The sequence below is a fragment of the Flavobacterium sp. N2550 genome, assembly GCF_025947265.1.
In the GTDB taxonomy this organism is placed as follows: Bacteria; Bacteroidota; Bacteroidia; order Flavobacteriales; family Flavobacteriaceae; genus Flavobacterium; species Flavobacterium endophyticum.
Window position 1 is genome coordinate 3,346,012 of sequence record NZ_CP110007.1, and the last position, 230,686, is coordinate 3,576,697.

A 230,686-nucleotide genomic window follows, 5' to 3' on the forward strand; every position below is an offset into this window, starting at 1 on the left:
AATTTTATCGATAAGACAAGAAATTATCATAAATTAATAATTTCTTTAGCTATAATCAATGCTACAATAATGGTAATTTCTTACATTTACAAAATAACCAGCTAATAACTAAAACCTCTTTACTCTTATGGAAAAACAAAAATTACCTAATGCTCAAGCCGTTCTTATTCTTGGAATCTTATCAATCCTTACTTGCTGTTGTTATGGCGTAATCGGTCTGATTCTAGGTATCATAGCAATCGTGCTGGCAAAAAAAGACACAAAGCTTTATCTGGAAAACCCAGAGTTGTATTCTAACTATTCGAATATCAATACAGGAAAAATTCTTGCGTATATCGGAATCGCGTTGAGTGCAATTTATCTGATTGTAAACATTTATTTCTATGTGGCTATCGGACCAGAAGGAATACAAGAGATGCAGCAAGAATGGATTCGCCAGATCCAACAGAAATAATTATAATTATCACGAAGAACCAATAACAAAAAAGCCGCTTTACAGCGGCTTTTTTAATTTCTATTTCTCAAATTCTTTGAGCGTCTTGATGATAATCGAAACGCAATCCAAGAGCTGTTCTTCGTTCATGACCAAAGGTGGCGCAAAACGAATAATATTGCCATGCGTAGGCTTCGCCAAAAGTCCGTTATCACGTAACGACATGCAGATATTCCAAGCCGTGTCGCTTTCTTCTGTATCATTAATTACAACGGCATTCAGCAATCCTTTTCCTCTAACTAACGTCGCAATAGTACTAGTCTTGATATACTCGCCTAGCTTTTCACGGAAAATATTCCCAAGACGAGTCGCATTCTCAGCCAGTTTTTCTTCTTTTACAACTTCTAATGCCGCAATAGCAACTGCAGCCGCTATAGGATTTCCTCCAAAAGTAGAACCGTGCTGTCCTGGCTTGATTACATTCATGATGTCATCATTGGCCAATACTGCCGAAACTGGATAGGCGCCTCCTGACAATGCTTTTCCTAATATCAAGATATCTGGCTGTACATTTTCATGGTGAACAGCCAATAATTTTCCTGTTCTGGCAATTCCTGTCTGCACTTCATCTGCAATAAACAGTACGTTATGTTTTTCGCAAAGCGCTTTTGATTTCGCTAGATAACCTTCCGATGGTACGTAAACACCCGCTTCTCCTTGAATTGGCTCTACTAAAAAGCCAGCTACATTTTTCTGAGTTATCAGCACATTTTCTAAAGCTTCTAAATCATCGTAAGCAATACTGATAAAGCCAGCAGTGTAAGGACCAAAGTTTTTGCGCGCATTTTCATCATTTGAAAAAGAGATAATCGTGGTAGTTCTTCCATGGAAATTCCCATCACATACGATAATCTGCGCTTCGTTTTCTGGAATTCCATTCTTTTCGTAAGCCCATTTCCTACAAAGCTTGATAGCTGTCTCGACTGCTTCTGCTCCCGTATTCATCGGCAATACTTTATCAAATCCGAAATATTGAGTTACAAATTCTTCGTATTTCCCTAGCTTGTCATTGTAAAAAGCCCTTGAAGTCAGTGTCAAGGTTTGTGCCTGATTTACTAAAGCTCCTATAATTTTTGGATGGCAGTGTCCTTGGTTTACCGCAGAATAAGCCGAAAGGAAATCATAGTATCTTTTTCCTTCCGTATCCCAAACATATACGCCTTCTCCCTTGCTTAAAACTACAGGAAGCGGATGGTAATTGTGTGCGCCGAATTTATCTTCTAAAGAAATGGCTTCAGAAGCATTGTTTTTTTCTAAAACTGACATTGTGAAAGTATTTTAATTCTTCAAAAATCAATTCCTTCTTGTGGAGAGAAATCATCCATATCGCATTGCAAAATTAGTGAATCTAAATTGATTTTCAATCGTTGTAGTAAACGAATACAAACGGAAATCCCATTTCTCCAACTGACTTTTCAGATGCAAAAATGGGATTCATATAGTTTTAAATACGCTATTTATCAAGGAAGTACCAAAGTAGCATTTGATGTGATTTTCGTATTCAGCAATCGTGAAATCGGACAAGTTGTCTCTGCTTTTTTTACCAATTCTTGAAACTTATCTGTTGAAATATCATCGACTCTTGCCAAAACCGACAAGTGTGATCCGACAACGCTTCCGTCTTGGAAATCAACATCGCATTTGGTTTCGATGGATGCCACTGTAAATCCTGCTTCGTTTAGATAAGCCGTCAATTGCATTGTAAAACAGCCTGCATGCGCTGCCGCAATCAATTCTTCGGGATTAGTGCCATTTCCTTGTTCAAAACGGGTTTTGAATGAATATTGTGCATTGCTCAAAACTGTGCTTTGTGTAGAAATCTTTCCGTTTCCTTCTTTTAATGAGCCTTCCCAGACTGCTGTAGCGTTTCTTTTCATAACTGTTATAGATTTGTTTTACCTAAAATTACGAAAAGCAAAAGCGGAAAGGAATTAAATTTCATAAACTTTAACAAAAGAATCTAAGCACTGTCTCTTTCTTGAAACAGTTGCAACAGCTTTAACGTAGTATTCCAATTTCTGGCCGTTGCCTTTACTTTGAGCTTGCTTTCGATCAGCTTGTTCGTAAGCTTGGAATTCCCAGCCGGATTGTTGTATTTCATAAAAACAATACGGTCTTTAATAATAATTTCATCGGGTTCAAAATTGGCTTTTTTGAGCAGTTCTATATTTTCTTTGGCAGGCTTAGAACCTAAAAAAGTAATATACAGCTTTTTCAAATCGATCTCTTTTTCTTTCAGGTAGGGATTATTTTTAGAAACCGATTCCAAAGTTTCTTGGTTGATAACGACAACGGAAACATCAAATCCAAAATACTTTTCGATAAGGTCATGGATTTGATTTTCTACCGCTTCAGGAGAATTTTCTAAAGAATCAAACAAAATATTTCCACTCTGTATATATGTTTTAACATTTTGATAACCATTATCTTCCATAGCTTTTCTTAAAGCTTCCATTTTAATCAGTTTTTGACCGCTGACATTGATTCCGCGAAGAAGAGCAAGATGAGATTTCATAGCTTTTTGTCTTTTAAATTCCTCTCAAATTTATGAAAAAACAAGCTTGTGCAAGGTCTCAAATAGCAATGGAAAAATTTTCTTAATTTCAATTCAAAAAACAGAACAATCGCTTATTTTTGCCGTATGGGAAGAAAGAAGACAGACAAGATCGTTTTTGAGAATATAAAGGTGCTGGATGCAGGCGCTAAAGGAGTTTCAGTTGCAAAAGCACCAGACGGAAAAGTAATTTTTATTCCGAATGTAGTGCCCGGCGATGTGGTAGACGTACAGACTTTCAAGAAAAGAAAGGCGTATTATGAAGGAAAGGCCATAGCCTTTCATGAATTTTCTGAAGACAGGATCGAACCAGTCTGCCAGCATTTTGGAGCTTGCGGAGGCTGTAAATGGCAAAACATGACGTATGAAAAGCAGCTGTTCTACAAAAACAACGAAGTCTTCAACCATTTAAAAAGAATCGGCAAGATAGAACTGCCAGAATTCGAACCGATTTTAGGTTCTGAAAAGCAGTTTTTCTACAGAAATAAGATGGAATTTTCTTTTTCGAATGCGCGTTGGCTGACAGACAAAGAAATCGAAAGCGATGAAGATTTAGGAAATCGAAATGCCCTTGGCTTCCACATTCCAAAAATGTGGGACAAGATTTTGGACATCACGGAATGCCATCTGCAAGAAGATCCGTCCAATGCCATCCGTAATTCGATTCGTGATTATGCAAACGAGCACAACCTTGCTTTTTTTAATCCGAGAAACCACGAAGGCCTTTTGCGTACGTTGATGATTCGTACGGCTTCCACAGGAGAAATCATGGTATTGATTCAGTTTTTTGAAGAGAACAAAGAACAAAGAGAAGCCTTATTGGATTTCCTTTTGGAAAAATTCCCAAATATCGTGTCGCTGCAGTATGTTATCAATGGCAAGCCAAACGATACGATTTACGACCAAAACGTAATTCTTTACAAAGGGAGAGATTATATCCTGGAAGAAATGGAAGGGCTAAAGTTCAGCATTAATGCCAAATCTTTTTACCAGACCAATTCAGACCAAGCGTACGAACTGTATAAAATCACACGTGATTTTGCTGGATTGACAGGAAACGAACTGGTGTATGATTTATATACGGGAACAGGAACCATTGCTCAATTTGTCTCTAAAAAAGCAAAAAAAGTAATTGGTGTCGAGGCTGTTCCTGAAGCGATTGCCGATGCTAAAGAAAATGCAAAGCGTAATAATATTACGAATTGCGAGTTCTTCGTCGGCGATATGAAAGTTGTCTTTAACGAAGCTTTTATCGCCCAACATGGCAAGCCTGATGTGATTATTACCGATCCTCCAAGAGACGGGATGCACAAAGACGTGATCCAACAGATCTTAAAAATTGCTCCAGACAGGATCGTTTACGTGAGCTGCAGCTCGGCAACCCAGGCACGCGATCTGGCTTTGATGGACCAATTCTATAAAGTTGCAAAAGTTCGCCCTGTGGATATGTTCCCGCAGACGCATCACGTTGAAAATGTTGTACTTTTGGAAAAAAGATAAAATTGATGAAGAAATTCCACACTATAATTGCGTCACTTTTTATAGCCGTTTGTTTTTTCGGATGCGAGAAGGACGATATTTGTTCGGGTACCACTCCCACTACTCCTAGATTGATTATCGAATTTTACGAAAAAGACAATCCTTCGGTCTTAAAAACGGTAACCAACCTAAAAGCTGTAGCTGTGGATGGATCGCCAAACGGAGTTGTTTTCAATGACATCCTGCTATCGACTGACCCTAATCGTTATTTGGCGAATTCCAACAAAATAGGACTGCCTCTAAAAATCAATGGCGAGACAACAGAATATACGCTTACGCTAAATTCGACCAGTACAAATCCTGCTATCCGGAACGCAGACAAGATTACCTTCAATTATACGACTAAAGAAATCTACGTTTCCAGAGCTTGCGGTTATAAGACTAATTTTGACCTAACAGGAAGTCCTATTCAAGAGCCAAATGCCGTTGACAGTAATAAATGGATCAACAATATTATTGTCGAAACACCTAATATAGAAACCGAAAATGAAATACACATTAAAATCTATTTTTAATCTGGCTTTAGTGCTGATTTCATTATCCGCTGCTGCTCAAGAAAAGAAACCCGATACGATTGTTCCAAAGACCGAGCGCTATGGCTTGCGTGTCGGAGCCGATCTGTATAAAATAGCAAGATCGATCTACGATAAAGATTATAAGGGTTTTGAAATTACGGGAGATTACCGCCTGACGCAAAAAATCTATATTGCTGGCGAAATCGGTAATGAAAACAAGACGACAGACGAGCCTCAATTAAACTTTACGACAAAAGGAACGTATTTCAAGGCAGGTTTTGACTACAACATCTACAAAAACTGGCTGGACATGGAAAACATGATTACGCTTGGCATGCGCTATGGCGTAAGCTCGTTTTCTCAAGAATTGAACAGCTACACCATCTATAACCCTAATCCTTATTTTGACGAAACGGATGTGGTTACCGTATCTCGCAAATACAATGGACTTTCGGCTCATTGGATAGAATTCGTTGCCGGCGTAAAAGCAGAAGTGTTCGACAACCTTTTCATGGGCTTTACGCTTCGCATGAATCGTTTGGTCTCAAATAAAAAGCCTAGCGACTTTGATAATTTGTATATTCCTGGTTTTAACAGGACGTATGATGGTGATTTTGGCGTAGGATTTAATTACACCATAAGCTACTTCATTCCGATCTACAAAAAGCAAAACCTTCCTAAAGTGGAGGAAGAAAAGAAAAAGGAAGAATAGCTATTTTAGTTGCTTGATTCCTTTCATGAAAATCCACTTCATAAAAAGTTTTTCCCCGTCATTCGTTTTTATAGCTTGAAATTGAGGCGAAAGTATTGTACCTACCACAAATGCCGTTAACGGAATCCAGAATCCTTGCAGGTTAGTGTAAGCAGCTACTAAAAAGCGCACAAGAATAAACAAAGCGGCGAAGCACAATAATTGGTATAGGAATGCTTTTGTTTTTAAAGTCATTATATGATGAATTCGTTTAGATTAGAGATTTCTGATGTAATCTATGCAAAGCTAATTATAAAATTAGTTCTCTGAAAGTAGTTGCTCTGGAATGGCTCATTCCTATAAAAGCTATGAAGCAGGCGGCGCGAATTTGGCTCTTTTACTACCCTCATACATTTCATATTTTACCAATCTAGCCTCTAGACTTCCGTTAAAAAGCTTGATTTTTCTTGACGGTTTTAGCCCCACAAACTTCAAAGCTTCGAGATTTGCGGTAATAAACCAAGCATTTGTACCCGGATAATTCTGTTTTAGGGTATCGCCAATATTTTTATAAAAACGCTCCATTTCGATATCTAAACGTTCACCATAAGGCGGATTGAAAACCATATGCAGCGGGCCTTGTGTCGTTTTTTCGGTATCGAAGAAATTCTTTTCTGCAATAGAAACATATTCGTCCAAATTGGCATTTCTTATGTTGTCTTTTGCTTTTGAAACTGCCGATGGCGCTTTATCATAGCCTTGAATCGTATAATGGAATTCCTTTATCTTTTTCATCAGCGAATCGATAATCTGGTCGAAAAGCTCATTGTCCCAATCCTTCCATTTCTCAAAAGCAAATTCTTTTCTGTTTAGGTTGGCCGGAATATTGCAGGCAATCATTGCGGCTTCTGCCAAGATGGTTCCCGAACCGCACATTGGGTCTAAAAAATGTCCTTGTCCGTCCCAGCCAGAAAGCAATAGCATTCCTGCCGCTAATACTTCATTGATAGGCGCTATATTGGTCGCTGTCCTGTAGCCTCTTTGGTGAAGCGAATTTCCAGAAGTATCTAAAGCAACCGAAATCTGGTCTTTATCAATATGAATATTGATTCTCAAATCAGGGTAATCCTTATCAACACTAGGCCTAGCTCCTGTCTTATTTCTAAATTGGTCCACAATCGCATCCTTGCTTTTTTGAGAAACGAATTGCGAATGCTTGAAGTAGTCTGAATGTACTGTCGTATCGATTACAAAAGTCTGGTTAGAGTTCATATACTGCGACCAATCGATTCCCGAAATTCCTTTGTACAAGCCTTGCTCGTTTGTAGCTCTGAAATAGTAGATCGGCTTCAAGATTTTCAAGGCAGTTCGCAGCGAAAGATTGGCTTTATACATAAATCCTTTATCACCCACAAAACTCACCATCCTCACGCCTTGTTCTACGTCTTGCGCTCCTAAAATCTGCAATTCTTTTGCTAATATTTCTTCAAAGCCAAAAAAGGTCTTGGCTATCATTTTAAAATTTTCCATATGGATTTTACCCTCTAAAATGGGCACTACTTATAGTTATATTCTGCAAAAATACACTAAATTTGTGGCTTAAATAAATACGATGCAAAAAGAAAAAAATACTTGGTTTGCCTCTTGGTTCGACACTCCATATTACCACATACTCTACAAAGACCGAGATTATGAAGAAGCCCAAGTGTTTATGGACAATATCACGAATTATCTCAATCTTCCTGAAGACGCAAAAATATTAGACCTTGCCTGCGGAAAAGGCCGCCATTCGGTCTATCTCAACCAGCTTGGATATGATGTCACGGGCGCTGACTTATCTGAAAACAGCATTGCAGAAGCCTCTAAATCTTCAAATGCTAAATTGCATTTCACAGTTCACGACATGAGGGTTTCGTTTGATGAGAAATTCGACGCGATTTTCAATCTGTTTACCAGCTTTGGCTATTTCGAAAACGACGAAGATAACCTTACGACTTTAAAAGCCATAAAAGAAAGCTTGTCTGAATATGGTTTTGCCGTCATCGATTTTATGAACGTGCATCACGTTATCCAAAATCTGGTTCCAGAAGAAACCAAAACCGTAGAAGGCATCGATTTTAAGATTAAACGCTATGTAAAGGACGGCCATATCTTCAAAGAAATCGATTTTGAAGACAAAGGCGAGAAATTCCATTTCGTAGAAAAAGTCCAAGCCCTGACACTAGAGGATTTTGAAGAGATGATGGAAGAAGCAGGCATTTTCCTCCTAGATACTTTCGGGGATTATAAATTGAAGAAATTCTACAAGCACGAAAGCGAACGATTGATAATGGTTTTCAAATAATTTAGATCGAACCACCACTACTAAATTTCTAAGTGTCACTATGAATAACATTTTGCCTTATATACTGCCCCTGCTTTCCGTTTTAATCGGCTATGCCATCGCATTATTCCTAAAACCAAAGAAGAAGACCAACCTGAAACTATTGATGGCTTTTAGCGGTTCGTTCCTGCTTTCCATTACGGTCATGCACCTGCTACCCGAAGTATATGAAGCCGAGCATCATGCCCATCACGACCACGGTCATGAGCATTCTAATGTTATAGGGATTTTTATCATGCTCGGAATCTTATTCCAGATTATCTTAGAGTTCTTCTCAAAAGGAGCGGAACACGGACACGTTCACGGCCATGAAGAAATCCACAAAATGCCTTGGCTGCTGTTCATCAGCCTTTGCATTCATGCATTGTTAGAAGGTTTTCCTGTAAGCCATCACCATGACCTGGCATTAGGAATAGCCATACACCACTTGCCGATTGCCATAATCCTGACCTCTTTTTTCGTCAATGCAAACCTCAACAAGACGGCTATTTTGCTATTTATGATTGCCTTTGCAATAATGACGCCTTTAGGAACCGTGCTTTCAGAATACCTTCCTTTCTTGACCGCTTATTATACCGAAATCACTGCAGTCGTAATCGGAATATTATTCCATATTTCGTCTACGATTATTTTTGAAAGCAGCGAAGGGCATAAATTCAATCTTGCTAAGCTGTCGATGATTGCGATTGGAATTGTAGCGGCTTATTTTATATAAAATCAAGCTAAATTCAAAGCCTAGCCTCCTGCTTTAGTAGGCAAAACTTTGTAACTTTGAAACTAATTCACTTTGCACCTTAAAAATGAGCTTCATAAAAACCACAGAGCAATCTTCAAAATACGAGCACTTAGAAAAAATGCCTATTGCAGAGCTGCTTCAAAACATCAATAACGAAGACAAGACCGTTCCGCTTGCCGTTGAAAAGGCACTGCCGCAGATTGAAAAATTGGTTGAAAAAGTAGTCGAAAAGATGAAAAACGGCGGCCGATTATTCTACATCGGAGCCGGAACTTCTGGACGCTTAGGAATCGTCGATGCTTCTGAATGTCCGCCGACATTTGGCGTTCCATTTGATTGGGTCATCGGAATTATTGCCGGAGGCGACACTGCCATCCGAAAAGCAGTAGAATTTGCAGAAGACGATAAAGAACAAGCTTGGAAAGACCTGCAAGAGTGGAATATTACTGAAAAAGATATTGTTATCGGAATCGCTGCTTCGGGAACTACGCCTTATGTTATCGGAGGCCTGCAGAAATGCAATGAAAATAACATCGCCACAGGAAGCATTTCCTGCAATGCCGGAAGTCCGCTGTCACAGACATCTAACTTTCCGATTGACGTGGTGGTCGGACCCGAATTCGTAACCGGAAGCTCCCGAATGAAAGCCGGAACCGCCCAGAAATTAGTCCTAAACATGATCTCGACGGCAACGATGATCCAGCTCGGAAAAGTCAAAGGCAACAAGATGGTCGATATGCAATTGAGCAATCACAAACTAGTAGGGCGAGCTGTAGGAATGATTATGGAAGAACTTTCCATATCAGAAGATGAAGCAAAATCATTACTCGAAAAATACAAGAACGTCAGAAATTCTATAGAGAATTATAAAAAGTAACCTATGAATACTGATAAAAAAATACTCCAAAAGGGAATCTTATACCTGTCCATCGCAATGCCCTTGCTTTTTCTAGGTCCTGTCATCATCCACAGTGCCTTTAAAAACCAGAGCCATCCGTGGTATGTAGTTGTTTTGGGCTTTGGTATTTTAGCCTGTTTGGGAGCCATGATGATGTTGTTTTTAGGAATCCGAAAAATCATGAACAGCCTATTCAAGAAGCGATGAAAGAAACGATTCACATAGGCAAGACGTTTACCAAAGTAATCCATACCGAAGAATCGGTTACCCATCGGGAATTTGAAAACTGTACTTTTATAGACTGCGACTTCTACAGCAGCAACTTTTCACAAAGCCAATTTTTAGACTGTACTTTTAAAGGCTGTAACCTTTCGATGATAAAATTGAATGCGACAAGCCTAAAAAACGTCGACTTTGAAAAATGCAAAATGATGGGCATTGCCTTTGAATATTGCGATGATTTCCTATTCGAAGTAAAGCTTAAAGACTGCATGTTAGATTTTTGCTCTTTTGCGAACAAGAAAATGCAGAAGACTAAATTTTCAACTTCGTCCATGCAGGAAGTCAATTTCTCCGGTACCAACCTCACCAAAGCTATTTTTGATGACGTAAATCTAAACGGTGCCTTGTTTGACAAAACCATCCTGATGGAAGCTGATCTGTCAAAAGCCTATAACTTTTCGATCGATCCCGAATTAAATTCAATAAAAAAAGCAAAGTTTTCGCTGAAAGATGCGGGCGGCTTATTAGAAAAATACAACTTAAAACTCGTTTGATATGGAAGCAAATTCTCATTTTTTAGAAAGTGCGAAAAAGCAGTTTTTGTACTACAAGACACTAGGCGAAAAAGCAATACATCAATTAGAAGACGAACAGCTTTTTGTAGCGCTAAACGAAGATACCAACAGCATTGCCACAATCGTAAAGCACCTGCATGGCAACATGCTTTCGCGCTGGACCGATTTTCTTACTTCAGATGGAGAAAAAGACTGGCGCAAGCGAGATGATGAATTTGTAGATACCTACCAATCTAAAGAAGAACTGCTAGAAAAATGGAATGAGGCGTGGGACTGTCTTTTTAATGCGCTAAACCCATTACAGCCGGAACAGCTTACCGATATCATCTATATCCGAAATGAAGGCCATACCGTCGTGGAAGCAATCAACAGGCAGCTGGCACATTATCCGTATCATATCGGACAGATTGTCTTTTATGCCAAGCTATTAAAAAAGACCGAATGGGACAGCCTTTCTATACCAAAAAACAAATCGGGAGATTATAACGCTGCCAAATTTTCAAAAGAAAAGTCCATTAAAAATTTTACCGACGACGAATTAAAAGGCTTAAACTCTAAATAAATGAAAAAAATATTCCCTTTCGTATTCCTTTCACTAGGACTGTTGTCCTCATGTTATACGGTAGAACGCAACTGTAAAGACTTTAAAACCGGAGAATTTGAATTTGCATACGAAGTCAATGGTGTAAAAAAAACATCTCATTTTGTAAGAAACGATACGTTGGAAATTGATACATTTGAAGGAAAGACCGACAGTTCCTCTGTTCGATGGATTAACGATTGCGAATATGTCTTGGAAAAAATAAATCCGCAGAATATGGCCGAAAAGCAAGCAATCCACATGAAAATTTTGAGTACAACCGAAAATTCTTATACATTTGAGTTTTCAAAATTAGGAGACGTAAACAAACAAAAAGGAACAGTAACCAAAATCAATAAATAAACATCAAAATGGAAGTATTTTTAAATCCGGACGCTTGGATCGCTTTGCTAACCCTTACCTTTCTGGAAATCATCTTGGGTATCGACAACATCATCTTTATTTCGATTGTAACCGGAAAATTGCCTGTTGAAGACCGCAAAAAAGCCACAAGAATAGGTTTGTTCTTGGCCATGTTTATGAGAATCGGATTGCTTTTCGGAATCACGCTTCTTATCGCCATGAAAGCGCCGTTGTTTTCTTTTGATTTTGGATGGTTTAGTGCCGATATTACCGGACAAGCCCTAATCTTATTACTCGGAGGATTGTTCTTGATTTATAAGAGTACTAAAGAAATACATGAAAAAGTAGACCATAAAGGCGAAGAAGAAAAAAGCTTGGGCAGCGCTGCTAAAAAATCATTCTCCAACGTTATCCTTCAAATCTTGCTGATTGACTTGATTTTCTCGGTTGATTCCATCCTAACAGCTGTCGGAATGACCAACGGCCTAGAAGGTGCCTTATATATTATGATTACGGCTGTAGTTATCTCTGTCGGAGTCATGATGCTTTTTGCAGTTCCTGTTGGAAATTTTGTCAATGCCAACCCATCGATCCAGATTTTAGGATTGGCTTTCTTGATCCTTATCGGTTTTATGCTGATTACAGAAAGCATGCACCTATCTGGCGCACAATTGGCCGGACAGCACGTAGGTGCCGTTCCAAAAGGTTATCTGTACTTTGCCATTGCCTTCTCGCTTGCGGTAGAATTCATCAATATGAAAATGCGCAAGAGAGCTTCTAAATAAGCTTACAGTACATACTATATAAAACGCTTCCAGATTGGGAGCGTTTTTTTTTGAAGAACATCTGTCTTACTATCCTAGCTATCTAAAAATGACGCTCCAAACCCCACGCTTGACGTTCAATCATCCGCCATTGGCGTTGTAAGTCCCGCGTACGGGGTTCTTAACTCCGGGCGACACGTTAGTAACCCTAAAACTGGCGTTCGCGACCCCAATTTTGGCGTCCTGAGATTGGATTTTGAGGTTCGGAACGCCAAGCGCGGGTGTCGCGACGTCAAACACGGATGATAGAACGTATCGGATGGGGTATTTTCATGCGTTGGCGGGTGTTTTTATTCGGCTCTCGGGTGTTTTTGATAAGCTTGGAGATGAATTAGGTACTTATACCCTTTCTCATACACATAAAATAACATTCCGTTGGTTTGAAAAACAATTCCTTTACGTTTAAATATACTTTTAAAAATCATTCCTTAATTTAATGTTAACGTCTCATAAATAGCTTTGTGCCAAACAAAAAACCAACAAAATGAGACAACTAAAAACAAAAAACTTCGCTTTATTGGCGACATTGAGCCTTGTGATGGCAAGCTGCCAGAACGATGACAATTCTAACGGAACTCCCGTAAACAAGGACATTGATTTTACATCGCATTCCTCAATACCGCCTTTCGTTTTTCCGATGGCCGGATTTGAAGACATGCAGATCAGCACCTTGATCACGAGTGCCGACCAGCTTTCGCAATCGCCAACTTTTGTGTATGGCGCGCAACCGGATGGTGCCGGATTGATGAAAAATCCTTCTGGAGAAGGCTACATCTTGATTTCCAACCACGAAATCTTACAGGCGGTTTCTAGAGTATACCTAGACAAAACGTTCAAGCCTGTGAAAGGAGAATATATTGTTGACGGTGTTGGAGGTATGACGCGTTTGTGCTCTGCAACGTTGGCTGTTCCAGAAATCCACGGATTTGGACCGATATTCTTGACGGCTGGAGAAAGCGGCGAAGAAAGCATGGTTCACGGTATCGACCCAATGGGACTGACGAACGACAGAAGCAGAACCGACCGAGTACTTCCTGCTTTAGGAAAAGCAAGTATGGAAAATGCCGTGCCGCTTCCAAAAGAAGCGTACCAAGGCAAGACTGTTATCTTGATAGGAGAAGACCAATCGTATGCTACGTCTCACGCGAGTGCCGGACAGCTAATCATGTACATGAGCAATACCGTAGGCGATTTGTCGAACGGAAAATTATATGCCCTAAAAAGAACGGACGGAAACCAAGTAGAAACAGCTATGACATTAAACAATACGTATAATGTTTCGTTTGTTGAAATTCCGAATGCCAAAAACCTTACAGGCGCTGTAATCAACACGACGGTAAACAATGCAGGTGCTATCCGTTTTTCAAGAGTGGAAGACGTAGATTACAGAAAAGGCGGAGGCAGCAACAGCCGCGAGGTCTATTTTACAGCAACAGGTCAGGCGACATCAAACGCTCCTGTAGATGGCTATACAATGTGGGGACGTGTGTACCGATTAAAAATGGATGCCAACAACCCATTGGCTGGAACTCTTGAAGTAGTAGCCGAAGGCGATAGTACTCCTGGAACAGGATTAATCAATCCTGACAACCTTTGCGTTACCGAAAACTTCGTGTACATCCAAGAAGATGGCGACAGCTACTATGCTGCGGCACAACACGATTCGTATATCTGGCAATACAACATTGCTACTAAGCAAAACAAGCCTTGGCTGAACATGAACCATAAAAGAACGGATGCTGCTTGGAACTCTTTGTACAACCAGACAGGTGAAATGCGTTTCGGAAGCTGGGAATTTGGAGCCATGATTGATATTTCTGATGTCATCGGCGTTCCGGATACCTTCATGGTCAACGTACATCCGCACACTTGGCAGAAAGATGCTTTCCTAAATGCTGACGGAAGCGGCAGAAGCACAAACAAAGAAGGTGGCCAGACGGTAATCATCAGAAACGTACAGCGCTAATTTTCAATTTAGATATCCATAACCGACAACCCTTATCCTTCATAAGGGTTGTTGCTTTTATTCAAATTACATGAAATTGAAATACTTTGCCCTTCTCTCGCTAGTGCTTTCCTTGCTCCTTTCTAGCTGTAAAGAAGCCGTGCCTGAGAAAAACATAAAGCAGGAACTTTTGGTCGATCTTACAAAACTGAAAAATGAGATTATCCTTTTTCAAGAAATCGTGTTTAAGGAAGCTTCCCAAAAAGAAATCGTAGAGCAGTTTAAAAAATCCAGACTGCAATACAAAAGGATTGAATGGGCTGTGGAATATTTTGTACCAGAAACAGCACGATTCATGAACGGGCCAGCGTTGGACGAGATGGAATTGGAAGAAAACAAATTTTTCGTGCCTAACGGTTTTCAGGTTATCGAAGAACTCATCTATCCTGAATACAGTCCCGAAAACAAAAAAGAGGTCATCCGCGAGCTAGACATACTCCTCTCGAATGCCAAACAAGTAGAAGCTACTTTTGAAGCCATTACCATCAGCGACGATTATGTAGTAGATGCTGTGCAGCAAAATGTCTTTAGGATCTTGACGTTAGGAATTACAGGTTTTGATAGTCCGATACTTAACTCTTCTATTCCCGAAGCCAAACAAAGTCTGGCATTAGTACCGGAACTGCTTTTGCTTATCAATCCAAAAAGCAAGACTTTGGCTGAACTACAGCAAATCGTTGCCAAAGCAAAGGCCTACTGCGATTCAAACCCTGATTTTAATACGTTTGACAGGGCTGAATTTATCACGGAATACCTAAATCCGATTTCCAGAAAACTAAGTGCTTTCCAGAAAGAAGAAAAGATACCGTACGTTGAAAGAAACCGTCCGCTAAAAGCGACGGCTACGACTTTATTCGATGAAAATGCTTTCGACGCGGATGGATTTGTGGCTTCCAACGAATACAAATATTCTAAAGAAAAAGTGACTTTGGGCGAGAAACTGTTCTATGACAAAACGCTATCCAAAAACAACGACAGAAGTTGTGCTACCTGCCATAATCCCGAAAAAGCATTTACGGATGGATTGAAAACCAACATTTCCTTAAAAGGCAAGAACCTAAACCGAAATACGCCTACACTCACCTACGCTTCCCTGCAAAATGCCCAGTTTTGGGACATGAGACAGCTCGACTTAGAAAAGCAGAGCGTTGATGTTATTGAAAATGAAGACGAAATGCACGGGTCGCTGGCGGACATTCATTCCAAAGTTTCGGCAGCTACAGAATACCAAAAGCTATTCAAGAAAGCCTATCCGAAATCCGAAAAGTCAGAAGCATGGCAGATTCAGAATGCCATTGCCAGCTATGTCCGTTCGCTCAATTCGTTTGATTCTAGGTTTGATTTGTACATGAGAGGCGATACAGCCAAGATGAACACCGAAGAACTTCAAGGCATGAATGTTTTTATGGGAAAAGCAAAATGCGCTACCTGCCACTTTACGCCTTTGTTTAACGGAACGGTGCCTCCGAATTTTGCAAAAACAGAACACGAAGTTATCGGCACACCAGAAGACGCTTCCGGAAAACACCTAAGCGATGATACTGGAAGATATCTTTTCAACCAATTGCCACAGCTCAAAGGAGCCTTTAAGACACCGACGCTCCGCAATGTTGCGGTAACGGGGCCTTATATGCACAACGGCGCTTATAAAACGTTAGAGGAAATTGTAGAATTCTATGATTTGGGAGGCGGAACTGGATTAGGCCTTTCCGTAGAAAACCAGACGCTTCCGACGGACAAACTAAACTTGACGGCAGCAGAGAAAAAGGCCTTGGTTGCCTTTATGAAAACACTCACCGACAAAAGGTATGAATAAAGAAAAACGGAATGCAATTCGATTGCATTCCGTTTTTTATTTTAGTCTAAGCTTAACGTAATCTGTCCGTCGTCATCCAACTGTATGTCTCCTGAAATTTCGGTATCGCCAGACACTTCAATTTCTTCTGGGACTTCTTCTTCCGGAATTTCATACGGCAACGGTTCCAGCAGATTGACTTGTTTTAATTTATCGGCTGTCAATTGATTTCCGATTGCTTTTATTCCTTTCACGGCAATAAAGCTTTCTAAATCAACCGTCTGATTTTCTTTCTGAACACCTTTTACCTTGGCGAATACTACCTCCGCTACAGGGCGATAATCTGTTGCAACAATTTCTAATTGTGATTTCGGATGTTCTGTAATAAAGACTTCTTCTTTGTTTTCGTTTTCAATCAAGAAACGCTTCACATAATAGCGTTCTTTTTCGCCATCATAATAAATCGCAGAAATCGGTTTTTTAGGAATCCATTTTTCCAAAACAACCATATCTTCATCAAAATGCGTCGTCAGTTCTGGAATGATCGTTTTTAATTTTCCAGACTGATTGATAATCAGCAGCCTGTCATTTGGTCGGAATTCGCCTAGCAATTCGCCTCTTCCGTCTACATTTAGTTTCTGTACGGTATCGTCAAACCAGATTCTTCTTGGCTTTAAGGTCGAAATTCCTTTCTCCTTCAATTCGATTTTTTTAATTGGGTATTTGGTGACCAGATTTCCTTTAGAAGCCCTGCCTTTGATGGCCAGCGTTGCAAAATCAATATCGAATTTCAGTTTTTTGATGCTTCCTACCTGGCGCAATAAAATCGTAATGACTTCTGCCTCGCCATTCGGATTATGGGAGAAATACAGTACTTGCGAGCCTGCTTTTTCTTGGGTCAGGTCATACGCTTTATCACGGGTAATTCCAGAAACGTTGAAGCGTTTGATATAAGAAGGTCCGGATTTACCATCGCGGTAGATCATGTTATAAATCGTACGCTTGTCATTTTTATCGAAAATGGCGACATGGATGATATCCTTCCCAACGAACTTTTTATCATCGACTTTAGAAACCATCATGGTTCCGTTTCGAAGAAAAACAATAACATCATCAATATCGGAACAATCGGTAACGTATTCGTCTTTTTTCAAGCCGGTTCCGATAAAGCCTTCTTCCCTATTTACATAGAGTTTCGTATTTCTCAACACTACTTTTGTCGCTTCGATATCATCAAAAATTCGGAGTTCGGTCTGGCGTTCTCTTCCTTTTCCGTATTTCTCTTTTAGCTTCGTGAAAAAGGCAATGGCAAAATCAATAATATGCTCTAAATCATATTTTACTTGCTCGATGTCGCCTTCCAGAGCTTCGATCTTTTCTTGTGCTTTGTCAATATCAAACTTAGAGATTCTCTTGATTCGGATTTCTGTCAAACGGACAATATCTTCTTCTGTTACGGCACGTTTCAAATGCTGTACATACGGTTTTAGTCCTTCATCGATGGCTTTGATAACGCCTTCCCACGTTTCTTCTTCCTCAATCAGGCGGTAGATTCTCTTTTCGATGAAAATACGTTCCAAAGAAAGAAAATGCCATTGTTCTTCTAACTCGTCAAGCTGGATTTCCAACTCACGTTTCAGCAAATCAACCGTCCTATGCGTCGATATCTTTAGCATATCAGAAACGCCGATAAACAAAGGCTTATGGTTCTCGATGACACAGCCTAGCGGCGCTACAGACGTTTCGCAGGCTGTAAAAGCAAACAGCGCATCAATCGTCTTATCAGGAGAAACTCCTGGGAAAAGATGGATCAGGATTTCTACCTCAGCAGCGGTATTGTCCTCAATTTTTTTGATCTTGATTTTCCCTTTTTCGTTCGCTTTCAGGATACTTTCAATCAACGTCGACGTATTCGTGCTGAACGGAATCTGGGTAATCACCAACGTCTGCTTGTCCAATTGCCCGATTTTAGCACGAACGCGGACACGTCCGCCACGCATACCATCGTTATAATTAGAAACATCCGCAATACCCGCAGTCGGGAAATCAGGGTATAGTGTAAAAGGTTTTCCTTTTAATATTTTTATGGAACTATCAATCAGCTCATTAAAGTTGTGCGGCAGTACTTTTGTGGAAAGTCCGACGGCAATACCTTCGGCACCTTGTGCTAATAATAGCGGAAATTTTACGGGAAGATTGATCGGCTCGTTTCGTCTTCCGTCATAAGAAGCCTGCCACGATGTAATCTTTGGCGAATACAAAACGTCATGCCCGAACTTGCTGATTCGTGCTTCGATATAACGAGAAGCTGCGGCACTATCTCCAGTAAGGATGTTACCCCAGTTACCCTGCATGTCGATAATCAAGTCCTTCTGTCCGATCTGTACCATGGCATCGCCGATACTGGCGTCACCGTGAGGATGGTACTGCATGGTATGCCCGACAATGTTCGCTACTTTATTGTAACGTCCATCATCCAACTCTTTCATGGAGTGCATGATCCTGCGCTGTACAGGCTTGAAACCATCTTCGATAGCAGGAACGGCACGTTCAAGGATTACGTAGGAAGCATAATCCAAAAACCAGTCCTTGTACATTCCGGTTACCTTAGTAATGGTATCCTGGCTGTCCTCTTCTTGGTTGTCGTAAAAATGCTGTCCTGTTCCTTCTGGCTGACCTTCTATTGGCTCTAAATTCTCTTCTTCGTCCATTTATTCAAGTTCGTTCCTTAAATTATTTCGATTGTAAATTGTATTCTATTTTTCCACCACATCCAATTCTACCTTCAAGTTATTGATGATGAATTCTTGTCGGTCTGGCGTATTTTTGCCCATGTAAAATGACAAGAGCTGTTCGATAGAAGTCAGCTTGTCCAACATAATCGGGTCTAATCGGATATCATCGCCTATGAAATGCTTGAACTCATCAGGAGAAATCTCTCCCAAACCTTTAAATCGCGTGATTTCTGGCTTCGGTTTTAGCTTTTCGATGGCATTTACGCGTTCTTCTTCGGAATAGCAGTAAATCGTTTCCTTTCTGTTTCTAACCCTAAACAAAGGCGTCTGCAAAATATACAAATGCCCTTCTTTGATTAATTCTGGGAAAAATTGCAGGAAGAACGTAATCAGCAACAATCGGATGTGCATTCCGTCGACATCGGCATCGGTTGCGATTACGATATTGTTGTAACGCAGGTCGCCCATATCCTCCTCTATATTCAAAGCGGCTTGGAGCAGGTTGAATTCTTCGTTTTCGTAGACAATCTTTTTGCTCATGCCATACGAATTCAGCGGTTTTCCACGCAAGCTGAAAACGGCTTGGGTATTAACGTCACGCGATTTCGTAATAGAACCAGAAGCCGAATCTCCCTCGGTGATAAAAAGCGTGCTTTCTAAGCTTCTTGGGTTTTTAGAATCGGTCAAGTGTACGCGGCAGTCGCGTAATTTTTTATTGTGAAGACTGGCTTTTTTTGCACGGTCTTTGGCTAATTTTCGGATTCCAGATAATTCTTTTCTTTCACGCTCCGCCTGCAAAATCTTTCGTAAAAGCAACTCAGCCGTTTCTGGATTTTTATGAAGGAAATTATCTAATTTATTTTTAACGAAATCATTGATAAACGTACGAACCGATGGCAAGTCCGGCCCCATATCTGTCGAACCTAATTTTGTTTTGGTCTGCGACTCGAAAACAGGCTCCATCACTTTGACACTAATGGCGCTGACAATTGATTTTCGTACATCTGAAGGTTCAAAACCTTTGTTGTAGAATTCACGAATCGTTTTTACGAGCGCTTCGCGGAAGGCAACCAAATGGGTTCCTCCTTGCGTCGTATTCTGACCGTTTACGAAGGAATGGTATTCTTCAGAATATTGTGATTTGCTATGCGTAAGGGCTACTTCGATATCATCTCCTAGCAGGTGGATGATCGGATAGACCATATCGTCTTCGGCAATATTTTCTTCTAATAAATCCTTAAGTCCGTTATCGGAATAAAATTTTTCGCCATTGTAAATTATTGTCAAGCCCGTATTCAGGTAGCAATAATTTTTCAGCATTTTCAGGATATATTCGTTCCTGAATTTATAGTTCTTGAAAATGGCTTCGTCTGGAATAAAGGTAACTTTCGTTCCTTTTCGCTTTGTGGTATCGATTACATCTTCTTCAAGCACTAAATTACCAGCCGAAAATTCGGCGGCTTTCTGTTTGTCTTCACGAACAGATTCTACCCTAAAATAATTGGATAAGGCGTTTACGGCTTTGGTACCGACACCATTCAGACCGACCGATTTCTTAAAGGCAAGCGAGTCGTATTTACCACCCGTATTCATTTTCGAGACTACATCGACTACTTTTCCAAGCGGAATTCCACGGCCGTAATCGCGTACGGAAACCGTCTTGTCCTTGATAGTCACCTCGATAGTTTTTCCGGCGCCCATAACGAACTCATCGATACAGTTGTCTAAAACCTCTTTTAATAAAATATAGATACCATCATCTGGCGAAGAACCGTCTCCTAATTTCCCGATATACATTCCCGGACGCATTCGGATGTGCTCTTTCCAGTCGAGAGAACGGATATTGTCTTCGGTATACTGATTTTGTTCTGACATTTGAAAATTATGGATTTTGTGCTAATATACAGTATCGACAAGAAAAATGAAAGTCTTGCAGGGTAAAGTTATCAATAGAATATTGACAAATGAATTGGGGATTTGTGATGGAGAATTTGTGATTTTTGCTTTGCTTATCTGTCAGATTGAAGTCGATTTTCCGCGTATTATTTTGTACATGGAAACGGCTTTTTGGTTTACAAAAATAGTCAAATAACAATCTGAATTCGGAGCTACATGAACATCAAATTCTGTGCTATTTCCGTTTCGTTTTAAGATGGCGTTTTGAGCTTTATTGTCTGAACTCAGGACATAAAATATTTTATCATTTTCTCCTAAATTTTCTAACTTAAATGGAATAGTGTTCGATTTTTTAAGAGACAAAATTCCGTTTTGAGGAGCAATAAATCGAAAGTCAGACTTTATATAATCGGCATAATAAAAAGGAAAGTTGGCATACTCTTTTTCGGAAAAATTGCCTAGAATCCAATTCTTTTCGTCTGGAAAATGATTCAAGACAAAGAACTCGGGCTCGGTAAAAAATAGCCTGAATTGAACTTTGGAACAAAAGTTCTTTTTTGTTCGTTCACGACGCCTGCACCCCACGTTACATCGAGCAATTTCCATTTTCCATTGACTTTTACAGCATTCCAAGCGTGCGTGCTTTCTGTTGGCAATTTCCCGATGTCACTCGGACTTGTTTTTGCATTTCCGGTCACGACTGCACTTTCTAATCCTGACAAATTAGCAAGATGCTCATAAAGCAAGGCATAGCCTTGACAGAGCGCTACATTTGTCTTTAACACTTTATTGATTTTATCCAGCTTGATCTGCTTTTGCTTCTGCAATCTTTCTTCTTCTGTTCGATAGCGATAGGCAGTTACGTTTGCTCCTGACCTAGAAAAGAAACTCTTTACATCGTATTTTACATTAAAAGCAATCCACGAAAAAATTGCGCGTGCTTTGTCTTCTTCCTTCGAAAAATCATGGTTAATTTTTGAAGCTAGTTCTTCTGGTTTTGAAAATGTTTTGGGATAATTGGAAACAATGACATCCACTTTTGAAAAATCCTGCGCAAAAACAGGCAGGCACAAAAAAAGCATCCATAAAAATGCCTTTTTTAAAAAGCTTACATATATCTCTTTCATAGCATGACAATTAGCAAGAATCTTGCCAAAAGAAATCTATAAATATTACTATGACTGAGACAAGCCTATTGAATTTCAGGTCACACCATTCGAGCGTATTAAAATAAAATCCTTTATCGACTCACTAAATAGGTTACCATAATTTTACGATTGACATATATCGTCAAATAATCGCCTGATTTTCCAGATAGTGGAATGTCAAATTGGGTTTCTTTATTCTCGTTATTTAGATAAGTAAGCTTATTATCACTACTAAAAATATATTCAGCATTATCATATTCACCTAGATTTTTAATTTCTAAATGAAAATTTGTTGCCGAAGAAGAAATAATTCCAAGTTCTGGAGATATCTTATAATTACCTTTAAAATAATCTCTGTAATACACAGGCAACTTTGAAAAGTCTTGTTTCGACTTATTAATCGTAATCCATTTTTTATCTTCTGGATAATGATTTAAGAATAGATCATCTGCAGAAATAAAAAAGTATGAATCATTAAAGTCTGGCTTAAAAGAATCGTCTTTTTGAGAAACATATCCAGCCCCAAGTGTTGTATCGACAAATTTCCATACATTATTGATTTTTACTGCATTCCATGCATGATCCGTAGCCAAATTCACCTGACCAATTTGTGATGGATCGGACTTTAAATTTCCAATTATTATCTCGCTTTCTAGTCCTACTAGCTTGCTTAATCTCTCAAATAACATTGAATATCCATGACAGATAGCTTTACCTGAAAGCAAAGCTTTAGAAATGATTGTTTCTTTGAACTTTATTTCCTTAGCCTTCTTTTCTTTTTCATCTCGATATGAAAATGCCATGTCAGACGGGCCTTTCATTGAAAAAGCAGCAGCAACATCAAATTCAATATTAAAAGCTATCCAAGAATACACAGCTCTAGCTTTTTCAGAATCGTCAGTAAAATCTTTTTTTATCAAATTACTTATGATTTCTAAGTTTTGGACTTTAGATGGATATTTTTTTACAATTTCATCGACTTCCAAAAAATCTTTTGAAAAAGAATTTGAAATACAAAAAAACACTAAAAGAGTAATTATTTTTTTCAAGGCTTAAATAATTTAGTTAAACAATTTATCTATAATGACAAAATATTCCAGTATCCGAAGGCGTCCAAACCGCGGCTTTTTGATCCGCACTTTTTAAGGCATTATTTGCCCATGTATTGCAGGTATAGAATAGGCTGTATTTGCGTTTGGCTTCGTAAAAGCTGTCATTCTGCCCATAGGTCGTCGCATGAATCAAGATTGGATTTCCATCTGCATCATACTGAAAACTATCTTCAATATATTTTATCAGTTTTGCATATTCTTCTGTGCTGATATTGATTTTTATGCAATCTTCATTCTCTTTTAATTGCTTAAAAAAAGTCGCATGCATCGCTGAAGTTCCGAGATAAAATGCAGCATTGAACGCAGTACTGAATTTTAAATCAGACCATTCTGGCGTGTTCAGATAAAATCCTTTATCGCCCCAACCAAAGCCAATAAATTGCATCGTAGCGTCTTTTGAGGCGATGTGGTCAAATTTAATTTTCTCGCTCCAATCTTTATATTCAGTCTTTATCGGAACTACGATATCGGTATGAACACCATTACTTTTGATATAAATCGCTACATCTTCGGTCGGATTCTTGTCTTCAGAATTGACTGAAAATCTTGGCAAAACCAAGGCAACAATTATATATAGAACAAAAAAAGCTAAAATCCCTAAAAGGAATTTCAGCAGTAGGCGCAGTATTTTTCTTAAGGATTTCAAAGAGGAAAGTTTTTTACGATTTCTTTCAATTGATTGTCATATTCTGGGTTTGAAATAATTCGCTTTTCAACATCGAAATTAGTATAAAAGCTTGGCAACGAAAAAAGGGCTTTGATATTTCCGCCATGCCTTGGAAGGTTGCCGTTTGCAAATTCCAAAACACCTTTGCCTCCTCTTCCGCCTGGCGAAGTCGCCATTAGCAGCATTGGTTTTTGTTGGAATACTCCATCTTCTATCCTAGAACACCAGTCGTAAATATTTTTAAAAGCGACCGAATAGATGCCGTTATTTTCCGCAAGCGAAATAACCAAAACATCGGCTTCTGCTAATTTTGCTAAAAACTTTTTTGCGATTTCGTGCTGGCCGATAACTTTTTCTCTATCAACTGAAAAAAGAGGCATTTCATAGTCGTTGAGATCTAAGATTTCTACTTCCGCTTTTTCAAAAAGACCTGTAGCATAGGTTGCCAGCATTTTATTAATAGAGGTCGAGCTATTGCTTCCGCCAAAGGCAATTATTTTCATAGTTTGAATTTAGTATTCGTTTCCGCGTCTGTAATTTCAAAAATCTCTTTTTGAATTTCTACAGAATATTCATTCGGGCTGATGCTGCCGCCAAAAGCTTTGGCATAGACCTTAGTGAATTCTGCACCAAAGTAAAGAATTATTGCGGAATAATATACCCAAAGCAAAATAATTATCACCGATCCTGCGGCTCCATAGACTGTTGCTACTGCTGAACTTCCCAAATAAAATCCAATGGCGAATTTGCCAATCATAAACAGTATGGAAGTACTTGAGGCTCCAATAAAAGCGTCTTTCCATTTTATATTTCCGTCAGGCAGTGTTCTAAAGATTATGGCAAAAAGTATCGTAATTATAAGAAATACGATTATTAAATTTAAGACATAAAACAAATAAACCGTACTTTCTGGAAAATAGAGCTTGAGCCTTGCGCTTAATAAATCCATCACAGAATTGACCAGCAAGCTGACCAATAGAAGGAATCCCACAGAGGCAATCATCGAGAAAGACATTAATCGATTTTGAATGAATTTTTTAATTCCTTTATTCGGTTTTGCTCGAAGTCCCCAAATAAAATTAATAGAGCTTTGTATCTCTGCAAAAACTCCCGAAGCTCCAATTAAAAGCATGACACCTCCAAATATCGTTGCAAAAACATTACTATTGGAAAGCTCTACATTTTTGATAGCGTTTTGTATTTGAATAGCGGCATCATTTCCGACCAGCCCATTAATTTGCCCATACAACTGCCCTGTAACCGCTTCTGTCCCAAAAAAGAAACCGCAGATAGTGATGATAATAATCATTAAGGGAGGCAATGCGAAAATGGTATAATAGGATAATGACGCGCTTAATTTGATCGCGTTGTCATCGTTAAATTCATTAAAAGTCGTCTTGAGCAAGTACCATGTTTTTGAAAGCAATCCTTTGGTTTTCATGATAATTTTTGGTTTTGGTTTACTCAAATATAACGTATTTGGGGAAGTTTAAGAATTGGTTTATGGGATTTTTAACGTAAGGAAGCTTTAGTTGAAGGATTGAAGCCACATTCTTCTCCTTATTGTCATACCATAAAAAAAAGCGACACTAAAGTGTCGCCTTTTAAAATTTGTTTAAAAAGATTAAACGTTGAATCTGAAATGCATCACGTCTCCGTCTTTTACAATATATTCTTTTCCTTCTACACGAAGTTTTCCCGCTTCTTTTACTTTCGCTTCTGAACCAAAAGCTACATAGTCATCATAAGCGATAACTTCTGCACGGATGAATCCTTTTTCGAAATCGGTGTGGATAACGCCTGCCGCTTGCGGTGCCGTAGCTCCGATATTAATAGTCCAAGCACGAACTTCTTTCACACCAGCCGTGAAATACGTCTGTTGCTTCAATAATTTATAAGCTGCACGAATCAAAACAGAAGCTCCTGGCTCTGTCAAGCCCATGTCTTCTAAGAACACCTGACGCTCTTCGTAGCTTTCTAATTCTGTGATATCCGCTTCAGCGCCTACAGAAAGTACGATAACCTCTGCATCTTCGTCTTTTACCAATTCGCGAACTTGATCTACATATTTATTGCCGCTTACAGCAGAGCTTTCGTCAACATTACAAACATATAGTACTGGTTTAGCCGTAATCAATTGGAAAGATTCCATCAAAGCTTCTTCGTCATTATTTTGTGGCGTTATCGTTCGTGCGGATTTAGCTTGCAAAAGCGCTTCGCGGATTCTGTTCAACAATGCTTGCTCAACCTGCGCTTCTTTGTTTCCTGTTTTTGCCGCACGGTTTACTTTCTCAAGACGTTTCTCAACAGTCTCAAGATCCTTTAGCTGCAATTCAATATCAATAGTTTCTTTGTCGCGGATAGGATTTACATTTCCGTCAACGTGAACAATATTATCATTATCAAAACAACGCAATACATGGATGATAGCGTTGCACTCGCGGATGTTTCCAAGGAATTGGTTTCCTAGACCTTCACCTTTGCTCGCTCCTTTTACCAATCCTGCGATATCTACAATATCTACTGTCGCCATCTGAACGCGTTCTGGCTTTACCAATTCTTCCAGCTTGTTGATTCTCGGGTCTGGCACATTCACGACTCCAATATTAGGCTCAATGGTACAAAACGGGAAGTTCGCGCTTTGTGCTTTTGCATTCGATAAACAATTGAACAATGTTGATTTTCCAACATTTGGCAATCCTACAATTCCTGCTTTCATTATGGTATAAGTATGATATTGATAATTTTAAGGGTGCAAATATAAGCTTTTGGATTTGAAATTAAGCGCTATTTGCATTTCTATTTTGATTCCCAAAAAATTAAAATATTCCTAACTAAAACAATATTTTACAAATACTTTATGATTTTTTATTAATTATTTTAACATAAAAAACTTAAATTTGTTAAAATAAACACTCTAATTCAAATCACTATGAAAACGATCTTATTAAGCAGTGTAGCCTTATTAGCTACAATCGGCCTTCAGGCACAGAATAAAAATGTTACTGATGTTTCCAAAACTACTGTAACCACGGTGAAGGATTCAGATGGAGAGAAAAAATATTTAAAAACTCAAGAGGTACAGGAAGTTCAAAATATCGAGTTCCAAAATGCAGATTCTAAAGCTTTAAACAAGGATATGAAAGAAACGCCTGTTGAAGTAGTTTCAAAAACCAAAGTAATGAATCCTGACGGAAGCACAAGAACTGTAGATATTGACCGTTCTTCTTATTATACTTCAAACGGAAAAACATATCAATTGACTCTAGATCCTGCCGGATATGTGATTTCTACGCAAGACAAAAAACGATTGGGAATCTTGAGAGCAACAACTACAAACAGTTATATCTATAGAGGAAAAAATCAGACTTCTGTAGGTTATTTCGACACTAACGGAAATTTAGTTGTTGAAACGTATGATGACAAGTCAGATAAAGTAAGCATTGAAACGTACGTTCGTTCGCAACAATAAGCATTTATATAAATCACTTCATAAAAAAAACCTGAATTAATAATTCAGGTTTTTTTATTTTATGTTTTAGAAGAAAGCTATTCGCCGTGCAAGAATGCTTGTCTGTTTAAAAGGGTTTCTTCGCTTTCTACATGATTATCATCCGGAACGCAACAATCTACAGGACATACTGCAGCACATTGCGGCTCTTCGTGAAATCCTTTACATTCTGTACATTTTCCTGGAACAATATAATAGATATCGTCCGAAAGTGGCGTCTGCGCATCATTCGCATCAACTTCTTCGCCGCTCGGAAGCACTATCTTCCCGCTTAATTTTGTCCCGTCTTTATATCTCCAGTCGTCCGCACCTTCATAGATGGCGGTATTCGGACATTCTGGTTCGCATGCACCACAGTTGATGCATTCGTCTGTTATTATGATTGCCATTTTTTCTTTTTTTTGCTGTAAGCTATAGGCATTCTGCTTTAGGCTTGCCTACTGCCTAGAAAAGGTTTATTTTTGTGCAAAATTACGTCCAAAACAATTCATAAGCAAATCAATATGACTTTAGAACACAAAAAAAATATTTTTGTTGAACTTGGCAAATTTCTTAGCCAATTTTCTGAAAATGAAAGTATTAAAAAAGAAAACGTTTTATATAATGATTTGTTTTTCAATGATTTCCAGGATCTGATTCAATTATCGAAATCGCATAATGGCTGGTACACTCCTGAACAGGTCTTTTTTGCCGTAAATTCTTGGGCAGAAGCGTTGACAAAAGACAATCTGGATCAATGGCTTTCCAGCTATAATTTGGAAAATACAGGAGGCAAAACCGTCGGACTGATTTTGGCGGGAAATATTCCGCTGGTAGGCTTTCATGATTTTTTATCCGTACTCATCACTGGACATAAGGTCTTAATCAAAACATCTTCAAATGACCAGCATTTATTGCCTTTCTTGGCGAAATATCTCATCGCCCTAGAACCTAAATTAGCCGAATACATCACTTTTGCAGATGGAAAATTAGAAAACTTTGACGCCGTTATTGCTACTGGAAGCAACAATACGGCGCGTTATTTTGAATATTATTTTAAAGACAAACCGTCTATAATTCGTAAAAACAGAAATTCTGTAGCTGTCTTAGGCGGCTCCGAATCCAAAGAAGATTTCATTGGACTGGGTGAAGATATTTTTAGATATTTTGGCTTAGGATGCCGAAATGTCTCCAAGCTGTTTGTTCCGAAAGACTATAAATTTGATTCTTTTTTTGAAGGGATTTTCGAATACCAAGACGTTATCCACTACGAAAAATACGCTAATAATTATGATTATAACAAGGCTGTCTTCTTGATGAGCAACTTCAAATTGTTAGATAACGGATTCCTCACCATAAAAGAAGATACCAGCTATTCCTCTCCTATTTCAAGCGTTTTTTATGAATTCTACGACGATTTAGAAACACTAAAAAATCGATTAGAAGCTGATAATGAACAGATTCAGTGCATCGTTTCAAAAGGAATTGTCGACAATAGCATTCCATTCGGAAAAACACAAAAACCAGAGCTTTGGGATTATGCCGACAATGTCGATACTATTGCATTTCTTTCATCAATTTAAACAAAAAATTATATAAACACAATCTTACTATATCGTTTTCGTTAATAACCTTGTGAAATTATTACAAAAACGTAAAGGAATCTTTAATGCTAATTTCTGAAATTTGCTTTTCAGAATTTTAGACAACACTTCCTAAACACACACAATGAAAAAACACAATTATAGCGCAGGTCCTTGCATTTTACCGCAAGAAGTCTTCGAAAAATCAGCACAAGCAGTTTTAAATTTCAATAATTCCGGCTTATCGATTTTAGAAATTTCGCATAGAAGCAAAGATTTCGTAGCCGTCATGGAGGAAGCCCGAGCTTTAGTCTTAGAACTTTTAGGCCTGGAAGGAAAAGGCTACCAAGCTTTATTTTTGCAAGGCGGCGCCAGCATGGAATTTTTAAGAGTCCCTTACAACTTGCTAAAAGAAAATGGCAAAGCGTCTTATCTGGATACAGGTACTTGGGCCGCTGGCGCCATTAAAGAAGCTAAGGCTTTTGGAGAAACAATCGTAGTCGCTTCTTCTCAAGGAGAAAATTACAACCATATTCCGAAGCAGTATGAAATTCCTGCGGATGCAGATTATTTTCACTGTACTTCCAACAATACGATTTTTGGAACGCAAATGAAGGATTTTCCGAACACGAATATTCCTATCGTTTGCGATATGAGTTCTGATATATTTTCACGCCAGTTAGATTTTTCAAAATTTGACCTGATTTATGCAGGCGCTCAAAAAAATATGGGACCAGCAGGCGTTACGCTCGTTGTTGTCAAAGAAGAAATTTTAGGCAAGACAGGCAGAGCTATTCCAAACATATTAAATTACCAACAGCATATCGACAAAGAAAGCATGTATAATACTCCAGCGGTTTTTGCAGTCTATACCTCGCTTTTGACCTTGCAATGGCTAAAAACCCTTGGCGGTATTCCTGCAATTGAGAAAATCAACGAAGCCAAAGCCAAGCTTTTGTATGCAGAAATCGATAGAAACCCTTTATTTATAGGAACTGCTGTAGCTGAAGATCGTTCTAATATGAATGCTACTTTCCTTCTAAAAGACGAAACCCAAGCTGCTGCTTTTGACAAATTATGGAAAGATGCCGGAATTTCTGGCCTATCAGGACATCGTTCCGTCGGAGGTTATAGAGCCTCAATGTACAATGCATTACCGCTAGAAAGCGTCCAGGTATTGGTTGATGTAATGCAAGAATTTGAAAAGACAATTTCTTAAATAGTAAAGTAAAAACATGAAAGTATTAGCCAATGACGGTATTTCTAAAAGCGGTATCAAAGCTTTGGAGAAAGGCGGATTTGAAGTCATCACTACAAAAGTAGCTCAAGAACAGGTAGCCAATTATATCAACAAGAATGAAGTCGCTGTGCTTTTGGTTCGCAGCGCAACAAAAGTGCGTCAAGACATCATTGACAATTGTCCTTCGTTGAAAGTAATCGGCCGAGGCGGTGTCGGCATGGACAATATCGATGTAGATTATGCCCGTGAAAAAGGCATCCATGTCATAAATACTCCAGCCTCGTCGTCAGAATCTGTGGCTGAATTGGTATTTGCTCATTTGTTCTCCGGTGTACGATTTCTTCACGATGCCAACCGCAACATGCCTCTTGAGGGCGATTCTAACTTTGAAGGCTTGAAAAAAGCCTACGCGAACGGAATTGAATTAAAAGGCAAAACACTTGGAATTATCGGTTTTGGAAGAATCGGAAAAGCAGTCGCCAAAATTGGCCTCGGCCTTGGAATGCGCGTTATTGCTTCTGATAAATTTGTAGGCAATGCTGAAATCAAGGTCGATTTTTATAACGGGCAGTTCATTAATGTAGACATCGTTACCGAGCCAATGGAAGATATTTTCAAACATTCTGATTTTATTTCGCTCCACGTCCCTGCCCAAGATGGCTATGTAATCGGAAAAGAAGAATTTGAGCTGATGAAAGATGGCGTAGGAATCGTAAATGCTTCGCGAGGCGGCGTAATCAATGAAGTAGAACTAATTGAGGCTTTGGATAGCGGAAAAGTTTTATTTGCAGGCTTAGACGTTTTCGAAGAAGAACCGACACCTGCTGTACAAGTTTTGATGCATCCAAAAATATCATTGACACCCCATATCGGAGCAGCTACTCTTGAGGCGCAAGACAGAATTGGCACCGAATTGGCAGAACAGATTATAAGTTTATTAAAATCAGACATATAAATTTATTCTTTCTGTTAAATTTAAATCTTTTTTACATAGATTTGTTTTAAACTTTAAATCTATAGAAGATGCTAGAACAATTATCAGATTTAGTAAAACAATATGGAAATGAGGCAGTTGTAAACAACAATGCCGTACCAAATGAGCTGAATGAAGGTGTGATGGACGAAGCCAGCACTTCTATTTTTTCTGGACTGCAGAAAATTATTTCCGAAGGCGGTGCCGATAAAATCGGTGAATTATTCCTAGGCGAAAATGCGGGTTCTGCTTCAAATCCTGTCGTAAAACAATTGACAGAACAGTTTTCTGGCAATCTGGGTGAAAAATTCGGACTTAGTGGCGACGCAGCTTCTGGAGTTGCTGGAGGATTAATCCCAAAGGTATTAGGATCGTTAATTGGGAAGGCAAAAAATCCAAATGATAAAAGTTTTGAAATTTCCGACATCGTAAATTCACTTTCTGGCGGCGAAGGAAATTCTTCTGTCATGGATGCTATCCAGAAATATGGCGGCCAATTTGGTCTAGACCAAAACAACGACGGTAAAGTGGATATGAGCGATGCTATGGCTGCTGTCAATAAAAAAGGCGGTATAGGAGGCTTGCTAGGGAAATTATTCGGAAGATAAAAAATCTAATTTCTATAAACTTAGAGCCAGGCAATTGCCTGGCTTTTTTATGTTAAAAATATAAAAATCAATAGAATGGTCTGTTCAGAATGAGTAACTTTATGCAAACTTCACAATATGAAAAATCTGGTTTATATAGGAATTCTCTTCATCGTTATTTTTGGATGCACTGCAACTAAAAACAACAATGCAAAGACTTTTAAACAAGACGATAAAGCTGTGCAAAATGACACGGTCAGGATTGCTAATGACGAACTGGAGTATGAAGTAATCATTATCGATCCAGGCTTTAACAGTTGGTTTTATACCTATGCAAAACCAAGAGATTATTATTCGCAGCAATATCTAGAAGCTCGAAACCGCACCTGGGTTATCGAATGGAATGCTAGAGCTAATCGAGGCGATAGGCTTATCGACATGAGCATCGATTACCAAAACAATATCGATTATGGTTACGAAGTAAATTATATGCTCTACAATTACCTTACTTATTTTCAACTTACCAATAATATAAAGCTGGGAGGTTTTGTCCCTCGAATTTAAAATTGTAGTTTTGCATTATATTTATTAAGTATGAATAAGCTTAAAAAACGCTGGGGAATTACATCCAATTTCCAGCTTGTCATAATATTTATTGTCTTTGCTATTAACGGTTCGCTTTCTGCCCGAATTTCTTATTTTTTGATGGGACTTCTGGGAATTACAAAAGAAAACACACACTGGTCACTTTATTACATCATCTTATTGGTTTTGGTGCTGCCACTCTACCCTTTTATGCTGATGGTATTTGGATATCTTTTCGGCCAATCAGGATTTTTCTTCCCGTTTGCCAAAAGAATGATCCGGAGCATGAGATTGGGGTTTTTATTGCCAAAGGAAAAAGTTGATCCCGAAAAATAAATAAAAAAGCCAGAAACTAATTCTGGCTTTTTTTTATGTTAATATGCTAGCTTACTTTTTTTCCTTACTGAAATAATACGTATAAATCCATGTTAGGGTAAATGTCGGCAGGATGTCAGTGAAAGGAAAGAGTTCTTCTAAAAAAGAAATAATTCCCCCTACAGTCCCAACAGTTCCTTTGTACATCTTTGCCAAGATAAATCCAGATATAGGAGCCCAAGCAAAATCTGCAAATTCTCCCAAAAAAGGCAACGCATACGAAAACATTCCAATAGCATCAAACAAAAGGCTCAGCATAAGCTGTTTCTGCTTTTTATCTGACGCGGTCTTTATCTGAACTTGTTCTGTCATTTTCAATCGTTTAGTTGCTTGTATAACGCAAAACTAATGCCAATTATTTTTTCAGCTTCTCAGAGTACTGCTTTCTTACTTTTTCTACTTTTGGCGTAATGACATAACTGCAATAGGATTTCTCTTTATTCCTTGCATAATAATTTTGGTGATAATCTTCAGCAACATAAAATTTAGTCGCTGGAGAAACCTTTGTCACCACTGGCTTACCGAAAGTATTCTGAGAGTCAAGCAGCTTGATATAGTCTTCTGCAATTTTCTTCTGTTCATCACTATGATAAAACACTTCGCTTCTGTATTGCGTTCCCACATCAGCGCCTTGACGGTTCAAGGTTGTTGGGTCGTGGGTAGCAAAAAAGATTTCCAGCAATTCTCCAAAACTGATCTTGCTTGGGTCAAATGTAATCTGCGTGGCTTCTGCATGTCCGGTAGTTCCTGTAGAAACTTCCTCATACGTCGGATTTGGAGTCTTCCCGCCTATATATCCTGATTCTACTTTTTTAACGCCATCCAATTCTAAAAAGATAGCCTCTGTGCACCAAAAACAGCCGCCTCCAAATGTGGCGACTTCTAATCCTTTTTCTACTTCCATTTTTACGGGTTCCTTAACTTCTGAAATTAATTGTTCTTTTTCTTTTGACTGGCATGAAATTGTAATCAACGTCAGCAGTCCGATCATCTTTTTCATTGTATCATGTTTTCCTCAAAATTAATCAATCTATAAGTTTCCTAGACAGCATTAACTAAACTTTATCACTGTATCTACGAAAGAATATAGTACTAAAGATGTGAAATTTTTCAAAAACTTTGTTTCTTTGTAGAAACTGCAAAAAATGATTCAGGCAAAGAATTTACATAAATATTACGACAAGCTTCATGTGCTGAAAGGCGTTGATCTTCATATTGAAAAAGGCGAAATCGTATCTATCGTTGGGGCATCAGGAGCTGGAAAAACTACGTTGCTGCAGATTCTTGGGACTCTAGACAAACCTAGCATCGAAAATGGTACGCAGCTACAGATAAACGGAGAAAATATCTTGCAATTAAACGATAAAGCACTTTCTCGTTTTAGAAACTTACAGCTCGGATTTATTTTTCAGTTTCATCAATTGCTACCTGAATTTACCGCTTTAGAAAATGTATGCATTCCTGCCTTTATTGCTGGAAAATCAAAATCGGAAACTGAGGCTGAAGCAAAAAGACTATTAGATTATTTAGGATTATCACATAGAATTAATCACAAACCGGGAGAACTTTCTGGAGGAGAACAGCAAAGAGTTGCCGTTGCGCGTTCGTTAATCAACAAGCCTGCTGTAATATTTGCTGACGAACCTTCTGGAAACCTCGATACCGCTTCTGCAGAAAACCTACACCAATTATTTTTTAAGTTAAGAGATGAGTTCGGACAAACCTTTGTTATTGTAACGCACAATGAAGAATTGGCAAATATGGCTGACAGAAAACTGATAATGTCTGATGGATTAATTCCTTAAAACAAAATGATCTTATTACTTTTAAGTTGGGTCTATATTTTATTTACCACCATAAACCTAGGTTTTTTTCTAGATAAAATCCTTAAGCTTAAAGTTCAGAATCTTACTTTCTTATCAATTCTTGGATTATTCTCGACTACTATAATGGCTAGCTTTTGGGCCATTTTCGGAAGGATAAATTTCGAGTTTCATTTGGCTCTTTTGTTATTAAATTGTGCTTTATTCTTAAGCAACAAAAAAGCTATAATTTCTATTTATAAAAACTTCTTTCTAGAATTAAAATATCTTGACAAAACCTTAAAAATTCTTCTCGGCTTAATTACTCTTTTAATAGTAGTACAATGTGCCTCAATTCCTTTTATAATTGATAACGAATCCTATTATATTCAAACAATCAAGTGGATTAACGAATATGGCTTTGTAAAAGGCTTAGGTAATTTGCATATTTATTTAGGACAAACAAGTGGATGGCATGTGCTTCAAAGTGCTTTTAATTTTTCTTTTATATACCCTAATTTCAATGACTTGAGCGGATTTTGTCTGCTTTTAGGAAATATTTTTTCAATCCAAAAACTTGACAATTATTTCAAAACAAAAAATAAAACAGACCTGATTATTGGATTATTTCCTCTTTCAAATATTTTACTTTTCCAATTTATAAGTGCTCCTTCACCTGACCTTCCGATTTATGTTTTCACCTTTATAATTTGTTCTTTATTTTTAGATAATTACAGAAAGATTAGTACGGAAACTTTCAACTGGATTTCAATTTTAGTGCTCTTCTCTCTTTACATAAAAACAACATCCATCGCATTATCTTTGATTCCGATTCTTATTCTTTTTCAAAATTATAAGAATTTAAAAATCTATAAAATTACTGGTCTAGCTCTCGTAATCTTATTTCTCTTTATAGCTAAAAATTTAATTATCACAGGATATCCTTTATTTCCAATAACTAAAAATTTTGGATTGGCCTTTGACTATCAGATTCCAGAAAAAATAGCAACATACTATTATGATCTGACAAAACATTTTGGCTATTCGTTATCAAAATCAAAATTTCAAGAAATGTCTTTTCTTGAAATTTTCATACATTGGTTAAATCTTCCAAAACTTCACGGATTTTTTAATAAGATAAGCATTGTCTTAATTGTACTATCTCCAATTATAATTTATAAATTTTATAATAAAACTAAATTTTGGGTTCTTTATGCTGTGATGGTTCTTCAATTTATACTGCTTTTTATGTCGTCTCCGCAGTATCGTTTTTTTATGAATTTCATTCTGATTTTTAGTTTTTTACTTTTATCTTTATTACTAAATAAAAAACAAATAATTCTAATTTCACTTTCAGCTTTCGCACTCTTACTAACAATACTTGTCTTTATACCTTTGAATTTTAGCCTATTAACAAAAAACAAACATACGCTAGAATCAAGTAATTTTAATTTTGAAAATTTCGTTTTCCCTTATAAAAACACCAAATACGATACCGCTTTTGAATTGCTAAAAAATGAAAATCTAGATTATTATAATCCAAAAAATATTGATTTTTTCTGGGGAACTGGGGATGGTCCGTTACCCTGTGTAAGAAAAAAGCAACTCGATTATTTTGAAAAAAAATACCAAGTAAAGCCACAAATGCGAAGTGATATTATAAAGGATGGATTTTATGCAAAAGACACTTCAAAAAAATAAGAAATGACTCAGAAAGAACTAAAGATTTTCCTCGACGAAAAAGTCGAATTATATAACAAGCCTGATTTTATTGAAAGCGACCCGATTCAGATTCCGCATTTATTTTCTCTAAAAGAAGATATCGAAATTGCTGGTTTTTTGAGTTCCATCATTGCTTGGGGAAACCGAAAAATGATTATCAACAACTCCAAAAAAATGATGGATTTGATGGGAAATTCTCCTTATGATTTCATCATGACGCATCAGGAGTATCAATTGGAACGATTGGAAAATTTTGTACACAGAACTTTCAATGGCCAAGATTTTATCAGTTTTATCAAAGCTTTGCAGCATATCTATAAAAACCACAACGGACTGGAAGCTGTCTTTTTGAAAAATCAAGAAGCTAATTCGATGCAAAAAAGTATACACGAATTCAAAAAAATCTTCTTTGAAATTGAACACCAGCAAAGAACCCAAAAACATATTTCCGATCCGCTGAATAATTCTGCGGCCAAGAGAATCAACATGTTCTTAAGATGGATGGTACGCCAAGACAAAAAAGGAGTTGATTTTGGCATTTGGAAGAGCATTTCGCCTTCAACATTATCGTGTCCGCTAGATGTGCATTCCGGAAATGTGGCGCGCAAACTAGGTCTTTTGACTCGAAAACAAAACGATGCAAAGGCGCTAGCTGAATTAGACCAGCAGTTGCGAAAGCTAGATCCTAAAGATCCCGTGAAATATGATTTTGCATTGTTTGGATTGGGCGTCTTTGAAGGATTTTAGCTCATCATCTAATGGCCTAAAAATCAAACAATCCAACGAAGTCCAAATTTTAACGTACCTTTGCACAAAATTTACACATTATGTCCACTTTTGAGCAATTCAACCTTCCTAAATCCTTACAAAAAGCAATTGATGACTTAGGATTCACATCGCCTACTCCAATTCAGGAAAAATCTTTTTCTGTGATTGCATCAGGCCGTGATATGATGGGAATTGCACAAACTGGTACAGGTAAGACTTTTGCGTATCTTTTGCCTTTATTAAAACTATACAAATTCACTCCTACACATACGCCAAAAATCGTAATTCTTGTCCCAACAAGAGAATTGGTCGTGCAAGTTGTGGAAGAAGTCGAAAAACTGACAAAATACATGTCAGTCAGAACATTAGGTATTTACGGTGGTGTAAACATCAATACTCAAAAAACGTCTGTCTATCAAGGAATTGACATTTTGGTCGGTACGCCTGGCCGTGTCATGGATTTGGCCTTGGACAACGTTATCCGCTTTGACGAGACTCAAAAGTTAGTCATTGACGAATTTGATGAAATGCTGAATCTTGGTTTCCGCGTACAGCTGACTTCCATCTTGGCAATGATGAAACCAAAACGCCAAAACATATTGTTTTCAGCTACGATGACAGATGAAGTCGATGCTGTTCTTGAAGATTATTTTGATTTTCCAGAAGAAGTTTCGTTGGTTCCATCGGGAACGCCGTTGGAAAAAATCAAGCAGATCAAATACGCTGTTCCGAATTTCAATACAAAAATCAATCTTCTGAAATACCTTTTGTCAAATGATGAAAGTATGTCTAGAATCTTGATATTCGTCAATAACAAAAAATTTGTAGACATGGTTTATGACCGAATCACAGACGATTTCGGTGACCAATTTGGCGTAATCCATTCTAATAAATCTCAAAACTATCGTTTGACAACGATGGAAAATTTCCAGCAAGGAGCACTTCGAGGAATCATCACCACAGACGTCATGGCGCGAGGTTTGGATATTTCGGACATTACCCATGTACTGAATTTTGATGTTTCAGAAGTTCCAGAGCAGTACATCCACAGAATCGGAAGGACAGGACGTGCTGACAAAGACGGAATCGCTATCAGTTTTGTCGGTCCGAAAGAAGAAGAATTCTTTATCGAAAGCGAAGTGCTGATGAACAAAGAAGTCGATACAGAACCAATCCCAGAAGGAGTCGAAATTTCAACCGTCTTGATCGAATCTGAAAAAGTAAGACAGCCCGTTAAGCTGTTGATGAAGAAAGTCAAGAAAGAAGGCGGAAGCGCTTTTCATGAAAAATCAGACAAGAACAAGAAAGTCAATTTGGGAGGTCCTGGAAAAACAAAACCTAGAAAAACAAAATCCAGAAATCGCGGCGTTGAAAGAAGCCGAGATAAAAAAAGAAAAGACAAGGATAAATAGATTCGCTACATTTTTGCAAAAACCAAACAAACGGGAGCGCACAACTCAATTCGTTTTCCCGTATCTGAAAGTTTCCCTGTAGTTTTGTCAATCTTAAAGATCACAATTTCATTCGTGTACTGATGCCCTACCAACAAAAATTTACCCGTTGGATCAATCACAAAATTCCTCGGCCCTTTGCCCTTTGTGCTTACCTGATTCACCAAATCTAAAGTCCCTTTTTTATTGATGACAAAGGCATTGATTGTGTTGGCATCTCCCCTATTTGTAGCATATAAAAACTTACCGTTAGGCGAAATATGGATATCTGCAGCACTATTTTCACCTTTAAAATCTTTGGCAACGATAGTCGTTTCTTGAAGCTGCTTTAGCGAACCATTTTTGTATTTAAAGACAGTCAGTGTTCCGTCCAATTCTTGAAGCAGATAGGCAAATTTTCCATCTTTACTAAATGTCAAATGACGCGGTCCGCTGCCTGATTTTACGGCAATTCTTTCTTTTAGTTCTAAAACTTTTTCAGGAGCATTTTTATCGTATTTGTAGACAGAAATCTGATCTGTTCCCAAATCATTTGCAAAAACGTATTTCTTGTCTGGCGAAAAATAAACCATGTGCACGTGGGCGCTTTCCTGACGCTGGGCATTGATTCCTTTTCCTTCATGCTGTATGACTTGTTTCGCTTTATTCAAGCTGCCATCAGCATTTTTCCCAAAGACAGAAATACTTCCACCTGAATAATTAGCTACAATGACATTTTTTTCGTCATTGATAATATAGCAAGGATCGGCTCCATGGGAATCTTGGGAATTCAAGAAATTTAATTTCCCGTTTTTGGAATTAAATCCAAAAGCACTCACTTGGCTGTCGACTCCATTTTCATTTACGCTATACAAAAATTTCGTATCGCCAGAAATAGTCAGATAGCTTGGATTTATTATTTTATCGGAAGTACTTTTCAAAGAAAAATCACCCGTATCGGTACTAAAATCATAGACATAAATTCCGTTGCTCTCGCAGGAATTAGTATACGTACCCACAACCAAACTATAGATTTTATCTTGAGCGTTGGCCGTTAGTACTAAGAAAAAGACAGAAAGTAGAAACCCGATTTTTTTCATTTTCAAGAATTGTTTACTGCAAAAATAAGGCTTCGAGCCTCAAAAGCATCTTCAAGAACTGTTAATTTAATAGTTCAAAAAAATCACAAAACTAGCAATGACAACTGCCAACTAATTTGTATTTTTGACAAACTTTCAATGAATGCAGTTCAAACATCCTGAAATTCTTTACTTCCTTTTCTTATTGGTCATTCCAATTCTGGTCCATTTGTTTCAATTGCGACGCTTCAAGAAAGAACATTTCACCAATGTACATTTCTTAAAAGAGCTTGCCATCCAGACTCGAAAAAGCTCAAAACTAAAGAAATGGCTTTTGCTGCTCACCCGTCTGTTCCTTTTGGCCTGCTTGATTATTGCCTTTGCACAACCATTCTTCCAAGCAAAAGACAGCAAAGGAATCACAAACGAAATGTTTATCATTCTGGACAACTCGTTTTCGATGCAAGCTAAAGGAAAACAAGGCGAACTGATGAAAAGGGCTGTACAGGAATTATTAGAAAATGCTCCGGAAAATCAGACATTTTCACTGGTCACAAATTCAGAAATTTTCTGGAATACGGATATAAAGTCCATCCAAAGAGAACTTCAAAATCTAAAATACAGTGCTTCACCATTTGCTTTAGACAACCTGATGGCGAAGATAAAATCTAGAAAATCACCTTACAACAAAGACATCGTCGTGATTACAGATGCTGTCGGTTTACAGCCAAAACAGCTGAAAAGTATTGATTCTACTTTCAATACGTATTTTATCATTCCAAAGGCCGAACAGAAAAACAATATTTCTATCGACAGCGTGTTTATCCACCAGACATCGGACAATTTTTATGATATAGGCGTAAAACTTTCTTCGTATGGCGATAATGAAAACGACATTCCGATTGCCTTATACAATGATAAAAAGCTTATTGCCAAGACCATCGTAAATTTTGAAGGCAAAGAAAAATCCATCAATTTTACGATTCCAAAAGAAGATTTTAACGGCTATGCCTTAATCGAAGACAATGCCTTGCACTATGACAATCAATTGTTTTTCAGCATTTCAAAACCGCAAAAACTGAATGTCGTCAGCATCGGACAGCCCGAAAAAAGCAACTTCTTGAAAAAGATATATTCCGACAGCGAGTTCGTATTTAATAATTTCGACTTAAAATCGCTGGACTATAATATTCTGGAAAAGCAAGATGCTATTGTCTTGAATGAACTACCAGAAATACCACAGGCTTTGCAGACCACTTTAAAATCTTTTGTAGAAAAAGGAGGCAATCTAATTGTAATTCCATCAGCAGAAAGCAGTATTTCGAATCTGAACAGCCTAATGAGTAATTTTGGGGGAATCCAGTTCAAATCTTTAGAAAACAAAGAAAAATTAGTCACAAAAATTGCTTTCAATCATCCGCTATACAGCACGGTGTTTGAGAAAAAAATCGACAACTTCCAATATCCGAATAGCGCTAGTTCGTATGGAATGTCAAGCGCCTATCCATCCATATTGAGCTTTGACGACCAAAGCGCTTTCCTTACGGCTGTACAAAATCCAGTCAGTTCGGTCTATGTATTTTCTGCTCCTATAAACAAGGATAATTCTAATTTCCAAAACTCTCCGCTGATTGTGCCGACATTTTACAACATGGCACTCAGTAGCCAAAAAACGGGAATAAACGCATTGACAATCGGTGAGAACAGTCCGTTTTTGATGGATGCTTCCTTGTCAAAAGACGAAATCGTCGAAATCAGAAGTCTTTCCGAAGATGCCAATGAAAAGTTTATTCCAATGCAGCAGATACTGAATAACAAAGTAAAATTGACTTTTAACGATTTCCCTCAAGAAGCAGGAAATTTTGGAATATACAAGCAAGACAATTTACTAAAGAAAATCAGCTTTAACTACGGCAGGACCGAAAGTGACTTGAGCGCTTCTAACGAATCCTTATTATCCGATTATAACGTTATTGAAAGCATCGACAGCGTTTTTGATACTTTACAGACGGACCGAACCGACAACGAAATCTGGAAATGGTTTGTGTTTTTGACCCTGCTGTTTCTAGTCACTGAAATATTGATACAAAAATTTGTAAAATGAACATAATCATCCGACAAGCTAAAATTATCGACCCTAAAAGCCCGTACCATAATGAAATTGCAGATCTAAAGATTGAGGGCGGCGTCATAACCAAGATTGGAAAGAAATTGCAGAACCCCGACAAGCTACAAGAAGTATCTCTCGAAAATCTGCACGTATCTCAAGGCTGGTTTGATTCTAGCGTCAGCTTGGGCGAACCTGGTTTTGAAGACAGAGAGACAATTTCTAACGGATTAGATACCGCTGGAAAAAGTGGCTTTACCGCTATTGCGATGCAGCCGAATAGCTTTCCGATTTTAGACAATCAATCCAGCATCAGTTTTGTAAAAAGAAAAGCGGAAGGCTTTGCTACGGACTTATTTCCTATCGGAGCTTTGACCAAAAATAGCGAAGGCAGTGATCTTGCCGAATTATTCGACATGAAAAATTCCGGTGCTGTTGCTTTTGGAGATTACAACAAAAGCTTGTCAAACGCCAACTTGCTAAAAATTGCGTTGCAATATGTACAAGATTTTGACGGACTGGTTATTACCTATTCTCAAGATTCTAATATCAAAGGAGCTGGCGTGGCGAATGAAGGAATTGTCAGCACACGATTAGGTTTAAAAGGAATACCGGCCTTGGCGGAAGAATTGCAGATTTCAAGAAATTTGTTTATCTTAGAATATACTGGAGGAAAATTGCACATCCCTAATATTTCGACAGCAAAGTCGGCACAATTAATTAAAGAAGCAAAAGCTAAAAGCTTGAACGTGACGTGCAGCGTAGCGGTTCACAATTTGGTCTTGACGGACGAAAAGCTAGATGGTTTCGATACAAGATATAAAGTAACGCCGCCCTTAAGAAGCGAATCGGATAGAAAAGCATTGGTTAAAGCAGTAAAAGATGGCATTATCGATGTGATTACTTCGGATCATAATCCGATAGACATCGAGCATAAAAAAATGGAATTCGATATGGCTAAAAACGGAACGATAGGATTGGAAAGCGCTTTCGGAGCTTTAACAACCGTTTTGCCTGTAGAGAGTATCATTGAGAAATTGGTAGCCGGAAAAGCAATCTTTAGCATTGAGAATCCTGAAATTAAAGAAGGTAATAAAGCCAATATCACGCTTTTTAATCCAGAAGAAAAATGGACATTTGGCAAAGAAAATATTTTGTCAAAATCAAAAAACTCAGCTTTCCTAGGACAATCAATGAAAGGAAAAGCCTATGGAATATACAACAACCAAAAATTAGTTCTAAACGACTAGATTATGAAAAATACAGTTGAAGAAGGAAAAAATACGGCAATCATCGCCCATCTTACAATTTTAGGAACGATTATAGCGGCAGTACTTAACGGCGACAAGAAAAATGCTTTTGCAGGCTTTTACATTCGCCAGACCTTAGGAATATTTCTTTTGTTTTTTGCGTTAGGCTATCCCGTAGGATTGTTCGACAGCTGGATGATTTCCTCGGCATTGTATCTTTTTATTTTTATACTTTGGGCTTATAGCTTTGTGAGCGCGCTCCAAGGACAGATGAACATGATTCCTCTTCTAGGAAGCTTTTTCCAAAAAGCATTCAAAAATCTTACTTAGAATAATGAAATCAAACATAGAATACCTCATTCGAGAGCCCAGAATAAAAAAAGAAAAAAATCCTTTATTGTTGTTGCTTCACGGCTACGGAAGCAATGAAGAAGATTTATTTTCCTTTGCACCAGAACTACCAGATGAATATTATGTAGTTTCGGCCAGAGCACCTTACAATTTACAGCCATACGGCCATGCTTGGTATGCCATAAATTTTGATGCCGACGAGAACAAATTTTCAGACAACGACCAAGCAAGAGAATCAAGGGATTTGATAGCAAGACTTATCAATGAATTGGTTTCGGACCTGCCTATTGACTTTCAAGACGTTACTTTAATCGGCTTCAGTCAAGGAACAATCTTGAGTTATGCCGTTGCGCTGAGCTATCCTGAAAAAATCAAAAACGTTGTAGCGTTAAGCGGTTACCTAAATCCAGATTTGCTGGTTTCAGGTTACGAAAAAAAGGATTTCAACCATTTAAAAATGTTTGCTTCCCACGGAACAGTAGATCAGGTCATTCCTGTAGAATGGGCCAGAAAAGCTCCCGATGTACTAAAAAGCTTAGGCATTGATGTGACTTATAAAGAATATCCTATCGGCCACGGAGTTTCTCCGCAAAATTTTTATGATTTCAAAAATTGGCTCGAAAACCATAAATAAAAAAAGGATTCCAATATGGAATCCTTTTTTTATCATTATTTAAATCTTAGTCGTCTATTCTGTCGCTTCCCGTGATAACTTCTTCATTAACCAGCGCGCCTGCATACAATAGCGAATCGCCTTTCATAAGTTTATACCCTTTGGTAGTCTGTAGTTTCCAGTCATCCTTCACATAAGGTTTTCCTTCTGATTCTCTTACGAGCATCAAAGGCAATTTTTCGTTAGGTATAAAAAGTTCGGCTCGGTCGCCATTCTCTTCCAAGACAGCAAAAGCACTATAAACAGCATCGCCTTGCTTTATTTCTGTAGCAGGATTAAGGCGGATACCGACTTCAAACGGACGGATGCAATTCTTTTTCAGCTCAGACCAAGTATAGCCTGCCGAAGCAACACAGCCTTTATCATCCTTATCATTTCCGACCACAGTTCCCAAGCTGTCCTTTTGGATCGTCATATCAGAGCCGTTGCTTAAATCCTTGCAAGAATAAGCAGAAATGACAACAAGAGCCAGCAAAAATATTTTTTTCATAATCGATTGAGGGTTTAGGCTTGACAGTCTATAAAATTATAAAAAAACTTTTATTTAAGAGTCTTCGGATAAATAAAAGTATCCATTGTTTCATATTCTGTCGGCTTGCCCTCTTCTTTAAAATATTTGATCATGACCTCGCCCCAAGCGCCACCAATGTTAAAATCGGCTATAATCCAGCGGTTGTTCAAGATTTTTATTTTGTTAATGATTGCTTTGTTATCATTAATCTTATCATATTTTGTAAGCGGATTGCCTTCTGGCTTTTCATTCAAAGAACTGATTTCATCACGGATTTCTGCCGCCAACTGGTTCACATCAAAGTTTTCAAAATATTCTATCGCATTGTCATTATATTCCAACGAAAAATAATTAGCATCCATGACCTGATTGTTCAGTGCTGCTATAGAATCTTTTTTTGCTTTGGATTCTTTTTGGAAATTAGCAATCCTATCTTCTTCAAACTTTGTCTTTTTAGTAAAATACATGTACGTGAAAATATTCAATAAGACCGATAATATGAAAAGATAAAGCAGTGGTTTTTTCATAGTTTATTTCAATTTAAATAGTTATTTGCAGGTTGTCATACGCCAAAAATACATTCTCAGGAAGCTGTTTTTGTACTTCTTCATGAAATCCCATTCGGTGGCTGATATGAGTCAGATAGGCCTTTTCAGGCTGTAGTATTTTGATAAAGTCTAACGCTTCCTCAAGATTAAAATGCGAATGGTGTGGTTCTTCTCTCAAGGCATTTACGACCAATACTTTCAGTCCTTTTAGCTTTTCAATTTCAGATTGCTCAATAGTCTTTACATCCGTCAGATAAGCAAAATTGTCAATCCTATAGCCAAAAACCTGAAGTCCGCCATGCATGACATTAATCGGAATTGCTATTTTATCTCCGATAGAAAAATTTTGCCCATTGACAACTTCTATCGGTTCTACAGAAGGAGCTCCGGGATACTTATCGACCGTTTCAAAGACATAATCAAACCTTCTCTTTAAAGACTCTAAAACGCGCTTGTGGAGATAGATAGGAATATTGCCTTGCCTGAAGTTGAACGGCCTAATATCATCCAGTCCAGCGGTATGGTCTGAATGTTCATGCGTGAACAAGATTCCGTCTATTTTTGGACATTCGGAAACCAGCATCTGCTGCCTAAAATCAGGGCCGCAATCAATGACAAAAGAGTGATTTTCCCAAGAAATCCAAACCGAAACGCGAAGGCGCTTGTCTCTTGGATCATTGCTTTTACATACAGGGTGACTGCTTCCGATTACTGGAATGCCTTGCGAAGTTCCTGTACCTAAAAAATATACTTTCAATTGACGTTAATTTTTTACAAAAATAGGATTAATTCCCTTTAATAAAAGCCCTATTTTGTTAACTTTGCAAAGTATTATCACTATTATGAGAAACGACGAGAACGAAATCAAACTTAAAGGAGATAAGGTCATCGAGCAAATTCCTTCTATAAAGGATAAAGCCCTCCGTATTAACTTGAACGAAAATATTTATGGCACTTTTGCAGAGATTGGTGCCGGACAAGAAACCGTAAGACATTTCTTCAGAACTGGCGGTTCTTCTGGAACTATAGCAAAAGCTATGTCTGCTTATGATAAAGATTTTAGCGACGCTATTTATGGCGCTGAAACCGACGGAAGATATGTTACTGAAGCTAGGCTTAAAAAAATGCTTTCGCACGAAGTCAAGCTTGTAGAACAGCGTTTGAAAAGAGACAAGCATCCAAGCAAGATGTTTTTTAGCTACGCGAATACTGTAGCCACTATCGACTTCGCGAAACAATTCAAAGGCCACGGCTGGGTTGGAATCAAATACCAGATCGAACCAGACGAAGATTATAACGAAATTGTATTGCACATCCGCTTTAAAGAAACTGACGCACGATTACAGCAAGAAACACTTGGTATTCTTGGTGTTAATTTGATTTATGGCGCTTTTTATAAATACAACGACCCGAAAAAACTGTTGCGTTATTTGTATGACCATTTGGACAAAGACCAATTGGAAATCGATACGATAAACTTTTCAGGGCCTCGTTTTGCTGATGTAGACAACCGTTTGATGAGCCTTCAATTGGTCAAAAATGGAATGACAGATGCCGTGATGTTCGATCCGGAAGGAAAAAACGTTTTGCCGGCTGCGATATTGTACAAGAAAAACATCTTGGCATTAAGAGGAAGCTTCCGACCTGTTACGCGAGTCAACATGGACATGTATGAGAAGTCGCTAAAAATGTTTCTTGAAGAAAATAAAGTAGAAAAAGAAAACACGCTGGTTGTTTTTGAAATTACGCTTTCCAATCTTCGTTCTGACGGAGAAATTGACGAAAGAGATTTCATGGACAGAGCAGAGTTACTTTGTTCATTAGGACAGACCGTAATGATTTCCAACTTCCAAGAATATTACAAAGTTGTTGAATATTTCTCTAACTATACCAAAGCCAGAATGGGACTCGCCATGGGTGTCAACAACTTGGTAGACGTTTTTGATGAGAAATATTACCGTCACTTGAGTGGCGGTATTTTGGAAGCTTTCGGTAAATTATTCTACCGCGATTTAAAAGTTTTCTTATATCCGATGAAAGATGAAGACGGAGTAGTAATCAACTCAGAAAATCTGAAAGTTCATCCACGTATGAAGGAATTGTACAAATTCTTCAAATTCAACGGAAAAGTGGTCGATATCACAGATTTTGACGAACATGACTTAGAAATTTTCTCTAGAGAAGTACTAAAAATGATCAGTAAAGGAAAACCAGGCTGGGAAAGCATGCTGCCGCAAGGTATTGCCGAATTGATCAAAAGAGACAATCTTTTCGGATACGACCCGAAGAAACTCATGGAAGAAAGCACGAATTAAGATTCGGCAGATAAAAATAAAAAAGCAGTATTCAGATAAAATTGAATACTGCTTTTTTTATGAATTCGTATAAATTACTTTAAGATCTGATTGGCATGCGCTTTGGTTTTCACATCCGAAATTACTTCATCGATAATACCTTCTTCATTAATCACAAAAGTCGTTCTGTGGATACCGTCATACGTTCTTCCCATAAATTTCTTCGGTCCCCAGACTCCAAATGCCTGAATGACTTCTTTATCTTCATCTGCTAGCAACGGGAACGGAAACTTAAATTTATCCTTAAACTTACCTTGTGCTTTTTGCGAATCGGCACTGACGCCAAGAAGTTCATAATTATTGGCTTTAAAGCGCTCAAAATTATCGCGCAAATCACAAGCTTCGGCAGTACAGCCCGGTGTATTGGCTTTTGGATAAAAGAAAACTACTAATTTCTTTCCTTTATAATCTTCTAATTGGCGGAATTTTCCGTCTTGGTCAAAGCCAGAAAAATCCGGTGCCTTGTCGCCTGCTTTTAATGTTGTCATATTTTTGGTATTGGGTTTTTAGAGAATCAGTCAAGGAAAAACTAAATATTTATCCTAATTTTACACGTATAAAAATAGCTAAAAATGACCAAAAAAGAACGTGCAACATTTGTTATTAATACGTTAAAACAACTATATCCAACCGTCCCTGTTCCTTTAGACCATAAAGATGCTTATACGTTACTGATAGCTGTGCTGCTTTCTGCCCAATGTACAGATGTAAGAGTCAATCAAATCACGCCTATCTTGTTTGCAAAGGCCGACAACCCTTACGATATGATAAAAATGTCAGTCGAAGAAATCCAAGATATCATACGTCCCTGCGGCCTATCGCCTATGAAATCGAAAGGAATTTACGGACTATCACACATCCTCATTGATAAATACAACGGCGAAGTTCCGCAAAGCTTTGAAGCATTGGAGTCGCTTCCGGCTGTAGGCCATAAGACCGCAAGCGTAGTCATGTCGCAAGCTTTTGGAGTCCCTGCTTTTCCAGTAGACACGCATATCCATAGATTGATGTATCGCTGGGGATTGTCAAGCGGAAAAAATGTGGTAGAAACCGAAAAAGATGCCAAAGCGATTTTCCCCAAAGAATTATGGAACGACCTGCATCTTCAGATTATCTGGTATGGAAGAGAATATTCGCCAGCAAGAGGCTGGAATCTCGAAAAAGATATCATCACCCGTACCATCGGAAGTAAAAAAGTATTGGCCGAGCTGACCAAAAAGTAAAAAAAATATCCCGATAAAAAATTATCGGGATATTTTCTCAGTTAGCAATTGACTCAAATTTTAGCCCTTTTACTTTAATATAGCTCAAGGCTTTAGAGTAATTTAATAAAAACGATATTGTTTCTTTCTTAGGCTGCATTGGTTGTGTTGCTAATGATTTTTTAGAGTAGATTTTTGCCATATATTTATTTTATAGGTTCTTTCTACTACAACGCAACAATTATACGAATATTGTTAATTGGTCAAGATAATTTGATGCTTGTCGATAACTTTTCTCAAGTTCATCAGAGCATAACGCATCCTTCCTAATGCCGTATTGATGCTAACGCCCGTCAACTCTGAGATTTCTTTAAAACTCAGGTCTTGATAGATTCTCATCAACAGTACTTCTTTCTGATCGTCTGGAAGTTCTTCGATTAGTTTTCTCAAATCATTTTCTACTTGTGCCGTAATCATTTTGCTCTCAATATTCGGGCAGCTGTCAGACATAATCGAAAAGATAGAAAAATCTTCCGTCTCTCTAAACATTGGCATTTTTTTATTTCTTCTGAAATGATCTACGATAAGATTATGAGCAATTCTCATTACCCATGGAAGAAATTTTCCTTCTTCATTATAAGATCCCGATTTTAAGGTGCGGATTACTTTAATAAATGTGTCTTGAAAAATATCATCAGTAATATCTCTGTCAGAAACCTTGGAATAGATAAATCCATAGATTTTTGACTGGTGTCTTTCGATAAGTGAAGCAAGGGCGATTTCTTCACCTGCTACATATCTCTTTACCAACAAAGCGTCTGGGGTTTGAACATTTGCCATAGTATTACCTTTTAGTTTTTGGTTGTAAACGAAAAATAGAATTTCTAAAAAGTAATTTTTTGTAATAGGCAAGTGTTAAATTAAGATTAATTATGAACCAAATGTAGTATTATTTTTTTTATAGTACAAAACAAAATATTGATTTTTAACATAAATCGTACAATAAAATAAATTTTAACAATGATTATCCACTAAAACATAGCAATTTTCGACACAATTATCACTCCTTTAACATTGAAATACACACATATTTCTCAATTTTAAACCATCAACAGCTTCCTTAAATTAATTATCTTTGCATCTCTCAAAATTTGCTATGATTACTGATATCACAAAAATAGAACCAAAGACAAATATTATCATCAAAGGCGCTCAAATTCACAATCTTAAGAATTTAGATGTCGTCATTCCAAGAAACAAACTCGTAGTAATTACGGGGCTTTCAGGCTCTGGAAAATCGAGTCTCGCTTTTGATACCTTGTACGCCGAAGGACAACGAAGATATGTCGAAAGCTTGTCGTCGTATGCAAGGCAATTCCTTGGACGTTTAGACAAACCCAAAGTAGATTATATCAAAGGAATTGCTCCTGCGATTGCTATCGAACAGAAGGTCAATACCACAAATGCGCGTTCGACTGTAGGTACTTCTACTGAAATATACGATTACCTGAAGCTTCTTTTTGCCAGAATCGGAAAGACCTTTTCTCCTATATCCGGACAAGAAGTCAAGAAAGATACTATTACAGATGTCATCAATGCTGTAAAGTCGTTTGAATTGGAAAGCAAATGGCTGCTCCTCGCTCCTATCCATCTTGAAGAAGGACGTGCGCTCGAAGACAAGCTGAAAGTGCTTTTGCAGCAAGGTTTCGCCCGTATCCTGATCAATAACGAAATGGTGCGTCTCGATGAAATCGACGGCCATACTTTAGACAACAAAGACATTCTTTTGATTATCGACAGGATTGTCGTCAAAGACGAAGAAGAATTCTACAATCGTCTTGCCGATGCTGTACAGACCGCTTTTTACGAAGGGAAAGGCATTTGTTATCTGCAAGAATTAAATACCGAAAAACGTTTTTCCTATAGCAATAATTTTGAACTAGACGGTATCCAGTTTTTCGAACCAAACGTACACCTTTTTAGCTTCAATAATCCCTACGGCGCTTGTCCTACGTGCCAGGGCTACGGAAATATAATCGGGATTGACGAAGAACTAGTTATTCCAAACACAGCCTTGTCTATCTTCGAAAATGCTATTTATCCATGGCGCGGCGAAAGCATGAGCTGGTACCGAGACGAACTGGTCAAGAACGGCTATAAGTTTGATTTTCCGATACACAAGCCCTACTACCAGCTTACAGAAGAACAGAAAGCATTGGTATGGAAAGGCAACAAAGATTTCGTGGGATTGAATGAATTCTTCAAAGAACTCGAAGTCAAAAATTATAAGATACAAAACCGCGTCATGTTATCCCGCTACCGCGGCAAGACCAAATGTCCAGATTGTCGAGGAAAACGTCTTCGCGAAGAAGCAAATTACATCAAGATTGGCGGAAAGACGATTTCCGACTTAGTCGATTTGCCAATCAAAAGACTGGTTGTCTTTTTCAAGGAACTGGAATTATCCGAATACGACCTAAAAGTAGCCAAACGATTGCTTTTAGAAATCAATAACCGATTGGCCTTTTTGACAGAAGTCGGTTTGGATTATCTTACCTTAAATAGAAATTCTGCCACATTATCAGGCGGCGAATCACAGCGAATCAATCTGGCCACTTCTTTGGGAAGCAGCCTTGTCGGTTCGATGTATATTTTGGATGAGCCTAGTATCGGACTTCATCCAAAAGACACTGAAAGATTAATAAAAGTATTGCTTTCGCTTCGTGATTTGGGAAATACGGTTATCGTAGTCGAACATGACGAAGACATCATGAAAGCGGCCGATATGATTATCGACATCGGTCCAGAAGCCGGAACTTTTGGAGGTGAATTAGTTGCTCAAGGTACTTTTGACGAAATACTTCAATCGACATCGTTGACCGCTAAATACCTAAACGGGCAGGAAGAAATCAAAACGCCAAGAATCCGCAGAAAATATAAAAACTTCATCGACATCAAAGGGGCTCGCGAAAACAACCTGCAAAATATAGACGTGCGCTTTCCACTAGAAGTGCTTACGGTAATTACAGGAGTTTCGGGAAGTGGAAAAAGTACCCTCGTCAAAAAAATACTTTTCCCAGCCATGCAGAAAGCGTTGGAAGGCGTTGGAGAAAAAGCCGGACAGTTTACCGAAATGACCGGAAGCTACCAGCTTATCAAGCATATCGAATATGTAGACCAGAATCCTATCGGAAGAAGCTCACGCTCGAATCCGGTGACGTATATCAAAGCCTATGATGATATCCGTGACTTATTTGCCAAGCAAAAGCTGTCGCAGATACGAAATTACCAGCCGAAACACTTTTCCTTTAACGTAGATGGCGGACGCTGCGAAACCTGCAAAGGTGAAGGTACTATCAATGTAGAGATGGTTTTTATGGCCGATGTGCAATTGGTCTGCGATACCTGTAACGGAAAACGCTTCAAGAAAGAAATTCTGGAAGTTACGTACGAAGGAAAAAATATCGATGATATATTGACTTTGACCATAGACGATGCCGTAGCCTTTTTCAAGGAACAGAATCAGACAAAAATCATTCAGAAATTACAACCGCTGCAAGATGTGGGATTAGGCTATGTACAACTCGGGCAATCTTCTTCGACGCTTTCGGGCGGAGAAGCACAGCGAATTAAGCTAGCGACATTTTTGGTCAAAGGAGCGACAAAAGACAAGGCGTTGTTTGTTTTTGATGAACCGACTACAGGCTTGCATTTCCACGATATCAAAAAGCTCTTGGCTTCATTTGATGCGCTGATAGACAAAGGCCATTCGATAATCGTCATCGAACACAATCTCGATTTGATAAAATGTGCCGACTATATTATTGATATCGGTCCTGAAGGAGGCGAAAATGGGGGACACCTCATTGCATCGGGCACTCCAGAAGAAATCGTACAGAATAAAAAATCGATTACGGGAAAATATCTTAAGGAAAAACTATAGCGCTGTTTAACACTAATTTATCACTTCAGGAAGCATGACATTTTAACTTTGGCATGGAACTTGAATATATTATGATATAAAAGTTAGTTGGTTAACTGATAAAATATTTAAGAGTTTAATAATTTGGTTGATTATTAAAATTGGTTGGTTAGGTTTGTTATAAATCCCGTTGTACTGCAAAGTAGGCGGGATTTATTATTTTGAGCCCTTGCCTATTCTATTCATCACATTTTTTAGTACCAAATTAATATCCGAAGAAATAGCGAAAACATAATTCAGATATACATACGCAATCGTAATCAATATTGATTTCAAGATGATATTCATATACGGATTAAAAGGAAAGTCCCAGAAATAGAAAGCACAGAACAATACGATTATAATCCCGAACGATTTTAAAGTATTTCTAGTAAACGGATAGAGATCCATCTTTTTTACCACAAATAAAAGCTTGATGGTATTGTAAACGAAGATTGAAATAAAGGTAGCCAAGGCCGAACCTGTAATACCATACATCGGTATAAAAAGCATGTTTAATCCGATCATCATTACGACCAAAAGCAAGCCGAAAAGCAACACCATACGATAGTATTTCGTATTGAGAATGATAGCATTGTTATTTCCTAAGATTACATCATAAAACTTTCCAAGGCCAATCAAGAAAACACTCAAAATTCCGGCTTCATAATTCCCTGGAATTACCAGATAGAGCTGTTTGATATTCAAGAAGATTCCCAGCATCACCAAACCGCCAAATACCTGCAGGCTTATGGCACTTTTTTTATACAGCTCGTTCAATTCCTCCATCTTTTCTTCGCTCATCAGGCGCGCCGTGATCGGGTAGATAATCTGCAGCATGGCACGACTCGGAACTGCGATAACCGTCGCAATATAAATAGCAACAGAATATACTGCATTCTTGCTGATTTCTTCATATGCCGGAATCATTACCTTATCAAAATCAAGCAATAAAACCGCAACGCTTCCCGATAGTATGATAAAAAAAGAATAGCCAAAAATATCCTTCACGTTTTCAGGAACCTTGACATGGAACGTAGGCATCTTGACATACATCGCATAAATAATCATGGCCAGCATCTGCAAGCCATAGGCTCCGGCAATGCAATAAATAAACGTGTCCTTGTCAATCCATCCTAAATAAATAGAACACAAAAGAACAGTCGTCAGGATCCTTACCAAGACTTCGCTGATAAAATTCCCAAAAACAGACTTCATGTGTACTTTTACCCACGCATAAAAAATCTCGAAATAGCCCATAAACAAGCCTACGACAGGAATCAGCCATAGAAAAGGTTCGACTGTCGGATTGTCTTCCACAATCCAAGAAGCAATCTTCTCGTAGCCGAAAATAGTAATGATGCTAATTGGAACAATCAGCAATAACGGCATCAAGAGCATAAAGCTCAAGAAACGCTCACGTTCTGTTTCATCTTTGTATTTCGCATAAAACCGAATCAGCGTGCTATGAACGCCAAACGCCATCAGCGGCATCATGATATTGGCCGCCGAAAGCAAAAACGAAACGATTCCGTAATGTGTTTTGCCTAAAAAGCTGGTGTAGAGAAAAAGTGCATTAACAGCGCCAATACCAAAACCAAAATAGGTAACGGCAATGTTCTTGGCAGACTGATTTAATACGATTCCCATGTGTATATTTTTGATTTAAGATTTTAGAATTCTGCTAAATCCTATTGCACTATTTTTGAGAGCTTTTCTGTCAGGCTTTTGCGGCTGTATTGTTGCAAGCCTACTGCGTAGGTTTTTAATTTTCCTTCTTTGAAAAGAGCATAATTGGCCAAGATGTTTGACTTTAAGGCATCGAACTCATCGTAATTAAAAAATGCTCCTGTATTCGTTTCCTTAATAATTGTGGCAAAGTCAGAACCTTCTGGACCAATAGCCAAAATAGGCCTTTCTGAAGCCATATATTCAAATAATTTTCCAGGGATAATACTTTTAGTGTCTTCGGAATTAATTTCAATCAGCAAAAGCATTTGCGACTTTCTCTGATGTTCCACTGCTGTCTTATGTGAAACATAGCCCAGATTGCTCACGTAACGGTCAAGTCGGAATTCCGATATCGCATCCAATACTTCTTGGCTTACGGCTCCGATTAATTTCAGCTCGAAATCTTTTTTGAAGTCTGGATTTTCCTTGATGATTTCTTTGAGGCATTTCCATAAGATTCTCGGGTTTCTTTCGGACAAAAAAGAACCAATATGCGCTAGGCTGAATTTTTCATCCAGCGGCTGTTTTTCTACTTTTTCAACATCAAAACCGTTCGTAATCACTTCGATAGGTTTTGAAGTCAGCGCTTCAAATTCCTTTTTTGTAGTATTGCTGGTCACCAAAATCGTATCGGCACCATTCAAGACAATCGATTCCAATTCCTTATGTTTTCTAGAAGCCGAAGCTGATAATTTCAATTGGGAGTGATAGCCTATGGTTGTCCACGGATCGCGAAAATCGGCAAGCCATTGCACTTTTGTTCTTTCTTTCAGCGCCAGACCGATCAAATGAAGGCTATGTGGCGGTCCCGAGGTGATTATTGTATCAATTTCGTTTTCCTTGATGTATTTTTCCAAAAACAATACCGATGGTTTTACCCAAAACACCCTCGCATCCGGAATAAAAACATTGCCACGAATCCAAAGCAAAAGTTTTTCCAAAAGGGATTGTTTCTTTTGGTTTGGGATAATGCCTGAACTGATTTTCTTGGTCTTTTTCTTCGAAAAAATAGAAGCAAAGCCATACGGCTCAAAAATCTTGTTCTTCAAGATGATTGCCTTGTCCGAAACTTCGCTAACCAATCCTTCATCGATAATCGGATAAGTCGGATTTTCGGGAACATACACTATAGGCTGTATGCCAAAGTCTGGCAGGTACTTCACAAACTTCAGCCAGCGCTGCACTCCGGGTCCTCCGGCGGGCGGCCAATAATAAGTTATGATAAGTACTTTTTTCAAAATTATGAGTTATGAATTAGGAATTATGAGTTATAACTCGATAACTTAATTTTTAGGTTCGGATTTCTTCCTTTTGTTTTCGAAATAGATGCCTCCCGCTAAAAGCAATAACATTAATATCGAGCTGATTAACGTAATCGTGCTTCCTGTTTTTACTACTTGAGGCTCAAATTTAAACTCAATCGTATGTTTTCCTGCAGGCACTTCCAATCCTCTTAAAGTATAGTCTACCCTAAAATGTTCCGCAGCTTTGCCATCAATCGTCACATTCCATCCTTTTGGATAATAGATTTCAGAAAAAACGGCCAAGCCTTTATTGGCGTTATTAGAAGTATATTTCAAATGGTTCGGCTTGTAGCTGTTCAGCACAATCGTTGCCGTGCTGTCTTTTTGATACGTTTTTGAAATCGGATTCTTAAACTCTTTCTGGTTGAAAACCGCTTGATTTTTAGTATCTAATTTATCCAAAGCTTTCATCTCTTCGTCTGGCGTGTTTACGAATTTTACTTCTTTTACAAACCACGCATTGCCATTGGCATCAGGATTTATAATCGGATACTCCTGCCCTTTTTCATCAACTTGGATGACGTATTTGGTATTCAGCATGTTCAACACGTTCAAGTTGTTTTTGCCAATCTGATAGTCAAAAAGTTGCTCTATTCTTCTCGGCCTTACGGCGCTATAACCCGACAATGATTTGTGGAAATAAGATGTTCTGGCCTGCAGTCTTCCTGCAATTTCATAGACACGGTATTGGGTCGTATCTTTTAAAATCTGCAAATCAGAATGCGTCGGCTGAAACGGCTCGTTCACTTCTCTTGCGCTTACAAAACCAGTGCTATCTAAATAGTTTTTGTCAATAAAAAACAAATCACCGATCATAAAAAGACCGACCAATACAACAGCAAAAGTCTGTGATAATTTATTTTTCACATGCAGCCATAACAAGCCCGCAGCTACTAAGATCAAGAATCCAGAACGTAACAAGTCTCCATTATACATGCTTTTTCTATCTTCTCTTAACGCTTCCACAAAGCCAGACCCGAAAGCATCGCTTCCTTGTGCTTGGCTAAACATCTGCTGCATTTGGGCATCATACGGTCCTGTAAAATCAAACATACTTTTAGCTACAAAAAGCAATACGATGATTCCTAAGCTTACGCCTGCAGCTAATTTCAGGGATTTCCACTGTTCATCTTTTTCGGATTTGAAAAAACTTTGGAGTCCCATAATTGCCAGAACCGGAATACACAATTCAAGGATTACCTGAATCGACGAAACGGCCCTGAATTTATCGTACATCGGAACAAAGTCGATGAAAAAGTCAGTCATAATCGGGAAGTTCTTTCCCCAAGAAAGCAACAGCGAGAAAATAGCTCCTGCTAAAAACGCATATTTGATTTTTCTTTTATCGTGGAACAAGGCCAAAATGCATAAAAAGAAAACGACAGCGCCAATATAAGCGGGAGCCGCCACGATAGGCTGATCTCCCCAATAAGTTTTGGCGTAGGCTTCTGTAAAGCCTTTCGCTTCTTCTGGAGTGGCTCCTTGTGCCGAGATAAACTCGTATACTTTAGATTCGCTTCCTAAGTGTTCAGAATTGGATCCTCCAAACAATCTTGGCGCAAATAGGTTCAGGCTCTCAGATATTCCGTAGCTGTATTCCGTGATATAGTCATACGACATCGATGATGTCGTGCTGTTTTTAGAACCATCAGGATTGTAGGTCAGTTCGCTTTTACCGCGCATACTAAAATCCGCATATTCTGAAGTCGCCATCAAGCTGGTCGCATTCGCTCCAATGGCCAGAATTCCTGCCACAGCAAATACTCCAATGGCATATAAAAATCCTTTATAATCTTTCTGCTTGATGTATTTGTATAGAAAAAAGACACCTAATATCAGCAATAAAAATAAAAGGTAATAGGTCATCTGGAAGTGGTTTGCGTTGATTTCCAAAGCGCCGGCTACCATCGTAAGCAGACCTCCCAAGATATATTTTCGCCTAAAGACCAAAACCACACCAGCTACAACCAGCGGCATATAAGCGATGGCATGGGCCTTGGCATTGTGCCCTACGCCTAATATGATAATCAAATAAGTCGAAAAACCGAAAGCGAGAGCCCCGAAAAAGGCCTTGAGAGGATCGACTCTAAGCACTAATAGCAATCCGTAAAAACCGAGAAAGTATAAGAAAAGATAATCGGCAGGACGAGGCAGAAAACGCAACGCATCATCCAGCGCACCTACAAAATCATTCGGATATTTGGCGCCTAATTGGTAAGTCGGCATTCCGCCAAAAGCAGCATTTGTCCAATACGGCTCTTCTTTTTCTTTAGCACGGAAATCGTTCTGCTCTTTTGCCATACCTGTATACTGCGCAATATCAGACTGGTAAATCTGCTTGCCCTGCATCACAGGATAAAAATAAATTAGGGAAACCAAAACAAAGCCTAAAATGGCCAATAAGTGAGGATAATACTTGCTGATTATTTTCATACGGTGTAAATTGAAAACAAATAAATAAAGGCGTGAAGATACGCTTTACCGCAAATATATTCAAAGAAAAGTTTAGTCTATTTCTTCGTAATCGATGTACTCGCCTACTTTTTTAGTCTCACGAGGCCTGTCTGATCTTCTGTTGGTATTGATGTTGCCGTTTACAAAATCATCTTGGCTGTTCTGTCTTTGATAATTTTGCTGCTGCTGTTGAAAACTCTGTTCTGCTTTTTGCACTACAGTTCGTACCATGATTGGGAAAAATATCCTAGCCAACAGCTTGAAGCCGTAATAAATACAGACAAGGATAAACAAGGTTTTCAAAACTCCGTTAAATGAAGCGAATTGCATAATCTAAAATTTTAAAGCGTAAAATTAGCAAATAGAACGCTTAAATTTAAAATATCCTTCTTAAATAAATAATAAATTATAGTACTTTTGGGTTATACTAACCATTGCTAATGAAAACCACAGAGAATATGTCAAAATTAAGATTTGCTTCCTTACTGTTCTTCGCCTTCTGTTCTTCTGCGATTTATGCCCAATTTACTGACGATATCAACTCCAACCGCCCTGGAGAATCCATGTCCGGATTTTCAGTCGGAAAGACCGTATTTCAGGCTGAAGCTGGAATTTATGCTTTGGCAGAAGACCATGACCTTCTAAATTACGACGCTAAAGGATTCGGCCTTGATCTGGCACTCCGTTATGGCGCTTTCCTAGAGCAGCTGGAATTCATCATGAACCTGCAATATCAGGCTGACCAGTACAATACCGTTTTAGGATCAGAAAACAGAAACGCAGTCAAAAAACTGACGCTTGGTGCCAAATACCTCATCTATGATCCTTTTAAAAATTACGAAGAAAAAGTAAACATCTATAGCTGGAAAGCCAACCACCGATTCAAATGGAGACAGTTTATTCCTGCCGTGGGCGTATATGCAGGAGCTAATATCAATTTCTCCAACAATCCGTATACATTTCCGACCGACCCTAAAATCAGCCCTAAGCTGATGGTTATTACGCAAAACCACTTCGGAAGCCGATATGTGTTCGTCATGAATATTATTGCCGACAGGATTACTACCGATTATCCAAGCTACGGAATCATCGCGACCATGACCCGAGGATTTAATGAAAAATGGTCTGGATTTTTAGAACTCCAAGGCTACCAAAGCGATTATTATTCTGATGCTATCGGGCGTGTAGGTGCTGCTTATCTTTTGCAACCTAACTTGCAGGTCGATGCTTCTATCAGCAAAAACATCAAGGATACGCCTTCTATTTTCTACGGAGGAGTTGGTGTTTCTTGGAGATTCGATGGCTTCTACAAAGACATCATGATTCAAGGCCCAGACAAGAGCGACAAAAAAGATAAAAAGAAGGACAAGAAAAAAGAAGAAGAGAAAAAACGAATTGACGAAGTCGGAGGAGAAAAAGAATAACAAGCAATGATAACAATTAAAGAAGCGAATACCAAAGCCCTGCTTTTGGACTACGTAAAATTTCCATTTTCACTATACAAAGACAACAAATATTGGGTTCCGCCCATCATAAGCGAAGAACTAGAAACCTTCGACAAGACTAAAAATCCTGCTTTTGCCAGCGCCGACGCCAAATTCTATCTGGCTTACAAAGACAATACTATTGTCGGAAGAATCGCCGCCATCATCAACTGGAACGAAGTCAAAGACCAAGGCAAGAAAAAAGTACGATTCGGCTGGTTTGATGTGATCGACGATATCGAAGTTACCAAAGCGCTTTTAGAAAAAGTGCACGAATTCGGAAAAGAAAACCAGCTTGAATATGTCGAAGGTCCTGTAGGCTTTTCCAATCTCGACAAAGTAGGTGTGCTTACGGAAGGTTTCGACCAGATCAGTACCATGATTACGTGGTATAATTTCCCTTACTACAAAGAACATTTCGAAAAGCTCGGAATGACGGTCGAAAAAGAATATGTCGAAAGCAAATTTCCGTTCAGCAACGTAAAGCCTGAATTTTTCCTCAAGGTGAACGACCTTATCATAAAAAGGTACCAGCTCAAGCCGCTGAATTTCAAATCTACTAAAGATGTGATGCCGTATGTAGACAAGATGTTCGACCTGTTCAACAAGAGCTATGCCGACTTGGCTTCTTTTGTGGCGATAACGGATATCCAGAAAGAATATTTCAAGAAAAAATACATCAGCTTTATCAATCCTGAGTTTATCAAGTTTATCGAAGATAAAGACCAGAACATTGTTGCCTTTAGTATCGTAATGCCTTCCTTTTCTGAAGCGCTGCAGAAAGCCAAAGGAAAGCTATTCCCTTTTGGATTCTTGCACCTGCTTAAAGCCAGGAAGAACAGCAAGGATATGATTTTCTACCTGATCGGCGTTGATCCAGAATATCAGAACAAGGGCGTAACAGCTATCATCTTTAACGAATATTACAAGACTTTTACAGAAAAAGGAATCCAAACCTGCTACAGAACGCCAGAACTGACCGACAATACGGCCATCCACAACCTGTGGAAGCACTTTGAGCCTGTGATCCATAAAAGGAGATGCACCTATGTAAAAAACCTATAACATAAAAAAAGTTCCAGTACTTTCGTACTGGAACTTTTTTTATACTTAATTAATTCAATCTATTCGCAGGCTACTTTTTTCAGCGCCATCTTCTCATCGAATTTTACCGATTTCTTATCCTTAAAAACCTGCTTGTTATCTTTTTCGGTTATGTCACCAAAGCCTTGCAGCAAGGCATCGCCTTTACGCAAGAAAACGGCTTCTCTTACGGAAGTCATGCCTTCTGACTGGAATGTATAATCGGCATACAAAGTATCGCCTTTAAACATACCTGTAAACGTTCCTGTATTACCGTCTTTTTCAAACAGGGCATACTTGAGGTCGCCCGATACATTATTGCCATTGGTTATGGCCAATGATAGACTAATCGCGTCTTTTCCGTTGGCATATTCATAACATTCTTTTGCAGGAGCCGTTATTTCCGGCTGTTCCATTTCAGGCTCTGTAACAACTTGCGTATCTTCTGCTTTTTTATTACAGGCCGCCAAGCTGATAATCATTCCCAATACTAAAAATCTGGTCTTCATAGGTGTTCTTTTGTGGTTAGCAGTCCTAAAGGTAAAATTTTTAAGCGAAGCTTTTGTTAATTAAGTCGTAAAGTTGGAAAGCCTGAAAATTGGTAAAGAGCAAATACTAAATAAAAAAAGCCACTCTTTTCAGAATGGCTTTTTTGCAATGTTTTCTATTTTATCGTTCGTCGCTTACGTCAACTGTAGTCTTGGCAGCGATTTCTTTGTAGGTTCCGTTTACCAGTTTTTCGCGTATCGCTTCAAAAGCAGACAGCGTTTCTTCAATGTCTCCAAGAGTATGCGAAGCCGTTGGAATCATACGCAACAAGATGATACCTTTAGGGATAACTGGATATACTACGATAGACAAGAAGATACCGTAGTTTTCTCTCAAGTCGTTTACCATTACCATAGCTTCAGGGATGCTTCCTTCAAGATATACCGGAGTGATGCACGTATTGGTATCGCCAATGTTAAAACCTCTGTCCTTCAAGCCTTTTTGAAGCGCGTTTACGTTTTCCCAAAGCTTGTCTTTTATTTCAGACGAGTTGCGCAGCAATTCCAGACGCTTCAACGAACCGATGGTTTGGATCATTGGAAGCGCTTTCGCGAACATTTGCGAACGCAGGTTGTATTTTAGGTAATCGATAATGTCTTTATCTGCAGCTACGAAAGCTCCAATATTCGCCATTGATTTGGCAAATGTAGAGAAATACACGTCAATTCCATCTTGACAGCCTTGCTCTTCTCCGGCACCGGCACCTGTTTTTCCAAGCGTACCGAAACCATGCGCGTCATCTACCAAAAGACGGAAATTGTATTTTTCTTTCATCGCCACGATCTCTTTCAGCTTTCCTTGCTGTCCTCTCATCCCAAAAACACCTTCTGTGATAAAAAGGATTCCTCCACCTGTTTCGGTAGCCATTTTAGTGGCACGCTGCAGGTTTTTCTCCATGCTTTCCAGATCGTTGTGCTTGTACGTAAAACGCTTGCCCATATGAAGACGGACTCCGTCAATGATACACGCATGCGAATCTACGTCATACACTATAATATCGTTTTTAGTCACCAAGGCATCAATAATAGATACCATTCCTTGATAGCCGAAATTCAAAAGATAAGCCGCCTCTTTCATTACGAAGGTAGCAAGCTCGTTTTCCAATTGTTCGTGATACTTGGTATGTCCGCTCATCATACGGGCACCCATAGGATAGGCCGCTCCATAAGCTGCTGCTGCTTCCGTATCTGCCTTGCGTACTTCAGGGTGGTTGGCCAGTCCCAAATAATCGTTAAGACTCCAGTTCAAAATATCCTTCCCGTGAAATTTCATTCTCGGCCCTAAATCACCTTCCAATTTAGGAAACACATAATATCCTTCTGCCTGTGAAGCCCATTTTCCAAGAGGCCCCTTATTTTGCTGTATTCTTTCGAATAAATCTTTTACCATAATATGATAGTTAATTTTCTTTTATTGGAATCGAGTCTTTTAGACTCGCGTGCAAAAATAAATATTTATACATTATTACGCTCCCGAAAGCTGATTTATTTTATCTGCAAATGCATTCTTTCCGTCTACAGCCTGCAAGCTTCAAAAATAAAACCGCTCCTGTGCAGGGGAGCGGTTTTCATTAGGGTTGGATCAAACTTGTGGTATAAATGGAAATTTTTGGTTATTCTCTCTTAATATCAATCTTCTGCAGATGCTGTGTCGAGCCCATGCATTTCTGCTTTCAGCAGCTTGATTTCGTCTTTCCAGACTTCTATTTTTTTTTTGGCAGCTTCTATTTCTTGCTGCCTGACATCCGACATCCTCAAAAACTGAAAGTACCTGGCACCCATAAGCTCTTGCTCTGCCGCTGCCAGATTTTGGTCTGCTATAGCAAGCTCAATCTCAATCTGCGCTATCCTTTTGGTTGATGCCTTTTTCTCTGCCAGCAACAAGGGCAGCTTTTCGGGCAAGGCTTGTACCGATACCACACGCTCTTGCATAAACAGCTCTTTTGATTCTTGAAGCTCGTTATGGCTTCGCTGCTCGTCTTGCGTGATGGTGCTCGTAATGTAAAAACTATAAAACAGTATGCCAAAACCTAATATCAATCCCGCAGCTACAAAAAGCAGCAGGCGGTCCTTAAAAAAAGAAGCTGTTTCGTCATCTACCGATTCGCGGAACCCTCCTTCCCTCCTCTTCAAGCTTGTCCGAAACAGCTCTTTTAATTCTGGAATGCTTCTGGCTCTTGACCAGCGCTCCAATCCGAAAAACCAGACTAGAGTATCCCTGTCAATTCCTTTAGATTTCAAATCGTTGAGATCGAAAGAACCCAGATTTTGCTCCCCATTATTTATGTAATACTTTTTCATAAAAGAATAGTGACTTCAAAATTGCAACCTGAGGCAGGCAACCTACATCAAATGTACTATCACAAAAACCGATTTCCTTACGGGTTTCCGTAAAAAGGCTTCTTTTTTGAAAAAATTATTTCTAGTAATGCCGAAAAGCTAGAAAGTACTGCTAAATGCTGCTTTTTCTTTTTATCTATTTTCTCTTTTTCAATGCGAAACGTATGGTAGCATGATGTACAGCAAGAACAAAAAAACCGCCCGAAGGCGGTTTAATCTGGATTCGCATCACTATTATGGCAAGCTCTGCGTGTCCCAACTGTTAATCAAAATATACTTAACACCAAATATAAAGTCCTAAGTTGCTCTTTCCTTACGGCTATCCGTAAAAGCGTTTCTTTTTTGATAAATAGTTTGACAGAAGGGAAGAATACGTATTTATTGAAGTCCAAAAGACCCGTATTTATAAGCTAAGACGCATGAAAAAGAAAATAATCGTGCCCGCAAATACCAGTACAAAAAGCAGTAAAAATTTATCGATATGTTTTAGGAAAAAGATTCTTCTTTTTCCATCTTGGCAATATAATAATTCTCCAGTCCTTGTCGGCCCGTCAGTTCGTGACGCGGCAGGCTGTTAAACAGTACATGAAGTTCTCTGATGTCTTTTGCCGGCGTCCAGCCTTCTAGCCCAATAAACCATACCATCGTTTCCTGCGTAATCTTATGGTCTTTTAAGTCTTCCAGGCTAAAAGGGCCCAGATTTTCGTTACCCCTATTCAGATAATACTTCTTCATGGTTTACAATTTACAATCTATATCGCTTTTTGTTACATAACGCCAAAAATAGCCGTCAAAAAAACAATTCCCTTACGGATTCCCGTAAATCTTATTATTTTTTTTATTTGTGTTACAAATTAGTAAATAAAAAAACCCGAAGCAATGCTTCGGGCTATTATTTTTCTTAAAAAAGCAATTACTCTTTTCTTACTTTAACACATGGTGCGCCAATACTTTTTGCACTTCATATACGTTCACCGACTTGTTGAACTGCTTCTTGATACTCGGGTTGGCTTCGCTAGATACCCAGATTTTTAATTCGGCATCCAATTCAAAAGTACCTGCCGTTTCTACGCTAAAGCGGCTGATGGCTTTATAAGCGATTGACTTGTATTCGGTCTTGCTTCCTGTAAGCCCTTGTTTGTCAATCAAGATCAATCTCTTGGTCGTAAAGATAAAGGTGTCGCGGATCAGCTTAAAGCCCAGCTCGATGTTCTCATCGTCCGTTAGCAGCTGTCCGTATTTCTTTTGAAGTTCTTCTTGGCTCACCGCACCTGCGTTGCCCAATAAAGCAGAAAATAATCCCATTGTTGTATGTATTTGAGTTACGTTAAATTTATTCTGTTACAGTCATCAGTGCCTTCTCGATCTTCTGGTCGGCACCAAATTCATCATGATAGGCTTTCGTAGCGGCATCAGGAGCATCGGTTACCGTAATCTCGGCCTTTTCTTCTTTCAGGCCTTTTGGATCGGTATCATAAATAATGCCTCTTGATTTTTTTCGCAGCTTTCCCTGCGCATCAATCACGATCGTGCCAATATAATACGACTTGCCTGCTTCGGGAACCGCGATGTTCGCATAGCCGATCGGAAGGTTGATCGAGCCATAAGGCGTATAGATGTATTTTACAAAATGATTGCCTTTTGGCAGCTTCATGACCAGCAGTCCGTCTTCGGACAGTTTATACGACAGCACTCCTTTCTCATTTTCGTCAAAATAAATCTTGGCATTTTTGGTCACGTCCTTGCCTTCGTTTAGGATCTTGATTTCACCCAAAATGATGGTTTCGGATTCCGAAAGCGCGTCCGATTTCGACAATCTTCCCGTACCGCAGGAAGCCAGCAGAGCGGTAAAGCACAACAAGAGGATGTATTTTTTCATAGCAGAATATTTCCGCTAAGGTACGAGTATTTGTTTACAATTCCTCCTTTTTCAGAACCCTCAAGGCTATAGCTTTGTCTTCCTGCCGAGGTCGTCAACGGCATATTCTTTCCCTTGTTCCACAAGCAGTCCTAGGGTCTTGCCGCTGCTTTTCTTGGTTCCGTGCTTTACGTCGATCTTAAAAACCCTCCCCTCATAATCGGCGGTAATCTCATCAACTACCGAATGTCCGATAACGAGTTTTTCGCCTCCATAATAGCGCAGCACGCCTTCCAGCTCTTCTTGCGAGGGCTTGTGCGTAGGAGCATTAGAAGGATCATTAAAGAAATAGACTGCGCGATACAGCATAGTGAGCGACAGGCTTCTGTCCCAATACGGACTGTAATACGAACTGAGCACTAGCGCCTCGCGTGGGTTCTCCAGCTTTTGGTCGGGATAGACTCCATAGTATTTTCTGGCCATGGCGTTCATTTCCGAAAACGACAGCTTTTCATCGACATGCTTCGTATTCAGTCCGGCGTGTACAAAAAGATAGGGTCCGATTTTTTCTGCTACGTTTTTGGTACGGAGCCACTTTCCTAATTCCGAATCGGCAGAAAACAGCCGTCTTAATCCTTGGTCCCAGCGAGTCGTACCGGCAATGCGCTTGGCAGCTTCCATATATTTGAAATCGCAGTACGATACGTCGCCATAGAGGTTCATGATCTCGTGGTTGCCCAAGATATAATGCACCTTGCCGCCCGCTTTTTCGGCTTCTTGTTCCAGCCTGTAGATCAGCCATAGTACCTGCGTGGTATTCTTGCCACGGTCTACAAAATCGCCGTCGAGTACCAGATGTCCTTTGCCGAATGTCCAGCGGTACTGCTTGTCCATCACGCCGTTGGCCATCAGAAAACTATAAAAGCCATCAAAGTTGCCTTCAATATCCGAAATAGCGAGCAGCTTTTCGGGAAGCGGAAACTGATCCGGACCCGTTGCATAACTATTCCGAAGGCTAACGCTGAATTCATCATGGTCTGCATTAGCTGCTTTTATGATCACGCTGCGCGAACTGTCAAGCGGTTCTACATACAGGCTGTTCGTGCCATCCACTCGATAGACGGTGTCGCCAAACACATAAGGTCCGTCTTCGCCATCTAGCTTGGTCTCAACGATTTCGTTGTGCTTAAAGCCGAACTCCTTGTCGTCGCGCCAAAGCGCATTCAGTCCCGACCAGTAATAGACATAGGTTCCTTCCCGCTCGTCAATGTCAGAATAGCCAAAGTAGAGCGTGGTACCGACCCAGTAGCCCAGCATGACGATAGCCGTCCATTTTATAATTTTTTTTGCTCGTTTTTTAAATTTTGATGATGGCATGATTGCTAATTTTAGTGTTATTTTTTGGACATACGAATCCTATCCGAGCCTTTGGGGCTCAGCAATTAGTATGGCAGTACGGTCGGGGATTAGTCTTCCTGGTATTCCAGCAGATCGCCAGGCTGGCAGTCAAGTGCCTTGCAGAGCGCTTCCAAGGTCGAAAGCTTTAAGGCCTTCGCCTTGCCTGTCTTTAGCACCGACAGGTTGCCCTGCGTGATGCCGATCTTTTCGGCCAGTTCTTGCGACTGCATCTTGCGCCTCGCCAGCATGATATCGATGTTGATGATGATGGCCATCCGTTATATGGTTAGTTCGGTTTGGGACTGCAGCTCATAGCCTTCTTTAAAATAAGCCAGCATAAAATAGACCACGATGCCCAGCACGAGGTGCAGCACTATATAGGAGTCGTTTCTCGCATAGGCTTCGTCCTGAAACTGCAAAAAGCCGAGCAATAACAGTAAAGGCACCGCCAGCACATTAAGCAGGGCAAAGCGCTTGAGCCAAGTAATGACCTCTTGATTAAAGGTGATTTCGGAACTCATGCCGTGGAAAATCTTGCACAAGAAAAACGTAAAGACGGCATAGAAAGCCAAATAAAACAGTGCCATGCCCAAGTTGGCAAAATTGGCGCTGGCAACCAGCGCACCGCCCTTAAATGGAATCTCGATCTGCTTTATGCCTGTGGCTCCCGAAAAGTAGGCAAAAGCGGCATAACCCAGGTTCAACAATTGCAGGGCAAAAGCAATAAAGCAGCCGTGTACCAGCAGCCGCGAAAGCGAATTTTTTCCGATGAGTTTCATTTGCGATAGAATTTATTACCGTAAAAATAGAATAATTTACCGTATTACGGTAAATATATTTCGTATTGGAGTAAAATTTAACATTTTACGCTTACTAAAGTGCTTCGAGTAAAGCTGTCATTTCTGTTTGTACTTTAGAGTCTTTTGATTTTGCAGTTATGATTCGCAGTACGGCTTCTATAAAAGCGATTTCATCTTCGTGCCTATCGTCCAATTGATCAAGGTTTATTGTTTTTCCGTCGTTCGTATGGGCTTCTATAGACGACAGCATTCCGTTACCGTGCAGCTTACGTTGTTGCGGAGCCCTATCGATGGCATTAAAAAGGTTCAGGATTTCCGTAAGCGAGGTTTCATCAAGAGGCACGGTTTGGCTATCTGACGGATGATTCTTCGCATCGGCAGACGCTGCTACTACGCTATTCAGATTCTTAAACTCGGCAACCCCTTTTTTGCTATTGATAGTAATCTGTTTGGGATATTTGGCATGGCTTAGATTGATGATGATGGTTGAAACGCTGGCGCGTTCTTCTTTTCGCTGTTCTTTTTGAGAGCAGGAGAAGAAAGTTAGTACTACTAAGAGAAATAGTTTTTTCATTGCATTAAGCTTATTTATTTCAATTTTATCAATAATCAAACCAGACATTGTATCAAATCTTCGGATATTTTAATCAAATGTACTATATGTTTTTCATTTTCAATTGCATATAGCTGTATATCCTTAATTTCTCAATCTTCAATTTATCTCATCAGTCAAAGATAGGGCAATCAACAAATAAGTGAGATTTAGCTGATTAATTTTATACTATCTTTATATCTCAAAATTGGAATAACTATTTCTTCTTTATAGCAAGTACTAACTTTAAATTAGCATTTTATGAAAAAAATCTATCCTCTTTTCTTTCTTTTTTTCTTTCTTAACCTATCAGCCCAAAGCGGGACTTATTATCTAAGTAATTTTTTAGCACCTCCTTACAATTTCACCAACTTGGATGATGCAATCGGGGAGTTAACTGATTCAATAAATTCTCCGCCTTCGACGCTAATTATAAACGCAAATATTAGCTTATCTGGCAACCTTAAAATTCCTAAATATATTTCCTTGAAATTTCTGAATGGTTTCAAAATAACAATTCCTGGCAGTACGACTCTAACACTGAATTGTCCTATAGATGCTGGCGCTTTCCAAATTTTTGCAGGAAGCGGCAAGACAAATGGTTATCCTCTAATTGAAAATGCTTATCCTGAATGGTGGAAAGAACCAATAGGAGATTGGTCCGATGCCATCCAAAAAGCGGTCGATTTTTATTCAAAGGTTTTCTTTTCCAGTCGAGATGACGATTATATAATATCAAGAACTATTAACTTGGATCTCAGCAGAAATGACCAAGCAGGCTATATGTTGACAGGAGTAGGCAGGGGTTCTATTATCATCGCTTCACAAATGGGCTTTGTTTTTAAATGTATCAATACGCCTCCAGGCGGATATATTGGAGGGCTTAAATTTGAAAATCTGAGCTTTTTTTGCAATAACGGAATATCCATCGAAGCTGAAGAAGCAGGCTTTGGCACTATGGATGAAGGATATCCTATCCAGAATGTGAAAATTAATAGTTGCCGTTTTCATCACCATATTCAAGACAGAAATAGTCCCCATATCGCTATTGATTTCAAAAAAGTGTTTGACTCTGAAATTTCCAACAATTATATCCTTGATTTCGGCACAGGAATAAGATTAAGAGGCTCTGATATTAATACAATCAAGGACAATAGAATAATGAATTTTAATAAGTATGCCATCTGTGATCTTGCTTTTGGTACTTTCGGCTCGCAAAATACCATCATACATAATGATCTGTTGGGTTATAAAGGCGACCAAAACAAAGGAGCTTTCATAAAATCAACGTCCAGACATATCATTATCCGAGACAATTATCTTGAAAACCAGCCATCTACACAAAATCCGCAATACCCTAACAGGAGAATCTATGCCTATATTGACTGCTCCAAGCGCGACTTAGTAGCTGGATCTGAAGAAGGTTATATTTCAGGAGAGTTTACCAAAATCATCGACATTACCGGAAATCGATCCGATGTCGAAAACAATACCTGCACCAACTTCATCTATTTTATAAACGAAAGGTTTAAAAGCCTGAACTTGATTGAATCTCCTAATATATCGGCCTATACCCTGGGTTCTACTTTCTGCAGCGACGAAACAAGCGATCCTGTTTCGCATATTCTTTTTCAAATGGACAATATTAACCATTGGGACAAAATCATAAATATACAAAGTGATTCTTTTATAGGGTGGGAAAATTTTTCGACCTCAAGATACTTTAGACAATCTTCTAATGGCGATATCATCATCGACCCGTCAAGCTTGCCTTTTAATACCTATCACGGACAGTATCTGATGCAGAAGTTTAATTCCAGAGGCTTTTTATTGAATAAGGACCAATCTATTTTTATACGAATCGACCAAAAACCAGATGATGCTTCTTTTGGAAACCTGCCAAAAAACATCAACCTCAAGATCAAGGTACGCAATTACCGAAAAACACCTCAAGATCCATTAGATACTAATGCCAACGACCTTTATTTTAGTATCAAGACAAGCACTGTAGAAATGCCGTTGCCTTTATATTGGACTAATATTGAAATTCCTAATGGAGATAATTTTGCTACTTTGAGCGTTACTATCCCCTATCCTTTTTCAAATGCGTCTTCCAATCAGGTACCGGCTGATTATTTTGATCCAAGCAAAATTTATTACATTGCGATTGCCGCCAGAAATTCTACAAAAGAAATTAAAGAAATAATACTAGTAGATGCCACTCCTGTAGTGAGCGCAAAAAAGAAAACAGAAGAGAAAGAAACCTCACAAGTTTCAGAAAACGAAGAGGAAGAAGCTACAGAAGAAATCCAACGCATTATTGTAGATAATGAAATAAAAACTTATCCAAATCCCGTGAAAGACAAAATCACTTTCGAAATCAAGGAAGGTGATTCTTTAAAAGCTGTTGAATTGTATGACATTAATGGAAAGTTCATACAAAACCTGACCGATAAAATAACAGACAATTCGGTTGACATAAGTACGTTGGGAAGCGGTACCTATTTTGTAAAAATTATCAGCCTAGCCACAACTTCAAAAACCATAATAAAAAAATAGGCCTTTGGAGTAATAAAAATCCCCACCAACGCCTCAAAATACCCCGCGCGACACGTTCCATCACCCGCGTTTGGCGTTATACAACGCCACGGATGACGTTCGGAACGTAAAAATTGGCGTTCCGAGCGCCAAAATCCACGTTACGTAACGCCAAATTTGGCGTCGGGAACGTATCACGCGGGGTTCCGGACGCCGCGCACGGGGTTCGGAACGCCAAACGCGGGCGATGGAACGCCATCCGTGGCGTTCCGGATGTCAAATGTGCATAAAAAAACCTGGGAGCTTTCGCTTCCAGGTTCACTATATATACGGTTTTAGGGGTAATTAAGAGCTATTCAGACTTAGTGCCTGAATCTGGCTGGCCTGTAGCATGGCCGCCACCTTTAAAAAACTGCTTTAGTTCTGATACCTTAGCTTCAAAACCTCCCATACCCGACGCCACTTTGTATTTGGTGTAGTCGTAGTCGGTAAGCGCAGCTTGATAATTGTCCCAGTCATGAAGGATTTTCGAGCTGTCAAGCCCGATCTTCAAGTTGTCCAGTCGCATCAGCAGTCCCTGAAGGAACGAACGGCTGTCAAAATCCCTCTTGAACTCTACCCAGTCCACATCCGGACTGGCTAAACTACTCTGGGTGTCATAAAAGTCATTGACCTTGTTAATCACGAGCTTGTTCTGCTCGTTTACGCTTCCGTACAACATACGTTCTTGTGGCGTCAAGGCTGACAGTTTAGGGGTCAGCGCTGCCTCCATGGCAGCAAGCGCATCCATCACCGCCGTCTTTTCTTCGGGGGTGAAATGCTTCGAATTTAAATTTACAAATGGCATTGAAAAAAAAGTATTAAGTTATTACTATCACATGAACGTATAAAAACAACAAAAAGTATATTTATAGTTAAATTTTACTATATTTAATTACAAATTAACAATTATACAAACAAATACACGCCAAAAAGCAGCACACACAACATAAATCCCAAATCAAAAACCCTAAATCAAAAAATCACCAATCCTAAATCCCTCCATGTAACAAAACACAACAACCCACGACATATACCTTTGAACGGCAGCACCTTGTACGGCTTCCGTTTTCTATTACCGTTCAACCTTAAACAACTAAATCATGATCAAAAAAACAACAGTGATGCTGTCGTTATTGGCCCTGTCGGCAGCCCATGCCCAGACCCAAGACAGTCAGCCGGGCAACAAGTCCCTGCCATCGAGCAAAGAAGAGCTTGCCAAGCTCGCCGCCTTAGAAACAGGCACCTACGGCTATTCCGTAGACGATTATTTCAAGAGACCTGCACAAAGCAGCTTCCAGTTTTCGCCTAACGGACTTTATTTTTCGTATAAGGAACGCGACGACAAGGGCAAGAACCATGTCTATATCAAGAACACCGCTACGGGCAAGGTTGTCAAGGCCATCGAAGAAAAAGACGAACTGATCCGCGGCTACGGCTGGGCGAACAACGAGCGCCTGATCTATGTGCAGGACAAAGGCGGCAATGAAAACTTCCATATCTATGGCGTAGACCTTGACGGCGGCAACAAGATGGACCTTACTCCTTTTGAAGGCGTGCGTGCCGGCATCATCAAGATACTGAAAGAGCAGCCTGATTATATGATTATCCAGATGAACAAAGACAATCCGGAAATCTTCGAACCTTTCAAGCTTAACATCAAGACCGGGGCGCTGGTCAAATTGTTCGAAAATAAAGATGCCGCCAATCCGATTGGAGGTTATGATTTTGACAAGGACGGCGTGCTGAAAGGCTATACCAAACAGCACAACGGTACCGAGAACGAAATCTATTACAGAACTGCCGAGGACAAGCCTTTTGAAAAGATTGCCACGACTACCTGGAAAGACCAATTTTCGATCATTGCCTTCGACTATACGACGCCAAATCCGCATGATGCCTATGTATTGAGCAACTTGGAGAGCAACACGGCCGAAATCATATTGTATGACTTCGCCACCCGCAAGACCCTCAAGAAAGTATTCTCAAATCCTACGTTTGACGTGGGCGGCCTCAGCACTTCCCGAAAAAGAGGCTATGAGGTAGACTATTACAGCTATACCGGAGAGAAAAACGAAACCGTGCCCGTGAGCGCGACTTATAAGAAATTGCATGCCAAATTCGAAAAACAATTCAGCGGCAGAGAATTCGGCATCAGCGGGGTAACCGACGATGAGGACAAATTCCTGCTGTATGTTTCCAGCGACAGGCTCTATGGCAGCTACTACTTGTATGATGCTAAAAAAGACAGCTTTAAAGAAATCATGAACCTGATGCCACAGCTTAAGGAAGCCGACATGGCCGAGATGCGTCCGATTAAATTCAAATCCCGCGACGGACTTGACGTGTATGCATATCTGACCATTCCGAAACAAGCTACATTGGGCAAGAAAGTGCCATTGATCGTGAATCCTCACGGCGGGCCTTACGGCGTAAGAGACGAATGGAGCTTTAACCCAGAAACACAGCTGTTTGCAAGCAGAGGTTATGCGACGCTGCAAGTCAACTATAGAGGTTCTGGAGGCTATGGCAAGAAATTTTTCTTGGCGGGCAACAAGCAGATCGGACGCAACATGCTGAACGACCTTGAAGACGGCGTTGCCTATGTCAAGTCGCTCGGATTGATCGACGACAAAAAAATAGCGGTATATGGCGCCAGCTATGGCGGACTGGCTACTTTGGGCAGTTTGGTAAAAACACCCGATTTGTATGTATGTGGCGTAGACTATGTGGGCGTATCCAACCTGTTTACCTTCTTCAAGTCGTTCCCTCCCTATTGGAAGCCTTTCTTGGCACAAGTATACCAACAATGGTATGACGAGAACAGCGCCGACGACCAAAAGATCATGCGCGAGGTATCTCCAGCCCTGAATGCAGACAAGATTACCAAGCCGCTCTTTGTAGTACAAGGCGCCAACGACCCAAGGGTCAACATCAACGAATCCGACCAGGTTGTCGAAAACCTCAGAAAACGAGGACTGGACACACCGTATATGGTAAAATATAACGAAGGCCACGGCTTCGGCCGCGAAGAAAACCGCATCGAGCTCTATAAGTGCATGATGGGCTTCTTTGCCAAGCATTTGAAATAAAAAAAATCCCGCTTTTATAGCGGGATTTTTTATTTAGGATTTTTGATTTTAGATTTAGGAGTTGATAGTTCATAGTTGATAGTTGATAGTTGATAGTTCATAGTTCATAGTTCATAGTTCATAGTTCATAGTTCATAGTTCAAAGTTCGCAATTCCTAATTCAAAATTCGTAATTCTTTAAACTTCATAATTCTCAAAAATCAAAAATCCCAAATCAAAAACCCCTAAATTCTCCTCTGCTCTTCCGTCTGCTCCTTATTTCTTTCCTTTAATTTCTGATTCCCGAAACTATAACGGAAGCCCAGCCTGAAATTCTGCGTGTCGCCATAAGAATCAGACGAGTTGTATTGGTTGCCGTAGTTGGTCGTTATGGTAATCTTTTCGCCGCGGTAGATGTCCGAAAAGATACCATACACCTCTCCGTTGCCCTTTAGTATCTTTTTACGCAGTGCCAGCGACAGGTTGGTCGTAGACGTAAAGACAAAAGTACCCTGTACCGAAGACGAATTGTAATAGAAATTGATCTCGCCATTAAAATCTTTCTTTTTGTTCAGCGCAAAACGATTGTTGATGCTCGCATTATACGTCGGTTTTCCGTTTTTATACAGCTTGCCGTCAATCCCTTGAAAACGATCCTCTACATAGCTCAACCCAGACTGGATTCCCGCATCCCACCAGCCCGTAAACGCCAGATTGGTATTGAATTCCAAGCCAAAAGCATAATCCTTGTCGATGTTCGTAAAATGATACACAACGGTATTCGTCTCGTAATCCTGATACGAAATCTCCATCGACGGGTCTTTCTCCAATCGGTAGAACAAGTCGAAATTATACTTGCCTTTTAGCGTATACAGCAAATTCAGGTTGTGCGTGATGGTCGGCAACAATTTTGGATCGCCCGTGAAATACGAATAATTATTGTTGTAAACGCGAAACGGATTGAGCATGCTGTAGCGCGGCCTGCTGATTCTCTTGCCGTACGAAAACCCGATCTCATGATTTTCGGAAGGCTTATACATCGTATAAAACGTCGGGAAAAGCTTGAAATAATTCTGGTCATTCACTTCAGAAGTGGTAACCGAGTTGCCTTCGAGCGATGTATATTCGCCGCGCAGTCCTGCCTTGACGCTCCATTTGCCAAATTCCCTGCCATAGCTTACATAACCCGCATAAATCCACTCGTCATATAAAAACTTGCTCGTGCGCCCTTCATTCGGCACCAATACTCCGTCGATAGCATCGCGGTAGTCTAAGTTGCTGTTGGCCGATACGTTGCCGTATTTGATTCCCGCCTCTAACGCGCCGTTTGTCTCGTTGCTGTAGTCCGCCTGTGCCGAAAACAGCTTGATGCCTTGGCGGCTCTTGCTCACAAAACGCACATCGCGGTAAGGGGCGCTGTCTGGCAGTGAAAAAGTCGTGTTGATATCCTGATTGTCCTTAGACAAATAGTTTGTAAAATCGGAATTGAAGACCAGCTTCGACTTTTCTGAAAGCTTGCGTTCGTATAAAAAATTGTACGCCGCATTACGGGCCGGATTCTTGCGGTTGTTCATCGTAACATAGAGCGAATCAAGCTGTCCGTCGGCACCCGTGATAGAAGTCGGGGCCGCATATTTTCCGTGCTGTTCTGGTGCTTGGAAACCCGTAGTCCCGATAGAAAATAAATTCAGCGAATCCAGTTCATACGATGCCTCCAGACGGTACGAATGCTGCTCTAGCGATTTGCTCTTGCGGCGCAACAAGCTCTTCCATTCTGATGCCGTGTTGCCGTTTTCGTCATAATAGCGCACAATGTCAGTACTTTCGTCTACATATTCGCCCATACCGAAACTATAGCGTCCCATCAAAGACAGCTTCTTGCCTTTGTAGATATGTCCTGTAGAAGTTATCGCTTTCGGATACATCGACTGTACGTAGGCGGTATTGATAGATCCTTTGTAGCCTGGGGAAATCGCCTTCTTGAGCTTGATGTTGAGCACGGCGCTGCCCTGCGCATCGTATTTGGCTGGCGGGTTCGTGATGACCTCAACCGACTTTACGTCTTCTCCGCTCGTGTTTTCAAGATATTGTTTCAGCTCGTCTCCCGACATGTATACTTTTTTGTCGTTGATGGTTACGAGTATGCTCTGGCTGCCGCGAATGGTAATGCCCCCGCCTCCCGAAGTAGTCACGCCTGGTGTTTTGGAAACAATCTCCCATGCATTGTTAGACGCCAGCGATGAGTTTTCGACCGTAAACTCCATACGGTCGACCAGCCTTTTTACTACTGGACGCTTGGAAACGATCTCTACGCCTTCTAGCATTTCAGAAGCGCGGGCCAGCACAATATCGCCCAGCTCCATGTCGCCTGTAACCTCTATATTTTTGTAGGCAGTAGACATTCCTACGGAACCTGCCTTTACAATGTAATTTCCTTTTTCGACTGCTCCTATCTCAAAACGCCCCAGCTCGTCGGCAAGCGCCGTCCTGTAGGCAGAAGAGTCCTGTGCTTTTAGCAATGCCATGTCGGCAAAAGGCACTGCCCTGCCCTCGGCATCCTTAACGGTACCCGAGAGCCTGTGCTGTGCCATGCTCCCGAAAGGAAGCAGTAATAAAAAAATAACTAACTGTTTCATGATTTGATTGATGATTGAAATTCGATTGATTGACTTGATTGACTTGATTGATGATGATTGAAACTCGATGATTGATGGTGCAAATCTCTGCAAACCCTTTCTGCAATCGGGTTAACGAAGGGTTAATGAAGGGTTAAACACAAAAGCGCTGGCGGCTGCCTATTTAACAAAGCAAGCTATCCCGTGACGCCCTGCCGTGCAGGGCGTGGCATGGCGCAAGGCTGCCCTTTCAAATTTGGTTAAAGAACGGTTAACGGTTTGTTTTTTAGCACAGCCAAGCCAAGAAACCCCTAGCTTTGTCCCAACAAACCAGCTTTGCCATGAAACGAAAAATAATGCTATTGATAGGAGCCTGTATCTTTACGGTAGCTGCGCTGGCAGCCATCCAGGGGTATTTTATATACAATACCTACCTGCTGACCGAAAAAGAAGTAAGCGCCAAGATCAAGAAACAGCTGATAGAATTAGAAGATACCGAAGAATGGTACGAGCTCAACGACAGCTGGATGAACCAAGCGGGCCAGTTTGTCAGAAACTATGCTTTTGAAAGGCTCGAAAAAAAGGACTTTGTCGAGTTTATGAAAAGCAAATCCGATTCGCTGTCTACCGTAATGACAGCGTATATGAACCAACGCAAGCGACCGGGCGATTTTGATATCGGGTATTCCATCTATATCACCTCGGCCACCATCAAAAAAGACAATACGATTGACAGCCTCTATCGCGGAAAATTATTCGTGCTGGGTAACAACGTAAAAAACAAAGACGAAGTGGTAGCCTCTACCGGACGATGGGAAGGCGAAAAAGAATATGTAGACGACAGGGCAGCTGTGCCCATCAAGAAAGCAGTCGATTTTGAAATCAAGAGCGAACGCTATTACAGCATTGCCAACTGGGGGCAGACAATCATCCGCCAGATGGCAGGATTGCTTATCTTTTCATTGCTGCTGATGGTCTTTGTGGTCTATCTCTATTACCTGTCGCTTAAAAACCTTATCGGCCAAAAAAGAATCGCCGATATCAAGACCGACTTTGTGAACAATATCACGCACGAGTTCCAGACACCGCTTGCTACGATGGACATTGCCATCAAGACGCTGCAGCGCAAGGAAAACGAAATGACTCCAGAGCACTACAGGCATACGTTGTCGATGCTGGAAAGACAGAACGACCGATTGCAGAAGCTGTTCCGACAAGTAACCGAAGCTTCGCTGACGCCTACCGTAAGCCGCAATGCAAAAATGGAAATCGGCTGCAGCGAGATTCATAACATCATTGATGATTTTAAATTGTCGCATCCGGCTACGGAAATCCGCTGCCATCAGGAACAGGAAAACATCACGGCCAAGATCGATCCTTTCCACTTGAACACGATTATCGTGAACCTTATGGAAAATGCCGTAAAATATGGCGCGACAGAAATCGACATACGAATGGAAAAACAGCACGGCCGCTTTGCCATGGGCATCAAGGACAACGGAAAGGGCATCGCGACCAAAGAACAGACGGCTATTTTTGATAAGTTTTACCGTATCGAAAAAGGAAACATACACGAAACCAAAGGACTCGGCCTCGGGCTGTTCTATGTAAAGCAGCTGGTGGAGTCGTATAAAGGAACCATCAAGGTAGAAAGCGAAGAAGACAAAGGAGCTTTATTTTTAATCACCATTCCCTCATGAAAAAGCACATCTTATTAGCAGAAGACGATTTTGATTATGCTTCCATACTGAAGCAGTATCTTGAATTTTCAGGCTTTACGGTCACTTGGGCCAAAGACGGCAAGGAAGCGCTGAAGCTCTTTCCCGATGCCCAGCCCGACATCTGCGTCTTTGACGTGATGATGCCGCAGATGGACGGCTTTACGCTGGCCGAAAAAGTCGTAGACGCCTATCCCGAAACGCCTTTTATCTTTTTGACAGCCAAATCGATGAAGGAAGACAAAATCAAGGGATTGAGGCTCGGGGCCGATGATTATGTCATCAAGCCTTTTGAAGTTGAAGAACTGATATTGCGGATTACGAATATCCTGAAGCGCGTGCAGAAAACGGCGCCACAGCATGTGTCTGAAAAGAAATTCAAGATCGGACAGTATCTTTTTGACAGCGAAAACTATCTCTTAACGCATGAAAAAGCGACGCACCGCATCACGGAAAAGGAAGCCCACCTGATCCAGTTCTTGTATGCCAGCAAAAACAAGCTCGTTAAAAGAGAAGACATCCTGAAAGAAATCTGGGGCAACGACGATTTCTTTTCCGGCAGGAGCATGGATGTCTTTATCAGCCGACTGCGCAAGTATTTCAGCGAAGATCCTGCCATAGCTATTCCAAGCGTGAGAGGCTTGGGCTTTGAGTTTAACATTAAAGAATAAAACATTATGAGACTATTTATCATCATCGCATTTATTGTCTGCAGCCATCTGGTTAGCGGACAGGTCAGGACTACACCTCCAACGCCTCCTACACCTCCTACACCGGCAACCCCTGGTACCAAGGTGACGGTCAATTCGAACACTAGCGTAACGATTAACGGAAAGACGTATGTGTCTAGCAGTTCTTCTTCTGGAAAAGGAGAGGCTTCCAGCTCGAAAGTAAAAATCAAGCAGAACAGCTCGAGCAGCTCTACTTCGGTATCTATCGACAATTCAGACATCACCTACAGTATCAGGGCGAGCTTTGACGACCACAAGACCGAAAGAATCAAAAAACTCTTGATGGAGAACCTTGAAAAGGAACACCTGACTGCAAAAGGCGATTCTTATGTCTGGAAAAGAATTGAAGACGAAGACATAGCGTACAGCTTTGCATTGTCTGACGGAAGACTGAGAGCCTTCGTGAACAAGGAACTCAATTCTAAAAGCTCTATCGAACGTTTCGTAGCGCTGGGCGAAAAGATATCAGACGCACTCTCTGAGAAATAAGCATAAAAAAACGGCTTGCTGATAATTAGCAAGCCGTTTTCAAACTAACAAATGAATCAAATCAGCTTACAGCGTTTGACGTTTTGTCGTTTAGTCCGGCAGCGGCATCGATAGCCTTACCGGCAATGTTTTTACCTTCTTGGATAACCGTATCTGCTTCGGAAACTGCGGCCTCTTTTATTTTGCTTAAAGAGCCTTTTACTTTTCCGGCAATGTCGCCCGCCTTGTCAAGCATCGATCCAAAATTGATATATCCTTTTTTGTTGCAAATAATTCCTACTACTGCTAGGGCAGCGACTCCGGCCGCAATCCCTATAATTAGATTCTTGTTTTTCATAGCGCTGTTTTTATATATAATTTGATTCGAAATTGTTCTTTTGTTATGCCTAGATGAAAAGCGGAAAGCCATATTCCTCATCCTGACCGTCTAATTCTTGATCTTCTTCCTCTTCTTCGTTAAAGATTTCCATTCTGTTCATTACCGTCTTTATTATAGTCACCAGAGAGAGACTCACGATTCCGATTAGCAAAAGGCTTTTTGTTTTCATTTTGGTTGCGATTTTTGAGTTTGTAATTATTAATTCGTCATGAAGATACGACAAAAGACCCAATGAGAATGCGGATTTAATATAATTTTAATACAAAAACAGTGTATTTTGTAACCAAAAGGAAGAAACGTGTAATGAGATTTTTTAGGAAACGTTGTGGAATTTCGGATTTTTGATTTATGATTTGGGATTTCGGTCTTTCAACTTTAAACTTTCGATTTGCAACTTTCGACTAAAAAAACTAAAATAAAACTTGCAGTTCTACTAAATAAGACTACTTTTGCAGCGAGAGACCTGGAAACAGGGTTACGCTCTCACCGCTAAAGTCGATCGCTCCAGGTCGGCTTTTGCATTTTTTAGGAATTACGAATCTTGTTCAAATCCTAATTCATAATTCCTAATTCGTAATTAATCAATCCCTTCCCACCATTTTTTCCTGCTATCTAAAAGATCAAGATCCAGCGTCTCACCAATCATCGGGTGTACGATAGGCTGTCCGGCTGTTTCGGCTGCGGCTACGGCTCTCTTGATAGGCTCGTCCCAAGCATGCAGTGCCAGCGGGAACTTGCCCCAATGCACCGGAAGCAATACCTTGGCGTTAAGATCTTGCGCTGCTTGTACAGTCTGTTCAGGCATCATGTGGATAAACTTCCAGCTCTTGTTGTATTGTCCGCATTCTAGTATGGCCAAATCAAACGGACCAAAAGCATCCCCTATTTGCTTGAAAAAAGTATCATAGCCAGAATCGCCGCCTACATAAATTCTGCGCTGCGGCGTGTCTACCACAAATGCCAGCCATACCGCTTGGTTTCTTTTGAAACCCCTTCCGGAGAAATGGCGCGCGGGAACCGTATTGATCTTGAATCCCGAGCCAAGGTCCAACGATTCGTGCCAGTTAAGCTCATCTACAATATTCTTATCAAAATTCCAGCGTTCGAAATGCTCGCCGGTTCCTATGCCCGTGATGATTCTTTTCACTTTTGGCTTCAGCTTGAGCATCGTATCATAATCCAAATGGTCCCAATGGTCGTGGGAAATCAGCAGGAAATCAATATCCGGCATGTCGTTGGCCGAATACACATTGGCACCTTTGAACGCATTTACAGTAAAAGACAGCGGCGAGGCATGGTTGCTGAAAACTGGGTCGACAAGGAAAGTCTTTCCAGACAATTGCATGAAATAAGACGAATGTCCGAACCACACCAACACATCTTTGCCGGGATCTAGATTTTTAAGATCTGTCTTTTGAGAAGGAATGCGCCCTGCGGGAATATTTCGCTTGCTCTTCCCGAAGAAAAAATCTTTGAGTACTGTATAATAGTTCGCGCCGTCTGTCAGATCGGGCGTGTTTGAAATATTTTGGAATTGTCCTTGTCCGTAATTAGGCATTTTTTTGATTCGTTCGAGTCTTCCGTTAGACGGCCTTCTCCCAAACTTAGGATGGTTGAAGAATAAAAAGACATAGAATGCCAGCAGAATGCAGAGTATAACCGTAAAAGTCATTGTTGTAATTTTAGCTTTGCCAAAGCTATTGATAAATTAAATCCAAAAAATAAAAGCACTGCTAAATATAACTTAAGAAAGCTATTGGGGTGGCAATTTCATTTTTAAATCGTATATTAGTAAGGCAATTTTATACATCCGCTACCATGAACGACAATTTCAAGACCATCATCGAATCGCTGATTATGAACGGTTTCATAGAATCAGAACAGCACGTCAAGGAACTTGGCAGCAAGCTTGATTTTAAGATTACGCAGTATTCCCTAAATACGCCGCTGAGTTTCAAATTCCATAATAGCGAGGAATTTATCACTTTCCTCAACTTTTCAAGCCCGGAAGAAATCGACGAGGAAAAAATAGGACTCATCAATGCCGCCATCCTCGAGCAAGGACTAGATCCAGATGATTTCTTCTATGTCAACTTTTATAAGAAAGAAGTCAACGAGTTATAGGATTTGGGATTTTTGATTTTTGATTTGGGTTATATTTGCAGACACTATTTACATCATAAATCTAAAATCACAAATCTAAAATAAAATGATACAGCTCGTTTTCGCTTCCAACAATAAAAACAAGATTAAAGAAATACAAAGCCTGCTTCCGGATGATATACAAATCCTAAGTCTGGAAGACATTGGCTGTCATGAAGATATACCCGAAACTGCCGATACGATTGAAGGCAATGCCATATTAAAAGCAGATTACGTGACCAAAAACTATGGTTACGATTGTTTTGCCGACGACTCCGGTCTCGAAGTCAATGCCTTAGAAGGTGCTCCTGGTGTCTATTCTGCCCGCTTTGCCGGAGAACATAAAAATGACCACGACAACATGGACAAACTGTTGCGTGAATTGGAAAATACGACAGACAGGTCTGCCAACTTCAAAACTGTTATAGCGCTGAACCTTAACGGACAGCAAAAATTATTTACTGGAAAAGTATTCGGAACTATCCTTTTTGAAAAGAAAGGAACGAACGGTTTCGGCTACGATCCTATCTTCCAACCTGATGGATTTTCTTACACGTTTGCACAACTTTCGCTCGACGAAAAGGGTGCTATAAGTCATCGAGCTAAAGCAGTGAAGCAACTCATCACTTACCTAAAAAACTAACTTTCTGATTTTCAATTATTCATAAAAAAATAAACTTCCAATTCGGATTAGTTTTAATGGTTTTTTAAACGTACCTTTGCAGCCTATTTTAAATACATATATGAATAAATTTGAACAATTAGGATTGAGTGAGTCGCTACTGAGGGCGATTTTAGATCTAGGATTTGAAAATCCGACCGAGGTACAGGAAAAAGCGATTCCCCTATTATTGGCACAAGACACAGACATGGTTGCGTTGGCTCAAACAGGGACAGGGAAAACAGCAGCGTTTGGTTTTCCGCTTATCCAAAAGATTGATGCCGACAACAGAAATACTCAGGCGTTGATTTTATCACCGACACGCGAACTTTGTTTGCAGATTACAAATGAAATTAAAAACTACTCAAAATACGAAAAAGGTATTAATGTAGTTGCGATTTACGGCGGTGCCAGCATTACAGAGCAGGCTAGGGAAATCAAGAGAGGAGCACAAATTATCGTGGCTACTCCGGGAAGAATGCAAGACATGATCAATAGAGGTTTGGTGAACATTTCACAAATCAACTATTGCATACTTGACGAGGCAGATGAAATGTTGAACATGGGATTCTATGAGGATATCGTGAACATCCTTTCTACATCGCCAGACGAAAAAAGCACATGGTTATTCTCGGCTACAATGCCGCAAGAAGTTGCCCGAATTGCAAAACAATTCATGAGCGAGCCATTGGAAATCACTGTAGGAACTAAAAATTCAGGTTCGGCTACAGTTTCACATGAATTTTATTTAGTAAACGCTCGTGACCGTTACGAAGCCTTGAAAAGATTGGCAGATGCAAATCCGGATATCTTTTCTGTAGTGTTCTGTCGTACCAAAAGGGACACGCAGGCAGTTGCTGAAAAGTTAATCGAAGACGGATACAGCGCAGCAGCTTTGCACGGAGATTTATCTCAAGCACAAAGAGATGGCGTAATGAAATCGTTTAGAGGAAGACAAATCCAGATGCTTGTAGCGACAGACGTTGCAGCACGTGGAATTGACGTTGATAACATTACACACGTTGTAAACTATCAGCTTCCTGACGAGGTAGAAACTTACAACCACCGTTCTGGTAGAACCGGACGTGCTGGAAAACTAGGAACTTCTATCGTAATCGTTACTAAAAGTGAATTGCGAAAAATCTCTGCGATCGAAAGAATCATCAAGCAGAAATTTGAAGAGAAATCAATTCCTTCTGGAATCGAGATCTGCGAAATCCAATTGTTGCACTTAGCGAACAAAATCAAGGATACAGAAGTTGACCACGAAATCGACAACTACCTTCCAGCAATCAACAATGTTCTTGAAGATCTTTCAAAAGAAGAATTGATCAAGAAAATGGTTTCTGTAGAATTCAACCGTTTCATTAACTATTACAAGAAAAACAGAGATATTTCTGCTCAGTCTGCTGGCGAAAGACGCGAAAGCGACGGTGCTCCAAGAGACAACAGCGGTGCAGTACGTTATTTCGTGAACATCGGTTCTAGAGATAACTTCGACTGGATGTCGTTGAAAGATTTCTTGAAAGAAACGCTAGATCTTGGACGTGATGACGTTTTCAAAGTAGACGTAAAAGAAGGTTTCTCTTTCTTCAATACAGATGCAGAACATTCTGCTAAAGTAATGGATATCTTGAACGGAATCGAATTGGAAGGAAGAAAAATCAATGTAGAGATTTCTAAAAACGACGGTGGCGGCAGAAGCAGCTCTAGAAGAGACCACAACGGAAGAAGCGGTGGTTTTGGCGGAGGCAGATCTGGCGGCGGAGGCGGTTTTAGAAGCGACAGAAGTTCGGCTCCAAAAAGAGAAGGCGGCTTTAGAAGCGACAGAGGCGGATCATCTGACAGACCAGCTCGCAGAAGCGAAGGTTTTTCATCTGACCGACCAAGAAGAGAGGGCGGATTTTCTGAAAGAGCTCCACGTCGTTCTGAAGGAACAAGATCTGAAGCTCCAAGAGCAAGAAGACCGAGAAGAGACTAAATCTTTTAGTTAATTTTCTTATAATTATAAACAGACTGCAAAATATCTTAAAGAGTTTTATTACTTTTAACGCTTCTAACAAGGCTATGAGATATTTTGCAGTTTTCTTTTTCTTATTCGTAACCTCTTTTGCTTTTGCACAGGATACAAAAATTTCGGCTACAGTAATTAACGACAATACTTTGCTCCCCCTCGCAGACGTCAGCATCATCAACCTCAACAAGGTGAAAGGAACGACGACAAACGCAAGCGGCTACTTTGAATTGGTTGCCGAAGTAAACGATACTCTTCACATTTCGACTCTAGGATACAAATCCATTAAAGTAAGAGTCACCAACGACTGGTTCAAGACAAAAAGCACAAAAATAAAAATGACCGAAAAGGCCTATGCCTTGGAAGAAGTTGTCATTAACCAATACAACCTGACCGGATATCTTGAAATCGATTACAAGATTATTCCGATTAAAGAAAATTTCAGATATAGCATTTCCGGATTGTCGCAAGGCTACGAAATGGGAAGATACGCCCCTGGCGCTTTCTCAAGGGTCGTAGGATCTATCTTCAACCCTGCTGACATGCTTTATAATTTCTTCGGAAAAAAGCCTACAGAGCTGAAAAGACTGAAAGAAATGAAAAAAGACGATGCTGTAAAAAACCTTCTTTCGTCTAAATTTGACCGAGAAACCTTAGGAGCCCTTCTAGGTGTCAGCCCCAACGAGATTGCTGAAATCTTAGAGCGTTGCAACTATTCCGAAACTTTTATCAAGACCGCTAATGACCTCCAAATCATGGATGCCATTAACGAATGCTACGAAGAATACAAAATCTTAAAAGGCAAGAAATAATCTTTACAAGAGATTATTGATTTCTTTATAGCGCTGTTCAATCCGCTTGATATCTTTGATCGAATTTTTGGTCCAGGCCAATCTCCTTGAAATTGTTTCCTCTTCCGTAAGCTTCCAATCCACATCCGATTTTCGCAATCGGCTCATGATACTTTGTATGATGATCGCCGCAGAAACAGAAATATTCAAGCTTTCCGTAAAACCGGCCATTGGTATCTTTAAAAAGCCATCTGCTTCGTTCATGACTTCGTCCGAAAGTCCGTTCTTTTCCGTGCCGAAAAAGATAGCCGAAGGTTTTGAGATATCAAAATCATCAAGCAGGCAGGAATTGTCATGCGGCGTTGTCGCAATAATCTGATAGCCTTTTTCCTTTAAAGCCTTGAGACAATCCATATTGGAATTGTAACGGCTCACATCGACCCATTTCTGCGCCCCCATCGCAATTTCCTTATCGATTTTCTTTCCGTATTTTTCTTCGACCACATGAAGATTCTGGATGCCGAATACTTCGCAGCTGCGCATGACAGCACTCGTATTGTGCAACTGAAAGACATCTTCTATAGCGATGGTAAAATGATTTGTCCGCTGCTGAAGGACTTTTATGAATTTTTCTTTTCTGTTTTCTGTTATAAACTCTTCTAAATAGGCCAAATATTCGACTTCGGAGGTTTTTTCTTTCATGGATGAATGGATTTATAAAATAGTTTCCTTAAATTGGCTTACCTAAAATTCGGCTATGACTCAGGAAGAATTACTACCACAAATTTATAAAAAAGACGACAGAGCATTCACTTTGATGTATGATATGTATTCTAAAAGTCTCTACAGCGTGATTTACAATCTGGTACGCGACAATGAAGAGGCCGAAGATATCCTTCAGGAAACTTTTGTGAAAATATGGAAAAACATTGACAGCTACAACGAATCTAAAGGAAGATTCTATACGTGGATACTCAATATTGCTCGCAATACTTCTATCGATAAGCTTCGTTCTAAAGGCTTTAACAACCGGCAGAAAAACCTTTCGTCTGATAATTTCGTACATCTACTCGACGACAGTAACAAACTGAGCAATAAGATTGACACGATCGGAATCAAGGAATTTGTCAAGAAATTAAAACCTAAATGCATCCAGATTTTAGACCTTTTGTTTTTTAAGGGATACACCCAGCAAGAAGCCTCAGAAGAATTGCAGATTCCGCTTGGGACTGTAAAGACCCAGAACAGAAACTGCATCAATGATTTAAGAAACTTTTTAAAAGTATAATGGACAAACAAGAATACATAGAGTCAGGTATTTTAGAACTGTACGTCTTTGGGCAATTGGACGAGCCGGAATTCAGCGAAGTCACAAAAATGGCCGAAAAAGACGAGGACATACGCAATGAAATTATTTCTATAGAAAAAGCGATTATCAATTTTTCAGAAAGCGTTGCTCCTTTCCTATCGTCAGGAAACTATGAAAAAATACGCGAAGCATTGATGCTCAAACACGGAGTTGTCGATATGAAGCCGAAATCGAGCATCTATCTTTATTTGGGATGGGCCGCTTCTATTTTACTGCTGATTGGCGTAGGATATCAATACGTACAACTGGAAGACAAGAAAACGAAAATAGAAACGGTAGAAACCGAAAAAAGCAAGCTGCAGGAATCGGTAGTAGACTTGACCCTGCAAAATAAAAACAACGAAGCTACCTTGGCTATCATTCGCGACAACAGCAATACAATAGTAAAGCTGGAAGGGCAAGAAGTTTCGCCGCAATCGTATGCAAAAGTATATTGGAACAAAGACACCAAAGCTGTCCATATCGATGCCGCTGGACTTCCAGAACCGCCTGAAGGCATGGTCTATCAAGTATGGGCTTTAAAACTGAATCCTCTGACACCGACAAGTATCGGACTTTTAGAGAATTTCAAAGGCAATGCAAAACGAATCTTTACAGTTGAAAATGCCAATGAAGCCGAAGCCTTCGGAATCACACTGGAACCAGCTGGCGGAAGTGCATCGCCTACATTGGAACAATTATATACTTTAGGAAAAGCATAATCAAACACTATTTTTAGAGCGGAAATGGCATTAGTAATGTCCGTTTCCGCTTTATATTTTAATTCTATGAAAAAGAAACTTGTAGTCCTTACTGGAGCCGGAATCAGTGCCGAAAGCGGCATCAAGACCTTTCGCGATTCAGACGGCTTGTGGGAAGGCCACGACGTCATGGAAGTCGCATCGCCAGAAGGCTGGAGAAACAACCCTGCTTTGGTCATGGATTTCTACAACAAGAGAAGACAGCAATTAAAAGAAGTCGTACCCAATGCCGCACACTTAATTTTGGCCGAACTGGAGCAACATTTCCACGTACATATCATTACCCAAAATGTAGACGACCTTCACGAAAGAGCCGGAAGCTCAAATGTGCTTCACCTTCATGGCGAGCTGCTGAAAGTACGAAGCACCAAAAGAGAAAATTACATATTAGATTGGACAGACGACTTAAATTTTGGCGATCTTGACGACAACGGACACCAGCTCCGCCCGCACATCGTGTGGTTTGGAGAAGCCGTCCCTGCTCTAGAAGAAGCGGTCAGCATCACCAACGAAGCCGATTTCTTTGCGGTAGTAGGAACATCGCTCCAAGTCTATCCGGCAGCCGGACTGGTTGATTTCGCAAAACCTGGGACTCCCTTGTTTTATGTCGATTTAAATCCTGCACGTATTCCAAACCTCAGAAACGAACTAGAAGTCATTCCAACAACAGCTTCCGAAGGGATGAAACTGCTAAAAGAAAAGCTGCTGGCCCGTTTATAATCCGAAAAGGTTATAAAGCAGGAAGAAAAAGCAGTACAAATCGCATTTATCTTTTAATACTTCAGACATATAAAGTATATTTGCGCTTATCTGAATAACAACACAAAATGACAACTTTAACTGAACTGAACGCTATATCTCCAATTGACGGACGGTATAGAAACAAAACGTATTCTTTATCACAGTATTTCTCTGAAGAAGCCTTGATAAAATACCGCGTACTTGTTGAAATAGAATACTTTATCTCGCTTTGCGAAATTCCGCTGCCGCAGCTAAAAACGGTGGATGCTTCGGTTTTCGAAAGCTTGAGAAACCTCTACAAAAATTTCAGTGCCGACGATGCGAAAGCTATCAAGGAAATCGAAAAAACAACCAACCACGATGTCAAAGCCGTAGAATATTTTATCAAGACTGCGTTTGACAAATTGGGCTTATCAGAACATAAAGAATTCATCCACTTTGGACTGACTTCTCAAGACATAAACAATACTGCAATTCCATTATCGACAAAAGAAGCTTTTCAAGAAGTGTATTTGAAATCATTAATCGAATTGACTTCAAAGCTTAAAGATTTAAGCACAGAATGGGCCGACGTGCCAATGCTAGCCAGAACCCACGGACAGCCTGCCTCTCCTACCCGTTTAGGAAAAGAAATTGCTGTTTTTGTAGAAAGATTGGAAGAACAAATGCGTCTTCTTTTTAACGTTCCTTTTGCTGCCAAATTTGGAGGCGCTACCGGAAACTTCAATGCGCATCATGTAGCTTACAAGCAAATTGACTGGAAACAATTCGGAAAAGATTTCGTAGAAGGAAACTTAGGCTTGCACCATTCTTTCCCGACTACACAGATTGAACATTACGATCATTTTGCAGCATTTTTTGATGCGCTGAAAAGAATCAATACCATCATCATCGATTTGGACAGGGATATCTGGACTTATGTGTCGATGGATTATTTCAAGCAAAAAATAAAAGCTGGCGAAGTAGGTTCTTCTGCCATGCCGCACAAAGTCAATCCTATTGATTTTGAAAACTCGGAAGGAAATTTAGGAATTGCCAATGCTATTTTTGAGCATCTGGCCGCCAAATTGCCTTTATCAAGATTGCAGAGAGATTTGACAGACAGTACCGTTTTGAGAAATATCGGCGTGCCGATGGGCCATACGATTATCGGTTTTGAGGCTACTTTAAAAGGGTTGAACAAGCTACTTTTGAACGCTCCAAAATTCGAGGAAGACCTTGAAAGAAATTGGGCTGTTGTTGCCGAAGCCATTCAAACCATCTTGAGAAGAGAAGGCTACCCGAATCCGTATGAAGCCTTGAAAGGCCTTACGAGAACCAATACCGTCATGAACAAAGAATCCATTCATGAATTTATCAAGACGCTTGAGGTTTCTGAAAACATTAAAGCAGAACTATTGCAAATTACGCCAAGCAATTACCTAGGAATCTAAAATAGTACTTTGTATAGAAAAACAATCTCGAGCAGGAATAGAACAGCTTCCTTCTCGAGATTTTTTATTTTTGGATGGCCTTGATTTTTTTCCGATATTAGTTAACAAAATCCCCTAGCCTTGTAACACACCCTCGAATTCAAATTAAAATTGATGTCGAAGAACAAAATACTAATAGTGTTTGCCCATCCCTTATTCGAAAAATCTTTTGCGAATAAAATTTTAGCGGAACATATACCACCCTCCAAAAACATTACCTTCCACGACTTATACGAAATCTATCCTGAATTCGACATCAATGTCAAGTACGAACAGGAATTGCTAAAAAACCACGACATTATCATCTGGCAGCATCCTATGTATTGGTATAGCTGTCCGCCCCTGCTAAAACAATGGATCGACATGGTCTTGGAATACGGCTGGGCGTATGGCAAAAATGGATTGGCGCTACAGGATAAAATTATCTTCCAGGCCATAACTACCGGTGCCAACATGGAAAATTATTCCACAGAGGGAGACAACTTGTTTACATTACCTGAATTATTGCGTCCTTTCAGCCAGACCGCAAAAGTCTGCCGAATGGAATACCTGCCGCCTTTTGTAATCCACGGTACGCACAAAATGGAAGATGAGGCCTATTACGAACACGGGGCTTCTTATGCAAGGCTTTTGAACTATCTTGAAGCTAATGAAATAGACGCCAAAAAAATACAGCAGTTTTTTTACATGAACGATTGGATGCAATCTAAAAATATTTGACATGGAAAATAGTTTTTTTCTTCAGGCAATAATTTATCTGGCCGCTGCGGTAGTTTGCGTTCCTATCGCGAAAAAGATCGGACTGAGCTCTATTTTAGGCTACCTGTTTTCTGGAATCATCATCGGTCCTTTTGTATTAGGATTTATTGGCTCGGAAGGCCAAGACTTGATGCATTTTGCCGAATTTGGTGTCGTGATGATGCTTTTTCTGATCGGACTGGAACTCGATCCTTATAAGTTCTGGAAAATGCGACGGTTTATATTAGGAATGGGCTCGCTACAAGTCGGGATTACTTCATTAGTGCTTTTCATCTGTTCATCGATTATTTTCGATTGGAACTGGCAGACAGCCCTGACTATTTCCCTAGCCTTATCGCTTTCTTCAACAGCTATAGTATTGCAGACGCTCAAAGAAAAAGGAATGCTGCAGACTTCCGTCGGACGTTCTTCTTTTGCCGTATTGCTTTTTCAAGATATTGCCGTCATTCCAATCCTGGCTATCATTCCTTTGCTTGTTTCGAGTTCAAATATAATCCCTGATGAAGATATTCACCATTCGCTGATTTCAAATCTAGACGGTTGGCTGCAGACTTTAATCGTAATCGGTGTTATTGCTACCATCTATTTTGCGGGGAAATATGTAATTGTTCCTATTCTGCATGTAGTCGCAAAAACAAGGCTGCAGGAATTGTTTACTGCGTCGGCTTTATTATTAGTATTAGGCGTGTCCTACCTTATGCAATTGGTCGGATTAAGCCCTGCTTTGGGTGCATTTATGGCCGGAGTTGTCTTGGCCAATTCTGAATTCAGGCATGAACTGGAAGGCGATATCGCTCCGTTTAAAGGCTTATTGCTTGGCTTATTTTTTATAGGTGTCGGCGCTTCGATCAATTTCAGGCTGATTATCGACAATCCAGCTTTTATCTTGATTTTTGGTTTTATACTGACCATGATCAAGTTCTTCGTCTTCTTGGGAATCGGAAAACTCTACAACAAAAAAATCGACCAAAATTTTATCTTTTCGATTGGTTTGAGCCAAGCTGGGGAATTCGGGTTTGTGATCATGAGTTTTTCTATGGAACTGAATATTATTCCGAATATGCTTGCCAATCAGATCATGGCAATCATCGCGATAAGCATGATTTCGACTCCTTTCTTACTGTTGATTAACGAACGATTAATCGATCCTTATTTTGGAGTAAAAGAAAAAGAGTCCAAGACGTATGACGAAATCAACGAAAACAACGAAGTCATTATTGCTGGCTTTGGAAACTTCGGAAGTACCATAGGCCGTTTACTAAAGACTAACAAAATTCCAGCTACCATATTAGATTTGGATTCAGATCGTGTCGATTCTTTGCGAAAAATGGGCTTTAAGGTATATTATGGTGATGCGACTCGTCTCGAACTATTAAAAGCTGCCGGTTGCGAAAATGCCAAATTGTTCATTGCTGCCATCGACAACCCGACCGTGAATCTAATCGTAATTGAGATGCTGAAAAAACATTTTCCGCACCTCAAAATTTTGGCTAGAGCCAGAAACAGAAATGATGCTTTTGAAATTATCGACATGGGAATAGAAAATATCTACCGTGAAAATCTATATAGTGCCGTGCATTTAGGCGTCGATGCTTTGGTTTATTTAGGCCATCGCCGTTATTCGGCTACAAGACAGGGACAACGATTCATTAAATATGACGAGGATGCTATTTTCAGGCTGGCCAAGAAACGACATGACAAAAAAGCGTTTATGATTTCGGCTATGGAAGAAATCGAAATGCAGGAACAGCTTTTTAAAAGCGACCTTTTCAATCCTATTGGCCCGGGAGATCATGCTTGGGACAGCGAAAATTTGAAAAAAGATACTTCAACATAACAAAAAAGCCGAAGAACTTGAAAGTACCTCGGCTTTTCTTTTATGAGTAAGAAGCTTATCTTGAATAGTTTGGCGCTTCTTTCGTAATTGTAACATTGTGGGGATGGCTTTCCCCGATACCGCTCGCGGTAATCCTAACAAAACGTCCGGTTTCTTGCAACGTCTCGATATTTTTTGATCCGCAGTAGCCCATTCCTGCTCTCAAGCCTCCGATAAATTGGAGCATGCTTTCAAACAATTCGCCTTTGTATGGAACACGTCCAACAATTCCTTCTGGAACTAATTTTTTGATGTCGTCTTCTACATCTTGGAAATAACGGTCTTTGGAACCTTCTTGCATCGCTTCAACCGACCCCATACCTCTATACGATTTGAATTTTCTTCCTTCAAAAATAATAGTTTCCCCTGGGGATTCTTTAGTACCTGCTAAAAGAGAACCTAACATTACACAGTCAGCACCAGCAGCGATCGCTTTTGGAATATCTCCTGTATAACGGATTCCACCGTCAGCAATAACAGGAATTCCAGAACCTTTGATAGCAGCAGCTACTTCTAAAACTGCAGAAAATTGCGGGAAGCCAACGCCAGCCACAACTCTGGTAGTACAAATAGAGCCAGGTCCGATTCCTACTTTTACGCCGTCGGCACCATTTTCAACCAAATATTTAGCCGCTTCTGGTGTCGCGATATTTCCGACGATAACATCTAAATCTGGGAAATTTTTCTTTACGTCTTTCAAAACATCTACAACGCCTTTGGTATGTCCGTGAGCAGTATCAATAATAACAGCATCTACTCCAGCGGCAACTAATGCGCCTGCTCTTTGAACGGCATCAGCTGTAACACCAAGGGCAGCCGCTACTCTCAAACGTCCGAACTTATCTTTGTTGGCGATTGGTTTTTGCGTCAGTTTTGTAATATCTCTAAAGGTAATCAATCCGACTAGCTTATAGTCAGAATTTACTACCGGCAGTTTTTCAATTTTGTTTTTCTGAAGGATGCCTTCAGCGACTTCCAATGTAGTTCCTTCCCCAGCAGTGACAAGCTTTTCAGTCGTCATAACTTCTAGAATAGAACGGGTATTATTTTTTTCGAAACGCAAATCACGGTTTGTGACGATTCCTTTTAAAATTTGATTTTCGTCTACGACAGGAATACCTCCGATGCTGTATTCTCTCATTACTTGTTTTGCATCGCCTACAGTCGCCGTCAAAGGCAAAGTCACAGGATCAATAATCATTCCAGACTCGGCTCTTTTTACTTTTCGTACTTCGGCTGCCTGCTGTTCGATGGTCATGTTTTTATGCAGTACGCCGATACCACCTTCTTGAGCCATAGCAATCGCCATAGCGCTTTCGGTAACTGTATCCATTGCTGCAGAAACAATAGGAACGTTTAATGTAATATTGCGGGAAAATTTAGATTGAATGCTTACTTCGCGTGGTAAAACTTCAGAATAATTGGGGATCAGGAGGACATCGTCGTAGGTAAGGCCTTCTCCTATAACTTTAGTTGAGTGTGCTTTCATTGTTGCAATTTGTAGTTAAATTGCGTGCAAATGTAATCATTTTTAGGGAGAAAAGGAAATCTAAGGTTTTATTTAGAAATATTTAGCTTTTGGCAATGAGGCAATAAATTCCGTCCCGCCTTCTTGATGGTGGACAATATCGAGCTGTCCATTATTATCTGATAAAAATTGCTTTACCAAAAGCAGTCCAAGACCGGTACCTTCTTCAAAACCAGTTCCTTTTTCGGACACTACTCTTTTGTCAAAATTCAGGATTTCTTCAATCTTGGCTTGAGAAATACCTTTGCCCGAATCATTGATATGCATATGGATAAATGTTCCGTCTTCAGAATATCTGATTTCAATAGTTCCGGCTATAGGAGTGAACTTTATTGCATTAGACAGCAAATTATTTAGTATGATTTGGACATGTCCTTTATCTGCATCGACAACAGTATCTTTTTCTGAATTTGTATGGATAAATTTTATTTCTTTAGCTTTCGCCATAAGGTTCAATCCGGCTATGGAATCTTTGACCACTTTTTCTAAATCAATATTCTCTTTATTAATTTTTGCTCCATCGAGCTGTGTCATAGACCAATGCAATATATTATTCAGCATGATAGAAGTACTATCTACTTGAGTAATCAAATGTTCGGCCAATACTTTCAGTTCTTCACTGCTGATTTCGCCTTCGCGTAGCAGTCCGAGAACCTGCTGAATAGAAGCAATCGGGGATCTCAAATCATGTGACAATATAGAGAACAATTTGTTTTTTGTCTGGTTGAGTTCGCTCAGATTGTGGTTCTGGGCAGTTATCAGCATTTGCTGGCTTTCGATGTCTTGGTTTTTAAGCTCTAATTCTGAATATAGCTTCTCCCTTACCTTATTATTCTTGGTATACTGGTATATGATGGTCAAAAGATACAGCATGAAGAGAATTACGGATACTGAAAATAGCCTTGTGTTTTTGAGCTTGTGCTGTGCCGCTTCATTTTTGGCAACAAGTTTTTCGTTTTCGGCTTCTTTTCTTTTTAACTGCAGCAGGTTGATTTCTTTTAATTTTGCGTCGTTAAAAAGTGAATCATTATAGCTTTTGCAGATGGCCAGATACTTAAAAGCCAGCTCATAGTTATGGTCATTTTTATAAGCAATCGATAAGATTTCCGCAGCCCTGGCAATATCCCACTTCGCTTGTGTATTTTTTGCGGCTTCAAAGCCTTTCAAGCCATATTCTTCTGCTTTTTTATAATCGCCTTTTTTAATATAGACTTCTGAAAGCCCCGTGTTTGCAAACGACTTTTCCCATTGATTGGCTTGACTCGCATCAAGTACTTTTTTATAATAATAGACAGAAGAATCTAAATCGTTCCGAAGATAATGGAGGTTTCCCAACCTGTTTTGGGAAAGATGCTCCATGTTGGAATCTTTATTTTGGACTGCTAATTTTAAAGATTTATGAAAATTATCATACGACTCATCTATTTCCTTTAATTCAATTTGGGAAATGCCTATATTCAGATACACCTTGCTCTCTAAGACCGTATCGTTTAGTTCTTTGATAATCGTATTTGCCTTTTGAAATAACTTTATGGCTTCTTTATTTCTGCCGATTCCTTGTTGAATAAGGCCTTGGCCTATAAGACATTTTGCAATCCCGAGCTTATTATCGGTTTCTTCATACAACGATAAAGCCTCCATAAATTTCTGCAGGGCTATATCATACGTTCCAACAATATAATAGCTGGCGGCATAATTATGGGCAACATCTGCAATCAGATTAGGGTCTTTGGATTTTTTTGCAATAGCTTCGGCTTTTACAAGCGACTTTTTTGCGGCTTTAAAATCGCTGTATACCTGCTTTTTAGATTCTTCAAGATAGTAACGGACAGAATCTTTCTGGAGATTAAAAGAATAGCTCTCGGTTTTTGGCAAAACCAAGCAAATTAATAAGGTAAAAAAGCTTATTATAGAACTGGGCAAACTATCGTTACGTTAAAATTACTCCGCGATAAAGATATCAAAATTTGGCCGGAATTAGTGGTATACCGTAAAAATCTTTGTCGCTTCGTTATAAGCGCTTTCAAAACTCATGGGGCTAGTTTCTGTTGAAGCTTTTTGCGTCGTGAAATACGAAAGCATCTTTTCGGTCGGCATATTTCCTGTCAAATCGTCTTTAGCCATAGGACAGCCGCCAAAACCTTGGATAGCGCCGTCAAATCTTCGACAGCCGGATTTATAAGCTGCATCTACTTTTTCGAACCATTTATCTGGCGTTGTATGCAAGTGCGCTCCGAACTCGATATGTTTGTATTTCGGAATCAGGTTCGAAAAAAGATAATCGATTACCTCTGGCGTTGAAGAACCAACGGTATCTGAAAGCGACAATATCTTGACGCCCATGTTGGATAATCTTTCTGTCCATTCGCCAACAATTTCAACATTCCACGGATCACCATATGGATTTCCGAATCCCATGGAAAGATAGGCCACGACTTCTTTGTCTGTAGCATTGGCGATATCCAGAATTTCTTGTAGCGTAATTAAAGATTCGGCTATGGTCTTATGCGTATTCCGCATCTGGAAATTTTCGGATATAGAAAACGGATAACCTAGGTACTGTATTTCTTTGTGTTTTGAAGCCATTTCTGCGCCTTGCGTATTGGCAATAATTGCTAAAAGCTTGCTTCTTGTCTGAGAAAGGTCAAGCTTGGCTAATACTTCAGCCGTATCGACCATTTGAGGAATGGCTTTTGGCGAAACAAAACTTCCGAAATCTATGGTGTCAAAACCAACACGCAATAAGGATTGGATGTAGTCCACTTTTTTTTCTGTCGGGATAAATGCCTTGATTCCTTGCATTGCATCCCTCGGACACTCTATAATTTTAACTTGTTCCATAGAAGTCCAAAGATAGGAAAGAATTCTATTTTACGAAATCGTTTTTTCCTAATTTTATACTAACGAACTATCGAATTATCTTACTTTTCTTTTAGTATCTTTTGGTTGATTTTTTTAATCAGAGCCGGGCCTTCATAAATAAATCCGGTATACAGTTGCACTAGGCTGGCACCCGCTTCTAATTTCTCAAGCGCGTCTTCGGCAGAATGAATTCCTCCTACTCCAATTATCGGAAAGGATTTATTGCTTTTATCGGAAAGAAAGCGGATTACTTCTGTAGAACGTTTTGTCAGAGGCTTTCCAGACAAGCCGCCTGTTTCTTTTTTGTTTTCGGATTGCAATCCTTCTCTAGAAATAGTCGTATTGGTAGCAATTACGCCCGCAATTTTTGTGTCGTTTACGATGTCAATTATATCCAAAAGCTGTTCGTCTGTCAGATCAGGTGCTATCTTGAGGAGAATCGGCTTCTGTTTTGGCTTTGTGGCATTCTTATCTTGGAGAGATTGCAACAACTGTGTCAGTGGTTCTTTATCTTGTAATGCACGAAGGTTTGGCGTATTTGGAGAACTTACATTTACGACAAAATAATCCACATAATCATATAAGGCATCAAAGCAGATTTCATAATCTGAAGTTGCTTCTTCATTTGGAGTCAGCTTATTTTTCCCGATATTTCCTCCAATCAGCACGCCATTATTTTTTTTCAGTCTTTCGACAGCTTCAACCACACCGCCGTTGTTAAATCCCATCCGATTGATGATTGCCGAATCTTCTTTTAGGCGGAAAAGGCGTTTTTTAGGATTTCCCTCCTGTCCTTTTGGCGTGAGCGTACCGATTTCGATAAAGCCAAAACCAAGATTCGAAAGTTCTTTATATAACTTTGCATCTTTATCAAATCCGGCGGCCAAGCCAACAGGATTTTTAAATTTCAAGCCAAAAACCTCACGTTCCAGTCGTTTATCTTCTATTTGATAAAGTGATTTGAAAATTGATTTCGAGCCTGGAATCTTGTTTAGAAAACGCAGTGTTGAAAAAGTAAAATAATGGATTTTTTCCGGATCAAACCCGAAAAGAAGTGGGCGGATTAGTGATTTGTACATTTTAGCTGTGTTGTGTTTTGCAAAAATAGAATTATCAATCCGATTATTAAATGTTTGGCAGATTTTTTTGTAGATGTTATCAATTGTTTATTTTATATTTAGCCTATAAAATCTCTTCTGTAGACTCTCAGAATGAGCATTGATACTTTCTAAATTTAGATATGTTACAACAAAACTTCAATAGTCTCTTTCAAAAATACAGTCAAGATATTTCTTTACAAGAGAAGCTTTGGCTAGAAATCAAGAAAAATCATTCTTCTAAAAAAAGACATTATCACAACCTGTCGCATTTGGAAAATTTGTTCGAAGAATTGATTCCTATTAAACAAGAATTTGAGGATTGGGATACCGTACAGTTTTCTATATACTATCACGACATTGTTTACAAAACGACACGAAGCGATAATGAAGAAAAAAGCGCTCAGCTTGCTGTGGAAAGATTGGAACAGATTAGCTATCCTGAAGACAAAATTCAAAAATGCAAACGCCAGATTCTTGCCACAAAATTGCATGCTGTCGCCGATCCAGATACGAACTTATTTACCGATGCCGACTTATCTATTTTAGGAAAAAGCTGGGAAGTTTATGCAACTTATTACCAGCAAATTCGAAAAGAATACAGCATCTATCCTGATTTCATGTACACTAACGGCAGGAAAAAAGCGCTACAGCATTTCTTAGACATGGAACATATTTTCAAGACGAGTTATTTCCAAAACAAATACGAAAGTCAAGCTAGAAGAAATCTAGAAAAAGAGCTTCAGATTTTAGGCAAATAATCGTTAAACCTTGCGCTAAAAAAGGGAGAAAACTTAAATAAATTGTAACTTCGCGTCACATTTTAAACATATATTATGCAACATATTATTGACCGTTTTATCAGTTATGTTACTATTGATACGGAATCGGACCCAAATTCAAATACAACTCCAAGTACAGCAAAACAGTGGGACTTAGCGAACAAATTAGTTGAAGAGCTAAAAGCAATCGGATTAGAAGATGTTACGATTGACGAAAATGCGTATATCATGGCGACTTTGCCTAGCAATGTAGACCATGAAGTTCCAACTATCGGATTTGTTTCGCATTTCGATACGACACCTGATTTTACGGGAGCCAACATCAAGCCGCAAATCGTAAAAAATTATGACGGTGGCGATATTATCTTAAACAAAGAGCAGAATATTGTTCTTTCTCCAAATTATTTCAAAGATTTATTACAATACAAAGGCCAGACGATTATCACGACAGATGGCACAACGCTTCTTGGCGCAGATGATAAAGCTGGAATTACCGAAATTGTGACGGCTATGGAATATCTGATCCAACATCCAGAAATCAAACACGGAAAGATCAGAGTCGGATTTACACCTGATGAAGAAATCGGTCGTGGTGCTCATAAATTTGATGTGAAAAAATTCAGTGCCGATTGGGCTTATACAATGGACGGAAGTCAGATTGGCGAGCTAGAATATGAAAATTTCAATGCTGCTGGCGCGAAAATTACCTTCAAAGGAAAGAGCGTACATCCGGGTTATGCCAAAGGAAAAATGATTAATTCTATGCTGATCGCGAATAAATTCCTTTCAAAATTGCCAAAAGATGAAGTTCCTGAAAGAACAAAAGGCTACGAAGGATTTTTCCACGTACACCACTTAAACGGAACAATCGAAGAAACTACATTAGAGCTGATCATTCGCGACCACGACAAGAACAAATTTGAAAAAAGAAAGAAACTAGTCGAAAAGATCACGAAAAAAATCAACAAAAAATTCGCAGCTCAATTTGGTGAAGATATAGCAACTGCTGAAATCAAGGATCAGTATTACAATATGAAGGAAAAGGTACAACCGGTCATGCATATTGTTGATATTGCCGAAAAAGCAATGAAACAACTTGGAATTAAGCCAATCATCAAACCGATTCGTGGTGGAACTGATGGCTGCCAGCTGTCTTATATGGGACTCCCATGTCCTAATATTTTTGCAGGCGGACATAATTTCCATGGAAAATACGAATACGTTCCTGTAGAAAGCATGCAGAAAGCGGTAGAAGTTATTGTGAAAATTGCCGAACTGACTGCAGAAAAATAAACTTTTTTTGCCGATGGAAGAAAAACACACATGGGACAAGACCAATCAATGGGAAGAGGAATTGGAGTATCTAAAATCGATAATTATCAAGACAGAGCTTGTTGAAATGGTAAAATGGGGAGCACCGGTTTATACCTTAAACAACAAAAATGTATTGGCAATCGGCGGCTTCAAGAACTTTTTTACCATCTGGTTTTACAATGGCGTTTTTCTGAAAGATCCAAAAAAAGTGTTGGTAAATGCTAATGAAGGTGTTACCAAAGCTTTAAGACAATGGCGTTTTCAATCCAAAGAAGAGATTGATGAAAAACTCGTTCTTTCTTATATACAAGAAGCGATTGAAAATGAAAAGGCCGGAATTTCAAGCAAACCTGCGAAAAAAGAAGCCATCGTTTCGAAATTTATGGAAGAGCAATTTAAATCAAATATGGCGCTGAAAAAGGCTTTTGAATCGTTCACTCCTTTTAAGCAAAGAGAATTTCTAGAATATATCGAAACTGCCAAACAGGAAAAAACGAAAATTTCAAGGTTTGAAAAAATCAAGCCCATGATTTTAGAAGGAATTGGCCTGAATGACAAATACAGATAACAAAAAAGTCCCGATAAATCGGGACTTTTTATTTTATAGAAAAGCTTATTATTTAGCTTCGTTTGCCATTTTGCTCAATTCCAAAGAAATTGCAGAACGCTCCATTTTTAATTTTCCAGACATCGTTTCAAGAACAATTGTTCTTTCTGCCAGTTCAGAAATTTTTCCGTGAAGACCACTTTTAGTAATGACTTTGTCTCCTACTTTCAGTGCTGATTCGAATTCTTTTTCTGCTTTTGCTCTTTTTTGTTGAGGCCTGATCATGAAAAAGTACATGACCACGAACATTCCTCCAAATAATAATATATTTCCGTATTGTTCCATGATAATTTTAGTGATTTGTTACTCCAATGCCACCAGCTTTTGGCGTCACTTCTGCTTTGATTGTTAATAATTCGTTTCCAGAAGCCGTATTCGCTGTAATGTTTACAGATTTTTGTTGTTTTCCAGGTTTTCCAGTAGAATCGAAAGTTACTTTCATCGTGCTGGTTTCACCCGGCTTGATTGGTTCTTTCTTAAATACAGGAACTGTGCAACCACAGCTTCCTTTAGCATCTGCAATGATCAAATCTGCATCGCCTGTATTAGTGAATGTAAAAACGTGCTCTACTTTATCTCCTTCTTTAATCGTTCCAAAGTCGAATTCTTTTTCTGTAAAGCTCATCACAGGAACTTTTCCAGTCGACTCTTCGCGCATTGCTGTTTCTTGAACGTTAGAAGCCTCTACTTTTGAAGACGCATTGTCTTTGCAAGAAACGGTTAAGACTAGCGAGGCAATTGCCAGCAAACCTACAGTTTTTCTAATCATAATTACTAGTATTTAAGTTACATCAAACCTCTTCCGGTTTTGTTAAGTTTATTTGCGGTTTGGTAATCTTTTACAAGATTATCTAAAATTCCGTTGATAAAAATACTGCTTTTTGGCGTAGAATATTCCTTTGCAATTTCTAAATATTCGTTAATAGTTACTTTTACAGGAATAGACGGGAATTTCAATAACTCACAGATAGCCATTTTTAATATAATGGTATCGATTTCTGCTATCCTGTCCGAATCCCAATTAGGTGTCTTGTCGATAAATTCTTTAGATAATTCTGGCTCGTTTAAAACTGTTTTACGGAATAAGTTTTTCGTAAAATCTTTATCTTCAGAATCTTTATACACTTTCGGGATTGAAAAATCTTCATCTGTAGATTTCAATGCTTTTAGTTGTTTTACGATGTGCGTATTGACTAACGGAATATCATCTACCCAGGTCAATTTGTTATCTTCAAGGTATTCGTACAGTTTTTCGTTAGGAGCAATTAAATCGGTAAAAACAGAAACGATGAATCGTTTGTCTTCTTCAAAATTGTTCACCCGATTGCTCATGTAAGTCTTATAAAGATCGCTGTTCTTGATTTCTTCCAACAGGATTCTTATATAGTCTTCATTCAAATGCCAGTCGTTGATTTTTCGATTCTCTAAGGCCATGCTTAAAGAATTGCTCTCTACCAACAGCTGCAGTACTGAATTATTGATGAATTTTTTGTTTGGATTTCGTTCTTCGGCTGTAACGAGATGTTTCTTGCTTGATTTATCAAGAAAATCTTCTTCTCTTTTTTGGATTTCTATCAGCGAAGACAGCATGATAAGGTATAAATCTTGAATATTTTCGATACTGTAGAATAAGAATTTTTCTTCTTTTTCAAGATTATCAGAATTGTTTTGATGCATGGCATATACTGACTGCATTACTTTCACACGGATATGTCTTCTATTTAACACCTTATAAGAACTTTTAAAAATTAACAAAGCGAAAGAGATTTTCTTTCGCTTTGCAAAAATAAGAATATTATTGAAACCCTAAATTATTTAGCGTTTTCTTTTTTTCTGTCGTCAATACGTTTTTGAGCAATCGATAAAGCAGCTTGGTGCGTAGTGATTCCGTTCGTTTCAGCAAAACTGAAGATTTCCAATGTAGTATTGTAGATGTTTTCAGTTCTTCTTAATGCTTCAGCACTGTCATAACCTACGATTTCAGCATATACATTGATAATTCCACCAGCATTGATCAAGAAATCAGGAGCATAAGCAATACCTCTGTCTTTCAAGATTTTTCCGTGGATTTCTTCGTTTGCCAATTGGTTGTTAGCCGCACCAGCAATAACTTTAGCTTTGATTTTGTTTACAGTTTCGTCATTGATAGTAGCTCCAAGTGCACAAGGCGCATAAATATCAACATCAGCACCATAGATATCGCCAGTATAAATTTGAGCACCGTATTTTGCATTAATTTCTTGTAATCTAGCCTCGTTGATGTCGGTCATTTGAACCAAAGCACCTTCAGCAGTCAAATGCTTGATAAGCGTTTCCCCAACGTTTCCAGTACCTTGAACTAAGATTTTTTTACCGCTAAGATTATCAGAACCGAATTGGTATTTTGCAGCAGCTTTCATTCCCATGTACACACCATAAGCTGTTACAGGAGAAGGATTTCCAGAACCACCTCTAGCTTCAGAGATTCCCGTTACATAAGGCGTAACGTCTCTAATCAAGTCCATGTCCGGAGTTGTAGTCCCTACGTCTTCTGCCGTAATATATTTACCGCTTAATGAATTGATATATTCACCAAACTTTGTGATCATTTCTGGAGTCTTGTCCACTTTTGCGTCACCAATGATGACCGCTTTTCCACCACCAAGGTTTAAACCTGAAATAGCAGATTTGAAGGTCATTCCTCTTGAAAGTCTCAAAACGTCATTAAGAGCTTCCCATTCGTTGGTATATTTCCACATTCTCGTTCCACCCAAAGCTGGTCCTAAAACTGTGTTATGAATGCCGATTATTGCTTTCAAACCAGTATCTTTGTCATTACAAAATACGATTTGTTCGTGATTGTCAAATGATAATTGTCCAAAAACCGGGTCGATTTTGTGAAGCTCACTTGCTTTTGCTACTTCTGTTATCATACTATCTTTATTAAGTGGTTAATTATGATTTCATCAAAAAGATGTGGCAAAATTAAGATTTAAATCAAAACTTTGCAATGAAATTAACTTTTATTAGCAATCCACTAATGAGATTAGCGTTTTTGCATTTTAAATAAAAAATCATTTTAGACATATTTTTAACATATAACACACTTATTTCCCTATTTTTTATATAATACAATGAAAGAACTTCAATATTTAAACAAATATTTCGTCAAATACAAATACCATTTTTTATTAGGAATTGTCACTACAATTATTGCGCAGATATTTTCCCTCTATACTCCTAAATTAATTGGAAATTCCATCAATGCTTTGACTAGTAATGAGTTTGATGCAGAAACAACAAAAAACATCCTGCTCGAAAATATCTTGTGGGTATTAGCGACCACATTTATTGCCGGAATACTTACTTTTTTAATGCGCCAAACGTTGATTGTAATGTCACGTTATGTAGAATTCGACCTTAAAAACGAGGTTTTCAGGCAATATGAAAATCTTTCGCAGAATTTCTACAAAAGAAACCGCACGGGCGATTTGATGAACCGTATCAGCGAAGATGTTGGAAAAGTAAGGATGTATGTTGGTCCTGCCGTAATGTATACGCTGAATACCTTCATCCGTTTTGCAGTTGTAATTGTTCAGATGTATATTATTTCACCGAAACTTACCTTATATACTTTGCTTCCGCTGCCGATATTGTCTTACCTTATATTCAAGCTGAGTAACGAGATTAACGTAAGGAGCGGTATTTTTCAGCAGAATCTTTCTCAGCTTTCGAGCTACACACAAGAAATTTTCTCTGGAATCCGCGTCATAAAAGCCTACAGCTTGGAAGAAAAATCACATAATGAATTTTCGGACTTGTCGGAAGAAAGCCGTGAAAAGAGCATGAAATTAGCCAAGACCAACGCATTGTTCGGACCCTTGATGATTTTGCTTATCGGAATGAGCAACTTAGTCGTAATCTATGTCGGAGGTATGATGTATATCAACGGTTCGGTAAAAAGCATCGGCGTTATTGCGGAGTTCATATTATATGTAAACATGCTGACTTGGCCGGTAGCCTCATTAGGATGGGTATCTTCTATGATTCAGGAAGCCGAAGCTTCGCAGAAAAGAATCAACGAGTTCCTTAAAATACAGCCTGAAATCAAAAACAAGACTTTAGAAAGTTCGGTAATCGAAGGAAAAATCACTTTCAACCACGTGAGCTTCACATACGAAGATACCAATATAACAGCGCTGAATAACGTAAGCTTCACAATACAAAAAGGAGAAACGCTGGCCATATTAGGAAAAACAGGCTCTGGAAAATCGACGATACTGAGCTTAATCAGCCGACTGTACGATATAAAAGACGGCGAGATTACCATAGACAATCATAACATCAAAGGACTCAACCTTCATGATGTCAGAAACAGTATCGCTTTTGTACCGCAGGATGCCTTTTTGTTTTCAGATACTATAATGAACAACATTAAGTTCGGTAAAGAAGATGCGACAGAAGCAGAAGTTATGGAAGCGGCTAAAAAAGCGGTGGTCCACAACAACATCATGGGCTTCAACGATAAATACCAAACGGTTATCGGCGAAAGAGGAATTACATTATCCGGTGGACAAAAACAGCGTGTTTCAATTGCTCGAGCTATTATCAAGGATTCAAAGATTTTATTGTTAGACGATTGCCTTTCGGCCGTTGATACAGAAACAGAAGAAGCGATTTTGAACAACCTTCTCGAGTTCTGCAAAGACAAGACGACAATTCTGGTGAGCCATAGAGTATCATCAGCTAAAAACGCTGACAAAATCATTATTCTAGAGGATGGAAAAATCATCCAACAAGGTTCTCATAATCAATTGGTAAACCAAGAAGGATATTACAAAGACCTGTATCTAAAACAGCTTTCTGAAAAAGAAATCCTATAAAAATGTTGTTTAATTCAGCTATTTTTTAGATTTTTGGTTCAAGATAACACACAAACCATTTGAAAGAAGGATTATGAGAGAAAATGACATGCTAGAAAAAGAAGAGATTTTTTCTAAAGTATTGAGAGCCGGAAGAAGAACCTATTTCTTCGATGTTAGGGCTACAAAAGCTGACGACTACTATATCACAATCACGGAAAGCAAAAAATTCACTGAAGAAGACGGATCTTTTCATTTCAAGAAACACAAAATCTATCTTTACAAAGAAGACTTTGCTGCATTTTCAGAAATCTTAGAAGAAATGACTTCGTATGTCTTAAACCACAAAGGCGAAGAAGTAATCTCTGAAAGACACCAGAAAGATTTCAAGAAAGAATTCTACGCAGAGAAAGCGCCAGTTGAAACCACCGCGACGGCAAGCTTTACAGATATTGATTTTGACGATATTTAATCGATTTACAATACCAAAATTCCCGAAATAACCTTTCGGGAATTTTTATTTAGAGAAATAACTAATTTTCTTTTAGCTATATGAAATACCTGATCATCTGTCTTTTGCTTGGGAATTGCCTTTTGGCGCAAACTAAAATTCCTGGCACATACGACACGAATACTCAAAAATTTACAACAACCGACAATACGTATAGCATAAGGTTCTTTTTACACGGGTTTGCTCCTGTTTCAAACGGCAAATCTTTCGGACTGATTGACAGCACTGGCACTGTTGTTATTCCGATCATCTATGACGGAGTCGGAAATCTTAAAGAAGGACTAGTAGTCGTTACAAAGGGAAACAAATCTGGTTTTTTTAATAAAACCGGAAAAATGGTCGTTCCTTTTATTTATGATATTGCCGATGATTTCAAAGGCGGTGTGGCTATCGTTAGAAACAATAACAAATGCGGCATTATAGACAAAAAAGGAAAAGAAGTAACTCCGCTTATTTATGATGGCATGGATAATTTCAACAATGACACGTCCGGATTTGCACGAGTCCAAAGAAACAAGAAATGGGGCTTTATCAATAAAAGTGGTAAAGAAATTGTTCCTTGTATTTACGATAAAGCAAATTTCTTCAGGAAAGATATAGCATTTGTTGTCAAAGATGGAAAATGCGGCTATGTAAATACATCAGGAAAAGAAATAGCACCCTTAACCAAAGAAGATTGCTCAAAAGCATATTAATCTTTCAAATTATTTATCCAATCCTCAAGCCATTCTCCACTTTTAAATCCGGAGACAACAAAACAACAGATCCTTCCTCGCCTACAGCTCCCAAAACCAAACATTCGCTCATGAATTTTCCGATCTGTTTTTTAGGAAAGTTTACGACAGCAACAATCTGCCTTCCGACTAAATCTGCTTTTTCATAGTGCTTAGTAATTTGCGCCGAAGTTTTTCTGGTTCCAATTTCATTGCCAAAATCAATGACTAATTGGTAAGCTGGCTTTCTGGCTTCAGGAAAATCATTAGCTTCGAGAATGGTCCCGACACGCATTTCGACTTTTTCAAATTCGGTCCAAGATAAATTGTTCTGTGCTTCTGGATTCATAATTTTAGTTTTCTATACTGATTGGATTGTCCAAAGTTCGGAATTTTCTGCTTATATTTAAACCTCAATTTCATTTCAACGCGCCATGTCAAAAACTCCATCCAATATGCTCCCGCTGGGGACTGCCGCTCCACAATTCAGGCTAAAAGATACCAATTCCAATTTCTATTATTCTTTTGAAGACCTCAAAGGAAGCAAAGGAACCTTGGTAATGTTTATCTGCAACCATTGTCCGTATGTTATCCATGCTTTGCCGGAAATTTTGATGATTGCTAATGATTACAGAGTACAAGGAATCGGAATCATCGCCATCAGCAGCAATGATGTAAAAAAATATCCGCAGGACGGACCGCAAATGATGACTGAGTTTGCCTTTAAAAACAGCTTTGATTTTCCTTATTTATACGACGAAACGCAAGAAGTTGCGAAAGCCTTCGATGCAGCCTGTACGCCAGACTTTTATCTTTTTGACGCTCAGGAAAAATTATTTTATAGAGGGCAATTGGACGATTCAAGACCTTCAAACGGAATTCCTTTAAGCGGAAGCGACCTGAGAAATGCTATCGACGCGTTGATCTACAACCGAAGCCTTGCTGCCATCCAAAAGCCAAGCCTGGGTTGCAACATCAAGTGGAAGTAATTAGAATTATTACTTTTCCAACACAATATCTATCGGACGGTTCATTTTTGGACCGAATTGCACTTCACGGGCTTTGCTCGAACACAAGACATACATATTAAAGCTGTTCAGTTTTACGACCTGCGTCTTGAAATGCCCTCCATTTTCATCCCCGTCAACATCCTCAATCTTGATGCTGAAATCATCCGCAGGAAAGGTACTTTTTATGGAAAGCAGGTAATTGTCTTTTGCAAACGGAAAAAACCAGCGTTCTTTTGACACTTGAGAATCTGCCGTTATCCTATTTCCTTTGTCATCTACTTTATAATTAGCCGTAAAAACCAAAGGCTTGCCGCTGTTGGTCCAGCTGTACAGATTATTTGCATTGAGCAGGTCCATGCCCAATCCGTTGATAATAGTAATTTTCAGTCCAGGGATGTTCTCTTTTTTGCCCGATTCATGGACATTCAGCACAAAATACGAAGTAAAATCATAACCGCAATGCTGTGCAACTTGGGCTTTAGAAGAAAACGAAACCAGAAAAAATATAAAAAACAAATAACGCATCAGATCAATTTATAGAGTGGCAAAAATACAAAAGCAAATAGCATTCCAATAAAAAAGCACCCTGAAATAGAGTGCTTTTAACTTTATAGGCAGAATGCGATTATTTCACGTCCATCAATTCTACATCAAAAATCAAGGTAGCATTTGGAGGAATCACGCCGCCTGCGCCACGAGAACCATATCCTAAGTGCGATGGAATCACAAAACGTGCCTTATCGCCTACTTGCAACAAAGCAATTCCTTCGTCCCAACCTTCAATAACATTGCCTCTTCCTAAAGGAAATTCGATTGGTTTTTTTCTTGGATAAGAAGAATCGAATACTTTTCCATCCTCCAATTGTCCTGTATAATGTACAGAAACCGTCTTGCCGTTTTCTGCTTTTTTACCATTTCCTTTTTGGATCATTTTGTAACGAAGTCCGCTTTCAGTTTTGTCGAATCCAGCTGCTAATTTTTCCATCTTAGCCTCTGCCTCTTCTTTTGCTTTTGCTTCGCGTTTGGCACGAGAACCTTCAAATACTCTGAAAGCTTCAATAGCATTCCATTTTTTTGCTTCTTCGCCTTCGCGGATGATTTCGATACTTTCAATTTCATCGCCTTGAGCGATAGCATCTACCACATCTTGTCCTTCAACTACATGTCCGAAAACCGTATGCTTGTCATCCAACCAGTTCGTAGGAACGTGTGTTATGAAAAACTGAGAGCCGTTAGAACCCGGACCTGAATTAGCCATAGATAATACTCCTGGCTTGTCATGCTTCAATTCTGGGTGAAACTCATCATCAAATTGGTACCCTGGGCCGCCTGTTCCTGTTCCTTGAGGACATCCTCCTTGGATCATAAAATCAGGGATCACACGGTGGAATTTCAATCCGTCATAATACGGCTTTCCTTGCGGTCTTGATTTGTTTTCTAAATTTCCTTCTGCCAATCCAACAAAGTTGCCAACCGTTCCTGGCGTTTTATCGTGTGTCAATTTCACTAAAATTGAACCTTTTGGAGTATTGAATTTTGCGTATATTCCGTTTTCCATCTTATTTGTTTTATTTTTGAATTGCCAAAATTACGAATTAAAATGTGAAAATAAATACAATTTAATGACCTATGTCAAACAAACAAGCTTGGTATTTGCTTAAATTTGCATCACAGAAAAAAAGACAATTATCTGCTTTGAAAAAATAAAACCGCCGACCACATGAACAGTATTTTTCATCCAGAAGGAAATAAAAAATTAATCGAGCGTATCGAAACGCTTACGCCGATTACGCATAACGAATGGGGAACGATGAACGTGAGCCAGATGCTTGTACATTGCCAGATGCCTATCAAAGTAGCTTTTGGAGAACTAAAAATCAAGGCAGGACTTATAGCGATCTTCTTCGGAAAGTTAGCAAAGAGAAACTTGACCAGCAAAAATCCTATCAAGAAAAACCTTCCTACCGCCAAAGAATTTATCGTAAAGGGGCATCCTGATTTTGAGCAGTCAAAAGCTGATTTAGTCTCTATGATTACACGATTTGCACACGAAGGCCCAAGCGTTATAAAAAATACCAAGCATCCTTTTTTCGGACACCTGACAACCGAAGAATGGGATTATATGCAATGGAAGCATTTGGATCACCACCTGAAACAGTTTGGAGCTTAATTCATTTGTTATTTTTGATTTAAGATTTTAGATTTAGGACTGTCTGAAATCTTAAATCTCAAATCCAAAATCATAAAACCCTAATTTCCCAAGATGAGAATCGACATTATTACCGTACTTCCCGAATTATTAAGAAGCCCATTCGAAGCCTCAATCATGAAGAGAGCTATCGATAAAGGACTCGTAGAAGTCCATTTCCATAATTTGAGAGACTATACTACCAACCGACAAAAAAGCGTAGATGACTACCAGTTTGGTGGCGGTGCGGGAATGGTAATGATGATCCAGCCGATTGACGACTGCATCGCAAAGCTGAAAAGCGAACGCGAGTATGACGAAGTCATCTATATGACTCCCGATGGAGAAACTTTAAATCAAGGCATGGCCAACAAGATGTCGTCTTTAGAAAACATCATTATCCTGTGTGGCCATTATAAAGGCGTGGATCAAAGAGTACGCGACCATTTTATTACCAAAGAAATTTCTATAGGCGATTATGTACTTTCGGGCGGCGAATTAGGAGCATTAGTTTTATCAGATGCATTGATTCGATTGATTCCCGGCGTATTGAGCGACGAGACTTCGGCCCTGACGGATAGCTTTCAAGACAACCTGCTCTCTCCTCCTATCTATACCCGTCCTTCAGAATACAAAGGTTGGAAAGTGCCCGACATATTGCTCAGCGGCCATTTTGCCAAAATCGATCAATGGCGCGAAGAAAAAGCCTTTGAACACACGAAAAACAGAAGACCGGATTTGTTGGATCAATAATTTTGAGATTTCGGATTTGAGATTTTAGACTTCAGTTTAATGATAATTATAAAAAAACTTCCAATTCATAATTCATAATTCATAACTTTTTATATCTTTGCACCCACTTTGGACCAACCTCTGGCGAGAACCGTGAATGTTGCTCTGATAATCAAATACTTAAATCAAACAAAATGGCAGATTTGATGAAATTCGTTAAAGACGAATTTGTAACAAAAAAAGATTTCCCAGATTTCGGTGCTGGAGACACAATTACAGTTTACTACGAAATTAAAGAGGGTGAAAAAACAAGAACTCAGTTCTTCAAAGGAGTTGTAATCCAAAGAAGAGGTTCTGGAACGACTGAAACTTTTACAATCCGTAAAATGTCTGGTGCTGTTGGAGTTGAGCGTATCTTCCCAGTGAATATGCCAGCTTTGCAAAAAGTTGAAATCAACAAAACTGGTAAAGTTCGTAGAGCTAGAATTTTCTACTTCAGAGAACTTACTGGTAAAAAAGCTAAAATTAAAGACAGAAGAAGATAATTTATTATCTCTTATCTATAAAAATCCCGAAGCAGTTCGGGATTTTTTTTTTGCCTTTTTCTATCCTTTCAGCCCTAGAAGATTTTCGGAGAAAACATACCTTGAATATTTATAGATTGATATAAACTAAAAAATTATACCTTTACGTTCAAGTAGGCAAACCTCCTTAAAACCAAACATTATGAAAAAAATAGTTTTATTATCCAGTCTTGTGGCACTTCTATTTTCATCTTGTTCTAGCGATGACTCGCCGTCACACGAGGACACATCGAATGTGCTGCTGCAAAAGACCATAACTTATGGCCTTGATGGGAGTTACGAAACTCTTTATAAATACGATGGTAAAAAATTGCTGGAAGCTCGAAGCAGTAAAGAAAATAAAAAGTTCAGCTATCAAGGCGAGAATATCTCAAAAATCAGTTGGTATGACAATCCGGATACCGACAACACCCTTTCTCAATATGTAGATTTTGAATATACTGCCGACGGAAAATTAAAAAAATTCAACCAGCACAGCAGCTACCCTTTAGCTGTTGACTTTACTTACGCTGGCCGCGATACCGTAAACTTTGTTGCAGTTGCTGCAAGAAGCTCTTATAATTTCACAGGCTATTTCTTGGTAAAAGACAATGAAATCACAGAATACGTCTACTTGAACGGAGGTACGCCTAGGCCGTCTGTACGTTATCAATACGACAACAAAAACCATCCTTTGAAAAACGTAACAGGATACAACAAGTTATCCCTATTCCATTACTTTTACAATTCGGCGCATTTTAATGGCTTTACGACAAACATCGGAAGCTCCAAAAACTGTATCAGCAACAGCCTGATTGCCAATCCAAACGTAGTTGAAATCATGAATACCTACGAATACAACGACAAAGGATTCCCTAAAACGATCAATAAAGACAGTAATACGGCGGCAGACCATCTGTTTTATTAAAAATACATCTTTACAATTCCAATAGCAGCTATAGGTTCTTTCCTTATAGCTGCTTTTTTTACTTTTAAACCCAGCTATCTGCCGCAGCTTAGCTGACCATTACCGTTACTTTCAAGTGCTAAAATATTTTCATGTTATAAAATATCCACGTTAAAACTTTCTACTTATTTGTCGATTTCGCAGTAATCAATCTTTTAATTATCAATTCCTTAAATCAAACGTTTTCGCTTTCTCTAAATTCTTAAATTCGCGTTGCTTTTCTTATATTTGCAATCCTTACAAGTAAAATAAACAAAACAAACTTTTCCAAAATGTCAGATAAAGCAACCATTTTTTATACGATTACGGACGAAGCGCCGATGCTTGCCACACATTCCTTTTTACCTATTGTAAAATCCTTTACGGCTCCGGCTGGAATCACCGTAGAAACCAGAGACATTTCCTTAGCAGGAAGAATTATCGCGAATCTGGCGGAGTATTTGACTCCAGAGCAAAGAATCAATAATGACCTGATCGAATTAGGAAAGCTGGCAACGACTCCTGAAGCAAACATCATCAAATTACCGAACATTTCCGCTTCGGTTCCTCAATTAAAAGAAGCCATCAAAGAACTTCAAGCTCTAGGATACAAGCTTCCTGAATTTCCTGAAAATCCGCAAACTGACGAAGAAAAAGCCATCAAGGCAAGTTATGCAAAAGTTTTAGGATCTGCTGTAAATCCAATACTTCGCGAAGGAAACTCTGACAGAAGAGCTCCGAAAGCTGTAAAAAACTATGCTAAAAAACACCCACATTCTATGGGCGCATGGAGTGCAGACTCTAAAACGCACGTGGCCAGCATGAGCGAAGGCGATTTCTACGGAAGTGAAAAATCAGTAACCATAAAAGATGCTGATACTTTCAAGATTGAATTCGTTGGCAATGACGGAACTACAAAAACATTAAAAGATACCTCTCCGCTTAAAGCAGGAGAAATTATAGACAGCGCAGTCTTGAGCATGAAAGCACTAAAAAGCTTCGTATCTAAAGAAATTGAAGATGCGAAAGCAAAAGGCGTTCTGTTCTCAGTACACTTGAAAGCTACGATGATGAAGGTTTCCGACCCGATTATCTTTGGAGCAATCGTAGACGTTTTCTTCGCGCCGGTTTTTGAAAAACACAAAACACTATTTGCAGAATTAGGAATAGACACTAAAAATGGTTTAGGTGATGTGTATGCTAAAATTGCAGGGCATCCGAAACAAGCGGAGATAGAAGCTGACCTAAATGCTGTATACGAAAACGGACCAGCCATCGCCATGGTTAATTCAGACAAAGGAATCACGAATCTTCATGTTCCTTCTGACGTAATTGTTGATGCCTCGATGCCAGCAATGATCCGTACCTCTGGACAAATGTGGAATAAAGATGGTAAAGGCCAAGATACCAAAGCAATCATTCCAGACCGTTCGTATGCAGGCGTATATGTAGCAACGATCGATTTCTGCAAAAAGAATGGTGCTTTTGACCCAAAAACTATGGGGAGCGTTCCAAACGTAGGCTTGATGGCACAAGCTGCTGAAGAATACGGCTCGCATGACAAGACCTTCCAAATCACTGCTGACGGAACTGTAAAAGTTATCAATTCTAAAGGAGAAGTCCTTACAGAACAAAAAGTTGAAAAAGGTGATATTTTCAGAATGTGTCAAGTAAAAGACGCTCCGATTCAAGACTGGGTAAAACTAGCCGTGAATAGAGCAAGATTGTCTGACACTCCGGCTGTTTTCTGGTTGGATGAAAATAGAGCACACGACAGACAACTGATCGAAAAAGTAAAAGTATACCTAAAAGACCACGATACGAACGGATTAGACATCCGAATCATGAATCCGGTAGACGCTACTAATTTCTCATTAGAAAGAATCAAAGACGGAAAAGACACGATTTCAGTAACAGGAAACGTTTTGCGTGATTATTTAACTGACCTATTCCCTATCCTAGAATTAGGAACTTCAGCAAAAATGCTTTCTATCGTTCCGTTGATGAACGGCGGAGGCTTGTTCGAAACCGGAGCGGGAGGTTCTGCACCAAAACACGTAGAGCAATTCATTGAAGAAGGCTACCTGCGTTGGGATTCGCTTGGCGAAGTATTGGCTTTGGGCGCTTCTTTGGAGCATTTAGGACAGACTTTAAACAATTCAAAAGCGTTGGTATTATCTGAAACTTTAGACCAGGCAACAGAAAAATTCTTAGATACCGACAAATCTCCTGCAAGAAAAGTAGGCCAAATCGACAACAGAGGCTCTCACTTTTATATCGCCTTATATTGGGCACAGGCTTTGGCGGCGCAAGACAAAGATGCTGAATTGAAAGCTACTTTTACTGAAATTGCAAAAGAACTGACAGAAAACGAAGCCAAAATCAACGAAGAGTTGATCGGCGCTCAAGGCAAACACCAAGAAATTGGCGGCTATTACAAGCCCGATTTCAAATTGACGGACAAAGCCATGAGACCAAGCGAAACGCTTAACAAAGCTTTAGCTAAATTAGCGTAAGGCTTTAACGTATTTTATAAAAAAAGACGACTGGAAACGGTCGTCTTTTTTATATTTTTATATCTCAATCCTCGCAATTCCTAATTCCTAATTCATAATTACAAAATGTCAAGCCACCACATTGTCCGAGACGACCAAGAACCTGCTTTAATCATTGCCAACGGCGCCGCCTGCAGCAACGAATTGTTAGGACAGCTGCTCGAATGGTCTCCCCTAGTAATCGTATTGGATTCTGCGATCGAAAGAGTTTTGGAATTAGGCATAAAGGTCGATGTGCTGTTAGGTGATTTTGACTATGGCTTTGATCCGGAATATTATAGGAATCTGCAGTTTCCGCTAGAAATTGTCTATACTCCTGATCAAGAAAAGACCGATCTAGAAAAAGCTTTTGATTATCTGATCGAAAAAGGACATAAAGCCGTGAATGTAGTCTGGGCAACCGGACGTAGAGCCGACCATACGATTGTGAACATGACCAATATCGTGCGTTTCCAAAATAAGCTGAAAATTGTCATCTTAGATGATTATTCCAAAATTTTCCAGCTTCCGAAACGCTATGAAAAATGGTACCCGAAAGGCTTTCCTATTTCACTGATTCCCGTAGGAACCGTAAACGGCGTTGCCTCTACCAACCTTGACTACCTATTGCATAACGAGACGCTGACCATGGGCTATCGCACCGGAAGCAGCAACCATGTAGCACAAGACGGCATAGTAATTATCGAGCACAAACAAGGCGATCTATTGATGATGGAATGCTTTGACTATTGGCTCCACCCAAATAAATACAGTATAAACCAACCCTAAAACGAAATGACAAATCCTGCTATAAAAATCAAGAGTTCAGAAATTCTTTCTGATAACTGGTACATCCTCAAGAAGATTGTTTTCGATTACCAAAAAAAAGACGGCAGCTGGGAAACCCAGTCCCGAGAAGTTTATGACCGTGGCAATGGCGCGACCATTCTGCTTTACAACAAAATTCAAAAAACCGTCATCCTTATCCGTCAGTTCCGCATGCCCACTTTTGTAAATGGTAACGAAACCGGAATGGTTATCGAAGCCTGTGCTGGTCTTTTGGAAGAAGAAAATGCAGAAGAATGCATCAAGCGCGAAACGGAAGAAGAAACCGGCTACAGCCTGACCGAAGTTAGGAAAGTATTCCAAGCCTATATGTCGCCTGGTTCGGTTACTGAAATCATCCATTTCTTCGTGGCAGAATATTCCAAAGACATGAAAGTAAGCGAAGGCGGCGGATTGTCGACCGAACATGAAAATATCGACGTGCTGGAAATTCCCTTTGAAAAAGCCATGCAGATGATTGAGAACGGCGAAATCAAAGACGCCAAGACCATCATGTTGTTGCAATATGCCAAAATCAACAATCTTTTGGGTTAGACAATCCATAGAGAAAGCTTTAAATTTTTAAGTTTTCCTAAAGTCTTTTTTCGTATTTTCCTTTGTAACTTTGTTACTTAAACTTCTATCTCCAAATGAAATTTCAAGTCGTATCAGATTACAAACCTACTGGCGATCAGCCACAAGCCATTGAAAAATTAAGCAAGGGCATCAATGACGGCGAACGTTTTCAAACGCTTTTGGGAGTGACAGGCTCCGGAAAGACTTTTACAATGGCTAATGTCATCCAAGAAGTACAACGGCCTACCTTGGTACTGGCGCACAACAAGACGCTGGCGGCACAGCTGTATTCTGAATTCAAGCAGTTTTTTCCGAACAATGCGGTAGAATACTTCGTTTCTTACTATGATTATTACCAGCCGGAAGCTTTTATTCCCGTAACTGGAACGTATATCGAAAAAGACTTGTCTATTAATGAAGAACTGGAGAAGATGCGATTGAGTACGACCTCTTCGCTCCTTTCAGGACGTAGGGATATCATCGTGGTTTCTTCCGTTTCCTGCTTGTATGGTATCGGAAACCCTGTGGAATTTCAAAAAAATGTAGTCTCGGTAGCCAAAAATCAGATTATTTCTAGGACAAAGCTATTGCACCGACTGGTCCAGTCACTTTATGCAAGGACAGAAGCTGAGTTCAATCCTGGAACGTTCCGAATCAAAGGCGATACGGTCGAAGTTTTCCCAAGCTATGGCGACGAGCCTTTCCGAATTCACTTTTTTGGAGATGAAATTGAAGAAATAGAAGCTTTTGATGCCAAGACATCATTAGTCTTAGAAAAATATACCAATCTGAACATCTACCCTGCCAACATGTTCGTGACTTCACCTGAAGTTTTGAATGGCGCTATCTGGGAAATTCAGCAAGATTTAGTGAAGCAAGTCGATTATTTCAAAGAAATAGGAAAACATCTGGAAGCAAAACGTTTGGAAGAACGAACCAATTTCGACTTAGAAATGATTCGAGAATTGGGCTATTGCTCTGGAATCGAAAATTATTCACGATATCTCGACGGACGTCTGCCTGGCACAAGGCCGTTCTGCCTGCTTGATTATTTCCCAAAAGATTATCTTATGGTCGTTGATGAGAGTCACGTAACCGTTTCGCAAGTCCATGCCATGTATGGCGGCGACCGATCTAGAAAAGAAAATCTGGTAGAATATGGCTTTCGCCTTCCAGCAGCTATGGACAACCGTCCGTTAAAGTTTGAAGAATTTGAGGCTATGCAGAACCAAGTCGTCTATGTTTCTGCAACGCCAGCCGATTATGAGTTGGAAAAATCAGAAGGAATATACGTAGAGCAGATCATACGTCCGACTGGGCTGTTGGATCCGATTATCGAAGTACGCCCTAGCCTCAATCAAATCGACGACCTGATTGAAGAAATTCAGCAACGTGTCGAATTGGACGAAAGGGTACTAGTCACCACGCTGACCAAAAGAATGGCGGAAGAACTTGCAAAATATCTTACCAAAGTAGCTATCCGCTGTCGCTACATCCATTCTGAAGTCGATACGCTGGAACGCGTAGAAATCATGCAAGATTTGCGAAAAGGATTATTTGATGTGCTGATTGGCGTAAACCTCTTGAGAGAAGGACTGGATTTACCCGAAGTATCTCTTGTGGCCATATTAGATGCCGACAAAGAAGGCTTTTTGAGAAACAACCGTTCGCTGACGCAGACCGTAGGTAGGGCCGCCAGAAATATCAACGGCAAGGCAATCATGTATGCTGACAAGATTACGGCAAGCATGCAAAAAACAATCGACCAGACGAATTACAGAAGAGAAAAACAGATGAATTATAATACGAAGCACAATCTTTCGCCAAAAGCGCTAAACAAAAAAATAGAAAGCACTTTGGCAAAAAATTCTGTTTCTACACAGTACTTCGAAAACCAAGCCTTAAAAGCTGCCGAACCCGAAAGCAAATACCTGACCAAGCCCGAAATCGAGAAAAAGATTCGAGAAGCCAGAAAAGCAATGGAAAAAGCGGCCAAAGATTTAGATTTCATGCAGGCAGCGAAATATCGTGATGAGATAAAAGCATTGCAGGAGAAAATATAGAGCTTTTTAGTTTAGCTGTTCCCTAAAAATTTCAATCAATACTTCGGGTGCTATCATGCCGTTAGGTGATTCTTCCATAGCTTTCAAGATTCGTTTGATGGCAAAAGGATTCAGTCCCATATTGACGCCCATCTGCTTGATGGCTATTTCCTCCTTTTCATGAAGGACACCGTCGCAATGCATCAACAAGGCTAGCCTGTAGAATTGCTGTATGCGCTGTTGTTCTGATTTTATAGGAATAGCAATTAATTCTTGGTGGAAAAGATTCTTGAAATCTTCTTTTGTAACTTTTAATTCTTGGGCAACGATGCTCAAAAACTGGTATTCTCTATCGTGGAGCTTCCCATCGACGATTGCAAAAGCAATCATTTCGGCAAGGAGGCTTAATTTCTGTTTGTAAGTATTCATTAAATCCTTATTTTTAGCTAAAATATTCTTTTTTGTCCAATCCCAAAAATCATTCGCTTGAGATATTTATTCACAATTTTTTTGTCCTGTTTTTTTCTAAATGTAAAAGCACAGAAAAGCACGGCCTCGCCGCAGGTCAGTACTTTTGAAATAGAAGCCCCTCAATTAAAAACCGTCAAGAAAATATGGGTCTATCTTCCGAAAAGCTATGCGACTTCTAAAAAAAAATATCCTGTAATCTATATGCATGACGCACAGAACCTGTTTGACGCAAAGACTTCGTATGCGGGCGAATGGAACGTGGATGAGACGCTGGACAGTCTGAAAACGCAGGCCATTGTCATCGGCATCGAGCATGGAAATGAAAAACGTATGGATGAGCTGACTCCTTTTCCGAACAAAAAGCATGGCGGCGGCAAGGCAGATGATTATTTAGATTTTATTGTCAGCACCTTAAAACCCTATATAGATAAAAATTACAGGACAAAAACCAATGCCAATAATACTATAATTTTTGGCAGTTCTCTGGGAGGATTGGTTTCGTATTATGCCGTCCTGAAATATCCTGACGTGTTTGGGAAAGCGGGTGTCTTCTCGCCTTCGTTCTGGTTTACGGATGAAATTTATACGATGACAGAAAAATCAAAAAAGATCAAAGCCAAGATTTATTTTTTATATGGCGATTCTGAAAGCGACGACATGGTCATCGATGCCCAAAAGATAAAAAAGCTTTTAGACGAAAATAGATGCTACTGCCTGAAGCTTGACAAGACTGTTGTTGTAAAAGGCGGACAACATGGCGAAAAATTATGGCGAGAAGGCTTTGCCAAAGCAATTTTATGGTTGTTGTAAGTAATCCCAACCCTGTCAGAGTTTTCAACTCTGACAGGGTTATTCATAAAATAAATCTATCTTTGCAACAAATCAAGGATATGAACAATAACGATATTTTCAAAAAGCTTCGCGTAGCATTGCAATTGCGTGATGACCAAATAGCAGAAATAATGCAATTGGTAGATTTCAGAATTTCTAAAGCGGAATTAGGCGCTTTTTTCAGAGCGGAAGACCATCCGAATTATATGGAATGCGGCGACCAAGTATTGCGTAATTTCTTAAACGGACTGATCATCCACCTACGAGGCACAAAAGAGAATCCAAAGAATGCGATGGATGTTATCAATGAAAATAGAGCCCAATTAAAATCGGTTGCTAAAAAAATTGTTCCGAAAGAAAATGTAAAAAAGCCCGCGCCTAAAGCTCCTGGGAAAAACTTCAAGCCTAAAAAGGTTGAAAGCAAAGTCAATCCGGTTGAGAAAGTACGTTTTAACAACGGAAAGAATAAAAAAGCGTAGCATTGATTGATTTTCTGACCTTAGACTATCTCAAATCAGGAAACAAAAGACAACAGCAAGCCTTTGAAGTCTTGACAAAGCAAGCAGTTTTTGAAAAACTTTCTGAATTTTCTCCTGTCTTAGTCGGGACCATTCCTATCAATATCGACATTGCTTCTAGCGATTTAGACATTGCCTGTTATTGGAATGATAAAAAGTATTTTACAGCTCAAGTCACGCAAGCTTTCGGAAATGAAATTGATTTTGAAATTACCGAAACTTTAATTTCTAACAGAGAAACAATTATTGCCAGTTTCTTTATAGACAATTTTGAGATTGAAATCTTCGGACAGAATATTCCTGTGATAGAGCAATATGGCTATCGCCACATGCTCATCGAAAATAAAATTTTAGAACAAGAAGGCAAACAATTCCGAAAAAAAATAATAGCGCTCAAAGACCAAGGTTATAAGACAGAGCCTGCCTTTGCCGAACTTTTAGGCTTAGAAGGAAATCCTTACGAAGCACTTCTGGAACTTGAATAAAAACAAAAAATCCTAATCTTTCGACTAGGATTTTTTTATAGAATATATTCTTTTATTATTTGCTCAAAGCTGCTTTCACTTGGTCAGCTGCTTCTTGGAATTGTACTGCAGACAAGATTGGCATTCCAGAGTTGTCAATCATTTCTTTAGCAAGTTCTGCGTTAGTACCTTGCAAACGAACAATAATCGGCACTTTTATGCTGTCTCCCATATTTTTGTAAGCATCGATAACACCTTGCGCCACACGGTCACAACGAACGATACCACCAAAAATATTGATCAAGATTGCTTTTACGTTAGGATCTTTCAAGATGATTCTGAAAGCCAATTCTACACGTTTTGCATCAGCTGTTCCACCAACATCAAGGAAGTTAGCTGGCTCAAAACCTGCATATTTAATCAAGTCCATCGTTGCCATTGCAAGACCAGCACCGTTAACCATACAGCCTACAGTTCCGTCAAGATCCACATAATTCAAGCCTGCAGCTTTTGCTTCAACTTCGATTGGGTTTTCTTCGCGAACATCACGCATTTCAGCTAAAGCTGGGTGTCTGTACAATGCGTTATCGTCAAGATTTACTTTCGCATCTACAGCAATAATTTTGTTGTCAGATGTTTTTAATACTGGATTGATTTCGAACATTGAAGAATCAGAACCGATATATGCTTTATACAAAGAGTCAACGAACTGAACCATTTCTTTGAAAGCATTTCCTGAAAGTCCAAGGTTGAAAGCAATTCTTCTCGCTTGGAAAGCTTGCAATCCAACATTAGGATCGATTTCTTCAGTAAAAATCAAATGAGGTGTTTTTTCGGCAACTTCTTCGATATCCATTCCACCTTCTGTAGAATACATGATCATGTTGCGTCCTTTTCCTCTGTTTAACAAAACTGACATATAGAATTCTGAAGTTTCGCTTTCGCCTGGATAGTAAACATCCTCAGCAACCAAAACTTTGTGTACTTTTTTTCCTTCAGCAGAAGTTTGTGGCGTAATCAACTGCATTCCGATGATTTGTTCTGCCAATTCTTCAACTTGTTGCAAGTTTTTAGCCAATTTCACACCACCGCCTTTTCCTCTTCCACCTGCGTGAACTTGAGCTTTGATAACGTGCCATCCCGTTCCTGTTTCAGCTGTCAATTGTTTTGCAACTGCTACAGCTTCTTGCGGGTTGTTAGCAACATAACCACGTTGAACTTTCACGCCATAACTGGCTAATATCTCTTTTCCTTGGTATTCGTGTATATCCATATTAAAGTTTTTTGACTTTTTAAAAGTGCCACAAAAATAGCAAATTCCATCTAATCAGCGAAAGGAATTATCTTTTTTATTTGATGCTTGACAAGTGATTTCTGCTGAGCCTTTTTAGATTTTTCAAATCTTCTTTTTGCAGTTAAAAATCTTCTTCCAGAAGCAACCTTTTTACTATTTTAACATCTTTAGTATATATCAAAAAACAAATAGGACACTAATCAAAACAAATAATCATGAAAAATCTTAAACTCTTAAGTTTATTTGCACTATTGATAGTGCTCGGCTGCAATGGTGACGACGATAATCGAAATGATATTACATTAAGCGGTGAATGGAAATTGATAGAAGTGAATGGCACTATCGCTGGCATAAGACACCTATTTGTGCCTGGAATCATCAAATGGAATTTTAATACTTCAAACCATACGTTTACAGTCGTAAATAACAATACTAATGAAACCAAGCAAGATGTGTTAGAATCTGGCACTTATACTTATTCTATCGAAGGCAATGATGCCACGCCTGAACTATGCAACCAGACTTTAGTCTTAGACGGAACAAATTACGGCTGTTATTCTATGACAACTACCACTTTGCAGATTAACCAAGGTGAAGCGGATGGAATTATCATCAAACTTATTCGTTAGGAAATATCGTTTATTAGCAAAAATAAGTTGTATTCATAACTAATTGTTGTTTTTTGTTATTTTCAGTTATCTATTTTGCATAAAAAGAAATGGAGTTATAGCTTTGCAGAAAGAAATTTAAAGTTATGCAAACCAAAGATTTATTGCATCTGGCAGAAGAATTTGGAAGTCCGCTCTATGTTTATGATGCTGCAAAAATCCAATCTCAATACACAAGACTCACAAATGCTTTCTCCAAAGTAGAAAGCCTGCGAATAAATTATGCCGTAAAGGCCTTATCCAATGTTTCCGTCCTAAAACTTTTGAAAGAAATGGACTCTGGATTAGACACCGTTTCTATCCAAGAAGTCCAATTAGGATTATTGGCTGGATTTTCGCCAGAAAAAATAATCTATACGCCAAACGGCGTTTCTTTTGAAGAGATTGAAGAAGTAGCGCATCTTGGCGTACAAATCAATATTGACAACTTATCTATATTAGAACATTTCGGAACAAAATACCCTTCAATTCCTGTCTGTATTCGAATCAATCCGCACGTCATGGCTGGTGGAAATGCCAACATTTCGGTAGGTCACATCGACAGCAAGTTCGGAATCTCTGTACACCAGATGCCGCATATCTTGAGAATTGTAGAAAATACAGGCATGCACATCAATGGAATCCACATGCATACAGGCTCTGATATTTTGGATATCGAAGTCTTCTTATACGCTGCAGAAATTCTTTTTGAGACGGCAAAACATTTCAGCAATCTGGATTTTCTTGATTTCGGAAGTGGCTTTAAAGTACCTTACAAAAAAGACGATATCGAAACCAACATCGAAGAATTAGGCAAAAAACTGACCAAAAGGTTTAATGCTTTCTGCAAAGAATACGGACGCGAATTAACATTAGCTTTCGAACCTGGAAAATTCTTAGTCAGCGAAGCCGGTTTTTTTCTTGCTAAAGTAAATGTCGTAAAACAGACGACTTCTACGGTTTTCGCAGGAATAGACAGCGGTTTCAATCACTTAATCCGCCCAATGCTATACGGTTCCCAACACCATATAGAGAATATTTCCAATCCTAAAGGCAAAGAGCGATTCTATTCTATTGTCGGTTATATATGCGAGACAGATACGTTTGCCAACAACCGAAGAATTTCAGAAATCAAGGAAGGGGATATCTTATGTTTTAGAAATGCAGGAGCGTACTGCTTCTCAATGTCGTCTAATTACAATTCCAGATTCAAACCCGCTGAAGTCCTTTGGTACGAAGGAAAAGGACACTTGATCAGAGAAAGAGAAACTTTTGACGATTTGATCAAAAATCAGGTCATTTTGGAATTTGAAAAAACCATGAGTTAGTTTCCCAAATTAGTTTGGTAAATATATTTTGCGTGAAGGCCTCATTGCTGCCGCTTTGAGGCTTTCTGGCGTCTAGAAACTTCTAAAAATAAATAACAGATAGTTAATCTGCATAAAATGATTGTTCATTATATTTGAACTTTATAAACCCAAAGAAGTATTTTTTCAGATGGATAGAAGGAAATTTTTCAGAAACGGTTCGCTATTTACAATCGGAACAGCGGTTTTGAATCCTTTTCAAGGCAACGCCAATGTTTTGGATTTCGAAACCGTAAACAAGAATAAGAAAGCCAAGAATATCATTTTGCTTGTAAGCGATGGTATGAGCACAGGAACTCTTAATATGGCTGATTTGTTCCTAAACAGGAAATACGGCAAAGGTTCCAATTGGATTCAATTATATAAAGACAATAGAGTTTCGAGAGCTTTGATGGATACGGCTTCGGCCAGTTCTATCGTTACAGATTCAGCAGCAGCAAGCTCGTCTTGGGGTGGCGGTTTTCGTGTGAATAATGGTTCATTGAACGTTGGTCCTGACGGACAAGCGCACTTGCCAATCTGGCAAAAATTCAAAAAATCTGGAAAAATGGCGGGATGCGTAACCACTGTTCCGATTACTCATGCCACTCCAGCTGGTTTTTGCGTGAATAGTAAAAGCAGAAACAGCCAAGAAGATATTGCCGAACAGTACCTTGATTTAAATTTCGACATTATGATGGGCGGCGGACTTAATTATTTCGCGCCAGAATTACGAAAAGACAAAAAAGATATGTTTGCCGCTTTCAAAGAAAAAGGATACCAGGTAGCAAAAACACGTTCAGAAATGTTCAACGTTTCAAACAATTCTCCTATTCTTGGTGTTTTTTATGAAGATGGACTTCCTTATTCTGTGGATAGAAATAGCGATGAAAACCTCAAGAAAACGATTCCTACTTTGGCCGAAATGGCACAAAAAGCAATCGATCGCATGAAAAATCATAAAAATGGATTCGTACTCCAAATTGAAGGCGGAAAAGTAGACTGGGCGGCGCATGCCAATGACATTGCGGCTTTGATACACGACCAGATTGCTTTTGATGAAGCCGTGAAAGTCGCCATTGATTTTGCCGAAAAAGACAAAGAAACTTTAGTCATTATTACTACTGACCACGGAAATGCAAATCCAGGAGTCATTTACGGAAAAGATGCTAACGATAATTTTGACAGCATCCAAAAGTATACGCAGACCAACGAATGGATCTTGAACCAGATCAAGCCTAACTTCTCTATTACCGAAGTAAAGGAAATCATTGAAAAGGCAAATGGGCACACTTTAGGTGATGAAGATGCGAAAACCGTATTGAGCTACTACGACGGGCTGCATAAAGAAGACGGATTGTACAATTACAAAAAGCTTCCGTATAAAGCATTTTCTGAAATGCAACAGAAGACAAATTCTGTTGGATGGATCAGCATGGACCACTCTGCAGATTATGTGGAATTGGCTATGTTTGGACCGGGAAGCGAACTTTTGAAACCTTTCGTAAAAAATACAGATTTGCACTATTTGATGTTGCAGGCTGCTGAAGTTGAAAACAAATTTTAAGAATAATTAAAATAAAAATCAAGGACTGTCTTTTTAGGCAGTCTTTTTTTTATATTTAACATAAAGTTGTAACTAAAACTAGGAACTGCCGAGAAGATGAATATTCCGAAGATATTACATAAAAGAAAGTATGAATTTTTATTAGCAGCGTTGCTGATTCATCTTTTTATTGCAGTATTGTTGTATGATTTGGATTTTTACACCAACATTATTTGGCCTTTAAACATGCTCATTTTAGGAATTTTTAGCTTGGGAATTTTTTCAGAAAAATCAAGAATGCAGCTCATTTTCAAGAATATTCTTCTCGCATTGATCATCTTCCTTCCTATTTCTATTATTTACTTGAAACCGACTCCGTTAATGATGGAGCTGATCAATATTGCGCATATCGCATTCTACTGCTATATTTTTATTGAAGTCTTGCGTTATCTGCTAAAGCCGAGCTATATTAATTCTGATATCGTTTCTGCTTCAGCCTGCGGCTATTTGCTGCTGATAGAAATCGGGATCTTTTCGATGCAGGCCATTTATTATGGAACTACAAATCCGTTCAAAGGTATCGATACCACTTCTTTCACTACCATATATCTCGATATTGTTTATTTTTGCAGCATTACGGTTACCAGCATCGGATTTGGAGACATTGTGCCTTCCAATCATTATGCAAAACTGGCAACGTCTATTTTGGGAATTGCAGGTCAGTTTTATTCGGTAGTATTGGTGGGAATAATGATCAGCAAGTATACTTCAGAAACTGGAAATTCGTCTAAAAAATAAATTATGCATTCAGGAAAACAATACTCCCTAAAAGAATTTATCATCTGGACTCGAAGAGACATCTATTGGATTTTTCTACTCGCGGCTATTCCGACTGCTCTTTTTGATTTTTTCGGATTTAAATGGCTCGCTATTCCTTGGGTTCCGATTGCCATGATCGGCACGGCAGCGGCATTTATTGTAGGTTTTAGAAACACGCAAACGTATAACCGATTATGGGAAGCAAGGCAGATTTACGGAAGTATCGTAAATACGAGCCGTACCTGGGGAATCATGGCGAAAGATTTTATAACAAACTCACCTGCTTTACCTGCAACTGAAGAAGAACTTCATTCGATACGCAAGACACTAATCTACAGACATATTGCATGGCTCACGGCACTGCGTTTCCAACTTAGAGAAAAAAGAGCTTGGGAAAACATGGACAAGCCATCCAACAAAGAATACCAGCAATTGTACAAAGTCTTGGAATACGAAACCACACTAGAGGCAGAACTTCAAAAATACCTAAGCCAAGAGGAGCTGAATTATATCGTAAGTAAAAAAAACAGGGCCACCCAAATTATAACCCTGCAATCAAAACACCTTAAAGAACTCGCCGAAAAAGGACTCTTAAGCGAATTTAAGCACGTAGCTTTAGAAGACCGACTAAAAGATTTATTCGACCATCAAGGAAGATGCGAACGCATAAAAAACTTCCCTTATCCGCGTCAATTTGCAAGCATAAATATGTTTTTCATCCGACTGTTCGTCATCATGCTGCCGTTCGGACTCATCAATGAATTTGCTAAATTAGGAGAACATTGCGTGTGGTTTACCGTTCCGTTTAGCGTCATCGTCGGCTGGGTATTCAATTCGATGGAACGCGTTGGCGAAAGCACTGAAAATCCTTTTGAAGGAAGCGCAAACGATGTTCCGATTACCGCAATGAGCAGAACTATAGAAATAGATTTAAAAGACATGCTGGACGAAACCGACCTGCCTCCAGCCATAACACCAATCAACAATATTTTAATGTAAACTATTTATGGAATTAGAAAAAGTATTCAAAAATAACGAAAAGTGGATCGCTGAAAAATTAGAAAAAGATCCAGACTATTTTGCAAATTTGTCGAAAGGACAAAGTCCTGATATTCTGTATATCGGATGTTCGGATAGCCGCGTTACGGCAGAAGATTTGATGGGAGTTTCTCCTGGTGAAGTTTTCGTACACAGAAACATCGCCAATATGGTCATCAGTATTGACCTGAATGTAATGTCGGTCTTAAATTATGCCGTAAATTATTTGCATGTAAACCACGTGGTAGTCTGCGGACATTATTTCTGTGGAGGTGTAAAAGCAGCGATGCAGGCAGAAGATTTAGGCGTGCTCAATCCGTGGTTGCGAAATATCCGTGACGTTTACCGCCTTCATAAGAACGAGCTTAACGCAATTGAAGACGAAACTCAAAAATACAACCGATTGGTCGAATTAAATGTACAAGAACAGTGCATCAATCTCGTCAAGACTGCTGAAGTGCAAAAAGCGTATAGCGAAAGAGGGCTTCAGATTCATGGCTGGGTTTTCGACATACACTCTGGAAAGCTAATCGATCTAAAACTAGATTTTGACCATATCATGAAAAACATCATGGAAATTTATAATCTTGGGCACGATTAAAAAAAAAAATCCCTTTACGTTTTGTAAAGGGATTTTTTTTTATAAATGAATTGCCTCTTGTTTGGCACTTTCAAATTCAGAAACCATGGTATCTATAATTTCTTTAACCGGTTTTATATCGTGGATGAGGCCAGAAATTTGTCCGATTTCTAATTCGCCTTCAATTAAATCGCCTTCAAACATTCCTCTCTTGGCACGGGCTCTTCCTAACAAGACTTTCAGGTCATCTGGAGTCGGACATTTGGCATAAAGTTCTTGGATGTCTTGGTAGAATTTATTTTTTATCAATCGTACTGGTGCTAATTCTTTTAACGTTACCTGCGTTCCGCCTTCTTCCAAATCAACGATAGTTTTTTTAAAATCATCATGTGAAGAGCTTTCAACCGACGCTGCAAAACGGCTTCCAACTTGCACTCCATCAGCGCCTAAAACCATAGCTGCCAGCATGCCTCTTCCTGTCGCAATACCTCCAGCCGCAATTAATGGAATCTGTATTTTTTCACGAACCATCGGAATCAGCGTTAATGTTGTCGTTTCTTCCCTTCCGTTATGTCCTCCGGCTTCAAAACCTTCGGCAACTACAGCATCAACTCCAGCTTCTTGGGCTTTCAATGCAAATTTTGAACTGCTGACTACATGAACAACCGTTATTCCTTTTTCCTTTAAAAAGCTAGTCCATGTTTTCGGATTCCCTGCAGAAGTGAAAACTATTTTTACGCCTTCTTCAACAATAATATTCATGATTTCTTCGATATTCGGGTAGAGCATCGGAACGTTTACTCCAAACGGCTTGTCGGTTGCTTTTTTGCATTTTTGGATGTGTTCTCTCAAGACTTCTGGATACATCGATCCGGCTCCGATCAACCCTAATCCTCCTGCATTGCTGACAGCACTTGCTAATTTATAACCGCTATTCCAAATCATGCCACCTTGAACGATTGGATATTGTATGTTGAAAAGCTGCGTAATCTTATTCATTTAAATGATTTATAGTATTATTTTATTGGTTTTTATTTGATTCTATCTTGAAATTCAGGGAATTATTTTATGGCTAATTTTCCGGTTTGGTAATTGGTTCCTGCTTTAATTTTATAAAAATAAATACCTTTTACCAAATTTTCAACCGAAAAACTCGGTCTTGAATTTTGGATTTCCGTATACAGAATTTCTTGTCCCAGATTGTTATAAATAGAAACCTGAGCTTTTTCATATTCCTTCGGAAAGGCCAAATTTACAATTGAAGTGGCTGGGTTTGGATAAATGGTAAATGTTTTGGAAGAAAAAGTAGGAACTTCTAAAGCATTTGTCAAAGCCAAATTAAAATCCGGAATTCCGTATCCGAACTGATCATTTGGCGTGTTGTATAAATGAGCCGATTGCTTGATCAACTGCATGATTTCTGTATTCGTCTTGTTCGGAAAAGCCTGCCACAAGCAAGCTACCATTCCTGCTATAATAGGCGATGAAAAAGAAGTGCCGTTAGCAAACACAACATTTCCTAACTGATTGGAAACGACTGCTGCTTCACCTTGAGCCATGACATCAGGCTTGACCCTAAAATCTGCAGAAGGCCCGATAGAGCTAAAACTTGCATATAATTTTGTTGATGTTACCGCACCAACAGCCAGCACATTTTCTGCATCGGCTGGAGCACCGATATGCGGTTCTGAGCCAGCTCCTGTATTTCCAGCAGAAGCTACGCAAATCATACCACGAGAATAGGCAATTTCTGCTCCACGAGAAATAAAAGTCGTCGTGCCATTCATGTTAAAATATGCATAGCTATAATCAGTATTGTTGTAGCCGAAATAGCTTAAAGAGGTATTGATTATATCTACGCCCAAACTATCTGCCAGTTCTGCGGCTTCAACCCAGTAGGATTCTTCAACAGGGTTTTCATCCAAAATATCTTCTGTGATAAAAAGATAATAAGAAGCATCGGGAGCTGTTCCTACCAATTGGTTTTCAACATAGCCTCCCATGGTTGAAAGTACCTGCGTTCCGTGCGTGCCGCCGCTATAAAAATCAGCATTTCTGGTAACAAAATCATAGCCTCCTAAAATCTTATTATTGACTAGAAGCCTTTGGAAAGGTTGTGCAGTATTTACATTCGGGAATCCTGCGTCCATAACCGCAATTATCTTCCCATTTCCTGTAAAATCTTGCTGGTGCAGCAGATTGCCTTTTAACATCCTGATCTGGTTGCCCGAAGTACCATATCCATAATTTACCTGAACTTCTAAGTCTTTTACCCCAACCGAATTGGTTTGGCGCAACGCCCTTCCCTCTCCATTCAATGCTGGATTTGCAAATTGCACACGATCTACAAATGCAAAATTTTCAAGACCACGAATATCCGTTATTGACCCTCTGATATGCAAAGCATTCAACCATTTGGATTTAGCTTTTACCGTAATTCCGGACGTAGCTGTAACCTGATTGATATAGGAAACTGAAATCGGAACATCTTTATCATCAAGCGGAATATTCTGAGTCGTTCTTCTATCCAAAGCTCTTTGCGAAAGCATTTCTAAAGGATTTGCAAGATAATGAGCCGCATCCGGCTTATCTGTAAAATATACCCAGGCATCTTCTTGGCCTATGGCATACACACTCGAAAGCAAGAGCAGTAAAAGAGTAATTTTTTTCATAAATTATTGTATTGGTTGTCCAAACTTGAACAGATTACCGCTGTCATCGATTATATAAAATTCGCGCATTCCCCAAGGTTGATTTTTTAGTGCTATTGTATCGCCTAACACTTTCTTATACCGCTCAAAAACAGCCTCAATGTCATTTACGCAAATATAGCAGCTTGAGTTTTCTGCAACTATTTTATCATCGCATTTCCATAAATGAATTTCAATACCATCCCAAACAAAAATCAGAAGATCATCATATTCGTTTGCTAGTTCGCAGCCTAAAATTTCTTGGTAAAATTTTTTAGATTTTTCAAAATTTAAAGATGGAAGCTGGGATATGATTTGGGCAATTTTTGAATTCAAAACCTCTATTGTTTTAGATATAAAAGTCAAATTTACAAAAATGAAATTTTATAAAACGCTTTAGCCGCCAATATTTACAGGAGTCAGACAGCAATATAAAACACTAAATATCAACGAAATAAAAAATATTTTAAAATTTATTAGGTTTTTAAAATATTTATACTCTAAATTTGCACTCAAGTTCTTTAAAAGATTATTCTTATCCAGAAAGACCGAGGGAATTGACCCTATGACGTCTTGGCAACCTGTCCGTTTTCGGATAAGGTGCCACATTCAACCCTTGCTTTGGCAGGGAAAGATAAGCTTAGAAAATAGTACATAATACTTCAAGATATTATATGCTCTTCTGACTTATCGGAAGAGCATTTTTTATTTCTGCTCTCCCGATATCTGGTTTCGAATATTTTTTTTAAAAACAAAAAATATTTAAAAACAATCTTAAAAGTATCAAGATGAAAGAGCAGACACAAATCTTAAATTACATTCCAGTTGACGAATTAACAGGTTCCATCTCAGTTCCAATTTACCAGACTTCCACTTTCGTACAAGAAGCACCAGGCATCCACAAAGGTTTTGATTATGCACGAAGCAATAATCCTACACGGAAAGTCTTAGAAGACTTAGTCGCAAAATTAGAAAACGGAACTAATGGCTACGCTTTTTCCAGCGGCCTAGCAGCTATCGATGCGGTCGTCAAATTATTATCGGCTGGAGATGAGATTATAGCGGTTGACGATATTTACGGCGGTGCCTTCCGTCTGTTTACGCACATTTATGAAAAATTCGGAATCAAAGTAAAGTATGTCGATGCTACTGATGCTAAAAATGTAGCCGAAGCAATTACAGACAAAACCGCCTTAATCTGGATTGAGTCTCCGACGAATCCTACTTTGAAAATTTCTGACCTTCGTGCTATTGGAAAAATTGCAAAAGAAAACAATATCCTATTTTGTGTCGATAACACTTTTGCCTCTCCTATTGCCCAAAAACCAATTGATTTTGGAGCCGACCTAATCGTGCACAGTGCAACAAAATACATTTCAGGACACAGCGACCTGATTGCAGGCTTGGTTATTACGGCAACTGAAGAATTAGGCAGTAAAATTAAGTTTATCCAAAATGCTTCGGGTGCTATCTTAGGGCCTTTCGACAGCTGGTTGGTAATACGAGGAATCGAGACTTTAAACTTGAGAATTAGACAGCATGCTGAAAATGCGCAAAAAATTGCCGAATTCCTGACAACAGAAAAACTAATCCAAAACGTTTATTATCCGGGGCTGAAAACGCACCACAACCACGAAATTGCTAAAAGTCAGCAGAAATACTTTGGGGGCGTAGTAACGTTTGATTTAGTGATTGATGACAAAGAACTGGCTTCCAGAATTGTTTCGGGAACCAAATTGTTCAAGCTTGCCGAAAGTTTGGGCGGCGTGAAAAGCTTGTGTTGTTTGCCATGCGAAATGACTCATAAATCAATTCCTGCAGAAAAAAGATACCAGTCTGGCGTGACCGACAGTTTGATCCGACTTTCTGTTGGCTTGGAAGATGCCGATGATTTGATTGCCGATTTAAAACAGGCTATCCAAAATGCAGTCAAAGAAAATGTTGCCATCGAATTCCATAAAAACTAATACCATCCTACTTTTAATCATCATATAAATAACACTCAAAATGTCAAGAAAAAAATTAAATATAGGATTGTTTGGTTTCGGATGCGTCGGTTTCGGACTGTATGAAGTTTTACAGAAAACCCCTGGACTGAAAGCAAACATCAAGAATATCTGCGTAAAAGACAGAAACAAAACGCGCGAAATTGGTGCAGAAAACTTCACTTTCGACAAGAATGATATCTTCAATGATCCGGAAATCAACGTCATTGTAGAATTAATCGACGATGCCGATGCGGCGTATGAAATTGTAACGACAGCCTTAAAAAGCGGCAAAGCAGTGGTTTCTGCCAACAAAAAAATGATTGCAGAGCATTTTGAAGAACTGCTCGAATTGCAACGAAAACACAATGTCCCGTTATTGTATGAAGCCGCGTGCTGTGCGAGCATGCCGATTATCCGAAATTTAGAAGAATACTATGATAACGACCTATTGGAATCCATCCAAGGCATCGTGAATGGTTCTACTAATTACATCCTTACCAAGACGTTCAAGGAAAATCTATCGTATGATGAGGCGCTGAAACAAGCACAGGAAAAGGGCTTTGCCGAAAGCAATCCGATTTTAGACACGGGCGGCTTTGATGCCAAATACAAGTTGTTGATTTTGCTAGCGCATTCTTTCGGATATATTGCAAAACCTGAGGATTTACTGAATATAGGAATTAATAATATTGGCGGTTTAGAATTAAAATATGCTCGAGAAAAAGGGTTAAAGATTAAGCTTGTAGCTCAAGCTTTTAAAAATAATGATGGAAACATTTCGGCTTTTGTTATTCCAAAATTCGTAGATACAGAAGATCGCTTGTTTAACGTGGATGATGTTTTTAATGGCGTGATTACGAAAACCAGTTTTGCAGACGAGCAGTTCTTTGTTGGGAAAGGCGCGGGTGCTCATCCGACAGCTTCGGCTGTCTTGAGCGATATTTCTGCTTTGAGCTATGATTACCAGTACGAGTACAAAAAAATTGCACAGCAGGAAAACATAAGCTTGTCTGATGACGTAAATTTGAAAGTATTCTTAAGACATCAGATTGAGGATGCAGTTACTTTAAAGAAGCATTTTTCAACTATTGACGAATCGTATCTAAATCATGAGTCGGGTTATATCACCGGAACCATTTCCTTAGAAAGCTTACGAAATATACACTTTGATGAAAGTTTTGATAAATCTTTTGTTTTGCTGGAAATTGCTAATTAGTGCCTTTTTACTGATTATTTCCAAGCAGTAAAAGACATCAACTAAGAGATGAAGAATGCTAGCTAGCTAGCTATACTATTTCAATTGTTTGTTTATATATTTTGTTCATTAAAAAACCCGACAATCTCTTGTCGGGTTTTTATCTATGATAGTATTTCAAATTATGCTATAACTCCAGAACCTATAAGTTCTTCTCCTAAATGCCAAGAGACAAATTGTCCTTCTGTAATGGCGGACTGTGGGTTTTCAAAAGCAACATACAAACCGTTTTCAAACTGATATAAAGTCGCTTTTTGCAACGGCTGGCGGTAACGGATTCTTGCCATTACTTCCATGGTTTCACCATTTTTTAGGGCTAGATCTTCACGAATCCAATGTACTTCAGATTTTTCAACAAAGAGTGCTTTTTTAAATAATCCGGGATGTTGGCTTCCTTGTCCGGTATAAATGATATTATTTTCCACATCGGTTTCGATAATGAAAAGCGGTTCAGCTGTTCCTCCAACATTTAGTCCTTTGCGTTGTCCTTTCGTAAAATAGTGAGCCCCTTGATGTTTTCCGACTACTTTCCCCATTTCTGGAGCATATGGAATAGACGCAGCTTCGAACGCCAGTTCTTCTTGCAAAGAATCGAACTCAGCCTTGTCTTTTGTATAAATATCTTGACTGGCTTCAATTTCAAAAATCAGTCCGTCTTTTGGCTGTAATTTTTGCTGTAAAAACTCTGGCAAGCGTACTTTTCCGATAAAACACAATCCTTGTGAATCTTTCTTTTCTGCCGTAACCAGTTCCATTTTTGCAGCGATTTCACGAACTTCCGGTTTTGTCAGCTCTCCAATCGGGAACAAGGATTTTGCTAATTGTTCTTGCGAAAGCTGGCATAAAAAGTAAGACTGGTCTTTGTTTCCATCGACACCGGCAAGCAATTGATATACTGGTTTTCCATCTACTTCAATTTCGCCTTTTCTGCAGTAATGTCCAGTCGCTACATAGTCGGCTCCCAAGCTTAACGCAATTTTCATGAAGACGTCAAACTTGATTTCGCGATTGCACAATACGTCTGGATTAGGCGTTCTTCCTTTTTCATATTCGCGGAACATATAGTCCACGATCTTTTCTTGGTATTGTTCGCTTAAATCGACTGTCTGGAAAGGAATTCCTAATTTTTCTGCCACTAAAAGTGCATCATTGCTGTCTTCCAGCCAAGGGCATTCGTTAGAAATTGTAACAGAATCATCGTGCCAGTTCTTCATAAAAAGGCCAATGACTTCATAGCCCTGCTCCTTCAATAAATAAGCAGCAACACTAGAATCAACACCTCCAGAAAGACCAACTACGACACGTTTCATTTTTTCTAATTTTATGACGCTGCAAAAGTACGCCAAAATAGAGCATGATTTATGCTCTATTATATTTGTTTAATTTATGAATGTATTTGAGAAATTTATTTGTTGCTCGGAGCGTTTTGCGGCAATTTTCTAGCTCCTTTGTTTTTGCTGTCAATTTTGAACTTTTCTTTTTTTACTTTATTCGGATTTTCTTCTTTCACAAGTTTGCCGTTTTCGTAATATTTCCAAATGCCAGACTTTTTACCGTTCTTGAATTGTCCTTTTATCGTTTTTCCAGCATCGTCATTGTAGGTTACCGCTCCGTCAAATTCGCCGTTTTTATAGATGGCATCTTCAAGAACAGCGCCTTTTTCGCTGTATTTTTTATATGGTCCGTTTTTAATTCCGTTTGTATATGTTGCTTCTTCGGCTATCTTGCCACTTCTGTAGAACACTTTTCGGATACCGTTTAGCTTTCCTTTGGAATAGTTTTCAAGGGTCATTATTTCTTTCGACTCAAGGTGATAGTATTTCCATTCGCCTTCGTTGAGCTTGTTGACTTCTTTTCCTTCGCTTACTTTATTTCCTTTTTGGTCAAAAAAAGTGGTATAGGCAGAACCGTCTTTTGCCGTAAAATCTCGCGTCGCAATTACTTTTAATTCTTTGGTATCATCAAAAAACTTAAAGACTCCTGTTTCTTTTCCGTGGTCAAAAGTTCCTTCATAGCGCGGTCTTTTAGACTCGGTATAGGTTCCTTTCCAAAGTCCATGTCGCTGACCTTTATCATCGAGCTTGTTGGTTTCCTGAGAATAGGAATACTGAAAAAAAGATAAAAATGAGAGTACTATTATAATAATTGATTTCATAGTCATGCAATAGCTGATTTATTATTCTTGTTAACTAAAAATATGCCATTTTATTGCTTTCTGCTTTCAAGTTTCCACTATTAAAGAAGCTTTCGCAATAAATCTGTGTGAATTTAAAAAAGCACCCGGTGATGAGTGCTTTTTAAATTTTATTTCTTTTTTCTGTCTTCTAAAGATTTTTTCTTATCCTCTAAAGACTTGCTTTTTTGTTTCTGTTGCTCTTGGGCCTGCTCCATCATATCTTGCATTTTTTGCTGGAAACGGCTTTTTGGCTTCTCTTTTGTCTTGTTCTCTTGAATTCTAGCATGGATCTTTTCATCGTTGATGATGTAATTTTTGATGACCAGCATGATTCCAATCGTAATCGTATTTGAGATAAAGTAGTACAAACTCAATCCAGATGCGTTATTGTTGAAGAAAATCATCATCATTAATGGCGAAATGTAAATCATCATTTTCATGATCTTGCCCATATCTGGCATACCTTCTTGCGGAGGCGCACTCATGGCTTGATCGCCAGTCGTCATTTTCATGTAGAAGAAAATTGCGATTGCTGCTAAAATCGGGAACAAACTGATGTGGTTTCCATAGAAAGAGGAAATTACAGGAATGTGCTGTTTCCAAGAAAATATGGCATCAAAAGAAGATAAATCTTCTGCCCAAAGGAAATTCTTTTGTCTTAGCTCGATTGCCGACGGGAAGAACTGGAACAAGGCATAGAATACCGGAATCTGCATCAAAGCCGGAAGGCATCCCGCCATTGGATTGACGCCTGCTTTATTGTACAGTTTCATCGTTTCTTGCTGTTTCTTCATCGGATCTTTCTTGAATTTTTCATTCAATTCCTGAATTTCAGGGCGAAGAACCTTCATTTTTGCCTGCGACAGATACGACTTATAGGTAACTGGTGACATCACCAAACGGACTAAAATTGTGAAGACAATGATTGCGATTCCGTGTGCCAAGAATAGGCTCAAGAAATCATATACTGGAATAAAAATCCAACGGTTGATCCAACCAAAGATTCCCCAACCTAATGAAATTACTTCATCAAGGTTTTTCTCATAGCTGTTTAAAATTTTATAATCGGCTGGCCCGTAGTACCAGTTCATATTATAGTTGACTTCGCCTCCTTTGAAAGCTAAAGGAACGGTTGCTTTGAACGATTTGGTGAAGATGGTATCTTTTTCAACATCTTTAACCAAGTTGTCTGATTTCAGTTCTGCTACTTTAAACGGCGTATCCGTCAAAAGAATCGAAGCAAAAAAGTGCTGTTTAAAAGCAATATACGAAACTTCTTTGGCTTCTTGGCTATCAGAAGATTGCCCTAAATAATCATCTTTTCCACCTTCGTATTCATATACCAATTCAGAATAACGGTTTTCGTAAGAAACGCTTTTTTCGTTTCTGTAGGTTTTCAGGCTCCATTCCATCGGAAGTGGATTTGATGTCTGAAGTACTTTGCTCAATCCTTGCGTTCTGATAGAGAAATCAAGCATATAGTCTTTTGGCTTCAGCACATAGCGGTATTCCAAATATTGTTCTGGGCCTGCTTTCAAGCGCATCGTCAAGACTTGGTTTTCGCCTTCTTTTGTAAGCGTAGGCTCAAAATACAAGTCTTTTGTGTTCAACACCAAATTGCCTTGCGTTTTAAGTTCAATATTTAGATTGGCATTGTTATCTTTTATGATTTTGACCAATTTTCCAGAACCTTTGCTGAAAGCTTCGAAATTCTTCATTTCAGCACCAACGATATAACCTCCTTTGTTTGAAAAAGTAAGTTTTACAAGGTCATTCTCGATCGTCTTGGTTTCAAGTTTTGCAGATGGAAGCGTTGCAGCATAAGCAAAACTGCCTAAAGAAGTTTTCAGTTTTTCTAATTGAACTGAATCTTTTGCTGTAGTGTCTGCCACCGTCAATGCGGCTTCTTTTACTGCTGTTGTTGCTGCTTTTTGTTTTTCTGCTTGCTCAATTTTGGCTTTTGCGTCAATTTCTTCCTGTGAAGGTTTATTGATGTACATTACGCCAATAAGGAGCGCAAAAATCAACACGAAGCCAATAATCGAATTACGGTCAAACTTTTTTTCTTCCATTTTATTCTAAATAATTAATTTAATTCCGCATTTATGCGTTATGCTCGGTCTTGAAGGGTTTCTTCAATTACTATTTATTTTTATGTGCTACTGTCGCTTTCACAAAATTCACAAAAAGCGGATGTGGTTTTGCGACCGTACTTTTATATTCAGGATGGTATTGCACTCCGATAAAAAACGGATGGCTTTCAATCTCAATGATTTCTACTAATCCTGTATCTGGGTTTACACCCGATGCTTTTAATCCTGCATTTTCCAAAGCTTCTAAATATTCGCCGTTAAATTCATAACGGTGACGGTGACGCTCTTGGATTTGGCTTTTGCCATAAATTTTTGAGGCTAATGTATCAGGCTTGATATCACATTTCCAAGCTCCCAAACGCATTGTTCCTCCTTTATCTGTAATGGTTTTCTGCTCTTCCATTAGATTGATTACCGGATGTGCTGTCCCGGCATTCATTTCTGTTGAATTGGCATCTTTATGTCCCAAAACATTTCTTGAATATTCTATGACAGCCATTTGCATTCCGAGACAAATTCCGAAAAACGGAATGTTCTTTTCTCTTGCATAACGAACTGTTTCGATTTTTCCTTCGATTCCTCTTTCTCCAAAACCTGGCGCTACCAGAATTCCGTCTAAATCTTTCAGTTTCTCAGACGCATTTTTTTCGTCTAAATACTCTGAATGAATACTCACTACATTTACCTTCGTTTCGTTTGCAGCTCCTGCATGAATAAAGGCTTCTAAAATTGATTTGTATGAATCTTGCAATTCTACGTATTTACCAACCAGACCGATATTTACGATATGCTTCGGATTTTTCAGTTTTTGCAAGAACTCGTTCCATTGTTTTAAATCTGGAGTTGCTTTTTCTGGCAAGTCTAATTTTTTCAAGGCTACTTTGTCAAGACCTTCTTCCAGCATCAGGTTTGGAACGTCATAGATTGTAGAAGCATCGATAGACTGAATCACAGCTTCTCTTTTTACGTTACAGAACAACGCTAGTTTCTGACGCAATTCGTCTGAAATTTCGTGCTCTGTCCTGCAAACTAAAATATCGGCTTTGATACCGCTTTCCATCAAGGTTTTTACCGAGTGCTGTGTTGGCTTAGTTTTTAATTCGCCCGCAGCAGCTAAAAACGGAACTAACGTCAAATGAATTACGATTCCGTTATTTTCGCCTAATTCCCAAACCAATTGGCGAACCGACTCAATATAAGGAAGCGATTCGATATCTCCTACCGTTCCTCCAATTTCAGTAATCACAATATCAAAGTCGCCAGATCTTCCAAGCAATTGCATTCTTTCCTTGATCTCATTGGTGATATGCGGAACGACCTGTACTGTCTTGCCTAAAAATTCTCCTCTTCGCTCTTTTTCAATAACCGAAAGATAGACTCTTCCAGTCGTCACGTTGTTGGCTTGCGAAGTCGGGACATTTAAAAAACGCTCGTAATGTCCTAAATCTAGATCGGTTTCAGCTCCATCATCTGTCACATAACATTCTCCGTGTTCGTAAGGATTTAATGTCCCTGGGTCAACGTTGATGTATGGGTCAAATTTCTGGATTGTCGTTCGGTATCCTCTGGCCTGTAATAATTTTGCTAAAGATGCGGCTATGATTCCTTTCCCTAAAGAAGATGTCACACCGCCTGTAACAAAAATATATTTTGTCTGATTCATTGTGCTGTTGTTTGTCGTTGTAGTTGTGTAAAAAAACGTGGCAAAAGTAGTGAATAAAATTGGAATATTAGAAATTCCATCGCTTAGATTGCTCCGAAGTTATATTTTTAGATTTGCAAACCTGTAATTAATCGTACGCCTCTTTTTGGGAAGCAAAAAAACCTGTTTAGGATGGTTTTGGGTACTGTTTCTTTATATTTCTGATTAGTTCTTCTAGGCCGTTTAATTTTAGCTCATAGACTAATTGAAGTTGCTGTCCTAATTCTCCTTTCGGGAAGCCTTTGTTGCTGTACCAAACTACATAATACTCTGGCAGATCAATCAAATGCCAGCCTTCATACTTGCCGAAGGGCATTTTTGTGTGGGCTAATTTTATAAGAAGCTTTTTCTGATCGTCCATTTATTCAGAGAAAAAGATTCTGACTCCGATCCAAAATAAGAAGAAGAACAAACTTACAATTAATATCCTATTTCCTTGTTTTCTATCGGATTCTGTGTAGTTGTAAACTCGATCTCCGTTAGGCAATGTCTTTTTATGAGTTTTTAAAAACCATCCAATGAAAAAACCGAGAAAGCCTCCTAAAAAGGCAAACAAATAGCCCGCAATAATCCAACCGCCTTGATGTTCTTCGGGTTTAGATAAATCTTCCAGCCTTTGTTTTCTGTGTTTTTCTATTTCTTCGGGAATTATCTCCTGCCCTCTTTCTTTGAGTATTTTCTGTGCCAGCAAAAAATCAAGATGGCTCCACTCGTCTTTTTTTACGATGATTTCTTTGAGTTCTTCATCTGTGAATTCGTGCAGATAATGGTCCCTGTCTATAGTCTCAACCAAATTTGAAGAAATCTGCAATAACAGAACATCTGCTTTTTCGAAATCTTCTTTTTTCAGCTTTATGAGGTAGTCTTTTGATAATTCTGAATTTCCAAAATTGCCGTCCAATCCTGAAGAAGTATCTTCAATTCGGTATTCAATTTGGCTTTCTCTTAAAAAGGTAGCCAATTCTATGGCATCTTCTTTTAAGTTGAATTTTTGAAACGTAATAAATTGAGGGTTTTCCAACGATTATTTCCAGTTAAAGGTGATTGCTTTTTTGATATCAGGATTCAAGCTCAAAAGAACCGGACAGTTCATTGCTGTTCTTTCCAAAATAGTCTTGGCTTTTTCATCAACTGAAACTGACATATTCATCACGATTTCAATCTTGGCAATTTTTCGTGGTTCGGCTTGCATAATTTTCGTTACCTCAACAGTAGAGCCTACCAAATCTAGGTTCATGTCTTTTGACTTGATTGCCATTATCGAAACCATACAGCTCCCTAGAGCGTTGGCTAGCAAATCTGTCGGTGAAAAAGCTTCTCCCTTTCCATGATTGTCTGTTGGTGCGTCAGAAAGTATTTCAGTTCCTGATTGCAGGTGTATTGAAGATGTTCTTAAATCTCCTAAATAGGTTACTTTTGATGTCATTATTTTGCTTCTTTAACCGTCAGGTCTTCATCATAATAAAGGATATACACTCCTTTGTTTGAATAGCCTCCTGATGGATTTCTATTGTAATTGAATTTATTTTCGACCTGTTCTGTAGCTGCATCATAAATTGTTTCTTCGAAACTTTTTTCTTGTGACAATCTGAGCATCGCATCGAAAGTCACGTCAAAACCGCGCGTAGCATATTGATTAGGGAAAATATTGTTTTTCTTTTTGTACACTTTTGAAAAGATCAATGCTTCAGGCGTATCATTATCACGCGTTACTGCCGGATACAGCATTCTTAATTTTGCCAAGTTGGCTATAGAAATTTCGTCCGAATCTAAAGCATCATTCGATTCCAAAATCACTAACTGCAATTGATATTCTGACTGTGCTGCCAGCAAAGCGGAGATAGTCGATTTGATCATCCATATGCTAGCGGTTTCCATCACAACATAGTTCATCTGGTTTTTCACCAACAGCGACTTAAGGCTTTCTGGGGACAAACCGCCTTTATCTGTAAAGCTTGCGAATTTCACATTACTGTAATTGTCTGAAATGTATTTGCGTGTGCTTGCTTTTTTCGGATCTACAACAGCGACTATATTACCATTTTTACTGTTCATATAATCAAACATGGCGCTTTTAAGATAGTCAACAGTCGGCATTGATTGGTAAAGATTGCTGTACAATTTTCCGCTGTCTTTTGACAAAGGAGAAATCACAGGAACATTGCTTTTGTTAAGCATTTCGGCTGTTTTTTCAGCATGAGCTTGGTAAAATGGCCCTACGACTACATCGGCTTTTGTCAAATTATTTTGTACAAATGTGCTGGAAATGCTTGATGAATTTCTGTTTTCTTGCGAATCAAGAATCTTCACGTCGATATTCAAGCCCAACGTCTTTGCCGAATCGATAGCCACTAACGCACCTGAATAAAAATCAAGGGTCATGTTAAGGAAGTTGTCTTTTTTCAATCGTGCCTGAACGCTAGAGGTCGTATCGCCTTCAATTTTTGACACATTGAAAGGCAACAGCAGCACCAATTCTTTTCTTTCTTTTGTTGAAAGCGATTTGGTCAAATCGGTAAAGTTTTTAGAAGAAGCATTTGCTAATGGCAGCGTATTTGGAACTTTTAATATCATTCCTACTTTTACGCCGTCTTTCAATTCTGGATTCAAATCTGTCAAATCGTTTTGGCTCAATCCGAACTGTCTCGACAAGCTGTAAAGTGTTTCTTTAGGCTTTACTTCGTATTTTCCAAAACCAGCATCTGTCGTTTCTTGTTTTGGAGTTTCTTGCTTAGGAGTTTCAGATTTTTTCTCAGCTATTTCAGCTTTTGGAGCATTTCCTTTAATGACGAGCACTTGTCCTATTTTCAAGCCTTCTTTAGCTTCTGGGTTTTTCTTCTCTAGCTCTTCTAAAGTAATGCCGTATTTCTTTGCGATCGAGTATTTTGTTTCTTTAGGCTGTACTTCGTGGACGATATTTTGTCCGCCGTTTTTAGCCTCTTTTTTTTCTTCTTTCTCGACTTTCTTTTCTGCTTTTCTTTCTTCTTTTTTAGAAGGCTTGGTTTCTTGTTTTGGCGTTTCTTGTTGTTTTCCAGGGATTGTCAAGACTTGGCCAATTTTTAGTCTGTCTTTTATTTCTGGATTTGCTTTTTCTAAATCAGCCACAGAAACATTGTACTGCTTTGCTAATCCATAAGCAGTTTCTTTTGGAGCAACAGTATGGGTGTTTCCTTTCTTTTGAACCGATGGCGTTTCGACAACTTTCTGTTCTTTTACTGGAATTTTCACTGCTCCTTTTGAAGGAATTAGCAAAACTGATTTTTCTTTCAGACCATTCCTCGCATCTGGATTCAGGGTATAAATATCTAAAGGAGTAACTTTATATTTTTGTGCGATTTGCGTCACGGTCTCTCCGCTCGACACCGTATGTTTCACATTCTGCTGTGCCTGTCCTGAAAAAGACACTAAAAACATCCATACAAATACTATAAAAAACTGCTTCATTTTATTCTTACTTTTTAAGGCTATTAGATTTTATAAGCTAATAAGTCGTTACTAATTTAGAGAAAAGCAACGACTTAATTAATTAATTTTTAAATTTCTTATTCCCACTCGATTGTGGCTGGCGGTTTTGAGCTGATGTCGTAGACCACTCTATTCACGCCTTTTACTTTATTGATGATCTCGTTCGAGATTGTCATTAGAAACTCATACGGAAGATGCACCCAGTCAGCTGTCATACCGTCTGTAGACTCTACAGCTCTCAAGGCAACTACCTTTTCGTACGTTCTTTCGTCTCCCATCACACCAACGCTGTTTACAGGAAGAAGAATCGCTCCAGCCTGCCAAACTTTGTCATACAATCCGTGTGACTTTAATCCTTCTACAAAAATATAATCTACTTCTTGAAGAATCCTTACTTTTTCTGGCGTGATATCTCCCAAAATACGGATGGATAATCCTGGCCCAGGAAAAGGATGTCTTCCCAACAATTCTGGCGAAATCCCGAGCGTTGCTCCTACTCTTCTTACTTCGTCTTTGAAAAGCATGCGAAGCGGCTCAACTACTTTCAGCTTCATAAAATCAGGCAATCCGCCCACATTATGATGCGACTTGATTGTAGCCGATGGTCCTTTTACAGAAACCGACTCAATCACGTCTGGGTAGATTGTTCCTTGCACCAGCCATTTCACGTCTTCTATCAGGTGCGATTCGTCATCAAATACTTCAATGAACACGCGTCCGATTGTTTTTCTTTTTGTTTCCGGATCATCGATACCCGCCAATTCATCCAAAAAACGTGCCGAAGCATCAACTCCTTTGACGTTCAAGCCCATTCCTTTGTATTGTTCAAGAACATTTTGGAATTCATTTTTACGTAACAATCCGTTATTCACGAAGATACAGTACAGGTTTTTACCAATCGCTTTGTTCAGCAAAACTGCAGCTACAGTAGAATCAACTCCGCCTGAAAGTCCGAGAACAACTTTATCGTCTTTTATTTTTTCTTGCAATTCCGCCACGATTTCCTCTACGAAAGCATTTGGCGTGAAATTCTGAGGCACTTTTGCAATTTTGACCAAGAAGTTTTCTAAAATCTGCTTCCCGTCAGTAGAATGGTATACTTCAGGATGGAACTGAATTGCATACGTTTCTTCGCCATTAATTCTATAGGCAGCATTTTCTACATCTTTGGTACTTGCCAATCTCACTCCGTTTTCCGGCATCTTTTTGATGGTGTCGCTATGGCTCATCCAGACTTGGCTGTTCAAATGCACATCATCGAAGAAAGCCTCTTCGTCTTTAATAAACGTAAGATTAGCTCTACCGTATTCGCGAATGTTAGACGGTGCTACTTCGCCTCCAGAAAAATGGGCTAAGTATTGGGCGCCATAACAAACAGCTAGCAACGGCAGCTTGCTGCGAATCTGAGACAAATCAGGATGCGGCGCATCTTCGGCTCTTACTGAAAAAGGGCTTCCAGATAAAATTACGGCTTTATAACTTGATAAATCACTCGGAAAATGATTGTATGGGAAAATTTCGCAGAAAATATTTAATTCGCGAACCCTTCTCGCAATTAGTTGTGTGTATTGCGATCCGAAATCTAAAATAAGTACGTTGTGTTGCATGCGCAAAATTAAGTTAATCTTGTAAGATGTTGTTTGTTAGTAGCTGTGTTTTTTATCTTTTTTAGTCGAAAGGACAATCTCTTCCTACTCTCAATAAAAATAAAAGCGCAAATTTACAATTAAATGAGCAAAAAGGAGACACAATAGTGCCTTTTTTAAGTCTAATAATCGATTTGGAAATTTCTTCTGTGATATTCTTGTTTAAACCTTCAAATCAAGTCGAAGAAAAAGCAGGTTTTTATAAAAGTCTTTCGTGTTATAGGCTAAAAAGTATAGGATTTCTGCTAATTTGGTGTGCTTTTTTATTATTAGTGCCCATAAACACAATACTTAAATATATGTTAAATTTAAATTCAACGATGTTAAAATCATAACATTATAAATGCCGAACGTAAAAATATACTTACTTTTAAGAAACTTTTAATTAAAACATATACTTATGAAAAGAAAACTACTTTTTTTATTCTTGTTAGCACCTCTATTAGGCTTTAGCCAATTTAATCAAGGATTTGAGGGAGCAACAACTATTCCTGCTGGATGGACAGTAATTAATGGCGGCGATGCAGCCCAAACATGGGCTGTAATTGATTTTACGGGAGGTGCAGTTCAAGCACATGGCGGTACAAATGCTATGTCGATTCGTTATGGAGCAACGGCACACAATGACTTTTTGATTACGCCTAGCATAACTGTAACCGCAGGCGTGAACGATCAAATCTCTTTTTGGGGAAGAAGTAGGGATCCTTTATATCCTGAAACGATTGCAGTAAAACTATCTACAACAACAGCAGATGCTGCTAGCTTTACGACTACATTAGCAGCTACTGTTGCTCCACCAAGCGGCGCTTATTTTGTGAAATATTCTTATGATTTAACAGCTTTTGTTGGACAGACCGTGTATATCGGATTCCAAAGTACAACGACAGATCAATTTGTATTTGACATTGATGATGTAGTAAGCTCTGCATTACCTGCATGTGTCGAGCCTAATGCCGTGACTGCTACAAACATTACAGCAGCAGCAGCTACTTTAAACTGGACTTCTGCAGCAACTTCTTTTGTTGTAGAATATGGTGTCCAAGGCTTTACACAAGGTACTGGAACAATTGTAAACGTAACTACTGGAACTTCTACACCTTTGTCTCCTTTAGCAAGCAATACTGTCTACACAGCTTATGTAAAAACAAATTGTGGCGGCACTAACGAAAGCGCATGGTCAAGTGTTAACTTTAAAACTTTACCAACTCCAGCTCCGAACGACATTTGCGATACGGCATTGCCATTAACCATAGGGGCTACTTTTGAATCTAATCCGTTAACAGGAACTTCTGTTGGCGCAACAACAAGCACTACAATACCATCTTGTTCAAGTTCTGCCCAATATGATGTATGGTTTTCATTAGTTGTTCCAGCAGACGGAAATGTGACAATCCAAACAGACCAGGCACCTGGATCTGAAAATGACGATACAATTATAGCTGCTTATAGAGGTACGTGTGCTGCATTGGTAGCAGTACCAACGGCTTGTAATGATGATAATGCAGACGAGGAGTCTTTTTTCTCTAAATTAGCACTAACAGGCTTAACGCCAGGAGAAACTTTATATATAGCCGTTTGGCAGTATGAAAGTATTTTTGGTCCTGCAGTTAGAGGCGAATTTAAAATTTCAGCATTTAATGCTTCTTTAGGAACGGGTACTGTTGATGCTCCTAAATTCTCTTTCTATCCGAATCCAGTTACTGATGTATTAAATCTATCCTACCAAAACGGTATTTCTGAAGTAGCTGTCTTTAATGTATTAGGACAACAAGTAATGCAAAAAACAGTTAACGAAAATGAATCTCAACTGAATATGTCAGCTTTAGAGCAAGGTACTTACTTGGTAAAAGTGACAAGCGGAAATGAGACTAAAATGATTAAAGTACTGAAAAAATAAGTAAATTTATTTTTCCATTTATATAAAATACCGCTCAATGAGCGGTATTTTTTTATGGTTCCTCCGTTAAACCTAACAAGCGTTCCTTCTTTTCAAACAAAACATTCTTCGCGTTTTTTCATTAAGTTTGTCATACTAAATACACTACAAATGATTAAATCCTTGTTGATAGTTGGCTTAGGTGGAGCTTTAGGAAGTATTTTCAGATACCTCACCTCTTTAGCGATTGGAAAATACATGCCTACTAAATTTCCTTTGGGAACTTTTACAGCCAATATCTTAGGCTGTTTTATCATCGGATTGCTGTTTGGTTATTTCGAAAAAAACAATCTGGTCAACTCCGATATGAAATTATTTTTCGCAACCGGATTCTGTGGCGGCTACACGACATTTTCTACATTTGGCTATGAAAACATTAGCCTTTTCCAAAGCAATAATTCTCTTCTGGCTTTTGCCTATATCGGCGCAAGTTTATTCTTCGGACTTCTGGCGGTCTGGTTCGGGCTATTTCTTACCAAATAATTTATGTTTCCACATAAAAAAATGTAATTTCGCAATCTATGAAAGAAGAAGAGATTAAAGGAATACTGGAATTGTTGGCTTCTCCTAAAAAGATTGCCATTATTCCGCACCGAAGCCCCGATGGCGATGCAATGGGTTCTACTTTAGGGCTGTATCATTTTTTAAAAAAATTGAACCACGAGCCGATCGTAATCGCTCCGAATGAATTTCCTGATTTTCTGGCTTGGCTCCCAAGCTCGGAAAAGGTACTTATTTTTGAAAAAGACAAAGAAAATGTAGCAAAAATCCTTAATGAAGCCGAGCTTATTTTTACGCTAGATTTCAATGCCTTGCACAGAACGGGCGAAATGGAAAACGTACTCAATAAGCTAAAAGTGCCTTTCATCATGATTGATCATCATCAAAAGCCTGATGATTACGCGCTTTACCGCTATTCTGACACTAACTTTGGGTCTACTTGCGAAATGATTTATAATTTCATTACGTTCTTAGGCTATAAAGAGCTTCTTGACAAAACAATCGCAACTTGCCTTTATACAGGAATCGTAACCGATTCTGGATCGTTTCGTTTTCCGTCAACAACCAGCATGACGCACAGGGTTGTTGCTGAATTATTAGACATCGGAGTACAAAACGGGGATATACATAATTCGTTATTCGACAATAATTCATACCATCGATTGCAGCTTTTAGGACGGGCATTGCAGAACATGAAAGTGCTGCCAGAATACAAGACTTCGTACATAAAGCTTACGCAGCAGGAACTTGACGAGTTTCATTATGTCAAAGGAGATACCGAAGGCATCGTGAATTACGGACTAACTATCAGAGGAATTATCTTTACCGCTATATTTATTGAGAATAAAGACGAAGGAATCATCAAGATTTCGTTTCGCTCGCAAGGCAATTTTGACGTGAACCAATTTGCACGTGATTATTTCAACGGCGGTGGCCATATTAATGCGGCAGGCGGAAAATCGACATTATCGCTGGAAGAAACCGTAAAACAATTTGAAAGCATTTTATCAAAACAAAATTTTAATGTGTAGGCCTATGAAACTTTTCAAGCTTATTTTGAGTGTCGCGGCTGGCACTATGTTGGTTACAGGCTGTACGCAACAACAGGCTCGCAAGCCTCTTTCGCATTCTTCGGGGACTTTTATGAAAGAGTCTGTCGAGCGAAACAAAAAACTGATTGCCGGCGAAGAATCCAAAATCGAGTCCGTGATCAAAAAAGATGCAAAATCGAACTATATCGCTACGGCTAAAGGATATTGGTATAAATATGACGTAAAAAGTACAGCGACTGATTCTATAACTCCTAAAAAGGGCGATGTGGCTTATTTTGATTACGAAGTAAAAGATCTTGACGGCAATGTAATCTATACGGAACTGGAACTCCGTCCGCAAGTGTATCTTGTCGACAAGCAAAACATCATGATGGGAATGCGCGACGGTATCAAATTGATGAAAAAAGGCGAAAAAATCACTTTCCTTTTTCCTTCCCACATGGGCTACGGCTATCATGGCGATGACAGAAGAATCGGCCACAATCAGCCGCTTATGGTTACCATTGCGCTGAAAGACATCAAGCCTGAAAAAGAAGCCCGAACAGAAAACGAATCGAAAACACAACAACCTACCGAAGCTCCAAAACCAACGGAAGAGCCGAAACAATAAACAACCAATTTATCAAAATGAAGAGAATAACAAGTCTATTTTTAGGTATCAGCGCCCTGTTTTTTTCGTGTAACAACCCGAGCAGCAATCTGCCTGATGGTATGTATGCGGAAATCGAAACCAGCAAAGGAACTATTGTAGTTGAATTAGAATATAAAAAGACACCGGTGACGGTTGCCAATTTTGTATCGCTAGCGGAGGGAAAAAATCCGATGGTGAGCGAAAAATATAAAGGAAAGCCGTTTTATGACGGATTAAAATTCCACAGAGTACTGCCTAATTTCATGATCCAAGGCGGTGATCCTGATGGCAATGGCAGTGGCGGTCCAGGATATCGTTTCCAAGATGAAATCGTACCAGAACTAAAGCATGACAAAGGCGGTATCTTGTCTATGGCAAATGGTGGAAAAGCTACAAACGGCAGCCAGTTTTTTATCACGCACCAAGCAACGCCTTGGCTTGACGGAATCCACACTGTTTTTGGACATGTGATTGAAAACGGCATGGAAGTGGTAAACGCTATCCAGCAAGATGATGTAATCAACAAGATTACCATCATCCGCAAAGGAGAGGATGCTAAAAAATTTGATGCTCCAAAAATCTTCAAAGACAATTTTGCAAAGCAGGCTGCTGAACAAAAAAAGATGGAAGAGGAACAGCTAAAATTAAGAGAACAATATGCTGGCGTTATTAAAGAAAAGGAGGCCTCTTTCCAACAATTAAAATCGCAATCAGTTAAAACACAATCTGGATTGCAATTTAAGATTCTATCTAAAGGTAATGGCAAAAAGCCTGTTGCCGGAGCGCAAGTTTTTATCAACTATGCAGGCTATTTTGAGAACGGCGACTTGTTCGACACCAACATTGAAAGCGTGGCGACAGTTTTCGGAAAGCTAGATCCAAACAGAGCTGCGGCTAAAGCGTATAATCCAATTCCTTTCCAGATCGGAGTCAAAGAAGGCATCATTCCTGGATTTATTGAGGGAGTCGAACAGTTATCTATTGGCGATAAAGCGGTTATCTTTATTCCTTCGTATTTGGGCTACGGAGAAAGAGGTATGGAAGGTGCTATTCCTCCAAACGCTAATATTATATTTGAAATTGAAATGCTCGGATCAATGCCTGCCAACCAATAGGCAGCTAAAAATAAAGTAGAAAACTTAATCTGTACTAAAATGAAATTAAAATTTATTTGCTTATTGTTTTTGGCCATGACAGCTGGCCTAGGCGCGCAGACAAAAAAGAAAGCTGCTGCTCCAAAAAAAGCTGCAACTACAACTAAAAAAGCTGGAACTTCTAACCAAGAGCCTGGAATTTATGCTCAGTTTGAAACGACCAAAGGAAGAATTGTAGTCAAATTAGAATACCAAAAAGCGCCGATTACGGTTGCCAATTTTATTTCGTTGGCAGAAGGCACTAATACTGTCGTAAATGCAAAATACAAAGGAAAACCGTTTTATACCGGACTTAAATTCCATAGAGTTATCAAAGATTTTATGATTCAGGGTGGAGATCCGCTGGGCAATGGTTCTGGAGATCCTGGCTACAAGTTTAAGGATGAAATCGACCCAACCTTGAAACATGATACAGGAGGAATCCTTTCTATGGCTAATTCTGGTCCTGGAACGAACGGAAGCCAGTTCTTTATCACGCATAAAGATACGCCGTGGTTGGATGGCAAGCATACTGTGTTTGGCAAAGTGACTAGCGGCATGGACGTTGTGAATGCGATCGAGCAAAACGACGTAATCATGGAAATCAAAATCATTAGAAATGGTGCCGAGGCTAAGAAGTTTGACGCGGCTAAAGTATTTAATGAGTATTTTGCCAACAAAGATGAAGTTGAGAAAAAACAATTAGCTGCCGAAGCCGAGAAAAAGAAAGCGCTTGAAGCTGAATTTGCTCCTGTAAAAGCTAAAAAAGTAGCCGAATTGAACGCCATCAGAGCGACAACAACAAAGACTGCTTCTGGTTTAGAATATAGTATTACAACAAAAGGCAAAGGAATAAAACCAGCTTCTGGAACGGTGTATGTTAATTATGCAGGATATCTTGAAGATGGAAGCTTGTTTGACAGCAGCGATGCCGAAATATCTAAGCTATACGGTAAGTTCGATGCTAATCGTGCGGCTCAGAACGGCTACCAACCTTTTCCTTTCGATATTTCTAACAAAGGCGGCCTGATTCCTGGTTTCCTTGAAGGGATTAATCTTATGTCGTTTGGAGACAAGGCTACATTCTTTATCCCAGCCGCTCTTGGCTATGGCGAAAGAGGTGCTGGAAACGTAATTCCGCCAAATGCTAATATTATTTTTGAGGTGGAACTTTTGGAAGCTCCTAAACAATAATTAATCGCAAGTATTTATACTAAAAAAGAGGTTCATTCAGAACCTCTTTTTTTTATTTCTTAAACTTCCATTCAAATTCATCTTTGTCGTTGATGATGGCTCCTAGTTCCACTTTAACGACTTCATCAAATTCGGCTTGAAGGATGAGCCAGTTGGATTCGTTGAAGAAGTTTTCAAAGGTGTCGAATTCTTCTTTCTCCCACTTTGCCAGTCCTTTTGCTTCTAGCTCTTTTTGAAGCACAGCTATCGGACGGGCTATGACTTTTTTATCAAACAAAACCAATTCTGGGCTTGACGCTACGAGATATCCGAGCTTGAATCCTTCTTCTTGATAAAACGTCAAGCGGATTTTTTGCTTGTTATATTGAAAGATGACATTGTCTTCTTCGTCTTTATAGGTCTTATCTGGCTTGCCGTAAAGGGCTTCTACGTCTTTCTGCAGCATCCCGAAGATGAGCTTGTCGATTCCGATTTTTGGGTTTATTTTCATGTTTTATCTGTTGTTTATTTTATTCCTCAATTGTTCTTTTGCGCCTCCCTCCCATTCGCTTTTTAGGATGCTGAGTATGATAGAATCACGGCGGACTCCGTTTTGGATTGTCGGCATGTGGCTTCGCAATATTCCTTCCACTTGGCAGCCTATGCTTTTCATGGCGGCAATGCTTTTTGCATTGTTGCTGTCGGCCCTAAACTCTACTCTTTCCATTTCTAGCACTTCAAAAGCAAATTCGAGCATCAGGAACTTGCAGTGCTTGTTTAGCCCTGTTCCTTGATAGTCTTTTCCGTACCACGTATAGCCAAGCTGGAGCGTCTTGAACGGCAGATTGATATCATAAAAGCGCGTGCTGCCCGCATAGGCATTTGTTTTTTTATCGTAAACAATAAAGGGAAATTCGATCTTGTTTTCTCGTGCTTTTAGCGCCAAATCTATGTAGTTTTCGAGGTTTTCTCTGCCTGCGGCGGGAATAGAAGAAAATGTCCAGATTTCGGGCTCGTTGAGCGAAAAGTGCAGTAGGTTTTCTATATCTGAATGTTGCAGCGGCCGCAACAGGACTGCATCATCTTGCAATATCACTTCTTTTGAAAAGTCAAATTCTTTTATCTGTGCCATATAGTGTGATAGGTTCTTTTGGATATCAAAAATAGGTTTTATGTCGCTATAAATTATTATAAAACTCTTATAAAATGTTTACTACTGTTTTATGGGGCGATTGTTGCTTTAATAAATACTATTGTTTATTAAAAAAATTACTTAAGCAGTTGCTTTCAGCAGTAAAAATAGGATAAATTTGATTCAAGAGTATGCATTTGGTTTGATAGGTTTGTGTTTTTTTAATTAAAAATAAATAAATTAGTTTATTTATAAATTATATTTTGTATTATTGTAACCTATCTAACCCAAATAACTAATTAAAAACCAATGATATGAATCCAAAAAAGCACTTTATCAGAGGCCTTTATTCTACCCGAGGCAAATTGGTGCCTAGCTGTCTGGCTTGTGTCGCACCAAAAGAAGAAATCGTGTCTGTCGTCTTGACAAAAAGGTGTGAAGGGTCTTATAAGCCTCCTCCTAAAATGTAAGTAGAGCTTGTCTTAGCTGGAAAGCAGTCACTGTTTTCTAAACCAGACGGCTTGCAGTCTTCTCATAAAATTTTACCCGCCAAATAATTAGTAATCTAAACCAATCAATTATGAAAAACACTGCATTTTTTAAGGGCCTGCTGTATGCGGGTATTGTATTATTGTTTCTTAACTGTGATGACGAAAAGCCGGTGACGGCGCATGCTCATCAGACTAAAAATATGGCGATTTCGTTTAGCCAATTTAAAAAAGAAACGGATATTGTTGATTTTCAGACGGTCTTTAGGGCAAAGGCTTCGCATTTTGGGGAAAGTGCAAGAACGGCTGGGCTGACTCAGGGCTTTGTTATTGATACTACTTCTATAGAGAAACGTTCAGACAGCAATCCTACTTATTCATTTTTTGTATATCCGGTCAATGATAAAATGGCGGGAGAACATGAAATCTTCAACTTGGTCTATCATAAAGAGAATGGCAAATGGGAAACGAGCCTATTTTCTGCCGAAATAAAGGTTGTGGAAGGAAGCAATACGCTCTATGAAAACATCAAGCAGGTATATTCGAGTCGTAGCAACAATATTGTGTGCTGGGGAACGGAATATAAATTTCATTGTACGCGTACGGGGCCTTGTGCAGGAGGCAGCTGCGACTTGTGTAACTTGTGCGTTTCTTCGAGTGCCATTCCTGTTCCGTGCGGCACATCGGAGCCTGAAGACCCGGGTACCGGCACTGGCGGAGAACCTGGGTTTGGCATCAATCCTGGCGGCGGCGGTATCCCTGTTAAAGCATTTATGACTGCCTTGGGGCTTGATCTCGTGCAGCAGGGCTGGCTGGATGCAAATCCGTTTTTTAAGGCACGGCTTATTGAGGGCTATATTGATGTGCCGTCTATTAGTGCTATCGTAGATATTCGTGACGAGTTTAAGGCAAAATTGGGCTTTTTGATGACTAATTATGAAATGTGCCAGAGTGTTGTCGAATATGTCATACAGCAACAGTATCGGCAGGAGGCCCAACAGTTTGGATGGGAACTGATTAACCTGGCTATGGAAGATTCGTTTGCCTTTGCATTTGACGATACTGTTGCAGAAAATGCAGTGCCTATCAACAGTATTGGACAATTGGGGGCTTCGTTAAACAATTTAGAGATTACTTCTGTATCAACAGACCAGCTGCCTAACCAAAGAAATTCTTTTTTGGGGAGCTACAAATTCAAGATCAATATGATCACCGGCATAAAAATCAATATCAAATTTTCTGTTTCACGTGAATACAATCACACTGTCACAAGCGTGAATACCGAACAATATGGGGCATCTCTAGGAGAATGGGAACAAAGCGACCATAGTGTCGATATTTTGCCAAATGGCAATATAAGGGTTGAAGTTATAGGCTCTATGACGTATGACTATTCTATCCAAGGCTTGGGTCTCAAGGTTATCAAAGGAATCCGCTTAGTCCTGATCTTAAATCCAGCCGATGCCACCATCGTAAGTTCTTCATGGAATTATAACTAACTAAAAAAAACAACTTATGAGAGAACAAGTTTTTGAAACGGAAACGGTCTACCATCTAGATTTTATCTTGAGTACGGTATGGGAGGTACTTAATCTAGCACTGCTTGTAGCTATTATCTATTTTATCGTAAAACTTTATAGAAAGGTTATCAATTTTTTGGATAAGAATTCTTGATACAACTACGGGCTTTTAAGTTAAACGGCAAGATATTTCCTTGCCGTTTTTTATTGTTAGTTAGAATGCCCTTTGGTTACGAGCGAAATACACTTACACCAAAAAAGTGACCAGTTACGCCTAAAATCGACCACTTATTACTTCTTGTTAGGAAAATATTAAAGTTTGAATGATCTTTGAATTAGCATTTTTTTTAATACGAGATTGATCGATATGAAAAATTAATCTCTCTTACTAGTGGTTTTAAAATTACTCTATATTTGTAAAAAAACATATTTTATGAAAAGCAATTTCCTAAAAAAATCATTCGTAGCTTTCTTTATGCTGTTTGCCATTGCAACCTCTTTTGGGCAAGAAAATAAAAAGAACCAAAAAGCGGTAATCAAAACCTCTATCTCTTGCGATCACTGCAAGGAGTGTGAAACCTGCGGCGCCAACTTTCAATCGAATATGCTGAAAATAAAAGGCGTAAGAATGTATGAGCTCGATGAAAAAGAAATGACCATAACGGTATATTATAATGCTACAAAAACCGACCTGCAGACTATCAAAACAGCTATTTCGAAACTGGGTTATGATGCCGATGATGTGAAGGCAGATGTAGCGGCTTATGACAAATTGGATAACTGCTGTAAGAAAGCATAATATTCTTTAAACTGTAATTTCAAAAAACTGCAAGCTTCAAAAAACTCTTGCAGTTTTTTTATTTTATAGACACAAATACTTAAATTTCAACACGCTACAGATATAAATTACTTAAAGAAGACTAAATAGTAACCGACTTTTAAATTCCAAAATTATATATGATGTAAAACTTACTTAAAACAAAAGGACATGAGAACAATTCTACTTACTTTTTTCGCCACTGCGATTGCTTCTAGTGCTTATGCACAAGAAGCTGACAAAGTTTTGATTCGGGTAAAATATGCCTTTTCGCATATGCATGACATACACAACAGGGAGAATTATTATAAGGAAACTATGGTACTGATTGCAGGAAAAAATGCTTCGGTATATTTGAGCTATGATAAAGTTTTACAAGATATTCAGACTAAAGAGGTTTTTGAAAAACAAACTCGTGAGCAGGCCAATGTAAAAACCCCAACCTTTAGTATGCCGCCTAAAAAACGACCGACGAACAGCATGGAGATTTTCTATTTTGCCGATGCCCACAAGTTTATACTAAAAGAGCATTTGGGCGCTTTTTATCTTTGGGAGGAAAAAGTTGAAAAAATAGATTGGAACATCACATCGGAAACTCGCGTCATCGAGACCCTAAACTGCAAAAAAGCGACAGGTTATTTTAGAGGCCGGAATTGGACAGTATGGTTTGCAGAAGAATTACCTTTTTCTAGCGGCCCATGGAAGTTGGTTGGATTACCAGGACTAATCATTGAAGCCTATGATGAGGATAGCGAAGTAAGCTTTGTATTTGCCGGGTTGGAGAAAATGGATGAAAACGCAAAGCCTCTTGCTGATGAATACAAATACGTACCAAGAATGGGAAGTAGCAACGCTCTTTCGGATACCAAAATCCAACTGCCTACAGATGCTCATACCTTCAAAGCAACTCCCGAAGAAATAAAGGAATTGAAAGATCTTCAGAAAAAAGATCCTGAGAAATTTTTTAAAACCCAAATGCAATTGTTAGGACTTGGCGGCCTAAAACCGGTTTCTAACAGCAAAAGCTCCCCTGTTCCGATTCAAATGCCTGTATTTAATAATCCTATAGAGCGTTCAAAGCCTTAACTTAATTGGACAGCTAATATGAAAACAGCAACAATCGTCTTCTTTTTATTTTCTTGTCTTTGCGTTCGTGCCCAAAACAGGAGCAGAGAACTGGGTTATGAACAGCCTATTTTTGACAGCGACACTTGCTGCTGGAGGAAACTTGCGAAGAATAACGAATATGAAAAAGCAGGCGATTTGATTGTTTCTTATCTCAAAAACAATAAAAAGCCCTCCAATATACATGCTCTACATTGGCATCGGGACAAATGTTTGCCAAAGCGCAAAACGATAGATTAGCCGTGCATTACTTTCGAAAAACGTATAATTTCTTATACAAATGGTTTGGCGGCGAAGACGGAAAAACATGGTATTATTATGCCAAAGGAACGGTGGCTTTTATAGAAAGAGACCAAGAAAAATTAAGCAAGATTATTAAAGCTTGGGACAAAAATCTTCCGAAAGACCGCAACTATTCGAGCTTAGTCAGGCTTTATAAAAACTGGGACAGCAAGTATCTGGAAGCAACCGAACCATAGATTCTATAAATAGATTATATTTAGCCTATTAAATAGCGTAACATGGCAGCTAAACGCAATACCATAGACGAGTACATTTCAGATTTTTCAATCGAGGTGCAAGAGATTCTGGAAAAAGTCCGCGCCACGATACAAAAGGCGGCTCCAGAAGCAACCGAAGCCATTAAATATGCCATCCCTACTTTTGTGCTCAACGGAAATCTCGTGCATTTTGCCGCTTTTAAAAACCATATCGGATTCTATCCTGCTCCTGAGGGCATGGAAGAATTTGATAAGGAGTTTTCGGCTTATAAAAAAGGAAAAGGTTCTGTACAGTTTCCGCTTGACCAGCCGATTCCTTTGGAATTGATTGCTAAGATAACGGCTTTTAGGGCAAAACAGAATTCTGAAAAAAAGAAATAGCCAAGAAATCATCTTTTAATATTGAGAGCATTGAAAAAAAATCTTACGATCGCACTATTCGTTCTGGCTTTAGGGACGTTAGGGTTTTGTGCATTTACAAAAAAGGTATCTTTTAGCGACAGCCGCTTTATCAGTTATGTGGTTGATCCAAAAAAGCAAACTTTAAAACTGTACTTAAAAGACGAAAAACAGCAAAATTTCAAAAGCATCAATAACTTGAAGCTTTGGCTCGAAAAAAAGGGCAATAATCTCGAATTTGCTATGAATGCCGGAATGTATAAAACGGATAACTCACCTCAAGGTCTTTACATTGAAAATCAAAAAGAATTGTTTCCTCTAGACACGGCCAGCGGTAATGGGAATTTTTATCTGAAACCTAACGGCGTATTTTATATTACTAAAGAAAATGTTCCTTTTGTTTGCGCTACTGAAAAAATTGCAAATAAGAACACGATGAAATATGCCACGCAGTCTGGCCCGATGCTGGTAATTGATGGACAAATTCATCCTAAATTTAAAAAGGGCTCTGCCAATCTAAATATTAGAAACGGCGTGGGTATTCTGCCAAACAACATGATTATTTTTGCGATGTCAAAAGAAGAAATAAGCTTCTATGACTTTGCTTCTTATTTTAAAAGCCTGGGCTGCAAGAATGCACTATATCTAGATGGTTTTGTTTCTCGAACGTATCTTCCAAAAGAAAATTGGCTTCAAGTTGATGGCAATTTTGGCGTGATCGTTGGCGTAACTACAAAAAAGGAAAAGCAATAAAAAACTCCCGAGTGATATCGGGAGTTTTTCTCTATTTAAAATTCTCTAGTTTAATATTCGAAAGTTCCAAATTCGCTTTTTATCGTAAGCTTTTTACTTTCTGAAGCTTCTACCCTGCCGACAATCTGAGCGTCTACATTGAATGATTTTGAAATCGCAATAATCTCGTCTGCGATTTCTTGCGGTACATAGATTTCCATTCGGTGGCCGCAATTGAATACTTGGTACATTTCTTTCCAATCTGTCTTAGATTGTTCTTGTATCAATTTGAAAAGCGGTGGAATCGGGAAAAGATTGTCTTTTATAACATGCACATTGTCTACAAAATGAAGCACTTTTGTCTGTGCGCCTCCGCTGCAATGTACCATTCCGTGAATTTGTTTTGGAGAATAGGTATCCAAGATTTTTTTAATGATAGGTGCGTATGTTCTTGTAGGCGACAGTACTAATTTTCCGGCATCAATCGGAGCACCTTCCACCTCGTCAGTCAATCTGACATTGCCAGAATAAACCAAATCAGAAGGCACGGAAGCATCAAAGCTTTCTGGATATTTCTGCGCCAGATAGTTATGAAAAACGTCATGACGTGCAGAAGTAAGTCCGTTGCTGCCCATTCCTCCGTTGTATGATTTCTCATAAGAAGCCTGTCCGAAAGAAGCCAAACCGACAATAACATCGCCTGCTTGAATGTTTGCGTTATCGACTACTTTGTCTCTTTTGATTCTTGCCGTTACGGTAGAATCGACAATTATCGTACGGACCAAATCTCCAACATCGGCAGTCTCGCCTCCAGTGGAATTAATCGTAACTCCGAATGATTTCAATTCGTCTATAAGTTCTTCGGTTCCGTTAATGATGGCAGAAATTACTTCGGCTGGAATCAGGTTTTTGTTTCTTCCGATAGTTGAAGAAAGTAAGATATTATCTGTGGCTCCAACGCACAAAAGGTCGTCGATATTCATGATAAGGGCATCTTGAGAAATGCCTTTCCAAACCGACAGATCGCCTGTTTCTTTCCAATACAAATAGGCCAGCGAAGATTTTGTTCCGGCGCCATCTGCGTGCATAATCAGGCAATACTCTTCATCGTTGGTAAGATAATCGGGAACTATTTTGCAGAAAGCTTTTGGAAATAATCCTTTGTCTATGTTTTTGATTGCGTTGTGAACATCTTCTTTTGAAGCAGAAACTCCTCGCAGATTATAGCGCTTGCTTGTATCGGAACTCATAAAAATTGGTTGTGTTGTTGTGGCGCAAAGATAATCAGTTTTTTTTAGTTAAGATTGCTGTACGGCTATAGATTTTAGACTTTCTTGCGAATAAAAAAACGTTAAAATACAAGAAACTAATTTTCTACAATTTCAATCTCTACACGACGGTTGGAAGCTCTTTCTTGCTCTGTTTTTTCTGGAATAGCGAAAAGCGGCTGCGTGACTCCAAATCCTTTATAGGTGACTCTTTCGTCTTCGATTCCGTTTATTTCTAGAAACTTGGCAATAGCTTTTGCTCTTTTGGTAGACAAATCTTGCTTGTCATTCTGCATACAGCAGATGTGTCCTTGTATTTGGATCTTCATCTGCGGATTTCTTTTCATTACCTCCAATAACTCGTACATTTTTGGTCTGGAATCGTTCGTAATCGCAAAAGTATTTAATTGGAAATTGAGGTTGTCGAGCTTTAGTTTTTCTCCCGCTTTTGCAACGGTCAGTTTTTCCATAAAAGCCACATCAAAAACCAGTTCTGTAGAGCTCCCGTTAGGATTTTGGATGGTTATCTTTTCTGGGTATTTAGGCATTTCTCTCGGTTTTATGACAACAGGCTGTTCTTTGATTCCAAGAATTTCGTTTTCACGGGCCAAGTCTTTCGCTTCGATAAAGTAGATAACAACTTTTCTGTTTTCGGCTTTTATTTTTGAATGCTTGTGCTTTTCGCCAAAGCTTCGAGTCTTGAAGTCTTCTCTTATTTTTAGCTTTCCTTTTACTAGCTCGTACACATAATTAACGCGTTTTTGAGCCAGCGTATCGTTAAATCCAGAGGTTCCGTCCTCATCGGTATATCCATTTATAGCAACAATCTTGATGTCTTTATTGGCATTGATAAAATTCTGAAGCTTGTCGTTTTCTTGTTTTTTAAGTTCGTGCTTATTGCTGTCAAAATAGACCGAGAATGCTTCTTGTGCTTGCGTAGCTACAGAAAAAAGCAAGAAAAGTATATAGATGGCTGTATTTTTCATGGGATAAGTTTATAATTAAAAACGAAGTAACAAATTATTTATTACATAAAAAAGCCTGTCCAAATGAGCTGGCCTGTAGGCTTATTCGCTTTGGAGCACTAATATTTCTACCCTCCTATTTTCGTTGCGTTCCTGCTCGTTCTTTTCGGGTATTGGATGGATGGGCTTGGTGCTTCCGAATCCTTTATATTTCAGTCTGCTGCTGCTGATTCCGTTTGCAATTAAATAATTATAAATCGCTTTGGCTCGGATCGTAGCGATGTCTTCTAAGTCGGTTCCTAATTGGCAGCAGATGTGTCCTTGAATTTCTATTTTCAGGTTTGGCTTTTCTGTCAAAATAGTTAGCAATTCTCTTAGGATAGGCTCTGAGGCTGGGACAATAATTCCGGATCGGTCATAAAAATTTAGGTTCTTAAGCGTCAGCTTATCCCCTGTCTTAAGGGTCTTGATCTCTTCAGAGAGCTTGCTTTTGGGTGCTTCTTTTTGGGGAATTGTATAATAGACTGTTACTTTTCGATTGGCCTCTTGCGCTGTAGCTTGGACGAACTGCTCTCCAAAACCTTTTAATTCAATAGTTTCGTTTATTTTTATATTATTGGCTTTAAGCGTTTGAAGGACATATTCTGCCCGTTTTACTGAAAGCGCGTCGTTGTATTCCATCGTACCAACGGCATCACAATAGCCATAAATCTTATCGATTATTGCCGTGGGATTTTCGCTAATCCATTGGGATAGTTTGCTGGAAGATGTTGTGTTTGTTTCTGAAATGTCAAAATCAAAAAAGACCTGGAAACGATTTTCTTGTGAATAAATAAAAGTCGAAAATAACAGTAGGAAAGCTGTCGTAATTTTTTGTCTCACGTTTATGGTTTTTACAGCAAACGGAAGAATAAGATTTTTATTACGCCAAAATAAAAAGTGAGACAGCCGAAACTGTCTCACCGGTTTTAGAATTAATTTGCTTGGAAAAATTAGAATTTAGGTTACGTCTGAATTTTTTTCAAAAAACAGAATGGGGTATTTCAAATACACAAAATTCTAACAGAGCAAATTAAAATATTTATTTACGATGGGGGTAAATAAATAAGTATAAGTAAAAAACTTATGGGGATAAAGTTTCTATTGAAACTCGTTATATCATTACTAAATTAAATTAAAAGAATAAAGATTTCATGTATTTGTCCTTATAATCGACAAACCGCAACATTCTTAGACAAAACACTATTTACCAGCAATTTGTAAAAACAAAATAACAAAAAGCGAAAAAATTGTTCAAAAAAATCACTCCCAATCGGGCATTGATGCATTGGTGAACAAAGTAGTTCTTGAAGCCACAATTCCGATAAGGTATTTTTGCACGTTCCTAGCGCTTATAAAATCATTAGACGTGTTGACAAAAATAACTTCTGCTTCATTTGGCGAGTATCGGGCATCGATATCCACTGTTCCTGCTGGCTTTTCGGTATTTATTTCTGCTGTCGTATTTGTGCTAAAAATATGCTGGAAGATACGCGAATCCAACTGCCTGTAATCTGGATTTTCAAAACCTGACACGTCTCTGGTAAAAAGCAATTTTTGTCCTGTTATTGAAAAATTCAAGCTTCCGACAGCACCATTCACGCCCGAAATAACCAAATCTGAAATAGCACCTTCTGCAGTAATCACATATATTTCGGCATTATAACCACTGGCATCGTTAACTTTCAGGGCTATTTTGGAACCGTCATAACTCCAGTCGCATTCTGAGATAAATTTGCCATTGGGTGTCTGGAAAATCTGGGTCAATCCGCTGCCATTGCTGTTTATCTTATAGAGTTTGTCAAAACTCGGATAGATGAGCTGGCTTCCGGCCGTATTCCATGAAAAATTGATAAACTCTGAATTGAATCCTGCAATAGGAACTGAATTGGTTACTTTAAATACTCCTGTTCCGTCGAGGTTCATTGTATAGAGATGATTTTGGGCGCCATTAGAACGAATAAAGGCAATCTTATTGGACTGGTTGTTTTTTCGAGGCCTCCAGCTGTTAGTTTCAGAACTTGTAAGCTGTATCTGGTTTCCGGAATTGTCACCGGCATATATCACATTATTTTCGCTAAGTTTTTTGACAAACAAGAATCGAGCATCTGGAAAAGAAGTCGTAGTGAAGGATCGCACAGCACTCAATACAGGAGGATTCAGTCCGTCTGAAACGGAAACCTGCCAAAAATATTTCGTCCCGAAAGCAAGATTCTGCAACGTATAGGTCGGCGTTACAATATCGGAATAGACCACGACGTCGCTGTTGGCATCATTTCGGAGCGTTACTTCATAGATAAGCGAGTCTTCTTCAGGATCAGTCGCGGTCCATGTCAATACTACTTGTCTGTTTTGATTTACGGCATTATCTGCTGGTAAAACCAAAGCTGGAGTATTGGGTGATCTGTTGCCGCTTGTGGAGAGGTCTAATTCAAAAACAATTTCTGTGGTGCTGTTACTATTGACTGTGGCGGCTTCAAATTTTGTCAAGTATCCATCTTTCTGGGCTTGAAAAGAATATTGCCCGACCGGAACATTAGAAACTGTAAATCTTCCGTCTTCATCGGTAAAAACAATGCTCGAGGTCGGATTCGAAAAAACTTTTGCATTGACTAACGGTTCAAAAGTATCGGCAATAACTACCCTTCCGGTAACGGTTCCAAAATCTTCTCCTGCGACCTTTTCTTCGCTGCACGAAAACAGTAGCAATAAAAGAAAGAGGCCTGATTTTATAAGAATATTTTTCATGATTTTTAAAGATTAAAAATTATTGCTTTACAGGGTTTTGGGCTTCTTCAATGATGTATTTCTCATACACCTTCTCTTTTTTCTTTGGAAAATAATAGGTAACGCCAAAACCGAATCGGAAATAATAATCGTCACGGACGCCTCTTTCTAAATAATCTATATTGTCACTAAAGTTGAGATTGTGCTCGGCATATATTTTTATGCCGACTGTTTTTGAAGCCAGATATTCCAATCCTGCACCATATTGCACTTTTGCATGCGTATTTTCGAAAAGACGATTGGCTCCGAATCCGCCGCCGCCAAAAATATAGGGACTGAATTGTTCTTTTGGAAGCAAAATAATTTCTGCATTCAGATCAAACGTCAGGTAGCCTACGTCGAGACGGTCTTTATTGGCGAGGTTGATCACATTGGTAGAAGCACTCAGATTAAAACCTGGAGTCAAAAAATATTTTAAAGCACCTCGTCCCATTGGGCGAAGCAGGGATTTATCGTAATCGCCATCAATAAGCGTTGCGCCCCCTGAGATTTCCATGGCGAATCTTGATCTTCTTTCGGTTTTGTGTCGTTGATAAATTCCAGTAGCATCGGCCACTTCTTTTTCCATTTCAAATTTTGAGATGATGGAATCGACTTCGGCTTTATCGGCATCGGCTTCCCATATTTTGTCTTTAATTCCTTCGAGCACTAAAGATTGTACGGCTTTTTCGATGGCTTCTGTTACGGCCATGTGTACGGGTTCGTTGGTAGAATAGCCGGTTTCCACTTCCAGCAATCTCTTAAATTTCACATACCTGAAAAGGCTTTGGTCGACTGCCTGTGACAGAATCGTTTTAGAAACATAAACTGATTTGAGGATTTTTCCGCTTGCGGTAGAAATCATCCGAAGGTAAATGGTTACTCGGTCTTGTCTGTATTTTGTAGAACCGCCTGCTCCAAAGTATCTTGCTCCAAAACCGCCTGTGATGATATTGGAATCGTAGGAAACAATACCGCCTTCAAGCAATACTCCTGCATACAACAAAGGCGTGAGCTGCGGATCGTTGGGATTCGGATTCTTAGAATATTCTTGTCTTGTAGATCGGATCAGGTTACGTTCTTGTAGCAGGTTTCCGATGTTTTCGCGCTCAATGGGAATAAACCATTTGGAGTCTTCTAATGCTTTGATTAATATAGAGGTAGCTCCCTGGGTCACGGCGGTGCTGAATGTACTTCCGTTATCAGAGGCTTTGTATTGTCCGGTTTGGTCCCTAAACTTATAGATGCCGACAACAATCGGTTCTTTTGGTTTTGGGAGTTCTCTTAATAGCGTGGTTGCGGGCGTGATTTCGCCTATAGATGCTCTTCCTATTCCGGTCGGCTGGTTATAATAGGCACCACAGCCCGACAGCAATAGCAGCATAGCTATTCCTAAGTAATATTTGATTTGCATAGTGTTATTTTGGGATGATAACTTGGGTTTGTTCTCCAGTGTTGGTATCCAGAATGGTAACGGTCAGTCCGTTTTCTGAGGGAAAAATTTCGACAGAAAGGCTGCCGAATGTATAGCTTCCTTCGGAAATTCCGTTAGTGCCAAATTGCTGCGTGAACAATGATCTGGAAACTAGGTTTAATAACTGCGAGTTTAGGTTTTCTGTAAAGCTTTCTAATTCTGTTTTTGTCTTAGATGCAGCAGTATTATCCTTTAATTTATTTTGAGCTTCTGCAGAACTTAGAAGCCACTGGTAGTTGAACGTATCACCTCCGAAGTTTGGATTTTTGGGCTTATAGACCAAATCCTGGGCATTTGCGGCATGTGCCAGCAAAATGATAATTGCAGTGGATAGGAGTTTCATAATTTAAGTAATAAATTAATACTGAGTGATGTATTGGCTTTGTTTCTCCAAGTTTTTAAGATAGGCATAGGTCACATTGACGGCATCTCCGGCGACAAGACTCAGGAATTCTTCGTCTGGATTCACTAAAAATTCGTAGATCACATTGTTCTCTATGCTTATTATAATTTTTGTATTTCTTGCAAAACTCAATTCTTCACTAACAGTAACCATCTTTTTGGAATTGACTTTTAGGTCATTATATCGGTAAAAATATAGGTCATAAAAGTCTTTGCCTGCTTTGGTTTTCGTGTCATCGGTAACAATACCTGACAATTCGAAACCGTCTGCGGGAATCATTCCTTCATCCTTTTTTTTTTCTTCGCCGATAACAATCCTGTCCTTTCCGACAAGTTTCTTATCGCTATCATAAAAAAGGAGCATCACAATAATTTCGTCATCTTTCCCAGAATTTACTTGGGTTGTCGACAGTTTTTTTGTTTCGCTTGGCTCCAAGGTAAAAAGTCCTTCTTGGGCATTATTAGATTGATTATTACTTGTCTTATTCTTTTTTATTACTGATAATTTATACGATAAGCTTTGAACGATATCGGTTAAATTTTCCGCAGTACCGGTAATTTTTATGGTTCCTTCAATTTCTTCTAGATGTATTTTTGCTTTGACCTGAGTATTCGACAGCTGCGAATAAGAAACCGGAGCAAAAAGCAACATTATAAAAAGGCTATATGGAAGATATCTTTGCATTGTTCTAATGGTTTAAAATAATGACTGACGAACCATTGCCCGATTGGGTCACTTTCATATCTTTTGAAAGCGAATTGGTTCCATAGCTTTGGATATTCTGATTATTGCCCTGCTGGATCATCTGCGTATTTACATCATACCTTGTGTAATAGGTAAAATCTTGTATTGCATTATTTTCTCCAGACTGTACAATTCTTTGTGTTATGGTATTGGCTTGTTTTGTTAAGGAAACGGCATTGTCGTTACCATTTTGAAGCACAGAAATATCAACATCATTGGCTTTCAGATTGGCATTGAACAAATTATAATTTCCGATCTGCTGTACCAAAACATCCCCTTTTTGCAATAACACTGAGGTTGATTGTTCTGGATTCATGCTTGAAACCACATGCAATGTTTTTTCTTTTGAATCAAAAATAGACGAGCTATATTGATCAAATCCCGGATTTTCTTCTTCCTGTGCGAATGCAGCTTGAAAGAAAAGCCCAAAGACAAAGAGCATTATCTTAAATAAAGGTTTCATAAGTTATTGTTTTATAAAAGATGGGGCTGCCTTGTGTGGCCGCCCCATTTTTAGTGTTCAACTAGTTAGATTGAGTAACATTATTAATGTTAGAATTTCCTTTTTGAACGTTCATGCTAGTTTGGTTGTTGCCGCTTTGCATAACATTAGAATAGTTGTAGTTTCCTATTTGAAGCGTATTGTCAAGATGTCCGAATCCGTTTTGAGTAGTCAAGGCATCATTGTCTTTACCATATTGGTAGTGGCTTGCTTTGTTTGCTCCAGAAACAGCTACGGCTGTACTTGTTTGCGTAATTTTAGAGTCGTTCAACTCACCGCCTTGGCTAGTATAAGCAACGTTAAAGTCACCTACTTGAGTTTGTAACGCATCATTGAATCCGTGAGGCATGAATGGAACTGTAACAGCACTTACAAATCCAAGAGCTTCTGCACTGAAAGGAGCACCTGTTGGCATCTCGTTTCCAGAAGTACCTTGGTCAATGGTAGCTTTGTTGTTGTTTCCTGTTTGCAATTGCTTAGCCCAGTCATTTCCGTTTCCTGCAGTTGGGTTTAATTGGTCTTGCCAGATCGTAGCTTGGTTGCTATTTCCTGTCTGAACTTGGTAAGCTTCATTGTAAAGGTTGTTTTGAGAAACAAATGCATTATTTAAGTTTCCGATTTGCTTCACGTCTGCTTTGTTGTGGTTAGAAGCAGAAGAATTGTTAGGATTGATACCTTGTGTAACATTTGAAACGTTACTGTTTCCTTGTTGTCTTACGTCTGAGTCTTGGTAAGATCCTTTTTGGTTAACCGACGAATTGTTAGATCCTCCTAACTGCAACACGTTGCTGTCGTTGAATTGTGCAAAAGAAACTGCACTTACCAGCATCACTGAGATGCTCAAAATCACTTTTTTCATAATAAAAATATTTAATTGGTTATAATTACAATTTAATATTGGGGGTCGAAAAAAGTTCTAGAGGGAGGCCATAGAATAGCCTGTTATAATGAAGTATTTTTGGATTGCAATTGTGGTATCTTGCTTTTCAAAGGTATTTCTTTTTTACAAAAAACAAAATCCGAACTACAAGAAAAGCGAGTCAAAAACCAACTTTTCTATGAATTGTGCAAAATATCGGATGAAATACATCATTTTGAATACATTTTTAAAAAAATAATTAAAAAATTCATATTTACATCATATTAGATTAACTATTTCGTAAGAGATTGTTTGCAAAAAACAATTTTGTAGAAATTAAAGTGTACAAATTTTCTGCTATTAATAATTCGTTATCTTCTTGTTTCTTATTTTTCATAAAAAAAGCCTGCTATTTGAGCAGGCTTTTTGTGTTGTTGTGTTGTTTGTGTATAGCAGATTATTTTGTAAACAATAATTCTCTGTATTTAGTCAGTGTCCAGATTTCATCATCTACCAAAAGTTCTAGCTTATCGCAGTGTTCTCTGATGATTTCGAAATAAGGCTTCACTTTATTGCAATAAGCTATTGCCATTTTTTCTGTATCTGGAAGGTTGTTTGCTTTTTTGCGTTCTTCCGTCATTTCTTCTACCTTAGTATTGATACCTTCGATATGTCCGGAAATTTCTTTGATTAATGAAATCTGCTCTTTAGCAATGGTCTCATATTCTTTTCCGAAGATATCTTTCAGACCTCTTACATTTTCGATCAAAAGGTTTTGGTAGCGAATAGCTGTCGGAACTACATGATTTCTAGCAATGTCCCCAAGAACTCTTCCTTCAATCTGGATTTTCTTAGTGTATTCTTCCATTTCGATTTCATAACGAGCCTCAACTTCTACGTGGTTCATTACTCCTAATTCTTGGAACAATTCGATTGCTTTTTTAGAAACTTTCGCTTTTAAAGCTTCAGGAGTTGTCTTGAAATTGCTCAATTTTCGCTTTGCCGCTTCTTTCTGCCAAGCATCGCTATAACCGTCGCCTTCAAAAAGGATATTTTTTGTCTGCTTGATGTATTCTCTCAATACGTTGAAGATGGCGTCATCTTTCTTCATGTCTTTACCTTCGATCAAGGCATCGACTTCGTTCTTGAAATCAATCAATTGTTTTGCAACGATCGAATTCAAAGTAGTCATTGCGTTTGCGCAGTTTGCAGAAGAACCTACAGCTCTGAATTCAAATTTGTTTCCTGTAAATGCAAATGGCGAAGTCCTGTTTCTGTCTGTATTGTCTAATAATACGTCTGGAATTTTTCCTACTACATTCAATTTAAGGTCGGTTTTTTCTTCAGGAGATAGTTTTCCTTTAGAAACACCTTCTAATTCTTCTAAAACTTTAGTCAATTGCTGACCGATGAAAACTGAGATGATTGCAGGCGGCGCTTCGTTGGCACCAAGACGGTGATCGTTGCTCGCTGTTGCAATTGCAGCTCTCAATAATTCTTCGTGCGTGTGTACTGCTTTGATTGTATTGATAAAGAAAGTCAGGAATTGCAGGTTGCTCATCGGCGTTTTCCCTGGACCTAATAAGTTTACTCCAGTATCTGTTGCCAAAGACCAGTTGTTGTGTTTTCCAGAACCGTTTACGCCTTTAAATGGCTTCTCGTGGAATAGTACTTTAAAATCATGGCGTTCTGCAACCTTCTGCATTACGTCCATCAACAATGAGTTGTGGTCTACAGCTAGGTTGGTTTCTTCAAAAATAGGAGCCAGCTCAAATTGGTTCGGTGCAACTTCGTTGTGACGTGTTTTTACTGGAATTCCCAAAAGCATACACTCGTATTCCAACTCTCTCATATAAGTAAGGACTCTTGTCGGAATCGAACCAAAATAATGGTCGTCTAATTGCTGTCCTTTTGCAGAAGTATGTCCTAATAATGTTCTTCCTGTCATTAATATGTCTGGACGAGAATTAGCCAAAGCTGAATCGATAAGGAAATATTCTTGTTCCCATCCTAAAGTTGCAGTGACTTTCTTTACGTTTTTATCGAAATAGCGGCAAACAGATGCTGCAGCTTCATCGATAGAGTGCAAAGCTCTCAACAAAGGCGTCTTATAATCTAAAGCTTCACCTGTATAGGAGATGAAAACTGTAGGGATACATAGTGTCGTTCCAAAAATAAAAGCAGGAGATGTAGGATCCCAAGCGGTATATCCTCTAGCTTCGAAAGTGTTTCTGATTCCTCCATTCGGGAAGCTAGAAGCATCTGGTTCTTGCTGCACTAATTGTCCGCCGCCGAATTTTTCAACTGGATCGCTTCCGTCATATGATGTTTCAAAAAAAGCATCATGCTTTTCGGCAGTCGTTCCTGTCAAAGGCTGGAACCAGTGCGTATAATGTGTTACTCCTTTTGTCAATGCCCATTCTTTCATTCCAAGAGCAATATAGTCTGCTAGTTTTCTATCAATTTTTTTTCCGTGCTGGATGGCGTCTTTTACACCTTGATAGGCATCTTGCGTTAAAAATTGGCGCATGGCTTTGTCATTAAATACATTGCTGCCAAAAATTGCAGATTTTCTTTCCAGTTCTTCAAATTTAACCGGCTTTCTTCCAGCCGTCTGTGCTAATGCTTGAAAACGAAATGTCGACATAAGAGTGATTTTAGATTTCTGATTAATTTGATGCAAAGATATAATTTTTATTACTTGAAATTATTTTTACCCTATTTTTTTTAGGGTCAAACCTATAATTTTATAAAATAACATACCATACACCCCTAAAATATATCAAAAACACTAAACATACATTTAAAAGACTATTATTAGTCATTCAGAATTTTATAACTTAATCTAAGAATTATATAATATTCATTAAAAACAAAAACAATTCAAAATAAATACTAAAAAATCAATGATTTGTTAATTATGTTAAACATTACATAACACAAATACACTTTTACTACTTTATAACTAATTTTAGAATCCAAGATATTTAATCACTAAAAAACAATCGTTATGAGCTCAAAAAAATTAGTTTTAGGTATTGCCGTAGGAGTCGCTGCCATAGCTGTAGTCGGACTTATAGTCGCAAAAAAGAAATCCAAAAAGAACAAGCTGTCTGAAAAAGCCCTTGAGGCAAGAGACAACTTCAAAAGCAAACTGAACGAATTGCAGCGCAAGGCAAAAAAAGAATTCAATAGTGCTTTGGAAGACGGTGAAGCTTTGGCTAATAAAGCGAAAGACAGAGCTAATGAATGGGCACATCAAGTTAATCCATAAATCCATCGCTAGAGAACTATACTAATAAGAAACTGCCAAAAACTGAAAAGGAATATGAAAAACCTACCACACAACTCCGCTACTCCTATCTTAAAATCAGACAGTCTTGTCTTTCCATCACGCGTCAATACGCTTGGAGATGACGAGCAATTGCCGGAAATCTTATTTATAACATCCTATCCTCCGAGAGAGTGCGGCATTGCCACCTATTCTCAAGATTTGATGAAAGCATTGAACAATCAATATGTAAGTTCTTTTTCCTTGACCGTTTGCGCTCTGGAAAACGAACACGAAAAACATCTGTATGCCGACGAAGAAGTAAAATATACTTTAAATACTTCTGATCCTGCTTCATTTAGGGCTATTGCAGAAACTATAAATAATGATGACAATATTAAGGTAGTCGTAATTCAGCATGAGTTTGGGCTTTTCCAGGACAATGAGAGCTTCAATGCATTCTTATTAGAAATCGAGAAGCCTTTGGTAGTTGTATTCCATACGGTATTGCCGAGACCCGATGTTGAATTCCAGAAAAAGGTACAGCATATTCTTGACAGGGCGGATTCTATAATTGTAATGACAAAAAATTCAGAAGCCATCCTTAAAGAAGATTATACGGTAGCTTCTGAAAAAATCAGCGTGATTCCGCACGGAACCCACTTGGTACCGCATACCGACAAAAATGCGTTGAAAGCCAAATATGGCGTCAAAGGCAGAAAGGTACTTTCTACTTTCGGACTTCTTAGTTCTGGAAAAAGCATTGAGACGACTTTAGACGCGCTGCCAAATATTATAAATAAAAGCCCAGACGTGCTTTTCCTAATTATAGGCAAGACCCATCCGGGCGTTGTGTTGCATGAAGGAGAATCGTATCGCGATTCCTTACAGCAAAAAATCAAAGAATTGAAACTTGAAAATCATGTGCAGTTCGTAAACAAATATCTTCCGTTGAATGAATTACTGGATTATCTGCAACTGACCGATATTTATCTTTTCACTTCTAAAGATCCGAACCAAGCTGTCAGCGGTACTTTTTCGTATGCCATGAGCTGTGGTTGTGCGATTGTTTCTACGCCGATTCCACATGCCAAAGAAATGCTTGCCGATGGTTCTGGACTTACTTTCGACTTTGGAAACTCCAAACAATTAGCCGAAGCCGTGAATTTGCTTATTTATGATATCGGCTTGCGAAAAAATATGATACTGAATGGTCTTCATAAGATCATGCATACCGCTTGGGAAAATTCAGCAGTGGCGCATGCCGTATTATTCCAGAAAGTTTCAGGCGGAAAAATAGAACTGCATTACAGGAATCCGAAACTCAACTTGGATCATATTAAAAAGATGACTACTGAATTCGGAATGTTCCAGTTTTCAAAATTAAACCGTCCTGATCCAAATTCAGGCTATACGCTTGACGACAATGCCAGAGCGTTAATTGCTTTGTGCCAAGATTACAAGCTCACAAGAGATATTGAGGACTTAAAATACATCAACATTTATCTGAACTTTATTTCCTATTGTATCGACGATGATGGAAAATTCAAGAATTATGTGGATGTAGACAAAAATTTCACACCTCAAAATAATTCTGTAAATCTTGAAGACAGCTCCGGCCGTGCGATATGGGCTTTAGGATATTTGGTATCATTGGCTCCTATGCTGCCTTCAAATTTTACTAAAAAAGCTGAAGCCCTATTCAGGAAAGCCATGCTGCAAACTGAAAAGATGCACTCGACAAGAGCGATGGCTTTTATTATCAAAGGACTGTATTATTTCAACAGACAGGTGAAAGATCTCGACAATCAAATCTATATCAAAATATTTGCCGACAGGCTGGTGCAGATGTACAAGCATGAAAGCTCTATAAACTGGAAATGGTTTGAAAGCTACCTTACCTATGCCAACAGCGTACTTCCTGAAGCGCTTCTTTGTGCTTATGCTGTCACGAATAAGGAAGAATATAAAGAAATTGCAAGAGAATCTTTTGACTTCTTGCTGGACAATACTTTTTCTGATAACAGTATCAAAGTAATTTCCAACAAGAGCTGGCATATTAAAGGGCAAGACAAGCATAGTTATGGAGAACAGCCAATTGATGTGGCGTATACTATCTTAGCCTTGCGTAAGTTCCATGATATTTTTAAGGATGAAGAATACCTTAATAAGATGGAAATTGCTTTCAACTGGTTCTTGGGCAACAATCATCTAAAACAGATTATTTACAATCCGTGTACGGGCGGCTGTTTCGACGGACTTGAAGAAAACAACGTAAACCTTAACCAAGGCGCCGAATCTACTTTGAGTTATTTGATGGCCAGACTGACAATAGCACGCTATTTCGGAAATGCAAATACGATTTACTTCCGCAAAAAATTAAAAGCAACAAAACTTTTGCTTCTAAAGAGTTAATTATTAATTCACTGCAAAAAAGCCAGCTGTTTAGCTGGCTTTTTTTATGGGCATAAAAAAAGAGGCCGAAGCCTCTTTTTTATTTCTATATTATTTTCTGGATTCTAATGTTTTCACATTGCTGTCATTCAATCCGTATGCTTTGATTACTGCATTGTAGTCGCTAAGGTCAACTGCAGGTGCAGCTGTAGCTCCTTTACCAGAATTTGCTGCTTTGTTAGACAGGTAGCCTGGAATAATTACGACACGGAAAACTTGGTTTACAGAAAATGCTGGTTCTTCTTCAGCAGGGAAATTACTATCAATATAAATATTGATTGAATTTACAGTAAAGTCAAAAGTATATTGCAAATACTCAGCTCCAGAGCTAAAGAAATACGTTTGTGGAAGTGCTTCCCATACATCTTGTCCTCCTGCAGTACCTGAAAGCCTATATATCATAATCATGTCTGAATTGAAAATAGGAGGAAGCAAAGAGTAGTTAATTTTATAACCGTTTCCTGCGTTGAAAGTTGTGTTTTGGTTGATTTCAAAAACCTCTGCAATTGTGTCGTTATCAACACGATCGTCATCGTTAGTACAACTTTGTAATGCTGTCATTCCGACAATAGCTAAAAGTAAAAATATTCTTTTCATAATGTTATTTTTTATTTGTTTATAAATGTATTCCAAAAATAAAGCCAAAAAAAAGTTTTTAGAGAAATTTAATACTTTTTTATTCGATTCTCTAGGTTTGGCTTTCCTTAAAAAGGTTGTAACTTATTACATATTAATTAAATAAACTAAAAATATATTTTCTTTTAAATAATCCGTCTTTTTCAAAAAATAATAAATCACTACTAATTTTCCTTTCTAACTATTCCTTTTTTCTTTTCTAAATATGCTTTCAAAAGACCGCTCAAATCCACCTTGTGGAATTTTTGAGGTTTGTTTATAAAAGGCTTTCTGGAAAAATTTTCATTGGTCAGGTAATACTGCAATCCGTTTTCTGTGGCAACTCCTTCTACTTGATGGAATGGCAGCCGCAGCTTGATTCTTCTTTTGTTTCCGGCAAAAAAATCAGCGCCGCTAAAATCGTATAAGAGATATAAAAAAGGCTTGAGTCGTTTGGTATAGCCGCATAAGACGACCAAATTCTTTGACTCTAAAAAAGTGGCTCCGGTAATCAATCCTCTTACATCGTGTATTGTTTTTAATTTCGCTATGTGCTGGCCTGGAAGTTTCGGGAGCGAATATACCGCCGTCTTCTGAGATGTCCATTGCTTGGTAAAAATATAGATGCTGTCTTTTGAAACGATAAAAGCTTCGCCGTCATACTCTGTCTTGTTGGCTCTTGAAGGCGTGAAATCTATCTGATCGGAATAGCTGAAATGGATCGTATCAATTACTGGATCTATGGAAAGCGAATTCTTTTCAATTCGCAGGATGCGTAAGTCTTTCCTGTTGCCAGCCGAGTTGTTTCCGAAATCGCCTATATAAAGATAGCTGCTATCCTGCGAAATCTCCTCCCAGTCTTTATTTGCCACATTTTTCAATTCATACGATTGCTGTATTTCGCCGGAAATCGTGTCTAAGGCATAAAGAGCTGTATCCTTGTCGTCATTCTGCGTCCACAGTTTTCCATCCCAAAAGAGAAGGCCAGAAGTTTCGTGTAATTTCTTGTCTAGCTTTTTAGAAAAATCGGGTTTTATCTTTGCTTTTTTATAGTCGCAGCTCCCGTCGTTCCATGTGGCTTGCGGATTGTAGTTTTTAGACAGCGGATCTGTACAGCCCGAAACCTGCGCTCTTGCACCTAAAGTAAAAGCAATATTCAGAAGGACGACGAGCCAGCAGAGAGTCTTCATGTTTTTTTATTTACCGCATAAAAATAACGAAAAAGAAATGGATTGTGTTCGGCTAAAAAGTTTTGCCTTCGGTATTTCTTGCGCGTTCTATATCTTCTAGCGTGGCACATTTGGTGTTGACCCTAACCTCATCGATTAAAAAAGGCAGGTGTATGCATTCTACTTCTGAAAGGTCTTCATTCAGATAATCTTCTACATCTTTCAGGTCGTAAAACCAATATTTGTCAAACTGTACTTTTTTTATGGAAGCGTCTTTCAGCAGGATTTCTTCTTTTAGTTTTTTGATCATGGTGAGGCTAAAATTCTTGTACTACAAAGTACGGGATTTGAAATAGAGAATCCCCTACTCCATAAGTGTTTTAACAAAAAAAGGCTCTCGGAAATACATCCTGAAAGCCTTTTTGTTATTTCTCAACTAGTTTACGACGTCAAAAAATAATCAATGAGCAACTTGCTGCCTTCTTTCCACCGTATCCAGCCTGACTTCAGACTGCCGCCGCCAACATCGTCGCAATGCGGGCCTGTGAAGATCTGGATCCAATCGCCTTTCATGGTCTTGACTTGAAAACATTCGTCTCCATCAAATTGGATTTCTTTGGCTTCATCGTTGGGCTGTGTCCTGATTTCTTGCGGAAAATCATTTCGGGAAATCATAAACATTTCTTTCAAGAATCCTTCCCAGGTATTGAGGTCGGTTGTTTTGGTTTTCCTGAGCCAATACGATTCTCCTGTTTCGTTGTTTACAATTATTTCGACCCAAAATCGTTCTTCCGACTTGCATCTAAAAATGAGCTGGTTGTCTTCTATAGCAAATATTTCGGGTTTCAGCCATTTTTCATGATTTTCGAAATCTTTGAGGTCGAGGCTTTCTGTGTTTTCATCGTTAAAGAACTCGAGAATGTGCTTGGGTTCTTTGTCATAAGGATCTGCGTATAGTTTCAGTACCGTCTGTCCGTTCAATTTTACAGATACGATTCCGATTCCGATATCCGCTTGCGCCATAGCATTAAGGGATATCAAGAGAACAATTGCTTGTAGAAATTTCATTATGTGGGTTTACTTGTTTTAATAGCGTATAGAAAGAACGTTTTAAAAATCTTTTTATTTTGTCTTTTAAATTACTGTCTCTTATATTATTGTGCTACAGTGCCATTGGCTTTAAAAATTTTTGAAAAGAACAAAGCATGATACGGCAGTGCATTCTCCCAATATTCCCAAGTGTGGGCGCCAGGGCGTTCGGTATACTCATGAGACACTTTGCCGTAGACAAGCCTTCTGTGCAATTCCCTGTTGGGTCCGATCAAAAAATCATCTACGCCGCAATCAATAATCATCGGCAGGGCGTTTGCCTTCATCTTGTCAACCATATTCAGCACAGCATGGGCTGCATATACTTCTTGGGGTGCTCCTTCCGGCCCGAAAACAGGCTCCATCAGTTTGTCTATTCTTTCTGGCGCGTCTACGCCCATGTTTTTCATGGTTCCCATATCGACGGCGCCGCTCATGCTTCCGGCTGCGGCATATAGGTCAGGGTGTTTTGTCGCTAAATACAAAGCGCCGTGTCCGCCCATAGAAAGGCCCGTGATGACACGTCCCTTTTTCTCATGGATCGTCCTATAGGTCTGGTCGATTTTCTGGACGACTTCTTTGGTGATGTAGGTTTCAAACTGGCTTCCTTTGTTTACGGGGCTGTCGAGGTAAAAGCTAAACGTCTGGCCTTCTGGCATGACGATAATGATATCGTATTGATCGGCCAGGTCTTTGACCGTCATTTTATTCGGCGTGCTTTTCAGCCAGTCCCTAAAATGTCCGTAGGCTCCGTGGAGCAGGTACATCACCGGATATTTGGATTTGCTTTTTGAATACGAGTTCGGCAAGACTACCGCCGCGTTGTAGGTTTTTCCCATAGCGGTGCTTGGAATGGCTAGCGTATCTACTTTGGCTGCTTGCGAAGCGAGGCCAGACAGCAGGAAGAAAACAGCTAAGAGTAGCTTTATATTTTTCATAAGCGAATATATTGATTCAAATTAACGATTTAATTTCAACATCTTGAAGAGAACGTTGCGGTGTTTATAGCTCTTCCTTTTTTTTCATGGTCCGTACGTGTTCCAGATAGGTCCTTATCTTTTGCTCGAGTTCTATCGGATAGGGATAGCCGAGCTTTTTTGCCATCTCTATTCCCAATTCTGAGCCGATATCGGCATAGGCAAACAGGGCACGCCAGTTGTCTTCTATGTCGCTTCCAGAGAATGTGGCTTCAATTTTTTTCCATAGGACTGGCGGCAGGTATTTTTTAAACAGCCTTCCTTTTTTATTGGTCGAGACTTTCCAATCGTGCTCCAATCCGATATGCCATTCGATTATTGTGGTGAAGTACTGCGTCCGCATGTTATCTTCGGACATGAACTTGGCGTAGAACAGGTCGCCGCGCCAAAGGCATTTGGCTACGTAGGTCATGTCCCACCAGAAATCATTAAACAGCGTGGCAAATTCCTGCTCCGTAGGTTTGTGGATCATTACGGCTTCATAGGTAGGCGGCTTCATGTTTTTTGTAAGACCGTCTTTGTCTAATAACACGACATAGCCTACATCCCAATCTTCTTGGAGTTCGTCTGCTGCCACATCTTCTAAAAATTTTTCTACGGAATAGATCTTGAAGTCTACTTTGGTATAGTTTTCATAAAAGACCATCCGCATGGCGTGCCTGCCTTCAAAGGCGTCTTCGTTTTCGACAATCATGGCTATCTTTTTGCCAAAGCTTTCAACCCAAGTATCGTCTGATAAAAACTGCTGGATGTCGCTTACGACAAACTCAATGTCCAAATCGCTGAACGGGTCTACTGGGGCATAGGGATTCACGAGCGAACTGGTCAAGAGTACTGCCCTGATAGCCTCGTTGGAGGCGGCCCAGTCTACAATTTCCATCAATTGGATTTCTCGCTTGTTTTCCATTGCCGGTTATAGGGTATCTAGGGTGCGTTTTGTCAGTTCGCTGTTTTCCGCGTCGCCTGTATTCAGCGTGGTTGCGGGCTCAAAAAGCAAAACAGAGACTTCTTGCGGTGCTACCGGCCGATGCTCTACGCCTCGCGGCACGATCAGGAATTCGTTTTCTTTCAGTTCTACAGTTTTGTCGCGAAATTCCATCTGAAACTGGCCGCTGACAACCATGAACATCTCGTCTTCGTTATCGTGCTTGTGCCAGACAAATTCTCCTTGAAACTTGACCAGCTTGACGTGCTGTCCGTTCAGCTCTCCGACAATTCTTGGATTCCAATAATCGTTGAATAAGGAAAGCTTTTGTGTTATGTTTACTTTTTCCATTTCGTTACCGTGACTTGTTATTGTGTCTTATTCTAAAAGCATCCTGAATCCGTAAACGGCCAGTTCCCCTTGCATAAAATCGAGGTCTTCTGATCTTTTGAATCCCATGCGTTCATACATTTTCCAGGCGGTCTGCATGGCCATTGTCGTATGGATGATGATCTGCCTGTTGCCGTCTTCTCTGGCTCTATTGATACAGGCTTCGGTCAGCAACTTGCCGATGCCTTTGCCTCTTGCGGAGGGGCTTACGGCCAAAAGCCTGAATCCTGAAGTGTTTCTTTCCTGCGTGGCAGTTCCTCCGGAACCATAGTAGTGCATATCGCCAAAATAAACCACGCCACCTTCGATAGTTCCTGCAGGAGAAACGGCTGTCAAAAGCGCTCCACTGGGCTTGTCGGCAAATTCGCCAACGGCAGCCAGCTTTTTATAGTAATCGGGCTGCTCTGACGGTTTTGGAAAACCTTCGAGCTGCGAATAGGTTGCTACCATCAGCTTTCCGATTTCTTCAAATTCGGAAGGCCGTGCTTTTCGTACGATGTATTCTTTGCTTTCCATACTTGCTCTAGCAGCGTTTTCTTGCTGAACACGAAGTTATAAAAAATAAAGCTCGATTGGGCGGTTTACTTACTTCTGTTCTTGCTTGTGGATCTGGTGCAGTATAAAATCTTTCCTTTCTGCAACAGTGCCTTCTGGTACTTCAATGATTTTGTAGCCGTAGGCTTCATAGGTCTTTTTCATCTGTTCAAAGGTGGCTTCGGCCTCGTTCCAGTCTTGCTTTCTTTCGCTGTCGGTTTCATAAATGGCTTTCCAGGGCGGGAAGATAAAAACGGTAGAACTGTAGCGATAGGTTGCGGCTATTTCTTGCATCTCGGGCGTTGGATCTTTGCCTATGATAGCCGCATAACAAAAAGCATCTAAAATACCTCGATCAAAAAATAAAGGCGACAGACTAGCTGCCGCTGCCACTTCTTTATAGCTTTCTACAGAAGCCTGCAGCATCAGTTCCATATAACGTTCCTTATTTTTCCACGGGAGCGCGTCTCCTGCTGTGGCTATCTGTTCTTTGATGATTGCGCGTGCGGTTTCGGGCACGGTACTGTAGCTGCTTTTTTGGAGCTCGTCTAAGACAGCGGTCTTGCCTACCCCCGGTCCGCCCGTAAGAATGTAAAAATGTTCGTTTTGGAATTTCATATCAGTCTGTTATTGTCTTTTTGATACTGCTTTCAAAGTTAGGAAAAAGCGGCTTTTTGGCGCGGCAAGGGTACCTTGGTTTTCTTTATTCTTCAAACAGGCGCAGCATGTGGTCGATGGCTCCTTCTGAATGCAGGGCATCGGTCTGTTCTAGAGTCATCTTTGCGGTCTGCGAGGCCCTGCTGCGCATTTGTTTTTCGTACTGTGCGATGGCAGTAGTCATGTCTGCATATTCTGGCGACGTGAGGCATTCGCTAAGTTCTAAAGCATCCAGCATGGCCATGTTCACGCCTTCTCCTGCATAGGGCGGCATAAGGTGCGCGGCATCGCCCAGCAAGGTCATATCGGCACGGGCCTCCCAAGTCTGGTCGAGCGGCATGTAGTATTGCGGCCTTGGAACAAAAGAGGTTCCTTTGGCCGTTACTAATTCTTGCCAGACAGCATCCCAATCTGAAAATTCTTTTTGAAACCAGGCGGCTACCGATTGGCTGTCCTTAAAATCGATACCGCTGTCGCGTACCCAAGATTCGTCTCTCCAGCATCCGGTATAGAAAGCCAGGCTGCCGTCGCCTTTGGAACTGACGATTATGGATTTGCTGTCGCCAAACGCAAAGACCTTGCCTCCTTTGACGAGCTCATGGATACGGGGCGCGTTCTTTTCGGCTTCGTACAGCGTGCCTTCTACGACAGTGATGCCGGAATAAAACGGCTTGATGGACGTGAGATTGGGACGTATTTTTGAATTGGCGCCGTCGGCTCCTATGACCAGGTCGGCCGTTGCTGTCGTACCGTCTTGAAAGAACAGCGTCCAGCCCTTTTCTTCTTGCTGTAGCGACAGTATGTGGCTGTTCCATACGACCGTTTCGGGCTCTAATGAATCGAGCAGGATGTCGCGCAGCGGCCCGCGGTCGATCTCGGGACGGAAGTGCTCGTGGCCAAAGTCGGTGCGACTCTCTTCTTCTTCGTGCTGGTCGTAAGCGATGTGTGCGTGCTTGTCGGCAATACGCATCTTGTCGGCTCCCGGTCGGTAGTTTTGCTTAAAGGCATCCATAAGGCCTGCTTGTTTAAGGGCTTTGAGTCCTGAGTCGTCATGCAGGTCGAGCGTGGCTCCTTGTACTCTTACAAACCGTCCGGCGTCTCTTTCGTATACTTTTACGTTGGCGCCCTTGCGTTGCAAAAGTCTGGCGAGCGTGAGTCCTCCGGGACCGCCGCCTACGATGGCTATCTTTTTGTCTTGTAGTACCATAGTGTTGAAAATTTAAGTTTTACAAGGCAAAACTATTGCTTCTTCAACAGTGAAAATTGTATAAATCGGTCGTTTTTGTTTTGGGATAAGGCTTTGGGAGGCACGCCGGAAAACTTCTTGACGTCGCGTATGAAATGGGCTTGGTCGGCAAAGTCCTGCTCGGGGAACAGCTTGCCTTCTTTGAGGTGGTCAAAAGAGGCCCTGAACCGTAGTATGTCGCAATAGGTCTTGAGCGGAAGGCCGAACTGGCTGCTGAAATAGCGGTTGATCTGCCGGCTGCTCCATCCGGCTGTTTCGGAAAGTTCTTTTACCGTCATACTACCGTTAGAAGCATAAATCTGTTCAAAAAGCCGTAGCTTCCTGCTATCGGGACTGGTCTGTATCAGGCTTTGTATCTTCTGGGTTATCTTATGGCAGAAAGAATCAAAATTGGACAGGTCGTCTTTTGTGATGTCCCAAAAATCGGCAGGCAGAATACATCCGTTATTCAGCAGCGAAGAAACACTGCCTTCTAGCAGGTATTCTACTGCAAGCAGGCGAAGGCTGACGGCAAGCATGATTCGTCCGGGTTCCAGTTCGGTATACGAAGGTTCGGTATCGAGTCCGCGAAGGTTGCCTTCGAAAGGGTCTGAATCGGAATAGGAAAACAATATATCGATCCTTCCATCGGGCAGCACGATGATACTTTTGGGCTCGGCCGAGGTGCTATGAAGCATCCAGAAGCTTTCGACATAATCGGCTATCGAGGGATCGGGCTTGGCAATCTTGTATAGTAGCGGGCTTTCCATTCTTTACTGTATGCTGGCAGTACTATAGCTTCTTGGCCTCACTGCTCTACGAAATTACTAAAAAAAGTCGCCTGCGCAAAGCATCATTACTTCTTGCCGCGCCGAAGCTGATATTTATCATCTTTTAGACGAACAGGTTTGCCCATCTTTGCGATTCTTTTAAATTGTATTACATGACCACTACTCCTTCTATCCATACCTTCCATATTCCTGTCATGGGACTTTCGTTTACGATCGACAGTCCGATACGGGTCGCACAGTACGGAATTTCTTCTGTCGTTTCTATAGTCGATGATGAGCTTATCGAAAAGATGAGCGCGTTTTACAGCCAGAAATTTAGCCTGCCGTATCAGGAGATTACCAAAAAATTTCATGATTATCGTGCGGAACGCATCAAAAGCTACCTCAACTTGATGGACCGTATCGTCGGCGAGAAATTTGAGGCCTTTAAACTGGAGCTTTCGGAAAGCCGGCTGGCCCTCGACCGTTTTCTCGGCATGCTGCCGAACCAATCGGACTTCAAAAAGGGACTGCTCGAACTGCTCGAGAACGGCAACCAATTGGGACAGAGCGTACGCGACTTTCTGGAGCGGCATTTCTCGCCGGGGGCTATCGACGTGAACATCATGACGAAAGTCGACAGGGATACTTATGACAAAAACGAACTGCTTCCGCCTGCCTTTAGCGATGCCCATACGGCCCTGCGGGGCTTTGCGATGAGCCGGCTGCAATCGTCGGTCGTATTTTCTGCAGGCATGAATCCGCGGCTCTACAGCTATCTGGAAAGCTTTGGCTGTTTTTTTCCGGATGTGGAGGGACGGCTCGAGAAAAAAATCGTCTTGAAGGTGAGCGACTACCGATCTGCCTTGATACAGGGAAATTTTTTGGCCAAGAAAGGCTTATGGGTGTCGGAATACCGTATCGAGTCGGGACTGAACTGCGGCGGGCATGCGTTTGCTACGGAAGGGCTGCTGCTGGGCCCGATATTGGAGGAGTTTCGGCTGAAACGCAATGAGCTGGCGGCGGGAGCGCACGTGCTGTTGTCGAAAGCCTTGGAACAGAAAGGGCTTCCGGTTCCGGCACAGCCGCTGCCGTTAAAGATTACGGTGCAAGGGGGCGTGGGTACGGCGGCTGAGCATGATTTTTTACTGCAGCAGTACGGGGCCGATGCCGTGGGATGGGGCTCTCCTTTCTTGCTGGTGCCCGAGGCTACCTCTGTTGATGGTGAAACCCGAAAGCTGCTGGCTGCCGCCGGCGAAAAGGATTTGTACTTGAGTCGTATCTCGCCGTTGGGCGTGCCTTTTAATACGGTACGGGGCACGACGAACGAGCGGCTGAAACAGCACCGCATCGATTTAGGACGTCCGGGGAGTTCGTGTCCAAAGAAATACCTTGCGCTGGATAAGACGCTTGATGAGAAGGGGCTTTGTACGGCATCACGCAAGTATCAGGAGCATCAACTGGCCTTAGTAGAGCATGAGAAAGAGGGGCTTAGTGTTGAAGCGTATAAAAAGAAACGGTTTGACATTACGGAAAAAGCCTGCCTCTGCGTGGGGCTTGCCAATGCGTCGTATCTGGAGCAGGGCATCACGGTAAAGGGCGAAGCGCAGGGCGTTGTGGTCTGCCCGGGACCTAATATGGCGTATTTTGACCGAGAGGTGACGCTGTATGATATGGTACGCCATATTTACGGCAACGGTTCTGTGATGGGTTTTCCGGACCGTCCGAATTTGTTTGTAAAAGAGGCGCGGCTGTATATCGATTATTTAAAAAAGGAGGTGCTGCAATATGGCGCTGCGGCTACGGCGGGACAGCTAAAGAAATGGACAGCGTTTCAGAAGAACTTGCTTGGGGGGATTGCGTATTATAAGGAATTGTTCGAGTCGGTTTCTGTAGTTTTGGGAATGGATGCTGATCCATGGAGCGTGTTACAGGAGGAGATTGAAAGAATAGAAATTGGAATACCCTGCTAACTAAAAACCGAAACAGTTATTGTTTCGGTTTTTTATGCGGTATTATCTTTCAAATCCGATTGATTTTTTATCAGACTTATAAAGTGCCCGCAGTTCGGCATACTTTTCTTCTAGTTCTGCTTTGGTCACTACCTCAATATCATATAGCCATTTCAGATTATGGTAATTGTAGTCGTACTCAAGGTTTGAATCTATCTGAAAATAGGTTTCTTTTAAATAGGCATTTCTTTTTTCGTATAGCATATCCAAAAAAGTATTGGTCTCTAGTACGCTTGGCTTGTCTTTTTCGACGAGAAGAAAGGTATTATTTGCAAGCTTGATCTTCCAGAAGCTTTTGCGGTTCAGTAAATAAAAGCCTAGAAAACCGACAGCTACTGTTCCGAAAATAATAAACATTTCTAAGCCAGACGACTCGCCTTCCGTCTCGGCAAATGAAAAACCAAGCAAAGCGATTACGAAAAATCCTATTGCGATAATAGCAAAAATAAGCTGCATGTCTTTATATGAGTTTTTTTCGCGTATATCTTCATATCGAATCTTATATTCGTTCTCGTTACCGTATTTTAAGGTCTTATAATTAAGCTTTGCTTCTAGCAGCGTTATTTCGCGAGTAATAAAAAGTTTTCTTTGGCGTAGTGTTTCCATCGTTTCTTGTATAATAGTACAGCATTGCTTGTCATTCGTATCAATGCGACACGAATATATTAAAAAAGCTTGAGAGCTTATTGTTTTTTTTAGATAGTGTGTTTCTTATAAACAAGAGACCTTTCTGTTGAAAGGCCTCTTGTTCGCAAACCTACTTATTTGGAGAGTGTCATATCAAGGTTGTTGATCTGCCCTCTTTTGATTTGGAATGGCCTGGAGCTAAACGGCTGGTAGTCTCTGGCCTTGGCTGTCACAATGATCATTCCGTAAGGAATGCTTTTCATCTGGTAGTGTCCGTTGTCATCTGTAACAGCGGTAAAGGCCGTGCCGTTCAGGGCTACTACGGCATCGGGTATGGGTTTTCCTTGCGTATCGACAATCTTGCCCTTGAGCTGTGTGGAGGTTGAGGAAAGATTAATAATCACGCGGTTGGCTTTGTAGGCCAATACAAAATCGGGATAGTTCTTCTTAAAGCCTACAACGGTCTTGTCGAGGTGTTCTTTTAAAAGGAGGGCGTTCTTCGCAAATAGGTTTTTGATGTTCTCGCGTACTGCTTTTTTGATAGCCGCAGCATTCTTAGGATTCGGTACCTTCTGCTCATAGTCGTCAATCATGGCTTCTAAGGTATCGAGGGCAGACTGGTTGATTCCGTAGTGTGCCAGCCCCGACAGGTGTTCTTTTCCGATATCGCTAATGTTGCGGATACGCGAGCCTACTTGTCCATCCTTAGTGCGGAATAGGTCTGAAAATGAAAAACTAACTTTTTCCTTGAGTTCATTGTTGCCTGATTTGACGGCATAGGCAGAAATCGGCAGGGCGATGTCTATGGCCATCATGGCCAGTGCTTTTTTGGCTTCCACCTTGTCGGTCGTGATTCCTTTGGTGACCAGGTCTTCTTGCTGGAATGCTGCTACTATGGCCGCATTGTTGGTCTTGAGTAAAAGAAACGATTCTTGAAAGGCGGGTACTGTGGCGATAATTACAGCGTTGCTGTCTCCATGGGCTTCTACGGCCCTGCTCATTCGCAGGCGTGCTTCTTGTGTCTTGTTCATAGTAAGCTGATTTTATGGTTTATACTTTTCCAAATTTAACGAAATCTGTTATATAATATTGTATTTTATGATAATTTATATTAATTATCACAAATATTGATATAATTTATTGATTGTTATATTTAATTGAAAAGGTTGTAAAGTCGATTGTAAAGTGATTAAAGTGCGTTGTACACACTCTAAAGGCAATTGCTGAACTTGTAAAGGCGATTGCAAGCTCTAAAAGCGTATTGCATAGGATACAGAGTCGATTGCAGCACCTACTAAGCTACTTGTATCGATAAAAAAGTGGATTTTTAAAGGTAAAAGATGGATTGCATGCTTTTATAAGTGAATTGCATGAAACAAAAAATAGGTTGTAGCGATTTAAAAGTCGATTGCACCGCTATGAATTACTGTTGTTTGTTGCTTTTTGGCTATAGCAGCCTCATATTTTGCGATGGTACTCTTCCTAGCCTTATTTAATTTTGTGCCTGCCTTAATTTAACGTTCTTTTTGGGTACTGCCGAACTATTAATGACTAGCTTTACAATAAACACATCCAGATGCAAGCTATATCCCACATTCTTACCCTGAGTTTTTCTAAGTGCAAGGTCTTGATAGAGGAAAAAGATATCAGGCAATTTTTGACCGAGAGAATCGAGAGCGGAGAGGAACTGCCACGGTATTTTGGAAAAGAACTGGACGGGAGCATCGAATGCAACGAAGGGGAATTTCTTTCGGAACTCCAGAAGTCAGGCTATATGCATTTTTATTTTAACGGCGAAAAAACGGCCAGCATCAACTATAAGATCAGTGATGAAGACGTGTTTGAATTGGTATTGTCTGCTCTTTCAGAAAACACGATACAGCAGATTGGGATTGATGATAAGGGCGTAAGCCTTTATATTGATTAGGTTATACCGAAAAAAGAAAGGTATCTTTATTAAAATCTGCACTGTCGAACTGAAATGAGATATCAACGATTGACTTGATAATCTTCTTAAGTCCATCAAAGTCTTTTGGCTTTTTGACAAAGATATTTGCCCGGTTATTAAACGCCAGTTCCTGATTGCTTTCTGTAGTGGAATTGGAATAGATGGCAATTGTCAAATCTTTAAGGGTATTGTGGGAACGGATTTCTTTAAGGCAGTCGATACCGCTCATTGCCGGAAAATGGATTTCTAAAAAAATAATATTCGGCAATTGTATATCGGTATCGTTCAGATGCTCCATCACGTCTTCGCAGCTATGAAAACACAAGAGCTTTAGGTTGCGGTCGATTTCTTCGACCGCTTTGCGGAAATTACGGCATTCTTCTATATCTTCATCCACCAAAACTATATTCGTAATAGCATACTCCTTCATTGACCTTCGATATTAATAATGTAATTTATACGTTTTTCGTAAAGGTAGTCAAAAAGCAGCCAAAAGATTTTTTTTGGCTTTTATTTAGGGTATTGTTGGCTTTGGCTTTAATTTATAAAGCTTTCTTTGGTGATCTCTATTTTGGAATCCTTCTTACTAAACAGCATCTAGTGACGTCTGTTTTCTTCTTATCACATAACCTAATGTTTTTTGTTTATTCGCTGGAGCACTGCTAGAAAAAGCAGATTATTTTGCTTTTTTCAAAGAAAAACTATAAAACGATATAAATTCTGCGTGAAATCGTATAATTTTTAGCTAAATAAATGGAAGTATTTTAAATGCCTGAAAAAAGACCCTTCTTTTATGATCAAACATGATGACTTAGTCGAACGGCATGAAAACTCTGGATGCCTGTCCAGAAATATATTGCTTTTTATTACTGCCGTAACACTTGTGGTTATTCTTGCAGCTTGCTGGATGTATCATATTCATTGCGTACGGGAGAAAGCATTACGGGAAATTATTAGTAAGGAATAAGAAAGCCGTACCTCTGAAGCAATGTTTCAGAAGTACGGCTTTTTCCTTATTGCAATTGCTCGGCTACAAATTTTCTGCTGTAGTCTTTTATGAGTTCTCTTGTCTGCCTAAACTGTTCCTTAATTTCATTCTCCGTGCCTAGCGCTTTGGCAGGATCGGGGAAATTATGATGGAAACGCAATGCTTTGGTCGGGAAGAAAGGGCAGTTTTCTTTGGCATTGTCGCATACCGTGATGACAAAGTCAAAGTCAATATCGAGGTATTCGTCGAGATTGTTTGAGGTATGGTGCGCAATGTCGATACCGTCTTCTTGCATGATAGCAATGGCCTTAGGGTGTACACCATGGGTTTCAACTCCGGCGCTAACGATAACGGCTTTATCGCCCGCGAAGTGCCTGAAATAGCCTTCTGCCATCTGGCTTCTGCAGCTGTTGCCCGTGCAGAGCACTAAAATCTTTTTTGTTTTCATATATTCTTATACAAGCAGCCAGATCAGGTTGATGATGCAGAATTTAGGATCGAATCCGAAAATAAGCTGCAAGACGATAACCGATGTGGTGATAATTATTGGTTTTTTATATCGAATCCATTTTTCTTTCATGGCTAGCAGCATCCTGAATTTGGCGCGCATCTGGAAGCGTCTGCCGTTGCTTGTAGTCCTGATAGCGCTACTTTTTGTTTTTGGGACGGAATGCCGCACGCTTCTTGCGCCAGGCACGCGGTTGTCTTGTTTTTTAGTACAAATGTTTTTCCGTTAAAGTCTAGATCGTATTTGCCGATCGTGCCGCTCTGGTATTCTACCTCTATTTCTGAATCTTCTATGCCTAGTTTTTCTTCGGACAGCTGGATGATGTGCAGCAGTTTGTTTGGCTTTAGCCGGTGTTCAAAATCATCTGCATTCCAGAGCTGGAAGCTTACGGCTTTTTCATGGCGGACGGTACCGCCGCAGTCGATAAAGTGTTTTTGGATGGTCCCTACTTCTGTAACGTGAAAGTGTTCGGGAACAAATGTCCCGTCTTCTAGCTGGAATTCGACATTTTCTAATGCCGGCAAAATCTGTTTTACGTCTGATAATTTCATGTGTTGTATACTTTTAACGTGTTAATCGTAATATTGCGATACATAAATCCAAAAAAAAGCCTAGCAGCATTCTTCCGTTTTGATGGTATCTGCAAAAAAATGGTTCAATTCTATTTTTATCTGTTTCCAGGCTTTTTCGTCTATGCAATAGCAAACGCTGGTGCCTTCAATATTCCCTTTTATTATTCCTATGTTCTTGAGTTCTTTTAGATGCTGGGAGATGGTGGCTTGGGCCAGTCCGAGTTCCTGCACCAAGTCGTTGCAGATACAGGCATCTTGCTTGATGATGTATTGCAGTATGGCAATGCGGGCCGGATGCGCCAGAGCTTTTAAGACTGTTGCCAGCCTGTTCTGCTCTTCATTAAAGATATCTTTTTTTGTAGCGCCCATGTTTTGTTTATTATATCGCAATATTACGATATATAATTTATAGAGACAAATTATTGGTGAAATTAATTGTGAGGCTTGGATGAAAGGCGAAAATACTGTCTATTTTTTCTATAGATAGAGCACTTATCTTCATATTCTCTGCATGATGCATCATATTCATACTTACGGAAAAAACATTAATGAAGATTATTGTTAATGAGAAGGAAGTCAATACGATAAGTTTGTATTTTGTTTTAAACATACAAAGGCTCAACAATGTCAAATCACTTACTGTTTTATATACTTGCTTAAAACTTCATATGTTACCATTGCTTTATGTTTTATTGTATATTTATTACCAAAATTAACATCTTCATCATGAATCATTTTTCTAAATATTTCTTCTTTTACTTTCTGTGGTAGTTGTCCTCTTCCTCCAAACTTCCTATGAATAGAGTCAAGATCTCGACTAAAATTTAGCAAATATCGCTTTGAAAGTTCGTTATAAAAATATTCTTTTATATCATCGATGACCTTTGGAGATACGCTTCTTATAAGTTCCCCTTTAAAAGGTGTATTCAAAACAATTTTACTAAGCTCATCCGGGATGTTTAAAAAAGGTTGATGCTGCAAATCTACATATGATCTGCTAAAATATAAAGCAATAACAAATTCATCAATTATTAGATAATATGGTTTTTGATAGTTAGGATGACAAAATAAAAGTGTTGAATGCTCAACAGAGTATTCAGGAGCTCTCAAAACTTTATACCCTATTTCTTTGAGATCAGGATTATCATTAGTTGTTTTAATATTTGCTCCGTCTAAATCTAAATATCTACACAATATTCTTCTTAATCTCTTTTGATCTCCTGCCTTAAGCCTAAAGCCACTTCGTGATGCTATAGATAATCTCCACATCACTGAAATCCAAAATAAAAAAGACAAGAAAGACTCTAACCCATTATTGTAATTTTTTTCTGGGGAATCAAACTTTTGAAGTGTATTCGCATATGCGCTTTCAATAACCGCTAGTTTTTTTTCGCAGATTGAGCAAAAGACATAGTCTTCAACTAATGGCAATGTTTTATTCTTATCAATAACTTCTTCAGTAACTTCACCAAAAATCTCTTCAATTTTTGCAACACTAGTAGCTCTTCCAAAATAAGATTTAGCGCCAAACTCCGAGAGCACGAATCCCAACTCTTTATCTCTACCTGTCATTCCTTCTTGATTATCTATCCTTTTTAAAAGAAAGTGAGGTACAATATGCGAGCCTTTCTTGTCGGCCTTAAGTGTTATACATAATTTACATTTCTTCATATTTTAATAAAATATAATTAATTTTCCTAAATCTCCTAATAGCTTAATAAAAGCTTCTCAAAAACGGCTTAAATTACTTATACCCCCTAGCCTGCAACAAAAACAACTCTGCATACCTTCCGTTTAGCGCGAGCAATTCCTCATGTGTCCCGATTTCGAGCAGCTGCCCTTTGTCTAACACCAAGATACGGTCGGCCAGGCGGGCTGTAGAAAAACGGTGCGAGATCAGCACGGCAGAACGTCCTTCGGTCATTTGGGCAAAACGCTGAAAGACTTCGTATTCGGCTCTGGCGTCGAGCGCGGCCGTCGGTTCGTCGAGAATCAGCACGGGTGCTTCTTTCATATAGATACGGGCCAAGGCTACTTTCTGCCATTCGCCTCCCGAGAGTTCTACTCCATTATTAAAACGCTTGCCGAGTGCCTGTTCGTACTGATTGGGCAGCTTGTCGGCTATGCCATCTGCCATGCTGCCTTGGGCTGCTTTTTTGATCAGCGCTTGGTTGCCAAGCTGGGTGATGTCGCCTACGGCAATGTTGCTGGATAGGGTCATCTGGTAGCGAAGGTAGTCTTGAAAGATAACGCCGATATTGTGCTGGAGCTCTTTGGGATCGTATTGCTTAAGGTCGATCCCGTCTAACAGGATGCGTCCTTCCGTCGGTTCGTAGAGGCGCGCGAGAAGCTTGACCAAAGTGGTCTTTCCGGCTCCGTTTTCGCCCACAAGCGCCAGCGTTTCGCCAGGGTGCAGCGTGAAATTAAGATGGCGGTTGGCCCAGTTCTCGCTGTGGCGGTACTTGAAGCCGACGTTCTCGAAGGTGAATCCTTCGCGAATCGGATTCGGGAACGGTATCGGATTCTTGGCAACGGCTATAGACGGCTTGATCTGGAAAAAGTCAAGGAAGTCGTTGAGATAGATAGCGCCTTGCGAGATGACGGTGAAGCGCAGCAGTATGCCTTCGGTAAAGGTTCGCAATTGGCGGAAAGAGCCTGCCAGAAAAGTAAGGTCGCCTACCGTAAGGTGGCCCGTAATGGTGCGGGTAATGATATAGACGTAGGCGCCGTAGTATCCGGTACTGCCGAGCATTGAAAAGAGCGTGCCCCAGAACGACCTGCGTTTGGCGAGCTTGCTGTTGTCGTAATAGAACTGGTCTGAAAGTTTCTTGAAACGCGCAATGACAAAATCGGCCAGATTGAATATCTTGATTTCTTTGGCCGTCTCGTCGCTGGCACCGAGGTAGCGGAGGTAATCAAGCTCGCGGCGCTCGGGGGTCTGGCTTCGGGTAAGGGAATAGTTCTGGCTGTTGAAATAGGATTCTCCGAGAAAAGACGGCAATATGGTGATGATGAGCAGCAGTATGAGCAGCGGACTGAAAGTAACGAGCCCTGCGATAAGGAAGACCATAGAGATAATGTCCTGCAGCTGCGACATGACCTGCGAGAGCAGCATGGTACGGCCGAGGGTCTGCTGGCGGGCACGCTCGAGCTTGTCGTAGTATTCTGAGTCTTCAGTTTGTTCTAAATCTAGGTCGGCGGCATGCCGCATGATCTTGACTGATGTATGGTTCGAAAAGGTATCTCCGAGCAGGCTGTCGAGCAGCGCAATGGTACGGCTCAGGGCGTCTGAAGTAATGGCAAGGATAAACTCAAGGGCAACGAGTTCCCACAGGTAGGTGGTGTCGTGCGGCTGTGGGGTGGTGCTGAGCTGCACGACTTGGTCTACGATGAGCTTGCCCACATAGAGCAAGGCTACGGGCATGGCGGAACGGAGGACACGGAGGACGATGCTGAACAATGTCTTTTTGGGACTGCTCTGCCAAACGAGCTTGAAAAAGGCAGGAAGGTTGCTCAAGGCGCTTATCTTTTCTTTGAAGGTAGGCTTTTTGGGAGCTATGGGCGGCTGTGGTTTTTTCATGCCTTAAATTTACAAATTTTTGCAAGGCCAATGGCAGGCGCCGGACTTGGTTTTCTGTACCCTGAAACGATAACCGCATTTGTTTGCAGTACAAAGGCTGTATTCTTATAGCTAGCCACATAAAAAAAGACCTCCGTAACGAAGGTCTTTCTGCATTCACTTGAATTATAAAAACAGGCCGCACTTGTAATTGGTTATTCTGGAATACCAAACAGGGCACAGATTTCTTCGTAGCTCTTATTTCTATAATTTACTTGCCGTGCCGCAGGAGTGCCGCCTGGGATAATGATATAGCGAATGGTCACCAAGGAGCTTATAGGTACCGCTGGGGTTCCTCCATCGTGACGGAACCTGAAAACTTTGAGATTGCCTAGAGCGGGATAGGCTGCAATTGTATTTTCAGTGCCTCCTGCGCGCGAAGTATGCGGCAAGGGAACGGTTTCTGTGCTAAATCGAATGTAGGTCAATACGGCACCTGTTTCTAAGATGCCTGTCGTAATCTCAGGCGCAGCAAAATTATAGAGGAGTCCAGAAGTACCGTCTATGGTTGCGGGTGCTCCCGTTGGAACGGGAAGCCATTCGCTAAAGATTACGTTTGCTGTTCCGGGTTCGCCATTGAGTCCGTCTTCCCCATCTTTTCCATCATCAGAACAAGAAATAGCAAAGGCGGCAAAAATCATCACTACTAGTAAGCGGGTTGGTTTTAGGGTTGGTTTCATAACGATTAGGTTTAATTTATACGACGAAACTAAGCAACCCACGGCAAGCCGAAAAGCTAAAATATACGAACGGCGTTTTTAATCTATGAACAGCAGCTGTTTTGGATAGGGAACTAAAAAAAGACCTTCTTTCGAAGGTCTTTTTGTTTTTATGAAGACGGCAAAGCCGATTACATATTTCTTCTGTACTGTCCGCCAACTTCAAATAGCGATGCGGTGATTTCGCCAAGAGAACATACTTTCGTAGCTTCCATCAATTGTGCAAAGATATTTTGGTTGTTGATGGCCGCATCTTGAATGATGGCTAGCTGTTCTTTCATGTTTTCGCCATAGGCCTTGTGCAGGTTTTCTAGCGTGTGGATCTGGAACTGTTTTTCTTCTTCGCTGGCACGGATAACTTCAGCCGGAATGACCGTTGGCGATCCTTTAGAGCTCAAGAAGGTGTTAACGCCGATGATCGGGAATTCGCCCGTATGCTTCAGCATTTCGTAGTACATGCTTTCTTCTTGGATTTTAGAGCGTTGGTACATGGTTTCCATAGCACCTAATACGCCTCCTCTTTCGGTAATCCTGTCGAATTCTTGCAGTACGGCATCTTCTACCAAATCGGTCAGTTCTTCGATGATGAACGAGCCTTGTATCGGGTTCTCGTTTTTGGCAAGTCCCAGCTCTTTGTTGATAATCAGCTGAATGGCCATGGCACGGCGTACGGATTCTTCTGTAGGCGTCGTGATGGCTTCATCATACGCATTGGTATGCAGCGAGTTGCAGTTGTCATAAATAGCATACAGTGCCTGCAGCGTGGTACGGATATCGTTGAAATCGATTTCCTGCGCGTGCAGCGAACGGCCTGATGTCTGGATATGGTATTTCAGCATCTGGGCTCTTTCGTTTGCGCCGTATTTGTCCTTTAAGGCTTTAGCCCAAATCTTTCTGGCAACGCGTCCGATTACGGCATATTCTGGGTCGATTCCGTTCGAGAAGAAGAACGAAAGGTTCGGACCGAAGTCGTTGATGTCCATGCCGCGGCTCAGGTAGTATTCTACATAAGTGAATCCGTTGGCAAGGGTGAACGCCAGCTGTGTAATCGGATTAGCTCCTGCTTCTGCAATGTGGTAACCGGAGATTGAAACGGAATAGAAGTTGCGGACATTGTTGGTGATGAAGTACTCTTGTACGTCGCCCATCAATCGCAAGGCAAATTCGGTAGAGAAGATACAGGTATTCTGTGCTTGGTCTTCTTTAAGGATATCGGCCTGAACGGTTCCGCGCACTTGCGATAGCGTTCTGACCTTGATTTGCTCGTAAACATCTTTCGGCAGTACTTGATCTCCGGTTACTCCAAGAAGCATAAGGCCCAGTCCGTCGTTTCCTTCTGGAAGCGTGCCGTTGTAACGCGGCCTTTCTATTTTTTTCTTTTTGTAGATTTCGTTGATCGTTGCTTCTACTTCGTCTTCGAGATTGTTTTCTTTGATGTAGATTTCACACTGCTGGTCGATAGCGGCATTCATAAAGAAGCCCAACAGCATCGGCGCCGGACCGTTGATGGTCATACTCACCGACGTAAGCGGATGCGCCAGGTTGAAGCCTGAATATAATTTCTTAGCATCGTCTAAACAGCAGATGGATACTCCGGCATTACCGATCTTTCCGTAAATGTCTGGTCGAAGGTGCGGATCGTTTCCGTATAAGGTCACGCTGTCAAAAGCGGTAGACAGCCTTTTGGCAGGAAGTCCGGCGCTCACATAGTGGAAACGCTTGTTGGTTCTTTCTGGCCCTCCTTCTCCGGCAAACATTCTTGACGGGTCTTCGCCTTCGCGCTTGAACGGATACAGCCCAGAAGTGAACGGGAATTCTCCCGGCACGTTTTCTTGCAGGCACCATCTGAGGATATCTCCCCAAGCTTCGTACTTTGGCAGGGCTACTTTTGGTATCTGCGAGTGCGACAGCGATTCGGTGTGCGTGGCGATCTTGATTTCTTTGTCACGTACTTTAAACGTATAGACTGGATTTTTGTATTTGTTTACTTTTTCGTCCCATGTCAAGATGATTTCCCAGTTGTACGGGTCAAGGTCCATCTTTACTTTGTCGAACTGGTTGAGCAACAGGTTCAAGAAGATGCGGGTCTCGTTTTGTTCTTCGAGAGCGCTTGGCAAAACAGAATCATCATTGATTCCAGCTTTGTTGATTTCTGGCGTCTTTCCGGAAACGGTCTCGATCGTCTTGAAGATTCCGTATAGTTTTTGGGCTACTTGCTGCTGTGTAAGCGCAGTAGCATCGTATTTTCGGTTATTTTCGGCAATTTCTGAAAGGTAGCGCGTTCTGTGCGGCGGAATGACGAAGATTTTTTCGCTCATCTCGCGGGTAATTTCGAAAGTCGATTTTAGGTCGGCTTCGGTCTTTTCGTCAATCTTGTCCATGATGGCTTTGTAAAGCGTATTCATGCCCGGGTCATTGAACTGCGAAGCGATGGTTCCGAAAACCGGAAGGTCATCTGGATTGGCATCCCAAAGGTTATGGTTTCTTTGGAATTGTTTTTTGACATCGCGAAGCGCATCAAGCGACCCTCTTTTATCGAATTTGTTGATTGCGACAAGATCGGCAAAATCAAGCATGTCGATTTTTTCAAGCTGGGTTGCCGCTCCAAATTCTGGAGTCATTACGTATAAGGAAACATCGGAATGGTCCATGATTTCGGTATCCGATTGTCCGATACCTGAAGTTTCTAATATAATGATGTCGTATTTGGCAGCTTTCAAGACCTGAATGGCTTCGGCAACGTATTTAGACAATGCTAAATTGGACTGTCTTGTCGCCAACGAGCGCATATAGACACGCGGGTTGTTGATGGCGTTCATACGAATCCTGTCGCCCAAAAGTGCTCCGCCTGTTTTACGTTTTGACGGGTCTACAGAGATAAGACCGATTGTTTTTTCTGGGAAATCGATCAGGAATCTTCGCACCAATTCGTCTACTAAAGAAGATTTTCCAGCACCGCCTGTTCCGGTAATACCCAATACAGGGATCTTGCTGGTTTCGTTCTGCTTGTGGATCGTGTCTAAAGTTTCTTTTGCAATTTCCGGAAAGTTTTCTGCTGCGGAAATAACACGGGCAATTGCCGTAGGGTTCTTGTCTTCGAGGTGGCTGGCTTCGCCGTTCAGCTTGTCGCCGATAGGAAAGTCCGATTTCTGTACCAAGTCATTGATCATGCCTTGAAGGCCGAGCTCGCGCCCATCGTCTGGAGCATAAATTCTGGTGATACCGTAGTCTTGGAGTTCTTTTATCTCGTCTGGCAGGATTACGCCGCCTCCGCCTCCGAAGATTTTGATGTGCCCTGCTCCTTTTTGGTTGAGCAGGTCGTACATGTATTTGAAATATTCGTTGTGTCCTCCTTGGTAGGATGTCATGGCAATGGCATTGGCATCTTCTTGGATGGCAGTGTTTACTACTTCTTCAACGCTTCTATCGTGTCCTAAATGGATTACCTCGACTCCAGTCGACTGGATGATGCGTCGCATTATGTTGATTGCAGCATCGTGTCCGTCAAAAAGAGCTGCAGCGGTTACAATTCTTACTTTATTTTTAGGAATATAAGGTTTTGCTTGTTCCATTTTAAAATATATGTCAATTTTAGGTGTGCAATTTACGAAATTCCTAAAAATCTGGAAGGATTTATTTGGTATTTTAATTTAACGTTAAGACCCTGTCAGGGTTTAAAACCCTGACAGGGTCTTAACGAATACCATCGTATAAAAAACCCTCCTAGCGCTTGGACGCTAGAAGGGTCGGGGATAAAAACTCTAAATATTGTTTATGGACACAACATTTACAAAACTATTGGGTATTCTGTGGACTGCATTATTTCATCATCGCTGGGTCGATATCGACACCTAATCCTTGCGCTATTCCCATTCCTAGTCTAGGATCGGCCCTAAACCAGTGGCATAGCTGGCGGTTGATGATTTCCATTCGCTTCGGTCCTTCAATTCCAGACATGGCTCCAACGACATTGCTGATTAGGTTCTGCTGCTGTTCTGGCACTAAAAGCCTGAATAGATTGCCCGGCTGGGTATAGTGGTCGTTTTCGCCTTCGGCATTGCGGTCGTACCATGCAGCCACATTGCTTTCTAATGCCCATGCTGGTTCTTTATAGGATTGGTCTACTACAATATCGTCAAAGCTATTTGGGAAATAGTTCGGTGCGCTGCCTCCGTTTCCGTCAACACGCATCTGCCCGTCTCTTTGGTAATTGTTTGTGGCAAACGGACATCTATTTACAGGAATCTGCTCGTAGTTGGCTCCCAGCCTATAGCGGTGCGCATCAGGATAGGACAGTAATCTTCCTTGCAGCATTTTGTCTGGAGAATAGCCTATTCCATCTACGACATGTGCCGGAGCAAAAGCGGCCTGTTCTACATCTTGGAAATAGTTATCTGGATTTTTGTTGAGCTCGATGACGCCTACATCAATCAGCGGATAGTCGCCGTGCGGCCAAACTTTGGTTAAGTCAAATGGATTGATGTGATACGTTCTTGATTCGGCTTCGGTCATTACCTGTATTTTCATGTCCCAACGCGGGAAGTTTCCTTTGTCGATGTTTTCGATTAGGTCTCGCTGCGCAAAGTCCATGTCTTTTGATTTCATTTCGGCGGCTTCGGCATCGGTAAAGTTCTTGATGCCTTGTTTGGTCAGCATGTGGAATTTCACATAGAAGCGTTCGTTATCTTTATTGATAAAAGAAAAGGTGTGGCTTCCGAATCCGTGCATGTGGCGGTATCCGTAAGGCGTTCCTCTGTCAGACATGAGCGTCGTGACTTGATGAAGGCTTTCGGGATTCAGCGACCAGAAGTCCCACATCATCGTAGGCGATTTCATATTGGTATACGGATCGCGTTTTTGGGTGTGGATAAAGTCGCCGAACTTTTTCGGGTCTTTGATGAAGAATATAGGCGTGTTGTTTCCTACAAGATCCCAGTTTCCGTCTTCGGTATAAAACTTCATGGCAAATCCTCTAGGATCTCTTTCGGTATCGGCTGATCCCCTTTCACCACCAACGGTAGAAAAACGCAATAGCATTTTTGTTTCTTTACCAATGTGGGAGAAAATTTTTGCCTTGGTATACTTCGTAATGTCGTGCGTTACGGTAAAAGTTCCGAAAGCTGCCGAACCTTTGGCGTGCACTACTCTTTCTGGAATACGCTCGCGGTTGAAGTGCGCCATTTTTTCGTGCAGGATAAAATCCTGTAGCAAAAGCGGTCCTCTTGGTCCTACGGATTGTGAGTCTTCATTTTCTACATAAGGTTTTCCGGAGGCCGTGGTGAGTTTGTTGTGTTCTTTCATAATTTAGTTGATTTATTGATAAATGCTTTATTTCTAGTTTGTTTTCTCAAATTTAGGAAATTGATTATTATAAACAAAATTGATTGTTTTTATCTTTTAATAGCTTTACATTATAATAGCAAACGGTATGATGTTTGATTATCTTTGAAATCGAAAATTTAATCTTATGAAGAGACTATTCCTTTTAGCGTTATTTGTTGTGCCAATCGCCAGCTTTGGACAATTAGACGGATTCATTAAAAAGGCATCTGACAAGGTGCAATCTAAAACTGAAAAACTACAATCTAAAACAAGTTCTAAAAGTTCTGGAGGTATTTTAGGCAGTACCGATATCAGTGCCGGCCTGAAAGAAGCGCTACAGAAAGGTATTACCGAGCAGGTGACCAAACTGACAGCCGTGGACGGATTTTATAAAAACGAAGCGGTAAAAATTCTTTTTCCTGCTGAATTACAGAAAGTAGACAAGACTTTACGTTCTATGGGATTGTCGAGCCTAGCAGATGAGGGCATCAAAGTATTGAACCGCGCTGCTGAAGACGCTGTGAAGGAAGCTACTCCAATTTTTGTAAACGCTATTACGAGCATGAAATTTTCGGATGCTAAAAACATCTTATTAGGTAATGAAAACGCGGCAACGACTTATCTTCAAGGTACTACTTCTACAGAATTATATTCTAAGTTCAGTCCGGTGGTTAAGACTTCACTAAGCAATGTAGGAGCCGACAAGGTCTGGGAAGGCATTATCAAAAAGTACAATACGATTCCTTTGGTAACGAAAGTAAATCCGGACCTGAATGATTATGTAACCGACAAAGCGATGGAAGGCGTCTTTAAGATGATTTCTGTGGAAGAGAAAAAAATCCGTACGGATATAGGCGCACGCACTTCGCCCCTATTAAAAAAGGTGTTTGCGATGCAGGATTAATTCCGTACCTTTTAAAAAATTAAGAACTATGAAAAAGATTATTGTTTTTGCTTCCTTTATTTCTCTTTTCGGCTGTGCCGAACTGCAGCAGGTTGCCAGCCAATATCCGCAATTGGGAACGGCTCTCGGAAATCCGGATATTGCGGCGGGACTCAAGGAAGCCTTGAATAACGGAATCACGAAAGAGGTTTCTAAATTGACCGCAACTGATGGCTTTTTTAAAAACCAGATGGTAAAGATCTTGCTTCCGGCAGAACTGCAGAAGGTAGATAAAACGTTACGCAACATAGGCTTATCAAGCCTAGCCGATGAAGGCTTAAAGGTGTTGAACCGTGCCGCCGAGGATGCCGTAAAAGAAGCCACTCCTATTTTTGTGAATGCGGTCAAGAACATGACATTTACTGATGCCAAGAATATCTTGTTGGGAGCTGATAATGCGGCTACGACCTATTTGCAGAATTCTACTTCTCAAGCACTGTATTCTAAATTCAGTCCGGTTGTTCAAAATTCTTTAGGAAAAGTCGGAGCTGATAAAGTGTGGAGCACCATCATCACAAAATACAATGCTGTTCCGATGACTACCGATGTGAATCCTGACCTGACAGATTATGTTACCGACAAGGCTATGGAAGGTGTTTTTAAAATGATTGCGGTGGAAGAAAAAGACATACGCACGAACCTTTCTGCCAGGACGTCTGACTTGTTAAAAAGAGTGTTTGCAATGCAAGACAAGAAGAGTTAAAAAGGGCTCGTAAAAAATTAGTAATCAATAACATATAAATAACATTGCCTTAACATATATGCTCCAAAAAAAATTGGACATTTGCAAAGAGATTAATGGTTTTCTCATTTGGTTAGGGTTAGTTAGAAAAAAAATGCCAGTGCTTTTAGGAGCTCTGGCTTTTTTATTTGATGCTGTTTTTCTTATAAGGAATTCAAGAAATCGAGTAAGGCATTTCTTTTGGCTGCGGATAATTGCTTGAATTTTTCTTTTGCTTTTTGGGCTTCTCCGCCATGCCAGAGAATGGCTTCTGTCAAGTTTTTGGCTCTTCCGTCATGTAAAAAAGTAGTGTGCCCGTTGACAAGTCCCGTGAGGCCAATTCCCCATAACGGACGTGTTTTCCATTCTCTTCCTGTGGCTAGGAAATCGGGCCTATCGTCTGCAAGGTCGTCGCCCATATCATGCAAAAGCATATCGGAGTAGGGATAAATAGTCTGGTATGCCAAAGCCGAAATCGAGCTCGGCCCTGTCACTTGCTTCGGAATATGGCATTTGGAACATTCTAAGCTTTCAAACAGTCTTGCTCCTTCTTTCACGCTTTTACTATTGATATTTCTAGCTCCTGGAACGGCTAATGTCTTGCAGTATAAGACAACTTGATCTACGATAGACTGCGGTATTTCGGGATCATCATCGCGTCCGTCCTGTCCGTTAGACTGATTGTGTCCTGTTTCGTTCGGGAAGACATAATTGGTAATTCCCATATCTTCTACATACGCAGCAGTGCATTGTACTAATAATGTACCTGTGTTTGCTTTCCATCCGAATCTTCCCAAGACAGTCTGTCTTAAATAGGGATCCCAGACATAGTTGGCTTTTCCTGAAATGCCGTCACCATTGGCATCATTGATGTCTTGGTTTGCTAAAATATCTTGCTCAGGAATGGCTTCCAGAAGTCCCAAACCGAAAACCGGTGTCGCAATTCGAGGCGACAGCATGAGTCCGCCCGGAAGATTGGTATAAGGATCGACCAGAGAAATGACCGGCTTTTGCAAAACAATTACAGTGCCGTCTGCCAATGTTTCTGTTTTTTCTATAAAAGCAGCCTGATAACGTGCTTCTGGAAGGAATCCAAAAACGGCTTGGTTCTGAATCTGCACGCCAAAACCAGGAACAGGATTCGGCCCGCCATGTTCGTCTTGCCCAAAAATACTGGCTCTCATTAGCAGTCCGCTCCTGCTGTTTAAATTGGCTGGAAAATTAGGACGTCCGTCATTCGGATGGCACGAAATGCAGGAAGAATTGTTAAAGATTGATCCCAATCCAGAGTTTACAAGCGCGGGAGCCGTGACAAAAACCGCTTCGAATTGGGTATCTCCCATAAGATGCATCTGCAAGTCAGCTGCCGAAAGGTTGGGTGCCGGTGTCCTGAACGCAATGCTGGTAGCAGAGAATATGGTAGTCTCGCCTCCGGCATACATCCTTTCGGAAAGATCGATATCAATATAAGACTCGTCATCATTTTTATCGCAGGAAAGCAGCGTGAGTCCCAAACTTGCCAGTAAAAATCCTTTTCTGATCATTCTTTTTGTCTGATTTTTATAGAAATGCAAAAAGAATATCCATGTCCTGAATATCCTTTTTGCTTTTGATTATGATTGAAATTTGCCTAGTTGTTAGCAATAAATGGTTTCAATTGTGACTGGATCAAAACTTGCAATTCTGCTACTTTATCTCTTGCATTTTCTACTGCTGGGACATTGTTTGTAACGGCATCGGTGAAAGTTCCAGGAATGGCTTCGATTGCTGCAATAGCGCCGTCGATTTTCGCCTTGATGTTAGCATCCAAAGCGCTGTTTTTTGGAGCAACAATGTCAGTCAGTCCTGAGTTTGTACCTCCATTAAAATCACCTAAATAGATGTTTTTGATACTTCTCATGTTGTCAGCAAAATCTTTTTTAGAGTTGTTGCTGAAACGTGATTCTTCTTGAGAAACACCTTCGTCTAGCGGTGTTTGGATTTTCCCTGTAGAAACCTCATCAGCAATCGTGATTAATCCGTTGATGATTTCTTCTAAAGCTGCTTTTTGTGAAGCATATCCTTGGTTACCTGTATTTCCAGCATTGATAAAGTGTCTTGCAAAGTTACCTCCTGATTCTTTCCAGCCGTCATACAGAAGCTGTGTATTGTTTTGCAAATCGGCAGCTGCGGCTCTCAAATATTCCAATTCTCTAGCTGTCAAAGCACTTGCCGCTTTGTTTCCATTGATACCCCATACCAAATATTCGATCAAGTGGAAACCGCGCGCTTCTACGTTTGCTTCGATAGTCGCTGTTGTGATTGGGTTACCGCTGTTCAAGATGTCATTCATCGCGTTAACGTCAACTGGCCAAGTATCCATCGCAGGGTCGATTCCTCCTGTGTCTACTGGTCCGTATAAAAATCCTTCTGATTGTTCCCAAGGAGATCTTGTCGCTTTCCAAGCTTCTTTTACTGCTGTCAAAGCTGTTTCGTTTCCGATTGTCAGAGCATTTACAGCTGTTTTTAAAGCGATTGCTTTGTTATTCAAATCTTCGTACGTTTTAGTGATTACGTCTTTAGACAAATCTGTAAGTACTTCTGAATATAATCCGGCATTAGGGTCTGTTCCAGAAGAATCATCGTTATTACTGCAATTCACTAACATTACAGAAGACATTGCCAATAAGCTCAGGCTAAAAATTCTCTTTTTCATTATGTTCAAGTTTAAAATATTGGTTAGTAATTATTTTAGAATGAAAATCCGATTCCTGCTGAAAAGGTATTTTCTTGTTGTTTTTTTCCTGTGAAAGCCAATGTGTTTGGATCGAAGTTTTCAGAACCTAGCCTTCTGTTTTGGTAATGTGCTTTTAATACAATCTGCGGGTGAACGAACCAGTTGAAGCCTCCCATGATGGCACTTCTTTCCCATCTTGGCTTTTTGACTACGGTTCCTTCGACTTCATTCATGGTATCATAGTAGTCGTAGCGTACGAATGGATAGACTTTTTGTTTTGTCGTCTGGTTGAAGAAATGCAATACTTCGTAACCGCCTTCAAATGAGAATCCTAAAGCATTTTTCCCGACAGGCGTTCTTTTCACTCCCAAATTGTTAGAAAGAGAAGCATTTTTTGCCGTAACGATGTTTGAGTTTTCAAGATTTCCCCACAATACGATGGAATTGAATCGAAGGTAGTCTTCATCATATGTGATATGTCCTTCAAAAATCATCACATAAGCGGATTCTTTCATGTCATTTTTCGGACGGTTAGCCGCTGCATCGTTGATATAAGCAGAAGCTCCGAAATAAGTGTATTTGTTTTTTCCGAATTTATAATCCAAACGCCCGGTGAAAGCCCAAGAATTTCCGTTTGACATTTCGAAACGAGTCTGGTAGCCTTCTTTAATCCAGCCTCTTGAACTGAATCCTGAAGCATCAAGACCGTTCGTGATCGAGAATTCATATTTTAGCCTTTTTAGGAAAGTTCCGTGAAATTGCACTCCGTTTTCGTACCAGCCCAATGGCAGGATTTCGTTTTCCATTTCCTGACGGTGCGTCGTAAAATAAGAAATTGGACGGTCTAAATCTTGAGCCAATCCGAAGTGTATTTTCATCCTACCCGCCCTGATGTTAAAATACGGACGGATGGCAAAATTGATATGGATCTGCTCGATTTTTACTTCTCCTCCTGCTTCGATTTCTTGTTCGTATTCACCGAATTCTTCTTGAGTATCTAATTCTACTGTAGATCCGGTACCGCCATGCTCGAACTCGATTTCTGACTTGAAGCTGATCCAATCGTTAAAATTGTAGCCTAGATACAGGTTCAGACGTTCTGCATCGAACTTGTCTTTCATGTTGGGATCCGTATCGAATTTTGTGTAGTTATAGTAATTTACGACTCCATAGCCGCTCAAGGTAAAGTTGCTCCAATTGAAAAGTGTTTTGTTTTCTTTGGCAAAATCTTTCTTGATTTCTGCTTTTAATTCTTCGCGGAGTTCTTGTTTTATTTCTGTTTTTATTTTTTCAATATCTAACGAATCCGTCTTTTGGGCAAACAAACAAACTGACGCAAATAAAAAGAAAAATAGTACTGCTTTTTTCATTGGAAAATAGAATTTGGCGCAAATCTATAAAATTATTTAAATACAGTCTAAATAAAAATAGAATATTTTTTAACTTAATTTTAAGAACTTGATTTTGAAATAATTAAAAAATATTTTCAAAAAAAACAATCTATTTTAAATCAGTCTAAATAAATATTAAATACATTTGCACAAAATTTATTAAGAAATTACGCTCTCCAAACAAATATGGTACGCCAATTTATTTACAAGCAAATAGATAATAGCCAACTAGTTGTATTTCGAATTTTATTCGGAGCTCTTCTTCTATGGCAAGTATTCGATTATGCTTTGTCTGGATGGGTGAAGAACAATTTTATAAAACCTTCTTTTACGTTTTCTCATATCGGCATGGAGTGGTTGCAACCGCTTCCTGGCAATGGCATGTATTATTATTTTGCTTTGATGGGAGTTTCGGCCTTATTGATTTTGATCGGGCTGCAATACCGTTTGAGCATTATAGTATTTACAATTTTATGGTCGGGTATTTATTTCATGCAAAAAACGACGTATAACAACCATCATTACCTCATCATACTGATTTGTTTCTTGATGTGCTTTCTTCCTGCTAACGCCTATGCCTCTATCGATTCAAGAATAAATCCCAAAATAAAAAGGCTCACGATGCCTTCTTGGTGTTCGTGGATAATGGTCCTGCAGATTGCCATTGTTTATTTTTATGCCTCAGTCGCCAAGCTGTATTCGGGCTGGCTGGACGGTTCTTTTACCAAAGGAATGCTGGCAAGGCATGCGCCTGATTTCCTAAAAGATTTTTATGCTCAAGAATGGTTTTATCTTTTTATCGCTTATGCCGGGCTAGTCTTTGACTTCCTTGTCATTCCGCTACTTCTCTGGAAGAAAACACGCAATCTTGCTCTTGTGGCTTCTATCCTCTTTCACATTTTCAACAAAGCACATTTGGGGATAGGAATTTTTCCTTTTTTAGCATTGAGCCTTATCGTGTTTTTTTATCCGCCAGAAACGATGCGAAAGTTATTTCTATGGAGAAAGCCTGAGGCAATAGTCAATGAAGATGTTACGGAAGGAAAGAAAATCGTCCAATGGATACTCATCCCCTATTTCGTTCTCCAAATACTGCTGCCCATCAGACATTATGCCATAAAAGGCGATGTACTCTGGACCGAAGAAGGCCACAGATTAAGCTGGAGAATGATGCTTCGCTCCAGAAAAGGAACTACGAAATTCAAGGTCGTTAACAACCAGACTAAAGAAGTCAAATTCTATAAGCTCAAGAAAATCTTGACCAAAAAACAAATTAAGGGCATGCAGTCCAAACCTGACATGATCTGGCAGACAGCACAAAAGATTCGGGAAAAATATGCCCGGATTGGAAAAGACGTCAGCGTTTATGCAGATTCAAGAGTTTCGATAAATCACGGCGAAGCTAGAAGACTGATCAATCCCGATGTCGATTTAGGCAGGGCCAAGTGGAATTATTTCTGGCATAACAACTGGATCTTATTGTACGACAAAAACGGAAATCTTATTCATTAATACAATCACTTTTAACACCAACCTTATGAAAAAAGCAATACATTATTTAGTCGCCGGATTAGCAATCATCCTTGGAGCTTTCTTTGTCTACAAAGGCCTTGATAAGCATTTTCTTTCAGAATGCAAAGTATATGAACCGGACAGTCCGTTACCATTAAACTATCGAAATTTGATAACAGCACTATGTACTTCTGGATTTACCAAAGTAGTCGGAATTTTAGAAATCGCTTCGGGGATTCTCCTGATTATTCCAAGAACAAGATTGCTGGGCAGCATCGTTTTGCTTCCTGTAATCATTACTATTTTTCTCTTCCACTTGCTTATTGACAACCGTCCGCACGAGCTTGTAGAAACCGGAATTCCTCTTTTCGTAGCCATTGTAGTTTTTGCTTCTTATTATGACGTGTGGAAAGTCATTCTTACCGGAAGAAAAAATTAATCCAATCAAATCTCCCACAATGAAATCATTACTTTTTAGTGCTATCATGCTTGCCACAACGAGCATGATTGCACAAACAATCACTTTAGGAAATGGTACTTCATCAGGTACATCGGCTCCAATCGCTTCTTGGTATAATTCTTCGGCAACTGAAAGTATCTATACGGGTACAGAAATTGGTACGACTGGAACTATCACTAAAATTTCCTATCAAAAAGCATCAGGTTCTTCCACCATAGAACCGAATGTGAAAATCTATATGAAAACTACTGAATTGGCTGTAATCGGAACAGCGGCATATTCTATTGGCGATAGCAATTTCAGCAATTATACGCTGGTTTATGACGGAACAATTCCAAATGCTACGCCTTCAGGCATTATGGAAATTAACCTGCAGTCTCCATTCCTTTTTTCTGATGGTTCAAAAAACCTATCCGTTTTAGTCGTTGGTTCAACATGCATTCCTTCCGGAAGACCACAATACAGATACACGACTACGCCTTCTAAAATGTCGGCAGGATTTACAGACGGAAGCATCGGTTGTGACGGCACCAATACTTGGAATTCTACTTCGTCTATGTCGCCAGTTTGGGAACGTCCGAATTTGGTATTGACACTCCAATCTTCACTTTCACTTGGAGAAACTATTTCAGCGAAAGACGATGTACAGATTCTTGCACAAAACCAACAATTACAAATCTCTTCAGAAAAAACAATTATCTCAGAAATTACTGTGTTTGATCTTTCAGGCCGAAAACTTGCAGCAATCAAGAGCAATTCAGAAACGGCTACCATCGACCTAAACCTAGCCAAACAAGTTCTGATTGTACAAATCAAGACTGCCGACAACCATATCATCAATAAAAAAATAATCTTCTAGAATGAAAAATATTTTGCTATTGTTTCTGCTTGCTGTAAGCTTCCCTGCTTTTTCTCAAAAATGGAACACTTCAATTGCAGAAGCAAAAACAATCGCTTCTAAAGAAAGTAAGCCAATCGTACTCGTATTCTCTGGCTCTGATTGGTGTGCTCCGTGCATCAAGCTTGAAAAAAGCGTCTGGCAATCGGAAGAATTCAAAAAAGAAGCCAATGACAATTGGGTCTTGGTCAAAGCCGATTTCCCTAAAAAGAAAAACAATACACAATCGGAAGAGCTGAAAGCACAAAACCGAGCCTTGGCTGAGAAATACAACAAGGAAGGTTTTTTTCCGCTCATAGTTGTACTTGACAAAACTGGAAAAGTCTTGGGCAAGACAGGCTTCAACAGCATCAAAGCCTCGGAATATATTTCTTTGATCAAATCTTTTCTTTCCAAATAATGAAAAAAACGGTCTTACTGATTTTCCTCTTAAGCACAACAATTCTTCAAGCCCAAGTCGTTAGAAAAAGGACAGTCAAGCTAATGGGAAGTCGTTTTGATATTACGATTTCCGCAAAATCAGCTACTGAAGCGGAAGCTTATATCGATACGGCGATTACAGAAATTGAGCGGATTGAAAACGTATTATCTGAATGGAGAGCAGAAACTTTAGTTTCAGAAATCAACCGAAACGCAGGAATCAAGCCCGTCAAGGTAACTCCAGAGCTTTTTGGCCTGACCGAAAGAGCTTTAGGGTTTTCAAAACTAACAGATGGCGCGTTTGACATCAGCTTTGCTTCTATGGACAAAATCTGGAAATACGATGGCTCGATGACCGAGTTGCCTTCAAAGGAATCGGTCAAGAAATCAGTGCAAAAAGTCGGCTACAAGAACATCATTCTCGACAAAAAAAACAGCACCATTTTCTTAAAATTGCCCGGAATGAAAATCGGTTTTGGTTCCATCGGAAAAGGCTATGCTGCCGACAAGACCAAAGAATTAATGGTTTCTAAAGGCGTAACAGCAGGGATAATCAATGCTTCCGGAGATATGAATACGTGGGGAAAACAGCCTGACGGAAAAGAATGGACTATCGGAATTACGAATCCGATGAACCAGAACAAAGTCTTTGCGACATTTCCTTTGTCTGGAAATGCTGTGGTCACTTCGGGTGATTATGAAAAATTCGTCATGCTGAATGGAAAAAAATACTCGCACATTATTGACCCTCGTACTGGTTATCCTGCTCATGGTCTTTCAAGCGTAACGGTTTTTGCCTCTAGTGCTGAATTAGCCAACGGACTTTCGACTTCGATAATGGTCATGGGAAAAGATGCGGGTTTAAACTTAGTCAATCAGATTCCAGGCATGAGCTGCGTAATCGTTGACGAAAATGGCCAGATTTTTTACTCTGATGCAATTGACATAAAAAAATACCAAAAATGAAATATACGCTATTGATTTTCTTTTGCTTATTGATCCTGCAATCTTGCAAGAGCACGCAAGTTAAAGAGTATGAAAAACAACATATTAACGATCCAGAGATGAAGCTTTCTGCCAAAACAGCAGAACGGCACGAAACAAATTTTCAAGTCTATCGTGAAGGCGCTTCGGGTGCCAACGGAGGCAAGACAGGCGGAGGCTGTGGTTGCAACTAATGTATACTATACGAAAAATTATTTTTGTTTTTTTACTGAGTATCAGCGGACTTGCGCAAGAAAACGATTCTACAGAAGTGGTCTATAAAAGGCGTGTTCTTGAGGCATCCGAAATTGAATTTATTAGCAGTTATTACAAGCAAGACGGAAGCCATTCTGCTGTTTCAGGCGGCATCGGAACAGAAAAACTGACCGACGTAGCTTCAAACATTGTTCTTACAATCCCTTTGAATGCAGATGATGTCTTGACAATCGACGCTGGGTTTTCTGCCTACACTTCGGCTTCTTCCAGCAATATAAATCCATTTTTTACGGACGGAAGTTACGTCGATAATGGCAACAATACTGGGGCATCGCGCGGTTATGCCAAAAGCACAAAAGACCTGAATAGAGATAGCGACGATGATGACTACGGAAGGATCCAGCCCTTACCGTATGGCAGTCCTTGGATTGAATCGACTGGAGCTTCTAGAAAAGATGTTTTGACCACATTGTCTGCCAACTACAGCCACAGTTCGGATGACAGAAACCTGATATGGAACGCGAATCTGTCTGTTTCAAGAGAATACGATTACCAGTCCTTTGGTTTTGGCGGCGGAATTGCAAAATTGTTCAATGAAAAAAATTCTGAAATTTCAATAAAAGCCAGCGCTTATTTGGACAAATGGAAAGCCATCTATCCTACGGAACTTCATGAATATGCGAAGTATGGCTTCAATTTCCAAAACAACGGCTATTTTGAAAACGTAACGGTTTATGACCAATACGGACTTGAATCTAGCAATTACCTTCCGTTCTATTTCTCAGAATTTGATAATGAAAAAAGAAATTCATACTCGCTGTCGCTAGGGTTTTCACAAGTGCTTACGAAAGAACTGCAAGTTTCTATTTTCATGGATGTGCTGTATCAGGAAGGCTTGCTCTCGACTCCTTACCATAGGGTCTATTTTGCAGATAAAGCGAACTATTACATAGGCCAGAAACGCTATATTCCTCTTTATGATACGCCTCAAAACAAAGGTATTTACAGGCTTGCCGATGATGTAGAACGATTGCCTGATAATCGATTCAAATTGCCGCTCGGAGCAAGACTGAATTATTACATCAATGATTTGATGGTATTGAGGACTTATTACCGCTTTTATTCGGATGACTGGGGACTTGTGTCGCATACGGCCAGCATCGAGCTTCCGATAAAAATCTCGAATTCTTTTAAAGCTTATCCGATGTATCGCTTTTACACTCAAAAGGCGTTGGATTATTTTGCACCATTTGAACAGCATTATTCCAGCGAAAAATATTATACCTCAGATTATGATCTTTCTTCGTTTGACAGCCATCAATATGGGGCAGGATTCAGCTATGCGGCTGTATTCTCTCCGTTTAAAATTTTCAAGTTTGGATTGAAAAATGTCGATTTCAGATACAACCATTACAGCCGAAGCGACCGGCTAGAAGCCGATATTTTTACAATCGCCATCAAATTTGTAAACCAATAAACCAATTATATCACTCTTTTAAAAATCAAAACAATGAAAAAAATTACAGCTATTATTTTATTAATCCTTGCCGGACTTGTCCTTTCCAATTGCAATAAGGATGACGACAATGCTCGTGATGGCGGAAATTCAATCATCGGGACATGGAAAATTATTGAAGAATATACCGACGGAACTGCCGTGAGCCTAAACAGCTGCGCTTTGCAGGAAACTTATATTTTTGGAGCGGAGCAATTTACGCATGAGATTTATTCGAATTTTTCCAGAAGATCTGGAGCTTCTTCTGATGATGAGGGTGACGACGATGGCGGCGATGATAACAGCGACGATGAAGATGATGATTCTAGCGATGATCATGGGGATGATGGAAGCGACGATACTTCAGATGATACCTCAGACGACGTGTCTGATGATAATGACGACAATCCCAGCGGAGAATGCTTGATGCAAGATCAAAAAATAGGTTTCTGGACGGCACAGAATAATAATTATGTCCTTACTGTAGATGGCGCTTCAGAAAACCTGACGATTCATTTTACCGATGCAAATAACAGATTTTATTATGAAAAGATCATAACTGTTAGTGGAGTTACAAAAGTAAAACGCTACGTCTTCCAAAGGCAATAAGACATTAACCAAACAAAAAAGCTGTTCATTTAGAACAGCTTTTTTTATAGATTTTCGTGTAATTTCTTAAAGTAGTCAAAGGCTTTAAACACACGGCTTCCGTACCAAGAAAACATTTCGCCATCGACGAAAATCGTTTTGGCATGATGCGTATGTCTTCCCAATTCAAAAGCGTGCTCGTCTTTAAACGGGAAAGGTTCTGAAGAAAGCAAGACCAAATCGGGGCCACCTTGGATTCGCATCTTCTGAACGACAACTTCAGGATACCTGCCTTCGTATTTTGGATTATTATCGTAGATATTTTCAAACTTATTCAGTTTCAGCAATTCATTGATAAAGGTATTACCGCCAGCAACCATATACGGATTTGCCCAGATGAAATAGGCTACTTTTTGGACTTCTTTGTCTTTGATAAAATGCTGAAAATCGGCCAAAGCAAAATTGGTCTTATCAATCCATTTTTGAGCTTCGGTACGTTTGTTGAATAACTGTCCGAAATCTGAAATCATCTGAAGATTATCTTCAATGGTTACAATATTAGTCACCCAAACAGGGCAGATTTTCTGTAGTTCTTCAACAATTTCTAAGGTATTTTCTTCTTTATTCGCAATGATAATATCCGGCTGAAGAAGCCGTATTTTTTCATAATGGACTTTTTTTGTTCCTCCAATAATTTTCTTGGTCGATTTTAAATGGTAAGGATGCACACAAAACTTGGTTATTCCGATAATACTTTCTTCTAAGCCTAAATCAAACAGCAATTCCGTTTGCGACGGCACTAATGAAATGATTCTTTTCGGGGCTGTCTCAAAGGCAAACTGATTTCCTAATTGGTCAGTATAGGTTTTCAATGGCTTATTCTTTTATCTTATTATTAATTCCGTTAGGAAACATAATCGCCAAGAGTACAAAAATAAGCAGAAAGTTAAATTCCACTCCATTTCTTCCACCGCCGACAACGAACCAGCCTTCGCTAAAATGAACCATGACGATTCCTATAACCAAAATAAAAATGGTAACAATCGATGCCAGCTTAACATATTTGTTCCAGAGCAACAATACAGCTGCTGCTACATGCGACAATTTAATCAGCCATGCCAGAAAAACTCCGTAAGGCGCAAAACCTACAGTATTCAGATACAGATTGCCAAAATCATTAATACCATTGTTAAACATGCCTGGCACGCTGTGCATGACCAAAATTACGGCAACGGCAAAACGAAGAATAAAAGTTCTGTCCATAGAGATTTATTTGAGGATGTGTTCCATTTCTTGCTGTATTTTTAGAGCTTCTTCTCTAGCTTTTTCCGCAAAATCTTTTTCTTGCGAAGCATAAATAATTCCTCTTGAAGAATTGATCAGCAAGCCTACATTTTCAGACATTCCGTATTTGCATACTTCCGACAGGCTGCCGCCTTGAGCACCGACACCTGGAACCAATAAGAAGCTGTTTGGAATTATCTTTCGAATCTCAGTAAAATATTCTGCTTTGGTCGCCCCTACAACATACATTAGGTTTTCAGAATTTTTCCATGACTTAGACGTTTCGATTACTTGTTTGTAAAGCTCTTTTCCGTCCACAGATTTGGTCTGGAAATCAAAAGCACCTTCATTAGAAGTCAGTGCCAAGAGTATCGTAAATTTATCTTCCACAGCTAAAAAAGGCTCAACCGAATCTTTTCCCATATAAGGCGCTACTGTTACCGAATCAAAAGCCATATCTTGTAGAAATGCTTTGGCATACATAGCCGAAGTATTTCCGATATCGCCACGTTTTGCATCCGCAATCGTAAAAATCTCTGGATGTTTTTGATTGATATAGGCAATAGTTTTTTCTAACGAAATCCAGCCTTTAATTCCATACGCTTCATAAAAAGCAGTATTCGGCTTATAAGCAACGGCCAGATCATGCGTAGCGTCGATTATGGCTTTGTTGAATTCAAATATCGGGTCTTCTGTTGCTAGAAGATGTTGCGGAATTTTATTTAAATCCACATCAAGGCCGATGCAGAGAAATGATTTTTTTTGGCGAATTTGATCTGTTAGCTGTTGTGTTGTCATTGCTTGGAAAAGGTTAGTTTTATAAAAAAAGCCCCAATAATGAGGCTTGTTTATTTTAGAATACTTCGCTGGCTTCTTTTAATTTTTCGGTATTGCTTACCAATTGAAGCTCGTCTACAATTTTATGGATATCTCCATTCATAATATTTCCTAAATCGTATAACGTCAGTCCGATTCTGTGATCCGTTACACGCCCTTGAGCGTAATTATAGGTACGGATTTTTGCAGAACGGTCACCCGAACTTACCTGCGAGCTACGTTTTTGAGCATCTTCTTCCTGTTTTTTAGCTAATTCTTGCTCATACAGACGAGAACGCAAAACGGTAAATGCTTTGTCTTTATTTTTATGTTGCGATTTTTCATCTTGGCATTGCGCCACCAATCCTGTCGGAATGTGCGTCAAACGAACAGCAGATTTCGTCGTATTTACCGACTGTCCTCCAGGTCCTGATGAACAGAAAAAGTCAATACGGACATCATTCATATCAATCTGCACGTCAAATTCTTCCGCTTCTGGCAAAACCATTACCGTTGCTGCCGAAGTATGCACACGGCCTTGTGTTTCCGTCTGTGGAACACGTTGCACGCGGTGTACGCCAGCTTCGAATTTTAAAGTACCGTAAACATCATCGCCAGTTACTTCAAAAATAACCTCCTTGAAACCTCCAGAAGTTCCTTCGTTCATATCTACAACTGAAGTTCTCCAGCCTTTGCTTTCGCAATATTTAGTATACATACGGAACAAATCTCCGGCAAAGATACTCGCCTCATCACCACCCGTTCCGGCACGAATCTCAACCATTACGTTTTTGGCATCTTCCGGATCTTTTGGGATTAGCATGAATTTGATTTCTTCTTCTAGTTCTGGCAATCTCTGTTTGGCTTCATCCAACTGCATTTTTGCCATTTCAGTCATTTCTGGGTCGCTACCGTCAGCAATAATTTCGTTTGCTTCTTCGATGTTGCCCATTATATTTACGTACTCGTCACGCTTTTCAGCAAGCGCTTTCAAGTCTTTATATTCCTTGTTCAATTGAACGTAGCGCTTCTGGTCGGCAATCACATCCGGCTGGATGATCAGATCCGAAATCTCGTCAAAACGCTGTTTTACAATCTGCAATCTATCTAACATCTTTTTCTTTCCTTTGTTTGGAGTGCAAATTTACAAAAAAATTGTTTATGTTTTATGGAGCAAGGCCATGAGATTTTTTACTTACTTTTGAAATAAAAACTTTGATTATGGAAAATTTCGACTGGACAAAATTTACAAGAAAAATTGCAGTAAAATCAAGCATTTCAAAGCTTTATGATGCTTGGACAAAAAGTTCTGAGATAGAAAAATGGTTTCTAAGCAACGCTTCTTTCTTTGATTTAGACGGAAAAAAGATTCATGCTGACAGCGCTGTAGCTAAAGGTTTTTCTTATGAATGGCGATGGTTTTTATATGAGGATGTTGAAAAGGGAAAAATTACAGAAGCTAATGGTAGCGATTTCGTGCAATTTACGTTTGCCGGAAATTGTCTTGTCGACATAAAACTTTCTCAAGAAAATGATTATATTATTGTGGAACTGACCCAGAAAAACATCCCGACCGACGAAGGCTCAAAAAGAGATATCCGCTTGGGCTGTCACACTGGCTGGAGCTTTTATCTGGTTAATCTAAAATCGGTTTATGAAGGCGGACTCGATTTAAGAAACAAGGATGAAAACACATTTCCTATGGTAAATAATTAGGGATGGACTATCAACTTTATTCGCCAAACGATAGGCTTTCGAAATACATTCGCTGTTATTGGAGTCTCGACAACCTGGAAGATTCTACGCCTCATTCTAGAGAACGGATTTTTCCTGATGGGTGTATCGAGCTGATTTTTAATCATGGCGACTTATTTGTTACCTATAATCCTAAAGGTGAGGCCGAAGTACAGCCGAAAAGCTTTATTCACGGACAGCTCAAAAAATTTATCGAAGTACAAGGAAGAGGAAAAGTGGGGATTTTCAGCATCCGATTCCAGCCTGCTGGATTGCAGCCTTTTATTGATCTTCCTGTCAGCAACCTGACCGAAGTCTTCATGGAGGTTTCAAAAATCTGGAAAGAAGGAAGTCTTTTAGAAGAAGACATGAACCGTTGCCAAAGCAATGACGAGCGCATTACCGTAATCGAAAACTTTCTTGAAAGCAGACTCGAAAATGCTCCTAACAATGACGACATCGAACGCTGTGTTGAAGAAATCATCCAATCAGACGGAATGATTTCTATAGAAAAACTAACCGAAGACCTGAATATAGGAAAGCGACATCTGGAACGAAAATTTCTTTCCAACGTCGGATTAAGTTTGAAATTATTCTCCAGAATTATTCGATTTAATAATGCCTTACAGCTGATTGAAAATAAAGATTTTAGAAATTTTACTAATGTCGCACACGACGGCGGTTTTTATGACCAAGCCCATTTTATCAAAGATTTCAAGTACTTTACGGGACTAAATCCGAAGCAATATTTCTCTGAAAATCTGGAAATGGCAAAATATTTCAACTTAGAATAAGTCCAAGTCGCTTTTTTACAATTTTTATCCATGCCTATTTCCCCATATTTGCATACAAACAAAAACAGAACATTATGAAAACAACTTTTTATGCAATAGCTATCTTGGCAGCAATTTCTGCTGTTTCTTGTAAAGAAGCACACGATGCAAAACTGCCTCCTGTTGAACCTACACCAAAAAGCTTTGCTGAAATCCAAAAGGCAAACTGGTTCTTGGGACGTTGGGAAAACAGTTCTAAAGAAGGCAATATGTCTGAAATCTGGACCAAAGAAAACGATTCTACTTTTCACGGAGAAAGCTACTTCGTCATCGGAAAAGACACTGTCTTTGCTGAAAGCGTACGATTGTGGCAGAAAGAAAACCAGCTGGTTTATGAAGTTTCGGTAAAAGGCCAAAACGATGAAAAGCCTGTCGACTTTGCCCTGACTTCTTCTTCTGACAAACAGTTGATTTTTGAAAACACTAAACACGATTATCCAAATAAAATCACCTATAACAAGATTACAAATGACAGCCTTGTAGCAGAAATTTCTGGAATGAAAGACGGAAAAGCAAAAGCAGAGCAATTTCCTATGAAAAAAGTTCAATAGCTTTACAAACGAACAAAACAATAAAACAATCAAAAATGGCACAAGTAAATCCTTATCTTACTTTTAATGGAGACTGCGAAGCAGCGTTTCTATTTTACAAATCTGTATTTGGTGGCGAATTTTCATATATCGGAAAATTCAAAGACATGCCTTCAGAACAGCCGCTTCCTGATGGAACAGGAGAATTAATCATGCACGTTTCACTGCCTATCAGCAAAGAAACTGTATTGATGGGAAGCGACACAAGCGAAGCTTTCGGACAGCAAGCAGCTATTGCAGGAACCAATTTTTCAGTTTCTATCAATACAGAAAGCGAAGCGGAAGCTCAAAAACTTTTCGACGGACTTTCTAATGGCGGGAAAGTAACTATGCCGCTAGAAAAAACTTTCTGGGGTGCCTTTTTCGGCATGTTCATAGACAAATTTGGTATCCTTTGGATGGTGAATTATGATTATGAACAGAAATAAATTAAGATACAGAGCCTCGTTTAAAACGGGGCTTTTTTTTGCCTAGCACTTTAGAAAAGTAAAGTATATTTGCGGCATCTTTTTTAAAAACTACCATGAAGCAACAAAAAATAAGAGGACTGCACCGCGACTTAGGCTATTTCTATATCGGATTGATTATTTCTTTTGCCTTTTCGGGCATCCTGATGAACCACCGAGAAAGCTGGCATCCTGAAAAATATACGATTGAAACAAAATCGATTGAAGTAAAATTACCGTCGGAAGAACTCATCAGCGAGAAATATGCCGAATCGTTAGGCAAAGAATTCGGAATCGACGACAAAATCAGGCGTCACTCCATAAAAAAAGGAACATTCAAAATTTCTTTCGAAAACCACGACGTAGAAATCGATATGGCTTCTGGAAAAGGAGAAATTGTCACTTTCAAGAAAACGCCTATCATTAGCCAAGCCATGAAGCTGCATAAAAACACTTCGGAATGGTGGATCTACTATTCAGACATTTTTGGAATTTCATTAATCCTAATTGCAGTAACAGGAGCATTGATGATTCCGTATGGAAAATTCACGTTCAAGCAAAGAGGCTGGAAATTAGCCATTGCAGGCGTCGTCTTTCCACTGCTCTTTTTGTTCTTATTGAGCTAAAATAAAAAACCTCGTTTATTGCTAAACGAGGTTTTTTTATGTTTTAGGAGAATATTACTTTGAATTTTCTTCTGCCGGAACTTCTTCTTTCGCTTTTGGAGCTGGAGCTTCTTTTGAAACCAAACCTTTAGCCTGAAGCATATTGTACCAGTTCAATACTTTTTTGATATCTGACGGATATACTCTGTCTTGATCATAATCTGGCAAAATTTCCAAGAAATAAGCGGCTAATTTTGCATTGTCTTCTTTGTGTGATATAGCAGGACCATTGTCTTCTTTTACTGCAATAGCTCTCATTACTTCAGCCAATGGTTTTTCTTGATCGTAGGTATACATAGAGATTTCTGAAAGAAGGCTCACATTACTTCTTAAACCGACAGTAATTTTCTTTCCGTCAAGCAAAGATTCTGCAACAAATCCCGTACGAGTTTGAAGCTTTAAAGCGTATAAACCTGGTTTGCCAGAAATGGCTAATATTTTTTCTAAATTCATTTTAAAGATATTTTTATAATTGAAATTAATTTATGTTCGTGTTATCTGCCTTTTTTGGCAACAAACTTCATTTTGTAATCCGGACGCGTTTTTCCATCCATGATGTTTTGAAGTTTTTTCTTTATTAACTGTTTTTTTAGCGAAGATATTTTATCCGTGAATAAAATTCCTTCAATATGGTCGTATTCGTGTTGGATTACTCTAGCAATCAAACCATCGTATTCTTCTGTTCTTTTATTGAAATCATCATCAAAAAATTCAATTGTGATTTTTTCATTTCTGTACACGTCTTCACGTACTTCAGGAATACTTAGACAACCTTCGTTAAAGCCCCATTCTTCTCCTTCTTCTTTCAGCATTTTTGGATTGATGAAAGTCATCTTGAAGTTTTTTAGTTGTTCTTGTTCTTCAGCATCTAAATCCTCATCATCCGCAAACGGAGAAGTATCAATAACAAACAGACGCAAGCTAAGGCCTACCTGCGGCGCTGCAAGACCGACTCCATAAGCATTATACATAGTATCATACATATCAGCAACCACTTGCTTTAGGTTAGGATAATCGCTTGGTACTTCCTCTCCTACTTTCCTTAAAACCGGATCACCGTATCCTATAATTGGTAAAATCATTTCTTTTGTATTGAATTATAAAGAATTAGCAGGGTTTCTGCAAAATTCAGAGGGCAAAAATAGTGAAAAAAGATAATAGATGGTAATCTTTTAGTAACATCGAAAGCGTTAAATCTTTATTTTTTTAATTCCGAAAATGTTTATCAATTCCTATCTTTGCTAGTAACCGCTTCGCAATGATTCAGAAAGTCCGAAATTTTACCGACAGCACCAATTTTTCCAATGCCTTAAAAGTAACTTTGGCATCAGCTATTCCTGTACTTTTATTTTCTTATACCGGAAATTTCCAGATAGGATTTAATATTGCCCTCGGGGCTTTTTTGACCTACCCGAGCGATATTCCAAGTAACAGGAAACATCGAATAAACGGTATTTTGGTCGCTGCGTTAATCGTAGCCGGAAACAACCTGCTTGTCAATCTCCTGTATCCGCTGCCGTGGATATTGTATCCTGCCATTGCGGTCATGATTTTCTTTTTCTCTATGATTTCGGTGTATGGCCAGCGTGCGACACAAGTTTCGTTTTCTGCGCTGTTGTCTATTTGTTTGGCTTTCGGGCACATACACGAAGGATGGGAAATGCTACAATATTCAGGATTGATGCTTGTAGGCGGCTTGTTCTACCTTGCCATATCATTGACTTTTAATTATATCAGGCCACACCGTTATGCCGAATTGCAGATTGCGGAATGCATACGCCTCACTTCAAAATACATGAAGCTTCGCGGCGATTTATGGAAAGTAGATTCTCCACGCGAAAAGATTATCGAAAAACAATTGTATCTGCAGGTCGAATTGAATACCATTCATGAAAACTTGCGTGAGATTCTGATTCGTAACCGAAGTAATTCTAACGGTACGTCTGACCAAACGCGAAAGATGACCTTGGTTTTTATCTCTTTGATGGAGATTTTAGAGCTTGCTTTGTCAACCTCTTTCGACCATAATAAGCTGCATCAAAAATTTGCAGACCATCCGAAAGTCTTGGCAACTTACCAAAATTTGGCGTACAATCTTGCCTCATCACTGAAAGCTATTTTCAAAAGCATAGAAAGTCATAAAAAATACATTCCGAAGCATTCGCTTCTAAAAGATTTGGAAGCACTCGAGAAAGTCATTTCAGATTACGAGCAGGAATTAGGAAAAGAAAAAGCTTCTGAAGGCGTGTGGATGCTTTCGAATATGCTCCATTATGCCGAAAAGCAGATCGAGAAAATCAAGATTGTCGAGCGTGCTTTTATGCCGAATTTCAACAGCAATGATTATAAAGGAAGGGACAAGAATCTGGACAAACTCTTGACTCCTCAGTATTATCCGTGGAGTACTTTACGAGAAAACTTGAGTTTTTCGTCAACTATCTTCCGCCATTCACTGCGACTGACATCCACTATCATGATTGCGTTCTTGATTGGAAGTTTATTTCCGTTTCAAAATGTATACTGGATTTTGCTGACGATTGTCGTGATTATGCGTCCAGGCTACGGACTGACAAAAGAACGTTCTTTCCATAGGATAATTGGTACTGTAGCGGGCGGACTTATTGCTTTTGCTGTATTATTGTTCGTGCAAAACCATATTATCATTGGAGCCTTGGCCATCACAGCAATGATTTTAGGCTTTACGTTTACTTCGATCAATTATAAGATAGGCGCTACTTTCGTGACGATTTATGTGGTTTTTGTATACGGAATCATTACACCAAACATTAACGATGTTATCCAATATCGAATTTTAGATACTGTTGTTGGAGCCGGACTGGCTTTCTTGGCGAATTACTTTTTCTGGCCTTCGTGGGAATTCATGAGCCAGCCAATTTACATCAAGAAGTCGATTGAGGCCAACCGCGATTATCTCAACGAAATTTCGCTTTTTTACAACAACAAAGGCGATGTGACGACATCTTACAGAATTGCCAGGAAAAATGCTTTTATCGAAATCGGAAACTTGATGGCTTCTTTCCAGCGTATGACGCAAGAGCCAAAATCGAAACAAAGACAAGTACAGCAGGTATATAAGCTAGCTGTCTTGAACCATACGTTGCTTTCGTCTTTGGCTTCTTTGGGGACTTACATACAGACACACAAAACATCTAAAGCTTCCGAAGCATTTAATGTCGTGGTACAGACTGTAATAAAAAACCTGAATTATGCCATAACTTTTGCCGATTTGGAAATTACAGAAAAGATGGCAAACAGTGACACTAACGAGGACTTAGCCATGCGTTTCACGGAATTGAAGAATATGCGCGCCAAAGAATTAAAAGAAGCGCATCTTTCTGAAGATGACGAATTCCAGCTTAAAATGCAGGAAGCACAGTTGGTTATCGAGCAACTGGTATGGCTGACAAATCTTTCGGAAAGTATTGTAAAAGCGTCTAAGCAATTACATCAGACAAAATAGCAAAAGCCCGAAACTCGTAAGAATTTCGGGCTTTTTTATATATTTTTTTTACAATTTAAAGCGTATCTAATTTTAAAACTTGCGCAGAATGTTCTCTTACTTGTTTAAGCAATGCCTCATTTTCATTGAGCGAAATTCCGTAAGAAGGAATCATTGCTTTTAGCTTGTCTTGCCATTCTGTTGTTTTTTCATGTTCTGTAAAACATCTCTGAATCAGGTCCAGCATAATTGAAACAGCAGTAGAAGCTCCCGGAGAAGCGCCTAATAATACGGCTAAAGAACCGTCGCCAGCCGTTACAACTTCTGTCCCGAATTCTAAAACACCACCGCCATTCTCCCCTTTTTTGATAACTTGGACTCGCTGTCCGGCAGTTTCCAAAACCCAGTCTTCCATCTTTGCATCCGGCAAGTATTCTTTTAATGCTTGAAGCCTGTCTTCAGGAGATTGGCGCACTTGGTCGATCAAATATTTGGTCAGCGGCAGATTATGAAATCCTGCAGAAAGCATTGGTATCAGGTTGTTTGTTTTAATCGAAAGCGGCAGATCTAAATAGGACCCGTTTTTCAGAAATTTGGTCGAAAATCCGGCATACGGACCAAACAATAATGCTTTTTTACCGTCAATCATTCTAGAATCGATGTGCGGTACCGACATTGGTGGCGCACCTACAGAAGCTTTGCCATATACTTTAGCGTTATGCTTCGCGATTATTTCTTCGTTTACGCACTTAAGCCATTGTCCGCTTACAGGGAAGCCGCCAAAACCATCTCCTTCCGGAATGCCTGCTTTTTCAAGCAATGGCAGTGATCCACCTCCGGCTCCGATAAAAACAAATCGGGTTTTTACTTTGGTCTTGTCGCTTTTTTCGAGATCTTTTATTTTCAATTCCCATCCTCCATTATTTCTTTTTTTCAAGCTTCTTACCTCATGATGGAAATGCATATTCACGCCATCGAGAGTTTTTAGATAATTAAAGATATTTCGGGTCAGCTCTCCAAAATTCACATCGGTTCCGATTTTCATCGAAGTTGCAGCGATTAAAGATTTTGGATTTCGACCTTCCATGACCAAAGGCATCCAAGACTGGATTACTTCTCGGTCTTCAGAATACTCCATCCCTTTGAAAAGGCTGTATTGTTGCAAGGCATCGTATCGTTTCTTCAAGAAATCTACATTTTCTTCGCCCCATACAAAACTCATGTGTGGAATACTCTTGATAAAGTTTTCAGGATTAGAAATCAGATTTTTCTCTACCAGATAGGCCCAAAATTGTTTTGAAACTTCAAAAGATTCGGCAATTTTTACCGCTTTTTTAGTCTCGATCTCTCCATTAGGAAGTTGAGGCGTATAGTTTAATTCGCAAAAAGCAGAATGGCCCGTCCCGGCATTATTCCATGCGTCGGAGCTTTCGGCAGCAGCCATATCAAGCCTCTCGTAAATTTCAATTTTAATATTGGGATTCAGTTCTTTAAGCAGCAAGCCTAAAGTAGCGCTCATGATTCCGGCGCCGATTAAAACCACATCCGTTTCGGTTTGTAAAGTTGTAGTTGTCATCACAAAATTTTTGTCGTGCAAAGATACTTTGAAAGATGCAAAAATTCTGTTATTTATACTAAATTTAAATAGGAAATAGGATTTTTGACAAAATAAAAATAAAATCTAGATTTTTTTTCTAGATAAGTAATCTTGAAGCATTATTGTTGCCGAAATTTCATCAATTAGTGCTTTATTTTGCCGTTGCTTTTTTTTGAGCCCACTATCAATCATGGTCTGGAATGCCATTTTTGATGTAAACCGCTCATCGACCCTTTCGATTGGAAGGTCTGGAAAATTAATTTTGAATTTTTCTACAAATGCTTCTATAATTTTTGTGCTTTCCGATGGCGTATAATCCATTTGTTTCGGTTCGCCAATCAGCACTCTTTCTACTTTTTCTTTTGCAAAATAATCTTTCAGAAAAGCGATAGCAGTTTCCGAAGGAACCGTAGTCAGTCCAGAAGCGATAATCTGCATCTCGTCGGTTACAGCAATTCCTGTGCGTTTTTGTCCGTAGTCTATGGCTAGAATTCTTGGCATTTTAGTTCTTTTTTTTATTTTCTAAAATTATTTTTTTAAGCCTACCCAATTCACCATTCATATTAAAACAATCTGTGACTGCCTGTTCATTTGAAAAACTAAACAATTGGCATTCGAAGCAAATTTTTGCCATTCCAGTTTCCATTTTATTTTTTTTAAAAATAAAAATATCTCTATAGAGAGGCGCACAAGCATAAGCCCAACTCTCCTTACATTTTTTTTCTGTAAAAATTTTATTTCTTAATTCATTATAATATTTGGGATTAATAACATTTTCCTGTTTATCTACAGATTTAATAGCTTTTTCAAATTTTACTTTCTCCTCTTGGGTTATAGGACAAGGGTCTTCTAATAAACAGGAAAGTAGTTTACCTTCTTCTGAAACACTATCTACATGGACTAAATCTAAAAAGTCCTTCTCAGAGATCGAAATTTGATAATGTGTAACTTCATCAAAATCAAAAAAAGGCTTGTTAGGAGTTATTTTTTTATTTAATTCCAGCCTATAATTATTGTTTTCTTCATCAACAGATTGTTGTTTTTTACAAGAAATAACTGCAAAAGCAACTAGCAAAAGAATTGTATTCTTCATAAAATAAATTAATTGCTTCAAAATTACATTTTTATTTTCCCAATCTCAAAAGCATCGAAAAAACAATTGCTTTTTAGTAAGCTTACGCAAATCTTGACTAATCTTACCAAGCTTTTGTAGTATTGCTGGACTTTAGAAAAATCTTACTTCTCAAATCGAAAATCATAAATCCAAAAAAACATATCTTTGTTGAAAATCAAATTTTATGAGCACTTTGCAGACTATTATAGAGCAGGCATGGGAAAACCGAGCGCTGCTGCAAGAAGAAAAAACAACAACAGCAATCCGTGAAGTTATCGAACTTCTGGATAGCGGCAAGCTTCGTGTTGCCGAACCTATAGAAAACGGTTGGCAGGTTAACGAATGGGTAAAAAAAGCAGTAGTAATGTATTTTCCTATCCAAAAGATGGAAACTCTTGAGGCAGGAATTTTTGAATATCACGACAAGATGCCGTTAAAAAGAGGCTATGCTGAAAAAGGAATCCGTGTTGTTCCCAATGCAGTAGCCCGCCACGGAGCTTATATCTCCAGCGGTGTAATTTTGATGCCAAGCTATGTAAATATTGGTGCTTATGTTGATGAAGGAACCATGGTAGACACTTGGGCAACCGTTGGAAGCTGCGCACAAATAGGAAAAAATGTGCATTTGAGCGGCGGCGTTGGAATCGGCGGTGTTTTAGAACCTTTACAGGCCGCTCCTGTAATTATTGAAGATGGTGCTTTTATTGGCTCTAGATGTATCGTAGTTGAGGGGGTGCGTGTTGAAACGGAAGCGGTCCTTGGTGCCAACGTCTGCCTGACAGCCTCTACAAAAATTATCGATGTGACTGGTGACGAGCCTGTAGAGATGAAAGGTGTTGTTCCTGCCCGATCTGTCGTGATTCCGGGAAGCTATACTAAAAAATTTGCAGCAGGGGAATTTCAAGTTCCTTGTGCCTTGATTATCGGAAAAAGAAAGCCTTCGACCGACTTGAAAACTTCTCTAAACAATGCGTTAAGAGAATACGATGTTGCGGTATAATTATGAGTTTGGAATTACGAATTATGATTTACGAATTCGCATTGTGCTTTCGTAATTCTTAATTCGTAATTCATAATTTATGTAACGATGAAAAAGATACTTGTGATTCAGCAGAAAATGATCGGCGATGTTTTGGCCAGTTCAATCCTATGCAATAATTTGAAAGAGGCCTATCCTGATGCGCAGATCGATTATCTGATTTATCCGTTTACAAAGCCCGTGGTAGAAAATAATCCGAATATTGACAATCTACTACTTTTCAAGGAGGAATTTCGCAAGAGCAAAAAGGCGTTGTTGCATTTTTTGGTTTCAATCAGAAAGACTAAATATGATATTGTAATCGATGCTTACGGAAAGCTGGAAAGCAATCTGGTCGTAGGAATGTCTGGCGCCAAAAAGAAAATAGGCTTCCGGAAATCCTATACCAACTTTTTATATACAGATACTTTTAGAGCGCTTTCTAAACCCAAAACTTCGGCAGGTCTGGCCATAGAAAACCGAATGTTGTTGCTGGAACCTTTTTCTTCAAAAATTCCTTTCGATAACCGTCCTAAAATCTTTTTGACAGAAGAAGAAATCAAAAATGGCAAAGAGATATTAACAAAAAACAATATCGATTTTTCAAAGAAAGTCTACATGATTGGAGTTATGGGCAGCGGTAATAATAAGACGTATCCTTTCCCTTATATGGCAAAAATTCTAGATGCGATAGTGGCAAAAACTGATGCTACGCTCCTATTCAATTATATGCCATCACAATCTAAAGAGGCACAACAAATATTCGAGCTATGCCAACCGGAAACTCAAAAAAACATCAAGATTGATATTGTTCCGGGAAGCATCCGTGAGTTCTTATCGATTACCTATCATTGCAACGCTTTGATTGGCAACGAAGGCGGCGCTGTAAATATGGCAAAAGCACTTTACAAACCGACTTTTACGATTTTTTCTACGTGGATCAAAAAGGAAGCATGGAATGCTTTCGAAGATGGCTCAGATAATGTGTCCGTACATCTAAAAGATTTGAAACCTGAATTATATGGAAAAAAATCGGCTAAAGAGATGAAAGACCAAGCTATGCAATTGTATGAGGCTTTTATTCCAGAACTGATTATTCCAGAGCTTGAGAGTTATTTAGAAAAAAATTAGTTGGAATCGATTCCGATTGGCGTTTTTACTACCTTGTTTTTCCTCGTGTTTTCGCGAATAGCAAAGTTTTTTTTCCAAGTTGCCTCATTCACGTAACCTCGTGCATGGTCTAAATGGATGACGATAGCGCTGTAGCGAATTTGTTTTGACTTCAACCCTTTATTAAAAAGCCGTTCGCCCAACTCGCGATCCTGTCCGCCATACTGCATTTCTTGGTTGAAGCCGTTAATGGCAACCAAATCATCTTTCCAGCCCGAAGCATTATGTCCGTTCCAAGTCGCTTTTGTAGGCGTAATAAAATTTAAGAATCGAGCCCAGAAACCTGTAGCGGATAATTTTGTGTTCTTGAATGATTTTTTCAAGCCTCGCCCGACAAGCCATTTCACATCAAAACAGTTTTGGTGCAAGATATGATTCTTGGTGATGGCTTGCGAAATATTCATCGGGAGCATAAAGTAGCCTCCCGAAAGAAAATAGCCTCTTTCTCTATAACGAAGATGAGTTTCTACAAAATCTTTACGCGGAATACAATCGCCATCGGTAAAAATAAGATAGTCGGAATTAGAAGCAACGATCGCTTTATTTAAGATTTGTGATTTTTGGAAACCGTTGTCTTCTTGCCATACATGGATAAGCGGCATCGAAATTTGCGGTCTCAAGGTATCAAGCAATTCCTTAGTTTTTGGTTTGGACCCGTCATCGGCAATAATGATTTCAAAATCAAGTTCAGTCTGCACGCTAAATCCCCATATGACTTTTTCAAGCCATTCTTCGGCATTATAGGTACTCATTATTACGGATGCTTTCATAGTCAATTGGTAAGAAATATTATTTCCAGAACAGCAGTCTTTTCTTGATGCGTTTTTTTCTGTAGAACCTGTTTCTGAAAGATTCTGTTTCGGCAATCATCATTTCCAGTATTTCTTCATAAGACTTTCCATACAGCTTAGCGTATTCATCGCTCATCACTTCGACCAGTTCTCTTTTAGGTGTCAGTTTTGAAAGATTGACGATGCGCTGTTTCAAGGTCATCGACTTATGGAACTGCATTCTGTTTAGGTCTACCAAGAAGAAATCGTATTTTCCTTCGGTTCTTTTCTTAATCAATGTATTTCCTGGCGTATGATCTAAAAATTCGATTCCGTTTTCATGCAAGTTGAACGAAAACTGGGTGAATTGACGAAGAATCATTTCATGATCAGGATAATTCAAATCGGTAGTCAGTTCTCTAAATGTCAGATCAGCTTCCAATTGCTCGCTGATGTAATAGCTGTCGTAAAGAACATTTTTAAAATTTTCAAAATAAGCGATTGGCTGCGGAGTGCCAATTCCTTTTTCCAAAAGTATGTTTGCAAATTCAAAAGAACGGCGTGCTTTAGAACGTCTGAAGAATTTGTAAGCAACCTGATTGATGAAGTTAGGAATCTTGAAAGATTTCACATTCAGCGTGATACCCTCTATCTCAAAAAGCCTAATCTTATTGCGCTTTCCATCAACAAACAAAATACCTTTAGCCTCAAAATTAGCAATACAGTCTTTTATTGCTTCTTTCTGGTATAAGAATTTTGGATTGTAAACTTCGTGCATCTATGGTTTTCTTATTTTGTTCACAAAAGTAACCATTTTCGATTTTAGAGTTCAAATATTTAATTTAAATTTACAAAAAAATTGCTGAAAAGTAAATTAGAATCTGATAAATGTTTAAACACTATCTTATTACTAGGTTTAATCTGAAAAATCCAGAATGGGACGTTACTAAAAATAACGAAACCTTGCTGACGGATGAATGGATGGAAGACAGAATGTGGCTCTTTGAGAACTTTTGCTTTCCTTCTGTTGCGGCTCAAACCAACAAAAATTTTAATTGGCTTTTATTTTTTGATACTACTACGCCTGAAAAATACAAAAAGGCTATTGCTGACCTGATTTCGAATCATGCGAATATCAAGGCTTTTTATATTAACGGCATGCCTGAATTTTATCCGTCAATTCAACAATTTATTTCTGAAGACTCAAAAGGTATTCCTTTTCTGATTACTTCAAGAATTGACAACGACGACTGCATCCACAAAAATTTCATTAACGAAGTACAGCATAAATTCAAGTCGCAGGACTACGAAGCTGTCGATATTATAAAAGGCTATTCGCTTCAAGTAAAGCCTCGTTTTATATTAGGAAAAAAAGAACATATTTTCAATCCGTTCATCAGCCTCATTGAAAAAAATGAAGAACCAAAAACAGTTTGGTTCAACGACCACACGCTTTGGAAGAAAGAAACCAGAATTACCCAGATTACCAACAAACGCTTATGGATGTCAATCATTCACGAAAAAAATAAAGTGAATGAATTCGATGGCTATGACAATGTAAAGTGGACAAATATTAATAAAGATTTCATAGTCTCAGAAAAAATAAATACCTTAATCGAGAGAGAATTGATTCCGCATAAAAATTGGCTGTTTTTGAGCTTAAAAAATCGCCTATATGTAAAACTGGTTCTCTTAAGCAAAAAAGTAAAGAAAGCTTTAGGTATTTATAAAATAAAATAATCTGGATGAGGATATTAAATGTTACAACTATGGTTGGCATGAGAGGCGGTGACTTGCAAATGTACACTGTTTATAAGCTTCTGCAGGAAAAAAAAGACTTAAAACAATTTATTCTCTGTCCTCAAAATTCTGATTTGGCAAAAATGTGCGGCATCGAAAAGATGGGCTGCCGTACTTACAAAAAGAATAAATTCCGCTTTTTTAATACCATCAATGCGATTATCAAAATCTGCAAACAGGAAAATATCGACATAATCCACGTTCATGATTCCACCGCTTTGACCTATACGCTGATTGCTATTAAATTTTTACCGAGCACAATCAAGATAGTCTTAAGCAGAAAGAGAAACAATCGTATCAAGGACAAATTCCTAAACCGATATAAATATTCCCATCCTCGAATCGTAAAAATAATTTCGGTTTCAAAAGCTGTAGAGGCAATTTTTGACCACATCATTCCAGACAAAGATCGTCTGGTCACCATTTATGATGCTATTGATGTTGCTTCTTTCGCAAATCGAAAAAGCCAAAATCTTCTTCACCAGAAATATGGAATGGACAATGCTACGAAAATTGTCGGAAATATTGCGGGATTATCGAACCAGAAAGACATTTTTACTTTTATCGATACAGCAAAAATCATTCTGGAAACCAAGCCAGAAAGCCTAGCTATTAAATTTGTAATTATCGGAACTGGCGTCTTATGGGATGAACTTCATGAATATACTCGCTCAAAAGGATTGGAAGATTCGTTAATTTTTACCGGCTACCAGAATAACGTTCCGGATTTGCTTCCAGAGTTTGATATCTTTCTTCTGACTTCTTTAACCGAAGGGCTTCCTTTGACGGTATATGAGGCATTTTCATGCAAAGTTCCAGTTGTCAGTACCGATGCAGGTGGCATCCGCGAAGTTGTTAAAAACAACGAAACGGGTTTTTTGACCGACATCAAAGATTCGAAAACTTTGGCAGAATACACTTTGAAAGTCTTGACAGATAATGAAGTTGCAAAAAGAATTACCGAAAATGCATTCAGATTAGTTCAAGAAAATCACGATGTCCACGTCATCAAAGAGAACTATTATCAGTTTTACAAAAGCCTATAAATTAGTATACAGCTTGTCGAAGTAGAACTCGAAATGTTCTTGAAAATAAAAATCATACGCTTTTTCTCCAATCGGATACACTACCGGAAATTCAGGATTGGCTTCGAGTAATCTTGGCACCTTTAGTCCGTCTGCCAACGCATAAGCAAAAGACTGGTTTCCTAAGAAAAACTTAGACGATTTGATAATCTGTGCCATTTCATAAAAATCTTTTACATCATAGAATTCGAGGTTAGGCACCATTTTTTTCAGCTCTTCATATTCTTCCCTGATTCCGATAAAAAGCAAGTTGTCATATTTAGAAAGAAAACTGTAATCTGCAAAATAGTTCTGGGCTCTTAAGCTTCTTACGATAACAACTTTATCTTTTATGGTGGCATGATCTGCAACTTCCAGATATTTTTGATTTAAGTCGGGCTGAACACCTGCGATATGGAAATACCATCGATACGATAAGAAACTGAAATCAACCGGAAGATCTCTGAACAAGTCCAAATCAATATCTATTTCTTCGTCTTCCCAAAAAGCGACATGGCGCAAGTAGTCTTGTTCTTGCAGCAACGGCAAAAATTTAGAAATTATTTTTTTTGAGAGCATCACGTTCCCAGACGGATGCTTATAATATTCAGAAGTCATTGGCTTGTCAGCTCTGATATATAAGGTACAGTTATGGGTTTTCGAAAGCTCTTTGATGACAGGCAAAGAATAAACAATATCGCCCAAATGCCCCGAATGCCTAAAGCTTAAGTTTTTTTGATGCTGAACTTTATGAAGAATACCTTGAATAATAGAACTATAATCACGGTTATATCTTTTTATCCTTTTCTCCTGGTTCAGCTTATTTTTCAAGCTACGGTATTTCTTCTTGTTGGTGTATTTATACCAATATTTCGCTAAGCCCATGGATTTAAATAATTTTATAAGTTTATAATAAAAGAAAGACACAAATGTAAGGAATCGCTATATCATTTTTAATTGCTAATTTTGCCATAAAAAAGCCGCTATGAAAATTTGCTTAATTATCACAACTTACAATTGGCCTGAAGCATTGGAACTATCCTTGCAAAGCATTGTCAGGCAAAAGAAACAGCCGGATGAAGTAATTATTGCTGATGATGGTTCCAGACAAGAAACAAGAGATTTGATTAATTCGTACAAAAGTAAAATCAAAAATCTGAAACACGCTTGGCATGAAGATACTGGCTATCAAAGAGCCAAAATACTGAACAAATCCATCATGATGTCGGAGTCTGATTTTATCATAACAACAGACCAAGACTGCATTTTGGATAAAAATTTCATATTAGATTACAGCCTCCAAGCCGAAGAAGGTTTTTATATTTCGGGATACCGAATAAACCTGAGAGAAAGGCTTACAAAAAGATTGGTCAGAAGAAAAAGACTGCCTAATCTCCATGAAATTTTCGTAGAAACAAAATGGAATGTAAAACACCAGATAAGAGCTCGATTCATGTGGAACAGAACGAACCGCTATATTTCAGGATCATCTAACGGAACGTACGGTTGTAACATGGGATTCTTCAAAAAAGATGTCATGGCCATAAATGGATACAACGAAGATTTTGTAGGCTGGGGACCAGAAGATTCCGAAATGACGCAGCGATTGATGAACAACGGTATTGGCTGGAAAAGAGTCTATTATTCAGCAATTCTGTATCACATGTACCATCCTATCCTCTGCCGAAAAAATGCCGATTTCAACATAATGCTATTAAGAAAGGCTTTTAAAGAAAAAATAATATTTGTACCGAATGGTATTCTAAAAACAGCTTAAAACATGAACGAAGAGGTTCACAAAGCCTACGAAGTTATCAAAGAAGGTGGCATCATTTTATATCCGACAGAAACTGTCTGGGGAATTGGATGTGATGCCACCAATCCTGAAGCCGTAGCAAAAATATATGCCCTAAAACAACGAGAAGAGACAAAATCGATGATCGTGCTGATGAATGGCGAGAAAATGATTTACAATGTTTTCAAGGATATACCTGAAGTAGCTTGGCAGATTTTAGACTTGTCTGAAAAACCTACTACGTTAATTTTAGATAATCCAAGGAACATCGCTCCTAATCTGATTGCTCCTGACAAAACACTAGGTATGCGAATCATAAAAGAGCCTTTTTGCTATAAGCTGCTGGAGCGTATGAAAAAACCTCTGGTATCGACTTCGGCTAATATTTCCGGAATGCCAACGCCTGTAAATTTCAAAGAAATCAGCTCTGAGATTATAAAGGGCGTCGACTATGTCGTAAATTTGCAACAGGAAAAGATGACCGGAAAACCTTCGGCTATTATCAAGCTGACAGCTGACAGCCAAGTAAAAGTAATCCGAAAATAATATTCCGTTCCCCGTTTATAGTTTCCAACTCTAAACCCTGAACTTTAAGCATAATTGATGAAAGACAAAACTTCATATAAAGAAGCAGTAAACAGTAAAATATTTCATGTAATCACGCAGGCTTCCAAAGAACTCAACATCGACAGTTATGTCATTGGCGGATTCGTTAGAGATCTGTTACTAAAAAGAGAATTTAAGAAAGATATTGATATTGTTGCCGTTGGAAGCGGTATCGAACTGGCATTGAAAGTTTCAGAAATGCTTCCGAGAAAGCCAAAAGTCCAAGTTTTCAAGACCTACGGAACGGCAATGCTTCGTTTTGAAGATACCGAAATCGAGTTTGTCGGTGCCCGCAAAGAATCCTATAATTTCGACAGCAGAAATCCTATTGTTGAAAACGGAACGCTTGAAGATGATCAAAATCGCAGGGATTTCACAATAAACGCATTAGCCCTGTCACTCAATGAAGCTAATTTTGGAGAACTTATCGATCCGTTCGACGGCTTGTCTGACTTGGAAACCAAAATCATCAAGACGCCGCTCAATCCGGATATTACTTTTTCTGATGATCCGCTTCGTATGATGCGTGCCATCCGCTTTGCAGCACAGCTCAATTTTGACATAGAGGAAGAATCGCTCAAGGCTATCGAAAGGAACAAGGAAAGAATCAAAATCATTTCAGGCGAACGAATCGTTGATGAACTCAACAAGATTCTGATGACTGATAAACCTTCTCTTGGCTTTCTGTTGCTGCACAAGACGAAACTGCTCGACATCATATTGCCAGAATT

At 39.5% G+C, this 230,686-nt stretch carries 235 protein-coding genes and 1 riboswitch (2 of these 236 running past the window's edge); of the genes, 116 read left to right on the forward strand and 119 right to left on the reverse strand.

Annotated elements, in window-relative coordinates; genetic code table 11:
* On the forward strand, window positions 1-105 hold the end of the coding sequence (locus OLM56_RS14760) for a DUF2752 domain-containing protein (RefSeq protein WP_121374556.1). 171 nt of this gene lie to the left of the window's left edge; the window shows 105 of its 276 coding nt (coding positions 172-276); the start codon falls outside the window, past its left edge; its stop codon occupies window positions 103-105.
* Between the two features lie 22 nt (window positions 106-127).
* On the forward strand, window positions 128-454 hold the full coding sequence (locus OLM56_RS14765; RefSeq protein WP_121374557.1) for a CCC motif membrane protein: 327 nt from the start codon (window positions 128-130) through the stop codon (window positions 452-454).
* A gap of 60 nt (window positions 455-514) precedes the next feature.
* On the opposite strand, the gene rocD is transcribed toward OLM56_RS14765, so the two are convergent.
* From rocD to OLM56_RS14780, 3 genes are all read right to left on the reverse strand, one after another.
* Window positions 515-1,759 carry an ornithine--oxo-acid transaminase gene (gene rocD, locus OLM56_RS14770; protein WP_264527523.1) on the reverse strand — a complete coding sequence of 415 codons (1,245 nt, stop codon included), beginning with the start codon at window positions 1,757-1,759 and terminating at the stop codon, window positions 515-517.
* A 194-nt stretch (window positions 1,760-1,953) separates the two neighbouring features.
* Entirely contained in the window at window positions 1,954-2,370 is a 417-nt protein-coding gene (locus tag OLM56_RS14775; RefSeq protein WP_182492226.1) for an OsmC family protein, read from the reverse strand.
* A gap of 83 nt (window positions 2,371-2,453) precedes the next feature.
* Window positions 2,454-3,008, reverse strand: coding sequence for a DUF1697 domain-containing protein (locus OLM56_RS14780; RefSeq protein WP_264527524.1), 555 nt, complete (start codon window positions 3,006-3,008; stop codon window positions 2,454-2,456).
* 126 nt (window positions 3,009-3,134) lie between these two features.
* On the opposite strand from OLM56_RS14780, the gene rlmD reads away from it, so the two are divergent.
* The 3 genes from rlmD to OLM56_RS14795 are packed head-to-tail and all read left to right on the forward strand — an operon-like array spanning window position 3,135 to window position 5,813.
* Complete coding sequence (gene rlmD, locus OLM56_RS14785) at window positions 3,135-4,547, forward strand: 23S rRNA (uracil(1939)-C(5))-methyltransferase RlmD (protein WP_264527525.1); 1,413 nt, start codon at window positions 3,135-3,137, stop codon at window positions 4,545-4,547.
* A 5-nt stretch (window positions 4,548-4,552) separates the two neighbouring features.
* A complete protein-coding gene (locus OLM56_RS14790; RefSeq protein WP_264527526.1) occupies window positions 4,553-5,101 on the forward strand; it encodes a DUF6452 family protein in 549 nt (182 codons plus the stop codon).
* On the forward strand, window positions 5,073-5,813 hold the full coding sequence (locus OLM56_RS14795; RefSeq protein WP_121374563.1) for a DUF6048 family protein: 741 nt from the start codon (window positions 5,073-5,075) through the stop codon (window positions 5,811-5,813). Before OLM56_RS14790 ends, OLM56_RS14795 begins: the two co-directional genes overlap by 29 nt.
* On the opposite strand, the gene OLM56_RS14800 is transcribed toward OLM56_RS14795, so the two are convergent.
* Both OLM56_RS14800 and OLM56_RS14805 read right to left on the reverse strand, forming a co-directional pair.
* Window positions 5,814-6,047: a hypothetical protein gene (locus OLM56_RS14800; protein WP_121374564.1), complete on the reverse strand. Its 234-nt coding sequence runs from the start codon at window positions 6,045-6,047 to the stop codon at window positions 5,814-5,816.
* Window positions 6,048-6,158: 111 nt separating this feature from the next.
* Entirely contained in the window at window positions 6,159-7,322 is a 1,164-nt protein-coding gene (locus OLM56_RS14805; RefSeq protein WP_264527527.1) for a THUMP domain-containing class I SAM-dependent RNA methyltransferase, read from the reverse strand.
* Window positions 7,323-7,404: 82 nt separating this feature from the next.
* Between OLM56_RS14805 and OLM56_RS14810 the strand changes: the two genes are divergently transcribed.
* The 10 genes from OLM56_RS14810 (at window position 7,405) to OLM56_RS14855 (ending at window position 16,194) form a co-directional block, all read left to right on the forward strand.
* Window positions 7,405-8,136, forward strand: coding sequence for a class I SAM-dependent DNA methyltransferase (locus OLM56_RS14810; RefSeq protein WP_182492233.1), 732 nt, complete (start codon window positions 7,405-7,407; stop codon window positions 8,134-8,136).
* 52 nt (window positions 8,137-8,188) lie between these two features.
* Entirely contained in the window at window positions 8,189-8,890 is a 702-nt protein-coding gene (locus OLM56_RS14815; protein ID WP_121376186.1) for a ZIP family metal transporter, read from the forward strand.
* Between the two features lie 85 nt (window positions 8,891-8,975).
* Window positions 8,976-9,788, forward strand: a complete 813-nt coding sequence (gene murQ / locus OLM56_RS14820; RefSeq protein ID WP_121374568.1) for an N-acetylmuramic acid 6-phosphate etherase — start codon at window positions 8,976-8,978, stop codon at window positions 9,786-9,788.
* A 3-nt stretch (window positions 9,789-9,791) separates the two neighbouring features.
* Window positions 9,792-10,016: a DUF6095 family protein gene (locus OLM56_RS14825; protein WP_121374569.1), complete on the forward strand. Its 225-nt coding sequence runs from the start codon at window positions 9,792-9,794 to the stop codon at window positions 10,014-10,016.
* Window positions 10,013-10,585, forward strand: a complete 573-nt coding sequence (locus tag OLM56_RS14830; RefSeq protein ID WP_264527528.1) for a pentapeptide repeat-containing protein — start codon at window positions 10,013-10,015, stop codon at window positions 10,583-10,585. Before OLM56_RS14825 ends, OLM56_RS14830 begins: the two co-directional genes overlap by 4 nt.
* Before the next feature lies 1 nt (window position 10,586).
* Complete coding sequence (locus OLM56_RS14835) at window positions 10,587-11,168, forward strand: DUF1572 family protein (RefSeq protein WP_121374571.1); 582 nt, start codon at window positions 10,587-10,589, stop codon at window positions 11,166-11,168.
* The gene (locus OLM56_RS14840) at window positions 11,169-11,549 is read left to right on the forward strand and encodes a DNA topoisomerase IV (protein ID WP_264527529.1); all 381 of its coding nucleotides are present in this window, start codon (window positions 11,169-11,171) and stop codon (window positions 11,547-11,549) included.
* A gap of 8 nt (window positions 11,550-11,557) precedes the next feature.
* Window positions 11,558-12,334: a TerC family protein gene (locus OLM56_RS14845; protein ID WP_121374573.1), complete on the forward strand. Its 777-nt coding sequence runs from the start codon at window positions 11,558-11,560 to the stop codon at window positions 12,332-12,334.
* A 523-nt stretch (window positions 12,335-12,857) separates the two neighbouring features.
* Window positions 12,858-14,339 (forward strand): hypothetical protein, encoded by a 1,482-nt coding sequence (locus OLM56_RS14850; RefSeq protein WP_264527530.1) that lies wholly within the window; start codon window positions 12,858-12,860, stop codon window positions 14,337-14,339.
* 70 nt (window positions 14,340-14,409) lie between these two features.
* Window positions 14,410-16,194 carry a cytochrome-c peroxidase gene (locus OLM56_RS14855; RefSeq protein ID WP_264527531.1) on the forward strand — a complete coding sequence of 595 codons (1,785 nt, stop codon included), beginning with the start codon at window positions 14,410-14,412 and terminating at the stop codon, window positions 16,192-16,194.
* 41 nt (window positions 16,195-16,235) lie between these two features.
* Here the strand turns inward: OLM56_RS14855 and OLM56_RS14860 are convergent, their stop codons facing one another.
* The 9 genes from OLM56_RS14860 to ychF all read right to left on the reverse strand — a co-directional run bounded on the left by OLM56_RS14860 (window position 16,236) and on the right by ychF (window position 26,450).
* Window positions 16,236-18,884, reverse strand: a complete 2,649-nt coding sequence (locus OLM56_RS14860) for a DNA gyrase/topoisomerase IV subunit A (RefSeq protein ID WP_182492238.1) — start codon at window positions 18,882-18,884, stop codon at window positions 16,236-16,238.
* Between the two features lie 45 nt (window positions 18,885-18,929).
* Window positions 18,930-20,783 carry a DNA topoisomerase IV subunit B gene (locus tag OLM56_RS14865; RefSeq protein WP_121374577.1) on the reverse strand — a complete coding sequence of 618 codons (1,854 nt, stop codon included), beginning with the start codon at window positions 20,781-20,783 and terminating at the stop codon, window positions 18,930-18,932.
* Window positions 20,784-20,924: 141 nt separating this feature from the next.
* Window positions 20,925-21,299 carry a hypothetical protein gene (locus tag OLM56_RS14870; protein WP_264527532.1) on the reverse strand — a complete coding sequence of 125 codons (375 nt, stop codon included), beginning with the start codon at window positions 21,297-21,299 and terminating at the stop codon, window positions 20,925-20,927.
* The gene (locus OLM56_RS14875; RefSeq protein ID WP_264527533.1) at window positions 21,296-21,931 is read right to left on the reverse strand and encodes a transglutaminase domain-containing protein; all 636 of its coding nucleotides are present in this window, start codon (window positions 21,929-21,931) and stop codon (window positions 21,296-21,298) included. Before OLM56_RS14875 ends, OLM56_RS14870 begins: the two co-directional genes overlap by 4 nt.
* Before the next feature lie 113 nt (window positions 21,932-22,044).
* The gene (locus OLM56_RS14880; RefSeq protein ID WP_264527534.1) at window positions 22,045-23,001 is read right to left on the reverse strand and encodes a transglutaminase domain-containing protein; all 957 of its coding nucleotides are present in this window, start codon (window positions 22,999-23,001) and stop codon (window positions 22,045-22,047) included.
* A gap of 25 nt (window positions 23,002-23,026) precedes the next feature.
* The gene (locus tag OLM56_RS14885) at window positions 23,027-23,710 is read right to left on the reverse strand and encodes a TIGR02117 family protein (RefSeq protein WP_264527535.1); all 684 of its coding nucleotides are present in this window, start codon (window positions 23,708-23,710) and stop codon (window positions 23,027-23,029) included.
* The gene (locus OLM56_RS14890) at window positions 23,707-24,234 is read right to left on the reverse strand and encodes an NADPH-dependent FMN reductase (protein ID WP_264527536.1); all 528 of its coding nucleotides are present in this window, start codon (window positions 24,232-24,234) and stop codon (window positions 23,707-23,709) included. Before OLM56_RS14890 ends, OLM56_RS14885 begins: the two co-directional genes overlap by 4 nt.
* Complete coding sequence (locus OLM56_RS14895; protein WP_264527537.1) at window positions 24,231-25,172, reverse strand: YihY/virulence factor BrkB family protein; 942 nt, start codon at window positions 25,170-25,172, stop codon at window positions 24,231-24,233. Before OLM56_RS14895 ends, OLM56_RS14890 begins: the two co-directional genes overlap by 4 nt.
* A 183-nt stretch (window positions 25,173-25,355) precedes the next feature.
* Window positions 25,356-26,450 carry a redox-regulated ATPase YchF gene (gene ychF, locus OLM56_RS14900; protein ID WP_121374581.1) on the reverse strand — a complete coding sequence of 365 codons (1,095 nt, stop codon included), beginning with the start codon at window positions 26,448-26,450 and terminating at the stop codon, window positions 25,356-25,358.
* Window positions 26,451-26,663: 213 nt separating this feature from the next.
* On the opposite strand from ychF, the gene OLM56_RS14905 reads away from it, so the two are divergent.
* Window positions 26,664-27,203 carry a hypothetical protein gene (locus OLM56_RS14905; protein ID WP_264527538.1) on the forward strand — a complete coding sequence of 180 codons (540 nt, stop codon included), beginning with the start codon at window positions 26,664-26,666 and terminating at the stop codon, window positions 27,201-27,203.
* A gap of 77 nt (window positions 27,204-27,280) precedes the next feature.
* Here the strand turns inward: OLM56_RS14905 and OLM56_RS14910 are convergent, their stop codons facing one another.
* A complete protein-coding gene (locus tag OLM56_RS14910; protein ID WP_121374583.1) occupies window positions 27,281-27,631 on the reverse strand; it encodes a 4Fe-4S dicluster domain-containing protein in 351 nt (116 codons plus the stop codon).
* Between the two features lie 114 nt (window positions 27,632-27,745).
* Between OLM56_RS14910 and OLM56_RS14915 the strand changes: the two genes are divergently transcribed.
* The 6 genes from OLM56_RS14915 to OLM56_RS14940 all read left to right on the forward strand — a co-directional run bounded on the left by OLM56_RS14915 (window position 27,746) and on the right by OLM56_RS14940 (window position 32,525).
* Window positions 27,746-28,804 (forward strand): acyl-CoA reductase, encoded by a 1,059-nt coding sequence (locus OLM56_RS14915; RefSeq protein WP_264527539.1) that lies wholly within the window; start codon window positions 27,746-27,748, stop codon window positions 28,802-28,804.
* A gap of 145 nt (window positions 28,805-28,949) precedes the next feature.
* Window positions 28,950-30,023, forward strand: coding sequence for a 3-phosphoserine/phosphohydroxythreonine transaminase (serC, locus tag OLM56_RS14920; RefSeq protein ID WP_264527540.1), 1,074 nt, complete (start codon window positions 28,950-28,952; stop codon window positions 30,021-30,023).
* A 16-nt stretch (window positions 30,024-30,039) separates the two neighbouring features.
* Window positions 30,040-30,999, forward strand: a complete 960-nt coding sequence (locus OLM56_RS14925) for a D-2-hydroxyacid dehydrogenase (RefSeq protein ID WP_121374586.1) — start codon at window positions 30,040-30,042, stop codon at window positions 30,997-30,999.
* A 68-nt stretch (window positions 31,000-31,067) separates the two neighbouring features.
* Entirely contained in the window at window positions 31,068-31,625 is a 558-nt protein-coding gene (locus OLM56_RS14930) for a hypothetical protein (RefSeq protein WP_264527541.1), read from the forward strand.
* 117 nt (window positions 31,626-31,742) lie between these two features.
* The gene (locus OLM56_RS14935; protein ID WP_264527542.1) at window positions 31,743-32,168 is read left to right on the forward strand and encodes a DUF6146 family protein; all 426 of its coding nucleotides are present in this window, start codon (window positions 31,743-31,745) and stop codon (window positions 32,166-32,168) included.
* 30 nt (window positions 32,169-32,198) lie between these two features.
* A complete protein-coding gene (locus OLM56_RS14940; RefSeq protein WP_121374589.1) occupies window positions 32,199-32,525 on the forward strand; it encodes a DUF6787 family protein in 327 nt (108 codons plus the stop codon).
* Between the two features lie 51 nt (window positions 32,526-32,576).
* Here OLM56_RS14940 and OLM56_RS14945 read toward each other — a convergent pair whose 3' ends face one another.
* Both OLM56_RS14945 and msrA read right to left on the reverse strand, forming a co-directional pair.
* Window positions 32,577-32,876, reverse strand: a complete 300-nt coding sequence (locus OLM56_RS14945; protein WP_264527543.1) for a hypothetical protein — start codon at window positions 32,874-32,876, stop codon at window positions 32,577-32,579.
* Between the two features lie 43 nt (window positions 32,877-32,919).
* Window positions 32,920-33,564 (reverse strand): peptide-methionine (S)-S-oxide reductase MsrA, encoded by a 645-nt coding sequence (msrA, locus tag OLM56_RS14950; protein ID WP_264527544.1) that lies wholly within the window; start codon window positions 33,562-33,564, stop codon window positions 32,920-32,922.
* Window positions 33,565-33,709: 145 nt separating this feature from the next.
* On the opposite strand from msrA, the gene OLM56_RS14955 reads away from it, so the two are divergent.
* The 4 genes from OLM56_RS14955 (at window position 33,710) to OLM56_RS14970 (ending at window position 38,268) form a co-directional block, all read left to right on the forward strand.
* Entirely contained in the window at window positions 33,710-34,369 is a 660-nt protein-coding gene (locus OLM56_RS14955) for an ABC transporter ATP-binding protein (RefSeq protein WP_121374592.1), read from the forward strand.
* Window positions 34,370-34,375: 6 nt separating this feature from the next.
* Entirely contained in the window at window positions 34,376-36,067 is a 1,692-nt protein-coding gene (locus tag OLM56_RS14960; RefSeq protein ID WP_264527545.1) for an LIC_10190 family membrane protein, read from the forward strand.
* A gap of 3 nt (window positions 36,068-36,070) precedes the next feature.
* Window positions 36,071-36,835 (forward strand): TIGR02757 family protein, encoded by a 765-nt coding sequence (locus OLM56_RS14965; protein WP_264527546.1) that lies wholly within the window; start codon window positions 36,071-36,073, stop codon window positions 36,833-36,835.
* Between the two features lie 80 nt (window positions 36,836-36,915).
* The gene (locus OLM56_RS14970; RefSeq protein ID WP_182492252.1) at window positions 36,916-38,268 is read left to right on the forward strand and encodes a DEAD/DEAH box helicase; all 1,353 of its coding nucleotides are present in this window, start codon (window positions 36,916-36,918) and stop codon (window positions 38,266-38,268) included.
* Between the two features lie 5 nt (window positions 38,269-38,273).
* On the opposite strand, the gene OLM56_RS14975 is transcribed toward OLM56_RS14970, so the two are convergent.
* A complete protein-coding gene (locus tag OLM56_RS14975) occupies window positions 38,274-39,386 on the reverse strand; it encodes a lactonase family protein (RefSeq protein WP_264527547.1) in 1,113 nt (370 codons plus the stop codon).
* A 142-nt stretch (window positions 39,387-39,528) separates the two neighbouring features.
* Here OLM56_RS14975 and OLM56_RS14980 point away from each other — a divergent pair, with 142 nt between their 5' ends.
* From OLM56_RS14980 to OLM56_RS14995, 4 genes are read left to right on the forward strand one after another with little or no spacing between them, the layout of a single operon-like run.
* Entirely contained in the window at window positions 39,529-41,469 is a 1,941-nt protein-coding gene (locus tag OLM56_RS14980; RefSeq protein ID WP_264527548.1) for a vWA domain-containing protein, read from the forward strand.
* Complete coding sequence (locus tag OLM56_RS14985) at window positions 41,466-42,722, forward strand: dihydroorotase (protein ID WP_264527549.1); 1,257 nt, start codon at window positions 41,466-41,468, stop codon at window positions 42,720-42,722. Before OLM56_RS14980 ends, OLM56_RS14985 begins: the two co-directional genes overlap by 4 nt.
* Before the next feature lie 3 nt (window positions 42,723-42,725).
* Window positions 42,726-43,052: a hypothetical protein gene (locus OLM56_RS14990; protein ID WP_121374599.1), complete on the forward strand. Its 327-nt coding sequence runs from the start codon at window positions 42,726-42,728 to the stop codon at window positions 43,050-43,052.
* A gap of 4 nt (window positions 43,053-43,056) precedes the next feature.
* On the forward strand, window positions 43,057-43,707 hold the full coding sequence (locus OLM56_RS14995) for an alpha/beta hydrolase (protein WP_264527550.1): 651 nt from the start codon (window positions 43,057-43,059) through the stop codon (window positions 43,705-43,707).
* Window positions 43,708-43,753: 46 nt separating this feature from the next.
* Here the strand turns inward: OLM56_RS14995 and OLM56_RS15000 are convergent, their stop codons facing one another.
* From OLM56_RS15000 to OLM56_RS15010, 3 genes are read right to left on the reverse strand one after another with little or no spacing between them, the layout of a single operon-like run.
* The gene (locus OLM56_RS15000; RefSeq protein WP_264527551.1) at window positions 43,754-44,236 is read right to left on the reverse strand and encodes a hypothetical protein; all 483 of its coding nucleotides are present in this window, start codon (window positions 44,234-44,236) and stop codon (window positions 43,754-43,756) included.
* A 50-nt stretch (window positions 44,237-44,286) separates the two neighbouring features.
* Window positions 44,287-44,784: a hypothetical protein gene (locus OLM56_RS15005; protein WP_220477617.1), complete on the reverse strand. Its 498-nt coding sequence runs from the start codon at window positions 44,782-44,784 to the stop codon at window positions 44,287-44,289.
* Between the two features lie 13 nt (window positions 44,785-44,797).
* Window positions 44,798-45,562 carry an MBL fold metallo-hydrolase gene (locus OLM56_RS15010; protein WP_182492257.1) on the reverse strand — a complete coding sequence of 255 codons (765 nt, stop codon included), beginning with the start codon at window positions 45,560-45,562 and terminating at the stop codon, window positions 44,798-44,800.
* A gap of 85 nt (window positions 45,563-45,647) precedes the next feature.
* Here OLM56_RS15010 and OLM56_RS15015 point away from each other — a divergent pair, with 85 nt between their 5' ends.
* Window positions 45,648-47,120, forward strand: coding sequence for a TonB-dependent receptor (locus OLM56_RS15015; protein WP_121374603.1), 1,473 nt, complete (start codon window positions 45,648-45,650; stop codon window positions 47,118-47,120).
* A gap of 74 nt (window positions 47,121-47,194) precedes the next feature.
* On the opposite strand, the gene bcp is transcribed toward OLM56_RS15015, so the two are convergent.
* The gene (gene bcp / locus OLM56_RS15020) at window positions 47,195-47,647 is read right to left on the reverse strand and encodes a thioredoxin-dependent thiol peroxidase (RefSeq protein ID WP_121374604.1); all 453 of its coding nucleotides are present in this window, start codon (window positions 47,645-47,647) and stop codon (window positions 47,195-47,197) included.
* Window positions 47,648-47,731: 84 nt separating this feature from the next.
* Between bcp and OLM56_RS15025 the strand changes: the two genes are divergently transcribed.
* Complete coding sequence (locus tag OLM56_RS15025) at window positions 47,732-48,382, forward strand: endonuclease III domain-containing protein (RefSeq protein ID WP_264527552.1); 651 nt, start codon at window positions 47,732-47,734, stop codon at window positions 48,380-48,382.
* A 37-nt stretch (window positions 48,383-48,419) separates the two neighbouring features.
* On the opposite strand, the gene OLM56_RS15030 is transcribed toward OLM56_RS15025, so the two are convergent.
* Together OLM56_RS15030 and OLM56_RS15035 are read right to left on the reverse strand one after the other, a co-directional pair.
* The gene (locus tag OLM56_RS15030) at window positions 48,420-48,563 is read right to left on the reverse strand and encodes a hypothetical protein (protein ID WP_170148721.1); all 144 of its coding nucleotides are present in this window, start codon (window positions 48,561-48,563) and stop codon (window positions 48,420-48,422) included.
* Between the two features lie 53 nt (window positions 48,564-48,616).
* Complete coding sequence (locus OLM56_RS15035) at window positions 48,617-49,201, reverse strand: RNA polymerase sigma factor (protein ID WP_121376189.1); 585 nt, start codon at window positions 49,199-49,201, stop codon at window positions 48,617-48,619.
* A 316-nt stretch (window positions 49,202-49,517) separates the two neighbouring features.
* Between OLM56_RS15035 and uvrA the strand changes: the two genes are divergently transcribed.
* Window positions 49,518-52,304 (forward strand): excinuclease ABC subunit UvrA, encoded by a 2,787-nt coding sequence (uvrA, locus tag OLM56_RS15040; RefSeq protein WP_264527553.1) that lies wholly within the window; start codon window positions 49,518-49,520, stop codon window positions 52,302-52,304.
* 195 nt (window positions 52,305-52,499) lie between these two features.
* Here uvrA and OLM56_RS15045 read toward each other — a convergent pair whose 3' ends face one another.
* From OLM56_RS15045 to OLM56_RS15060, 4 genes are all read right to left on the reverse strand, one after another.
* Window positions 52,500-53,972 carry an oligosaccharide flippase family protein gene (locus tag OLM56_RS15045; protein WP_264527554.1) on the reverse strand — a complete coding sequence of 491 codons (1,473 nt, stop codon included), beginning with the start codon at window positions 53,970-53,972 and terminating at the stop codon, window positions 52,500-52,502.
* A gap of 41 nt (window positions 53,973-54,013) precedes the next feature.
* The gene (locus tag OLM56_RS15050; RefSeq protein WP_413614432.1) at window positions 54,014-55,291 is read right to left on the reverse strand and encodes a glycosyltransferase family 4 protein; all 1,278 of its coding nucleotides are present in this window, start codon (window positions 55,289-55,291) and stop codon (window positions 54,014-54,016) included.
* Between the two features lie 45 nt (window positions 55,292-55,336).
* Window positions 55,337-57,790 (reverse strand): YfhO family protein, encoded by a 2,454-nt coding sequence (locus OLM56_RS15055; protein ID WP_264527555.1) that lies wholly within the window; start codon window positions 57,788-57,790, stop codon window positions 55,337-55,339.
* A gap of 72 nt (window positions 57,791-57,862) precedes the next feature.
* The gene (locus OLM56_RS15060) at window positions 57,863-58,141 is read right to left on the reverse strand and encodes a DUF4834 family protein (protein WP_264527556.1); all 279 of its coding nucleotides are present in this window, start codon (window positions 58,139-58,141) and stop codon (window positions 57,863-57,865) included.
* A 128-nt stretch (window positions 58,142-58,269) separates the two neighbouring features.
* Here OLM56_RS15060 and OLM56_RS15065 point away from each other — a divergent pair, with 128 nt between their 5' ends.
* Window positions 58,270-59,235: a transporter gene (locus OLM56_RS15065; protein ID WP_182492263.1), complete on the forward strand. Its 966-nt coding sequence runs from the start codon at window positions 58,270-58,272 to the stop codon at window positions 59,233-59,235.
* Between the two features lie 6 nt (window positions 59,236-59,241).
* Window positions 59,242-60,360 carry a GTP cyclohydrolase gene (locus OLM56_RS15070; RefSeq protein ID WP_121374611.1) on the forward strand — a complete coding sequence of 373 codons (1,119 nt, stop codon included), beginning with the start codon at window positions 59,242-59,244 and terminating at the stop codon, window positions 60,358-60,360.
* 59 nt (window positions 60,361-60,419) lie between these two features.
* Here the strand turns inward: OLM56_RS15070 and OLM56_RS15075 are convergent, their stop codons facing one another.
* The 10 genes from OLM56_RS15075 to OLM56_RS15120 form a co-directional block, all read right to left on the reverse strand.
* A complete protein-coding gene (locus tag OLM56_RS15075) occupies window positions 60,420-60,887 on the reverse strand; it encodes a hypothetical protein (RefSeq protein WP_264527557.1) in 468 nt (155 codons plus the stop codon).
* 160 nt (window positions 60,888-61,047) lie between these two features.
* Window positions 61,048-62,316, reverse strand: a complete 1,269-nt coding sequence (locus tag OLM56_RS15080; protein WP_121374613.1) for an aminotransferase class I/II-fold pyridoxal phosphate-dependent enzyme — start codon at window positions 62,314-62,316, stop codon at window positions 61,048-61,050.
* A gap of 239 nt (window positions 62,317-62,555) precedes the next feature.
* The gene (locus OLM56_RS15085; protein WP_264527558.1) at window positions 62,556-63,227 is read right to left on the reverse strand and encodes a DUF4339 domain-containing protein; all 672 of its coding nucleotides are present in this window, start codon (window positions 63,225-63,227) and stop codon (window positions 62,556-62,558) included.
* A gap of 525 nt (window positions 63,228-63,752) precedes the next feature.
* A complete protein-coding gene (locus tag OLM56_RS15090; protein WP_264527559.1) occupies window positions 63,753-64,001 on the reverse strand; it encodes a DUF4339 domain-containing protein in 249 nt (82 codons plus the stop codon).
* Between the two features lie 189 nt (window positions 64,002-64,190).
* Entirely contained in the window at window positions 64,191-64,571 is a 381-nt protein-coding gene (locus OLM56_RS15095) for a PH domain-containing protein (RefSeq protein ID WP_121374616.1), read from the reverse strand.
* A gap of 28 nt (window positions 64,572-64,599) precedes the next feature.
* Window positions 64,600-65,145, reverse strand: coding sequence for a hypothetical protein (locus OLM56_RS15100; protein ID WP_264527560.1), 546 nt, complete (start codon window positions 65,143-65,145; stop codon window positions 64,600-64,602).
* Between the two features lie 66 nt (window positions 65,146-65,211).
* On the reverse strand, window positions 65,212-66,501 hold the full coding sequence (locus tag OLM56_RS15105) for a metallophosphoesterase (RefSeq protein WP_264527561.1): 1,290 nt from the start codon (window positions 66,499-66,501) through the stop codon (window positions 65,212-65,214).
* Window positions 66,502-66,590: 89 nt separating this feature from the next.
* On the reverse strand, window positions 66,591-66,797 hold the full coding sequence (locus OLM56_RS15110) for a helix-turn-helix domain-containing protein (RefSeq protein ID WP_121374619.1): 207 nt from the start codon (window positions 66,795-66,797) through the stop codon (window positions 66,591-66,593).
* A gap of 3 nt (window positions 66,798-66,800) precedes the next feature.
* Window positions 66,801-67,301 carry a DUF2975 domain-containing protein gene (locus OLM56_RS15115; RefSeq protein ID WP_264527562.1) on the reverse strand — a complete coding sequence of 167 codons (501 nt, stop codon included), beginning with the start codon at window positions 67,299-67,301 and terminating at the stop codon, window positions 66,801-66,803.
* Window positions 67,302-67,395: 94 nt separating this feature from the next.
* On the reverse strand, window positions 67,396-67,896 hold the full coding sequence (locus OLM56_RS15120) for a hypothetical protein (RefSeq protein WP_264527563.1): 501 nt from the start codon (window positions 67,894-67,896) through the stop codon (window positions 67,396-67,398).
* Window positions 67,897-68,400: 504 nt separating this feature from the next.
* Here OLM56_RS15120 and OLM56_RS15125 point away from each other — a divergent pair.
* On the forward strand, window positions 68,401-70,473 hold the full coding sequence (locus OLM56_RS15125; protein ID WP_264527564.1) for a T9SS type A sorting domain-containing protein: 2,073 nt from the start codon (window positions 68,401-68,403) through the stop codon (window positions 70,471-70,473).
* A gap of 331 nt (window positions 70,474-70,804) precedes the next feature.
* On the opposite strand, the gene OLM56_RS15130 is transcribed toward OLM56_RS15125, so the two are convergent.
* The gene (locus tag OLM56_RS15130) at window positions 70,805-71,242 is read right to left on the reverse strand and encodes a hypothetical protein (RefSeq protein WP_264527565.1); all 438 of its coding nucleotides are present in this window, start codon (window positions 71,240-71,242) and stop codon (window positions 70,805-70,807) included.
* A gap of 352 nt (window positions 71,243-71,594) precedes the next feature.
* Between OLM56_RS15130 and OLM56_RS15135 the strand changes: the two genes are divergently transcribed.
* Window positions 71,595-73,583, forward strand: coding sequence for an alpha/beta hydrolase family protein (locus tag OLM56_RS15135; RefSeq protein ID WP_264527566.1), 1,989 nt, complete (start codon window positions 71,595-71,597; stop codon window positions 73,581-73,583).
* A gap of 224 nt (window positions 73,584-73,807) precedes the next feature.
* On the opposite strand, the gene OLM56_RS15140 is transcribed toward OLM56_RS15135, so the two are convergent.
* A complete protein-coding gene (locus OLM56_RS15140) occupies window positions 73,808-76,198 on the reverse strand; it encodes a TonB-dependent receptor (RefSeq protein WP_264527567.1) in 2,391 nt (796 codons plus the stop codon).
* Window positions 76,199-76,518: 320 nt separating this feature from the next.
* Between OLM56_RS15140 and OLM56_RS15145 the strand changes: the two genes are divergently transcribed.
* From OLM56_RS15145 to OLM56_RS15155, 3 genes are read left to right on the forward strand one after another with little or no spacing between them, the layout of a single operon-like run.
* On the forward strand, window positions 76,519-77,877 hold the full coding sequence (locus OLM56_RS15145) for a sensor histidine kinase (protein ID WP_264527568.1): 1,359 nt from the start codon (window positions 76,519-76,521) through the stop codon (window positions 77,875-77,877).
* Entirely contained in the window at window positions 77,874-78,566 is a 693-nt protein-coding gene (locus OLM56_RS15150; protein WP_121374627.1) for a response regulator transcription factor, read from the forward strand. The genes OLM56_RS15145 and OLM56_RS15150 overlap by 4 nt, the downstream gene beginning before the upstream one ends.
* 6 nt (window positions 78,567-78,572) lie before the next feature.
* Window positions 78,573-79,115 (forward strand): hypothetical protein, encoded by a 543-nt coding sequence (locus OLM56_RS15155; RefSeq protein WP_264527569.1) that lies wholly within the window; start codon window positions 78,573-78,575, stop codon window positions 79,113-79,115.
* Between the two features lie 61 nt (window positions 79,116-79,176).
* On the opposite strand, the gene OLM56_RS15160 is transcribed toward OLM56_RS15155, so the two are convergent.
* The 3 genes from OLM56_RS15160 to OLM56_RS15170 form a co-directional block, all read right to left on the reverse strand.
* The gene (locus OLM56_RS15160) at window positions 79,177-79,452 is read right to left on the reverse strand and encodes a hypothetical protein (RefSeq protein WP_121374629.1); all 276 of its coding nucleotides are present in this window, start codon (window positions 79,450-79,452) and stop codon (window positions 79,177-79,179) included.
* 49 nt (window positions 79,453-79,501) lie between these two features.
* A complete protein-coding gene (locus OLM56_RS15165) occupies window positions 79,502-79,663 on the reverse strand; it encodes a hypothetical protein (protein ID WP_170148722.1) in 162 nt (53 codons plus the stop codon).
* Window positions 79,664-80,071: 408 nt separating this feature from the next.
* Window positions 80,072-81,166 carry an MBL fold metallo-hydrolase gene (locus tag OLM56_RS15170; RefSeq protein WP_264527570.1) on the reverse strand — a complete coding sequence of 365 codons (1,095 nt, stop codon included), beginning with the start codon at window positions 81,164-81,166 and terminating at the stop codon, window positions 80,072-80,074.
* A 146-nt stretch (window positions 81,167-81,312) separates the two neighbouring features.
* Between OLM56_RS15170 and OLM56_RS15175 the strand changes: the two genes are divergently transcribed.
* The 4 genes from OLM56_RS15175 to OLM56_RS15190 all read left to right on the forward strand — a co-directional run bounded on the left by OLM56_RS15175 (window position 81,313) and on the right by OLM56_RS15190 (window position 85,123).
* Window positions 81,313-81,618, forward strand: a complete 306-nt coding sequence (locus OLM56_RS15175; RefSeq protein WP_264527571.1) for a hypothetical protein — start codon at window positions 81,313-81,315, stop codon at window positions 81,616-81,618.
* 88 nt (window positions 81,619-81,706) lie between these two features.
* Complete coding sequence (locus OLM56_RS15180) at window positions 81,707-82,279, forward strand: non-canonical purine NTP diphosphatase (RefSeq protein ID WP_264529026.1); 573 nt, start codon at window positions 81,707-81,709, stop codon at window positions 82,277-82,279.
* A gap of 100 nt (window positions 82,280-82,379) precedes the next feature.
* Window positions 82,380-84,278: a DEAD/DEAH box helicase gene (locus OLM56_RS15185; protein ID WP_264527572.1), complete on the forward strand. Its 1,899-nt coding sequence runs from the start codon at window positions 82,380-82,382 to the stop codon at window positions 84,276-84,278.
* A gap of 86 nt (window positions 84,279-84,364) precedes the next feature.
* Window positions 84,365-85,123, forward strand: coding sequence for a carboxypeptidase-like regulatory domain-containing protein (locus tag OLM56_RS15190; RefSeq protein WP_121374634.1), 759 nt, complete (start codon window positions 84,365-84,367; stop codon window positions 85,121-85,123).
* Between the two features lie 3 nt (window positions 85,124-85,126).
* Here the strand turns inward: OLM56_RS15190 and OLM56_RS15195 are convergent, their stop codons facing one another.
* On the reverse strand, window positions 85,127-85,804 hold the full coding sequence (locus OLM56_RS15195; RefSeq protein ID WP_182492279.1) for a TrmH family RNA methyltransferase: 678 nt from the start codon (window positions 85,802-85,804) through the stop codon (window positions 85,127-85,129).
* A gap of 55 nt (window positions 85,805-85,859) precedes the next feature.
* On the opposite strand from OLM56_RS15195, the gene OLM56_RS15200 reads away from it, so the two are divergent.
* The 6 genes from OLM56_RS15200 (at window position 85,860) to OLM56_RS15225 (ending at window position 92,020) form a co-directional block, all read left to right on the forward strand.
* Window positions 85,860-86,390 (forward strand): RNA polymerase sigma factor, encoded by a 531-nt coding sequence (locus OLM56_RS15200; protein ID WP_121374636.1) that lies wholly within the window; start codon window positions 85,860-85,862, stop codon window positions 86,388-86,390.
* A complete protein-coding gene (locus OLM56_RS15205) occupies window positions 86,390-87,172 on the forward strand; it encodes an anti-sigma factor domain-containing protein (RefSeq protein WP_121374637.1) in 783 nt (260 codons plus the stop codon). Before OLM56_RS15200 ends, OLM56_RS15205 begins: the two co-directional genes overlap by 1 nt.
* Window positions 87,173-87,238: 66 nt before the next feature.
* Window positions 87,239-87,931: an SIR2 family NAD-dependent protein deacylase gene (locus OLM56_RS15210; RefSeq protein ID WP_264527573.1), complete on the forward strand. Its 693-nt coding sequence runs from the start codon at window positions 87,239-87,241 to the stop codon at window positions 87,929-87,931.
* Window positions 87,932-88,038: 107 nt separating this feature from the next.
* Window positions 88,039-89,385 (forward strand): adenylosuccinate lyase, encoded by a 1,347-nt coding sequence (purB, locus tag OLM56_RS15215; RefSeq protein WP_264527574.1) that lies wholly within the window; start codon window positions 88,039-88,041, stop codon window positions 89,383-89,385.
* A gap of 153 nt (window positions 89,386-89,538) precedes the next feature.
* Window positions 89,539-90,144, forward strand: a complete 606-nt coding sequence (locus OLM56_RS15220) for an NAD(P)H-dependent oxidoreductase (RefSeq protein WP_264527575.1) — start codon at window positions 89,539-89,541, stop codon at window positions 90,142-90,144.
* 1 nt (window position 90,145) lies between these two features.
* Entirely contained in the window at window positions 90,146-92,020 is a 1,875-nt protein-coding gene (locus OLM56_RS15225; RefSeq protein WP_182492283.1) for a monovalent cation:proton antiporter-2 (CPA2) family protein, read from the forward strand.
* 55 nt (window positions 92,021-92,075) lie between these two features.
* Here OLM56_RS15225 and guaB read toward each other — a convergent pair whose 3' ends face one another.
* The 4 genes from guaB to OLM56_RS15245 all read right to left on the reverse strand — a co-directional run bounded on the left by guaB (window position 92,076) and on the right by OLM56_RS15245 (window position 97,528).
* Window positions 92,076-93,548 carry an IMP dehydrogenase gene (guaB, locus tag OLM56_RS15230; RefSeq protein ID WP_121374642.1) on the reverse strand — a complete coding sequence of 491 codons (1,473 nt, stop codon included), beginning with the start codon at window positions 93,546-93,548 and terminating at the stop codon, window positions 92,076-92,078.
* 72 nt (window positions 93,549-93,620) lie between these two features.
* The gene (locus OLM56_RS15235; RefSeq protein ID WP_170148723.1) at window positions 93,621-95,462 is read right to left on the reverse strand and encodes a tetratricopeptide repeat-containing sensor histidine kinase; all 1,842 of its coding nucleotides are present in this window, start codon (window positions 95,460-95,462) and stop codon (window positions 93,621-93,623) included.
* A gap of 102 nt (window positions 95,463-95,564) precedes the next feature.
* On the reverse strand, window positions 95,565-96,428 hold the full coding sequence (locus OLM56_RS15240; protein ID WP_121374644.1) for a hydroxymethylglutaryl-CoA lyase: 864 nt from the start codon (window positions 96,426-96,428) through the stop codon (window positions 95,565-95,567).
* Window positions 96,429-96,508: 80 nt separating this feature from the next.
* On the reverse strand, window positions 96,509-97,528 hold the full coding sequence (locus OLM56_RS15245) for a quinone-dependent dihydroorotate dehydrogenase (protein ID WP_264527576.1): 1,020 nt from the start codon (window positions 97,526-97,528) through the stop codon (window positions 96,509-96,511).
* Window positions 97,529-97,689: 161 nt separating this feature from the next.
* Here OLM56_RS15245 and OLM56_RS15250 point away from each other — a divergent pair, with 161 nt between their 5' ends.
* The 3 genes from OLM56_RS15250 to OLM56_RS15260 all read left to right on the forward strand — a co-directional run bounded on the left by OLM56_RS15250 (window position 97,690) and on the right by OLM56_RS15260 (window position 100,210).
* A complete protein-coding gene (locus OLM56_RS15250) occupies window positions 97,690-98,307 on the forward strand; it encodes a hypothetical protein (RefSeq protein ID WP_264527577.1) in 618 nt (205 codons plus the stop codon).
* A gap of 75 nt (window positions 98,308-98,382) precedes the next feature.
* Window positions 98,383-99,621: a peptidase T gene (pepT, locus tag OLM56_RS15255; RefSeq protein WP_264527578.1), complete on the forward strand. Its 1,239-nt coding sequence runs from the start codon at window positions 98,383-98,385 to the stop codon at window positions 99,619-99,621.
* A gap of 13 nt (window positions 99,622-99,634) precedes the next feature.
* The gene (locus OLM56_RS15260; protein WP_264527579.1) at window positions 99,635-100,210 is read left to right on the forward strand and encodes a YdeI/OmpD-associated family protein; all 576 of its coding nucleotides are present in this window, start codon (window positions 99,635-99,637) and stop codon (window positions 100,208-100,210) included.
* A 48-nt stretch (window positions 100,211-100,258) separates the two neighbouring features.
* Here OLM56_RS15260 and yajC read toward each other — a convergent pair whose 3' ends face one another.
* The 4 genes from yajC to OLM56_RS15280 form a co-directional block, all read right to left on the reverse strand.
* Entirely contained in the window at window positions 100,259-100,534 is a 276-nt protein-coding gene (gene yajC, locus OLM56_RS15265) for a preprotein translocase subunit YajC (protein WP_121374649.1), read from the reverse strand.
* Between the two features lie 7 nt (window positions 100,535-100,541).
* Window positions 100,542-101,018 (reverse strand): DUF1573 domain-containing protein, encoded by a 477-nt coding sequence (locus OLM56_RS15270; protein WP_121374650.1) that lies wholly within the window; start codon window positions 101,016-101,018, stop codon window positions 100,542-100,544.
* 17 nt (window positions 101,019-101,035) lie between these two features.
* Window positions 101,036-101,944, reverse strand: coding sequence for a transcription antitermination factor NusB (gene nusB, locus OLM56_RS15275; RefSeq protein WP_121376192.1), 909 nt, complete (start codon window positions 101,942-101,944; stop codon window positions 101,036-101,038).
* Between the two features lie 116 nt (window positions 101,945-102,060).
* Window positions 102,061-103,161 (reverse strand): Glu/Leu/Phe/Val family dehydrogenase, encoded by a 1,101-nt coding sequence (locus OLM56_RS15280; RefSeq protein ID WP_121374651.1) that lies wholly within the window; start codon window positions 103,159-103,161, stop codon window positions 102,061-102,063.
* A gap of 201 nt (window positions 103,162-103,362) precedes the next feature.
* Between OLM56_RS15280 and OLM56_RS15285 the strand changes: the two genes are divergently transcribed.
* The 3 genes from OLM56_RS15285 to OLM56_RS15295 all read left to right on the forward strand — a co-directional run bounded on the left by OLM56_RS15285 (window position 103,363) and on the right by OLM56_RS15295 (window position 106,296).
* The gene (locus OLM56_RS15285) at window positions 103,363-105,111 is read left to right on the forward strand and encodes an ABC transporter ATP-binding protein (protein WP_264527580.1); all 1,749 of its coding nucleotides are present in this window, start codon (window positions 103,363-103,365) and stop codon (window positions 105,109-105,111) included.
* 73 nt (window positions 105,112-105,184) lie between these two features.
* On the forward strand, window positions 105,185-105,562 hold the full coding sequence (locus OLM56_RS15290) for a PUR family DNA/RNA-binding protein (RefSeq protein WP_182492292.1): 378 nt from the start codon (window positions 105,185-105,187) through the stop codon (window positions 105,560-105,562).
* An 80-nt stretch (window positions 105,563-105,642) separates the two neighbouring features.
* Window positions 105,643-106,296, forward strand: coding sequence for a WG repeat-containing protein (locus tag OLM56_RS15295; RefSeq protein WP_264527581.1), 654 nt, complete (start codon window positions 105,643-105,645; stop codon window positions 106,294-106,296).
* 13 nt (window positions 106,297-106,309) lie between these two features.
* Here the strand turns inward: OLM56_RS15295 and OLM56_RS15300 are convergent, their stop codons facing one another.
* On the reverse strand, window positions 106,310-106,663 hold the full coding sequence (locus OLM56_RS15300) for a tRNA-binding protein (protein WP_121374656.1): 354 nt from the start codon (window positions 106,661-106,663) through the stop codon (window positions 106,310-106,312).
* A gap of 85 nt (window positions 106,664-106,748) precedes the next feature.
* Here OLM56_RS15300 and OLM56_RS15305 point away from each other — a divergent pair, with 85 nt between their 5' ends.
* Complete coding sequence (locus OLM56_RS15305) at window positions 106,749-107,303, forward strand: thioredoxin family protein (RefSeq protein ID WP_264527582.1); 555 nt, start codon at window positions 106,749-106,751, stop codon at window positions 107,301-107,303.
* Between the two features lie 9 nt (window positions 107,304-107,312).
* Here the strand turns inward: OLM56_RS15305 and OLM56_RS15310 are convergent, their stop codons facing one another.
* Window positions 107,313-107,849 (reverse strand): hypothetical protein, encoded by a 537-nt coding sequence (locus OLM56_RS15310; RefSeq protein ID WP_264527583.1) that lies wholly within the window; start codon window positions 107,847-107,849, stop codon window positions 107,313-107,315.
* A 100-nt stretch (window positions 107,850-107,949) separates the two neighbouring features.
* Window positions 107,950-108,882, reverse strand: a complete 933-nt coding sequence (locus OLM56_RS15315; protein WP_121374659.1) for a peptidylprolyl isomerase — start codon at window positions 108,880-108,882, stop codon at window positions 107,950-107,952.
* 162 nt (window positions 108,883-109,044) lie between these two features.
* Here OLM56_RS15315 and OLM56_RS15320 point away from each other — a divergent pair, with 162 nt between their 5' ends.
* The 8 genes from OLM56_RS15320 to uvrB all read left to right on the forward strand — a co-directional run bounded on the left by OLM56_RS15320 (window position 109,045) and on the right by uvrB (window position 117,751).
* Entirely contained in the window at window positions 109,045-109,494 is a 450-nt protein-coding gene (locus tag OLM56_RS15320) for a DUF1569 domain-containing protein (protein ID WP_121374660.1), read from the forward strand.
* Between the two features lie 93 nt (window positions 109,495-109,587).
* Window positions 109,588-110,265 (forward strand): tRNA (guanosine(37)-N1)-methyltransferase TrmD, encoded by a 678-nt coding sequence (gene trmD, locus OLM56_RS15325; protein ID WP_264527584.1) that lies wholly within the window; start codon window positions 109,588-109,590, stop codon window positions 110,263-110,265.
* Between the two features lie 173 nt (window positions 110,266-110,438).
* Window positions 110,439-110,789, forward strand: coding sequence for a 50S ribosomal protein L19 (gene rplS / locus OLM56_RS15330; protein WP_121374662.1), 351 nt, complete (start codon window positions 110,439-110,441; stop codon window positions 110,787-110,789).
* Between the two features lie 181 nt (window positions 110,790-110,970).
* A complete protein-coding gene (locus tag OLM56_RS15335; RefSeq protein ID WP_264527585.1) occupies window positions 110,971-111,735 on the forward strand; it encodes a hypothetical protein in 765 nt (254 codons plus the stop codon).
* A gap of 311 nt (window positions 111,736-112,046) precedes the next feature.
* Window positions 112,047-114,269, forward strand: coding sequence for an NADP-dependent isocitrate dehydrogenase (locus OLM56_RS15340; protein WP_264527586.1), 2,223 nt, complete (start codon window positions 112,047-112,049; stop codon window positions 114,267-114,269).
* Window positions 114,270-114,374: 105 nt separating this feature from the next.
* A complete protein-coding gene (locus OLM56_RS15345; RefSeq protein WP_264527587.1) occupies window positions 114,375-115,076 on the forward strand; it encodes a thiamine diphosphokinase in 702 nt (233 codons plus the stop codon).
* 6 nt (window positions 115,077-115,082) lie between these two features.
* Window positions 115,083-115,667: a GDP-mannose pyrophosphatase NudK gene (gene nudK, locus OLM56_RS15350; protein ID WP_121374666.1), complete on the forward strand. Its 585-nt coding sequence runs from the start codon at window positions 115,083-115,085 to the stop codon at window positions 115,665-115,667.
* A gap of 95 nt (window positions 115,668-115,762) precedes the next feature.
* A complete protein-coding gene (gene uvrB / locus OLM56_RS15355; RefSeq protein ID WP_121374667.1) occupies window positions 115,763-117,751 on the forward strand; it encodes an excinuclease ABC subunit UvrB in 1,989 nt (662 codons plus the stop codon).
* A 6-nt stretch (window positions 117,752-117,757) separates the two neighbouring features.
* Here uvrB and OLM56_RS15360 read toward each other — a convergent pair whose 3' ends face one another.
* On the reverse strand, window positions 117,758-118,159 hold the full coding sequence (locus OLM56_RS15360) for a TerB family tellurite resistance protein (RefSeq protein WP_182492303.1): 402 nt from the start codon (window positions 118,157-118,159) through the stop codon (window positions 117,758-117,760).
* A gap of 57 nt (window positions 118,160-118,216) precedes the next feature.
* On the opposite strand from OLM56_RS15360, the gene OLM56_RS15365 reads away from it, so the two are divergent.
* The 3 genes from OLM56_RS15365 (at window position 118,217) to OLM56_RS15375 (ending at window position 120,035) form a co-directional block, all read left to right on the forward strand.
* Window positions 118,217-119,011: an alpha/beta hydrolase gene (locus OLM56_RS15365; protein ID WP_264527588.1), complete on the forward strand. Its 795-nt coding sequence runs from the start codon at window positions 118,217-118,219 to the stop codon at window positions 119,009-119,011.
* An 80-nt stretch (window positions 119,012-119,091) separates the two neighbouring features.
* Window positions 119,092-119,511 carry a DUF1456 family protein gene (locus tag OLM56_RS15370; RefSeq protein ID WP_182492305.1) on the forward strand — a complete coding sequence of 140 codons (420 nt, stop codon included), beginning with the start codon at window positions 119,092-119,094 and terminating at the stop codon, window positions 119,509-119,511.
* Window positions 119,512-119,513: 2 nt separating this feature from the next.
* The gene (locus OLM56_RS15375) at window positions 119,514-120,035 is read left to right on the forward strand and encodes a DUF4269 domain-containing protein (protein WP_264527589.1); all 522 of its coding nucleotides are present in this window, start codon (window positions 119,514-119,516) and stop codon (window positions 120,033-120,035) included.
* Between the two features lie 55 nt (window positions 120,036-120,090).
* On the opposite strand, the gene sucC is transcribed toward OLM56_RS15375, so the two are convergent.
* Window positions 120,091-121,287, reverse strand: coding sequence for an ADP-forming succinate--CoA ligase subunit beta (gene sucC / locus OLM56_RS15380; RefSeq protein ID WP_121374672.1), 1,197 nt, complete (start codon window positions 121,285-121,287; stop codon window positions 120,091-120,093).
* A gap of 236 nt (window positions 121,288-121,523) precedes the next feature.
* Between sucC and OLM56_RS15385 the strand changes: the two genes are divergently transcribed.
* From OLM56_RS15385 to OLM56_RS15410, 6 genes are all read left to right on the forward strand, one after another.
* Complete coding sequence (locus tag OLM56_RS15385) at window positions 121,524-121,937, forward strand: hypothetical protein (RefSeq protein ID WP_264527590.1); 414 nt, start codon at window positions 121,524-121,526, stop codon at window positions 121,935-121,937.
* Window positions 121,938-122,062: 125 nt separating this feature from the next.
* The gene (gene lysA / locus OLM56_RS15390) at window positions 122,063-123,283 is read left to right on the forward strand and encodes a diaminopimelate decarboxylase (RefSeq protein WP_264527591.1); all 1,221 of its coding nucleotides are present in this window, start codon (window positions 122,063-122,065) and stop codon (window positions 123,281-123,283) included.
* Between the two features lie 169 nt (window positions 123,284-123,452).
* The gene (locus tag OLM56_RS15395; protein WP_264527592.1) at window positions 123,453-124,868 is read left to right on the forward strand and encodes an alkaline phosphatase; all 1,416 of its coding nucleotides are present in this window, start codon (window positions 123,453-123,455) and stop codon (window positions 124,866-124,868) included.
* A 96-nt stretch (window positions 124,869-124,964) separates the two neighbouring features.
* A complete protein-coding gene (locus OLM56_RS15400; RefSeq protein WP_121374676.1) occupies window positions 124,965-125,645 on the forward strand; it encodes a potassium channel family protein in 681 nt (226 codons plus the stop codon).
* 3 nt (window positions 125,646-125,648) lie between these two features.
* Window positions 125,649-126,665, forward strand: a complete 1,017-nt coding sequence (locus tag OLM56_RS15405) for a bestrophin family protein (protein ID WP_264527593.1) — start codon at window positions 125,649-125,651, stop codon at window positions 126,663-126,665.
* Window positions 126,666-126,672: 7 nt separating this feature from the next.
* Window positions 126,673-127,305, forward strand: a complete 633-nt coding sequence (locus tag OLM56_RS15410) for a carbonic anhydrase (RefSeq protein WP_121374678.1) — start codon at window positions 126,673-126,675, stop codon at window positions 127,303-127,305.
* 39 nt (window positions 127,306-127,344) lie between these two features.
* Here OLM56_RS15410 and OLM56_RS15415 read toward each other — a convergent pair whose 3' ends face one another.
* From OLM56_RS15415 to OLM56_RS15425, 3 genes are all read right to left on the reverse strand, one after another.
* Complete coding sequence (locus tag OLM56_RS15415; RefSeq protein WP_121374679.1) at window positions 127,345-128,283, reverse strand: NAD(P)H-dependent flavin oxidoreductase; 939 nt, start codon at window positions 128,281-128,283, stop codon at window positions 127,345-127,347.
* Window positions 128,284-128,345: 62 nt separating this feature from the next.
* On the reverse strand, window positions 128,346-129,956 hold the full coding sequence (locus OLM56_RS15420) for a S8 family serine peptidase (protein WP_264527594.1): 1,611 nt from the start codon (window positions 129,954-129,956) through the stop codon (window positions 128,346-128,348).
* 3 nt (window positions 129,957-129,959) lie between these two features.
* Window positions 129,960-130,310 (reverse strand): bleomycin resistance protein, encoded by a 351-nt coding sequence (locus tag OLM56_RS15425; RefSeq protein WP_264527595.1) that lies wholly within the window; start codon window positions 130,308-130,310, stop codon window positions 129,960-129,962.
* A 196-nt stretch (window positions 130,311-130,506) separates the two neighbouring features.
* Window positions 130,507-130,615, forward strand: a riboswitch (SAM riboswitch).
* A gap of 147 nt (window positions 130,616-130,762) precedes the next feature.
* Here OLM56_RS15425 and OLM56_RS15430 point away from each other — a divergent pair.
* Entirely contained in the window at window positions 130,763-131,941 is a 1,179-nt protein-coding gene (locus tag OLM56_RS15430; RefSeq protein WP_264527596.1) for a trans-sulfuration enzyme family protein, read from the forward strand.
* A gap of 40 nt (window positions 131,942-131,981) precedes the next feature.
* Window positions 131,982-133,178 (forward strand): homoserine dehydrogenase, encoded by a 1,197-nt coding sequence (locus OLM56_RS15435; protein WP_264527597.1) that lies wholly within the window; start codon window positions 131,982-131,984, stop codon window positions 133,176-133,178.
* Window positions 133,179-133,339: 161 nt separating this feature from the next.
* Here the strand turns inward: OLM56_RS15435 and mnmA are convergent, their stop codons facing one another.
* The 9 genes from mnmA to guaA form a co-directional block, all read right to left on the reverse strand.
* Window positions 133,340-134,542 (reverse strand): tRNA 2-thiouridine(34) synthase MnmA, encoded by a 1,203-nt coding sequence (mnmA, locus tag OLM56_RS15440; protein ID WP_264529027.1) that lies wholly within the window; start codon window positions 134,540-134,542, stop codon window positions 133,340-133,342.
* 80 nt (window positions 134,543-134,622) lie between these two features.
* On the reverse strand, window positions 134,623-135,372 hold the full coding sequence (locus tag OLM56_RS15445; protein ID WP_319800570.1) for a hypothetical protein: 750 nt from the start codon (window positions 135,370-135,372) through the stop codon (window positions 134,623-134,625).
* A 149-nt stretch (window positions 135,373-135,521) separates the two neighbouring features.
* Window positions 135,522-137,465: a membrane protein insertase YidC gene (yidC, locus tag OLM56_RS15450; protein ID WP_182492316.1), complete on the reverse strand. Its 1,944-nt coding sequence runs from the start codon at window positions 137,463-137,465 to the stop codon at window positions 135,522-135,524.
* 70 nt (window positions 137,466-137,535) lie between these two features.
* Window positions 137,536-139,149, reverse strand: coding sequence for a CTP synthase (locus OLM56_RS15455; RefSeq protein WP_264527599.1), 1,614 nt, complete (start codon window positions 139,147-139,149; stop codon window positions 137,536-137,538).
* A gap of 166 nt (window positions 139,150-139,315) precedes the next feature.
* A complete protein-coding gene (locus OLM56_RS15460; RefSeq protein ID WP_121374688.1) occupies window positions 139,316-139,549 on the reverse strand; it encodes a DUF3820 family protein in 234 nt (77 codons plus the stop codon).
* Window positions 139,550-140,209 carry a hypothetical protein gene (locus tag OLM56_RS15465; protein ID WP_264527600.1) on the reverse strand — a complete coding sequence of 220 codons (660 nt, stop codon included), beginning with the start codon at window positions 140,207-140,209 and terminating at the stop codon, window positions 139,550-139,552. It lies immediately after the preceding gene.
* A 3-nt stretch (window positions 140,210-140,212) separates the two neighbouring features.
* Window positions 140,213-140,614 (reverse strand): OsmC family protein, encoded by a 402-nt coding sequence (locus tag OLM56_RS15470; RefSeq protein ID WP_264527601.1) that lies wholly within the window; start codon window positions 140,612-140,614, stop codon window positions 140,213-140,215.
* The gene (locus OLM56_RS15475; RefSeq protein WP_264527602.1) at window positions 140,614-142,632 is read right to left on the reverse strand and encodes a LysM peptidoglycan-binding domain-containing protein; all 2,019 of its coding nucleotides are present in this window, start codon (window positions 142,630-142,632) and stop codon (window positions 140,614-140,616) included. The genes OLM56_RS15470 and OLM56_RS15475 overlap by 1 nt, the downstream gene beginning before the upstream one ends.
* A 98-nt stretch (window positions 142,633-142,730) precedes the next feature.
* Window positions 142,731-144,260, reverse strand: a complete 1,530-nt coding sequence (gene guaA, locus OLM56_RS15480; RefSeq protein WP_264527603.1) for a glutamine-hydrolyzing GMP synthase — start codon at window positions 144,258-144,260, stop codon at window positions 142,731-142,733.
* A 439-nt stretch (window positions 144,261-144,699) separates the two neighbouring features.
* Here guaA and OLM56_RS15485 point away from each other — a divergent pair, with 439 nt between their 5' ends.
* The 6 genes from OLM56_RS15485 to OLM56_RS15510 all read left to right on the forward strand — a co-directional run bounded on the left by OLM56_RS15485 (window position 144,700) and on the right by OLM56_RS15510 (window position 150,746).
* Window positions 144,700-146,196 carry a T9SS-dependent choice-of-anchor J family protein gene (locus OLM56_RS15485; RefSeq protein ID WP_264527604.1) on the forward strand — a complete coding sequence of 499 codons (1,497 nt, stop codon included), beginning with the start codon at window positions 144,700-144,702 and terminating at the stop codon, window positions 146,194-146,196.
* Window positions 146,197-146,346: 150 nt separating this feature from the next.
* A complete protein-coding gene (gene crcB, locus OLM56_RS15490; RefSeq protein WP_182492323.1) occupies window positions 146,347-146,718 on the forward strand; it encodes a fluoride efflux transporter CrcB in 372 nt (123 codons plus the stop codon).
* A gap of 38 nt (window positions 146,719-146,756) precedes the next feature.
* Window positions 146,757-147,767, forward strand: a complete 1,011-nt coding sequence (locus tag OLM56_RS15495; RefSeq protein WP_264527605.1) for a DHH family phosphoesterase — start codon at window positions 146,757-146,759, stop codon at window positions 147,765-147,767.
* Between the two features lie 4 nt (window positions 147,768-147,771).
* Window positions 147,772-148,398: a gliding motility-associated peptidyl-prolyl isomerase GldI gene (gldI, locus tag OLM56_RS15500; RefSeq protein ID WP_264527606.1), complete on the forward strand. Its 627-nt coding sequence runs from the start codon at window positions 147,772-147,774 to the stop codon at window positions 148,396-148,398.
* A gap of 17 nt (window positions 148,399-148,415) precedes the next feature.
* Window positions 148,416-149,534 carry a peptidylprolyl isomerase gene (locus tag OLM56_RS15505; protein ID WP_121374696.1) on the forward strand — a complete coding sequence of 373 codons (1,119 nt, stop codon included), beginning with the start codon at window positions 148,416-148,418 and terminating at the stop codon, window positions 149,532-149,534.
* Window positions 149,535-149,573: 39 nt separating this feature from the next.
* On the forward strand, window positions 149,574-150,746 hold the full coding sequence (locus tag OLM56_RS15510; RefSeq protein ID WP_264527607.1) for a peptidylprolyl isomerase: 1,173 nt from the start codon (window positions 149,574-149,576) through the stop codon (window positions 150,744-150,746).
* Between the two features lie 52 nt (window positions 150,747-150,798).
* Here OLM56_RS15510 and OLM56_RS15515 read toward each other — a convergent pair whose 3' ends face one another.
* Entirely contained in the window at window positions 150,799-151,236 is a 438-nt protein-coding gene (locus OLM56_RS15515) for a hypothetical protein (protein ID WP_264527608.1), read from the reverse strand.
* Between the two features lie 3 nt (window positions 151,237-151,239).
* Window positions 151,240-151,857, reverse strand: coding sequence for a GNAT family N-acetyltransferase (locus tag OLM56_RS15520; RefSeq protein ID WP_264527609.1), 618 nt, complete (start codon window positions 151,855-151,857; stop codon window positions 151,240-151,242).
* Window positions 151,858-152,437: 580 nt separating this feature from the next.
* Here OLM56_RS15520 and OLM56_RS15525 point away from each other — a divergent pair.
* The 7 genes from OLM56_RS15525 to OLM56_RS15555 all read left to right on the forward strand — a co-directional run bounded on the left by OLM56_RS15525 (window position 152,438) and on the right by OLM56_RS15555 (window position 157,459).
* Window positions 152,438-153,844: a hypothetical protein gene (locus OLM56_RS15525; protein WP_264527610.1), complete on the forward strand. Its 1,407-nt coding sequence runs from the start codon at window positions 152,438-152,440 to the stop codon at window positions 153,842-153,844.
* 16 nt (window positions 153,845-153,860) lie between these two features.
* Complete coding sequence (locus OLM56_RS15530) at window positions 153,861-154,019, forward strand: hypothetical protein (RefSeq protein WP_182492332.1); 159 nt, start codon at window positions 153,861-153,863, stop codon at window positions 154,017-154,019.
* A gap of 279 nt (window positions 154,020-154,298) precedes the next feature.
* Window positions 154,299-154,664, forward strand: a complete 366-nt coding sequence (locus OLM56_RS15535; protein WP_182492333.1) for a heavy-metal-associated domain-containing protein — start codon at window positions 154,299-154,301, stop codon at window positions 154,662-154,664.
* Between the two features lie 189 nt (window positions 154,665-154,853).
* Window positions 154,854-155,768, forward strand: a complete 915-nt coding sequence (locus OLM56_RS15540) for a GLPGLI family protein (protein WP_264527611.1) — start codon at window positions 154,854-154,856, stop codon at window positions 155,766-155,768.
* Window positions 155,769-156,016: 248 nt separating this feature from the next.
* Complete coding sequence (locus OLM56_RS15545) at window positions 156,017-156,286, forward strand: hypothetical protein (protein ID WP_264527612.1); 270 nt, start codon at window positions 156,017-156,019, stop codon at window positions 156,284-156,286.
* Window positions 156,287-156,328: 42 nt separating this feature from the next.
* The gene (locus OLM56_RS15550; protein WP_121374706.1) at window positions 156,329-156,688 is read left to right on the forward strand and encodes an iron chaperone; all 360 of its coding nucleotides are present in this window, start codon (window positions 156,329-156,331) and stop codon (window positions 156,686-156,688) included.
* Window positions 156,689-156,718: 30 nt separating this feature from the next.
* Window positions 156,719-157,459 (forward strand): phosphodiester glycosidase family protein, encoded by a 741-nt coding sequence (locus OLM56_RS15555; protein WP_264527613.1) that lies wholly within the window; start codon window positions 156,719-156,721, stop codon window positions 157,457-157,459.
* A gap of 50 nt (window positions 157,460-157,509) precedes the next feature.
* Here OLM56_RS15555 and OLM56_RS15560 read toward each other — a convergent pair whose 3' ends face one another.
* The 10 genes from OLM56_RS15560 to OLM56_RS15605 form a co-directional block, all read right to left on the reverse strand.
* The gene (locus OLM56_RS15560) at window positions 157,510-158,688 is read right to left on the reverse strand and encodes an AIR synthase related protein (protein ID WP_264527614.1); all 1,179 of its coding nucleotides are present in this window, start codon (window positions 158,686-158,688) and stop codon (window positions 157,510-157,512) included.
* 116 nt (window positions 158,689-158,804) lie between these two features.
* Window positions 158,805-159,692: an OmpA family protein gene (locus OLM56_RS15565; RefSeq protein WP_264527615.1), complete on the reverse strand. Its 888-nt coding sequence runs from the start codon at window positions 159,690-159,692 to the stop codon at window positions 158,805-158,807.
* A gap of 81 nt (window positions 159,693-159,773) precedes the next feature.
* Window positions 159,774-160,553, reverse strand: coding sequence for an OmpA family protein (locus OLM56_RS15570; protein WP_264527616.1), 780 nt, complete (start codon window positions 160,551-160,553; stop codon window positions 159,774-159,776).
* Window positions 160,554-160,973: 420 nt separating this feature from the next.
* On the reverse strand, window positions 160,974-162,458 hold the full coding sequence (locus OLM56_RS15575; RefSeq protein ID WP_264527617.1) for a carboxypeptidase regulatory-like domain-containing protein: 1,485 nt from the start codon (window positions 162,456-162,458) through the stop codon (window positions 160,974-160,976).
* A 19-nt stretch (window positions 162,459-162,477) separates the two neighbouring features.
* The gene (locus OLM56_RS15580; RefSeq protein WP_264527618.1) at window positions 162,478-163,890 is read right to left on the reverse strand and encodes a CsgG/HfaB family protein; all 1,413 of its coding nucleotides are present in this window, start codon (window positions 163,888-163,890) and stop codon (window positions 162,478-162,480) included.
* Between the two features lie 4 nt (window positions 163,891-163,894).
* Window positions 163,895-164,293 carry a curli production assembly/transport component CsgF gene (locus OLM56_RS15585; RefSeq protein WP_264527619.1) on the reverse strand — a complete coding sequence of 133 codons (399 nt, stop codon included), beginning with the start codon at window positions 164,291-164,293 and terminating at the stop codon, window positions 163,895-163,897.
* Window positions 164,294-164,308: 15 nt separating this feature from the next.
* Window positions 164,309-165,037 (reverse strand): curli production assembly/transport protein CsgE, encoded by a 729-nt coding sequence (locus OLM56_RS15590; protein ID WP_264527620.1) that lies wholly within the window; start codon window positions 165,035-165,037, stop codon window positions 164,309-164,311.
* Window positions 165,038-165,041: 4 nt separating this feature from the next.
* Window positions 165,042-165,560 carry a hypothetical protein gene (locus tag OLM56_RS15595; protein WP_147406551.1) on the reverse strand — a complete coding sequence of 173 codons (519 nt, stop codon included), beginning with the start codon at window positions 165,558-165,560 and terminating at the stop codon, window positions 165,042-165,044.
* Between the two features lie 61 nt (window positions 165,561-165,621).
* Entirely contained in the window at window positions 165,622-166,458 is an 837-nt protein-coding gene (locus tag OLM56_RS15600) for a hypothetical protein (RefSeq protein WP_121374714.1), read from the reverse strand.
* Window positions 166,459-166,915: 457 nt separating this feature from the next.
* Entirely contained in the window at window positions 166,916-169,105 is a 2,190-nt protein-coding gene (locus tag OLM56_RS15605) for a glutamine synthetase III (RefSeq protein ID WP_182492342.1), read from the reverse strand.
* Window positions 169,106-169,468: 363 nt separating this feature from the next.
* On the opposite strand from OLM56_RS15605, the gene OLM56_RS15610 reads away from it, so the two are divergent.
* Together OLM56_RS15610 and OLM56_RS15615 are read left to right on the forward strand one after the other, a co-directional pair.
* Window positions 169,469-169,732, forward strand: a complete 264-nt coding sequence (locus OLM56_RS15610) for a hypothetical protein (protein ID WP_264527621.1) — start codon at window positions 169,469-169,471, stop codon at window positions 169,730-169,732.
* A 54-nt stretch (window positions 169,733-169,786) separates the two neighbouring features.
* Window positions 169,787-172,144 (forward strand): glycosyltransferase, encoded by a 2,358-nt coding sequence (locus OLM56_RS15615; protein ID WP_264527622.1) that lies wholly within the window; start codon window positions 169,787-169,789, stop codon window positions 172,142-172,144.
* Between the two features lie 90 nt (window positions 172,145-172,234).
* Here the strand turns inward: OLM56_RS15615 and OLM56_RS15620 are convergent, their stop codons facing one another.
* The 11 genes from OLM56_RS15620 to OLM56_RS15670 all read right to left on the reverse strand — a co-directional run bounded on the left by OLM56_RS15620 (window position 172,235) and on the right by OLM56_RS15670 (window position 180,534).
* The gene (locus OLM56_RS15620) at window positions 172,235-172,780 is read right to left on the reverse strand and encodes a hypothetical protein (protein ID WP_121374718.1); all 546 of its coding nucleotides are present in this window, start codon (window positions 172,778-172,780) and stop codon (window positions 172,235-172,237) included.
* A 203-nt stretch (window positions 172,781-172,983) separates the two neighbouring features.
* Window positions 172,984-173,988 carry a T9SS C-terminal target domain-containing protein gene (locus OLM56_RS15625; RefSeq protein ID WP_264527623.1) on the reverse strand — a complete coding sequence of 335 codons (1,005 nt, stop codon included), beginning with the start codon at window positions 173,986-173,988 and terminating at the stop codon, window positions 172,984-172,986.
* Window positions 173,989-174,040: 52 nt separating this feature from the next.
* Window positions 174,041-174,277, reverse strand: a complete 237-nt coding sequence (locus OLM56_RS15630; protein WP_264527624.1) for a hypothetical protein — start codon at window positions 174,275-174,277, stop codon at window positions 174,041-174,043.
* A 131-nt stretch (window positions 174,278-174,408) separates the two neighbouring features.
* Window positions 174,409-175,035 carry a hypothetical protein gene (locus OLM56_RS15635; protein WP_264527625.1) on the reverse strand — a complete coding sequence of 209 codons (627 nt, stop codon included), beginning with the start codon at window positions 175,033-175,035 and terminating at the stop codon, window positions 174,409-174,411.
* An 86-nt stretch (window positions 175,036-175,121) separates the two neighbouring features.
* A complete protein-coding gene (locus OLM56_RS15640; RefSeq protein ID WP_264527626.1) occupies window positions 175,122-175,994 on the reverse strand; it encodes an alpha/beta hydrolase in 873 nt (290 codons plus the stop codon).
* 64 nt (window positions 175,995-176,058) lie between these two features.
* Complete coding sequence (locus OLM56_RS15645) at window positions 176,059-176,940, reverse strand: AadS family aminoglycoside 6-adenylyltransferase (RefSeq protein ID WP_264527627.1); 882 nt, start codon at window positions 176,938-176,940, stop codon at window positions 176,059-176,061.
* Window positions 176,941-176,946: 6 nt separating this feature from the next.
* Window positions 176,947-177,309: a cupin domain-containing protein gene (locus OLM56_RS15650; protein ID WP_264527628.1), complete on the reverse strand. Its 363-nt coding sequence runs from the start codon at window positions 177,307-177,309 to the stop codon at window positions 176,947-176,949.
* A 27-nt stretch (window positions 177,310-177,336) separates the two neighbouring features.
* Window positions 177,337-177,864, reverse strand: coding sequence for a GNAT family N-acetyltransferase (locus OLM56_RS15655; protein WP_264527629.1), 528 nt, complete (start codon window positions 177,862-177,864; stop codon window positions 177,337-177,339).
* Window positions 177,865-177,933: 69 nt separating this feature from the next.
* Window positions 177,934-178,500, reverse strand: coding sequence for an AAA family ATPase (locus OLM56_RS15660; RefSeq protein WP_264527630.1), 567 nt, complete (start codon window positions 178,498-178,500; stop codon window positions 177,934-177,936).
* Window positions 178,501-178,585: 85 nt separating this feature from the next.
* A complete protein-coding gene (locus OLM56_RS15665) occupies window positions 178,586-179,746 on the reverse strand; it encodes an FAD-dependent oxidoreductase (RefSeq protein WP_264527631.1) in 1,161 nt (386 codons plus the stop codon).
* A gap of 32 nt (window positions 179,747-179,778) precedes the next feature.
* The gene (locus tag OLM56_RS15670; protein WP_264527632.1) at window positions 179,779-180,534 is read right to left on the reverse strand and encodes a helix-turn-helix domain-containing protein; all 756 of its coding nucleotides are present in this window, start codon (window positions 180,532-180,534) and stop codon (window positions 179,779-179,781) included.
* A gap of 173 nt (window positions 180,535-180,707) precedes the next feature.
* Between OLM56_RS15670 and OLM56_RS15675 the strand changes: the two genes are divergently transcribed.
* A complete protein-coding gene (locus tag OLM56_RS15675; protein WP_264527633.1) occupies window positions 180,708-182,507 on the forward strand; it encodes a hypothetical protein in 1,800 nt (599 codons plus the stop codon).
* Window positions 182,508-182,549: 42 nt separating this feature from the next.
* Here the strand turns inward: OLM56_RS15675 and OLM56_RS15680 are convergent, their stop codons facing one another.
* Both OLM56_RS15680 and OLM56_RS15685 read right to left on the reverse strand, forming a co-directional pair.
* Window positions 182,550-183,152: a hypothetical protein gene (locus OLM56_RS15680; RefSeq protein WP_264527634.1), complete on the reverse strand. Its 603-nt coding sequence runs from the start codon at window positions 183,150-183,152 to the stop codon at window positions 182,550-182,552.
* Between the two features lie 155 nt (window positions 183,153-183,307).
* Complete coding sequence (locus tag OLM56_RS15685) at window positions 183,308-184,204, reverse strand: carboxypeptidase-like regulatory domain-containing protein (protein WP_264527635.1); 897 nt, start codon at window positions 184,202-184,204, stop codon at window positions 183,308-183,310.
* A gap of 545 nt (window positions 184,205-184,749) precedes the next feature.
* Here OLM56_RS15685 and OLM56_RS15690 point away from each other — a divergent pair.
* A complete protein-coding gene (locus OLM56_RS15690; protein ID WP_264527636.1) occupies window positions 184,750-185,100 on the forward strand; it encodes a hypothetical protein in 351 nt (116 codons plus the stop codon).
* 1 nt (window position 185,101) lies between these two features.
* Here the strand turns inward: OLM56_RS15690 and OLM56_RS15695 are convergent, their stop codons facing one another.
* The 10 genes from OLM56_RS15695 to OLM56_RS15740 all read right to left on the reverse strand — a co-directional run bounded on the left by OLM56_RS15695 (window position 185,102) and on the right by OLM56_RS15740 (window position 196,828).
* Window positions 185,102-185,551: a response regulator gene (locus tag OLM56_RS15695; RefSeq protein ID WP_264527637.1), complete on the reverse strand. Its 450-nt coding sequence runs from the start codon at window positions 185,549-185,551 to the stop codon at window positions 185,102-185,104.
* A 583-nt stretch (window positions 185,552-186,134) separates the two neighbouring features.
* The gene (locus OLM56_RS15700) at window positions 186,135-186,557 is read right to left on the reverse strand and encodes an arsenate reductase ArsC (protein WP_264527638.1); all 423 of its coding nucleotides are present in this window, start codon (window positions 186,555-186,557) and stop codon (window positions 186,135-186,137) included.
* A gap of 6 nt (window positions 186,558-186,563) precedes the next feature.
* Window positions 186,564-186,719, reverse strand: coding sequence for a hypothetical protein (locus OLM56_RS15705; protein ID WP_264527639.1), 156 nt, complete (start codon window positions 186,717-186,719; stop codon window positions 186,564-186,566).
* Window positions 186,692-187,168: a DUF6428 family protein gene (locus OLM56_RS15710; RefSeq protein ID WP_264527640.1), complete on the reverse strand. Its 477-nt coding sequence runs from the start codon at window positions 187,166-187,168 to the stop codon at window positions 186,692-186,694. The genes OLM56_RS15705 and OLM56_RS15710 overlap by 28 nt, the downstream gene beginning before the upstream one ends.
* A gap of 60 nt (window positions 187,169-187,228) precedes the next feature.
* A complete protein-coding gene (locus OLM56_RS15715) occupies window positions 187,229-187,558 on the reverse strand; it encodes an ArsR/SmtB family transcription factor (RefSeq protein WP_264527641.1) in 330 nt (109 codons plus the stop codon).
* 267 nt (window positions 187,559-187,825) lie between these two features.
* Window positions 187,826-188,860, reverse strand: coding sequence for a hypothetical protein (locus OLM56_RS15720; RefSeq protein ID WP_264527642.1), 1,035 nt, complete (start codon window positions 188,858-188,860; stop codon window positions 187,826-187,828).
* A gap of 73 nt (window positions 188,861-188,933) precedes the next feature.
* Window positions 188,934-190,769 carry an ABC transporter ATP-binding protein gene (locus OLM56_RS15725; RefSeq protein WP_264527643.1) on the reverse strand — a complete coding sequence of 612 codons (1,836 nt, stop codon included), beginning with the start codon at window positions 190,767-190,769 and terminating at the stop codon, window positions 188,934-188,936.
* Between the two features lie 194 nt (window positions 190,770-190,963).
* Window positions 190,964-191,488, reverse strand: coding sequence for a hypothetical protein (locus OLM56_RS15730; protein ID WP_264527644.1), 525 nt, complete (start codon window positions 191,486-191,488; stop codon window positions 190,964-190,966).
* Between the two features lie 170 nt (window positions 191,489-191,658).
* Window positions 191,659-195,099: a methylmalonyl-CoA mutase family protein gene (locus tag OLM56_RS15735; RefSeq protein ID WP_264527645.1), complete on the reverse strand. Its 3,441-nt coding sequence runs from the start codon at window positions 195,097-195,099 to the stop codon at window positions 191,659-191,661.
* A 247-nt stretch (window positions 195,100-195,346) separates the two neighbouring features.
* Window positions 195,347-196,828 (reverse strand): catalase, encoded by a 1,482-nt coding sequence (locus OLM56_RS15740; RefSeq protein ID WP_264527646.1) that lies wholly within the window; start codon window positions 196,826-196,828, stop codon window positions 195,347-195,349.
* Between the two features lie 166 nt (window positions 196,829-196,994).
* Here OLM56_RS15740 and OLM56_RS15745 point away from each other — a divergent pair, with 166 nt between their 5' ends.
* Together OLM56_RS15745 and OLM56_RS15750 are read left to right on the forward strand one after the other, a co-directional pair.
* A complete protein-coding gene (locus OLM56_RS15745) occupies window positions 196,995-197,753 on the forward strand; it encodes a DUF4197 domain-containing protein (protein ID WP_264527647.1) in 759 nt (252 codons plus the stop codon).
* 28 nt (window positions 197,754-197,781) lie between these two features.
* Window positions 197,782-198,495: a DUF4197 domain-containing protein gene (locus tag OLM56_RS15750; RefSeq protein ID WP_121374742.1), complete on the forward strand. Its 714-nt coding sequence runs from the start codon at window positions 197,782-197,784 to the stop codon at window positions 198,493-198,495.
* A gap of 182 nt (window positions 198,496-198,677) precedes the next feature.
* On the opposite strand, the gene OLM56_RS15755 is transcribed toward OLM56_RS15750, so the two are convergent.
* The 3 genes from OLM56_RS15755 to OLM56_RS15765 form a co-directional block, all read right to left on the reverse strand.
* On the reverse strand, window positions 198,678-200,057 hold the full coding sequence (locus OLM56_RS15755; protein WP_264527648.1) for a di-heme oxidoredictase family protein: 1,380 nt from the start codon (window positions 200,055-200,057) through the stop codon (window positions 198,678-198,680).
* A gap of 86 nt (window positions 200,058-200,143) precedes the next feature.
* Window positions 200,144-201,208: an imelysin family protein gene (locus OLM56_RS15760; RefSeq protein WP_264527649.1), complete on the reverse strand. Its 1,065-nt coding sequence runs from the start codon at window positions 201,206-201,208 to the stop codon at window positions 200,144-200,146.
* 35 nt (window positions 201,209-201,243) lie between these two features.
* Window positions 201,244-202,599, reverse strand: a complete 1,356-nt coding sequence (locus OLM56_RS15765) for an autotransporter outer membrane beta-barrel domain-containing protein (RefSeq protein ID WP_264527650.1) — start codon at window positions 202,597-202,599, stop codon at window positions 201,244-201,246.
* A gap of 207 nt (window positions 202,600-202,806) precedes the next feature.
* On the opposite strand from OLM56_RS15765, the gene OLM56_RS15770 reads away from it, so the two are divergent.
* The 8 genes from OLM56_RS15770 to OLM56_RS15805 are packed head-to-tail and all read left to right on the forward strand — an operon-like array spanning window position 202,807 to window position 209,214.
* Entirely contained in the window at window positions 202,807-204,132 is a 1,326-nt protein-coding gene (locus OLM56_RS15770; protein ID WP_264527651.1) for an HTTM domain-containing protein, read from the forward strand.
* Window positions 204,133-204,157: 25 nt separating this feature from the next.
* On the forward strand, window positions 204,158-204,571 hold the full coding sequence (locus OLM56_RS15775; protein WP_264527652.1) for a DoxX family protein: 414 nt from the start codon (window positions 204,158-204,160) through the stop codon (window positions 204,569-204,571).
* Between the two features lie 19 nt (window positions 204,572-204,590).
* Window positions 204,591-205,451 carry a T9SS sorting signal type C domain-containing protein gene (locus OLM56_RS15780; protein WP_264527653.1) on the forward strand — a complete coding sequence of 287 codons (861 nt, stop codon included), beginning with the start codon at window positions 204,591-204,593 and terminating at the stop codon, window positions 205,449-205,451.
* A gap of 1 nt (window position 205,452) precedes the next feature.
* Window positions 205,453-205,890, forward strand: coding sequence for a thioredoxin family protein (locus tag OLM56_RS15785; RefSeq protein WP_264527654.1), 438 nt, complete (start codon window positions 205,453-205,455; stop codon window positions 205,888-205,890).
* Window positions 205,890-206,876 carry an FAD:protein FMN transferase gene (locus tag OLM56_RS15790; protein WP_264527655.1) on the forward strand — a complete coding sequence of 329 codons (987 nt, stop codon included), beginning with the start codon at window positions 205,890-205,892 and terminating at the stop codon, window positions 206,874-206,876. The genes OLM56_RS15785 and OLM56_RS15790 overlap by 1 nt, the downstream gene beginning before the upstream one ends.
* Window positions 206,873-207,088, forward strand: coding sequence for a DUF4266 domain-containing protein (locus tag OLM56_RS15795; protein WP_121374751.1), 216 nt, complete (start codon window positions 206,873-206,875; stop codon window positions 207,086-207,088). Before OLM56_RS15790 ends, OLM56_RS15795 begins: the two co-directional genes overlap by 4 nt.
* The gene (locus OLM56_RS15800) at window positions 207,088-208,587 is read left to right on the forward strand and encodes a DUF3570 domain-containing protein (RefSeq protein ID WP_264527656.1); all 1,500 of its coding nucleotides are present in this window, start codon (window positions 207,088-207,090) and stop codon (window positions 208,585-208,587) included. The genes OLM56_RS15795 and OLM56_RS15800 overlap by 1 nt, the downstream gene beginning before the upstream one ends.
* Window positions 208,588-208,620: 33 nt before the next feature.
* The gene (locus OLM56_RS15805; RefSeq protein ID WP_264527657.1) at window positions 208,621-209,214 is read left to right on the forward strand and encodes a hypothetical protein; all 594 of its coding nucleotides are present in this window, start codon (window positions 208,621-208,623) and stop codon (window positions 209,212-209,214) included.
* A gap of 44 nt (window positions 209,215-209,258) precedes the next feature.
* Here OLM56_RS15805 and OLM56_RS15810 read toward each other — a convergent pair whose 3' ends face one another.
* From OLM56_RS15810 to prfA, 4 genes are read right to left on the reverse strand one after another with little or no spacing between them, the layout of a single operon-like run.
* Window positions 209,259-210,065: an ABC transporter substrate-binding protein gene (locus tag OLM56_RS15810; protein WP_264527658.1), complete on the reverse strand. Its 807-nt coding sequence runs from the start codon at window positions 210,063-210,065 to the stop codon at window positions 209,259-209,261.
* A 4-nt stretch (window positions 210,066-210,069) separates the two neighbouring features.
* The gene (locus OLM56_RS15815) at window positions 210,070-210,456 is read right to left on the reverse strand and encodes a DoxX family protein (protein WP_264527659.1); all 387 of its coding nucleotides are present in this window, start codon (window positions 210,454-210,456) and stop codon (window positions 210,070-210,072) included.
* A 6-nt stretch (window positions 210,457-210,462) separates the two neighbouring features.
* On the reverse strand, window positions 210,463-211,275 hold the full coding sequence (pyrF, locus tag OLM56_RS15820) for an orotidine-5'-phosphate decarboxylase (protein WP_264527660.1): 813 nt from the start codon (window positions 211,273-211,275) through the stop codon (window positions 210,463-210,465).
* Window positions 211,276-211,330: 55 nt separating this feature from the next.
* Window positions 211,331-212,407 carry a peptide chain release factor 1 gene (gene prfA, locus OLM56_RS15825; RefSeq protein WP_121374757.1) on the reverse strand — a complete coding sequence of 359 codons (1,077 nt, stop codon included), beginning with the start codon at window positions 212,405-212,407 and terminating at the stop codon, window positions 211,331-211,333.
* A 107-nt stretch (window positions 212,408-212,514) separates the two neighbouring features.
* Here prfA and OLM56_RS15830 point away from each other — a divergent pair, with 107 nt between their 5' ends.
* The 5 genes from OLM56_RS15830 to OLM56_RS15850 all read left to right on the forward strand — a co-directional run bounded on the left by OLM56_RS15830 (window position 212,515) and on the right by OLM56_RS15850 (window position 215,522).
* Complete coding sequence (locus tag OLM56_RS15830) at window positions 212,515-213,009, forward strand: SRPBCC family protein (RefSeq protein WP_264527661.1); 495 nt, start codon at window positions 212,515-212,517, stop codon at window positions 213,007-213,009.
* Window positions 213,010-213,011: 2 nt separating this feature from the next.
* Window positions 213,012-213,821 (forward strand): helix-turn-helix transcriptional regulator, encoded by an 810-nt coding sequence (locus OLM56_RS15835; RefSeq protein WP_264527662.1) that lies wholly within the window; start codon window positions 213,012-213,014, stop codon window positions 213,819-213,821.
* A gap of 74 nt (window positions 213,822-213,895) precedes the next feature.
* Window positions 213,896-214,411, forward strand: a complete 516-nt coding sequence (locus tag OLM56_RS15840) for a DUF6265 family protein (RefSeq protein WP_182492380.1) — start codon at window positions 213,896-213,898, stop codon at window positions 214,409-214,411.
* A 35-nt stretch (window positions 214,412-214,446) separates the two neighbouring features.
* Window positions 214,447-214,878 (forward strand): VOC family protein, encoded by a 432-nt coding sequence (locus OLM56_RS15845; protein ID WP_182492381.1) that lies wholly within the window; start codon window positions 214,447-214,449, stop codon window positions 214,876-214,878.
* 95 nt (window positions 214,879-214,973) lie between these two features.
* On the forward strand, window positions 214,974-215,522 hold the full coding sequence (locus OLM56_RS15850) for a PepSY-associated TM helix domain-containing protein (RefSeq protein WP_264527663.1): 549 nt from the start codon (window positions 214,974-214,976) through the stop codon (window positions 215,520-215,522).
* 54 nt (window positions 215,523-215,576) lie between these two features.
* Here OLM56_RS15850 and OLM56_RS15855 read toward each other — a convergent pair whose 3' ends face one another.
* On the reverse strand, window positions 215,577-216,014 hold the full coding sequence (locus OLM56_RS15855; protein WP_121374763.1) for a DUF5606 domain-containing protein: 438 nt from the start codon (window positions 216,012-216,014) through the stop codon (window positions 215,577-215,579).
* Window positions 216,015-216,055: 41 nt separating this feature from the next.
* Window positions 216,056-216,643 (reverse strand): peptide deformylase, encoded by a 588-nt coding sequence (def, locus tag OLM56_RS15860; RefSeq protein ID WP_121374764.1) that lies wholly within the window; start codon window positions 216,641-216,643, stop codon window positions 216,056-216,058.
* A gap of 176 nt (window positions 216,644-216,819) precedes the next feature.
* On the opposite strand from def, the gene OLM56_RS15865 reads away from it, so the two are divergent.
* Window positions 216,820-219,042: an FUSC family protein gene (locus OLM56_RS15865; protein ID WP_264527664.1), complete on the forward strand. Its 2,223-nt coding sequence runs from the start codon at window positions 216,820-216,822 to the stop codon at window positions 219,040-219,042.
* Between the two features lie 55 nt (window positions 219,043-219,097).
* Here OLM56_RS15865 and OLM56_RS15870 read toward each other — a convergent pair whose 3' ends face one another.
* The 3 genes from OLM56_RS15870 to OLM56_RS15880 form a co-directional block, all read right to left on the reverse strand.
* Entirely contained in the window at window positions 219,098-220,597 is a 1,500-nt protein-coding gene (locus tag OLM56_RS15870; RefSeq protein WP_264527665.1) for a malate:quinone oxidoreductase, read from the reverse strand.
* A gap of 105 nt (window positions 220,598-220,702) precedes the next feature.
* A complete protein-coding gene (gene ruvX, locus OLM56_RS15875; RefSeq protein WP_264527666.1) occupies window positions 220,703-221,119 on the reverse strand; it encodes a Holliday junction resolvase RuvX in 417 nt (138 codons plus the stop codon).
* Between the two features lies 1 nt (window position 221,120).
* Window positions 221,121-221,711: a hypothetical protein gene (locus OLM56_RS15880; RefSeq protein ID WP_182492386.1), complete on the reverse strand. Its 591-nt coding sequence runs from the start codon at window positions 221,709-221,711 to the stop codon at window positions 221,121-221,123.
* A gap of 205 nt (window positions 221,712-221,916) precedes the next feature.
* On the opposite strand from OLM56_RS15880, the gene OLM56_RS15885 reads away from it, so the two are divergent.
* Window positions 221,917-222,732 carry a 2,3,4,5-tetrahydropyridine-2,6-dicarboxylate N-succinyltransferase gene (locus tag OLM56_RS15885; RefSeq protein WP_121374769.1) on the forward strand — a complete coding sequence of 272 codons (816 nt, stop codon included), beginning with the start codon at window positions 221,917-221,919 and terminating at the stop codon, window positions 222,730-222,732.
* Between the two features lie 87 nt (window positions 222,733-222,819).
* Window positions 222,820-223,881, forward strand: a complete 1,062-nt coding sequence (locus OLM56_RS15890) for a glycosyltransferase family 9 protein (protein WP_264527667.1) — start codon at window positions 222,820-222,822, stop codon at window positions 223,879-223,881.
* Here OLM56_RS15890 and OLM56_RS15895 read toward each other — a convergent pair.
* Both OLM56_RS15895 and OLM56_RS15900 read right to left on the reverse strand, forming a co-directional pair.
* A complete protein-coding gene (locus tag OLM56_RS15895) occupies window positions 223,878-224,690 on the reverse strand; it encodes a glycosyltransferase family 2 protein (RefSeq protein WP_264527668.1) in 813 nt (270 codons plus the stop codon). The two genes, OLM56_RS15890 and OLM56_RS15895, sit on opposite strands and share 4 nt — an antisense overlap.
* A 19-nt stretch (window positions 224,691-224,709) precedes the next feature.
* Entirely contained in the window at window positions 224,710-225,468 is a 759-nt protein-coding gene (locus OLM56_RS15900) for a lipopolysaccharide kinase InaA family protein (RefSeq protein WP_264527669.1), read from the reverse strand.
* Between the two features lie 110 nt (window positions 225,469-225,578).
* Between OLM56_RS15900 and OLM56_RS15905 the strand changes: the two genes are divergently transcribed.
* Window positions 225,579-226,430, forward strand: a complete 852-nt coding sequence (locus OLM56_RS15905) for a putative rhamnosyl transferase (RefSeq protein ID WP_264527670.1) — start codon at window positions 225,579-225,581, stop codon at window positions 226,428-226,430.
* A gap of 5 nt (window positions 226,431-226,435) precedes the next feature.
* Window positions 226,436-227,536 carry a glycosyltransferase family 4 protein gene (locus OLM56_RS15910; RefSeq protein ID WP_264527671.1) on the forward strand — a complete coding sequence of 367 codons (1,101 nt, stop codon included), beginning with the start codon at window positions 226,436-226,438 and terminating at the stop codon, window positions 227,534-227,536.
* Here OLM56_RS15910 and OLM56_RS15915 read toward each other — a convergent pair.
* Window positions 227,531-228,439, reverse strand: a complete 909-nt coding sequence (locus OLM56_RS15915; RefSeq protein WP_264527672.1) for a hypothetical protein — start codon at window positions 228,437-228,439, stop codon at window positions 227,531-227,533. The genes OLM56_RS15910 and OLM56_RS15915 overlap by 6 nt on opposite strands.
* Window positions 228,440-228,539: 100 nt before the next feature.
* On the opposite strand from OLM56_RS15915, the gene OLM56_RS15920 reads away from it, so the two are divergent.
* The 3 genes in view from OLM56_RS15920 to OLM56_RS15930 are tightly spaced (at most 57 nt apart) and all read left to right on the forward strand, a layout consistent with a single transcriptional unit that may run on beyond the window.
* Window positions 228,540-229,331: a glycosyltransferase family 2 protein gene (locus tag OLM56_RS15920; RefSeq protein WP_121374775.1), complete on the forward strand. Its 792-nt coding sequence runs from the start codon at window positions 228,540-228,542 to the stop codon at window positions 229,329-229,331.
* A 3-nt stretch (window positions 229,332-229,334) separates the two neighbouring features.
* On the forward strand, window positions 229,335-229,895 hold the full coding sequence (locus OLM56_RS15925) for an L-threonylcarbamoyladenylate synthase (RefSeq protein WP_182492392.1): 561 nt from the start codon (window positions 229,335-229,337) through the stop codon (window positions 229,893-229,895).
* 57 nt (window positions 229,896-229,952) lie between these two features.
* A protein-coding gene (locus OLM56_RS15930) for a CCA tRNA nucleotidyltransferase (RefSeq protein WP_264527673.1) crosses the window boundary here: on the forward strand, window positions 229,953-230,686 show its 5' portion. The gene runs 700 nt beyond the window's last position; the window shows 734 of its 1,434 coding nt (coding positions 1-734); the start codon lies at window positions 229,953-229,955; its stop codon lies beyond the right edge, outside the window.

Bases quoted from the DNA above. Each gene is read 5' to 3' on its own strand.
- OLM56_RS14765 (WP_121374557.1), top strand. From the start codon at position 128: ATGGAAAAACAAAAATTACCTAATGCTCAAGCCGTTCTTATTCTTGGA.
- rocD (WP_264527523.1), bottom strand. From the start codon at position 1,759: ATGTCAGTTTTAGAAAAAAACAATGCTTCTGAAGCCATTTCTTTAGAA.
- OLM56_RS14775 (WP_182492226.1), bottom strand. From the start codon at position 2,370: ATGAAAAGAAACGCTACAGCAGTCTGGGAAGGCTCATTAAAAGAAGGA.
- OLM56_RS14780 (WP_264527524.1), bottom strand. From the start codon at position 3,008: ATGAAATCTCATCTTGCTCTTCTTCGCGGAATCAATGTCAGCGGTCAA.
- rlmD (WP_264527525.1), top strand. From the start codon at position 3,135: ATGGGAAGAAAGAAGACAGACAAGATCGTTTTTGAGAATATAAAGGTG.
- OLM56_RS14790 (WP_264527526.1), top strand. From the start codon at position 4,553: ATGAAGAAATTCCACACTATAATTGCGTCACTTTTTATAGCCGTTTGT.
- OLM56_RS14795 (WP_121374563.1), top strand. From the start codon at position 5,073: ATGAAATACACATTAAAATCTATTTTTAATCTGGCTTTAGTGCTGATT.
- OLM56_RS14800 (WP_121374564.1), bottom strand. From the start codon at position 6,047: ATGACTTTAAAAACAAAAGCATTCCTATACCAATTATTGTGCTTCGCC.
- OLM56_RS14805 (WP_264527527.1), bottom strand. From the start codon at position 7,322: ATGGAAAATTTTAAAATGATAGCCAAGACCTTTTTTGGCTTTGAAGAA.
- OLM56_RS14810 (WP_182492233.1), top strand. From the start codon at position 7,405: ATGCAAAAAGAAAAAAATACTTGGTTTGCCTCTTGGTTCGACACTCCA.
- murQ (WP_121374568.1), top strand. From the start codon at position 8,976: ATGAGCTTCATAAAAACCACAGAGCAATCTTCAAAATACGAGCACTTA.
- OLM56_RS14825 (WP_121374569.1), top strand. From the start codon at position 9,792: ATGAATACTGATAAAAAAATACTCCAAAAGGGAATCTTATACCTGTCC.
- OLM56_RS14830 (WP_264527528.1), top strand. From the start codon at position 10,013: ATGAAAGAAACGATTCACATAGGCAAGACGTTTACCAAAGTAATCCAT.
- OLM56_RS14835 (WP_121374571.1), top strand. From the start codon at position 10,587: ATGGAAGCAAATTCTCATTTTTTAGAAAGTGCGAAAAAGCAGTTTTTG.
- OLM56_RS14840 (WP_264527529.1), top strand. From the start codon at position 11,169: ATGAAAAAAATATTCCCTTTCGTATTCCTTTCACTAGGACTGTTGTCC.
- OLM56_RS14845 (WP_121374573.1), top strand. From the start codon at position 11,558: ATGGAAGTATTTTTAAATCCGGACGCTTGGATCGCTTTGCTAACCCTT.
- OLM56_RS14850 (WP_264527530.1), top strand. From the start codon at position 12,858: ATGAGACAACTAAAAACAAAAAACTTCGCTTTATTGGCGACATTGAGC.
- OLM56_RS14855 (WP_264527531.1), top strand. From the start codon at position 14,410: ATGAAATTGAAATACTTTGCCCTTCTCTCGCTAGTGCTTTCCTTGCTC.
- OLM56_RS14860 (WP_182492238.1), bottom strand. From the start codon at position 18,884: ATGGACGAAGAAGAGAATTTAGAGCCAATAGAAGGTCAGCCAGAAGGA.
- OLM56_RS14865 (WP_121374577.1), bottom strand. From the start codon at position 20,783: ATGTCAGAACAAAATCAGTATACCGAAGACAATATCCGTTCTCTCGAC.
- OLM56_RS14875 (WP_264527533.1), bottom strand. From the start codon at position 21,931: ATGAAAGAGATATATGTAAGCTTTTTAAAAAAGGCATTTTTATGGATG.
- OLM56_RS14890 (WP_264527536.1), bottom strand. From the start codon at position 24,234: ATGAAAATAATTGCCTTTGGCGGAAGCAATAGCTCGACCTCTATTAAT.
- OLM56_RS14895 (WP_264527537.1), bottom strand. From the start codon at position 25,172: ATGAAAACCAAAGGATTGCTTTCAAAAACATGGTACTTGCTCAAGACG.
- ychF (WP_121374581.1), bottom strand. From the start codon at position 26,450: ATGAAAGCAGGAATTGTAGGATTGCCAAATGTTGGAAAATCAACATTG.
- OLM56_RS14905 (WP_264527538.1), top strand. From the start codon at position 26,664: ATGAAAACGATCTTATTAAGCAGTGTAGCCTTATTAGCTACAATCGGC.
- OLM56_RS14910 (WP_121374583.1), bottom strand. From the start codon at position 27,631: ATGGCAATCATAATAACAGACGAATGCATCAACTGTGGTGCATGCGAA.
- OLM56_RS14915 (WP_264527539.1), top strand. From the start codon at position 27,746: ATGACTTTAGAACACAAAAAAAATATTTTTGTTGAACTTGGCAAATTT.
- serC (WP_264527540.1), top strand. From the start codon at position 28,950: ATGAAAAAACACAATTATAGCGCAGGTCCTTGCATTTTACCGCAAGAA.
- OLM56_RS14925 (WP_121374586.1), top strand. From the start codon at position 30,040: ATGAAAGTATTAGCCAATGACGGTATTTCTAAAAGCGGTATCAAAGCT.
- OLM56_RS14930 (WP_264527541.1), top strand. From the start codon at position 31,068: ATGCTAGAACAATTATCAGATTTAGTAAAACAATATGGAAATGAGGCA.
- OLM56_RS14935 (WP_264527542.1), top strand. From the start codon at position 31,743: ATGAAAAATCTGGTTTATATAGGAATTCTCTTCATCGTTATTTTTGGA.
- OLM56_RS14940 (WP_121374589.1), top strand. From the start codon at position 32,199: ATGAATAAGCTTAAAAAACGCTGGGGAATTACATCCAATTTCCAGCTT.
- OLM56_RS14945 (WP_264527543.1), bottom strand. From the start codon at position 32,876: ATGACAGAACAAGTTCAGATAAAGACCGCGTCAGATAAAAAGCAGAAA.
- msrA (WP_264527544.1), bottom strand. From the start codon at position 33,564: ATGAAAAAGATGATCGGACTGCTGACGTTGATTACAATTTCATGCCAG.
- OLM56_RS14955 (WP_121374592.1), top strand. From the start codon at position 33,710: ATGATTCAGGCAAAGAATTTACATAAATATTACGACAAGCTTCATGTG.
- OLM56_RS14960 (WP_264527545.1), top strand. From the start codon at position 34,376: ATGATCTTATTACTTTTAAGTTGGGTCTATATTTTATTTACCACCATA.
- OLM56_RS14965 (WP_264527546.1), top strand. From the start codon at position 36,071: ATGACTCAGAAAGAACTAAAGATTTTCCTCGACGAAAAAGTCGAATTA.
- OLM56_RS14970 (WP_182492252.1), top strand. From the start codon at position 36,916: ATGTCCACTTTTGAGCAATTCAACCTTCCTAAATCCTTACAAAAAGCA.
- OLM56_RS14975 (WP_264527547.1), bottom strand. From the start codon at position 39,386: ATGAAAAAAATCGGGTTTCTACTTTCTGTCTTTTTCTTAGTACTAACG.
- OLM56_RS14980 (WP_264527548.1), top strand. From the start codon at position 39,529: ATGCAGTTCAAACATCCTGAAATTCTTTACTTCCTTTTCTTATTGGTC.
- OLM56_RS14985 (WP_264527549.1), top strand. From the start codon at position 41,466: ATGAACATAATCATCCGACAAGCTAAAATTATCGACCCTAAAAGCCCG.
- OLM56_RS14990 (WP_121374599.1), top strand. From the start codon at position 42,726: ATGAAAAATACAGTTGAAGAAGGAAAAAATACGGCAATCATCGCCCAT.
- OLM56_RS14995 (WP_264527550.1), top strand. From the start codon at position 43,057: ATGAAATCAAACATAGAATACCTCATTCGAGAGCCCAGAATAAAAAAA.
- OLM56_RS15000 (WP_264527551.1), bottom strand. From the start codon at position 44,236: ATGAAAAAAATATTTTTGCTGGCTCTTGTTGTCATTTCTGCTTATTCT.
- OLM56_RS15005 (WP_220477617.1), bottom strand. From the start codon at position 44,784: ATGAAAAAACCACTGCTTTATCTTTTCATATTATCGGTCTTATTGAAT.
- OLM56_RS15015 (WP_121374603.1), top strand. From the start codon at position 45,648: ATGAGAAACGACGAGAACGAAATCAAACTTAAAGGAGATAAGGTCATC.
- bcp (WP_121374604.1), bottom strand. From the start codon at position 47,647: ATGACAACATTAAAAGCAGGCGACAAGGCACCGGATTTTTCTGGCTTT.
- OLM56_RS15025 (WP_264527552.1), top strand. From the start codon at position 47,732: ATGACCAAAAAAGAACGTGCAACATTTGTTATTAATACGTTAAAACAA.
- OLM56_RS15030 (WP_170148721.1), bottom strand. From the start codon at position 48,563: ATGGCAAAAATCTACTCTAAAAAATCATTAGCAACACAACCAATGCAG.
- OLM56_RS15035 (WP_121376189.1), bottom strand. From the start codon at position 49,201: ATGGCAAATGTTCAAACCCCAGACGCTTTGTTGGTAAAGAGATATGTA.
- uvrA (WP_264527553.1), top strand. From the start codon at position 49,518: ATGATTACTGATATCACAAAAATAGAACCAAAGACAAATATTATCATC.
- OLM56_RS15045 (WP_264527554.1), bottom strand. From the start codon at position 53,972: ATGGGAATCGTATTAAATCAGTCTGCCAAGAACATTGCCGTTACCTAT.
- OLM56_RS15055 (WP_264527555.1), bottom strand. From the start codon at position 57,790: ATGAAAATAATCAGCAAGTATTATCCTCACTTATTGGCCATTTTAGGC.
- OLM56_RS15060 (WP_264527556.1), bottom strand. From the start codon at position 58,141: ATGCAATTCGCTTCATTTAACGGAGTTTTGAAAACCTTGTTTATCCTT.
- OLM56_RS15065 (WP_182492263.1), top strand. From the start codon at position 58,270: ATGTCAAAATTAAGATTTGCTTCCTTACTGTTCTTCGCCTTCTGTTCT.
- OLM56_RS15070 (WP_121374611.1), top strand. From the start codon at position 59,242: ATGATAACAATTAAAGAAGCGAATACCAAAGCCCTGCTTTTGGACTAC.
- OLM56_RS15075 (WP_264527557.1), bottom strand. From the start codon at position 60,887: ATGAAGACCAGATTTTTAGTATTGGGAATGATTATCAGCTTGGCGGCC.
- OLM56_RS15080 (WP_121374613.1), bottom strand. From the start codon at position 62,316: ATGGTAAAAGATTTATTCGAAAGAATACAGCAAAATAAGGGGCCTCTT.
- OLM56_RS15085 (WP_264527558.1), bottom strand. From the start codon at position 63,227: ATGAAAAAGTATTACATAAATAATGGGGAGCAAAATCTGGGTTCTTTC.
- OLM56_RS15090 (WP_264527559.1), bottom strand. From the start codon at position 64,001: ATGAAGAAGTATTATCTGAATAGGGGTAACGAAAATCTGGGCCCTTTT.
- OLM56_RS15095 (WP_121374616.1), bottom strand. From the start codon at position 64,571: ATGGGATTATTTTCTGCTTTATTGGGCAACGCAGGTGCGGTGAGCCAA.
- OLM56_RS15100 (WP_264527560.1), bottom strand. From the start codon at position 65,145: ATGAAAAAATACATCCTCTTGTTGTGCTTTACCGCTCTGCTGGCTTCC.
- OLM56_RS15105 (WP_264527561.1), bottom strand. From the start codon at position 66,501: ATGCCATCATCAAAATTTAAAAAACGAGCAAAAAAAATTATAAAATGG.
- OLM56_RS15110 (WP_121374619.1), bottom strand. From the start codon at position 66,797: ATGGCCATCATCATCAACATCGATATCATGCTGGCGAGGCGCAAGATG.
- OLM56_RS15115 (WP_264527562.1), bottom strand. From the start codon at position 67,301: ATGAAACTCATCGGAAAAAATTCGCTTTCGCGGCTGCTGGTACACGGC.
- OLM56_RS15120 (WP_264527563.1), bottom strand. From the start codon at position 67,896: ATGAAAAAACTATTTCTCTTAGTAGTACTAACTTTCTTCTCCTGCTCT.
- OLM56_RS15130 (WP_264527565.1), bottom strand. From the start codon at position 71,242: ATGGATGCGCTTGCTGCCATGGAGGCAGCGCTGACCCCTAAACTGTCA.
- OLM56_RS15135 (WP_264527566.1), top strand. From the start codon at position 71,595: ATGATCAAAAAAACAACAGTGATGCTGTCGTTATTGGCCCTGTCGGCA.
- OLM56_RS15140 (WP_264527567.1), bottom strand. From the start codon at position 76,198: ATGAAACAGTTAGTTATTTTTTTATTACTGCTTCCTTTCGGGAGCATG.
- OLM56_RS15145 (WP_264527568.1), top strand. From the start codon at position 76,519: ATGAAACGAAAAATAATGCTATTGATAGGAGCCTGTATCTTTACGGTA.
- OLM56_RS15150 (WP_121374627.1), top strand. From the start codon at position 77,874: ATGAAAAAGCACATCTTATTAGCAGAAGACGATTTTGATTATGCTTCC.
- OLM56_RS15155 (WP_264527569.1), top strand. From the start codon at position 78,573: ATGAGACTATTTATCATCATCGCATTTATTGTCTGCAGCCATCTGGTT.
- OLM56_RS15160 (WP_121374629.1), bottom strand. From the start codon at position 79,452: ATGAAAAACAAGAATCTAATTATAGGGATTGCGGCCGGAGTCGCTGCC.
- OLM56_RS15165 (WP_170148722.1), bottom strand. From the start codon at position 79,663: ATGAAAACAAAAAGCCTTTTGCTAATCGGAATCGTGAGTCTCTCTCTG.
- OLM56_RS15170 (WP_264527570.1), bottom strand. From the start codon at position 81,166: ATGACTTTTACGGTTATACTCTGCATTCTGCTGGCATTCTATGTCTTT.
- OLM56_RS15175 (WP_264527571.1), top strand. From the start codon at position 81,313: ATGAACGACAATTTCAAGACCATCATCGAATCGCTGATTATGAACGGT.
- OLM56_RS15185 (WP_264527572.1), top strand. From the start codon at position 82,380: ATGAATAAATTTGAACAATTAGGATTGAGTGAGTCGCTACTGAGGGCG.
- OLM56_RS15190 (WP_121374634.1), top strand. From the start codon at position 84,365: ATGAGATATTTTGCAGTTTTCTTTTTCTTATTCGTAACCTCTTTTGCT.
- OLM56_RS15195 (WP_182492279.1), bottom strand. From the start codon at position 85,804: ATGAAAGAAAAAACCTCCGAAGTCGAATATTTGGCCTATTTAGAAGAG.
- OLM56_RS15200 (WP_121374636.1), top strand. From the start codon at position 85,860: ATGACTCAGGAAGAATTACTACCACAAATTTATAAAAAAGACGACAGA.
- OLM56_RS15205 (WP_121374637.1), top strand. From the start codon at position 86,390: ATGGACAAACAAGAATACATAGAGTCAGGTATTTTAGAACTGTACGTC.
- OLM56_RS15210 (WP_264527573.1), top strand. From the start codon at position 87,239: ATGAAAAAGAAACTTGTAGTCCTTACTGGAGCCGGAATCAGTGCCGAA.
- purB (WP_264527574.1), top strand. From the start codon at position 88,039: ATGACAACTTTAACTGAACTGAACGCTATATCTCCAATTGACGGACGG.
- OLM56_RS15220 (WP_264527575.1), top strand. From the start codon at position 89,539: ATGTCGAAGAACAAAATACTAATAGTGTTTGCCCATCCCTTATTCGAA.
- OLM56_RS15225 (WP_182492283.1), top strand. From the start codon at position 90,146: ATGGAAAATAGTTTTTTTCTTCAGGCAATAATTTATCTGGCCGCTGCG.
- guaB (WP_121374642.1), bottom strand. From the start codon at position 93,548: ATGAAAGCACACTCAACTAAAGTTATAGGAGAAGGCCTTACCTACGAC.
- OLM56_RS15240 (WP_121374644.1), bottom strand. From the start codon at position 96,428: ATGGAACAAGTTAAAATTATAGAGTGTCCGAGGGATGCAATGCAAGGA.
- OLM56_RS15245 (WP_264527576.1), bottom strand. From the start codon at position 97,528: ATGTACAAATCACTAATCCGCCCACTTCTTTTCGGGTTTGATCCGGAA.
- OLM56_RS15250 (WP_264527577.1), top strand. From the start codon at position 97,690: ATGTTACAACAAAACTTCAATAGTCTCTTTCAAAAATACAGTCAAGAT.
- pepT (WP_264527578.1), top strand. From the start codon at position 98,383: ATGCAACATATTATTGACCGTTTTATCAGTTATGTTACTATTGATACG.
- OLM56_RS15260 (WP_264527579.1), top strand. From the start codon at position 99,635: ATGGAAGAAAAACACACATGGGACAAGACCAATCAATGGGAAGAGGAA.
- yajC (WP_121374649.1), bottom strand. From the start codon at position 100,534: ATGGAACAATACGGAAATATATTATTATTTGGAGGAATGTTCGTGGTC.
- OLM56_RS15270 (WP_121374650.1), bottom strand. From the start codon at position 101,018: ATGATTAGAAAAACTGTAGGTTTGCTGGCAATTGCCTCGCTAGTCTTA.
- nusB (WP_121376192.1), bottom strand. From the start codon at position 101,944: ATGCAGTCAGTATATGCCATGCATCAAAACAATTCTGATAATCTTGAA.
- OLM56_RS15280 (WP_121374651.1), bottom strand. From the start codon at position 103,161: ATGATAACAGAAGTAGCAAAAGCAAGTGAGCTTCACAAAATCGACCCG.
- OLM56_RS15285 (WP_264527580.1), top strand. From the start codon at position 103,363: ATGAAAGAACTTCAATATTTAAACAAATATTTCGTCAAATACAAATAC.
- OLM56_RS15290 (WP_182492292.1), top strand. From the start codon at position 105,185: ATGAGAGAAAATGACATGCTAGAAAAAGAAGAGATTTTTTCTAAAGTA.
- OLM56_RS15295 (WP_264527581.1), top strand. From the start codon at position 105,643: ATGAAATACCTGATCATCTGTCTTTTGCTTGGGAATTGCCTTTTGGCG.
- OLM56_RS15300 (WP_121374656.1), bottom strand. From the start codon at position 106,663: ATGAATCCAGAAGCACAGAACAATTTATCTTGGACCGAATTTGAAAAA.
- OLM56_RS15305 (WP_264527582.1), top strand. From the start codon at position 106,749: ATGTCAAAAACTCCATCCAATATGCTCCCGCTGGGGACTGCCGCTCCA.
- OLM56_RS15310 (WP_264527583.1), bottom strand. From the start codon at position 107,849: ATGCGTTATTTGTTTTTTATATTTTTTCTGGTTTCGTTTTCTTCTAAA.
- OLM56_RS15315 (WP_121374659.1), bottom strand. From the start codon at position 108,882: ATGGAAAACGGAATATACGCAAAATTCAATACTCCAAAAGGTTCAATT.
- OLM56_RS15320 (WP_121374660.1), top strand. From the start codon at position 109,045: ATGAACAGTATTTTTCATCCAGAAGGAAATAAAAAATTAATCGAGCGT.
- trmD (WP_264527584.1), top strand. From the start codon at position 109,588: ATGAGAATCGACATTATTACCGTACTTCCCGAATTATTAAGAAGCCCA.
- rplS (WP_121374662.1), top strand. From the start codon at position 110,439: ATGGCAGATTTGATGAAATTCGTTAAAGACGAATTTGTAACAAAAAAA.
- OLM56_RS15335 (WP_264527585.1), top strand. From the start codon at position 110,971: ATGAAAAAAATAGTTTTATTATCCAGTCTTGTGGCACTTCTATTTTCA.
- OLM56_RS15340 (WP_264527586.1), top strand. From the start codon at position 112,047: ATGTCAGATAAAGCAACCATTTTTTATACGATTACGGACGAAGCGCCG.
- OLM56_RS15345 (WP_264527587.1), top strand. From the start codon at position 114,375: ATGTCAAGCCACCACATTGTCCGAGACGACCAAGAACCTGCTTTAATC.
- nudK (WP_121374666.1), top strand. From the start codon at position 115,083: ATGACAAATCCTGCTATAAAAATCAAGAGTTCAGAAATTCTTTCTGAT.
- uvrB (WP_121374667.1), top strand. From the start codon at position 115,763: ATGAAATTTCAAGTCGTATCAGATTACAAACCTACTGGCGATCAGCCA.
- OLM56_RS15360 (WP_182492303.1), bottom strand. From the start codon at position 118,159: ATGAATACTTACAAACAGAAATTAAGCCTCCTTGCCGAAATGATTGCT.
- OLM56_RS15370 (WP_182492305.1), top strand. From the start codon at position 119,092: ATGAACAATAACGATATTTTCAAAAAGCTTCGCGTAGCATTGCAATTG.
- sucC (WP_121374672.1), bottom strand. From the start codon at position 121,287: ATGGATATACACGAATACCAAGGAAAAGAGATATTAGCCAGTTATGGC.
- OLM56_RS15385 (WP_264527590.1), top strand. From the start codon at position 121,524: ATGAAAAATCTTAAACTCTTAAGTTTATTTGCACTATTGATAGTGCTC.
- lysA (WP_264527591.1), top strand. From the start codon at position 122,063: ATGCAAACCAAAGATTTATTGCATCTGGCAGAAGAATTTGGAAGTCCG.
- OLM56_RS15395 (WP_264527592.1), top strand. From the start codon at position 123,453: ATGGATAGAAGGAAATTTTTCAGAAACGGTTCGCTATTTACAATCGGA.
- OLM56_RS15400 (WP_121374676.1), top strand. From the start codon at position 124,965: ATGAATATTCCGAAGATATTACATAAAAGAAAGTATGAATTTTTATTA.
- OLM56_RS15405 (WP_264527593.1), top strand. From the start codon at position 125,649: ATGCATTCAGGAAAACAATACTCCCTAAAAGAATTTATCATCTGGACT.
- OLM56_RS15410 (WP_121374678.1), top strand. From the start codon at position 126,673: ATGGAATTAGAAAAAGTATTCAAAAATAACGAAAAGTGGATCGCTGAA.
- OLM56_RS15415 (WP_121374679.1), bottom strand. From the start codon at position 128,283: ATGAATAAGATTACGCAGCTTTTCAACATACAATATCCAATCGTTCAA.
- OLM56_RS15420 (WP_264527594.1), bottom strand. From the start codon at position 129,956: ATGAAAAAAATTACTCTTTTACTGCTCTTGCTTTCGAGTGTGTATGCC.
- OLM56_RS15430 (WP_264527596.1), top strand. From the start codon at position 130,763: ATGAAAGAGCAGACACAAATCTTAAATTACATTCCAGTTGACGAATTA.
- OLM56_RS15435 (WP_264527597.1), top strand. From the start codon at position 131,982: ATGTCAAGAAAAAAATTAAATATAGGATTGTTTGGTTTCGGATGCGTC.
- OLM56_RS15445 (WP_319800570.1), bottom strand. From the start codon at position 135,372: ATGAAATCAATTATTATAATAGTACTCTCATTTTTATCTTTTTTTCAG.
- yidC (WP_182492316.1), bottom strand. From the start codon at position 137,465: ATGGAAGAAAAAAAGTTTGACCGTAATTCGATTATTGGCTTCGTGTTG.
- OLM56_RS15455 (WP_264527599.1), bottom strand. From the start codon at position 139,149: ATGAATCAGACAAAATATATTTTTGTTACAGGCGGTGTGACATCTTCT.
- OLM56_RS15460 (WP_121374688.1), bottom strand. From the start codon at position 139,549: ATGGACGATCAGAAAAAGCTTCTTATAAAATTAGCCCACACAAAAATG.
- OLM56_RS15470 (WP_264527601.1), bottom strand. From the start codon at position 140,614: ATGACATCAAAAGTAACCTATTTAGGAGATTTAAGAACATCTTCAATA.
- OLM56_RS15475 (WP_264527602.1), bottom strand. From the start codon at position 142,632: ATGAAGCAGTTTTTTATAGTATTTGTATGGATGTTTTTAGTGTCTTTT.
- guaA (WP_264527603.1), bottom strand. From the start codon at position 144,260: ATGCAACACAACGTACTTATTTTAGATTTCGGATCGCAATACACACAA.
- OLM56_RS15485 (WP_264527604.1), top strand. From the start codon at position 144,700: ATGAAAAGAAAACTACTTTTTTTATTCTTGTTAGCACCTCTATTAGGC.
- crcB (WP_182492323.1), top strand. From the start codon at position 146,347: ATGATTAAATCCTTGTTGATAGTTGGCTTAGGTGGAGCTTTAGGAAGT.
- OLM56_RS15495 (WP_264527605.1), top strand. From the start codon at position 146,757: ATGAAAGAAGAAGAGATTAAAGGAATACTGGAATTGTTGGCTTCTCCT.
- gldI (WP_264527606.1), top strand. From the start codon at position 147,772: ATGAAACTTTTCAAGCTTATTTTGAGTGTCGCGGCTGGCACTATGTTG.
- OLM56_RS15505 (WP_121374696.1), top strand. From the start codon at position 148,416: ATGAAGAGAATAACAAGTCTATTTTTAGGTATCAGCGCCCTGTTTTTT.
- OLM56_RS15510 (WP_264527607.1), top strand. From the start codon at position 149,574: ATGAAATTAAAATTTATTTGCTTATTGTTTTTGGCCATGACAGCTGGC.
- OLM56_RS15515 (WP_264527608.1), bottom strand. From the start codon at position 151,236: ATGAAAATAAACCCAAAAATCGGAATCGACAAGCTCATCTTCGGGATG.
- OLM56_RS15520 (WP_264527609.1), bottom strand. From the start codon at position 151,857: ATGGCACAGATAAAAGAATTTGACTTTTCAAAAGAAGTGATATTGCAA.
- OLM56_RS15525 (WP_264527610.1), top strand. From the start codon at position 152,438: ATGAAAAACACTGCATTTTTTAAGGGCCTGCTGTATGCGGGTATTGTA.
- OLM56_RS15530 (WP_182492332.1), top strand. From the start codon at position 153,861: ATGAGAGAACAAGTTTTTGAAACGGAAACGGTCTACCATCTAGATTTT.
- OLM56_RS15535 (WP_182492333.1), top strand. From the start codon at position 154,299: ATGAAAAGCAATTTCCTAAAAAAATCATTCGTAGCTTTCTTTATGCTG.
- OLM56_RS15540 (WP_264527611.1), top strand. From the start codon at position 154,854: ATGAGAACAATTCTACTTACTTTTTTCGCCACTGCGATTGCTTCTAGT.
- OLM56_RS15545 (WP_264527612.1), top strand. From the start codon at position 156,017: ATGTTTGCCAAAGCGCAAAACGATAGATTAGCCGTGCATTACTTTCGA.
- OLM56_RS15550 (WP_121374706.1), top strand. From the start codon at position 156,329: ATGGCAGCTAAACGCAATACCATAGACGAGTACATTTCAGATTTTTCA.
- OLM56_RS15560 (WP_264527614.1), bottom strand. From the start codon at position 158,688: ATGAGTTCCGATACAAGCAAGCGCTATAATCTGCGAGGAGTTTCTGCT.
- OLM56_RS15565 (WP_264527615.1), bottom strand. From the start codon at position 159,692: ATGAAAAATACAGCCATCTATATACTTTTCTTGCTTTTTTCTGTAGCT.
- OLM56_RS15575 (WP_264527617.1), bottom strand. From the start codon at position 162,458: ATGAAAAATATTCTTATAAAATCAGGCCTCTTTCTTTTATTGCTACTG.
- OLM56_RS15580 (WP_264527618.1), bottom strand. From the start codon at position 163,890: ATGCAAATCAAATATTACTTAGGAATAGCTATGCTGCTATTGCTGTCG.
- OLM56_RS15585 (WP_264527619.1), bottom strand. From the start codon at position 164,293: ATGAAACTCCTATCCACTGCAATTATCATTTTGCTGGCACATGCCGCA.
- OLM56_RS15590 (WP_264527620.1), bottom strand. From the start codon at position 165,037: ATGCAAAGATATCTTCCATATAGCCTTTTTATAATGTTGCTTTTTGCT.
- OLM56_RS15595 (WP_147406551.1), bottom strand. From the start codon at position 165,560: ATGAAACCTTTATTTAAGATAATGCTCTTTGTCTTTGGGCTTTTCTTT.
- OLM56_RS15600 (WP_121374714.1), bottom strand. From the start codon at position 166,458: ATGAAAAAAGTGATTTTGAGCATCTCAGTGATGCTGGTAAGTGCAGTT.
- OLM56_RS15605 (WP_182492342.1), bottom strand. From the start codon at position 169,105: ATGTCGACATTTCGTTTTCAAGCATTAGCACAGACGGCTGGAAGAAAG.
- OLM56_RS15610 (WP_264527621.1), top strand. From the start codon at position 169,469: ATGAGCTCAAAAAAATTAGTTTTAGGTATTGCCGTAGGAGTCGCTGCC.
- OLM56_RS15615 (WP_264527622.1), top strand. From the start codon at position 169,787: ATGAAAAACCTACCACACAACTCCGCTACTCCTATCTTAAAATCAGAC.
- OLM56_RS15620 (WP_121374718.1), bottom strand. From the start codon at position 172,780: ATGAAAAGAATATTTTTACTTTTAGCTATTGTCGGAATGACAGCATTA.
- OLM56_RS15625 (WP_264527623.1), bottom strand. From the start codon at position 173,988: ATGAAGACTCTCTGCTGGCTCGTCGTCCTTCTGAATATTGCTTTTACT.
- OLM56_RS15630 (WP_264527624.1), bottom strand. From the start codon at position 174,277: ATGATCAAAAAACTAAAAGAAGAAATCCTGCTGAAAGACGCTTCCATA.
- OLM56_RS15635 (WP_264527625.1), bottom strand. From the start codon at position 175,035: ATGAAATTTCTACAAGCAATTGTTCTCTTGATATCCCTTAATGCTATG.
- OLM56_RS15640 (WP_264527626.1), bottom strand. From the start codon at position 175,994: ATGAAAAATATAAAGCTACTCTTAGCTGTTTTCTTCCTGCTGTCTGGC.
- OLM56_RS15645 (WP_264527627.1), bottom strand. From the start codon at position 176,940: ATGGAAAACAAGCGAGAAATCCAATTGATGGAAATTGTAGACTGGGCC.
- OLM56_RS15650 (WP_264527628.1), bottom strand. From the start codon at position 177,309: ATGGAAAAAGTAAACATAACACAAAAGCTTTCCTTATTCAACGATTAT.
- OLM56_RS15655 (WP_264527629.1), bottom strand. From the start codon at position 177,864: ATGGAAAGCAAAGAATACATCGTACGAAAAGCACGGCCTTCCGAATTT.
- OLM56_RS15660 (WP_264527630.1), bottom strand. From the start codon at position 178,500: ATGAAATTCCAAAACGAACATTTTTACATTCTTACGGGCGGACCGGGG.
- OLM56_RS15665 (WP_264527631.1), bottom strand. From the start codon at position 179,746: ATGGTACTACAAGACAAAAAGATAGCCATCGTAGGCGGCGGTCCCGGA.
- OLM56_RS15670 (WP_264527632.1), bottom strand. From the start codon at position 180,534: ATGGAAAGCCCGCTACTATACAAGATTGCCAAGCCCGATCCCTCGATA.
- OLM56_RS15675 (WP_264527633.1), top strand. From the start codon at position 180,708: ATGACCACTACTCCTTCTATCCATACCTTCCATATTCCTGTCATGGGA.
- OLM56_RS15680 (WP_264527634.1), bottom strand. From the start codon at position 183,152: ATGGAAACACTACGCCAAAGAAAACTTTTTATTACTCGCGAAATAACG.
- OLM56_RS15685 (WP_264527635.1), bottom strand. From the start codon at position 184,204: ATGAACAAGACACAAGAAGCACGCCTGCGAATGAGCAGGGCCGTAGAA.
- OLM56_RS15690 (WP_264527636.1), top strand. From the start codon at position 184,750: ATGCAAGCTATATCCCACATTCTTACCCTGAGTTTTTCTAAGTGCAAG.
- OLM56_RS15695 (WP_264527637.1), bottom strand. From the start codon at position 185,551: ATGAAGGAGTATGCTATTACGAATATAGTTTTGGTGGATGAAGATATA.
- OLM56_RS15700 (WP_264527638.1), bottom strand. From the start codon at position 186,557: ATGAAAACAAAAAAGATTTTAGTGCTCTGCACGGGCAACAGCTGCAGA.
- OLM56_RS15705 (WP_264527639.1), bottom strand. From the start codon at position 186,719: ATGCGCGCCAAATTCAGGATGCTGCTAGCCATGAAAGAAAAATGGATT.
- OLM56_RS15710 (WP_264527640.1), bottom strand. From the start codon at position 187,168: ATGAAATTATCAGACGTAAAACAGATTTTGCCGGCATTAGAAAATGTC.
- OLM56_RS15715 (WP_264527641.1), bottom strand. From the start codon at position 187,558: ATGGGCGCTACAAAAAAAGATATCTTTAATGAAGAGCAGAACAGGCTG.
- OLM56_RS15720 (WP_264527642.1), bottom strand. From the start codon at position 188,860: ATGAAGAAATGTAAATTATGTATAACACTTAAGGCCGACAAGAAAGGC.
- OLM56_RS15725 (WP_264527643.1), bottom strand. From the start codon at position 190,769: ATGAAAAAACCACAGCCGCCCATAGCTCCCAAAAAGCCTACCTTCAAA.
- OLM56_RS15730 (WP_264527644.1), bottom strand. From the start codon at position 191,488: ATGAAACCAACCCTAAAACCAACCCGCTTACTAGTAGTGATGATTTTT.
- OLM56_RS15735 (WP_264527645.1), bottom strand. From the start codon at position 195,099: ATGGAACAAGCAAAACCTTATATTCCTAAAAATAAAGTAAGAATTGTA.
- OLM56_RS15740 (WP_264527646.1), bottom strand. From the start codon at position 196,828: ATGAAAGAACACAACAAACTCACCACGGCCTCCGGAAAACCTTATGTA.
- OLM56_RS15745 (WP_264527647.1), top strand. From the start codon at position 196,995: ATGAAGAGACTATTCCTTTTAGCGTTATTTGTTGTGCCAATCGCCAGC.
- OLM56_RS15750 (WP_121374742.1), top strand. From the start codon at position 197,782: ATGAAAAAGATTATTGTTTTTGCTTCCTTTATTTCTCTTTTCGGCTGT.
- OLM56_RS15755 (WP_264527648.1), bottom strand. From the start codon at position 200,057: ATGATCAGAAAAGGATTTTTACTGGCAAGTTTGGGACTCACGCTGCTT.
- OLM56_RS15760 (WP_264527649.1), bottom strand. From the start codon at position 201,208: ATGAAAAAGAGAATTTTTAGCCTGAGCTTATTGGCAATGTCTTCTGTA.
- OLM56_RS15765 (WP_264527650.1), bottom strand. From the start codon at position 202,599: ATGAAAAAAGCAGTACTATTTTTCTTTTTATTTGCGTCAGTTTGTTTG.
- OLM56_RS15770 (WP_264527651.1), top strand. From the start codon at position 202,807: ATGGTACGCCAATTTATTTACAAGCAAATAGATAATAGCCAACTAGTT.
- OLM56_RS15775 (WP_264527652.1), top strand. From the start codon at position 204,158: ATGAAAAAAGCAATACATTATTTAGTCGCCGGATTAGCAATCATCCTT.
- OLM56_RS15780 (WP_264527653.1), top strand. From the start codon at position 204,591: ATGAAATCATTACTTTTTAGTGCTATCATGCTTGCCACAACGAGCATG.
- OLM56_RS15785 (WP_264527654.1), top strand. From the start codon at position 205,453: ATGAAAAATATTTTGCTATTGTTTCTGCTTGCTGTAAGCTTCCCTGCT.
- OLM56_RS15790 (WP_264527655.1), top strand. From the start codon at position 205,890: ATGAAAAAAACGGTCTTACTGATTTTCCTCTTAAGCACAACAATTCTT.
- OLM56_RS15795 (WP_121374751.1), top strand. From the start codon at position 206,873: ATGAAATATACGCTATTGATTTTCTTTTGCTTATTGATCCTGCAATCT.
- OLM56_RS15800 (WP_264527656.1), top strand. From the start codon at position 207,088: ATGTATACTATACGAAAAATTATTTTTGTTTTTTTACTGAGTATCAGC.
- OLM56_RS15805 (WP_264527657.1), top strand. From the start codon at position 208,621: ATGAAAAAAATTACAGCTATTATTTTATTAATCCTTGCCGGACTTGTC.
- OLM56_RS15815 (WP_264527659.1), bottom strand. From the start codon at position 210,456: ATGGACAGAACTTTTATTCTTCGTTTTGCCGTTGCCGTAATTTTGGTC.
- pyrF (WP_264527660.1), bottom strand. From the start codon at position 211,275: ATGACAACACAACAGCTAACAGATCAAATTCGCCAAAAAAAATCATTT.
- prfA (WP_121374757.1), bottom strand. From the start codon at position 212,407: ATGTTAGATAGATTGCAGATTGTAAAACAGCGTTTTGACGAGATTTCG.
- OLM56_RS15830 (WP_264527661.1), top strand. From the start codon at position 212,515: ATGGAAAATTTCGACTGGACAAAATTTACAAGAAAAATTGCAGTAAAA.
- OLM56_RS15835 (WP_264527662.1), top strand. From the start codon at position 213,012: ATGGACTATCAACTTTATTCGCCAAACGATAGGCTTTCGAAATACATT.
- OLM56_RS15840 (WP_182492380.1), top strand. From the start codon at position 213,896: ATGAAAACAACTTTTTATGCAATAGCTATCTTGGCAGCAATTTCTGCT.
- OLM56_RS15845 (WP_182492381.1), top strand. From the start codon at position 214,447: ATGGCACAAGTAAATCCTTATCTTACTTTTAATGGAGACTGCGAAGCA.
- OLM56_RS15850 (WP_264527663.1), top strand. From the start codon at position 214,974: ATGAAGCAACAAAAAATAAGAGGACTGCACCGCGACTTAGGCTATTTC.
- OLM56_RS15855 (WP_121374763.1), bottom strand. From the start codon at position 216,014: ATGAATTTAGAAAAAATATTAGCCATTTCTGGCAAACCAGGTTTATAC.
- def (WP_121374764.1), bottom strand. From the start codon at position 216,643: ATGATTTTACCAATTATAGGATACGGTGATCCGGTTTTAAGGAAAGTA.
- OLM56_RS15865 (WP_264527664.1), top strand. From the start codon at position 216,820: ATGATTCAGAAAGTCCGAAATTTTACCGACAGCACCAATTTTTCCAAT.
- OLM56_RS15870 (WP_264527665.1), bottom strand. From the start codon at position 220,597: ATGACAACTACAACTTTACAAACCGAAACGGATGTGGTTTTAATCGGC.
- ruvX (WP_264527666.1), bottom strand. From the start codon at position 221,119: ATGCCAAGAATTCTAGCCATAGACTACGGACAAAAACGCACAGGAATT.
- OLM56_RS15880 (WP_182492386.1), bottom strand. From the start codon at position 221,711: ATGAAGAATACAATTCTTTTGCTAGTTGCTTTTGCAGTTATTTCTTGT.
- OLM56_RS15885 (WP_121374769.1), top strand. From the start codon at position 221,917: ATGAGCACTTTGCAGACTATTATAGAGCAGGCATGGGAAAACCGAGCG.
- OLM56_RS15890 (WP_264527667.1), top strand. From the start codon at position 222,820: ATGAAAAAGATACTTGTGATTCAGCAGAAAATGATCGGCGATGTTTTG.
- OLM56_RS15895 (WP_264527668.1), bottom strand. From the start codon at position 224,690: ATGAAAGCATCCGTAATAATGAGTACCTATAATGCCGAAGAATGGCTT.
- OLM56_RS15900 (WP_264527669.1), bottom strand. From the start codon at position 225,468: ATGCACGAAGTTTACAATCCAAAATTCTTATACCAGAAAGAAGCAATA.
- OLM56_RS15905 (WP_264527670.1), top strand. From the start codon at position 225,579: ATGTTTAAACACTATCTTATTACTAGGTTTAATCTGAAAAATCCAGAA.
- OLM56_RS15910 (WP_264527671.1), top strand. From the start codon at position 226,436: ATGAGGATATTAAATGTTACAACTATGGTTGGCATGAGAGGCGGTGAC.
- OLM56_RS15915 (WP_264527672.1), bottom strand. From the start codon at position 228,439: ATGGGCTTAGCGAAATATTGGTATAAATACACCAACAAGAAGAAATAC.
- OLM56_RS15920 (WP_121374775.1), top strand. From the start codon at position 228,540: ATGAAAATTTGCTTAATTATCACAACTTACAATTGGCCTGAAGCATTG.
- OLM56_RS15925 (WP_182492392.1), top strand. From the start codon at position 229,335: ATGAACGAAGAGGTTCACAAAGCCTACGAAGTTATCAAAGAAGGTGGC.